The sequence below is a fragment of the Bradyrhizobium sp. CB82 genome (assembly GCF_029714405.1).
In the GTDB taxonomy this organism is placed as follows: domain Bacteria; phylum Pseudomonadota; class Alphaproteobacteria; order Rhizobiales; family Xanthobacteraceae; genus Bradyrhizobium.
Genome location: NZ_CP121650.1, coordinates 4,955,313 through 5,177,359, shown reverse-complemented (window position 1 = coordinate 5,177,359; position 222,047 = coordinate 4,955,313). Strand labels below are relative to the sequence as shown.

At 62.9% G+C, this 222,047-nt stretch carries 225 protein-coding genes and 8 pseudogenes (2 of these 233 cut by a window edge); 141 read left to right on the top strand and 92 right to left on the bottom strand.

The window, feature by feature from the left end; all coding sequences use genetic code 11:
• Positions 1-835, bottom strand: partial view of a citrate synthase gene (gene gltA / locus QA640_RS25250; protein WP_283035643.1) — the 5' portion only. Its footprint begins 467 nt before the window's first position; the window shows 835 of its 1,302 coding nt (coding positions 1-835); it begins with the start codon at positions 833-835; the stop codon falls past the left edge of the window.
• 142 nt (positions 836-977) lie between these two features.
• Positions 978-2,402: a glutamate--tRNA ligase gene (gene gltX, locus QA640_RS25245; RefSeq protein ID WP_283035642.1), complete on the bottom strand. Its 1,425-nt coding sequence runs from the start codon at positions 2,400-2,402 to the stop codon at positions 978-980.
• A 155-nt stretch (positions 2,403-2,557) separates the two neighbouring features.
• Between gltX and QA640_RS25240 the strand changes: the two genes are divergently transcribed.
• Together QA640_RS25240 and QA640_RS25235 are read left to right on the top strand one after the other, a co-directional pair.
• Positions 2,558-4,237: a glutamine--tRNA ligase/YqeY domain fusion protein gene (locus tag QA640_RS25240; protein ID WP_283035641.1), complete on the top strand. Its 1,680-nt coding sequence runs from the start codon at positions 2,558-2,560 to the stop codon at positions 4,235-4,237.
• Between the two features lie 23 nt (positions 4,238-4,260).
• Positions 4,261-4,647, top strand: a complete 387-nt coding sequence (locus QA640_RS25235; protein ID WP_283035640.1) for a nuclear transport factor 2 family protein — start codon at positions 4,261-4,263, stop codon at positions 4,645-4,647.
• Here the strand turns inward: QA640_RS25235 and QA640_RS25230 are convergent.
• From QA640_RS25230 to QA640_RS25220, 3 genes are all read right to left on the bottom strand, one after another.
• The gene (locus QA640_RS25230) at positions 4,644-6,095 is read right to left on the bottom strand and encodes a hypothetical protein (protein ID WP_283035639.1); all 1,452 of its coding nucleotides are present in this window, start codon (positions 6,093-6,095) and stop codon (positions 4,644-4,646) included. The two genes, QA640_RS25235 and QA640_RS25230, sit on opposite strands and share 4 nt — an antisense overlap.
• A gap of 96 nt (positions 6,096-6,191) precedes the next feature.
• A complete protein-coding gene (glnA, locus tag QA640_RS25225; protein ID WP_283035638.1) occupies positions 6,192-7,622 on the bottom strand; it encodes a type I glutamate--ammonia ligase in 1,431 nt (476 codons plus the stop codon).
• A gap of 169 nt (positions 7,623-7,791) precedes the next feature.
• The gene (locus QA640_RS25220) at positions 7,792-7,974 is read right to left on the bottom strand and encodes a hypothetical protein (RefSeq protein WP_028156018.1); all 183 of its coding nucleotides are present in this window, start codon (positions 7,972-7,974) and stop codon (positions 7,792-7,794) included.
• Between the two features lie 247 nt (positions 7,975-8,221).
• On the opposite strand from QA640_RS25220, the gene QA640_RS25215 reads away from it, so the two are divergent.
• The gene (locus QA640_RS25215; protein WP_283035637.1) at positions 8,222-8,584 is read left to right on the top strand and encodes an SPW repeat protein; all 363 of its coding nucleotides are present in this window, start codon (positions 8,222-8,224) and stop codon (positions 8,582-8,584) included.
• A 129-nt stretch (positions 8,585-8,713) separates the two neighbouring features.
• Here QA640_RS25215 and QA640_RS25210 read toward each other — a convergent pair whose 3' ends face one another.
• The gene (locus QA640_RS25210; RefSeq protein ID WP_283035636.1) at positions 8,714-10,042 is read right to left on the bottom strand and encodes an MFS transporter; all 1,329 of its coding nucleotides are present in this window, start codon (positions 10,040-10,042) and stop codon (positions 8,714-8,716) included.
• Positions 10,043-10,418: 376 nt separating this feature from the next.
• On the opposite strand from QA640_RS25210, the gene QA640_RS25205 reads away from it, so the two are divergent.
• The 16 genes and pseudogenes from QA640_RS25205 (at position 10,419) to QA640_RS25130 (ending at position 19,625) form a co-directional block, all read left to right on the top strand.
• Positions 10,419-10,652: a DUF2171 domain-containing protein gene (locus tag QA640_RS25205; protein ID WP_283035635.1), complete on the top strand. Its 234-nt coding sequence runs from the start codon at positions 10,419-10,421 to the stop codon at positions 10,650-10,652.
• A 93-nt stretch (positions 10,653-10,745) separates the two neighbouring features.
• A pseudogene (locus QA640_RS25200) lies at positions 10,746-11,657 on the top strand (ComEC/Rec2 family competence protein); the annotation flags it as partial.
• 206 nt (positions 11,658-11,863) lie between these two features.
• Positions 11,864-13,024 (top strand): integrase arm-type DNA-binding domain-containing protein, encoded by a 1,161-nt coding sequence (locus tag QA640_RS25195; RefSeq protein WP_283035634.1) that lies wholly within the window; start codon positions 11,864-11,866, stop codon positions 13,022-13,024.
• Between the two features lie 26 nt (positions 13,025-13,050).
• A complete protein-coding gene (locus tag QA640_RS25190) occupies positions 13,051-13,350 on the top strand; it encodes a hypothetical protein (protein WP_283035633.1) in 300 nt (99 codons plus the stop codon).
• Positions 13,351-13,420: 70 nt separating this feature from the next.
• The gene (locus QA640_RS25185; RefSeq protein ID WP_279664225.1) at positions 13,421-13,612 is read left to right on the top strand and encodes a transcriptional regulator; all 192 of its coding nucleotides are present in this window, start codon (positions 13,421-13,423) and stop codon (positions 13,610-13,612) included.
• Positions 13,613-13,681: 69 nt separating this feature from the next.
• Positions 13,682-14,011: a hypothetical protein gene (locus tag QA640_RS25180; RefSeq protein ID WP_283035632.1), complete on the top strand. Its 330-nt coding sequence runs from the start codon at positions 13,682-13,684 to the stop codon at positions 14,009-14,011.
• Positions 14,008-14,283, top strand: a complete 276-nt coding sequence (locus QA640_RS25175; protein ID WP_283035631.1) for a hypothetical protein — start codon at positions 14,008-14,010, stop codon at positions 14,281-14,283. Before QA640_RS25180 ends, QA640_RS25175 begins: the two co-directional genes overlap by 4 nt.
• Positions 14,280-15,791 carry an AAA family ATPase gene (locus QA640_RS25170; RefSeq protein ID WP_283035630.1) on the top strand — a complete coding sequence of 504 codons (1,512 nt, stop codon included), beginning with the start codon at positions 14,280-14,282 and terminating at the stop codon, positions 15,789-15,791. Before QA640_RS25175 ends, QA640_RS25170 begins: the two co-directional genes overlap by 4 nt.
• A 994-nt stretch (positions 15,792-16,785) precedes the next feature.
• On the top strand, positions 16,786-16,956 hold the full coding sequence (locus QA640_RS25165) for a hypothetical protein (protein ID WP_283035629.1): 171 nt from the start codon (positions 16,786-16,788) through the stop codon (positions 16,954-16,956).
• Positions 16,953-17,492 (top strand): hypothetical protein, encoded by a 540-nt coding sequence (locus tag QA640_RS25160; protein WP_283035628.1) that lies wholly within the window; start codon positions 16,953-16,955, stop codon positions 17,490-17,492. Before QA640_RS25165 ends, QA640_RS25160 begins: the two co-directional genes overlap by 4 nt.
• The gene (locus tag QA640_RS25155) at positions 17,485-17,946 is read left to right on the top strand and encodes a hypothetical protein (RefSeq protein WP_283035627.1); all 462 of its coding nucleotides are present in this window, start codon (positions 17,485-17,487) and stop codon (positions 17,944-17,946) included. The genes QA640_RS25160 and QA640_RS25155 overlap by 8 nt, the downstream gene beginning before the upstream one ends.
• A complete protein-coding gene (locus tag QA640_RS25150; protein WP_283035626.1) occupies positions 17,943-18,131 on the top strand; it encodes a hypothetical protein in 189 nt (62 codons plus the stop codon). The genes QA640_RS25155 and QA640_RS25150 overlap by 4 nt, the downstream gene beginning before the upstream one ends.
• A complete protein-coding gene (locus QA640_RS25145) occupies positions 18,128-18,397 on the top strand; it encodes a hypothetical protein (RefSeq protein WP_283035625.1) in 270 nt (89 codons plus the stop codon). The genes QA640_RS25150 and QA640_RS25145 overlap by 4 nt, the downstream gene beginning before the upstream one ends.
• Positions 18,398-18,415: 18 nt before the next feature.
• Positions 18,416-18,646, top strand: a complete 231-nt coding sequence (locus QA640_RS25140) for a hypothetical protein (RefSeq protein ID WP_283035624.1) — start codon at positions 18,416-18,418, stop codon at positions 18,644-18,646.
• The gene (locus QA640_RS25135; RefSeq protein ID WP_283035623.1) at positions 18,646-19,206 is read left to right on the top strand and encodes a hypothetical protein; all 561 of its coding nucleotides are present in this window, start codon (positions 18,646-18,648) and stop codon (positions 19,204-19,206) included. Before QA640_RS25140 ends, QA640_RS25135 begins: the two co-directional genes overlap by 1 nt.
• Positions 19,207-19,235: 29 nt before the next feature.
• A complete protein-coding gene (locus QA640_RS25130; RefSeq protein WP_283035622.1) occupies positions 19,236-19,625 on the top strand; it encodes a hypothetical protein in 390 nt (129 codons plus the stop codon).
• 17 nt (positions 19,626-19,642) lie between these two features.
• Here the strand turns inward: QA640_RS25130 and QA640_RS25125 are convergent, their stop codons facing one another.
• From QA640_RS25125 to QA640_RS25115, 3 genes are all read right to left on the bottom strand, one after another.
• Positions 19,643-19,906 carry a hypothetical protein gene (locus tag QA640_RS25125; protein ID WP_283035621.1) on the bottom strand — a complete coding sequence of 88 codons (264 nt, stop codon included), beginning with the start codon at positions 19,904-19,906 and terminating at the stop codon, positions 19,643-19,645.
• Positions 19,903-20,154: a hypothetical protein gene (locus tag QA640_RS25120; RefSeq protein ID WP_283035620.1), complete on the bottom strand. Its 252-nt coding sequence runs from the start codon at positions 20,152-20,154 to the stop codon at positions 19,903-19,905. The genes QA640_RS25125 and QA640_RS25120 overlap by 4 nt, the downstream gene beginning before the upstream one ends.
• 209 nt (positions 20,155-20,363) lie before the next feature.
• Complete coding sequence (locus QA640_RS25115) at positions 20,364-20,609, bottom strand: hypothetical protein (RefSeq protein ID WP_283035619.1); 246 nt, start codon at positions 20,607-20,609, stop codon at positions 20,364-20,366.
• Between the two features lie 191 nt (positions 20,610-20,800).
• On the opposite strand from QA640_RS25115, the gene QA640_RS25110 reads away from it, so the two are divergent.
• Complete coding sequence (locus tag QA640_RS25110; RefSeq protein ID WP_283035618.1) at positions 20,801-21,646, top strand: TIGR04255 family protein; 846 nt, start codon at positions 20,801-20,803, stop codon at positions 21,644-21,646.
• A gap of 343 nt (positions 21,647-21,989) precedes the next feature.
• Positions 21,990-22,475: a hypothetical protein gene (locus QA640_RS25105; protein ID WP_283035617.1), complete on the top strand. Its 486-nt coding sequence runs from the start codon at positions 21,990-21,992 to the stop codon at positions 22,473-22,475.
• Positions 22,476-23,036: 561 nt separating this feature from the next.
• Here the strand turns inward: QA640_RS25105 and QA640_RS25100 are convergent.
• Together QA640_RS25100 and QA640_RS25095 are read right to left on the bottom strand one after the other, a co-directional pair.
• Entirely contained in the window at positions 23,037-23,552 is a 516-nt protein-coding gene (locus QA640_RS25100; RefSeq protein ID WP_283035616.1) for a hypothetical protein, read from the bottom strand.
• 641 nt (positions 23,553-24,193) lie between these two features.
• Positions 24,194-24,784 carry an RNA ligase family protein gene (locus tag QA640_RS25095; protein ID WP_283035615.1) on the bottom strand — a complete coding sequence of 197 codons (591 nt, stop codon included), beginning with the start codon at positions 24,782-24,784 and terminating at the stop codon, positions 24,194-24,196.
• 657 nt (positions 24,785-25,441) lie between these two features.
• On the opposite strand from QA640_RS25095, the gene QA640_RS25090 reads away from it, so the two are divergent.
• The 4 genes and pseudogenes from QA640_RS25090 to QA640_RS25075 all read left to right on the top strand — a co-directional run.
• Entirely contained in the window at positions 25,442-25,651 is a 210-nt protein-coding gene (locus QA640_RS25090) for a hypothetical protein (RefSeq protein ID WP_283035614.1), read from the top strand.
• 1,539 nt (positions 25,652-27,190) lie between these two features.
• A complete protein-coding gene (locus QA640_RS25085) occupies positions 27,191-27,430 on the top strand; it encodes a hypothetical protein (RefSeq protein WP_283035613.1) in 240 nt (79 codons plus the stop codon).
• Positions 27,431-27,623: 193 nt separating this feature from the next.
• Complete coding sequence (locus tag QA640_RS25080; protein ID WP_283035612.1) at positions 27,624-27,776, top strand: hypothetical protein; 153 nt, start codon at positions 27,624-27,626, stop codon at positions 27,774-27,776.
• Positions 27,777-27,796: 20 nt separating this feature from the next.
• Positions 27,797-29,173, top strand: a pseudogene (locus tag QA640_RS25075) (ComEC/Rec2 family competence protein); the annotation flags it as partial.
• A gap of 8 nt (positions 29,174-29,181) precedes the next feature.
• Here the strand turns inward: QA640_RS25075 and QA640_RS25070 are convergent.
• From QA640_RS25070 to QA640_RS25045, 6 genes are all read right to left on the bottom strand, one after another.
• On the bottom strand, positions 29,182-29,619 hold the full coding sequence (locus tag QA640_RS25070) for a hypothetical protein (protein ID WP_283035611.1): 438 nt from the start codon (positions 29,617-29,619) through the stop codon (positions 29,182-29,184).
• A 602-nt stretch (positions 29,620-30,221) separates the two neighbouring features.
• Positions 30,222-30,920 (bottom strand): transcriptional repressor LexA, encoded by a 699-nt coding sequence (gene lexA, locus QA640_RS25065; RefSeq protein ID WP_283035610.1) that lies wholly within the window; start codon positions 30,918-30,920, stop codon positions 30,222-30,224.
• Between the two features lie 175 nt (positions 30,921-31,095).
• A complete protein-coding gene (gene glp, locus QA640_RS25060) occupies positions 31,096-32,307 on the bottom strand; it encodes a gephyrin-like molybdotransferase Glp (RefSeq protein WP_283035609.1) in 1,212 nt (403 codons plus the stop codon).
• A 344-nt stretch (positions 32,308-32,651) separates the two neighbouring features.
• Positions 32,652-32,858, bottom strand: coding sequence for a hypothetical protein (locus QA640_RS25055; protein ID WP_349253639.1), 207 nt, complete (start codon positions 32,856-32,858; stop codon positions 32,652-32,654).
• A gap of 161 nt (positions 32,859-33,019) precedes the next feature.
• Positions 33,020-33,646: an HAD-IA family hydrolase gene (locus tag QA640_RS25050; RefSeq protein WP_283035608.1), complete on the bottom strand. Its 627-nt coding sequence runs from the start codon at positions 33,644-33,646 to the stop codon at positions 33,020-33,022.
• Between the two features lie 9 nt (positions 33,647-33,655).
• Positions 33,656-34,789: an alpha-hydroxy acid oxidase gene (locus tag QA640_RS25045; RefSeq protein WP_283035607.1), complete on the bottom strand. Its 1,134-nt coding sequence runs from the start codon at positions 34,787-34,789 to the stop codon at positions 33,656-33,658.
• A 293-nt stretch (positions 34,790-35,082) separates the two neighbouring features.
• On the opposite strand from QA640_RS25045, the gene QA640_RS25040 reads away from it, so the two are divergent.
• Complete coding sequence (locus tag QA640_RS25040; RefSeq protein ID WP_283035606.1) at positions 35,083-36,420, top strand: S41 family peptidase; 1,338 nt, start codon at positions 35,083-35,085, stop codon at positions 36,418-36,420.
• Positions 36,421-36,553: 133 nt separating this feature from the next.
• Here QA640_RS25040 and QA640_RS25035 read toward each other — a convergent pair whose 3' ends face one another.
• Positions 36,554-39,274 carry an EAL domain-containing protein gene (locus QA640_RS25035; protein WP_283035605.1) on the bottom strand — a complete coding sequence of 907 codons (2,721 nt, stop codon included), beginning with the start codon at positions 39,272-39,274 and terminating at the stop codon, positions 36,554-36,556.
• A 317-nt stretch (positions 39,275-39,591) separates the two neighbouring features.
• Here QA640_RS25035 and QA640_RS25030 point away from each other — a divergent pair, with 317 nt between their 5' ends.
• Positions 39,592-39,756: a Flp family type IVb pilin gene (locus tag QA640_RS25030; RefSeq protein ID WP_283035604.1), complete on the top strand. Its 165-nt coding sequence runs from the start codon at positions 39,592-39,594 to the stop codon at positions 39,754-39,756.
• Here the strand turns inward: QA640_RS25030 and QA640_RS25025 are convergent.
• Entirely contained in the window at positions 39,737-40,993 is a 1,257-nt protein-coding gene (locus QA640_RS25025; RefSeq protein ID WP_283035603.1) for an MFS transporter, read from the bottom strand. The genes QA640_RS25030 and QA640_RS25025 overlap by 20 nt on opposite strands.
• 242 nt (positions 40,994-41,235) lie before the next feature.
• Here QA640_RS25025 and QA640_RS25020 point away from each other — a divergent pair, with 242 nt between their 5' ends.
• Positions 41,236-41,679: a CGNR zinc finger domain-containing protein gene (locus QA640_RS25020; protein WP_283035602.1), complete on the top strand. Its 444-nt coding sequence runs from the start codon at positions 41,236-41,238 to the stop codon at positions 41,677-41,679.
• Between the two features lie 81 nt (positions 41,680-41,760).
• Here the strand turns inward: QA640_RS25020 and moaC are convergent, their stop codons facing one another.
• The 4 genes from moaC to QA640_RS25000 are packed head-to-tail and all read right to left on the bottom strand — an operon-like array spanning position 41,761 to position 46,028.
• A complete protein-coding gene (gene moaC, locus QA640_RS25015) occupies positions 41,761-42,270 on the bottom strand; it encodes a cyclic pyranopterin monophosphate synthase MoaC (RefSeq protein WP_283035601.1) in 510 nt (169 codons plus the stop codon).
• 1 nt (position 42,271) lies between these two features.
• A complete protein-coding gene (trpC, locus tag QA640_RS25010; protein ID WP_283035600.1) occupies positions 42,272-43,090 on the bottom strand; it encodes an indole-3-glycerol phosphate synthase TrpC in 819 nt (272 codons plus the stop codon).
• An 8-nt stretch (positions 43,091-43,098) separates the two neighbouring features.
• Positions 43,099-44,112 carry an anthranilate phosphoribosyltransferase gene (trpD, locus tag QA640_RS25005; protein WP_283035599.1) on the bottom strand — a complete coding sequence of 338 codons (1,014 nt, stop codon included), beginning with the start codon at positions 44,110-44,112 and terminating at the stop codon, positions 43,099-43,101.
• A 17-nt stretch (positions 44,113-44,129) separates the two neighbouring features.
• The gene (locus QA640_RS25000) at positions 44,130-46,028 is read right to left on the bottom strand and encodes a peptidylprolyl isomerase (RefSeq protein WP_283035598.1); all 1,899 of its coding nucleotides are present in this window, start codon (positions 46,026-46,028) and stop codon (positions 44,130-44,132) included.
• Between the two features lie 211 nt (positions 46,029-46,239).
• On the opposite strand from QA640_RS25000, the gene tpiA reads away from it, so the two are divergent.
• The 3 genes from tpiA to QA640_RS24985 all read left to right on the top strand — a co-directional run bounded on the left by tpiA (position 46,240) and on the right by QA640_RS24985 (position 49,357).
• Positions 46,240-46,995, top strand: a complete 756-nt coding sequence (tpiA, locus tag QA640_RS24995) for a triose-phosphate isomerase (protein WP_283035597.1) — start codon at positions 46,240-46,242, stop codon at positions 46,993-46,995.
• Positions 46,996-47,169: 174 nt separating this feature from the next.
• A complete protein-coding gene (gene secG, locus QA640_RS24990) occupies positions 47,170-47,559 on the top strand; it encodes a preprotein translocase subunit SecG (protein ID WP_283035596.1) in 390 nt (129 codons plus the stop codon).
• 166 nt (positions 47,560-47,725) lie between these two features.
• Positions 47,726-49,357 (top strand): CTP synthase, encoded by a 1,632-nt coding sequence (locus QA640_RS24985; protein WP_283035595.1) that lies wholly within the window; start codon positions 47,726-47,728, stop codon positions 49,355-49,357.
• Between the two features lie 164 nt (positions 49,358-49,521).
• Here the strand turns inward: QA640_RS24985 and QA640_RS24980 are convergent, their stop codons facing one another.
• From QA640_RS24980 to QA640_RS24970, 3 genes are all read right to left on the bottom strand, one after another.
• Positions 49,522-50,184 (bottom strand): rRNA adenine N-6-methyltransferase family protein, encoded by a 663-nt coding sequence (locus QA640_RS24980; RefSeq protein WP_283035594.1) that lies wholly within the window; start codon positions 50,182-50,184, stop codon positions 49,522-49,524.
• Positions 50,185-50,295: 111 nt separating this feature from the next.
• Positions 50,296-51,672 carry a HAMP domain-containing sensor histidine kinase gene (locus QA640_RS24975; RefSeq protein WP_283035593.1) on the bottom strand — a complete coding sequence of 459 codons (1,377 nt, stop codon included), beginning with the start codon at positions 51,670-51,672 and terminating at the stop codon, positions 50,296-50,298.
• Positions 51,669-52,343 carry a response regulator transcription factor gene (locus QA640_RS24970; protein ID WP_283042879.1) on the bottom strand — a complete coding sequence of 225 codons (675 nt, stop codon included), beginning with the start codon at positions 52,341-52,343 and terminating at the stop codon, positions 51,669-51,671. The genes QA640_RS24975 and QA640_RS24970 overlap by 4 nt, the downstream gene beginning before the upstream one ends.
• A gap of 197 nt (positions 52,344-52,540) precedes the next feature.
• Here QA640_RS24970 and QA640_RS24965 point away from each other — a divergent pair.
• The 3 genes and pseudogenes from QA640_RS24965 to QA640_RS24955 form a co-directional block, all read left to right on the top strand.
• Positions 52,541-52,857 (top strand): annotated as a pseudogene (locus tag QA640_RS24965) (NIPSNAP family protein); the annotation flags it as partial.
• 118 nt (positions 52,858-52,975) lie between these two features.
• Positions 52,976-53,824 carry a 3-deoxy-8-phosphooctulonate synthase gene (gene kdsA / locus QA640_RS24960; RefSeq protein WP_283035592.1) on the top strand — a complete coding sequence of 283 codons (849 nt, stop codon included), beginning with the start codon at positions 52,976-52,978 and terminating at the stop codon, positions 53,822-53,824.
• A complete protein-coding gene (locus tag QA640_RS24955; protein ID WP_283035591.1) occupies positions 53,824-55,032 on the top strand; it encodes an MFS transporter in 1,209 nt (402 codons plus the stop codon). The genes kdsA and QA640_RS24955 overlap by 1 nt, the downstream gene beginning before the upstream one ends.
• Positions 55,033-55,320: 288 nt before the next feature.
• Here QA640_RS24955 and QA640_RS24950 read toward each other — a convergent pair whose 3' ends face one another.
• The 3 genes from QA640_RS24950 to QA640_RS24940 form a co-directional block, all read right to left on the bottom strand.
• Entirely contained in the window at positions 55,321-55,653 is a 333-nt protein-coding gene (locus QA640_RS24950; protein WP_283035590.1) for a hypothetical protein, read from the bottom strand.
• Between the two features lie 123 nt (positions 55,654-55,776).
• A complete protein-coding gene (gene queF / locus QA640_RS24945) occupies positions 55,777-56,238 on the bottom strand; it encodes a preQ(1) synthase (protein WP_283035589.1) in 462 nt (153 codons plus the stop codon).
• Positions 56,239-56,277: 39 nt separating this feature from the next.
• Positions 56,278-57,255 carry a lyase gene (locus QA640_RS24940; RefSeq protein WP_283035588.1) on the bottom strand — a complete coding sequence of 326 codons (978 nt, stop codon included), beginning with the start codon at positions 57,253-57,255 and terminating at the stop codon, positions 56,278-56,280.
• Positions 57,256-57,430: 175 nt separating this feature from the next.
• Between QA640_RS24940 and eno the strand changes: the two genes are divergently transcribed.
• The 4 genes from eno to QA640_RS24920 all read left to right on the top strand — a co-directional run bounded on the left by eno (position 57,431) and on the right by QA640_RS24920 (position 61,725).
• On the top strand, positions 57,431-58,714 hold the full coding sequence (gene eno / locus QA640_RS24935; RefSeq protein ID WP_283035587.1) for a phosphopyruvate hydratase: 1,284 nt from the start codon (positions 57,431-57,433) through the stop codon (positions 58,712-58,714).
• A 28-nt stretch (positions 58,715-58,742) separates the two neighbouring features.
• Complete coding sequence (locus tag QA640_RS24930) at positions 58,743-59,882, top strand: zinc-binding dehydrogenase (protein ID WP_283035586.1); 1,140 nt, start codon at positions 58,743-58,745, stop codon at positions 59,880-59,882.
• 111 nt (positions 59,883-59,993) lie between these two features.
• Entirely contained in the window at positions 59,994-60,992 is a 999-nt protein-coding gene (locus QA640_RS24925) for an MBL fold metallo-hydrolase (RefSeq protein ID WP_283035585.1), read from the top strand.
• A gap of 187 nt (positions 60,993-61,179) precedes the next feature.
• Positions 61,180-61,725, top strand: coding sequence for an NADPH-dependent FMN reductase (locus tag QA640_RS24920; protein ID WP_283035584.1), 546 nt, complete (start codon positions 61,180-61,182; stop codon positions 61,723-61,725).
• Between the two features lie 157 nt (positions 61,726-61,882).
• On the opposite strand, the gene QA640_RS24915 is transcribed toward QA640_RS24920, so the two are convergent.
• Positions 61,883-63,214, bottom strand: coding sequence for an IS1182 family transposase (locus QA640_RS24915; protein ID WP_283035583.1), 1,332 nt, complete (start codon positions 63,212-63,214; stop codon positions 61,883-61,885).
• Positions 63,215-63,474: 260 nt separating this feature from the next.
• Between QA640_RS24915 and QA640_RS24910 the strand changes: the two genes are divergently transcribed.
• From QA640_RS24910 to QA640_RS24855, 12 genes are all read left to right on the top strand, one after another.
• Positions 63,475-63,792 (top strand): septum formation initiator family protein, encoded by a 318-nt coding sequence (locus QA640_RS24910; RefSeq protein WP_283042878.1) that lies wholly within the window; start codon positions 63,475-63,477, stop codon positions 63,790-63,792.
• 209 nt (positions 63,793-64,001) lie between these two features.
• A complete protein-coding gene (locus tag QA640_RS24905; protein WP_283035582.1) occupies positions 64,002-64,967 on the top strand; it encodes a GAF domain-containing protein in 966 nt (321 codons plus the stop codon).
• Positions 64,968-65,309: 342 nt separating this feature from the next.
• On the top strand, positions 65,310-66,827 hold the full coding sequence (adh, locus tag QA640_RS24900) for an aldehyde dehydrogenase (protein ID WP_283035581.1): 1,518 nt from the start codon (positions 65,310-65,312) through the stop codon (positions 66,825-66,827).
• A 231-nt stretch (positions 66,828-67,058) separates the two neighbouring features.
• Positions 67,059-68,447 carry a glycerophosphodiester phosphodiesterase family protein gene (locus QA640_RS24895; RefSeq protein WP_283035580.1) on the top strand — a complete coding sequence of 463 codons (1,389 nt, stop codon included), beginning with the start codon at positions 67,059-67,061 and terminating at the stop codon, positions 68,445-68,447.
• A gap of 166 nt (positions 68,448-68,613) precedes the next feature.
• Entirely contained in the window at positions 68,614-69,636 is a 1,023-nt protein-coding gene (gene pdhA / locus QA640_RS24890; protein WP_283035579.1) for a pyruvate dehydrogenase (acetyl-transferring) E1 component subunit alpha, read from the top strand.
• A 29-nt stretch (positions 69,637-69,665) separates the two neighbouring features.
• Positions 69,666-71,048 carry a pyruvate dehydrogenase complex E1 component subunit beta gene (locus QA640_RS24885; RefSeq protein WP_283035578.1) on the top strand — a complete coding sequence of 461 codons (1,383 nt, stop codon included), beginning with the start codon at positions 69,666-69,668 and terminating at the stop codon, positions 71,046-71,048.
• Positions 71,049-71,051: 3 nt separating this feature from the next.
• The gene (locus QA640_RS24880) at positions 71,052-71,357 is read left to right on the top strand and encodes a DUF5076 domain-containing protein (protein WP_283035577.1); all 306 of its coding nucleotides are present in this window, start codon (positions 71,052-71,054) and stop codon (positions 71,355-71,357) included.
• Between the two features lie 2 nt (positions 71,358-71,359).
• Positions 71,360-71,812 carry a nucleoside deaminase gene (locus tag QA640_RS24875; protein ID WP_283035576.1) on the top strand — a complete coding sequence of 151 codons (453 nt, stop codon included), beginning with the start codon at positions 71,360-71,362 and terminating at the stop codon, positions 71,810-71,812.
• A gap of 66 nt (positions 71,813-71,878) precedes the next feature.
• A complete protein-coding gene (locus QA640_RS24870; protein ID WP_283035575.1) occupies positions 71,879-73,240 on the top strand; it encodes a pyruvate dehydrogenase complex dihydrolipoamide acetyltransferase in 1,362 nt (453 codons plus the stop codon).
• 143 nt (positions 73,241-73,383) lie between these two features.
• A complete protein-coding gene (gene lpdA / locus QA640_RS24865; RefSeq protein WP_283035574.1) occupies positions 73,384-74,805 on the top strand; it encodes a dihydrolipoyl dehydrogenase in 1,422 nt (473 codons plus the stop codon).
• Positions 74,806-74,933: 128 nt separating this feature from the next.
• Positions 74,934-76,175 (top strand): threonine synthase, encoded by a 1,242-nt coding sequence (locus QA640_RS24860; RefSeq protein ID WP_283035573.1) that lies wholly within the window; start codon positions 74,934-74,936, stop codon positions 76,173-76,175.
• A gap of 336 nt (positions 76,176-76,511) precedes the next feature.
• Positions 76,512-77,480 (top strand): tripartite tricarboxylate transporter substrate binding protein BugD, encoded by a 969-nt coding sequence (locus tag QA640_RS24855; protein ID WP_283035572.1) that lies wholly within the window; start codon positions 76,512-76,514, stop codon positions 77,478-77,480.
• A gap of 22 nt (positions 77,481-77,502) precedes the next feature.
• On the opposite strand, the gene QA640_RS24850 is transcribed toward QA640_RS24855, so the two are convergent.
• The 4 genes from QA640_RS24850 to QA640_RS24835 all read right to left on the bottom strand — a co-directional run bounded on the left by QA640_RS24850 (position 77,503) and on the right by QA640_RS24835 (position 82,048).
• Positions 77,503-77,889 (bottom strand): response regulator, encoded by a 387-nt coding sequence (locus tag QA640_RS24850; protein WP_283035571.1) that lies wholly within the window; start codon positions 77,887-77,889, stop codon positions 77,503-77,505.
• A gap of 82 nt (positions 77,890-77,971) precedes the next feature.
• The gene (locus QA640_RS24845) at positions 77,972-78,592 is read right to left on the bottom strand and encodes a response regulator transcription factor (RefSeq protein WP_283035570.1); all 621 of its coding nucleotides are present in this window, start codon (positions 78,590-78,592) and stop codon (positions 77,972-77,974) included.
• Between the two features lie 47 nt (positions 78,593-78,639).
• Entirely contained in the window at positions 78,640-80,904 is a 2,265-nt protein-coding gene (locus QA640_RS24840) for a PAS domain S-box protein (RefSeq protein WP_283035569.1), read from the bottom strand.
• An 844-nt stretch (positions 80,905-81,748) separates the two neighbouring features.
• On the bottom strand, positions 81,749-82,048 hold the full coding sequence (locus QA640_RS24835) for a hypothetical protein (protein WP_283035568.1): 300 nt from the start codon (positions 82,046-82,048) through the stop codon (positions 81,749-81,751).
• Between the two features lie 68 nt (positions 82,049-82,116).
• Between QA640_RS24835 and QA640_RS24830 the strand changes: the two genes are divergently transcribed.
• Positions 82,117-82,311, top strand: coding sequence for a hypothetical protein (locus tag QA640_RS24830; RefSeq protein WP_283035567.1), 195 nt, complete (start codon positions 82,117-82,119; stop codon positions 82,309-82,311).
• Positions 82,308-82,685, top strand: a complete 378-nt coding sequence (locus QA640_RS24825) for a hypothetical protein (RefSeq protein WP_283035566.1) — start codon at positions 82,308-82,310, stop codon at positions 82,683-82,685. Before QA640_RS24830 ends, QA640_RS24825 begins: the two co-directional genes overlap by 4 nt.
• A 202-nt stretch (positions 82,686-82,887) precedes the next feature.
• Here QA640_RS24825 and QA640_RS24820 read toward each other — a convergent pair whose 3' ends face one another.
• Positions 82,888-85,089 (bottom strand): lytic transglycosylase domain-containing protein, encoded by a 2,202-nt coding sequence (locus tag QA640_RS24820; protein ID WP_283035565.1) that lies wholly within the window; start codon positions 85,087-85,089, stop codon positions 82,888-82,890.
• Between the two features lie 353 nt (positions 85,090-85,442).
• On the opposite strand from QA640_RS24820, the gene QA640_RS24815 reads away from it, so the two are divergent.
• From QA640_RS24815 to QA640_RS24790, 6 genes are all read left to right on the top strand, one after another.
• The gene (locus QA640_RS24815; protein WP_283035564.1) at positions 85,443-87,179 is read left to right on the top strand and encodes an adenylate/guanylate cyclase domain-containing protein; all 1,737 of its coding nucleotides are present in this window, start codon (positions 85,443-85,445) and stop codon (positions 87,177-87,179) included.
• Positions 87,180-87,269: 90 nt separating this feature from the next.
• Positions 87,270-87,461, top strand: a complete 192-nt coding sequence (locus QA640_RS24810) for a hypothetical protein (RefSeq protein ID WP_283035563.1) — start codon at positions 87,270-87,272, stop codon at positions 87,459-87,461.
• 191 nt (positions 87,462-87,652) lie between these two features.
• Positions 87,653-87,829, top strand: coding sequence for a hypothetical protein (locus QA640_RS24805; protein ID WP_283035562.1), 177 nt, complete (start codon positions 87,653-87,655; stop codon positions 87,827-87,829).
• A gap of 147 nt (positions 87,830-87,976) precedes the next feature.
• Complete coding sequence (locus QA640_RS24800) at positions 87,977-88,189, top strand: hypothetical protein (RefSeq protein ID WP_283035561.1); 213 nt, start codon at positions 87,977-87,979, stop codon at positions 88,187-88,189.
• A gap of 497 nt (positions 88,190-88,686) precedes the next feature.
• Positions 88,687-90,411 carry a dihydroxy-acid dehydratase gene (ilvD, locus tag QA640_RS24795; RefSeq protein WP_283035560.1) on the top strand — a complete coding sequence of 575 codons (1,725 nt, stop codon included), beginning with the start codon at positions 88,687-88,689 and terminating at the stop codon, positions 90,409-90,411.
• Positions 90,398-91,225, top strand: coding sequence for a tetratricopeptide repeat protein (locus QA640_RS24790; RefSeq protein WP_283035559.1), 828 nt, complete (start codon positions 90,398-90,400; stop codon positions 91,223-91,225). Before ilvD ends, QA640_RS24790 begins: the two co-directional genes overlap by 14 nt.
• Positions 91,226-91,287: 62 nt before the next feature.
• Here QA640_RS24790 and xth read toward each other — a convergent pair whose 3' ends face one another.
• A complete protein-coding gene (gene xth / locus QA640_RS24785) occupies positions 91,288-92,085 on the bottom strand; it encodes an exodeoxyribonuclease III (protein ID WP_283035558.1) in 798 nt (265 codons plus the stop codon).
• 210 nt (positions 92,086-92,295) lie between these two features.
• Here xth and QA640_RS24780 point away from each other — a divergent pair, with 210 nt between their 5' ends.
• A complete protein-coding gene (locus QA640_RS24780) occupies positions 92,296-94,608 on the top strand; it encodes an ATP-binding protein (RefSeq protein ID WP_283035557.1) in 2,313 nt (770 codons plus the stop codon).
• Between the two features lie 37 nt (positions 94,609-94,645).
• Positions 94,646-94,984 (top strand): hypothetical protein, encoded by a 339-nt coding sequence (locus QA640_RS24775; protein ID WP_283035556.1) that lies wholly within the window; start codon positions 94,646-94,648, stop codon positions 94,982-94,984.
• Positions 94,985-95,037: 53 nt separating this feature from the next.
• On the opposite strand, the gene QA640_RS24770 is transcribed toward QA640_RS24775, so the two are convergent.
• Positions 95,038-95,412, bottom strand: coding sequence for a hypothetical protein (locus tag QA640_RS24770; RefSeq protein WP_283035555.1), 375 nt, complete (start codon positions 95,410-95,412; stop codon positions 95,038-95,040).
• A 352-nt stretch (positions 95,413-95,764) separates the two neighbouring features.
• Positions 95,765-96,094: an iron-sulfur cluster insertion protein ErpA gene (erpA, locus tag QA640_RS24765; RefSeq protein ID WP_283035554.1), complete on the bottom strand. Its 330-nt coding sequence runs from the start codon at positions 96,092-96,094 to the stop codon at positions 95,765-95,767.
• Between the two features lie 109 nt (positions 96,095-96,203).
• Between erpA and QA640_RS24760 the strand changes: the two genes are divergently transcribed.
• The 12 genes from QA640_RS24760 (at position 96,204) to surE (ending at position 108,327) form a co-directional block, all read left to right on the top strand.
• The gene (locus QA640_RS24760; protein WP_283035553.1) at positions 96,204-97,412 is read left to right on the top strand and encodes a deoxyguanosinetriphosphate triphosphohydrolase; all 1,209 of its coding nucleotides are present in this window, start codon (positions 96,204-96,206) and stop codon (positions 97,410-97,412) included.
• Between the two features lie 9 nt (positions 97,413-97,421).
• Positions 97,422-99,212 carry an arginine--tRNA ligase gene (argS, locus tag QA640_RS24755; protein WP_283035552.1) on the top strand — a complete coding sequence of 597 codons (1,791 nt, stop codon included), beginning with the start codon at positions 97,422-97,424 and terminating at the stop codon, positions 99,210-99,212.
• A 150-nt stretch (positions 99,213-99,362) separates the two neighbouring features.
• Positions 99,363-100,862 carry an SPOR domain-containing protein gene (locus tag QA640_RS24750; RefSeq protein ID WP_283042877.1) on the top strand — a complete coding sequence of 500 codons (1,500 nt, stop codon included), beginning with the start codon at positions 99,363-99,365 and terminating at the stop codon, positions 100,860-100,862.
• 46 nt (positions 100,863-100,908) lie between these two features.
• Complete coding sequence (gene nagZ, locus QA640_RS24745; RefSeq protein ID WP_283035551.1) at positions 100,909-101,937, top strand: beta-N-acetylhexosaminidase; 1,029 nt, start codon at positions 100,909-100,911, stop codon at positions 101,935-101,937.
• The gene (locus QA640_RS24740; RefSeq protein ID WP_283035550.1) at positions 101,934-102,770 is read left to right on the top strand and encodes a ScpA family protein; all 837 of its coding nucleotides are present in this window, start codon (positions 101,934-101,936) and stop codon (positions 102,768-102,770) included. Before nagZ ends, QA640_RS24740 begins: the two co-directional genes overlap by 4 nt.
• Before the next feature lie 21 nt (positions 102,771-102,791).
• Positions 102,792-103,535, top strand: coding sequence for an SMC-Scp complex subunit ScpB (gene scpB / locus QA640_RS24735; protein ID WP_283035549.1), 744 nt, complete (start codon positions 102,792-102,794; stop codon positions 103,533-103,535).
• Between the two features lie 167 nt (positions 103,536-103,702).
• Positions 103,703-103,936: a twin-arginine translocase TatA/TatE family subunit gene (locus QA640_RS24730; protein WP_027527371.1), complete on the top strand. Its 234-nt coding sequence runs from the start codon at positions 103,703-103,705 to the stop codon at positions 103,934-103,936.
• 83 nt (positions 103,937-104,019) lie between these two features.
• Positions 104,020-104,607, top strand: coding sequence for a Sec-independent protein translocase protein TatB (tatB, locus tag QA640_RS24725; RefSeq protein ID WP_283035548.1), 588 nt, complete (start codon positions 104,020-104,022; stop codon positions 104,605-104,607).
• The gene (tatC, locus tag QA640_RS24720) at positions 104,604-105,410 is read left to right on the top strand and encodes a twin-arginine translocase subunit TatC (RefSeq protein ID WP_283035547.1); all 807 of its coding nucleotides are present in this window, start codon (positions 104,604-104,606) and stop codon (positions 105,408-105,410) included. The genes tatB and tatC overlap by 4 nt, the downstream gene beginning before the upstream one ends.
• A 197-nt stretch (positions 105,411-105,607) precedes the next feature.
• Positions 105,608-106,939 carry a serine--tRNA ligase gene (gene serS, locus QA640_RS24715; protein WP_283035546.1) on the top strand — a complete coding sequence of 444 codons (1,332 nt, stop codon included), beginning with the start codon at positions 105,608-105,610 and terminating at the stop codon, positions 106,937-106,939.
• A 117-nt stretch (positions 106,940-107,056) separates the two neighbouring features.
• Entirely contained in the window at positions 107,057-107,431 is a 375-nt protein-coding gene (locus tag QA640_RS24710; protein ID WP_283035545.1) for a hypothetical protein, read from the top strand.
• A 128-nt stretch (positions 107,432-107,559) separates the two neighbouring features.
• Positions 107,560-108,327, top strand: coding sequence for a 5'/3'-nucleotidase SurE (gene surE, locus QA640_RS24705; RefSeq protein ID WP_283035544.1), 768 nt, complete (start codon positions 107,560-107,562; stop codon positions 108,325-108,327).
• A 188-nt stretch (positions 108,328-108,515) separates the two neighbouring features.
• Here the strand turns inward: surE and QA640_RS24700 are convergent, their stop codons facing one another.
• On the bottom strand, positions 108,516-108,887 hold the full coding sequence (locus QA640_RS24700; protein ID WP_283035543.1) for a response regulator: 372 nt from the start codon (positions 108,885-108,887) through the stop codon (positions 108,516-108,518).
• 250 nt (positions 108,888-109,137) lie between these two features.
• On the opposite strand from QA640_RS24700, the gene QA640_RS24695 reads away from it, so the two are divergent.
• Together QA640_RS24695 and QA640_RS24690 are read left to right on the top strand one after the other, a co-directional pair.
• Complete coding sequence (locus QA640_RS24695) at positions 109,138-109,788, top strand: protein-L-isoaspartate(D-aspartate) O-methyltransferase (protein WP_283035542.1); 651 nt, start codon at positions 109,138-109,140, stop codon at positions 109,786-109,788.
• Between the two features lie 108 nt (positions 109,789-109,896).
• Positions 109,897-111,300, top strand: a complete 1,404-nt coding sequence (locus tag QA640_RS24690) for a LysM peptidoglycan-binding domain-containing M23 family metallopeptidase (protein ID WP_283035541.1) — start codon at positions 109,897-109,899, stop codon at positions 111,298-111,300.
• Between the two features lie 211 nt (positions 111,301-111,511).
• Here QA640_RS24690 and QA640_RS24685 read toward each other — a convergent pair whose 3' ends face one another.
• Complete coding sequence (locus tag QA640_RS24685) at positions 111,512-112,483, bottom strand: ATP-binding protein (RefSeq protein WP_283035540.1); 972 nt, start codon at positions 112,481-112,483, stop codon at positions 111,512-111,514.
• Between the two features lie 181 nt (positions 112,484-112,664).
• Between QA640_RS24685 and yajC the strand changes: the two genes are divergently transcribed.
• The 6 genes from yajC (at position 112,665) to QA640_RS24655 (ending at position 118,450) form a co-directional block, all read left to right on the top strand.
• On the top strand, positions 112,665-113,018 hold the full coding sequence (yajC, locus tag QA640_RS24680) for a preprotein translocase subunit YajC (protein WP_283035539.1): 354 nt from the start codon (positions 112,665-112,667) through the stop codon (positions 113,016-113,018).
• A 46-nt stretch (positions 113,019-113,064) separates the two neighbouring features.
• A complete protein-coding gene (gene secD, locus QA640_RS24675) occupies positions 113,065-114,663 on the top strand; it encodes a protein translocase subunit SecD (protein WP_283035538.1) in 1,599 nt (532 codons plus the stop codon).
• A gap of 10 nt (positions 114,664-114,673) precedes the next feature.
• Positions 114,674-115,693 (top strand): protein translocase subunit SecF, encoded by a 1,020-nt coding sequence (gene secF, locus QA640_RS24670; RefSeq protein ID WP_283035537.1) that lies wholly within the window; start codon positions 114,674-114,676, stop codon positions 115,691-115,693.
• A gap of 202 nt (positions 115,694-115,895) precedes the next feature.
• Positions 115,896-116,279 carry an MTH938/NDUFAF3 family protein gene (locus QA640_RS24665; protein WP_283035536.1) on the top strand — a complete coding sequence of 128 codons (384 nt, stop codon included), beginning with the start codon at positions 115,896-115,898 and terminating at the stop codon, positions 116,277-116,279.
• Entirely contained in the window at positions 116,276-117,139 is an 864-nt protein-coding gene (locus QA640_RS24660; RefSeq protein WP_283035535.1) for a phytoene/squalene synthase family protein, read from the top strand. Before QA640_RS24665 ends, QA640_RS24660 begins: the two co-directional genes overlap by 4 nt.
• 45 nt (positions 117,140-117,184) lie before the next feature.
• A complete protein-coding gene (locus tag QA640_RS24655; RefSeq protein WP_283035534.1) occupies positions 117,185-118,450 on the top strand; it encodes a threonine ammonia-lyase in 1,266 nt (421 codons plus the stop codon).
• Between the two features lie 7 nt (positions 118,451-118,457).
• Here QA640_RS24655 and QA640_RS24650 read toward each other — a convergent pair whose 3' ends face one another.
• The 3 genes from QA640_RS24650 to QA640_RS24640 form a co-directional block, all read right to left on the bottom strand.
• Entirely contained in the window at positions 118,458-119,552 is a 1,095-nt protein-coding gene (locus QA640_RS24650) for a serine/threonine protein kinase (protein ID WP_283035533.1), read from the bottom strand.
• Positions 119,553-119,559: 7 nt separating this feature from the next.
• Entirely contained in the window at positions 119,560-121,002 is a 1,443-nt protein-coding gene (gene trmFO / locus QA640_RS24645; protein ID WP_283035532.1) for a methylenetetrahydrofolate--tRNA-(uracil(54)-C(5))-methyltransferase (FADH(2)-oxidizing) TrmFO, read from the bottom strand.
• 122 nt (positions 121,003-121,124) lie between these two features.
• Positions 121,125-121,277 carry a DUF1127 domain-containing protein gene (locus QA640_RS24640; protein WP_283035531.1) on the bottom strand — a complete coding sequence of 51 codons (153 nt, stop codon included), beginning with the start codon at positions 121,275-121,277 and terminating at the stop codon, positions 121,125-121,127.
• A 732-nt stretch (positions 121,278-122,009) separates the two neighbouring features.
• On the opposite strand from QA640_RS24640, the gene QA640_RS24635 reads away from it, so the two are divergent.
• Positions 122,010-122,270, top strand: a complete 261-nt coding sequence (locus tag QA640_RS24635) for a hypothetical protein (RefSeq protein ID WP_283035530.1) — start codon at positions 122,010-122,012, stop codon at positions 122,268-122,270.
• A gap of 60 nt (positions 122,271-122,330) precedes the next feature.
• Here the strand turns inward: QA640_RS24635 and QA640_RS24630 are convergent, their stop codons facing one another.
• Together QA640_RS24630 and QA640_RS24625 are read right to left on the bottom strand one after the other, a co-directional pair.
• Positions 122,331-123,155 carry a lytic murein transglycosylase gene (locus tag QA640_RS24630; RefSeq protein WP_283035529.1) on the bottom strand — a complete coding sequence of 275 codons (825 nt, stop codon included), beginning with the start codon at positions 123,153-123,155 and terminating at the stop codon, positions 122,331-122,333.
• Positions 123,156-123,336: 181 nt separating this feature from the next.
• Positions 123,337-124,239, bottom strand: coding sequence for a DUF2189 domain-containing protein (locus QA640_RS24625; RefSeq protein WP_283035528.1), 903 nt, complete (start codon positions 124,237-124,239; stop codon positions 123,337-123,339).
• A gap of 322 nt (positions 124,240-124,561) precedes the next feature.
• On the opposite strand from QA640_RS24625, the gene QA640_RS24620 reads away from it, so the two are divergent.
• Positions 124,562-124,987 carry a DUF3597 domain-containing protein gene (locus QA640_RS24620; RefSeq protein WP_283035527.1) on the top strand — a complete coding sequence of 142 codons (426 nt, stop codon included), beginning with the start codon at positions 124,562-124,564 and terminating at the stop codon, positions 124,985-124,987.
• A gap of 73 nt (positions 124,988-125,060) precedes the next feature.
• Here QA640_RS24620 and QA640_RS24615 read toward each other — a convergent pair whose 3' ends face one another.
• A complete protein-coding gene (locus QA640_RS24615; protein ID WP_283035526.1) occupies positions 125,061-125,336 on the bottom strand; it encodes a GNAT family N-acetyltransferase in 276 nt (91 codons plus the stop codon).
• A 104-nt stretch (positions 125,337-125,440) separates the two neighbouring features.
• On the opposite strand from QA640_RS24615, the gene QA640_RS24610 reads away from it, so the two are divergent.
• Together QA640_RS24610 and QA640_RS24605 are read left to right on the top strand one after the other, a co-directional pair.
• Complete coding sequence (locus QA640_RS24610) at positions 125,441-126,388, top strand: tetratricopeptide repeat protein (protein WP_283035525.1); 948 nt, start codon at positions 125,441-125,443, stop codon at positions 126,386-126,388.
• A gap of 183 nt (positions 126,389-126,571) precedes the next feature.
• A complete protein-coding gene (locus QA640_RS24605; protein WP_283035524.1) occupies positions 126,572-126,970 on the top strand; it encodes an SPW repeat protein in 399 nt (132 codons plus the stop codon).
• Between the two features lie 48 nt (positions 126,971-127,018).
• Here QA640_RS24605 and QA640_RS24600 read toward each other — a convergent pair whose 3' ends face one another.
• The 3 genes from QA640_RS24600 to QA640_RS24590 form a co-directional block, all read right to left on the bottom strand.
• Complete coding sequence (locus QA640_RS24600) at positions 127,019-127,294, bottom strand: GNAT family N-acetyltransferase (RefSeq protein WP_283035523.1); 276 nt, start codon at positions 127,292-127,294, stop codon at positions 127,019-127,021.
• 11 nt (positions 127,295-127,305) lie between these two features.
• Positions 127,306-127,821, bottom strand: a complete 516-nt coding sequence (locus QA640_RS24595; RefSeq protein WP_283035522.1) for a DUF3828 domain-containing protein — start codon at positions 127,819-127,821, stop codon at positions 127,306-127,308.
• Positions 127,822-127,921: 100 nt separating this feature from the next.
• Entirely contained in the window at positions 127,922-128,275 is a 354-nt protein-coding gene (locus tag QA640_RS24590; protein WP_283035521.1) for a hypothetical protein, read from the bottom strand.
• A 93-nt stretch (positions 128,276-128,368) separates the two neighbouring features.
• On the opposite strand from QA640_RS24590, the gene QA640_RS24585 reads away from it, so the two are divergent.
• The 4 genes from QA640_RS24585 to QA640_RS24570 all read left to right on the top strand — a co-directional run bounded on the left by QA640_RS24585 (position 128,369) and on the right by QA640_RS24570 (position 132,295).
• The gene (locus QA640_RS24585; RefSeq protein WP_283035520.1) at positions 128,369-128,746 is read left to right on the top strand and encodes a hypothetical protein; all 378 of its coding nucleotides are present in this window, start codon (positions 128,369-128,371) and stop codon (positions 128,744-128,746) included.
• Positions 128,747-128,969: 223 nt separating this feature from the next.
• Positions 128,970-130,574: an acyl-CoA synthetase gene (locus QA640_RS24580; RefSeq protein WP_283035519.1), complete on the top strand. Its 1,605-nt coding sequence runs from the start codon at positions 128,970-128,972 to the stop codon at positions 130,572-130,574.
• Positions 130,575-130,583: 9 nt separating this feature from the next.
• Positions 130,584-131,444: a DUF296 domain-containing protein gene (locus tag QA640_RS24575; RefSeq protein WP_283035518.1), complete on the top strand. Its 861-nt coding sequence runs from the start codon at positions 130,584-130,586 to the stop codon at positions 131,442-131,444.
• A gap of 95 nt (positions 131,445-131,539) precedes the next feature.
• On the top strand, positions 131,540-132,295 hold the full coding sequence (locus QA640_RS24570; RefSeq protein WP_283035517.1) for an AAA family ATPase: 756 nt from the start codon (positions 131,540-131,542) through the stop codon (positions 132,293-132,295).
• Positions 132,296-132,323: 28 nt separating this feature from the next.
• Here the strand turns inward: QA640_RS24570 and QA640_RS24565 are convergent, their stop codons facing one another.
• Positions 132,324-133,247, bottom strand: a complete 924-nt coding sequence (locus QA640_RS24565) for a nucleoside hydrolase (protein ID WP_283035516.1) — start codon at positions 133,245-133,247, stop codon at positions 132,324-132,326.
• Between the two features lie 35 nt (positions 133,248-133,282).
• A complete protein-coding gene (locus QA640_RS24560; RefSeq protein ID WP_283035515.1) occupies positions 133,283-133,924 on the bottom strand; it encodes an HAD family hydrolase in 642 nt (213 codons plus the stop codon).
• A 37-nt stretch (positions 133,925-133,961) separates the two neighbouring features.
• Between QA640_RS24560 and QA640_RS24555 the strand changes: the two genes are divergently transcribed.
• Complete coding sequence (locus tag QA640_RS24555) at positions 133,962-134,495, top strand: RNA 2'-phosphotransferase (protein ID WP_283035514.1); 534 nt, start codon at positions 133,962-133,964, stop codon at positions 134,493-134,495.
• A gap of 7 nt (positions 134,496-134,502) precedes the next feature.
• Here QA640_RS24555 and uvrA read toward each other — a convergent pair whose 3' ends face one another.
• The 3 genes from uvrA to QA640_RS24540 form a co-directional block, all read right to left on the bottom strand.
• Positions 134,503-137,478, bottom strand: coding sequence for an excinuclease ABC subunit UvrA (uvrA, locus tag QA640_RS24550; protein WP_283035513.1), 2,976 nt, complete (start codon positions 137,476-137,478; stop codon positions 134,503-134,505).
• A gap of 280 nt (positions 137,479-137,758) precedes the next feature.
• Positions 137,759-138,517 (bottom strand): outer membrane beta-barrel protein, encoded by a 759-nt coding sequence (locus QA640_RS24545; RefSeq protein ID WP_283035512.1) that lies wholly within the window; start codon positions 138,515-138,517, stop codon positions 137,759-137,761.
• A gap of 236 nt (positions 138,518-138,753) precedes the next feature.
• A complete protein-coding gene (locus QA640_RS24540; RefSeq protein ID WP_283035511.1) occupies positions 138,754-139,515 on the bottom strand; it encodes an outer membrane beta-barrel protein in 762 nt (253 codons plus the stop codon).
• Positions 139,516-139,956: 441 nt separating this feature from the next.
• Between QA640_RS24540 and QA640_RS24535 the strand changes: the two genes are divergently transcribed.
• From QA640_RS24535 to gyrA, 3 genes are all read left to right on the top strand, one after another.
• Positions 139,957-140,448, top strand: coding sequence for a single-stranded DNA-binding protein (locus QA640_RS24535; RefSeq protein ID WP_283035510.1), 492 nt, complete (start codon positions 139,957-139,959; stop codon positions 140,446-140,448).
• A 191-nt stretch (positions 140,449-140,639) separates the two neighbouring features.
• Positions 140,640-141,038 (top strand): DUF2306 domain-containing protein, encoded by a 399-nt coding sequence (locus QA640_RS24530; protein ID WP_283035509.1) that lies wholly within the window; start codon positions 140,640-140,642, stop codon positions 141,036-141,038.
• 168 nt (positions 141,039-141,206) lie between these two features.
• On the top strand, positions 141,207-143,948 hold the full coding sequence (gene gyrA / locus QA640_RS24525; protein ID WP_283035508.1) for a DNA gyrase subunit A: 2,742 nt from the start codon (positions 141,207-141,209) through the stop codon (positions 143,946-143,948).
• Between the two features lie 125 nt (positions 143,949-144,073).
• Here gyrA and QA640_RS24520 read toward each other — a convergent pair whose 3' ends face one another.
• Positions 144,074-145,927, bottom strand: a complete 1,854-nt coding sequence (locus QA640_RS24520) for a KUP/HAK/KT family potassium transporter (protein WP_283042876.1) — start codon at positions 145,925-145,927, stop codon at positions 144,074-144,076.
• A gap of 200 nt (positions 145,928-146,127) precedes the next feature.
• Positions 146,128-146,385 (bottom strand): hypothetical protein, encoded by a 258-nt coding sequence (locus tag QA640_RS24515; RefSeq protein WP_283035507.1) that lies wholly within the window; start codon positions 146,383-146,385, stop codon positions 146,128-146,130.
• Positions 146,386-146,638: 253 nt separating this feature from the next.
• Here QA640_RS24515 and coaD point away from each other — a divergent pair, with 253 nt between their 5' ends.
• The 5 genes from coaD to queA all read left to right on the top strand — a co-directional run bounded on the left by coaD (position 146,639) and on the right by queA (position 149,844).
• Positions 146,639-147,136 carry a pantetheine-phosphate adenylyltransferase gene (gene coaD, locus QA640_RS24510; RefSeq protein ID WP_283035506.1) on the top strand — a complete coding sequence of 166 codons (498 nt, stop codon included), beginning with the start codon at positions 146,639-146,641 and terminating at the stop codon, positions 147,134-147,136.
• Positions 147,137-147,172: 36 nt separating this feature from the next.
• The gene (locus QA640_RS24505) at positions 147,173-147,748 is read left to right on the top strand and encodes a peptidylprolyl isomerase (protein ID WP_283035505.1); all 576 of its coding nucleotides are present in this window, start codon (positions 147,173-147,175) and stop codon (positions 147,746-147,748) included.
• Between the two features lie 8 nt (positions 147,749-147,756).
• Positions 147,757-148,167 carry a hypothetical protein gene (locus QA640_RS24500; protein ID WP_283035504.1) on the top strand — a complete coding sequence of 137 codons (411 nt, stop codon included), beginning with the start codon at positions 147,757-147,759 and terminating at the stop codon, positions 148,165-148,167.
• The gene (locus tag QA640_RS24495; protein WP_283035503.1) at positions 148,164-148,628 is read left to right on the top strand and encodes a peptidylprolyl isomerase; all 465 of its coding nucleotides are present in this window, start codon (positions 148,164-148,166) and stop codon (positions 148,626-148,628) included. The genes QA640_RS24500 and QA640_RS24495 overlap by 4 nt, the downstream gene beginning before the upstream one ends.
• Before the next feature lie 142 nt (positions 148,629-148,770).
• Positions 148,771-149,844 carry a tRNA preQ1(34) S-adenosylmethionine ribosyltransferase-isomerase QueA gene (queA, locus tag QA640_RS24490; protein WP_283035502.1) on the top strand — a complete coding sequence of 358 codons (1,074 nt, stop codon included), beginning with the start codon at positions 148,771-148,773 and terminating at the stop codon, positions 149,842-149,844.
• Between the two features lie 113 nt (positions 149,845-149,957).
• Here the strand turns inward: queA and QA640_RS24485 are convergent, their stop codons facing one another.
• The 4 genes and pseudogenes from QA640_RS24485 to QA640_RS24470 all read right to left on the bottom strand — a co-directional run.
• Entirely contained in the window at positions 149,958-150,995 is a 1,038-nt protein-coding gene (locus tag QA640_RS24485) for an aspartate-semialdehyde dehydrogenase (protein ID WP_283035501.1), read from the bottom strand.
• A 230-nt stretch (positions 150,996-151,225) separates the two neighbouring features.
• On the bottom strand, positions 151,226-151,831 hold the full coding sequence (locus QA640_RS24480; protein ID WP_283042875.1) for a PepSY domain-containing protein: 606 nt from the start codon (positions 151,829-151,831) through the stop codon (positions 151,226-151,228).
• 272 nt (positions 151,832-152,103) lie between these two features.
• Positions 152,104-152,844, bottom strand: a complete 741-nt coding sequence (locus tag QA640_RS24475) for a TetR/AcrR family transcriptional regulator (RefSeq protein ID WP_283042874.1) — start codon at positions 152,842-152,844, stop codon at positions 152,104-152,106.
• A 141-nt stretch (positions 152,845-152,985) separates the two neighbouring features.
• Positions 152,986-153,225, bottom strand: a pseudogene (locus QA640_RS24470) (alpha/beta hydrolase); the annotation flags it as partial.
• A 287-nt stretch (positions 153,226-153,512) separates the two neighbouring features.
• On the opposite strand from QA640_RS24470, the gene tgt reads away from it, so the two are divergent.
• Positions 153,513-154,664 carry a tRNA guanosine(34) transglycosylase Tgt gene (gene tgt / locus QA640_RS24465; RefSeq protein ID WP_283035500.1) on the top strand — a complete coding sequence of 384 codons (1,152 nt, stop codon included), beginning with the start codon at positions 153,513-153,515 and terminating at the stop codon, positions 154,662-154,664.
• A gap of 3 nt (positions 154,665-154,667) precedes the next feature.
• Here the strand turns inward: tgt and QA640_RS24460 are convergent, their stop codons facing one another.
• Positions 154,668-154,883 (bottom strand): hypothetical protein, encoded by a 216-nt coding sequence (locus QA640_RS24460; protein ID WP_283035499.1) that lies wholly within the window; start codon positions 154,881-154,883, stop codon positions 154,668-154,670.
• Between the two features lie 221 nt (positions 154,884-155,104).
• Between QA640_RS24460 and cysK the strand changes: the two genes are divergently transcribed.
• Together cysK and QA640_RS24450 are read left to right on the top strand one after the other, a co-directional pair.
• On the top strand, positions 155,105-156,082 hold the full coding sequence (gene cysK, locus QA640_RS24455) for a cysteine synthase A (protein ID WP_283035498.1): 978 nt from the start codon (positions 155,105-155,107) through the stop codon (positions 156,080-156,082).
• 3 nt (positions 156,083-156,085) lie between these two features.
• Positions 156,086-156,325: a BrnA antitoxin family protein gene (locus tag QA640_RS24450; RefSeq protein ID WP_283035497.1), complete on the top strand. Its 240-nt coding sequence runs from the start codon at positions 156,086-156,088 to the stop codon at positions 156,323-156,325.
• A 103-nt stretch (positions 156,326-156,428) separates the two neighbouring features.
• Here the strand turns inward: QA640_RS24450 and QA640_RS24445 are convergent, their stop codons facing one another.
• The 5 genes from QA640_RS24445 to QA640_RS24425 all read right to left on the bottom strand — a co-directional run bounded on the left by QA640_RS24445 (position 156,429) and on the right by QA640_RS24425 (position 160,868).
• Positions 156,429-157,877: a caspase family protein gene (locus QA640_RS24445; RefSeq protein ID WP_283035496.1), complete on the bottom strand. Its 1,449-nt coding sequence runs from the start codon at positions 157,875-157,877 to the stop codon at positions 156,429-156,431.
• A 191-nt stretch (positions 157,878-158,068) separates the two neighbouring features.
• Positions 158,069-158,941 (bottom strand): DMT family transporter, encoded by an 873-nt coding sequence (locus QA640_RS24440; RefSeq protein WP_283035495.1) that lies wholly within the window; start codon positions 158,939-158,941, stop codon positions 158,069-158,071.
• A gap of 315 nt (positions 158,942-159,256) precedes the next feature.
• On the bottom strand, positions 159,257-159,802 hold the full coding sequence (locus QA640_RS24435; RefSeq protein ID WP_283035494.1) for a hypothetical protein: 546 nt from the start codon (positions 159,800-159,802) through the stop codon (positions 159,257-159,259).
• On the bottom strand, positions 159,747-160,097 hold the full coding sequence (locus tag QA640_RS24430; protein WP_283035493.1) for a hypothetical protein: 351 nt from the start codon (positions 160,095-160,097) through the stop codon (positions 159,747-159,749). Before QA640_RS24430 ends, QA640_RS24435 begins: the two co-directional genes overlap by 56 nt.
• A 183-nt stretch (positions 160,098-160,280) precedes the next feature.
• Positions 160,281-160,868 (bottom strand): formyltransferase family protein, encoded by a 588-nt coding sequence (locus tag QA640_RS24425; protein ID WP_283035492.1) that lies wholly within the window; start codon positions 160,866-160,868, stop codon positions 160,281-160,283.
• A 709-nt stretch (positions 160,869-161,577) separates the two neighbouring features.
• Between QA640_RS24425 and QA640_RS24420 the strand changes: the two genes are divergently transcribed.
• Positions 161,578-161,796, top strand: a complete 219-nt coding sequence (locus QA640_RS24420) for a hypothetical protein (protein WP_283035491.1) — start codon at positions 161,578-161,580, stop codon at positions 161,794-161,796.
• Between the two features lie 13 nt (positions 161,797-161,809).
• On the opposite strand, the gene QA640_RS24415 is transcribed toward QA640_RS24420, so the two are convergent.
• From QA640_RS24415 to QA640_RS24400, 4 genes are all read right to left on the bottom strand, one after another.
• A complete protein-coding gene (locus QA640_RS24415; protein WP_283035490.1) occupies positions 161,810-162,112 on the bottom strand; it encodes a hypothetical protein in 303 nt (100 codons plus the stop codon).
• A 92-nt stretch (positions 162,113-162,204) separates the two neighbouring features.
• A complete protein-coding gene (locus QA640_RS24410) occupies positions 162,205-162,342 on the bottom strand; it encodes a hypothetical protein (RefSeq protein ID WP_283035489.1) in 138 nt (45 codons plus the stop codon).
• A gap of 97 nt (positions 162,343-162,439) precedes the next feature.
• Complete coding sequence (locus QA640_RS24405) at positions 162,440-162,607, bottom strand: hypothetical protein (RefSeq protein WP_283035488.1); 168 nt, start codon at positions 162,605-162,607, stop codon at positions 162,440-162,442.
• A 148-nt stretch (positions 162,608-162,755) separates the two neighbouring features.
• Positions 162,756-162,980, bottom strand: coding sequence for a hypothetical protein (locus QA640_RS24400; RefSeq protein ID WP_283035487.1), 225 nt, complete (start codon positions 162,978-162,980; stop codon positions 162,756-162,758).
• A 369-nt stretch (positions 162,981-163,349) separates the two neighbouring features.
• Between QA640_RS24400 and QA640_RS24395 the strand changes: the two genes are divergently transcribed.
• Positions 163,350-164,429, top strand: coding sequence for an AI-2E family transporter (locus QA640_RS24395; protein ID WP_283035486.1), 1,080 nt, complete (start codon positions 163,350-163,352; stop codon positions 164,427-164,429).
• An 81-nt stretch (positions 164,430-164,510) separates the two neighbouring features.
• Here QA640_RS24395 and QA640_RS24390 read toward each other — a convergent pair whose 3' ends face one another.
• The 4 genes from QA640_RS24390 to QA640_RS24375 all read right to left on the bottom strand — a co-directional run bounded on the left by QA640_RS24390 (position 164,511) and on the right by QA640_RS24375 (position 167,414).
• Positions 164,511-164,939 (bottom strand): GFA family protein, encoded by a 429-nt coding sequence (locus QA640_RS24390; RefSeq protein ID WP_283035485.1) that lies wholly within the window; start codon positions 164,937-164,939, stop codon positions 164,511-164,513.
• Positions 164,940-165,196: 257 nt separating this feature from the next.
• On the bottom strand, positions 165,197-165,406 hold the full coding sequence (locus QA640_RS24385) for a DUF3551 domain-containing protein (protein WP_283042873.1): 210 nt from the start codon (positions 165,404-165,406) through the stop codon (positions 165,197-165,199).
• A 548-nt stretch (positions 165,407-165,954) separates the two neighbouring features.
• On the bottom strand, positions 165,955-166,191 hold the full coding sequence (locus QA640_RS24380) for a hypothetical protein (RefSeq protein ID WP_283035484.1): 237 nt from the start codon (positions 166,189-166,191) through the stop codon (positions 165,955-165,957).
• A 932-nt stretch (positions 166,192-167,123) separates the two neighbouring features.
• The gene (locus QA640_RS24375; protein WP_283035483.1) at positions 167,124-167,414 is read right to left on the bottom strand and encodes a hypothetical protein; all 291 of its coding nucleotides are present in this window, start codon (positions 167,412-167,414) and stop codon (positions 167,124-167,126) included.
• A gap of 1,795 nt (positions 167,415-169,209) precedes the next feature.
• On the opposite strand from QA640_RS24375, the gene QA640_RS24370 reads away from it, so the two are divergent.
• Positions 169,210-170,250: an IS110 family transposase gene (locus tag QA640_RS24370; protein ID WP_283035482.1), complete on the top strand. Its 1,041-nt coding sequence runs from the start codon at positions 169,210-169,212 to the stop codon at positions 170,248-170,250.
• Positions 170,251-170,731: 481 nt separating this feature from the next.
• Here the strand turns inward: QA640_RS24370 and QA640_RS24365 are convergent, their stop codons facing one another.
• On the bottom strand, positions 170,732-171,055 hold the full coding sequence (locus QA640_RS24365; RefSeq protein ID WP_283035481.1) for a hypothetical protein: 324 nt from the start codon (positions 171,053-171,055) through the stop codon (positions 170,732-170,734).
• Positions 171,056-171,281: 226 nt separating this feature from the next.
• Here QA640_RS24365 and QA640_RS24360 point away from each other — a divergent pair, with 226 nt between their 5' ends.
• Both QA640_RS24360 and QA640_RS24355 read left to right on the top strand, forming a co-directional pair.
• On the top strand, positions 171,282-171,737 hold the full coding sequence (locus tag QA640_RS24360; protein WP_283035480.1) for a cupin domain-containing protein: 456 nt from the start codon (positions 171,282-171,284) through the stop codon (positions 171,735-171,737).
• 654 nt (positions 171,738-172,391) lie between these two features.
• On the top strand, positions 172,392-172,745 hold the full coding sequence (locus tag QA640_RS24355) for a hypothetical protein (protein WP_283035479.1): 354 nt from the start codon (positions 172,392-172,394) through the stop codon (positions 172,743-172,745).
• On the opposite strand, the gene QA640_RS24350 is transcribed toward QA640_RS24355, so the two are convergent.
• On the bottom strand, positions 172,733-172,963 hold the full coding sequence (locus QA640_RS24350; RefSeq protein ID WP_283035478.1) for a hypothetical protein: 231 nt from the start codon (positions 172,961-172,963) through the stop codon (positions 172,733-172,735). The genes QA640_RS24355 and QA640_RS24350 overlap by 13 nt on opposite strands.
• A 981-nt stretch (positions 172,964-173,944) precedes the next feature.
• Here QA640_RS24350 and QA640_RS24345 point away from each other — a divergent pair.
• From QA640_RS24345 to QA640_RS24280, 14 genes and pseudogenes are all read left to right on the top strand, one after another.
• The gene (locus tag QA640_RS24345) at positions 173,945-175,222 is read left to right on the top strand and encodes a site-specific integrase (RefSeq protein ID WP_283035477.1); all 1,278 of its coding nucleotides are present in this window, start codon (positions 173,945-173,947) and stop codon (positions 175,220-175,222) included.
• Positions 175,194-175,628: a hypothetical protein gene (locus tag QA640_RS24340; RefSeq protein WP_283035476.1), complete on the top strand. Its 435-nt coding sequence runs from the start codon at positions 175,194-175,196 to the stop codon at positions 175,626-175,628. The genes QA640_RS24345 and QA640_RS24340 overlap by 29 nt, the downstream gene beginning before the upstream one ends.
• Positions 175,629-175,967: 339 nt before the next feature.
• A complete protein-coding gene (locus QA640_RS24335) occupies positions 175,968-177,653 on the top strand; it encodes a DUF3631 domain-containing protein (protein WP_283035475.1) in 1,686 nt (561 codons plus the stop codon).
• Between the two features lie 16 nt (positions 177,654-177,669).
• A complete protein-coding gene (locus QA640_RS24330) occupies positions 177,670-177,885 on the top strand; it encodes a hypothetical protein (RefSeq protein WP_283035474.1) in 216 nt (71 codons plus the stop codon).
• Between the two features lie 73 nt (positions 177,886-177,958).
• The gene (locus QA640_RS24325; protein ID WP_283035473.1) at positions 177,959-178,678 is read left to right on the top strand and encodes a hypothetical protein; all 720 of its coding nucleotides are present in this window, start codon (positions 177,959-177,961) and stop codon (positions 178,676-178,678) included.
• Positions 178,679-178,767: 89 nt separating this feature from the next.
• Positions 178,768-178,965: a helix-turn-helix domain-containing protein gene (locus tag QA640_RS24320; protein ID WP_283035472.1), complete on the top strand. Its 198-nt coding sequence runs from the start codon at positions 178,768-178,770 to the stop codon at positions 178,963-178,965.
• Between the two features lie 230 nt (positions 178,966-179,195).
• Entirely contained in the window at positions 179,196-179,966 is a 771-nt protein-coding gene (locus QA640_RS24315; protein WP_283035471.1) for a hypothetical protein, read from the top strand.
• An 18-nt stretch (positions 179,967-179,984) separates the two neighbouring features.
• Positions 179,985-181,940: an AAA family ATPase gene (locus tag QA640_RS24310; protein WP_283035470.1), complete on the top strand. Its 1,956-nt coding sequence runs from the start codon at positions 179,985-179,987 to the stop codon at positions 181,938-181,940.
• Positions 181,941-182,236: 296 nt separating this feature from the next.
• Positions 182,237-182,629: a DUF5681 domain-containing protein gene (locus QA640_RS24305; protein WP_283035469.1), complete on the top strand. Its 393-nt coding sequence runs from the start codon at positions 182,237-182,239 to the stop codon at positions 182,627-182,629.
• The gene (locus QA640_RS24300; RefSeq protein ID WP_283035468.1) at positions 182,613-183,005 is read left to right on the top strand and encodes a hypothetical protein; all 393 of its coding nucleotides are present in this window, start codon (positions 182,613-182,615) and stop codon (positions 183,003-183,005) included. The genes QA640_RS24305 and QA640_RS24300 overlap by 17 nt, the downstream gene beginning before the upstream one ends.
• 401 nt (positions 183,006-183,406) lie before the next feature.
• On the top strand, positions 183,407-183,955 hold the full coding sequence (locus QA640_RS24295) for a recombinase family protein (RefSeq protein ID WP_283035467.1): 549 nt from the start codon (positions 183,407-183,409) through the stop codon (positions 183,953-183,955).
• 315 nt (positions 183,956-184,270) lie between these two features.
• Positions 184,271-184,474: a hypothetical protein gene (locus tag QA640_RS24290; RefSeq protein WP_283035466.1), complete on the top strand. Its 204-nt coding sequence runs from the start codon at positions 184,271-184,273 to the stop codon at positions 184,472-184,474.
• A 608-nt stretch (positions 184,475-185,082) separates the two neighbouring features.
• Positions 185,083-185,313, top strand: a pseudogene (locus tag QA640_RS24285) (recombinase family protein); the annotation flags it as partial.
• A 59-nt stretch (positions 185,314-185,372) separates the two neighbouring features.
• Positions 185,373-185,627: pseudogene (locus QA640_RS24280) on the top strand (hypothetical protein); the annotation flags it as partial.
• A gap of 253 nt (positions 185,628-185,880) precedes the next feature.
• Here the strand turns inward: QA640_RS24280 and QA640_RS24275 are convergent.
• Complete coding sequence (locus QA640_RS24275) at positions 185,881-186,390, bottom strand: hypothetical protein (RefSeq protein ID WP_283035465.1); 510 nt, start codon at positions 186,388-186,390, stop codon at positions 185,881-185,883.
• 20 nt (positions 186,391-186,410) lie between these two features.
• Between QA640_RS24275 and QA640_RS24270 the strand changes: the two are divergent.
• The 4 genes and pseudogenes from QA640_RS24270 to QA640_RS24255 all read left to right on the top strand — a co-directional run.
• A pseudogene (locus QA640_RS24270) lies at positions 186,411-186,716 on the top strand (hypothetical protein); the annotation flags it as partial.
• Entirely contained in the window at positions 186,602-186,913 is a 312-nt protein-coding gene (locus QA640_RS24265) for a hypothetical protein (protein ID WP_283043129.1), read from the top strand. The pseudogene QA640_RS24270 and the gene QA640_RS24265, both read left to right, overlap by 115 nt.
• 73 nt (positions 186,914-186,986) lie before the next feature.
• A pseudogene (locus QA640_RS24260) lies at positions 186,987-187,310 on the top strand (hypothetical protein); the annotation flags it as partial.
• 183 nt (positions 187,311-187,493) lie between these two features.
• Positions 187,494-187,799, top strand: coding sequence for a hypothetical protein (locus QA640_RS24255; RefSeq protein ID WP_283042872.1), 306 nt, complete (start codon positions 187,494-187,496; stop codon positions 187,797-187,799).
• A gap of 397 nt (positions 187,800-188,196) precedes the next feature.
• On the opposite strand, the gene QA640_RS24250 is transcribed toward QA640_RS24255, so the two are convergent.
• Together QA640_RS24250 and QA640_RS24245 are read right to left on the bottom strand one after the other, a co-directional pair.
• A complete protein-coding gene (locus tag QA640_RS24250; RefSeq protein ID WP_283035464.1) occupies positions 188,197-189,231 on the bottom strand; it encodes an IS110 family transposase in 1,035 nt (344 codons plus the stop codon).
• Between the two features lie 59 nt (positions 189,232-189,290).
• On the bottom strand, positions 189,291-189,959 hold the full coding sequence (locus QA640_RS24245; protein WP_283035463.1) for a ParB/Srx family N-terminal domain-containing protein: 669 nt from the start codon (positions 189,957-189,959) through the stop codon (positions 189,291-189,293).
• Positions 189,960-190,393: 434 nt separating this feature from the next.
• Between QA640_RS24245 and QA640_RS24240 the strand changes: the two genes are divergently transcribed.
• From QA640_RS24240 to QA640_RS24225, 4 genes are all read left to right on the top strand, one after another.
• Positions 190,394-190,642, top strand: a complete 249-nt coding sequence (locus QA640_RS24240; protein ID WP_283035462.1) for a hypothetical protein — start codon at positions 190,394-190,396, stop codon at positions 190,640-190,642.
• Between the two features lie 38 nt (positions 190,643-190,680).
• Entirely contained in the window at positions 190,681-190,905 is a 225-nt protein-coding gene (locus tag QA640_RS24235; RefSeq protein WP_283035461.1) for a hypothetical protein, read from the top strand.
• A gap of 218 nt (positions 190,906-191,123) precedes the next feature.
• On the top strand, positions 191,124-191,954 hold the full coding sequence (locus tag QA640_RS24230; RefSeq protein WP_283035460.1) for a hypothetical protein: 831 nt from the start codon (positions 191,124-191,126) through the stop codon (positions 191,952-191,954).
• 140 nt (positions 191,955-192,094) lie between these two features.
• Positions 192,095-192,568: a hypothetical protein gene (locus QA640_RS24225; protein ID WP_283035459.1), complete on the top strand. Its 474-nt coding sequence runs from the start codon at positions 192,095-192,097 to the stop codon at positions 192,566-192,568.
• A 321-nt stretch (positions 192,569-192,889) separates the two neighbouring features.
• Here QA640_RS24225 and aspT (QA640_RS24220) read toward each other — a convergent pair whose 3' ends face one another.
• Both aspT (QA640_RS24220) and aspT (QA640_RS24215) read right to left on the bottom strand, forming a co-directional pair.
• Positions 192,890-194,584, bottom strand: coding sequence for an aspartate-alanine antiporter (gene aspT / locus QA640_RS24220; RefSeq protein WP_283035458.1), 1,695 nt, complete (start codon positions 194,582-194,584; stop codon positions 192,890-192,892).
• A 16-nt stretch (positions 194,585-194,600) separates the two neighbouring features.
• Entirely contained in the window at positions 194,601-196,292 is a 1,692-nt protein-coding gene (gene aspT / locus QA640_RS24215; protein ID WP_283035457.1) for an aspartate-alanine antiporter, read from the bottom strand.
• A 268-nt stretch (positions 196,293-196,560) separates the two neighbouring features.
• On the opposite strand from aspT (QA640_RS24215), the gene aspD reads away from it, so the two are divergent.
• From aspD to QA640_RS24200, 3 genes are all read left to right on the top strand, one after another.
• On the top strand, positions 196,561-198,195 hold the full coding sequence (gene aspD, locus QA640_RS24210) for an aspartate 4-decarboxylase (RefSeq protein ID WP_283035456.1): 1,635 nt from the start codon (positions 196,561-196,563) through the stop codon (positions 198,193-198,195).
• 137 nt (positions 198,196-198,332) lie between these two features.
• The gene (locus QA640_RS24205) at positions 198,333-198,554 is read left to right on the top strand and encodes a hypothetical protein (RefSeq protein WP_283035455.1); all 222 of its coding nucleotides are present in this window, start codon (positions 198,333-198,335) and stop codon (positions 198,552-198,554) included.
• A 55-nt stretch (positions 198,555-198,609) separates the two neighbouring features.
• The gene (locus QA640_RS24200; protein WP_283035454.1) at positions 198,610-198,990 is read left to right on the top strand and encodes a hypothetical protein; all 381 of its coding nucleotides are present in this window, start codon (positions 198,610-198,612) and stop codon (positions 198,988-198,990) included.
• Between the two features lie 75 nt (positions 198,991-199,065).
• Here QA640_RS24200 and QA640_RS24195 read toward each other — a convergent pair whose 3' ends face one another.
• Complete coding sequence (locus tag QA640_RS24195; protein ID WP_283035453.1) at positions 199,066-201,819, bottom strand: decarboxylase; 2,754 nt, start codon at positions 201,817-201,819, stop codon at positions 199,066-199,068.
• 244 nt (positions 201,820-202,063) lie between these two features.
• Between QA640_RS24195 and QA640_RS24190 the strand changes: the two genes are divergently transcribed.
• From QA640_RS24190 to QA640_RS24170, 5 genes are all read left to right on the top strand, one after another.
• A complete protein-coding gene (locus QA640_RS24190; RefSeq protein WP_349253638.1) occupies positions 202,064-202,591 on the top strand; it encodes an autoinducer binding domain-containing protein in 528 nt (175 codons plus the stop codon).
• A gap of 1,126 nt (positions 202,592-203,717) precedes the next feature.
• Complete coding sequence (locus QA640_RS24185) at positions 203,718-204,074, top strand: hypothetical protein (protein ID WP_283035452.1); 357 nt, start codon at positions 203,718-203,720, stop codon at positions 204,072-204,074.
• An 813-nt stretch (positions 204,075-204,887) separates the two neighbouring features.
• Positions 204,888-205,109: a hypothetical protein gene (locus QA640_RS24180; protein WP_283035451.1), complete on the top strand. Its 222-nt coding sequence runs from the start codon at positions 204,888-204,890 to the stop codon at positions 205,107-205,109.
• Positions 205,110-205,386: 277 nt separating this feature from the next.
• Positions 205,387-205,629, top strand: a complete 243-nt coding sequence (locus QA640_RS24175) for a hypothetical protein (RefSeq protein WP_283035450.1) — start codon at positions 205,387-205,389, stop codon at positions 205,627-205,629.
• A gap of 448 nt (positions 205,630-206,077) precedes the next feature.
• On the top strand, positions 206,078-206,245 hold the full coding sequence (locus tag QA640_RS24170; RefSeq protein WP_283035449.1) for a hypothetical protein: 168 nt from the start codon (positions 206,078-206,080) through the stop codon (positions 206,243-206,245).
• A gap of 402 nt (positions 206,246-206,647) precedes the next feature.
• Here the strand turns inward: QA640_RS24170 and QA640_RS24165 are convergent, their stop codons facing one another.
• Positions 206,648-206,857: a hypothetical protein gene (locus tag QA640_RS24165; RefSeq protein ID WP_063707793.1), complete on the bottom strand. Its 210-nt coding sequence runs from the start codon at positions 206,855-206,857 to the stop codon at positions 206,648-206,650.
• A gap of 184 nt (positions 206,858-207,041) precedes the next feature.
• On the opposite strand from QA640_RS24165, the gene QA640_RS24160 reads away from it, so the two are divergent.
• Positions 207,042-207,464, top strand: a complete 423-nt coding sequence (locus QA640_RS24160) for a hypothetical protein (RefSeq protein ID WP_283035448.1) — start codon at positions 207,042-207,044, stop codon at positions 207,462-207,464.
• Between the two features lie 253 nt (positions 207,465-207,717).
• Complete coding sequence (locus tag QA640_RS24155; RefSeq protein ID WP_283035447.1) at positions 207,718-211,062, top strand: adenylate/guanylate cyclase domain-containing protein; 3,345 nt, start codon at positions 207,718-207,720, stop codon at positions 211,060-211,062.
• A 319-nt stretch (positions 211,063-211,381) separates the two neighbouring features.
• Here the strand turns inward: QA640_RS24155 and QA640_RS24150 are convergent, their stop codons facing one another.
• The 5 genes from QA640_RS24150 to QA640_RS24130 all read right to left on the bottom strand — a co-directional run bounded on the left by QA640_RS24150 (position 211,382) and on the right by QA640_RS24130 (position 215,308).
• Positions 211,382-212,971: an IS66 family transposase gene (locus QA640_RS24150; protein WP_283035446.1), complete on the bottom strand. Its 1,590-nt coding sequence runs from the start codon at positions 212,969-212,971 to the stop codon at positions 211,382-211,384.
• A gap of 69 nt (positions 212,972-213,040) precedes the next feature.
• Positions 213,041-213,394 (bottom strand): IS66 family insertion sequence element accessory protein TnpB, encoded by a 354-nt coding sequence (gene tnpB, locus QA640_RS24145; RefSeq protein ID WP_080134255.1) that lies wholly within the window; start codon positions 213,392-213,394, stop codon positions 213,041-213,043.
• The gene (locus QA640_RS24140) at positions 213,391-213,807 is read right to left on the bottom strand and encodes a transposase (RefSeq protein WP_283035445.1); all 417 of its coding nucleotides are present in this window, start codon (positions 213,805-213,807) and stop codon (positions 213,391-213,393) included. The genes tnpB and QA640_RS24140 overlap by 4 nt, the downstream gene beginning before the upstream one ends.
• A gap of 195 nt (positions 213,808-214,002) precedes the next feature.
• The gene (locus QA640_RS24135; RefSeq protein WP_283035444.1) at positions 214,003-214,308 is read right to left on the bottom strand and encodes a DUF1488 family protein; all 306 of its coding nucleotides are present in this window, start codon (positions 214,306-214,308) and stop codon (positions 214,003-214,005) included.
• A gap of 682 nt (positions 214,309-214,990) precedes the next feature.
• Positions 214,991-215,308 (bottom strand): hypothetical protein, encoded by a 318-nt coding sequence (locus QA640_RS24130; protein ID WP_283035443.1) that lies wholly within the window; start codon positions 215,306-215,308, stop codon positions 214,991-214,993.
• 230 nt (positions 215,309-215,538) lie between these two features.
• Here QA640_RS24130 and QA640_RS24125 point away from each other — a divergent pair, with 230 nt between their 5' ends.
• Complete coding sequence (locus QA640_RS24125) at positions 215,539-215,997, top strand: cupin domain-containing protein (RefSeq protein ID WP_283035442.1); 459 nt, start codon at positions 215,539-215,541, stop codon at positions 215,995-215,997.
• Positions 215,998-217,126: 1,129 nt separating this feature from the next.
• Here QA640_RS24125 and QA640_RS24120 read toward each other — a convergent pair.
• The 4 genes from QA640_RS24120 to QA640_RS24100 form a co-directional block, all read right to left on the bottom strand.
• Positions 217,127-217,411, bottom strand: a complete 285-nt coding sequence (locus QA640_RS24120; protein WP_283035441.1) for a hypothetical protein — start codon at positions 217,409-217,411, stop codon at positions 217,127-217,129.
• A 91-nt stretch (positions 217,412-217,502) separates the two neighbouring features.
• Positions 217,503-218,069, bottom strand: coding sequence for an RNA ligase family protein (locus QA640_RS24115; protein ID WP_283035440.1), 567 nt, complete (start codon positions 218,067-218,069; stop codon positions 217,503-217,505).
• A gap of 509 nt (positions 218,070-218,578) precedes the next feature.
• On the bottom strand, positions 218,579-218,797 hold the full coding sequence (locus QA640_RS24105; RefSeq protein WP_283035439.1) for a PRC-barrel domain containing protein: 219 nt from the start codon (positions 218,795-218,797) through the stop codon (positions 218,579-218,581).
• A gap of 34 nt (positions 218,798-218,831) precedes the next feature.
• Positions 218,832-219,068: a hypothetical protein gene (locus QA640_RS24100; RefSeq protein ID WP_283035438.1), complete on the bottom strand. Its 237-nt coding sequence runs from the start codon at positions 219,066-219,068 to the stop codon at positions 218,832-218,834.
• A gap of 604 nt (positions 219,069-219,672) precedes the next feature.
• On the opposite strand from QA640_RS24100, the gene QA640_RS24095 reads away from it, so the two are divergent.
• From QA640_RS24095 to QA640_RS24085, 3 genes are all read left to right on the top strand, one after another.
• Positions 219,673-219,999 carry a hypothetical protein gene (locus QA640_RS24095; protein WP_283035437.1) on the top strand — a complete coding sequence of 109 codons (327 nt, stop codon included), beginning with the start codon at positions 219,673-219,675 and terminating at the stop codon, positions 219,997-219,999.
• Between the two features lie 931 nt (positions 220,000-220,930).
• Positions 220,931-221,725: a HipA family kinase gene (locus QA640_RS24090; RefSeq protein ID WP_283035436.1), complete on the top strand. Its 795-nt coding sequence runs from the start codon at positions 220,931-220,933 to the stop codon at positions 221,723-221,725.
• A protein-coding gene (locus QA640_RS24085) for a DUF3037 domain-containing protein (RefSeq protein WP_283035435.1) crosses the window boundary here: on the top strand, positions 221,722-222,047 show its start. The gene runs 571 nt beyond the window's last position; only the first 326 of its 897 coding nucleotides appear in the window; it begins with the start codon at positions 221,722-221,724; its stop codon lies beyond the right edge, outside the window. Before QA640_RS24090 ends, QA640_RS24085 begins: the two co-directional genes overlap by 4 nt.

The following is a 222,047-nucleotide window of genomic DNA, read 5'->3' as shown; positions in this document are numbered from 1 at the left end:
GCATGTTCAGCGCCGCTTCGTTGGCACCGCCATGCGCCGGGCCCCACAGGCAGGCGATGCCGGCCGCGATGCAGGCGAACGGATTGGCGCCGGAGGAGCCGGCGATGCGCACCGTCGAGGTCGAGGCGTTCTGCTCGTGGTCGGCGTGCAGGATGAAGATCTTCTCCAGCGCGTCAGCGAGCACCGGGCTGACCTTGTAGTCCTCGCAAGGTACCGCGAAGCACATGTTGAGGAAGTTCGCGGCGAAGCCGAGCGAGTTCTTCGGATACACGAAGGGCTGGCCGACGGTGTACTTGTAGGCCATCGCCGCCAGCGTCGGGATCTTGGCGATCATGCGCATGGAGGCGATCATGCGCTGCTTGGGATCGTTGATGTCGGTGGAGTCGTGATAGAAGGCGGCAAGCGCGCCGACGGCCGCCACCATGATCGCCATCGGATGGGCGTCGCGGCGGAAGCCCTGGAAAAAGCGGGCCATCTGCTCGTGCACCATCGTGTGGTGCGTAACGCGGTAGTCGAAATCCTTCTTCTGGGCCGGCGTCGGCAGATCCCCGTAGAGCAGCAGGTAGCAGGTCTCCAGGAAGTCGCCGTGCTCGGCGAGCTGCTCGATCGGATAACCGCGGTATTCAAGCACGCCGGCGTCGCCGTCGATATAGGTGATCTTGGACTGGCAGCTCGCGGTCGAGGTAAAGCCCGGATCGTACGTGAAGAGACCGGATTGGCCGTACAGCTTGCCGATGTCGACGACGTCAGGCCCAACGCTGCCGCTCAGGATCGGGAGATCGTAATTCTTGTTTCCGACCGTCAGCGTTGCGGTTTTTGTGGATTTTGCGTCCATCGTAAGTCCCCGATGAATTGTGAAACGGGCCGGACCTGCTCGTCCCCCATCAGATGGCGGGGCAAGCCGGATATTCCAGAAGGTACGGGTGAGATGGGTATATTATTGCTGTGTGCGCTGCAAGGTGGGCACCGCACAGGATTTATGTCGTAGACTGATCCTTGAGGCGGCCGAGGCTTTCCTGGCGTCCCAGGACGTCCAAAACCTCGAAAATGCCGGGCGAAGTGCTGCGCCCCGTCAGGGCGGCCCGCAGCGGCTGGGCGACCGCGCCGAGCTTGAGATTATTTTCCTCGGCGTAGGCGCGCAACGCGGCCTCCGCGGTGGCCGCACTCCAGCTCTCGACATTCTCCAGCGCGGAATGGAGCCGGCCGATCAGCGCGCGGTTCTCCGACGTCAGCAGGGCCGCCGCCTTGGGATCGAGCTCCAGCGGGCGGTCGGCGAAGATGAAATAGGCGCCGTCGATCAGCTCGATCAGCGTCTTGGCGCGCTCCTTCAGGCTCGGCATAGCCTTCAGAAGCTGCGCACGCGTGGCGTCATTCAGTTTGGCCTTGAGCCCGGCACGTCCCGGAACGTGGTCAAGCACGTCCTCGAACATCTTCACGAGCGACTGATCGTCCGCGTTACGGATGTAGTGGCCGTTGAGGTTCTCGAGCTTGGCAAAATCGAAGCGCGCAGCGGCTCGGCCGACGCTGGCGAGGTCGAACGCCGCGATCATCTCGGCGGTTGAAAAGATCTCCTGGTCGCCGTGGCTCCAGCCAAGCCGGACGAGGTAATTGCGTAGCGCGGCTGGCAGATAGCCCATGGCGCGGTAGGCATCGACGCCGAGCGCGCCGTGCCGCTTGGAGAGCTTTGAGCCGTCCGGGCCGTGGATCAGCGGAATGTGCGACATGCTCGGCAGCGCCCAGCCCATCGCATCGTAGATCTGCTTCTGGCGCGCGGCGTTGATGAGATGATCGTCGCCGCGGATCACATGGGTGACGCGCATGTCGTGGTCGTCGACCACCACCGCGAGCATGTAGGTCGGCGTTCCATCGCCGCGGAGCAGGACGAGATCGTCGAGGTTCTCGTTCTGCCAGACCACGCGGCCCTGCACCTGGTCTTCGATCACGGTCTCGCCGGTCTGTGGCGCGCGCAGCCGGATCGTCGGCTTGACGTTCGCGGGCGCGGTTGCCGGATCGCGGTCGCGCCACATGCCGTCATAGAGGCGGGTGCGCCCCTCGGCGCGCGCCTTCTCGCGCATCGCGGCGAGCTCCTCGGCGGTGGCGTAGCAGTGATAGGCCTTGCCGTCGGCGAGCAGCTGCTCGGCCACCTCGCGGTGGCGGGCGGCGCGGCTGAACTGGTAGATCACCTCGCCGTCCCAGTTGAGCTCCAGCCATTTCAACCCGTCCAGGATGGCGCCGATCGCCGCCTCGGTGGAGCGCTCGCGGTCGGTATCCTCGATCCGGAGCAGCATCTTGCCGCCGTGCTTCTTCGCGTAGAGCCAGTTGAACAGCGCCGTGCGGGCACCCCCGATATGGAGGAAGCCGGTCGGCGAGGGGGCGAAGCGGGTGACGACGGAATCGGTCATGAGTGGAACGGCCTATGCATTGGAGGCGGTGGTGTATAGCAGGAACGGTGCATAACTAAAGCCTGCCGGCGGACCGCTTTGGACGGGGTTGAGGACTTGGCTCAGCCTCCCGAAACTGGCAGAAGGACCGCTGATTTCCCTACAGGATTTTCGGAATGACGACAGAACCGGTGGCGACTGAGGTTGGGCGCGATTTCATTCGTGACATCGTCCAGGCCGATCTCGATGCGGGCAAATACAAGGAGATCGTGACGCGGTTCCCGCCTGAGCCGAACGGCTACCTGCATATCGGCCATGCCAAGTCGATCGCGCTCAATTTCGGCATCGCCGAGGAATTTCGCGGCCGCTGCCATCTGCGTTTCGACGACACCAATCCGGTCAAGGAGGAGCAGGAGTATATCGACTCCATCCAGGCCGACGTGCGTTGGCTCGGCTTCGACTGGGGCGACAACCTGTTTTTCGCCTCGGACTATTTCGACCGCCTCTACGAATGGGCGGAAAAGCTGATCCGCGACGGGCTTGCCTATGTCGACGACCAGACGCAGGAGGAGATCCGTAACTCCCGCGGCAGCCTGACTGAGCCCGGCAAGAATTCGCCGTTCCGCGACCGCTCGGTGGAGGAGAACCTCGATCTGTTCCGCCGCATGAGGGCCGGCGAATTCCAGAACGGCGCGCGTGTGCTGCGCGCCAGGATCGATATGGCTTCGCCCAACATCAACCTGCGCGACCCCGTGATGTACCGCATCCTGCATGCGCATCACCCGCGCACCGGCGACAAATGGTGCATTTATCCGAGCTATGACTATGCACACGGCCAGTCGGACGCGATCGAGAGCATCACCCATTCGATCTGCACGCTGGAGTTCGAGGACCACCGGCCGCTCTACGACTGGTTCATCGAGAAGTTGCCGGTGCCGTCGGAGCCGCATCAGTATGAATTCGCGCGGCTGAACCTGACCTACACGGTCCTGTCGAAGCGCGTGCTGACCCAGCTTGTGCGCGACGGCCATGTCGCGGGCTGGGACGACCCGCGCATGCCGACCATGGCGGGCCTGCGCCGCCGCGGCGTGCCGCCGGCCGCGCTTCGCGAGTTCGTCAAGCGCATCGGTGTCGCGAAAGCCAACAGCGTGGTCGATGTCGGCATGCTCGAATTCTGCATTCGCGAGGAATTGAACCGCACCTCGCAGCGCCGCATGGCGGTGCTGCGACCGCTGAAGGTCGTGATCGAGAATTATCCGGAAGGGCAGGTCGAGGAGCTAGAGGCGATCAACCATCCGGACGATGCGTCCGCCGGCACGCGCAAGATCGCATTCTCTCGCGAGATCTATATCGAGCGTAACGACTTCATGGAGAACCCGCCGAAAAAGTTCTTCCGCCTGTCGCCAGGCAGCGAGGTGCGGCTGCGGTACGCCTATTTCGTCAAGTGTACCGGCGTGATCAAGAACGACGCCGGCGAAGTGATCGAGCTCCGCTGCACCTATGATCCCCTGACCAAGGGCGGCAACGCGCCCGACGGCCGCAAGGTCAAGGCGACGATGCACTGGCTGCCGGCGGCGCAGTCGGTGCGTGCGGAAATCCGCGTCTACAACCAGCTGTTCTCGAACCCGAGCCCGAACGCCGCGAATTTTGCCGCCGACCTCAACCCGCAGTCGCTGGAGATCCTTCCCGACGCGCGGATCGAGAAGTCGGTTGCCGAGAGCAATACGACCGAGCCGATGCAGTTCGAGCGGCAGGGCTATTTCGTGCGCGACAAGGACTCGACGCCGGGCAGGCCGGTGTTTTCGCGGACGATCGGATTGCGCGACACATTTGCCAAGGAAGTCGCCAAGGGGTGACAAGGGCTGACAAGGGCCGCCGCATGCAAGAAGAAGCCGACGTCATCGTTTCGGCCATCATCGCGAAATGGTCCGCCGGCTTCGCAAGGTTAGATGCGGCGGCGCTGTCGTCGCTGTATTCGAGGAACGCGTTCTTCTTTGGCTCCAATCCGAAGCTCTATCGGGGCAGGGACGGTGTCGCCGATTATTTCGACGGCTTGCCGCGCTGGCGTTCGCCAAGTGTTTCGTTCTCGGACGTCGCCTGCGCGCACGTCACGCCTGAGGCGGTCAACATGGCCGCCATCGCCTCGTTCGACCTCGGCGAGGAAGCCCCGCCGCTCTCGGTCAAGATCACCTGGATCATCGTCCGCGAGGACGGCGACTGGAAGATTGCGAGCCATCACGTCTCGTCGCGGGTGCCTTTGATCTAGCAGGGCGCGCGGTCGGCCGGCAGGCCCCTCTGCAGGCCTGCGATCGCCTCAGTCAGTTCGACGGCGAAAAGCGACAGCATGAGGCCCACCATTGGCACTGCCGGAATCAGATATCGCCAGATGTCGAGGGTATGGGCGCCTGCGGCGGTCGCGATCGAAGCCGCCCACATCACGATCACGATGCCCGCGCGCGTCGAAATCGGGGAGCGCCGACGCCGCACAGCGGTCACAGGCCAGAGTATGACGGCGATAACGAAGGCGGCAGACAATGCGCTGAACAGATAGGTGGAGATATCCGGGAGATCGGACAATAGACCGATCTGAACCGGTCCCTCCCGCAGGTCGATCGACTGAGCCGTCCGGTCGTGCCGCGTCATGATGGCGGATACGCGTGGCACGTCGTCGGTTGATACCGGCACGGCTGGGTCAAGTCCGTAGGGCGGCCATGCGACCGAGGCCCCATAGGCCATCTGACGGGCAATCTTGCCCGCGTAGACCAGCGGCCGGTCGCGCACGGCGGCCAGGAAGATGCGCCGGTACGCTCTCGCCGCGCTGACGGCATTTCCGGTCTCGCCGGCGACGTCTCGATCCAGGGTGGAGTCGAAGAGGCACGCGTCGCCAAAGAACCCGAGGACGGGCCAGCGACCCGGCTCCGCAGCGAAGTCGGCGGCAAGCCGCGCCATCGTGGCGTCGGCGCGGGCGCCGGCGGCTGAGGCGATCTCGCCTCGCGCCGCATCGCTTGAAAGCACGATGTTGAGGTGATTGCAGAACAGTGTCTTTGGGACGAACACGACGGAGGCTTCGTCGGAGTTGGAAGCCCCGAACCGCGAACCGGCGGCCAGCAGCGACAGGGCTGCCGCGACGGACACGGCCATCACGGTGAGGCGCGCGGGCGTATCCTGTCGGGTGAGGCTGGTGCCCACCAGAACGGCGACGATTGGAACCAGGGCTCCCTGCGATCTAAAGCACGCCGCGAGCGCAGCGCAGAGGATGGAGACAATGATCGCGCAGCACCGCGCCGTTTTGCCGACGCAGGTGGCAACGAGCAATCCGGCCATTGCGAGATTGAGCAAGACCGCAAAGAGAAGCTCTGCGGTGATGACGTTCCTGAATAGCAGAAGGCCCGGATATGTCGCTACGAGAATGATCGGAACGACCCCGACGGCGCTGCGCGTCGCGACTTGCGCGGTTGCTGCAAGCGCCAGTACCAGAACGGCCCACGCCGCCTGCTGCAGCCGAACCACCGTCCCGAGGCCGCCTCCGAACGCGAATGTCGCGGCCAGGAACGCCGGGTAGCCCGGATCGCGCCCACCTGCCACAGTCGGTTTTCCGGCCTCGAGTGTCCGAAATGCAGATTCCACGAAGGAGGGCGTGTCGCCCCAGATGACCGGGATCGCCGGCCTGACCGACACGACAAGCACCACCAGCAGGGCGGCCCACGCCAGCACTGCCCCCGGGGACGCGGCACCTCCCAGGCAGGCGGCTCCGCCCGTTGTACGCGCTTCATCAATCAGGCTCGGATTGCCGGTCAATGAGCCCTGGCCTTAGATGTCGTAATAGAGATGAAACTCGTAAGGATGCGGTCGCAGCCGGATGGCATCGACCTCCTTCTTTCGCTTGTAGTCGAGCCAGGTCTCGATCACGTCGGCGGTGAAGACGTCGCCGCGCAGCAGGAACGCGTGATCGCGCTCGAGCGCGTCCAGCGCCTGGTCCAGCGATCCCGGCGTCGACCTTACCTCCTTCGCTTCCGCGGGCGGGAGGTCGTAGAGGTTCTTGTCGATTGGACTGCCGGGATCGATCCGCCTGTCGATACCGTCGAGGCCGGCCATCAGCATTGCCGCGAAGGCCAGATAGGGATTGCAGGAGGGATCAGGCGAACGAAACTCGACGCGCTTTGCCCGCGGGTTCGGGGAATACATCGGAATCCGGCAGCAGGCCGAGCGATTACGCTGGGAGTAGACCAGGTTGATTGGCGCCTCATAGCCCGGCACCAGGCGCCGATAGGAGTTCGTTGTCGGGGCGCAAAGCCCGCATAACGCCCAGGCGTGGGTCAACAGCCCGCCGATGTAGTGGCGGCCGAGCTCGCTCAGCTCGGCGTAATCACCCTTGTCGTAGAACAGATTGGTCTCGCCCTTCCACAGGCTCTGATGAACGTGCATGCCCGAGGCGTTGTCCTCGAACAACGGTTTCGGCATGAAGGTCGCGGTTTTGCCATGCTGGTGCGCGGTGTTCTTCACCACATATTTGTAGATCATCAGATTGTCGGCCATGCGGGTGAGGCTTGTGAAGCGCATGTCGATTTCGTTCTGGCCGCCGGTTGCGACCTCATGGTGGTGGGCTTCGATCTGTATCCCCAGGGATTCCATGGTCAGCACCATTTCGGTGCGTAGCGCCTGCATGCTGTCGGTCGGCGGAACGGGAAAGTATCCCTCCTTCGGGCGCGGCTTGTGGCCGAGATTCGGTCCTTCCTCAGAACCGGTGTTCCAGCTGCCTTCGCTGGAGTCGATTGCGTGCATGGCGTAGTTGATGCCTTGGCTGTAGCGTACATCGTCGAAGACGAAGAACTCCGCCTCCGGGCCGAAGTAGCTCGTATCGGCGCGCCCGGTGCCCCCAAGATAGGTTTCAGCCTTCTGGGCGATGTAGCGGGCATCGCGGCTGTAGGATTGGCCGGTCACGGGATCGCGGATGTTGCAGATGAGGACCAGTGTCTTTGCCGGACTGTAGGGATCGACGAACGCCGTCGTCGGGTCGGCGACGACCAGCATGTCGCTCTCCTGGATTTCCTGGAAGCCGCGGATCGACGAGCCGTCGAATCCAATACCCTCCTCGAGAGCATCGACATTCACCGCACCCGGCGGGACGGAAAAATGTTGCCACACGCCCGGCAAGTCAGTGAACCGTAGATCGATCATCTGGATCTTCTCGTCCGTGATCGCCTTCACGAGATCTTCGGCTGTCGCGCAATTCCGGACCATGGCTTCGCTCCTCTGAATGGAGATCAGCAATCTTGCAGATCGCATGGCCGCCCGACCGCAGCAGAGCCGCTTGCGACGGAAATAGCCGACGTTTCTGCGTTGCCACTACCGGCCTTCGGCACCGCGGCATGCGCAGTCGGGCAAGTCTCGTTCACGGCGCGACGCAGCTTCAGCTCTGGTGTGGCCCGCGCATCAGCTTCATGGCGTCTTCGATATGGCGCCAGGTTCTGGCCAACTCGAGTTCGCCCTTCGACTCGAGGTCGATGGCGTTCTGGGCGGCTTCCGCAATGGCCTTGGGGCCATGTGCCTCCAAGAGCTGCCGCGCGTAGTCGTGGATTTCGATTTCTCGCATGGCGCCACCCTTCTCCTCTGCTGGGCGCCACCGTGAAACGGTTGGGGCCGAGGACTGCAGGCGTTGACACCGTCAAGCACAGACAGTCTGCATCCTTACGCCACACATTTGCAAGAGCCCTTCAGGGGGCGGCGGCCGGGATTGGTCGCAGAGGGTTGACCGCCGGCAGCGGCAACACAACGCAGGTCGGACAGATGCAGTCTCTTCGCCGCGCTCCCATCTAACCGGAAGAGGGGAGGTGAGCATCATGCGCATCCAACATTGGCAGGACGTTGCCAGCCTGTTGGTAGGCGTGTGGCTGGTCCTGTCGTCCTTCGTCTTGGACTTGTCCGGGGCGGCTGTCTGGATAACCATCGCGCTCGGGCTCGGCGCCATGCTGTTTGCCATCGAAGCATTTTTCATCCCGTCCTATCTGGAAGAATGGGGAGAAATGCTGCTGGGTCTGGCTCTGGTGCTGGCGCCTTGGACCGTTGGCTATGAGTCGACATCAGCCACGGTGAGCAGCGCGTTGTCCGGCCTATTGGTGATCCTGTTCGGCGGCTGGGAGCTGATGACCGATCGTGACTTCGCCACCTGGTGGCACGATCGCTGGCATCATCCAGCCGCCTGACGAGGGCTGCTGGCCGAACTCTTCGCCGGCCGCCGTCCGCTGGCGGTCAGAGCGGCGAGAATTGGCTCGATCAAGCCTGGCCATGGACCCCGGTGCAGGGCCGCGCGGTCCTCCACCGGGATCAATGCACTACAACGCGGCTCTCGGCTCGATCGGTTGCCAGATGCTGATCTTGCGCGTCTCAGGCATCAGGAAGACCGCGAGCACGAAGCATACCGCTGGCACCACAATCGGGTAGATCAAAGCGTAGCCGATGCTGCCGGTCGCGGCGAATGCCGCCGACGTGATGAACGGCACCAATCCGCCACCCCAGCCGTTGCCGATATGGTACGGCACCGAGACCGACGTGTACCTGATCCTGGCGGGGAAGAATTCCGCCAGGAACGCGCCGACCGGCCCGTAGACCATCCCGACGTAGCAAACGAGGATGAAGATGATGAAGGTCGCGGTCACATAGTTGATGTTTCCGGGCTGCGTGACCGATCCCAGCCACAGATACAGTGGATAGTAGGTGATGGCGGCGAGCAGCATGCCGCCGAGAATGACCGGCTTGCGGCCGATCTGATCCGACAGCCAGCCGAAGAAGATCAGGCTCGGCGTCGCAATGAGCAGCGCGGCTCCCACGATGTAGGCGGAGGTCAGCGCGTCCACCTTGGAAACCTGCTGCAGAAAGTACAGCGCCCAGAACTGACCGCTGTACCAGACCACGCCCTGTCCAATCAGGACCACAATGGCGATCCCGATGTACTTGATGTTCGAGCTGAGGAAGGCCTCCTTCCATGGGTTCCTCGTCATCTGGCCGCGGGCCCTGATCTCCTGGAAGATCGGCGTCTCCTGGAGCTGGAGACGGATGTAGATCGCAATCGCCACCAGCAGGAATGACACCAGGAACGGAACACGCCACGCCCATGCGTCGAAGGCTTCATTGCCAGCATAGGTCCGTGTGAGGATGATCACGGCCAGCGACACCACGATGCCGAGCGTTGGAGAGGTCTGCAGCCATCCGGTGTAGTAGCCGCGCCGATCGTCCGGCACATGCTCGGCGACGTAGGTAATGGCGCCGCCATATTCGCCGCCCAGGCATAGGCCCTGGATCATGCGCAGGCCGAACAGAGCGAACGCGGCCGTCAGGCCGATCGACTGATAGGTCGGGATCAATCCGATCGCGCCCGTGCCCAATCCCATTCCGCTGAGCGTGATGAGAAAGGTGTATTTGCGGCCGACCCGGTCACCCATCCATCCGAACAGGAAGGCCCCCAGCGGACGGATCAGAAATCCTGCGGTGAACAGCGCGATGGTGCTGAGCAGGGCTGCAACCGGGTGGGATTGCTCGAAGAACTTGACCGATAGAACTGCGGCCAGGCTGCCAAAGATATAGAAGTCATACCATTCGATGACGTTTCCCACCGATGCAGCGATGATCACGCGGCGAAAATCGCTCGGTACCTGCATGTGCAACTCCTATGGTTTCAAAACGTGTCCTCGCTTGTTTCAGCGGTCATCTTCTCGCGGGAAGAGCGTGATGCGCGGCGTCGCAGGCGCCAGTTGAGTTGCGTCGGCAACGTCTGATCTCAGGCGCGTTTTCCGTTACCTGAGATGAGCTCCGGCGGCCTGAGAACCGCGAGCCACCACCGCCTTGCCCGTCTGTCGGGGAGGCGGGGAACCGTAGTGTAGTCCCACCAGGGGCTGGCAACTTATGAGACTTTCGGCGCAATCGACCCGACACGGTGCGTTTGCGAAGGAGGTCGCAGGGCTAATTCTTCGCGACTTCTGGTGAGCGGCGAACGGAAAGTGTCTCTCGGGCGTTGTGAGGGGTCCAGAGAAGGATTCCGCCATGCAAAGCATCGCAGAGCATATGGAAGTGATCGGCGCTGACGGCGTCCACATCGGCACCGTCGACCGCGTCGAGGGCAATCGCATCAAGCTGACCAGGAAGGACAGCGGCGAGGGCAGCCATAAGGGCCACCATCACTTCATCGACAAGGGCCTCGTCGCCGACGTCGAGGGCAACAAGGTCCGGCTTTCCGCCAAGGCGGCGGTGGCCGTGACGATGGAGGAGGAAAAGTAGCGGAGTTTCGGCCGGTTCCTCTTCCGTTCCGCTATTCGCGTCCCTGCACCTTCCGGTAGCCTCCACAGCTGTCGCATATCGTAAGGTGCAGGAATGGCGGAGCCTTCCCGGCCACACCGCTCGCAAGGGATCGCCGGGACATGGCCCACGGGCCGTGCTGCCTCGGCCGGCGGCCTTGCGCCGGCCGGCTTCGGCACCTGGTCATCGCTGGCCGAAACATTGCGCGCATGGGCGACGGCAGAAGCCGGTGCGGGGCGGCTGCTGCCGTGGGTGCCGGTGGCCTTCGGTAGCGGGATTGCTCTCTATTTCGCTGCCGACCGCGAACCCTTGCTCTCGGTCGCCGCGATCACGGCGCTGGTGCTGATGGCAGGTAGCCTGTTGTTGCGGCGGAGCAGGTTGTTCGCACCCGCCATCATGATCGCCGCGATCGCCGCAGGCTTTGCCACCGCGACCTGGAGGACCGCGCGCATCGCGCACACCGTTCTGGCAAAGCCGCTGTATTCGGTGGCGCTGTCCGGCTTCGTCGAGACGCGCGATATCCGTGAGCGCACCGACCGCTTCGTGCTGCGCGTGACTGCAATGGAGACGCCGCGCGGCGACATCCAGCTCGAGCGCGTGCGGCTGTCGGTGCGCAAGGGCACAGCGCCCGAGGTCGGCAGCTTCGTGCAACTCAAGGCGCGACTGATGCCGCCGCTCGCGCCGCTGCGGCCCGGCAGCTACGACTTCTCCCGCGACATGTTTTTTCAGGGCATCGGCGCCTCCGGCTTTGCGATGGGGGCGATCACGGTCGCCGCAGCACCGGAGGCGGGAGGCTTGCTGCTGCGCTATGCCGCGATCATGCAGGGCCTGCGCGATGCGATCGACGCGCGCATCCGCGCCACGCTCGAGGGCGACGATCGTGCGATTGCTACCGCGCTTCTCACCGGGCGGCGCGATGCAATCACCGAGCCCGTCAACGACGCCATGTTCATCTCAGGCCTCGGGCACGTGCTGTCGATCTCCGGCTAACAGATAGCCTCAGCAGTCAGAAGCATTCACTACGCTTCAAAATCCACAGTTTTCAACGGCTTACGGCCAGAAGCACGTGGCGGTTTTGTTCGCCAATGGTCAAGATCGGTCATTGGTTCGCGTCCCCCGTGCTTCCCAAAAAGGATGGACTGCTTCCCATGCTCAAGATTTCCGACGATCGCATCCGATTCACCGACGCCTTCGTGCGCAAGCTGACGCTGCCGGCCGGCAAGTCAGATCACATCCAGTGGGATCCGGACCTGCCGGGCTTTGGCGTGCGCTTGCGGCCCGGCAAGGCCTCCTACGTGGTCCAATACCGGGTTGGCGTGGAACAGCGCCGCAAGAGCCTGGGGGACGTCCGGAAGGTCACCGTAGAGGACGCCCGGGGCATTGCCCGGAAGCGGTTCGCGCAAGTCGAGCTAGGCATCGATCCCGACGCCGAGGAAGAGAAACGGCGGACCGAACAGACGGCCGACGCCCGGACGTTCGAAAAGGTCGTGGAAATGTACCTGGAGGCGCAGAAGCCGCGGGTGAGGCCGAACACCTACATTGCCGAGGAGAGGTATCTTCAGCGGCACTGCCAGCCCCTCCAGAGGAAGCCGGTCAGCAAAGTCAGCTTCGAGGATCTCGCAAGTCTGCTTCGCGACCTTGTTCGGGACCATGGGCCCACATCGGCCGCCCGGGCCCGGGGCGCGCTGCTGGCGTTCTTCTCATGGTGCATGCGACAAGGCCTGGCGAAGGCCAACCCGGTGATCGGGACGGAGAACCCGATCCGCGGCAAGGAGCCTCGAGACCGGGTTTTGGATGACAACGAGCTTCGCCTCATTTGGCGGAACTGCCTCGAGGATGATTTCGGGAAAATCGTTCGGCTCTTGCTGCTCACGGCATGTCGACGAGACGAAATCGGTGGTCTGCGCTGGCCGGAGATAGCCGAGAGCAAGCTGCTGCTGCCGAAAGAACGGACCAAGAGCAAGCGAGCGCTCGAACTCACGCTGCCTGCGACAGCCGTTGCGATCATTGGATCGGTGCCGAGGCGCAATAGCCGCGAGACGCTGTTCGGCGGCGGCACCAACGGCTTCAACGCGTGGTCGTACAACAGCCTCGCCCTTAACGCGCGCATTACCGCGGCCGAGGGGAAGGCCCTGGCGCCCTGGCGACTTCATGACTTACGCCGAACGGTTCGCACGCGCCTCGGAAAGCTAGGGGTGCTGCCGCACATTGCGGAGCTCGTTTTGAACCACGCCGGCCACAAGTCCGGAATCGGTGGTGTCTACGACCATCACGACTATGGCCCGGATATCGCCGACGCACTCCGGAAGTGGGAGGCGCACCTGCTTGCGATCGTTGGGCCAGCGACAACGTGATCTCGCTGCGTGGCGCCGAGGGTTGAATGGGCAGGCCCCCTTCAAGGTTTGTGACAAATCCGCGCGACGCGCTCGATAAGAAGCGCCGGCGCGAGGACTTTTTCACGCGCGCCGAACTTGTCGCGCTCGAGCAGTCTTGGCTCCTTGGCAATCCCGATGCTGGAAAGGAGGCTTTCTATCGCTGGTATGCCGAGACCTACTTCGGTCTTTCGCCTGACAAGATCGGCCGGGACGAAATGGAGCGAGTCCGGCAGCTGTTCCGCGACGCTAAGGTGCGCGCCCGGAAGGCGGGATGGCTGGATGATCAGGATAAGCAAAAAGGGTGAGTTATTTTACGGTGAAAGTTGAACTGCCATCGAACACTCATAGTGCATCAAGAGCTCTGAGGAGTGTTCGATGGAAGACGACCGGGTTATGTCATTCGACGACTGGTGCAAGCTCAACGGCTTTTCCCGTAGCACCGGCCAGCGCATCATCGCCGCTGGAAATGGGCCGAAGTTCATCAAGCTGTCCGAGCGCCGGAAAGGCGTGACCGTTGCGGAGAACCGCCGGTGGCAGCAAGCGCGCATGATTGAAACTGCCGCCTAAACGAGAAACGCCGCCCCTGGCCGGGCGGCGCTCGTGTTTTCAGATCAGCACAATTCAGGATCAGCGACGATGGACATAGAGCAAGCCAAGACGGCTGACAAGGGCGATCGCCGACAGCTTCCGAACAGGCGCGCAGCCGAGACCGTGACGTTTGAGCGCGACAATCTGCATTATTGCATGACGGTCGGTTCGTTTCCTGACGGCAGTCCCGGCGAAATCTTTCTCAATGCCAGCCTATCAAATTCTCTTCTGGACGTGCTCGCGAGTGACGCGGCGATCTTTGCATCGATTGCGCTTCAGTTTGGCGCACCGCTCGACGTGCTGCGGCATGCGGTGAAGCGGGACGCGCGCGGAATTGCGGCCTCGCCGATCGGCGCCGCATTGGATCTTATCCGATGAGCCGCCGCCCCACGCTCGACGAGCCGGTCGTCATCTCCAAGTTCTGGAAGAACCGCCGGCATGATGCGGTGATTGTTTCGCTCTCGACATACGAGGGGCACAACCTTTGCGACCTCCGCACACACGCCATGAAGGAAGGACGCCTGGTGCCGACGCCGAAGGGCCTGGCGGTGGTGGTGCGGCGGTTGCCAGAGCTCGTTGACGCCCTCACGAAGGCGTTGGCGAAGGCGCGCGAGCTTGGCTTGATCGATGACGAGAAGGCCGACGAATGAGCATCGCCATTGACGAGAGCCAGATCGAGGTAGAGCGCTCACCGATTCCATGGGAGGCATCGCAAGCGCTCCAGAGCTGGGACCGCACGCTTGCTAACGTCGAGCGGCCACTCCGGGCGATGCAGTTCACCCGGGCAGCAACCGAAGTCCTGCGGCTCGCCTCTGCCGAGGCAACGCCGCAGCAATGGCAGCAGCTTGTCGATGACCTCTATGCGATGGGAGAGCGACATGGCCTTCCGGCAGATGTGGTGCAAGGCCTGATGTCCGCAGCAACGCAGGCCCCGCCCGATAGGCGGTCAGGCGACTCCGCACGACCGCTGTTCGCGTCGGTGACCACACAGGATGAGCGCCCAGAACCACCGTTTGAGGAAAATCCCGAGTACGGCTATGGCGACGGCCAACCTGGGGACAGTCTTCTCGAGCCCAACTTGGGCGGCGAGGGCACCGCGCCCGTCACGCTGATCACGCCAGCGGACTGGCCGGATGAGGCGCCGCCGCCGGTGAGTTGGCTTGCAGACGGCAGGATCCCTCGCGGTGACGTCACGACGCTACACGGCGACGGCGGCGCTGGTAAGACCGACATTGCGATGCAGCTTGCGGAGGGCTGCGCGCGCGGCGCCGGCTACTGGCTTGGCCACGAGCTCCAGGCAGGCCCGGTAGTGATCCTCAGCGCGGAGGAGCCCGAGCGCGAGTTGCGCCGGCGCATTTGGCTACATGGTCGACGCGACAGCTTCAACCCCGCCGACCTGGTCGACCTGCATCTGTGGTTTCCCGACGATGTTGCCGGCGCCGTCTTCGCCGTTCCGACGCGCAGCGGCATCATGCAGCCCACCCCGCTGTTTCGATCGATCGAGGCCTCCATCGCGGCAATCGAGCCGGTCCTGGTGATTGTGGACAACGTCGCGGCCACCTTCACCGGCAACCAGAACGACCGCGTGATGGTGCGCAGCTACGTCAACCTCTGGCGGACGATCGCGCGCCAGGACAGCCACCCGGCGGTGCTGCTGCTCGACCATCCCAGCTTGTCCGGCCTGACCAACGGCAGCGGCCGCGGCGGCAACATGGACTGGCGCAACTCCGTCCGGTCAGCGCTCTATCTGCGCGTCCCGGAGGACAAGGGCGAGGCCGAGGGAGGCGTGCGCATCCTGGAGACCCAGAAATCGAACTACGGCCCCACAGGGCAGCCGGTGCGCCTGCAATGGGGTGACGGCGGGCTGGCCCTGGAGCACGCGCCCAGCTCGCTTGTCCGCCTCGCAGAGGACGCCAAGGTCGACGACCTGTTCCTGCGGCTGCTCGACAAGCGCAACGCCCAGGCGCGCCCCGTGAGGCCCGGCACTGGCAGGGACTATGCACCCGCCGAATTCGAAGGCGACGCCGACGCGGGCGGCATCAGATCGAAGGCGTTCAAGGCGAGCATGGAACGTCTGCTCAACGCTGGAACGATTGTTGTTGTCACCAAGGGTCCGCCGTCCAAGGCGACCAAGCACATCGAAAGGGCCCGTACATGACCCCTTCGATCGCCCCTGCGATCGCCCTTCACACCCTTCGATCGCCCCTGCGATCGGGTATGCAATCGCCCCTGCTACCACATGCAATCGCCCCTGCGATCGGGGTGTGCTCGATCCCCCCATACCCCCCTGTGCGATCGAAGCCCTCGCGCGCGGCTCCGGGCACCGCTCGTGCCGCTCGCATTCGGACACGGCTGCGCTGTCGCTCCGCTCGCGTCCAAACGCTCAGACCATGCCCACATCACAGCAGCAGGACGACAATCGACCAGCACGACCAGCAGGTGAGGGGATTGCAGAAGGGCGGAATTGACCTCATCGCACGGTCATGCGCGTTGATATTCAACGCCAGCACTCGGACCACTCGCGCCCAACCGTTGCCCAGACTCGCAGCCAGCCCCGCCCATGCGTTCGTTGCGATCGGCACACGCCAGGCAGCGGGCAGCCGGCGCGCTGTCCAGCGGACTTGCTACGCGTTCGTGCTCGCAATCCATCCCAGGCGCTTCCCAACAGGTTGACCATCCAACGGCTGGCGCTTGATCACCGTGCTTTCGCAAGGGCTTGGTCGAGCGGCGAGGGCAATCGCCCGATGTTGCGCTCACATCGGAAGGGTTTTCACCCGCGCTCTCTCATGAACCTCACAACTCTTGGAAGCAGACGCGCGCGAGGCAAGCGCTGGCGAAACGGCTGAATGTGCCGAAATGCTCGTACTTCCCCACAAAAAGACCCGACACCCCATGCCGGGGGGCAAAATCACAGCGCCGGTGGATATCTCGACCTCGTCCGCCAACATACCGCCGGCCTTCCGAAAATTGGCGGCTTCTCTCCTGAAAAAGTTGAGCATCGCGCCAATGCTCAGTGATGCTTCCATCAAATCTGTGGATGGTGACACTTCCTGATTATTCGTGACGCAGCGCCGTTCTTTGGTCCTGCACAGGAGGCGTTGCTGTGAGAGCGATCTCGGCAGATGCTCCCAACATCTAAGGGAGACATCTACATGTCGAGCGAACTGAAACAGGTGAGTGTGCGGTTTGAGCCGGAGCTTCACCAGCGATTGCAGGAAGAGGCGGACCGCGACCGGCGGCCGCTTGCCAGCCTGATCCGGAAGATCTGCGCGGAGGCGGCTGTCAAGCCGAAGCCCGAACCTCAGAACGGAGTTGCCGCATGATCGCAATGGCGCCTGCCGTGGATGAGATCGACGATGACGACGATTTCGTCGAGCTGCCGAAACTTGATCTCCTTGCACCCGCGGCGCTGGCCCAGAAGGATGCGGCGGCTGCCAAGCTGGCAGAGCTTGAGGCGGCAACCGGCCGAATGACCCTGGACCGCAACAACGGCAAGGCCGGTGCCGCTGCCGCGCTGCGCGATCATCTCGCCGCGATCGAGGCCGCCAGAACCGAGTTTCAGCTCGCGGAAGCCGCCTATGGCGAGGCGCTCGAGCAGGATGGCGCCGCGCGTCAGCGCTTGATCGACGCAATCCGCAGCCTCGATCCGGACTCGGCAGTCGAAGGCATTACGGCGACGAAGTGCTGTGACGACTGCGGCGGCGACAACGGCTGCATGATCCTCGGAGGGATCGGCCGCTGCGCCCACCCGGGGAAGGGCGGCGTTCCGCCAGCATACTCGCAGGATCCGGTGATCCGATCGTTTCGAACCGCCGCCGTGAAAGCAATTCGTGCTCAAGAGGAATCTGCAAATGACTGAACAGCCGCAACCGTCTCCGGCCGAAGCCTCCGCCCAGCTCGGTCAGCTCCGGGCCGATAAGGATTGGTCCGCGGCTTTTCTGGCGGGTAGCGGTCCGCAGGTTGCCGAATTTCATCGCCTGTCCGAGATCGCCGCGAAATCCGATGATGTCGACCAGGCGATCGCCGGCATCGAAAAGTTCAACGGTGTTTTCCGCGATACCAATCATCAGATCATGATCGAGGTCGCAGGCGGTCTGCGCGACATCGGGCTTCCGCACGAAGTCATCCGTCAAGCTCTCGCAGGGCAGCCAGTGTCGCGCGAAGAGAGGACGGCGGCCGAGCAGACCAAGATCAAGCTGATGGGTGATCCTGCCTGGGTGAAGGAATATCTCGCGGGCAGCGTTCCGCACCGCCAACAAATGACGATGGTGAACATCGTTGTAAACAGCCCCGTCAAGGACGCGACGACATGACCCCGCTGGATTTTTCGCCGGCTGGCGCGGCGCTGGCAAACTACGGCGGTGCGGCGCTCGCGCAACAGCGCGAGCAGGAGACGGAAGAAGTTCGCAAGCGGCGCATGGCGCAAGCACAGCAACGTGGTCTCAGTCCAGCGGGAACCGCGCTTTCGGGCATGGGCCTATTGGACGTTCAGATATGAAGCCGATCGACCACATCAAGAAATTCGTCGCGGATCTCCGAGCCGATCCGGAGCTTGCGGCACTCGCCGATGACGTGGAGCGCGCATTGCACGCGACGGACTTGGAAGCGGACTACAACGATCACGCCGCGGCATTCTTCGCTGGCGTGGAGTGGCTCGTCACGCAACCGCGCTCTCTGGACGAAAAAATCGAAGCGATCGCGAAGCTCGCGAACCAAAAGGGCTTCGTTCACATTCCCAACCTTCGCGAATTCGCGGGTTGGTAACAAAGGAGCAAAACTGAAATGGCTGATTGGGATCGTACTGGAACAGGAAATGCCTCGCACAACGCCACGCAATACGCGGCAGAACTTACGCGGCAAATCGCAATCAAGAATGCCGCTGGTTCGCAGTCAGCGGTGAAGGCCGCGGATGTCGCCTTTGCCCGCAGCATGCTCCAGAGCTGCCGGCAAAATAATATTCAGCCCGGCGTCTACGTTCAGATGCTTGTCGAGTTGGGCTTTGGCGGTGCTTGATGGCGAATCTGCCGAAGAAAAGCAGGACGCGAGCGCAGCGGCGAGAACTGGCGCCGCTCGAGGCGGTCGATGCGCAGGACGGTCCCGCCATGAAGGCGCTGCCGTCCGATCGGCATCGCGCGTTCGTGCGCGCTCTTTATCAGGTGAAGCCGGGACACGGAGCCAACGTCAAGGCGGCCAAGCTTGCGGGCTTTGGCACCCCGGAATCGACGCCGCAATCAATGGCGACGATCGCGAGCCGGCTCGCCCATGACGAGCGTGTTCTGGCTGCGATCTATGAGGAAGATCAGAAACACATTCGCGCCAGCGCGCCGCGAGCGATCCGCGCACTGTCAAGCCTGATCGAAAACCCCAACTCACGGGACCACGCGCGAGGAATTGCGATGGTGCTGGATCGCGTGCACCCTTCGGAGACAGTTCACAACGTCAAGGTTGAGCATGAGGCTTCGGCCTCGATGCGCGTAACGGCCGAGGTAATTGAAAAAATCATGGCGCTCGCAGCGCGCGCGAACGTTGCGGCAATGATCGACGTCACGCCGCAGAAGGATGCGCAGTCATGATCCGGCCAAAACCTGAGCAGTTCGACGAGATGACCGACACCGCAGCATGGCAGATGACATGGACCGACGACGAGGCGGTGCTTGCTCACACCCCGCCGGGCTATTGGTACGACCTGGTCAATATCAGCATGGTCAAGCGTTTGCTTCAGGCGGAGGAGATGTCTGCGGACCTGCGCCTGCGCTTTCTCGAATGGTTGAATGGATCGGTGCGGGGATTGATCTCGCTCGACGCAATGCAGACGGTCGCGCCTGCATGCGACACGGCGATGGAAATGATCAAGGAAATGCATCCCCTCAGCCTCGACGACAAATGCAGGCTCATGCGCAAATGGGACATCATGGCCGGCTTCTGCAATTTGAATCCGTCCTTGATCGCGGCGATGAGACTGTTTCGGCATCCATGCGGAATTGCGGCATGATGTGCGTAGGAGGAATTTCAATTGCGAACTGCCAACTGCGCTGACCAACGGTCTTGTGGCGGTTCACAACGCCACCGGAAAAACAGCTCCTGTACGAATCTCGTGACGCTGTCGTCGACGAACAAGCCCGGCAACACGGTGATCGGCATGGCGACTCCGAACAGCTCGACCAGAACCGTGTTCGATGGGCAGTCTGGTGGCACCAGCAACACGGGCACCATCGTCGCCGATACGACGTCCAACCCGTAGCAATCGGGCGGTGACTTCACGAAAACGGTCATTGGTCTCCCTTCAGCTTGCGCCAGCCCCAATGCGGTTCCTTTCCCTTGGGGTTGAACTCGGGGACGTGATGCCGGTTCAAGGCCCGCATGATGCCGATGCGGGCAAACATCGTCGGCCCGCCGCGCTCGACGACCAGCATCAGCGCCTCCATGGCGGCTTGCCATTCCGGCGCGTCGTGCACTTTCTTCGGAAGCGCGGCGATGTACTCGCCGGCATCGCGCAACGTGACCAGTTCGCGACCGTTCACCTCTATTGGATCCTCGAAAGGCCGCCCCGAGCCTCCTCTGCCATTTTCGCGCGTAATCCTAGCGGTGCGTTTTGTTGTCCACAGTGTCAATCGCGCTACATGGAATTGGCGGGAATTGCCGTAGGCTTCAGATGCGCCTTCATGGCGTTACTCTCCTCCCTAGTCCTTGAGCCCGCCGCGAATGGCGGGCTTCCTTCGATAGGCCATGCCTATCGATAACCCATCGCCCGAACAGGCGCTTTATTCCAGTTGAAGTCTGGCCGCACGTCGCCACCGCGCCTGCCACAGGCGGTGCAGACAAAACGCGGCTCGATGTCGGACAATCGCAGATCGTCGGGCCAGCGGTCAGCGCCGAGCGCCACGGAATGACTGCAACGGTAGTCCTGGCAGTAGACCAGGACACTGCGCACGCCCATTTTGCGCATTTCGCCGAAGGTAATTTTTTGAGGCCGCATGTCGACATGAAAGCGTCGCCGGCGGCGACTGGCAAATTGTCGATTCCTAGGAGTTCGGAACGGCGGCGAGCTACTGCGGGTCGTGGGTGCGGAATAGCTACGGCGTTTGGTGGTGCGCCTCGGGGCCACGGACGGGAAATCGAGCCTTTCCGATCGTTTAGGACCGGACCGGGCCTATTTACCGGTTCTCAATGCGATTCTCGTACTTGCAACGGAGTTGTCGGTCTGGGAATCATGTAGTTAGAGCAGAATTCAGGCTGTTAGACCCCGTGCCACACCCATCCTTCCCCAATCCTACGATTCAGGAAGCTCTGTGCGAGTTTCATTTTCAAGGAAAGCCGGGGTCGATGTGGACTCCGGCCAAGCCTGGCGCACTGGCAAACCTGTTGCGGAATAGTTACCCGGAGTTTGAGACGGTCACGGAACAGGGGTTCCAGATTGCCATTGGGTCAGATGGCATGGTCGCTCCCGCACCGATGGTCCCGCAATTTCGGCTTCGTTTCTCCAATCCCGAAAGTGTGTTTTTGCTGCAGATCGCGCAGAGCACGTTTTCGGTTCACACGGTGGGTCGATACCCGGGATGGCCTGCTTTCAAAGCGGAGCTCCTGAGGGCATGGGAGGCGGCGACGGAGGTTCTTGCACCGAATTTGATCACGCGAATTGGTCTACGGTACATCAATCGCGTTCCGCGCCTGTCGCAGGGCGAGCCCCCGCGCGCATGGTTGAAGTCTAGCAGAAACATTCCGGAGGCGTTGCTCGACTCGCTACCAGGATACGTCTTCAGGATGGAAGTTGCGACCGCAGAGGCGGAGCGCTCTGTGACAACCGTTACCACCGATCAGAGACCGTCAGAGAAGTTCGGCGCTCTCATGCTAGATATTGATCGCGTTTCGCAGCGTCTGATTCAGGCTGGTGACGCGCAACTGCCTGACATTCTAGAACGTCTCCATGAAGATGTTTGGCAGGTGTTTGACCAAGCCAAAAATGAAAATCTAGAAGCTTATTTGAAGGGCGAAAATCGTGACACAGCAGCTTAGGACTATCTCGCCAAGCACGTCTGTTACGTTGAACCAAGGCGTGCTCGGTGTTGATCATAAGAGCGTAGCGGTGTTCGAGCCGATCGCAGTTCCCGAAAGGGCCATTACTAGGATCCTATCAGATATCACCTTAGCCCAACAGGCTGGGGCGGTTGTGATTGTGTCGCACATAGTCGGGATCAGCGATGAATTTGCGCACAATGCTGTGGCGCCGAAGGGCAGAGCAAGGTTGAAGGTCGTGGCTCGCCCTGCCAAACCGGGCAGAATCAACGGTTCGGATTAAGCCTCAAGGTCGCGCTCTCTCATGCCAACTCCGTGGTATGAAATCGTGCAGGGAGACACGTTGGAAACGGGCGACATCATTCTTGGTTGCACCGTTTATTCACCGATATTTCCCGCTGAACCCGATGAGCCGGTCTCCGAAGTAGAAAGCTTCACTTTCGATCTCATTGTAATGTCGCAAACCTGCGACTTGGTGATCGGCCGCGAGAAGCTGGAGAACGTGGTGCTATGCCCAATCGCTCAGAAATCGGAGATTGAGCGAGATGCAAGCCATGCGCTTCGGCAGCGTGGCGCGCTCGTGCAGGCGGCAAAAAATAAAGAGCCGGCGTTCTTCATTTTGCAAGCGTCCGATCATCCAGAATGCTTGCGGGAGGTATCGGCCGTGCATTTTCGCGAGGTGCACACTTTGCCAGTTTCGTTCCTGCGGCGGGTTGCCGCGATGAAAGGCCCGCGATTGCGATTGTGTTCGCCTTACAAGGAAGCACTGGCAACACGCTTCGCAGCATTCTTTGGAAGAGTAGGGCTTCCTGAAGACATTCAGATCTGATGACAATCCCGTCAACGGACCCGTCGTTCTCCGATTCAACCAGCCAATACGTCAGCCATTGCGGCGAAACAGGCTGCGGCGGCTTCCTTGATGATTATTATCGGCATAGCCACAGCGGCCGGCGGATGCGCCGAAGCGCCCCCAGAAGGGCGGGCACCTAGCCTCCTCCCACCCGTCCGCTAGTCGCAGGGCCAAACCTTGTGCAGCGCGATCATCGCCAAGGCCCTGAATGGCTGGTGTAGGTCCTGGGGATGAGACTGCATATAGCTCACGACTATTCGGCCGGCCTGTACGGTAGTAGAGCTCTTTGGGCGGCATACCTTGAACCCATCCGGAAGAGCTTCTCCTAGAAACAGCAATGTATCGATGGTCCCTCCGCAATCGCCATCCCACACATCGAGTCGATAATTGTCTGTGATAAAGTGCTGGCAGTGAGGAAGCATAAAGTTTCCGCTGCCGTAATCTTGATCTGCCTTTGCGATGGACGTGAGGGTGAAAAACACAAACAGAGCCCCGGCGAATGCCCTCATAGATCCTACACCATTCGCCATTAGTTCTTCCCTACTGTTTAGCCGGTTCTTCGGGCCCCTGCGGCGTCGGAGTTGGAGCCGCGGCGGCCTGCGCTGGCGCTCGAGGCTTTGACTTCGCGCGGGGCTTGGATTGTGCGACCTGCGGTGGCGGCTCGGGTTCGGCCGTGGCCGCGGTCGCGCCATCAGGCTTGCCCTGGAATTGGATGCTGCACTTCTTGGCAATCGAGGCCTGCTCGATCGCGACCAATTGCCCTTTCATCTGCCCAAGCTCTGCCGCGGTCTGCTTGTCGCCACCCACAAGGAAAGCTGCAGGCCAGAAGATCACGACGGCGGCGGTCGTAGCGACCACATCCTTTGTGCGCTGGCTATCTTGCGCGCCCGACAAGGCTGCCGCTCTAGCTGAGACGGCCTGAGCTTCCATGCCAAGCTGTTGGCAAGTATAGCTCTGGTACATGACAGGGGAGACGTATGTGGCGCTGACGTCGGATGAGCTTGACGCACAGCCAGCCAATGCAGCGCCTAGCGCCGCGACACCCAGAATTCGCATTTTGTATTTCCCCCAGCCTTTCCCTAGGGAGCATCCCGCGACCGCAGCGGGCGAGCAAGCGCTATTTCGCCTTTGTCCTCAGGCCAAGCTCGGCCAGCCGCCGGATGGCTTCGGCCCGGGAAGGCTCGTCGTCCTGCTTGGCTCGCCATTCGTCGATAGCTTTGAGGAATTCTTCCGTTATGGGTTAGAGCAGTCTCAGAAAGATACGCCGCCGGGCTCGAAATACATTGTCCCGGCGGCGCCCTGTATCAAACTGGGCCCTGCAATCCCCAGCCATCCAGTCATTGCAACGCCTATGCCACAGGGATGTGACGGCAGCCGGTTTCTGTTGATCCAGGGTGGTCATTGCATCATTTGTCTCGAGTGTTGCCGGGGAGTTCTTTCGTCGTTTCCGACTTTGGGCTAAGCCCCTGCCATTATGTCCCGAACAAGCCGCGATTTGCCAAATCTACCGAACCTGTCGGTCGTCAAGCATGAACTGAGCAAGGGGCGTCGGATTGTCATTGCCGATGATGCCGGCCCCAAGCTTGGAGGAAAGCGCGGCATCGTCCTGGCGTCTGGATCGACGAGAAGTCAGGTTAGGGTACTCCTCGATGGATCGAGGACTTACATCACTCTGCATGTGCGCTTTGTGAACTTACTCACAGCTCGCGCTCCATTGCCGGATGGCTACGGTTCTTCACCTTGACCCAGAACTTTTGCCTGCCGCCGCGGTACGGCCGATCGCGGTGCTTAGAGACTAAGCCCTCAAGGCCCATGCGACACGCCGCGCGGAAAAGGTCGGGTCCGATCTCGCCGCGCTCGAAAGGTGCCACGGTGATGCCGTCCGGCCGGCGCGCGAGCAACTGCTCGAGGTTGGCTTTGCGCATGTGCAATGGCAGGGCTCGCAGATCGTCGCCGCCCATCGCGAGAATGTCGAAAGCGTAGAGCTGCACTTCGTGGTCGTGCTTGCGCGAGTGCAGAGCGTTGAAATCGGAGATGCCATCGACGCCGAGGATCACGGCTTCGCCGTCAACGACGAAATGCTTCTGGCGGTTCTTCAGTGCGGCTTCGACAATCCATGGATAGCGCTGCGTCCAGTCGCTGCCGTTGCGCGAGAGCAGGCGCACGCGCTCGTTCTCCCGGATGACCAACATCCGGTAGCCGTCGTGTTTCACCTCGTGGATCCAGTCTGGTCCTGATGGGACCTGCTTGCCGGCGGTCGCCAAGCAGAGCTCGTACGCAACACGCATGCGCTGAAGATAGGCAATTCGGCTGCATTTTACGAATCAGGAACAAGTAGCAAGGGAGCGCGTTTCAAAACTGCTCCGATGACTCCCCCCTGGTCGGAGCGACATTCGGAAATGCAAACGGCCCCAGCCACCTAAGACTGAGGCCGTTTTAATGATGGGAGCGGAACGATTCTCAACCTCGCGAGTCGAATCCAAGCTCCCGACCAAATTCCCAAAGAATGCCCCCCAAGTCGGGAGCAAACCTTCCCCAAGGTTGGCGGCCTCTGCGTCCCCCCGCGGAGGTCGCTTGCGCAACGGCGTATACGAACGGAAAAAGGCCGGGCGAAGGCGACTGCTATCCAACTGTGAGGAACGCCCAGAACGGCGGTTCCAATGTTCGAAAGGGCACTGATCCCGTTGCTGAGTTTTCCTAGGGTCGGGATGCTTGGCGAATCCCAAATACCGCCAAGGACCTCCAACGGCCCCGGTCCCCACTCCCCAGAAACTCCACGGCCGGGGCCGCCTTTGCGCCGGCTATCGATAGCCCATCGCGGCTATCGGCGCCCCGTTCGCCCGGACGTCCGCCTCGCGGCGCCCGCAGGCAGTGCAGGTAAAGCGTGGCTCGACTTGTCGCCTTGGGGTTTGTTTTGGTAGGTTCCTCCCGGGCTGGGAGGGAAAATGTTTCAAATTGTCCGTAATGCCGTCATGGTGGTCGTCATGCTGACCGGAGCCGCCATCAACATTTACTTTGACTTGCTAGACCCATACGTCGCCTGCGGATCGGCGCTCGTGGCGGCCTATGTTTCAGGCATGGTTGTCGAACGCCTGTTCATCCGCCGGGCCTACGGCAAGATGACGCGTCTCTACGGGGACGATTGGGCCAAATGACAGGATGTCGCTGCTCTTGCGCGCCGCCTTTTTGATCGCTCATCCATTGGGCGTTGCGGGCAGGATGATGTTGACCGATCCGCTCGCTCGATCGGATAGCCTCATCTCATCCGGCCAGCGGTCGGCGCTGAGGGCAACCAAGTGGCTGCAATGGTAGTCGGCCCAATAGACCAGGACGCCGCGCACGCCCCATATCGCGCATGCCGCCGAAGGTGATCTTGATCGGGCGGTGACCGGCCGGTGTCCTGTTCTCGCGGTTAGGCTTGCGCATGCCACCATCAAAACAGTCGCCGCGACACCTCGCAAATTTTCGATTCGTCGTGGTGGCCCGAGCCGGCGCCGATCGCATACCCGCAACCGGCAGCGGCTTGCGGCTCACGCCCGCCGGCTGAGGCGGTAAAGCCCTCCCAAAAAGATACGCCGCCGGGCTCGAAATACATTGTCCCGGCGGCGCCCTGTCTCAAACTGGGGCTCTACAATCCCAGTCATTCGAATAAGAGCAATGCCTGTGCCACGAGCTTCCGCGTGACTAGGGGGTCTGGCGGCACGTCGTTAAAACAAACGCTGTCGTGCTGCAGTGCCACCCGCTACCAAGGGCACCACTTGAGACGGGCTGCGGAGCTGCCATCGCTAACAGAAGAGCCGCGCCGGCCAACGAATTTACGATCACCAGCGTGCGCGCATTACGAGACAAGGCATTGATGAAAGCTGACATAACCGAATCCCCTTTGGTCCAATGAGGGGAGGCTAGGCCGGGTTTGTTTCCGGATGGCTTCGCGGCGCCGGGAAAATGGTTTCTTCCGCCCCTACGGTGCCGAAGCCTCGCGGTTATACCGCCGAGCGACTTGTTACTGCCCACGACTTCAGCGCGTGTCGCCCGCCCGTGCGGTGGCGCCGATCGGTCCGCACTCCGGAGCCTATAAAACGAGGACTCACCACGGGCCTTCCTAAGGGCTTGGCGGGCTATTCCCGGTTTTGCTCACAGGGCAGGGGAAACCAATCGACCAGGCATAAGGCCTCCTCAGTCGAGCGCTAGGGCAACGGTGGGTTTCGCAGTGACCATTCAAAATACGTAGGCGTGTGCAGGCGAGCGTCAAGGATCTCCGGGATAGTACGGGTAATGGTATCAGAAAAACAAAATCCACGGCGCAAAGGTCTCACGGGTGGTGGTCAGATCGGCGCCGTGTCCGGGTGGTCACACGGGCGGTGATCGGCGGGCGCCGGTTCACGCTGGCGGGCCTTCCACTAAGGCGGCCTTACTGGCGTCTCGGCCCTATAAGAGATTGGCTGATTGCTCGTTCGGCGGCGCTAACAGCTTCCGCGCGACTAAAGGCAACTCCAGTTTTGGGCGTTCGTCCCTCTCGCTCAAACGACCATTTCCAGCCGAATGGATTGATGGTCTGGACTACTGTGTACTCAACACCCTGATGTTCCATGAGTCAAAATAGCACACCCTGGGACTGGGTAGTTAGCCGACTTAGGAACGAAATTTGTTCGCCGGTGGTTGGCTCGGATTGCCGTCTGACAAGGAGGTCCGGCATGACAACCCGATATTTCTTCGACATCCGGAACAGCGGCAATCTCTACCCTGACGAAGAAGGCCTGGAGTTGCCCAACCAGAAGGCGGCTGAGATAGAAGCGGCGGAGACACTGATCGGCTTGGCGCGGGACTCGATATTAGGGAATGAGCAGCCAGGCATAGCGGTTGAAGTTCGCTCGCCCACCGAGCCGCTGTTTTGCGCTGCCCTGATTTATCAGATGAACGGGACAAGACACTAACACTGAGCCGCTTGAACGAAACGGCCGCGGCACGGGGGACTTGGAGGCCGGGGGGTCCTGCGCGTCTTGGATCTGGAATGCCGTCTTGACGAGTGACTCTCCGCCGGAGTCTGATCGGCGGCATGCGGCGGGATCAGCACATCATCGGCGAGCTCAGGCGGTTCGAACGGCTCTGCTGGCGGACGAGAGCGCCATGCCTGAGGAGAAGGCGGGGCTACGGTCGCTCGCGGTCAACTACCGCGACGCAGCGCAAGCGATCGAGCGGGAACGGCTGTTCCGCGTCCCAGATGCTTCCCAGCGAGATTTCTTGGGAAGCAAGAGTGCATTAAAGCGCTGTATTTCCTAACTAAAATCTCTGCTTGACCGATCTCCGGCTATCACATGGCGGTCGTCGCCGGCGTCGTGTTCTTTGCGGTGCGCGCGCTGCTGGCGCTGATCCCGGGGTTCGCGGTCGGCTATCCGATCAAGAAATGGTCGGCTGCGGCTGCGCTGATGGCTGCCGCGTTTTACCTGCTGCTGTCCGGCGGCGAGGTCGCAACCCAGCGCTCGTTCTTCATGACGGCGGTGGTGCTGATCGCGGTGATGGTCGATCGGCGTGCCATCACCTTCCGCACGCTGGCGGTCGCTGCACTGATCGTGCTCGCGCTCGCCCCGGAAGCCCTCGTGCATCCGAGCTTTCAGATGTCATTCGCGGCAACGCTTGGTCTCGTCGCGCTGGTGCAGATCGGCATGCCGAACCTGTTCGCGTCGCCCGACCACTCCGCCACCGCCCGCATCGCGCTGTGGGGCGGCCGCGAGCTCGTCATGCTGCTGATGGCCTCGCTGATCGCGGGACTTGCGACCACGCCCTACGCCGCCTTCCATTTCCATCGCATCACGCCGTTCGGCGTGCTCGCCAATCTCGCGGCGATGCCGGTGGTCTCTGCGCTGGTGATGCCCGCCGGCCTGTTGGGCTTGATCGCGGCGCCGTTCGGACTCGACGGCGTGTTCTGGTGGTTGATGGGGATCGGCATCGACTGGATGATCGCAGTCGCGCGTTGGGTGGCGGCCTTGCCGGGCGCAGTCGGCCGCGTCGCGGCATTCGGTACCGGACCGTTGATTGCCGCCAGCATCGGCCTCATCGTGATGGGCCTGTTGCGGACGCCGCTGCGCTGGACCGGCGTCATCGTGCTGGCGCTCGCGCTTGGCTGGGCGCTGCATATGCGCCAGCCCGACATCCTGATCGCAGGCGATGGCCACAGCGTCGCGGTGCGCGGCAAGGACGGCCGGCTGCACCTGATCCGGACCGGCAAGGACAATTTCCTCCTCAAGGAGTGGCTTGCCGCCGATGCCGATCCGCGCAGCGCGACCGATACCTCGCTCGCCCACGGCGTCTCATGCGACGAGGCCGGCTGCGTAACGCCGCTCGCCGATGGTCGCCTGGTCGCGCTCTCGCTGCGCGTCGATGCGCTAGCGGATGATTGCGGCCGGGCAGCGCTGGTGGTGACGGTGAAACCGTCCGCGCCAGATTGCGCGGCGATGGTCGTGGATCGCGAGCGTCTGAAGACGCAGGGCGCCCTCGCGCTGTCGCGGAGCGGCGACGGGTTCACGCTGCAAACGGCAAAAGCAAGGGGCGCAAACCGCCCCTGGTCGCCGGCCGGGGCCGGCGATAGCGATTTCGAGCTCAGCCTCGCACCGCGGCCGGCCACGTTACACAGCAAGGACGCTACGCCGTCGGAGGCCGACCTGCAGGCCGAGGATTAAAAGACGCGTCAGCCGATCGGCAGACGTGTCGGGGTCGTCGTGGTCGTGTGCTGCTCGACGGCCGGCTGCTCTGTCTTCTCGCCGAGCGGCTGCGTCACCGGCAATTGCAGAACGGTGGCACGCTGGCCTTCGACGAGTTGCGTCACCAGCACGTAGTTGCCGTCGGGGAATTCGATCGCATCATGATGACGATCAGGAATGTGCGGATCGACCTTGCCGAACTTGCCGACGCGGGAGTTGACGGTGCGCGTCCAGATCCAGCGATTGTCGTAGCGGACGTTGTCGGCGAAGGCGAGCTCGGTGCCGGGCAGGAGGCAGACGGCAACCGAGAGATCACGCTCCGACGCAAATCCACGCGTCGAGGTGCCGCGGAAAGTTGTCGTGACGATCGTCTCGCCGACTTGAGCGGGGCGGGTCGCAACGGCATGTAGGCTGTAGTCACACATCGGAGTGCTCCTCATGCGAGATAGCAGGTCCGCGCCCCCCGGAGGCGCAGGCCTCTATCAGAGTGGAAGCCTTCGAGTGTATCGCGTTTGTGGGCAAATCTGCGGCCCGTCTGCGCGCCGCCCGATCACATTATCTTTCCTGATCTTTCCCGGCGAACGAGGAACAAAGCCTCTCGCTGCGACTCTATCTTGGTTTACACCATTCACACATCCGAGCTTTTATCACTGGCCGGCAGGAGCCGAGTACCCCGTAGGGGGCCACCTCGCCGGCGCGGCAGGTGCGATCGCATTGCTGCAATTGCGGAATGGCGCGCTTGCCGCGTGCTCCGTCTTGCGGACGGCATGGTGGTGCTGCGCTGCGTCGCTCGCGGAAGCCGATCCCGCGATCAAGGCGCTGCCGAGATCACGCTGAAAATCATCTGTCGCATGGCTTTGTCCTCTGCATTGTGCAAAGCGCTTTCGCGCCTGCAGCGCTCGAGGATGTGGCTCTGCGCAGGGTGTGGGGATAATCGGAGGAAGCGAAAATGCTATCCACCCGGAGCGGACAATCCGTCCGCCCCGCGGCGCCGCGCGATGACCGGCAATCTGCCGGACGAGGGCAATCAATACTTCCGGTACAGCCCGATCAGTTTGCCCTGAATCTTCACCCGGTTCGGCGGCAGGATGCGCACCTCATAGGCGGTGTTGGCGGGCTCCAGCGCGATCGACGCACCGCGGCGGCGAAAGCGCTTGAGCGTTGCCTCCTCGTCGTCGATCAGCGCCACCACGATGTCGCCGGTATCGGCGGTCTCGTTGCGCTGGATCAGCGCCATGTCGCCATCCAGGATGCCAGCATCGACCATCGAATCGCCGCGCACTTCGAGCGCGTAGTGCTCGCCCGAGCCGAGCATGTCCGGAGGGACGCTGATGGTGTGGCTACGGGTTTGCAATGCCTCGATCGGCGTACCGGCCGCGATCCGTCCCATCACGGGCACGGCGACCGGACGCTCGCCCTCGTCGGCGGGAGCGCTTGGGCCCCGCACCTTGCCGAGATTGCCCTCGATGACGCTCGGCGTGAAGCCGCGGCGGCCGGCGCCTGCCGCCTGAAGCTCGGGCAGCTTGATGACCTCGATGGCGCGCGCGCGATTGGGCAGACGACGGATGAAGCCGCGCTCTTCGAGCGCGGTGATCAGGCGGTGGATGCCCGACTTCGAGCGCAGATCCAGCGCGTCCTTCATTTCGTCGAAGGAGGGCGGCACGCCGCTTTCCTTGAGGCGCTCACTGATGAACCGCAGAAGCTCGTATTGTTTGCGCGTTAACATCTCGACCAAGTCCCCCGGTTGACGTCGTTCGATTCCGAGACGTCGGATTCAGCAGAAGCCGCTAGATGCTCGAAACAAATCATGAACGGACACTATATGTTCGATATGTGTTCCGCAACCACTTAATTTTGGGTGAACGCAGCGAAGTTCGCGTCATGCGCGAATCAGATCGCCCTTACAAGGGCAGCCGCAACACCTCGCAAGGTGTGCCTGCCTCGGCCTTCGGCGCGAACGGTGCGCGCACGAGAAGTGCTTGTGCGGCAGCAAGATTCGCAAGCAGCGAGGAGTCCTGGTGGTTGACGGGAAGGGCCACCAGCGTGCCGTCCTCGCGCTCCTCGAGCCGGGCGCGCAGATAGTCCTCGCGGACGTCGTTAGGCCCGACGTCGCACCCAAGCACGGCGCGCTCGCGGCGGTGATGGACGCCAGAGCGGCCTGCAAGCGCGCGAATCAATGGCACCATGAACAGGAAGCCGCAGACATAAGACGAGACCGGATTGCCGGGCAGGCCGATCACCCGCATCGCGCCGAGGTGGCCGTGCATCATCGGCTTGCCCGGCCGCATCGCAATCTTCCAGAACGCCATCTCGAAGCCTTCGGCCTGAAGCGCCGGCCTGACCAGATCGTGGTCGCCGACCGAAGCCCCGCCGGTCGTGATCAGGATGTCGGCGCCGCTCTCGCGGCCCCGGCGGATGCCGGCCGTGGTCGCCGCAACGGTATCGGCGGCAATGCCGAGATCGATCGTTTCGGCACCCTCGGCCCGCGCCAGTGCATGCAGGGCGTAGCCGTTGGAAAAGACGATCTGGCCCGCGCCGGGCGTCGAACCCGGCATCACCAGCTCGTCGCCGGTCGCGAGGATCGCGACCTTGGGCCGGCGGCGGACGGCAAGCGCCGGGTGGTTCATGCCGGCCGCCAGCGACAGGTCTCGTTCGGTGAGCCGGGCTCCTGTCCTCAGAAGCACCTCGCCCTCGTGGAAATCGACGCCGGCCGGACGGATGTGCCGACCAACGATCGCGGCCTCCTTGATCGTGACGCGCCTGTCGTCGGCGACCGTGTCTTCCTGGATCACCACCGCATCGGCGCCATCGGGGACCACGCCGCCGGTGAAGATCCGCACTGCTTCACCCGCGCCCACCACGCCGGTGAACGGTCGACCGGCCGCGACCTCGCCGATCACGGTGAGCTCTGCGTCCACCGTCGCCGCATCGGCCGCGCGCACCGCATAGCCGTCCATTGCCGACATCGCCTGCGGCGGCTGCGTGCGCCGCGCCGCCACATCGCGCGCCAGCACGCGATGGTAGGCGGCTTCCAGTGCGACCATCTCCTCCGCCACGGGCTCGACGCCCGCCAGCACTGCCGCGAGCGCATCAGACACCGGCATCAGGGCCACGGACAAAACTCCTGCATGGAAAATCAACATCCCGGTCGGGCTCAGCGTTCTAGCCGAGTGCAGGCGTCGAAGCAAAAGACAGGCAGACGGGGCGGAAGTGATGGGCTTGTCGTTTCGACGGTGTAGCGCGGGGAGGGAGAGCGAGGCACCGCGACGGGGGATGCCGGGATCGATGGCGCGCGGCCGGGGGGAAGTCGAGACCATACGGGCGCAAGGTGGCGACTGGACCAACTCGTGGGTCGAAAGTGCTTACCGGGGTCGCCGCGTGATCGTTTCGATGACGAGAAAGACGGGAATGACGGTGGCCAGACATGCCACGGCGACGACCAGGCTCACGGCTAACATCAGGAGGCTCCCGTTTCGTTGTCCGGATCGACGTCGGGCGCCCTCAGTCCGACATCCTTCTCCGGCAGCGGATCAGCCTGCGCTTTCAGATCGGCCGCCTTGCTCACCAGCTTGGCGGAGAGCTGCGAATTCGACGTTGACTTGGCGAATTTGAGAAGGATCGAGGCTTGCTTGTTGAAGTAGGTCTTGCCCAACACGTTACGCATCCGTCGTAGAGAAACCCAACGGGCATATGACTCCGGAGTGGCAGATCCGTTCCGGGAACTCTGTGCAAAAATACACAGAGTGACTTGGTTCCACATCTTGCTGAAAAAGTTCCTGGATCCGGCGGGAACGAGACTGCGAGCGACCGCAGCAATGCGGCCGCCTAGAAGCCCAGCGCCTTCAGCGCCTCACCGACGTCGTGAGGCGATGTCACGTGAACCGCGGTCAGCCCTCGTGCCCGCGCGCCTTCGATATTTTCAGCGAGATCGTCGAAGAACACGATTCGCTCGGCGGGTACTCCGATCGCGGCGACGACATGGTCGAAGGCCTCCGCATCGGGTTTGCGCAGGCCGATGCTCGAGGACAGATACAGCTCGCGGAAATGGCCGAGCACGTCGGCATATTCCCTCGAGAAATATTCCACATGCGGCCGGTTGGTGTTGGAAAAGGCGTAGAGCGGCACGTGCTTCGCAGCGCGCGGCAACAGGCTTGCGATGTCGGGCATCTCGCCCGCGAAGATCGCATTCCACCCCTCCAGGAACTGCGCGTCGGAAATTTCGATCCCCAGCGAGCGCCGCAGCGAGTCGAAATAGGCCTCGTCGGTGATCTTGCCCATCTCATGCAGCCGATAGGCCTCGTCGCGGACATAGCGCGCCACGATCGATTGCGGTTCGCAGCCGGCGTGTCCCGCCCAGCAGGTGATCGCCTTGGAGAAATCGATGTCGAGAACCACGCGACCGATATCGAACAGAAGCGCATCCGCGCTGCCGGGAGAGAGGAGGGAGGTCATTGCGTCCTTTCAGTAACGATAGGGCTCGATATCGAGCAACGGGAACGCGCTGAACACGCTCGGCGCGTTGGTGGCAGTCGCCGGATGCAGGCTGGATGCGTTCACTTCGGCAAACGAGGTGGCGCCGAGCAGCCCGAGACAGCGCAGCACTTCGTCTTCCAGCAGCTCGAGCATCCGCGTGATGCCGGCTTGGCCGGCCGCAGCCAGCGCCCAGCACTGCAGGCGTCCGATGCCGACGAGGTCCGCGCCCATGGCGATCGCCTTGACGATATCGGTGCCGCGGCAGAAGCCGCCGTCGACCATGATCTGCGCGCGTCCCTTCACGGCATCGACGATCTCCGGCAGCACATGCATGGCGCCGCGGCCGTGATCGAGCTGGCGGCCCCCATGGTTGGAGACATAGATCCACTCGACGCCGTGATCGAGCGCGATCAGCGCGTCCTCGGCCGTCGCGATGCCCTTGATGACGAGCGGAACATCGAACTTGTCCTTGATCAGCTTCACCGTCCGCCACTCCAGGCCCTTCTGGTAGTCGCCGCCGGTGGCGCGCAGCCGGCTCTCGCGAACATAGCGCTTGGCGATGTCGCGTTCACGACGGCTGTAATGGGCGGTGTCGACGGTCAGGCAGAACGCGGCATAGGTATTTTTCACCGCGCGGGCGACGACATCCTCGACGAAGGCGTCATCGCCGCGGACGTAGAGCTGGTAGAAGCGCAGTGCATCGGGAGCCGCTTCCGCGGTCTTCTCGAGGCCCGGGTCGGACACAGAGCTCAGCATATGCGCCGCGCCGAAGGCGCCGGCGCCGCGCGCGACGGAAGCCGCGCCATGCGGATCGAAGATCTCGAGGGCGCCGACCGGCGCCAGCACGACCGGCAGACGCATCTTGCGGCCGAACTGCTCGACGGAACCATCGACGTTGCGCATGTCGCGCAGCACGCGGGGGCGGAAGGCGATCTCGTCCAGCGCCATGCGGTTGCGGCGCATCGTGGTCTCGGTCTCGGCGGCGCCGACGATATAGTCCCAGGCATTCTGGTTGAGGTTGGAGCGCGCCTTGCGAATGAATTCGTGCAGGTTCTGGAACGGCTCGTCGCTGGCGCCGAGTTCGACGTTTCGTTGAGGCCGGATGCGGGGCGCTTCGTTCATTGTTATCCTCCCGAGAATTTGAAGCCCTATTCCATCGCCTAACCGTTTCGGCCCGCCAAAACCATCCCAAAATCGCATAGCTTAAGCGCATGAGCGGCCGGGCGTTTCCCGCCTCGCGCAGACCGGCCGGCGACGTTGCCAAAAGTTTAGGCCAAGAGCGTAGGGATTTTTGCCGGATACTGGTCGACGTGGCGGACCGGCCTTGAAGAAACCAGAATGGTATTGTGAGAAACGGGCTGGATCGCCATTTTGCATGGCGCCTCCCAACCGCCAGCGAAAAGGCCAATCAATCCATGCGGAAAACCCTGCTGTTCCCCCTCGGCGCGCTGACCGGCGCGTGTTTGACCCTGCTGGCAACCTCTCCGCAAGACGGGCAATGGGTGGCAAAAGCGGCGGCGGGCGCGGACGATGCCTATTCGCAACTGAACCTGTTCGGTGAGGTCTTCGAGCGGGTCAAGGGGAGCTACGTCGAAAAGCCCGACAATGCCAAGCTGATCGAGGGCGCCATCAACGGCATGGTGACCTCGCTCGATCCGCATTCGCGCTACATGAACGACAAGGCCTGGACCGAGATGCAGGAGACCACCTCCGGCGAGTTCGGCGGGCTTGGCATCGAGGTCACGATGGAGGAGGGCCTCGTCAAGGTCGTGGCGCCCATCGACGACACGCCGGCCTCAAAGGCCGGTCTGCTGTCCGGCGACCTCATCAGCAAGATCGACGGCGAGGCGGTGTTGGGCATGACGCTCGAGCAGGCCGTCAACAAGATGAAGGGCCCGGTCGACACCAAGACCAAGCTCACCATCGTGCGCAAGGGCGCCGACGCGCCGCTCGACGTCGCGATCACGCGCGAGATCATCCATGTGCGCCCGGTCCGGTTCCACACCGAGAACGGCGATATCGGCTACATCCGCGTCACCTCGTTCAACGAGCAGACCACCGACGGCCTGCGCAAGGCGATTGCGTCGATCTCCAAGGACATCCCGCAGGAGAAGCTTGCAGGCTACGTCGTCGATCTCCGCAACAATCCGGGCGGCCTGCTCGACCAGGCGGTCTCGGTGTCGAGCGCCTTCCTCGCCCGCGGCGAGGTGGTGTCGACCCGCGGCCGGAACCCGGAAGAGACCCAGCGCTTCACCGCGCATGGCGGCGACCTCACCAAGGGCAAGCCGCTGGTGGTGCTGATCAACGGCGGCTCGGCTTCGGCGTCCGAGATCGTGGCCGGCGCGCTGCATGACCACAAGCGCGCCACGCTGATCGGCACGCGCTCGTTCGGCAAGGGCTCGGTGCAGACGATCATCCCGCTAGGCACCGGCAGCGGCGCGTTGGCGCTGACCACGGCGCGCTACTACACGCCGTCGGGCCGCTCGATCCAGGCGCAGGGCATCGCGCCCGACATCGAGATCCTCCAGGACATCCCGCCGGAGCTGAAGGGCCGTATGGACACGATGGCCGAAGCCCAGATGCGCGGCCATCTCTCGGCCGCCGACGGCAGCGAACAGACTGGATCGCAATCCTACGTGCCGCCGGAGGAGAAGGACGACAAGGCGCTGCACGCCGCCTACGACTTCCTGCACGGCGTGACCGTGAATGCGGCGGCCGCGAAGACCGCTCCGAAGACGGCGGTGCCGAACTAGCTGATTGAGTGTCGAGATGGTGGGCAAAGGCGCGAAGCGCCGTGCCCACCGCTTCCGCATCCGAGGCGAGACGACAGGCGGGCACGCTTCGCTTTGCCTCGCTGCAAGCTAAAATGCGATGGCTGGAGGGCCGCTAACTCGCCTCGCGGCGGCGGCTCTCATGGCCGCTCCGCCGGGCAAGCCGGCTGCGGTGTAGCGCGAACAGCTCCTGCACCTTGTCGGCGGGCTTTGCCGCGCTGAACAGATAGCCCTGCATCTCGCTACAACCGAGCGCGCGCAGCAGGCGCTGCTGCTCTTCGGTCTCGACGCCCTCCGCTGTCGTGGCCATGCGCCGCGCGGCGGCGAGGTTGACCACCGCCTGCACGATGCTGGAGGAGCCATCGGGCCGCGCAATGTCTTCGACGAAGCAGCGGTCGATCTTGATCTTGTCGAACGGGAAGCGGTGCAGGTAGCTCAGTGATGAGTAGCCGGTGCCGAAATCATCGAGTGCGATGCGTAGGCCGATGGCGCGGAGCTGATGCAGAATGGCGAGCGCGCTGTCGTCGTCGCGGATCAGCACGGCCTCGGTGATCTCGAGCTCGAGCCGGCTTGCCGGCAGATTGGACGCGGCCAGGGCCGCCATGATCTTCAGCACCAGCGTGCCGCTCTTGAACTGCACCGGCGAGACGTTGACCGCAAGGCGGATGTCATCCGGCCAGGTCGCCGCATCCCGGCAGGCCGTCGCGAGCACCCACTCGCCGATCTCGTTGATGAGGCCCGTGTCCTCCGCGATCGGGATGAATTCGGCGGGCGAGACCATGCCGCGCTCCGGATGGCGCCAGCGCACCAGGGCCTCACAGCCCGTGATGCGATCGTCTTTCAGGCTGAGGCAGGGCTGATAGAACACCTCGAGCCCGCCATGGGCGATGGCATGCCTGAGATCGGTCTCGATCTGCCGCCGCTCGCGCACTCTTGCATCCATCTCCGGCTCGAAGAAGCGGTAGGTATGGCGCCCCGCGGCCTTGGCGGCATACATTGCCAAATCCGCATTCTTCAGGATCTGGTCGAGTTCGGCGCCATGGTCCGGCGCCAGTGCAATGCCGATCGAGGCGTCGGTGGTGAGATGGTGGCCCATGCAGTCGAACGGCTCGCGGATGGCGGTGAAGACCCGCGCCACGAGATCGGTGACGTGGTCGGGCGAGGTCACGGCGCTCTGCACGATCGCGAATTCGTCGCCGCCGAGGCGGGCGACGAATTCGGTCTCGCCGACGCAGCGGCTCAGATGCGCGGCGATCGATTTCAGCAGCTCATCGCCGACGAGATGGCCGAGCGCGTCGTTGACGCCCTTGAATTCGTCGATGTCGATGTAGTGCACCGCGATCTGCTCGCCGCCGGCTATCGCAGCCAATGCGTCCCGCAGATGCTCGTGGAACATGGCGCGGTTGGGCAGGTCGGTCAACGCATCGTAAAGCGCAAGATGCGTAATGCGCTCCTCGGTGCGCCGGCGCTCGGTAATGTCCTCATGGGTCGCGACCCACCCGCCGTCGGCGAGCGGCTCGTTGACGATCTGTATCGAGCGGCCGTCGGAGGTGTCGACGACCATTGAGTTGCGCAGGTGGATGTCGCGCAGCACGCGCGCGGTATAGCGGTCGACATCGCCGGTGAACGAGCCGGTCGCCTTGCGGTGCGCGATGATGTCGTGGAAGCTGCAACCGGGCTGCACGACGTCGCCCGACAGTCCGTACATTTCCAGATAGCGCTGGTTGCAGACCACCAGCCGTCGCGACGAGTCGAACAGCAGAAGCCCGTGCGTCATGTTGTTGACGGCGCGGTCGAGCCGCTGCTTCTCCAGCGTGAGCCGCTCCCGCGACAGGCGATGCTGCTCGGACAGTTTGCGCACCACCGCGATCAGGAGCGCCGCAATGGCGAGCGCCGAGGCAAGCGCCACCGAGACCAGCATGCCGATCTGCTCCCGCCAATTGGCGAGCGCGGCAGCACGTGTCGTGGTCGCGACCATCACGATCGGAAAGTGGGGCAGGGCATGGGACGAGATCAGGCGGGCATCGCCATCGCTCGGGCTCGTGAAGCGACCGGCAAAATGGTCGACGTCGAACATCCTCTGCTGGCCCTCGGAGCCGTTCTTGAAGTTGCGCCCTATCATGTCGTCGATGTGGGGATAGCGGGCGAGCAGCGTGCCGTCGCGGTGAAGCATCGAGATCGTCCCGTCGTCGCCGAGCGCGACGGAAGCGAAGAATCTTTCGAAACTGGCGGGCTCGATACCGCGCCCGACCACGCCGAGGAATTCGCCGGTTGGGCTCGTGACCTTGCGGAGGATGAGGATCGTCCACATGCCGGAGACGCGGCTGTGCACGGCTTGGACCAGCTGGTCCGGCGAGTGCGGATCGAACTTGAAGGTCTGAAAGTAGGCGCGATCGGCGACATTGACCTTCGGAACGGGCCAGGCAAGCGACGAATTGATGAGTTCGCCGTCGGCGTCGAAGATGTTGACGCCGCCAACATAGGACAGTGCCTCCATCTTGGAACGAAGCAGAAGGTGGACATCCTGCGTCGCCAGGCGCTTGCGGTAGTCTTCGACACTCCCGATGGCGCTTGCGCGCACATTCGCGATCAGGTCCTTCTGGATGACCTCGAAGTCCTGGAGCTGCTGGTCGAAATGGTGGGCCAGCAGCAGCGCCGTGTTGTCGAGCTCGCGCGCGCTGTTGCGCAAAGCGCGGTCGCGGAAATTCAGCGCCATCAGCGTCGCGCCGATAGCAATCGCCGCAATCAGCAACATGCCGCCCACCACCAGCCAGCGGATCGGTCCGCTGCGGATCAGTGCCGTTTGATCGAGGAGGCGACTGCCGAATCCCGTCATAGTCCGATTAGCTTCCGCGCACACGCCAGGATCAATTCTTGAGCCCGGAAACATCCGTCGGTTTACGGGAACGATGTGGAGGCGGCGTTAGCAAGTGCGGTTAACGGAAGGTAAATCGACATGGAATCGTGACGCGCGTGCGATGAGCGGGCCAGCACTTATTGCCGGTCCAGTGCATATGGCCGGTTCCTGCCGGTCGCGCTCGCCGCCAACGAAGGCTTAACCGTCTAACGTGCTGGCGACGCTCACGCACGCTCTGGCACGCGGTTTGCGAGTTGTCCCGTCATCCCACGGGAGAGGACAGGATAAGTAGGATCATGAAGACGACGTTGCAGAAGTTCATGGCCGACGAGACCGGCGCCGCCGCGTTCGAATACGGCCTGATCGCCGCTGGCATCGCACTTGCCATCATCACCGTCATCAACGGGCTCGGCAGCAAGCTCAACAGCAAGTTCGGATCTATCAGCGCCTCGCTGCGCTGATCGTCCGTGTTCCGCTCCGCAACAAGGGCGCTGCCACGATCAGTGCGGCGACGACGTTCGCAACGGCGCCGATCAGGATCGGCAGCGTGTAGCTGTGCGTGGCGTCGTAGGCGAAGCCTGCGGCGCTCGGCCCGATCAGCGTGCCGAATGCGACGCTGGTGTAGAGAATGCCGATGATGCCGCTGACGTTGCGCCCGCCGAAATGGTCCATCACCACGGCGGGGAGCACCGCGACCCAGCCGCCGTAGAACACACCATAGACGAATGCGAAGCCGGCAAGCGCGAAGGCGCTCGCCGATATCGCCCAGATCACCATGGCGAGCGCCATGCCGAGCAGGACCATGATCAGCGAGCGGTCGCGGCCGATCCGGTCGGCAAGCCCGCCGAGCAGAAAGCGCCCGGCCGTGCTGCCGGCGCCGATCATGCCAAGCAGCAGCACTGCGGACGAGGTCGCGACGCCGTGATCGCGTGCGTAGGGCACGAGATGCACGAAGGGAACGAAAGCGCCGAACGAGCAGACCAGGCACGACAGATAGTGGCCGACGAAGCGCGCCGAGCCTACGGCCTCCAGCAGCGGGGTGCCTGCGCTTTTTACCGCGCGAGCCGCCTCAGGCGGGTCGCCGTCCGGGCCGAGGCCGCGGTCGCGCGGATCGTTCTCGAGCAGCAATGAAACCCCGCCGCCGAGCACGACGGCGATCGCGGCGAGCACCAGATAGGACCCACGCCAGCCAAATGTCGCGATCAGCAGCGAAGCGATCGGCGGCATCGCCAGCGTGCCGAGCCCGATGCCGCTGACGGCGAGCCCGGAGGCGAAGCCGCGGCGTTTGACGAACCAGCGCTGCACCGCACCGATTGCGGGCACGTAGGCGCAGCCGACGCCGAGGCCTATTCCGAGTCCGTAGGCGAGATAAACCTCGACGAGGGAGCGTGCCGCGCTCGCGGCCGCAAGTCCCGCGGCGACCAAGATCATGCCCGTCACGGCGAGCGCGCGCGCGCCAAAGCGGTCGGCGAGCGGGCCGCTCACGATCCCGAGCGCGAAATACAGGAAGCCTGCGATCGAGAACACCAGTGAAACCGAGCCGCGCGAGGCGCCGAAGTCGTGTTGGAGTGGTTCCAGAAACGCGCTGAATGTGTAGGCGGAACCGAAGCCGACGAACGTCACCGCGAAAGCCGCGGCGACGACGAGCCAGCCGTAGAAAATGCGGGGGCGGGTGAGCGTCGTTGTGCGCGTCATCATCTCAGCCTCCATGGTCTGACGCTATTGACACCATTAAACGATTTATACAGGTGTCAGTTGCCGTCAACCAGTAAAAGTGATTTACTGGTGTCTATGGCGAAACAATCCCGCAAATTCAAGGTTCCCGACGAATTGGCGAAACTCTACGATTTCGCCAATTCGCTCGATGTTCGTCACTTCACGCATTTCGGGGTGCAGCATCCGCAGAGCGATGCGCTCTCCGGCCCGAAGGAGCTTGGGGCGTGGTTGGCCGAGCACGGCATGGGCGAGGGCGGCGAGAAGATCACGCCTGCGATGTTCCAGACCGCTTTGCGGCTGCGGGGGCGCTTCGCGCCTATTTGCAATGCGAGCCCGCCGAGCGGCGCAGGAACAGGGATGTCCTTGGCGCGCTCGATGGCGCGCTCGAACCGTTTCCGTTGCGAGTGGAGGCGCGCGCGGGGCGCGGCGCAACGCTGTCTGCGATGCGCCGGGACGGCCTTGCGGGGCTGTCGGCCATCGCCATCGAACTTCACGACGGTACGCTTGCGGGCACGCTGGACCGGCTGAAGATGTGCGCATCGGAGGAATGCCGCCGGGTGTTCTACGACCGATCCAAACCGTCAACGCGGCGCTGGTGCATGTCGACGCTGTGCGGCAACCGGATGAAGACGCGCGCGTATCGCGAGCGACTGCGCGAGACGAAATAGGCGACGGCGCGCTTTACAGATTGAGCATGAAAACCGCTGCCCACTTTGCGCTAACGCGGCCCTCCGGGTCCGCATCATGCTTTAGGCGCGGTAATGGCCGGACTTGCCGCCCATCTTCTCGACGAGATGGATGCCCTCGATGCGCACGCCGCGCTCCACCGCCTTGATCATGTCGTAGATCGTGAGGCAGGCGACCGAGACGGCGGTCAGCGCCTCCATCTCGACGCCGGTCGGACCGGTGACCTTCACGGCGGCGCGCACGAGGCAACCCGGCAGCTTGTCGTCGAGCTCGATGTCGATGGTGACCTTCGACAGCGCGAGGGGATGGCAGAGCGGGATCAGCTCCGAGGTGCGCTTGGCCGCCATGATGCCGGCGATGCGGGCGGTCCCGAGCACATCGCCCTTCTTGGCGTTGCCGGAGCGGATCAGATCTAGCGTCCCCCTGGTCATGACGACGCGCCCCTCCGCGACGGCAAGCCGCTCGGTCGCGGGCTTCTCCGACACGTCGACCATCCGGGCCTCGCCGGAGGCACCGATATGGGTGAGGACGGGTTTTGCCTTTGCTTCGGTCTTGGACGGTAAACGCGCCATCTCAGCGCGTGCCCGTGGCGCGCGGGGCCTCGCGCGACAGCAGCGCGCGGGTGGCAGCCGTCACATCGGCCTGCCGCATCAGGCTTTCGCCGACGAGGAAGGTCGACATGCCCACGTGCTCGAGGCGGGCGAGGTCCGCCGGCGTGAAGATGCCGCTTTCGCCGACCATCAGCCGCCCCTCAGGGATCAGCGGCGCCAATGCCTCGCTGGTCGCAAGCGTGGTCTCGAAGGTGCGCAAGTTGCGATTGTTGACCCCGATCATCGGCGAGCGCAGTTTTAGCGCGCGGTCGAGCTCGCTCGCGTCATGGATCTCGATCAGGACGTCCATTCCGTAGGCGAGGGCGGCGTCTTCGAGATCCGTGGCGGTGGCATCGTCGAGCGCCGCCATGATGATCAGGATGCAATCGGCGCCATGGGCGCGCGCTTCCACCACCTGGTAGGTGTCGAACAGAAAATCCTTGCGCAGCACCGGCAGCGACGTCGCCGCGCGTGCCGCGACCATGAAGTCGAGATGCCCCTGGAAGGAGGGCGTATCCGTCAGCACTGACAGGCAAGCCGCGCCGCCGGCCTCGTAGGCCTTGGCGAGCAGCGGCGGGTCGAAATCCGCACGGATCAGGCCCTTGGAGGGCGACGCCTTCTTGACCTCGGCAATCAACGCATAGTCGCCATTGGCGAGCTTGCTGCGGATCGCGCGCAGAAAGCCGCGCGGCGCAGGTGCGGCTTTGGCCTCGGCTTCCACGGTGGCAAGCGGCTGCGCGCGCTTGGCCGCCGCGATCTCCTCGCGCTTATATGCCTCGATCTTGGTCAGGATGTCCGACATGCAAAGGCTCAGCTATTGGAGACCGCGATCAGATGCTTCAGCCGCGCCGTCGCGGCGCCGCTGTCGATCGACTTGGCGCCGAGCGCAACGCCTTCCTTGATGTCCTTGGCGCGGCCCGCCACCACCAGCGCGGCGGCCGCGTTGATCAGCGCGACGTCGCGATAGGCGCTCGGCTTGCCGTCGAGCACGCTTTGCAGGGCGATCGCGTTGGCGTCGGCGTCGCCGCCCTTCAAGCCGACGGCGTCGCAGCGCGGAAGGCCTGCGTCCTCCGGGGTGATCTCGAAGGACTTGATCTCGCCATTGTGCAGCGAAGAGACGAAGGTCGGGCCGGTGAGGGTGATCTCGTCGAGCCCGTCGGAGCCGTGCACCACCCAGACCGAGTCGGAGCCGAGATTCTTCAGCACCTGCGCCAGTGGCTGCACCCATTGCCTGGAGAATACACCGACCATCTGCCGCTTCACGCCAGCCGGATTGGACAGCGGTCCGAGCAGGTTGAAGATGGTGCGGGTGGCGAGCTCGACGCGGGTCGGGCCGACGTTCTTCATTGCGGGATGGTGCGCGGGCGCGAACATGAAGCCGATGCCGCATTCGCGCACGCAGCGGCCGACGTCCTCGGGCTTGAGATCGATCTTCACGCCGAGCGAGGCCAGCACGTCGGCTGCGCCCGAGCGCGACGACAGCGCGCGGTTGCCGTGCTTGGCGACCGGCACGCCGGCGCCGGCGACGATGAACGACGCGCAGGTCGAGACGTTGACCGAGCCCGAGCCGTCGCCGCCGGTGCCAACGATGTCGACGGCATCTGCCGGCGCGCTGACGCGCAGCATCTTGGAGCGCATCGCCGAGACCGCGCCTGTGATCTCGTCCACGGTCTCGCCGCGTACGCGCAGCGCCATCAAAAGCCCGCCCATCTGCGAGGGCGTAGCCTCGCCGGACATCATGGCATCGAAGGCTGAGGCGGCTTCGTCACGCGACAGGCTGGCGCCGGTCGCCACTTTTCCAATGATCGATTTCAGGTCGTCCATCGCGTGCTTTCGACTGATTACTGGTTCGCGCCCGTCACCTGCGCGAAGGCGGCCTGATTAATGGTGGTTCCGATGTCGTTTTCAAGCTTGTTGACATAGGACGCGACCTGCTCGTCGGTGAGCGAACGGTCGAGGCTCTCCCTCAGCTTGGCGATCGTGTCGGAAGCGAGATCGACCGGCGGATCGACGATGTCGGTCACGCGGAAGATGATGACCTCGCCGCCCGCACCCGGAGTCTGGCCGACGCCGTCCTTGGCGGCGCGGAATGCGGCTGCGACCAGGCTCGACGGCACGCCGGCGGGCGTGTCCTCGCGCTTGAAGCCCGCGGCGCTCTCGACCTTGGCGTTGATCGCGGCGGCTTCGTCCGCGAGCTTGGCGCCCTGTTCGAGCTTCTGCACGATCTCGGTGGCCTTGGCGCGCAACTTGGTCGTGATCTGGTCCTGACGCCAGCGCGCCTCGACCTGGTCGCGGACCTCGTCGAGGCTGCGCTCGCGCGACGGCGTGATGCCGAGCACGTCGTACCAGACATAGCCGCCGCGGAAGGAAATCGGATCATTGTCGACGCCGACGTCGCTGTTGAAGGCCTGCGACACCACGTCGAGCCCTTGCGGGATGCCCGCGACCGGCTGGCCGCTGGGCGCGCGGCCGGAGCGGTCGACGGCCTCGATGGTCACGGCGGCAAGTCCGAGCTTCTGCGCCGCCTCGATGACGCTAGAGCCGCCGCCGCGCTCGTCTTCCATCTTGTCGCGCAATTCGGCGACCTTGGCGCGGGCGCGCTCGGCCGCGATCTCCCGTTTGATGTCGCCGGCGAGATTGGCGTAGTTAGCCTCTGCGCCCGGCTCGATCTTGTCGACCTTGACGAGCGCCACGCCAAAGCGGCCCTGCACCGGCTGGCTGATCTCGCCTGCGGGCAGCGCGAAGGCGGCGTCCGCCACGGCCGGATCGAGGATCGCGGATTTCGTCACGAGGCCGAGATCGGCGTCCGCCGCGTTGAGCCCGCGCTCCTTGGCGAGGTCCTCGAACGACGTTCCGCCCGCGAGCCGCGTGCGCGCAGCTTGCGCTTCCTCGACCGTCGGAAACACGAGTTGGTGCACCTGGCGCTTCTCCGGCGCGCCGAGCCGGTCCTTGCGCTGCTCGAACACCTTCTTGGCGTCGTCGTCGGAGACGTCGGTCCACTTGCCGATCTCCTCCGGAGAGATCACGACGAAGGCGATCTTGCGGTATTCGGGCGCGCGGAACTGAACCTTGTGGTCCTCGAAATAGGCGGCGAGCGCCTCGGGCGAGGGCGGATCGATCGTGCCGGCCTGCGCCGCGTCAAGCTTGACGAACTCGATGGAGCGCTGCTCGTTCTGGTAGCGGCTCAGCGCGTCAATCATGGTCTTGGACGGCTCGAGGCCCGCGCCGATCGTACCGGTGATCTGCCGGCGCACCGACACCTTGCGTTGCTCGGCGGTGTAGCGCTGCTCAGTGTAGCCGAAATTGCGGATCATGGCCTGAAAGCGCTGCGCATCGAAATTGCCGGCGGCGCCCTTGAAGTTCGGGTCGTTCATGATCATGCGGCGGATTTCGTCGTCCGACACGCCGAGCCCGAGCCGGCGGGCCTCTTCATCGAGGGTGGCTTCCGCGATCGTCTGCTGCAGGACCTGCCGATCGAGGCCGAAGGCGCGCGCCTGTTCAGACGTCAGCGGGCGGCCGAACTGGCGGCCGATCTGCTGCATGCGGTCGGTGTAGATCTGACGGAATTCGTTCAGCGAAATCTCGGTGTGGCCGACCTTGGCCAAAGTCGACTGCCCAAAGCCACGGAAGATGTCGGCGATGCCCCAAATGCCGAAACTGATGATCAATACGCCCATCACCACGGCCATAATCGTCTTGCCGAGCCAGTTTGATGAGGCCTTGCGCATTCCTCGAAGCATTGCGTCCAACTTGTTTGGCAGGAGGGAACCGGGCGCGTCTTAAAGCGGATTCCGCAAAAGCGCATCACCGAATTGATATGGCATCATAAAGTGGCGGCTTTCCCCCCGCAACCTGCCGCTCCCTTAAGCTGTGTTAACAGGGGCGGGTCTCTGGAACTGCGGCGCCCGGTCTGCTAGCGCATGCCAGACCTCATTTCGATGGAATTTGGATATGACAGACGCCATCCGACCGCTGATCGCCGGAAACTGGAAGATGAACGGCCTGAAGGCCTCCGCTGCCGAATTCGACGCCATGCTCACGGGCGGCGCAGAGGTCGCCGCCAAGGCCGATCTTCTGGTGTGTCCGCCGGCGACCCTGATCGCGGCCTTTGCCGCCAAGGCGGCCGGCAAGAAGGTTGCCGTCGGTGCCCAGGATTGCCACCCCAAGGCCTCAGGCGCCCATACCGGGGATATCGCGGCGGAAATGCTGGTGGATGCGGGCGCTTCGGCCATCATCGTGGGCCATTCCGAGCGCCGTGCCGACCATGGCGAGAGTGACGACCTGGTGCGGCAGAAGGCCGAGGCCGCCTGGCGGGCAGGGGTGATCGCGGTTGTCTGCGTCGGCGAGACGCAAGGTCAGCGTGATGCCGGCCAGACCCTGGATATCCTGCGCGGCCAGCTCGACCTGTCGCTGCCGGACGGCTCAAAGGCCGGCAATCTGGTCGTGGCCTATGAGCCGGTCTGGGCGATCGGCACGGGCCTGACCCCCACGGCCAAGGATGTCGAGCAGATTCATGGGTTTATCCGGGAACTGTTGATCTCCCGCTTCAGGGACGAAGGGGCGAAGATGCGCATCCTCTATGGCGGCTCGGTCAAGCCGTCGAACGCGGCCGAACTGATGGCGGTCAAGAATGTCAATGGTGCGCTGGTCGGCGGCGCCAGCCTCAAGGCGGCCGATTTCCTTGCGATTGCCAAGGGCTGCCCTTAGTTAACAAGGGCTGCCCTTAGCTAACCGGCAAAGCGCAGGCGGCTCAAAGCGGGTCCGGACCGATCGGGGGGTGGCAATGCCAGTCCTGATCGTGTAACACCGCGCAACTTCAAGAAAACCCGCAAAGCGCGATGGGCCGGCACCGGCGCTGTCGGCTTGTGACGGAAGGGTACCATGCAGACCGTTGTGATCGTTATCCATCTCATGATCGTCGCCGTGATGATCGGCGCCGTGCTGCTGCAGAAGTCGGAAGGCGGCGGCCTCGGCATGGGTGGAGGCGCAGGCTTCATGTCGAGCCGCGGCACCGCGAATCTGCTGACGCGGACCACCGCCGTGCTCGCGGTCGGCTTCTTCGTCACCAGCCTGTTCCTGTCCTGGTATGCTGGCTACGACCGCAAGCCCTCGTCAATCATCGGGCAGCCTGCGTCGCAGACCCAGCCGGCCGGTGGCGCGGCTCCGGTGGCGCCGCCGACCTCGGGCGGTGTCCTGGATACGCTGAAGAAGGCGGACGAGCAGCAGCAGAACCAGGCGCCGAGCGGTCCGCAGGCGCCGCGTTCGCAATAAAGCAGAGGGGCCATGCAGGACGGTGCCTGGCGTCCTGCATCAAAAATCCCCATCAAGGCTCTGGCAACACACTCAGTTTTGGCTCACCCACAGGCCCGCAAATTGTTTGGGGCGGGACACGAATCGCTTTGGCGAATCGAGTTCGGGGGATTAAAGGTTAAGTCCCATGGCGCGGTACATATTCATCACCGGCGGCGTGGTTTCTTCGCTCGGCAAGGGTCTGGCTTCAGCGGCACTGGGTGCTCTGTTGCAAGCCCGGGGCTACAAGGTCCGCCTCCGCAAGCTCGACCCATATCTCAATCTCGATCCCGGAACGATGTCGCCGTATCAGCACGGCGAAGTGTTCGTGACCGATGACGGCGCCGAGACCGATCTCGATCTCGGTCACTATGAACGCTTCACCGGCCGGCCGGCGACCAAGGCCGACAACATCACCACGGGCCGCATCTATCAGGACATCATCTCCAAGGAGCGCCGCGGCGACTATCTCGGCGCGACGATTCAGGTCGTGCCGCACGTCACGAACGCCATCAAGGAGTTCGTGCTCGACGGGAACGATGAGTACGACTTCGTGCTGGTCGAGATCGGCGGCACAGTCGGCGACATCGAGGGCCTGCCGTTCTTCGAGGCGATCCGCCAGCTCAAGAACGAGCTGCCGCGCGATCACGCGGTCTACATCCATCTCACGCTGCTGCCGTACATCCCGAGCGCGGGCGAGCTGAAGACCAAGCCGACGCAGCATTCGGTGAAGGAGCTGCGCTCGATCGGCATCCAGCCCGACATCCTGCTGTGCCGCACCGATCGCGAGATTCCGAAGGAAGAGCGCCGCAAGCTCGGGCTGTTCTGCAACGTGCGCGAAAGCGCCGTGATCGAGGCGCGCGACGTCGACAACATCTACGCCGTGCCCGAGGCCTATCACGCCGCGGGCCTCGACGACGAGGTGCTCGCCGCCTTCGGCATCGGCTCGCGGATTCCACCGGAGCTGCGGAGCTGGCAGCAGATCAACGAGCGCGTCCGCAATCCGGAGGGCAACGTCACCATCGCCATCGTCGGCAAGTACACCGGCATGAAGGATGCGTATAAGTCGCTGATCGAAGCGCTCTCGCACGGCGGCATCGCCAACAAGGTGAAGGTCAATCTCGACTGGATCGAGAGCGAGATCTTCGAGAAGGAAGATCCCGCGCCGTTCCTCGAGCACGTCAACGGCATCCTGGTGCCCGGCGGCTTCGGCCAGCGCGGCGCCGAGGGCAAGATCAAGGCGGCGCAGTTCGCGCGCGAGCGCGACGTGCCGTATTTCGGCATCTGCTTCGGCATGCAGATGGCGGTGATCGAGGCGGCGCGAAACCTCGTCGGCATCGAGGATGCCAACTCCACCGAGTTTGGCCCGACCACGGAGCCGCTCGTCGGTCTGATGACCGAATGGCTGCGCGGCAATGAGCTCGAGAAGCGCTCGCAGGCCGGCGACCTCGGCGGCACGATGCGGTTAGGGGCGTACCCCGCGGCGCTCAAGCGCGGCAGCCGCGTCTCGCAAGTGTACGGCGGCGCGACCGAGATTTCCGAGCGCCATCGCCACCGCTACGAGGTCAACACCGCCTACAAGGATCGTCTCGAGCAGCACGGCCTGAAGTTTTCAGGCCTGTCGCCCGACGGCGTGCTGCCGGAGATCGTCGAATACGAAGATCACCCCTGGTTCATCGGCGTGCAGTTCCACCCCGAGCTGAAGTCGCGGCCCTTCGAGCCGCACCCGCTGTTTGCCTCGTTCATTCAGGCGGCAATGGTGCAGAGCCGTCTGGTGTAGGCGGCGTAAAGCACGATCCGGAAAAGTGCGAAGCGGTTTTCCCTCGCGACAAACGCGGAACGCGTTTGCGCGGAGATCATGCGCAAACAACAACCTAAAGCGCGATGACGATTCACCCTAATCTCATCGCGCTTTAGCGCAGCGCCGATCGCCTCGCTTCGCTCTCAAGGCACGGCACTGCAGTCGCGCTCCAGCTGCTCCGGTCGTGGCGCGACCGGCATTGAAGCATCGGGCGCAAGCGAGCACGTGATCAGCTTCATCTGCGGCCGTCGGGTCAGCTTGTAGACGGCGGCGGGCGGTACGTTCAGCAAGGCGCGATCCACCAGAGTGGCGCGCAGACCCAGCCGATCGAGAATCGGCCGCCGCACCGGGCAGCTCATGCCGTAGGTGAACTGGTAGAAGGCGCCGCCGGGGCGGACATAACTGAACGCGCCATTGACGATGGACATCACCTTGCGCGTCGACATGTTGAGCAGCGGCAGGCCGCTCACGACCGCGCCGACCGGTGCGCCATCATAAAGGCGCTCCGTCGTCAACCGCCCCGCATCCATCCACAAGACGCGCGCGCCGGGAAAGCGCAATTGCAAGAGCTTCATGAAGTCGGAGCCGTATTCGATGAGCGTCAGGTCCTGCTGCCGCACGCCGCGTTTGAGCAGCTTGTAGGTGAACGCACCGGTGCCGGGGCCGAGCTCGAGAATCGGGCCGGTCGATTCGGTGATCTCTCGGGTGATGAGATCGGCGAGCGCGGGTCCCGACGGCGCGACCGCACCGACGCGACGCGGGGCCGACATCCAGGACAGGAAGAAGGAGAGGAAATCGTTGGGCATGCGCACTCCGGCATTTTGGTTGCGCCTCGCGGATCAGAGGTGAGGCGGTCGAAGTGTCGCCGGAACGCATTGCAGCAGCATTGCGCTTTGAGGTAGCGCATGTGAGATGAATCAACTTTCGCGAACCGCGGGCAGTGTCATCCTGAAGCAGGCGCCGCCATCCGGTCCATCGGCGACCGAGACGTGGCCGCCGTGCAGCAGCACGATCTCGCGCACCATGTTGAGGCCGAGGCCAGCACCGCGGTCATGCGGCGTCAGCCGATAGAACGGCTCGAAGATCTGGTCGCGTTGATCGGGCGGGATACCCGCGCCCTCGTCGATCACTTCGATGCATGCGGGCCGGCTGACGCGAATGCCAATCGTGCCGCGGCGTGGGCCGTGCTGGATCGCATTCTGCACCAGATTGGTGAGTGCGCGCTCCAGCGCGGCTGCGTCGCCGAGCGTCTCGATGGGCGTTTCAGGGGCGTCGAGCGCGAGCTCGTAGCCGGCGGCAATCGCGAGCGGTGCGAGGTCGGCGGCCACGCCTTGCGCGACCCGGACGAGGTCGACGCCTGTGAACGGATGGCTGCAGCGATCGAGCCGCTGAATGTCGAGCAATTGCTCGGCGAGCGTTGCCAGCCGTGCCGCATCCTCGATCAGGCGGATCTTCTCCGGTCCCGGGGCAAGCGACTCCAGCCGCGTGTTCAGGATCGCGATCGGCGTCCGCAGTTCGTGCGCGGCGTCCGCGACGAAGCGCTTGTGACGGGCATAGCCCTGGTCGAGCCGCGCCAGCGCTTCATTTACCGCGGTCACGAGCGGCACGACCTCCAGCGGGATTCGCTCCACCGACAATCGCGCACCGCGCTGATGGATGTCGATGCGACGGGCCTGGTCCGCGGTCGTATCGAGCCCCTTGAACGCGCGCCGCACGATCATCGGGGTCGCTATGAAGGTGGCGGTTCCCATCAGAAGCAGGCCGGGCAGGGCGATGCCCAGAAACGCGAGCGAGGTCATGAGCAACGCTTTGGCGCCGGTCAGCCGTCCCTGCGTCGCGGTGATGACCTGCACGTTGCCGGCATCGGTGTCTATGCGCTTCAGCCGCGCTGCCGGCTTGCGCGGATCGTCTTCGAAAAGCTGCCAGCCGAGCCGCGCCTGGCTGATCTGGTCGAGGCCGCTGCCGATCGCCGCGAATTCTGCCGGCACGGCGCCTTCGGAGAGCGAATATCCCTGCCGGTCGCGGACCAGAAACCAGAGATCGGGTGTCTCGCTGCGCAGCTGTTTCAGCTCGGTCGTCGGCCGCAGGGTGAGGCCGCCTTGTGTGTCGCGCGCGAGTGCGCGCTGCACGACGTCGATCACGCGATCCTCGTCGCGCTCGGCGAGCACGAAGCCCGACGCGCACAGTGCGCCCACGACGACGGCAACCAGCGCAACCAACAATGCGGCCTGGAGCGAAAGCAGGCGCCAGCTCAGCCGCGAGCGCAGGCAATAAGGATCATCGTGCCTGCTCATGGCAGCTTCTTCAGGAGATAGCCGACGCCGCGGATGCCATGGATCTCCACACCGGCATCGGCCTCGGCGAGCTTGCGCCGCAGCCGCGAGATATGGGTATCCAGCGCGTTCGACTGGATCTCGTCGTCGAAATTGTAGACGGCCTCTTCGAGCGCCGAGCGCAGCACGGTGCGGCCGATGCGGCGGATCAGCGCTTCGAGCACGAGCAGCTCGCGGCGCGGCAGCTCGAACGGCTGGCCGTCGATGCTGGCCTCGCGGTGGCCCACATCGAAGGCGAGACGGCCCGCGCGGATGACGTCCGGCGTGAGGCCGGCGGGCCGCCGCAACACGGCGCGCAGGCGTGCCAGCAATTCTTCGACCGCAAACGGCTTCGCCAGGTAGTCGTCCGCGCCGCTGTCGAGCCCGGCGACGCGGTCGGCGAGCTCGCCGCGTGCCGTCAACACGATGATGGGTACGCCGTCGGCGCGCGCGCGAAGCTTTGGGATCAGGGCGAGGCCGTCGCCGTCGGGAAGCTGGCGATCGAGCAGGACGGCGGCATGGACGTCGGAAGAGATCGCCTCTTCCGCCTCGGCCAGGGTGGGCACGTGGTCCACCACCATGTCGTAGCGCTTCAGCGCCGACGCCAATGCGCCGGCCATCTCCGCCTCATCCTCGACAAGCAAAATCCGCATGATCTCCGGCACTCCGGCCTCAACGAGGCATTTTACCGGCCGTAAAATTGCGGCAGCATTGCGGGAGGTGGCTGCGGCCGAGCGGCCGGGGCCATCCCTATTGCCTGAGGGGGCCGTTGCCGTCTTGCACCGCAAAGCTCAGCGGCAGCTCGGCGCGCAGGCCGATCTCCCACATCTGCAAATAGGCGCGAAACCTCGTGGGCATCGAGGACGCCAACTCCACCGCGTTCGGCCCGACCAGGGAGCCGCTCGAGCGCTTTGACGCGATCACGCCGAAGCTCTGGGAGAAGCACGGCATCGAGCAGGCCGGGTTCTTCACCACGCTGATCGGCGGATCCAACCACGAGCCGACCTATTCCTGGCCTGGCAATCGCTTGCCGAGCGCGCGACGAAATGGACTGTCTTCATGACCGATCCGGAGTGGATCGAGGCACGCGCCAAGTCGGAAGCGGATGGCCAGATCGTCGCCAACATCGTCAGCCAGATCCTGGCGCCGACCGCTTTCTCCGCGGTGACGTGCGGCGGGCCACGCCGGGCCGCCGCTGCAACCCTGATATTCGAGGAGGCGGACCGAATAGGGTTGATCCGTCCCTCATCGCCGCTATGGTCGCGCCGAAACAGGGGATATCGATTTGAGCGCAGACCATTCAGCAGCACCGGTCGTCGGCGTCGGCACGGTCAGGTTCGGCAATGATCTGCCGATCGCGATCATTGCCGGCCCGTGCCAGCTCGAAAGTCGCCAGCATGCGCTGGAGGTTGCGTCCGCGCTCAAGGAGATCGCTGCGCGCCTCAAGATCGGGCTTGTCTACAAGACCTCCTTCGACAAGGCCAACCGCACCAGTGCGTCGGCGGCACGCGGGCTTGGGCTGGCGCAGTCGTTGCCGATCTTCGCGGAGATCCGGTCGTCGATCGGCTTGCCTGTACTCACTGACGTGCATGAGGCGGCACAATGTGCCGAGGTCGCACAGGCGGTCGACGTCCTTCAAATCCCGGCCTTCCTGTGCCGGCAGACGGATCTGCTGCTGGCGGCGGCCGCAACCGGCAAGATCGTCAACGTCAAGAAGGGACAGTTCCTGGCGCCGTGGGACATGGCGAATGTCGTGACCAAGATCACCAGCGCCAACAATCCCAACGTGCTCGTCACCGAACGTGGCGCGTCCTTCGGCTACAACACGCTCGTCTCGGACATGCGCGCGCTGCCGATCCTGGCGCGCACCACCGGCGCGCCGGTGATCTTCGATGCCACTCATTCGGTGCAGCAGCCGGGCGGGAAGGGGGCATCGTCGGGTGGCGAGCGCGAATTCGTGCCAGTGCTGGCGCGGGCGGCCGTTGCGGTCGGCGTCGCCGGCCTGTTCATCGAAACCCATCCCGATCCCGACCATGCGCCGTCTGACGGCCCCAACATGGTGCCTTTGCGCGAGTTCGAAGGTCTCCTCAGCAGGCTGATGGCGTTCGACGCGGTCGCAAAGAATCCGCGCTGATGTCGCACGGGCAGGCGCGGCCGCACGAACAGGGCTTGCCGCCGGCACTCTACGTCATCTCAGGGGCAAGCTTTGCCGCCGCCCTCTCGGCGCGGGCGCTCGATCCAGTGCTGCCGCACATCGCCGAGGACTTTCAAGTCAGCATCGCGACCGCCGCGGGCTTCGCCGCCGTCTTCGCCTTCACCTTCGCGATCATCCAGCCGCTGATCGGCGCCGCCGCCGATCTCTTCGGCAAGACACGATTGATGATCGGCTGCTTTGCGGTGCTCGGCCTTGCCAGCATCCTTGGCGCGCTCTCGACTTCGTTCTCGCTGCTGTTTGCCACCCGCATCCTGGCCGGCATCGGCTCCGGCGGCGTGTTTCCGATAGCCCTGAGCCTGACCAGCGATCTCGTCGGATCCGAGAAGCGACAGATCGCGATCAGCCGCACGCTCGCGGGCGCCATGACCGGCAACCTCCTCGGCGCATCCGCGTCAGGCCTGATCGGAGACTTCCTCGGCTGGCGCGGCGTGCTGGCCGTGCTCGGCGTGCTGGTCATCGTGTCTTCGATTGCAGTCGCAGCCGGTTTCCGCGGCGCCAGGATCAAGCATCCGCCGAAGACGAGCCTTTCGGCGCTGAAGACCGGCTATCGCACCATCTTCACCAATCCGAACGCGCGGGTGTGCTACTCGGCCGTGTTCATCGAAGGCTGCTGCGTGCTCGGCCTGTTTCCTTACATCGCCTCGTTCCTGTTCGACCTCGGTGAGACCTCGCTCTCCGTTGCCGGCGTCGTCATCGCGGGCTTTGCGGTCGGCGGGCTCTTCTACACCATGACGGTGTCGCGCCTTCTGCCGCGGCTTGGCGTCAAGGGCATGATGATCGCGGGCACCGTGCTGGTGGCCTCGCAGCTCGTCGCGGTCGCCTTCGGTCCGCGCTGGGAAATCCAGACGCTCAATCTCGTGGTGATGGGCTGGGGTTTCTACATGGCCCATGGCTGCCTCCAGGTCTTTGCCAGCGAGCTGTCGGTCGAAGCGCGCGCCACCGCGTTGTCGCTGCACTCATTCTTTTTCTTCATGGGCCAGACCGTCGGACCGCTCGCCTATGGATTTGGGCTAGCGCATGCGGGCAAAGGGGCGACGCTGCTTGCGAGCGCTGCGATCATGGTGATGCTCGGGCTGGTCTGCGCCCGCCTGCTCAAGCCGCGTGCGCCGGCGGATGCGCGGGCATGACGAATTGGCAATTCATTACCGCAGCGTCCCATTTCCCGCGATGCGGTCGGTCAGACCATTCTGTTGCAATTCAGCTCGATCATGGCCGGCGGTGGCGTGAAAGCCGTACGCGGAAGCACTGCAAATTCGACTGCCGTCGCAGCTAAGGCCGCGGTGGCCCTTGTTCTTGGGCTTCTCTCTGAGGGAGGGAACTGGAACGCCTGTTGATCGCCGCCTCGATTACGCAGAAGATCGAAGCGGGCTGGACGCGAGGCGCCGAAGGGACGGCTGATGCCAGGAACTATCCGGCTATTTGACCGTCACATCCACGACGATGAGTGACGTTCCGTGCTGGCGCTTATTCTCGCCTTCGACCGCGATCTTGAATCTCTCGTTCGTAGGAGAGCCGGCTGCCTGATACCGAAAGGACGGACCCGAGATGACCACTTGGCCGGATCGCGGCGGCTCGACTACATTGATCCGCTCCAAAAGCTGCGTTTTGCCCCGCAAACCCTGCAGACACTCCGCTCCGATCGGCAGCGAGAAATTCCAATGAACCGTGTCCGAGATGAGCTCGAATCTCTCCGGTTTGGACAGACATTCACCCGCTGCGGCAGCCCGCGCCAATAAGAGCAGCCCCAAGCCCACACATATCCTATGGCTCATGAGAGGCTGCCTCACCGATCTCGATATCCTGACCCTTGATCGTAGACGGGCCGATCAACCGCGCCAATGGACTTGTCCGTCGCAGGGCGGGAAAGTGGGTCAGCCCCGCCCGCGATACGGTGCGACGCCTTGCTCCGGCACCCACAATCCCTTTGGCACCCTGCCAGTCTGCCAGAACACGTCGATCGGGATGCCGCCGCGGGGATACCAGTAGCCGCCGATCCGGATCCATTTCGGCTTGGTCTCGGATGCGATGCGCTTGCCGATCATCACGGTGCAGTCCTCGTGGAAGGCGCCGTGATTGCGGAAGCTCGCGACGTAAAGTTTGAGAGATTTGGACTCGAGCAGCCAGGCGTCCGGTGCGTAGTCGATCACGAGATGCGCGAAATCCGGCTGGCCCGTGACCGGGCAGATCGAGGTGAATTCCGGCACGGTGAAGCGCACCAGATAGTCCGTGCCCTTTTGCGGATTGGGCACGCGGTCGAGCTGGGCTTCCTCCGGTGTGTGCGGCCATTCGACCGCACGGCCGAGCTGGAGAGGTTTCTTCGCCATCTTCGTCATCCTTTGCGGATGCCGGGATGGACGTAATCTTGGCTGCCGTCAACCGGTCGCGATGGTCTGGATCATGACGATCCGGTCGTTTCCGGACTCGCAGCCCCAAAGCTCGCCCGGCCGACCATCGAGCTGGCGGACGTTGGCGTTCGGCTTGTCGCTGGTGAAGACGGTGAACTTCTCGGTCACGGGATCGAAGCGGACGATGGCGTTGGCGGCAAAATCGGTCAGCCAGACCTTGTCCTTGTCGTCGACGAAAACCGCATAGGCGCGGGGATGCTCGCCCGGCAGCTTCCAGGTCTTCCACGAACCGTCGGCGGGATCGTGCACCGACACGTGCCCGCTGTTCCACTCGCTCACCCAGATCCGGCTCTTCGAATCTGACCAGACGCGCCGCGAACCGGCATTCGGTGTCGGCGGCTGCACGACGCTGGCGTTGCCGGTCGCAAGATCGATCTTGGCGATGTAGCTGCCGGCGAGCGAGGCGTACCAGACGTCGCCCTTGGGCGTCACGGTGATGCCATAGGGCCCGATGCCCTTTGGCGCCTTGAACACCGTCATCTCGCCGGACGTTGGCACGAGCCGGCCGTAGTAACCGGACTGTCCGGTGAACCAATAGGTGCCGGCCTTGTCGAACACACCGGTGTTGAGATTGGCTTGGGCGAATTTTTCGGGCAAGCGGAACAGCGTGACCTCGAGGTCGCCGGGATCGACCCGCGCGATCGCGTTCTGGCCGCCCTCTGTGATCCAGGGCGCGCCATCGGGGCCGATCGTCACGCCGTGGGGGGCCGCGCCCTGGCCGAGGTTGACGGTCTTGAACGAGCCGTCCTTCGGATCGAGCTTGCCCAGCATGCCCTTACCCTGCGCGGTGAACCAGATCGTGCCGTCAGGGGCGGGCGTGAGGTCGTGCAGGCCGATACCGGGACTGATCGGGAAATATTTCGTCCGGAACGGGCCTTCCTGCGCAAAACTTGGGCGGGTCGCGAGGAGTGCGGCGCTGGAGGCGAGAAACTGGCGGCGATTCATGGCGTTACCCCGACTGTTTCAGATGGAGGTTGGACGCGCAGACCAGGTGGCCTCCAGCTTAGTCTGAGGCTCCCCAGGCGTCAGTCGAAGGCGGCCGCCCAAGCGTTCACATTTGCTTGCGCTCCGTGTAAGACGCCCCCGCAACGACCCAGCTCTAACGAACGGAAGCGCAATCATGACCGCTATTGTCGACATCATCGGCCGCGAAATTCTCGATAGCCGCGGCAATCCCACCGTCGAGGTTGACGTCGTGCTGGAAGACGGCTCGCTCGGCCGCGCCGCGGTGCCCTCGGGCGCTTCCACCGGCGCCCATGAGGCGGTGGAACTACGCGACGGTGACAAGGGCCGCTATCTCGGCAAGGGCGTGTCGAAGGCCGTCGGTGCCGTCAACGGCGAGATCTTTGAGGCGCTCAGCGGCATGGACGTCGAGCACCAGGTCCAGATCGACCAGGTCATGATCGATCTCGACGGTACGCCGAACAAGAGCCGTCTCGGCGCCAACGCCATCCTCGGCGTTTCGCTCGCCTGCGCCAAGGCGGCCGCGCAATCGCTCGACATGCCGCTCTATCGTTACGTCGGCGGCACTTCGGCGCGGGTCCTGCCGGTGCCGATGATGAACATCATCAATGGCGGCGTGCATGCCGACAACCCGATCGACTTCCAGGAGTTCATGATCCTGCCGGTGGGGGCTTCGAGCTTCGCCGAAGGCCTCCGCTATGGCGCCGAGGTCTTCCACACGCTGAAGTCCGAATTGAAGAAGGCCGGTCACAACACCAATGTCGGCGACGAAGGCGGCTTTGCGCCGAACCTGCCGTCGGCGGACGCCGCGCTCGAATTCGTCATGAACGCGATCGGCAAGGCCGGCTTCAAGGCAGGCTCTGACGTCGTACTCGGGCTCGACTGCGCCTCGACAGAGTTCTTCAAGGGCGGCAAATACGTCTATGAAGGCGAGGGCAAGACCCGCTCGATCTCCGAGCAGGCCAAATATCTCGCCGATCTCGTGTCGCGCTATCCGATCGTGACCATCGAGGACGGCATGTCGGAGGACGACATGGACGGCTGGAAGGAGCTGACCGATCTGATCGGCAAGAAGTGCCAGCTCGTCGGTGACGATCTCTTCGTCACCAATGTCAAGCGGCTGTCCGAGGGCATCAAGGCGGGCCGCGCCAACTCGATCCTGATCAAGGTCAACCAGATCGGTACGCTGACCGAGACGCTCGCCGCCGTCGAGATGGCGCACAAGGCGGGCTACACCTCCGTCATGTCGCACCGCTCCGGCGAGACCGAGGACTCCACCATCGCCGATCTCGCGGTCGCCACCAATTGCGGCCAGATCAAAACCGGTTCGCTCGCGCGTTCCGATCGCACCGCCAAATACAACCAGCTCCTGCGCATCGAGCAGCAACTCGGCAAGCAGGCCGTCTATCCCGGCAAGGCGGCGCTGAAGGCGCTGGCCTGAGCGACGAACAGAAAAAGCGGAGGTCGACATGAGCGACGGCAGAAACGGACTTCAGTTGCGTTCGCTGATCAAGAAGAGCGGCGAGCTCGAGATCTCGCTGGTCGACGTGCCGACCCCGGAGCCCGCCGCGGACGAGGTCGTCGTCCGCGTCGAGGCGACGCCGATCAATCCGTCCGACCTCGGGCTTCTCGTCGGCGCCGCCGACATGAGCACGGCGAAGGCGTCGGGCACCAAGGATGCGCCGGTCATCACCGCCAAGGTGCCTGACGCCGCGATGCAGGCGATGGGCGCCCGGCTCGACCAGTCCCTGCCGGTCGGCAACGAAGGCGCCGGCGTCGTCATCAGGACCGGCTCGTCGGACGCCGCGAAGGCGTTGATGGGCAAGACCGTCTCGATGATCGGCGGCGCGATGTACGCGCAGTACCGGACCTTGAAGGCGAGGGACTGCCAGCCGCTGCCCGACGGCACGACTGCGGCGGAGGGCGCGTCCTGGTTCGTCAATCCGCTCACGGCGCTCGGCATGACCGAGACCATGCGGCGCGAGGGCCACAAGGCGCTGGTGCACACCGCGGCCGCCTCCAATCTCGGTCAGATGCTGAACAAGATCTGCATCAAGGACGGCATCCCGCTCGTCAACATCGTGCGCAGCAAGGAGCAGGTCGACATCCTGCACAAGATCGGCGCCAAGTACGTCGTCGATTCCACCGCGCCCAGCTTCCTCGACGATCTCACCAACGCGCTGGTCGAGACCGGCGCCACCATCGCCTTCGATGCCATCAGCGGCGGCAGGCTTGCCGGCAACATCCTGAAGTGCATGGAAGTCGCGATCAACAAGACCGCCAAGGAGTACAGCCGCTACGGCTCCAGCGTACACAAGCAGGTCTATGTCTACGGCATGCTCGACACGCGGCCGATCGAGCTGCCGCCCGGCTTCGGCATGGCCTGGGGCGTCGGCGGCTGGCTCTTGACCCCATTCCTCCAGAAGATCGGGCCGGCCGAGATCGGACGGCTGCGCCAGCGTGTCGCTAGCGAATTGAAGACGACCTTCGCCAGCCACTACACCAAGGTCGTGTCGCTTCAGGAGGCGCTCGATCCGGTCAATATCGCGATGTACGCCAAGCGCGCGACCGGCGAAAAATTCCTCATCAACCCAAATAAATTTGCGTGACGCAAGGGGCGGGCGTGACCAAAGAAGGTCTTGCCTTCTGAGCCGCGCGGGAGAACATTCGCGCCGCAATTGAAAGCGGAAAAAACCGCAACCTCAGACGGGGACGATCCCATGACCGAACTCAACCGCCGTGACGTGCTTGCCGGCGCCGCCGCACTCGGTGCGGCCGGCTTCTCGCGCCTGGGCAGGACGGCTGCCAATGCCGCAGTGCCGCAAAGCGGCACGCAGGTGCCGGGCTTCTACCGCTACAAGGTCGGCTCCTTCGAATGTACCTCGATCAATGACGGGGCGCGCACCTTCCCGATGCCCGACAAGTTCGTCACCAACGTGCCGAAGGACGAGGCGCTGGCCGCCGGCGATGCGGCCTATATGCCCAAGGGCATGGTGACGGTGCCCTACAACCCGCAGCTGATCAACACCGGCTCCAAGCTCGTGCTGATCGACACCGGCAACGGCGTTGCCAATCTCGAGCCGAGCAAGGGCGCGGTGGGGCGGACCCTGCAAAACCTCGCGGCCGCCGGCGTCGATCCGAAGAGCATCGACATCGTGCTGCTCTCGCACATGCATGGCGATCACATCAATGGCGTCCGCGCCGCCGACGGCTCGATCGCATTCCCGAATGCTGAGATCATGGTGCCGACGAAGGAGTGGGAGTTCTGGACCAGCGAGGAGAACGCGGCCAAGGCGCAGTCCAGCGAGATGATGAAGAACAACTTTGCGAACGTGAAGAAGGTTTTTGCGGGCATCGGGTCCAAGGTGACGAAGTACGAGTGGGGCAAGGAGGTCGCGCCCGGTATCACCTCGATCGCAACGCCTGGTCATACCCCCGGCCATACCTCGTTCGCGGTTGCATCGGGAAATTCCAAGGTGTTGATCCAATCCGACGTCACCAACATTCCGGAATTGTTCCTGCGCAATCCGGACTGGCACGTCATGTTCGACGTCGATCCAGCGACGGCGCAGGAGACGCGCCACAAGTTCTACGACATGGTGGCGGCCGAGAAGGCCACCGTGGTCGGCTTCCACTTCACCTTCCCGTCGATTGGCCATGTCGAGAAGGACGGCGCCAATTATCGTCTGATCCCGTCGGCCTGGAATCCGACGATCTGAGCGGTTTCGGTTGCTTCGCGTCCAGTTGATCGGGCCGCCGTTTGGCGGCCCGATTGTTCTGGCAACCAGGTCGCTTTCGCGAAACGCTGCGTTTCCAAATCGAAATGGTTCATGCACTTGCATCCTCTCGCGGAGGTGGATTAAGTGCGCGAGCCCGTTTCCCGCTTAAAGGTTTCAAGGACAACCCATGGCCTATCACATCGTCACGCTCGTCGGCAGCCTGCGCAAGGAAGGCTTTTCCATCAGGATCGCCAACGCGCTCGCCAAGCTGGCGCCAAGCTCGCTTTCGCTCGAGGTCGTCACACCCGCCGGCATCTCGTTCTTCAACCAGGATCTGGAAGCGGCTCCCCCGGCCGACTGGCTGGCCTTCCGCGAAAAGCTCCAGAAGTCGAACGGCGTGCTGTTCATCACACCGGAATACAATCGCTCGATCCCGGGTGTCCTCAAGAACGCCATCGACGTCGCCTCGCGCCCCTATGGCAAGAGCTCGTTCAGCGGCAAGCCGGTCGGCATCATCGCCAACTCGCCTGGCCCGCTGGGGGGCGTCAGCGCCGCAAAGCACCTTCAGAACATCCTGCCCGGCATCGCCGGTCCGATCCTCCAGCAGCCGGAAATCTACCTCAACGGCGTCGGCGACGCCTTTGACGCCGCGGGCAACCTGACCAAGGACTCGCTGAAGACCGTCCTGCAGCAGTACCTCGACGCCTTCGCCGCGCACGTCGCGAAGGGGTGATGCAAACAACCGGCGGCCACGCCGTCAGTCCTCATCCTGAGAGCTTGCCAATCTTTCTCGTTTTGCGTGGTCATCGAAGGATGTGGCAGTTCCTCGTCGTGGCAACGCGTGGGCTGGGCGGCTGTGGCGAGGTTGGGGGATGTCGATGAACGCTCCTCTATGCGCTAGCGAGGCGGTTGCCTTGCAGGATGTTGTTGGCGAGGGCGTACCAGAGCACGACGGCGCGGACCTTTTCGAAGCCGCGCACGGTCAATTGGCGCAGGTCCCAGTTGCGCCAGCGGGCATGTATGCACTCGCAAATCGACCGGGGCTTGTATCGGGCCTTGCCCTCTTCGCTCGCCATGCGCGCACGCCAGGCCAACACCCCCGGGCCGTCGCCGCGTCGCGGTAGATGGGGATCGGTGCCGTGCTTGGATTGAGTGGGCGGGCAAAAGATATCGATGCCCTCGGCGTGCGCCCACTCGATGTCCTCGGCACTGCCAAAGCCGCCATCGACGAGATGGTCCTTGGGCAACCCGCCAGGACGCGCGCGCTGCCGCTCCAGCATGGGCCGCATCAGGCCGCGGTCGGACCCGGTGTTGCAGACCTTGATGTCAACGACGATCGGCTGGCCGGCGGCACTCATCACCTGCACGTTGTAGGCGGGGCGGAAGCCGCCGTCGGCCATCTTCATGACCCGTGCGTCGGCGTCCGTCGTGGAGGCCCGCGGCTCTTTCGGCTTCTTGCCGTTGCCGCGCTTTTCTTCGCGCTCCTTGCGCTGCTGCTTGATTTCGGCGAGCGCCGTCTGCGCCGCTTTGACGCGCGCTCTGCGCTCACGCGCGGCGCGCTCCTTGGCGGCCTTCATGCGCTGATTGCTAGCATCCGAACGAGCGTCAACCTCGCGTTTGAGGTCTTCCACCACCGCCTCAGCCAAGGCCAGGTGCCGATCGAGCGTCGCCTCCCGCCGGAACGAAGCGGCCCCGGCGCTGGCCCGGACCCGAACACCGTCCTGCGCCAGCGTTTCCAGATTGACGAGGCCGACCTTCGCCAGCACCGCCAAATGCTCGCAAAGCAGCCGGTCGAGCAGGTCGGCGCAACCGACCCGGAAGTCCGCCAGCGTGTGATGGTTCACCGACACCCCGCCACACAGCCAACGATAGGCGTCATGGCTCTCGCAAAGCCGCTCCAACGCGCGCGCGCTGCCGACGCCCTCGCTGGTGGCATAGAGCCACAGCGCCAGCAAAAGCCGCGGCGATGTCGCGGGGTGACCAGGCCGATCGCCCCGCGCTTTGATCCGGTTCTCCAGCTCACTCAGGTCGAGTTCCTCGACATAGGACCAGATCAGGCGCACCGGATGGTCTTCCCCGATCAGGCTCTCGATATCCACTGCTCGCAACTCGATTTGATCGCGTTGGGGCTCACGAAGTCGCGGCGCTGCGAGCGGCGCCGCACCGGCTTGCGGCTTTGCCTGCTCCGGCAGATCCCCAAACAATTCATCAGCGGCCATCATCCCTCCTGCGAATCCATCACCGCAAGAGAATCACACAGCACCAGCTTTCGGCTATACCGCTTGCGAGCAGTCAAAAAGATTCACAGCCTCTGAGGAGCTTGCGAAGCAAGCGTCTCGAAGGATGGCCGCGTAAAGAATAGCATGGCCTTCATGGTTCGAGACGGCGCTTCGCGCCTCCTCACCATGAGGGTCTGGCTTGTTACGTTGGTCGGGAAGGTGAATTAGCACTCCCTTAACCAACCTGTCCCATCTTGCCCGACATGGTCACCCGTGCGCGCCTGAAATCGATTCTGACCGGCCTTGCCCTCTACGCCATGGCGGCCGCGATCGTCGGCTATTTCGGCATCAACGCCTATACCGGCAAATACGGTCTCAACGCCCGCCAGGAGCTCGACCAGGAGATCGTCGCGCTGACGAGCGAGCTTGCCCGGTTGAAGCGCGAGCGCGCCGAGGGTGAGCAGCGGGTGTCGCTGCTGCGCTCGGAAAAGATCGACCCCGACATGCTGGACGAGCGCGCCCGCTTCCAGCTCCAGTTCGTCAACCCGCACGACCTCGTGCGGATGAACAATTCGAACTAGGGCGCCTGCACATTCTCAAATCGAAGCTTCGGCTGATCATGGGCGGAGCCAGTGCCGCCTATGTCGAAGGTCGCAATCGCGGAGCAAACTCGCGACTTGACGGAAACGGCGCTGCGGGGGCATGCCTAATCCAGGCTGCACGCCAGGACTGACGCAGATCAATCGGGCAGCGCCGGCAGGATCTAGACTGCCACCTGGAGGAAACAGTGATGAATGGACAAGCGCAAGCGCTTGGGCATCACGCGGCCCGCGTCGAGGCCGCCATCGCGTCAGGCCAGGCGGCTCGCTCCGCGCTCGTGGCTTCATGGCGCCGCTCCTCCCGATTGCACCATCTCGATCCCGCAGGCCATCGGCCGCCGACCCGCCTCACCGAGGCTGAGCTGTACCACGTGCGCGAGCGGATCGCGCCACTGCTCAGCGCTGCCCAAGGCGCGATGGACCGGCTCTATCAGGCGGTCGGCGCTGCCGGCTGCTGTGTGCTGCTCGCCGATCGCGATGGCATTCCGGTCGATCGTCGCGGCACGCCAGCTGACGATCCCACGTTTCAATCCTGGGGCCTGTGGACCGGCGCGCTGTGGGGCGAGGAGCATGAGGGCACCAACGGCATCGGCACGTGCCTGGTTGAGCAGCGGCCGCTGACCATCGACCGCGATCAGCATTTCTTCACCCGCAACACGCTTCTGAGCTGCACCGCTGTCCCGATCTACGATCATGACGGGATGCTGGCCGGAGTGCTCGACGTCTCCTCCTGCCGCGCCGACCGCACGGACGCCTTCGCCAATCTGATCGCGCTCGCCGCGGGCGAAGCCGCAAAACGCATCGAGGCCGATCTGTTCCGCAACGCCTTTGCCCATGCCCGCATCATGCTGACCCCGTCAGCCGACGGTCATTGCGGCGGCCTCGTCGCGGTCGATGGCGACGATCTCGTGATAGGCGCGACAAGGTCCGCCCGGGTCGGACTTGGGATCGCGCCCGGCCGCCCGTTGCAGCCGGTGCCCGCAGCCGATCTTCTCGGTGGCGATACGGCACGCGACCACCTCGCCGGTGGCCAGCGCGCGGTCTTGCAGCGGGCGCTGTTGCGCGCGGGCGGCAATGTTTCCGCCGCCGCCAAGGCTCTCGGCGTCAGCCGCGCCACGCTGCACCGAAAACTCAAGCGCTTCGAGCTGAAGCACTGAGCGCTGCTGTTTCCTCAGTCGTCATTTCGAGCGCAGCGAAGCAATCCAGAATCTTTCCGCGGAGGGACTCTGGATTGCTTCGCTGCGCTCGCAATGACGATGTGGAAGCCGCGAATGACCTATCTTGCCCCTTGCTTTGAGGAGCCGGGCGGGTCGCACTCCTCGGGACGAGGTCGGCATGTGTGGCCGCATCATGAGCGGCTGCTTCACCTGTCGCAGAACTGCGACAGGTCGGCGCGACCATCGTTTGCGCATGGGCTGACAGAAAACGCCTCCCGCTTCATCGTCTGCGCAAGTCGTGAACACACGACGATCGCGCAAACAGCAACATCGGGAGTGAACATGAATAAGGTCGAATTCCTCAGCGTCACACAAGTTCCCTTCGCCGCCCGCTACGACAATCTCATCGGCGGCAAATTCGTCGCGCCGATCTCCGGCAAGTATTTTGACAACGCCTCGCCCGTGAACGGTCAGGTCGTCTGCAAGATCGCGCGCTCCGATCACCAGGACGTCGAAGCCGCGCTCGACGCAGCGCACGCCGCCAAGGCCGCCTGGGGACGCACCAGCGTCGCCGAGCGCGCCGCGATCCTGAACAAGATAGCCGACCGCATGGAAGAGAATCTCGAGCGGCTCGCGATCGCCGAGACCTGGGACAACGGCAAGCCGATCCGCGAGACCCGTGCCGCCGACCTGCCACTGGCGATCGATCACTTCCGCTACTTCGCCGGCGTCGTGCGCGCCCAGGAAGGCTCGATCGGCGAGATCGATCACGACACGATCGCCTATCATTTCCACGAGCCGCTCGGCGTCGTGGGCCAGATCATCCCTTGGAACTTCCCGCTGCTGATGGCCTGCTGGAAGCTCGCGCCTGCGCTCGCCGCCGGCAATTGCGTGGTGCTCAAGCCCGCCGAGCAGACGCCGGCCTCGATCATGGTCTGGGCCGAGATCATCGCCGATCTGTTGCCGCCCGGCGTCCTCAACATCGTCAACGGCTTTGGCCTTGAAGCCGGCAAGCCGCTCGCGTCCAGCCCGCGCATCGCCAAGATCGCCTTCACGGGCGAAACCACGACGGGCCGGCTGATCATGCAATATGCCAGCCAGAACCTCATTCCCGTCACGCTCGAACTCGGCGGCAAGTCGCCGAACATTTTCTTCAAGGATGTCACCGCCGAAGACGACGATTTCTTCGACAAGGCGATCGAGGGCTTCGTCATGTTCGCTCTGAACCAGGGCGAGGTCTGTACCTGTCCGAGCCGCGCGCTGGTCCATGAGGACATCTACGACCGCTTCATGGAACGGGCGCTCAAGCGCGTCGCCGCGATCAAGCAGGGCGATCCGCGCGATGCCGACACCATGATCGGCGCCCAGGCCTCCGGCGAGCAGTTGGAGAAAATTCTTTCCTATATCGACATCGGCAAGAAGGAAGGGGCGAAGGTCCTGGCCGGCGGTGGCCGCGCCAGCCTCGGCGGCGATCTTGCGGGCGGCTACTACGTCCAGCCGACCGTGTTCCAGGGCCACAACAAGATGCGGATCTTCCAGGAGGAGATCTTCGGCCCCGTCGTCTCGGTCACGACCTTCAAGACCGACGACGAGGCGCTCGCGATCGCCAACGACACACTCTATGGCCTCGGTGCCGGTGTCTGGAGCCGCGACGCCAATCGCTGCTATCGCTTCGGCCGCGCTATCCAGGCAGGCCGGGTCTGGACCAACTGCTACCACGCCTATCCCGCGCATGCGGCGTTCGGCGGCTACAAGCAGTCGGGCGTCGGCCGCGAGACGCACAAGATGATGCTCGACCACTATCAGCAGACCAAGAACCTCCTGGTCAGCTACAGCCCGAAGAAGCTTGGCTTCTTCTGATCGTCGGCGAGGGCGGCGCAACCTTGCGCCGCCCTTTTTCGAACTATGCGAGATAGCGCTGGATGCGTCGCCAACGCGCGCATGTCCCCGTGCATTCAGGAGCTTTTGTCGACCCAGCCCACCGTCATCCGTCTGTCAGAAATTTGCGACAAGAAGACGAGGCGCCGACTTTATTCAGCTCGGTCCTTGTGGCATTCGAAGCGATGCTGCGCAAAAGATGGAGGCACGGCCATGAAGCACAGTCGTTCACAACTGAATTCTCGTGTTGGAGCGGTGCTGCTCGGTGCCGCGGCTTTGGCGTTCCTCTCACCGTCGATGGCTTTTGCACAGACCGGCTCGGCGCCAGCCGGCGCCAAGAACCTCCTGACCCTTGACGGAAAGCCGCCATTGATCCTCGGGCATCGCGGCCTGCCGGGGCTGGTGCCCGAAGAGACCGAGGCATCGTATGACCTTGCCGCGGCCCTCGGAACCGACGCGCTCGAAGAAGACCTGCACCTCACCAAGGATTGTGTATTGGTCGCGCGTCACAACCCTTGGCTGGGCGACAATACCAACATTGCCGAAGTGGCGAAGACCAATCCGGCGGTTGCGGCCCGCAAGCGCACGGTGCCCGGTGTGCGCGTCAAGGCCCCATCTTCCGCCAGCACGCCTGCTGACTACCTCACGGATCTCACCGATCCGGCCGACCCCAAATCGGTGCTGAAATCGCTGATCGTGGACGGCGAGGACCATACCAATGATTGGTCGATCACCGACTTCACCATGGCCGAGCTGAAGGAGTGGGTCGCCGGCACCACCTATGATGCGGCCAACGAAAGGCCGAAGGTCTTCAACGGCAAGTTCCCGATCGTCAGTTTCCAGGACATTATCGACATCGCCAAGGCCAAGAGCAAGGAGACGGGGCGTCCCATCGCCGTCTATCCGGAAACCAAGAATCCCACCTGGAACAATGCTCAGGCGATCGCCAATGGCTGCGGCGGGCCCGGCAGCCACCCGCTCGAGGATGCCCTGATCAAGATCATCAAGGACAACGGCCTCAACGCGAAGGAAGCTCCCATCCTTGTTCAGAGCTTCGAGCCCGGCAGCCTGAAATATATGCGCAGCCGTGGCCTGGAGACGCGGCAGGTCCAGCTCATCGATGGCAACGGTGTCGACTTCAGGAACGGGAAGGTCCTTAACGACAACATCACCAATTCGCGTCCATTCGACTGGACGGTTGCAGGTGACGCGCGCTTGTACGATGCGATGCTAACCTCTGAAGGTCTTGCGGAGATCAAGACCTACGCCGATGGCATCGGTCCGTGGAAGCCTTATATCGTTCCGCTCAGGATTTCTCCGTGGAAGGACAGCAATGCCGACGGCACTCCCTACAAGGGATCGACGCCGGAGGCTTCGACCCAGGAAGCAACCAGCCTCGTTGCCGACGCGCACAAGCTCGGCCTGTTCGTGCACGTTTTCACTTTCCGAAACGAGAAGAAGTATCTGGCTGGCGACTATCACGGCAATCCAAGCCTTGAATATCTAAAATTCTTTCGTCTCGGCGTGGATGGGGTCTTTACCGACTTCACGCATACCGGAGTTGATGCCCGGGCAGCCTACTTGCGAGAGCTGGGCTGGTGAGGCCGGCCCGGGGAGCAATTGTTGCCCGATCGGCGCCAAAGATTTTGCAATATTTCGGTCAGGTTGCAGTGCGGCATAATGAATGTCGCGCGATGTCGCAGCGGTGCTTTCGCACGCGATTGAGTTAGGTTAGAGAGGGCTTAGTTTTCTCTGACCCGGAATTCCAATGGCCGCACCCAAGAAAGCCGCCGCAAGCGCTCCACAGGACAAAACCAACGGCGGTTCGCCCCCGGAATTCACCAGAGAGCAGGAGCTCAAGGCGCTCCGCGACATGCTCCTGATCCGGCGGTTCGAGGAGAAAGCCGGCCAGCTCTACGGCATGGGCGCGATTGGCGGCTTCTGCCACCTCTATATCGGCCAGGAGGCCGTGGTGGTCGGCATGCAGATGGCGCTGAAGGACGGCGACCAGGTCATCACCGGCTATCGCGACCACGGCCATATGCTGGCCACCGGCATGGAGGCCAACGGCGTCATGGCCGAGCTCACCGGACGCCGCGGCGGCTATTCCAAGGGCAAGGGCGGCTCCATGCACATGTTCAGTGTGGAGAAGAAGTTTTACGGCGGCCACGGAATCGTTGGCGCCCAGGTCTCGCTCGGCGCGGGCCTCGCTTTCGCCAACCACTATCGCGGCAACGACAACGTCGCAGTCACCTATTTCGGCGATGGCGCGGCGAACCAGGGCCAGGTCTATGAGAGCTTCAACATGGCGGAGCTCTGGAAGCTTCCGGTGATCTTCGTCATCGAGAACAACCGCTACGCCATGGGCACGGCGGTGTCGCGCGCCTCGGCGCAGCAGGATTTCTCCAAGCGCGGCCTGTCGTTCAACATCCCCGGTCATCAGGTCGACGGCATGGATGTCCGCGCCGTGAAGGCCGCGGCCGATGAAGCGGTTGCCTGGTGCCGCGCTGGCAAGGGCCCGGTGATCCTGGAGATGCAGACCTACCGCTACCGCGGCCACTCGATGTCGGACCCTGCAAAATACCGCACGCGCGAGGAGGTCGAGAAGATCCGCCACGACCAGGATCCGATCGAGCAGGTGCGCAACCGCCTCCTGGCCGCCAAGGTAAGCGAGCAGGATCTGAAGGCGATCGACGCCGAGGTCCGCGACATCGTCAACGCTTCCGCCGATTTTGCCCAGCATGATCCCGAGCCAGATGCTGCCGAGCTCTGGACCGACGTTTACCGCTAAAAGCGCGCAAGCTTTCTTTTGGAGTCGATATGCCAATTCAAGTGCTGATGCCCGCGCTGTCGCCCACGATGGAAAAGGGCAACCTCGCCAAATGGCTGAAAAAAGAGGGCGAGACGATCAAGTCGGGCGACGTGATCGCCGAGATCGAGACCGACAAGGCGACCATGGAGGTCGAGGCGACCGATGAAGGCACGCTCGGCAAGATCCTGATCCCCGAAGGCACCGCCGACGTAGCCGTGAACACGCCGATCGCGACGATTCTCGCCGACGGCGAGAGCGCCGCTGATCTTGCGAAAGCGCCGGCCCCGGCGAAGCCGGCTGCAGAAGCCGCGCCCGTCGCCAAGGCCGAGGCGCCTGCGCCGAAGCCCGCGGCGCCGTCCGCGCCGCAGGCTGTTGCCGAGCCGGATCCGGAAGTGCCCGCCGGCACCGAGATGGTGACGCAGACGATCCGCGAGGCGCTGCGCGATGCCATGGCCGAAGAGATGCGGCGCGACGCCGATGTCTTCGTGATGGGCGAGGAGGTCGCCGAATATCAGGGCGCCTACAAGGTCACGCAGGGCCTGCTCCAGGAATTCGGCGCCAGGCGCGTCATCGACACGCCGATCACCGAGCATGGCTTTGCCGGCATCGGCATCGGCGCGGCGATGGCCGGCCTGAAGCCGATCGTCGAGTTCATGACCTTCAACTTCGCCATGCAGGCGATGGACCAGATCATCAACTCCGCCGCGAAAACGCTCTATATGTCCGGCGGCCAGATGGGCTGCTCGATTGTGTTCCGCGGCCCCAACGGCGCCGCTGCGCGCGTTGCCGCCCAGCATAGCCAGGATTACTCGGCCTGGTACTCGCATATTCCGGGCCTCAAGGTGATCGCGCCGTATTCGGCCGCGGATGCCAAGGGCCTGCTCAAGGCCGCGATCCGCGATCCCAATCCGGTGATCTTCCTCGAGAACGAAGTTCTCTATGGCCACACCGGCGAGGTGCCGAAGCTCGCCGATTATGTGATCCCGATCGGCAAGGCGCGTATCGTGCGCTCGGGCAGCCACGTCAGCATCATCTCCTGGTCGAACGGCATGACCTACGCACTGAAGGCCGCTGACGAACTCGCCAAGGACGGCATCGAGGCCGAGGTGATCGACCTGCGCACGCTGCGTCCGATGGACACCGAGACCATCATCAACTCCGTGAAGAAGACCGGCCGTGCCGTCACGGTGGAGGAGGGCTGGGCCCAGAGCGGCGTCGGCGCCGAGATCGCCGCGCGCATCATGGAGCATGCCTTCGACTACCTGGACGCGCCGGTGACGCGCGTGTCCGGCAAGGACGTCCCGATGCCCTATGCCGCGAACCTGGAGAAGCTCGCGCTGCCCTCGGCAGCCGAAGTGGTCGAGGCCGCCAAAGCCGTCTGCTACAGGTAGACCATGGCAGGGCCCAAGGAACAGCCGCTTCCGCCTGACGTGATTGGACGCGAGGACGCGATCGAGATTCTGCGCGTGTTCGTGCTCGATGGCGGGCTGTCGATGGCGTTCCAGCGTGCCTTTGAGGAGCCCGACATGTGGGGCCTCCTGCTCGTCGATCTCGCCCGCCACGCCGCGCGCGCCTATGCGCGCGAGAGCGAGATGAGCGAGGAGGAGGCGCTGGGCCGAATCCTCGATATGTTCGAGGCCGAGATCGAGCGTCCGACCGACCTCGGCACCACGACGCCGCGCGGGCAGAAGGGGCACTGAGCGTGGCGATCGAATCCTATCACTACGATCTCATGCTGGAGGCGATCAAAGAGGCCGAGGCCTCCATCGCGCAAGGCGGCCTACCGATCGGCGCCGTGCTGACGCGCGACAAGAACATCATCGCCCGCGGCCACAACAACCGCGTGCAGGAGAAGAACGTCATCCTGCACGGCGAGATGAGCTGCCTGCGCGATGCCGGAGTGATCTCGTTCCACGACACCGTCATGTACACCACGCTGTCGCCATGTTCGATGTGTGCGGGCGCGCTCGGACTGTTCAAGGTCTCGCTGGTGGTGATCGGCGAGTCCGTCACCTTCCCGGGCTCCAAGGACATTCTCGACAAGTTCGGTATCCCCTGGATCGATCTTGCCGACGACCGCTCCATCGCCATGATGAAGACGTGGCGTTCCAATCCCGCCAATGAGCGCCTGTGGCAGGGCGACATCGGCAACTAATCCTGGTCTGTTCGCCTTCCGGTGGGTCGGAAGACGACGTTTTGAGAAGTTCTTCGTGAGGTCAGCATGCCCATCAACATCCTGATGCCAGCTCTCTCGCCAACGATGGAGAAGGGCAACCTCGCCAAGTGGCTGAAGAAGGAGGGCGACAAGGTCAAATCCGGCGACGTCATCGCCGAGATCGAGACCGACAAGGCCACCATGGAGGTCGAGGCGATCGACGAAGGCACGATCGCAAAGATTCTGGTGCCCGAGGGCACCCAGGACGTGCCGGTGAACGACGTCATCGCCGTGCTTGCCGGCGAGGGCGAGGACGTGAAGGCCGCGGGTGCTGTCAAGCCCGCCGCGTCGGCTGCGCCACCCAAGGCGCCTGAAAAGGCCGCGGAAGCACCGGCCGCTGCTCCAGCGCCCGCACCGGCTGCGCCGAAAGCGGCACCGGCTCCCGCTGCTGGTCCTGCGCCCCAGGCTGCAGCACCGGCCGCGCAAGCCAACGGCCATGGCGGCCGCGTGTTCTCCTCGCCGCTCGCGCGGCGTCTGGCGAAGGACGCCGGCATCGAGATTTCGATGGTGACGGGCACCGGCCCGCACGGTCGCGTCGTTGCGCGCGACGTCGAGCAGGCCAAGTCCGGCAAGGGCCTCAAGGCGCCGGCGGCCGGCCCGTCAGCCGCGCCCTCGATCGCGCCGACCATGTCGGACAAGCAGATTCTGGCGCTGTTCGAGCCGGGCTCCTACGACATCGTCCCGCATGACGGCATGCGCCGCACGATTGCCCAGCGTTTGACCGCGTCGATCCAGAACGTTCCGCATTTCTACCTCACCATCGACTGCGACATCGGCAAGTTGCTTGCGGCGCGCGAGGAGATCAATGCGGCAGCTCCGAAGGACAAGGAGAAGAAGCCGCTCTACAAGATCTCGGTCAACGACTTCGTCATCAAGGCGATGGCGGTCGCGCTCCAGAAGATCCCGAACTGCAATGTGAGCTGGACCGAGTCCGGCATGGTCAAGCACCACCATTCCGATGTCGGCGTTGCGGTGGCGATGCCCGGCGGCCTGATCACGCCGATCATCCGCAAGGCGGAGACCAAGACGCTGTCCACCATCTCCAACGAGATGAAGGATTTTGCAACGCGTGCGCGTTCGCGCAAGCTGAAGCCTGAGGAATACCAGGGCGGCACCACGGCCGTCTCCAACCTCGGCATGTTCGGCATCAAGGACTTCACGGCTGTGATCAACCCGCCGCACGCAACGATCTTGGCGGTCGGCACCAGCGAGGAGCGGCCCGTAGTGCGGAACGGCAAGATCGAGATCGCGCAGATGATGAGCGTGACCCTGTCCTGCGATCACCGTGCCATCGACGGCGCGCTCGGCGCCGAGCTGATCGGCGCATTCAAGCAGCTCATCGAAAATCCCGTCATGATGATGGTGTGACGAACCGTATTTGCGGCGTCATTGCGAGCGAAGCGAAGCAATCCAGGACGTGACCGGCAGACTGGACTGCTTCGTCGCAAGAGTCCTCGCAATGACGAGCCAGAACAATCAAGCCGGTTGAACGATTGGAACGAGCGTACAGCATGGCCGACACGTCCTTCGACATCATCATCATCGGCTCCGGTCCCGGCGGCTACGTCACCGCGATCCGCGCGGCGCAGCTCGGCTTCAAGACCGCGATCGTCGAAAAATCCTATCTCGGCGGCATCTGCCTGAACTGGGGCTGCATCCCGACCAAGGCGCTGCTGCGCTCGGCCGAGATCTACCATTACATGCAGCACGCCAAGGACTACGGCCTGTCGGCGGAAAAAGTCTCGTTCGATCCGAAGGCGGTGGTGCAGCGCTCGCGCGGGGTCTCGAAGCGGCTGAACGACGGCGTCGGCTTCCTGATGAAGAAGAACAAGGTCAGCGTGATCTGGGGTGCGGCCTCGATCGACGCGCCTGGCAAGATCACGGTGAAGAAGTCCGACGTCGAAGGGCCGAAGGGCTCGCTCGGCGAGGGGACCTATCAGGCCAAACACATCATCGTCGCGACCGGCGCGCGGCCGCGCGTGCTGCCGGGGCTCGAGCCCGACAAGAAGCTGGTCTGGACCTATTTCGAGGCCATGATCCCGGAGCGGCTTCCGAAATCGCTGCTGGTGGTCGGTTCGGGCGCCATTGGCATCGAGTTCGCCTCCTTCTTCCATACCATGGGATCCGACGTCACCGTTGTCGAGGTGCTGCCGCAGATCCTGCCTGTCGAGGATGCCGAGATCGCAGGGCTCGCGCGCAAGCGCTTTGAGAAGATGGGCATCAAGATCATGTCCTCGACCAAGGTGACGAAGCTGGAGAAGAAGGCCGACAGCGTGGTGGCCACCATCGATGACGGCAAGGGCAAGCCTGCGACGATCGAATTCGAGCGGGTGATCTCGGCGGTCGGCGTCGTCGGCAACATCGAGAATCTCGGCCTGGAAAAGCTCGGCGTCAAAACCGATCGCGGCTGCATCGTGATTGACGGCTATGGCAAGACCAACGTCCCCGGCATCTATGCCATCGGCGACGTCGCCGGTCCGCCTATGTTGGCTCATAAGGCCGAGCACGAGGGCGTTATTTGCGTCGAGGCGATCAAGGGCCTGCATCCGCATCCGATGGACAAGGATATGATCCCGGGTTGCACCTACTGCCATCCGCAGGTCGCGTCCGTCGGCCTGACCGAAGCGACGGCGAAAGAGAACGGCCGTGAAATCCGCGTCGGCCGCTTCCCCTTCGTCGGCAACGGCAAGGCGATCGCGCTCGGCGAGGACCAGGGCCTCGTCAAGGTCATCTTCGACAAGAAGACCGGGCAACTGCTCGGCGCGCACATGATTGGCGCGGAGGTCACCGAGCTGATCCAGGGTTACGTCGTCGCGATGAACCTCGAGACGACCGAAGAAGAGTTGATGCACACGATCTTCCCGCATCCGACCCTGTCGGAGATGATGAAGGAATCCGTACTTGATGCCTACGGACGGGTGCTGAATATCTGACCGCCGCCGTCGTTGCGAGCGCAGCGAAGCAATCCAGACTGCCTCCGCGGAAAGATTCTGGATTGCTTCGCTGCGCTCGCAATGACGAGCAGAGAGAGCTGTTTGCAGAATAAGAAGGAAACCACCCCGTGCAAGACAACGACAACCTCACCATCGAGCGCCCAACCTTCGTCACCCATCTCGAATGCGCGATGGAGGGCGATCACTATCCGGCCGACCAGGTGCACAACCTCTCCAAGGCCGGCAAACCGCTTCTCGTGCGCTACGACCTCACCGGGGTGAAGAAGGCGCTGACCAAGGATGCACTGAGCCAGCGCCCCGCCGACATGTGGCGCTACCGCGAGCTTCTGCCGGTGCGCAAGTGCAAGGACATCGTTTCTCTCGGCGAGGTCACGACGCCGCTGATCCGGCTGCCAAAGCTGTCGCGCAAGCTCGGCGGCGGCGAGATCATCGTCAAGGATGAAGGCCGGCTGCCGACCGGCTCGTTCAAGGCGCGCGGCCTCGTCATGGCGGTGTCGATGGGCAAGGCGCTCGGCATCAAGCACATGGCGATGCCGACCAACGGCAACGCGGGCGCGGCGCTGGCCGCTTATGCGACCTCGTGCGGCATCAAGACCACCATCTTCTGCCCTGCCGACACGCCCGAGGTGAACGTCAGCGAGATCGAACTCCAGGGCGCGACCGTCTACCGCGTCAACGGCTATATCGACGATTGCGGCAAGATCGTCGGCGAGGGCAAGGCAAAGGTCGGCTGGTTCGACACCTCGACGCTGAAGGAGCCGTACCGGATCGAAGGCAAGAAAACGATGGGGCTCGAACTCGCCGAGCAGCTCGGCTGGGACGTGCCCGATGTGATCTTCTATCCGACCGGCGGCGGCACCGGCCTGATCGGCATGTGGAAGGCGTTTGATGAGCTGGAGAAGATCGGCTTCATCGGGTCGAAGCGCCCGCGTATGGTCGCTGTGCAGGCGTCGGGCTGCGCGCCGATGGTGCGCGCCTATGAGGAGGGCACCGAGCATGCGGCGCGCTGGGAGGATGCACACACCATCGCCTCGGGCATCCGCGTGCCGCAGGCAATCGGCGATTTCCTGATCCTGCGCGCCGTGCGCGAGAGCAGCGGCTTTGCCATCGCGGTCGATGACGACAAGATTTCGTCCGCGCTGAGCGAGGTCGCGCGCGAGGAGGGGTTGCTCTTGTGTCCCGAGGGTGCCGCGACCTACGCCGCCTACAAGCAGAGCCTTGCTGACGGCCGCGTCACCAAGAACGATCGCGTGATGCTGTTCAATTGCGCGACCGGTCTGAAATATCCGCTGCCGCCGGTCAACCGCGCGCTCGACCGCCACAAGCCGATCGACTTCTCGCAGTTCTAGCGCGATGAGATCGGGATGTATCGTCATCGCGATTTAGGTTGTTGTTTGAGCGTGATCTCCGCGCAAACGCTCCGCGTTCGTCGCGAGGGAGAACCGTTTCACACGTTTCCCGATCATGCTCTAGCCTTACTGCGTCATCTCTAACTCCTCATCCTGAGGAGCTTGCGAAGCAAGCGTCTCGAAGGATGTGGGCCACGGGCGGGGCCTCATGGTTCGAGACGCGCTTCGCGCTCCTCACCATGAGGGTTGGTGACACAGTAAGGCTAGCACGGGCTCGTAGTTGTCCCTCGCGCCGCTTGCGGGGTAGGTGAAAAGAGACGCTGTAGGGAGACGCAGATGCGAAAGATGATCTGGGCCGCTCTGATCGCAATCCTTGCGACCGCCGCCGCGCGCGCCGACACCTACCCCTCGCGTCCCATCACAATCATCGTGCCATTCGCGGCCGGCGGGCCGTCGGATGCGATGGCGCGTGTGCTCGCCGAGCGCATGCGGGCGACGCTGGGTCAGGCCGTGGTGGTCGAGAACGTTACCGGCGCGGGCGGCTCGATCGGGGTGGGTCGCGCCGTGCATTCGGCTCCTGACGGCTACACCATCTCCTTTGGCCATCTTGGCACGCACGTCGCCAACGGCGCGGTCTACAAGCTCCCTTACGATCTCGTCGCCGATCTCGAGCCGGTGGTGCTGCTGCCGAGCAACCCGATGATCGTCGTCAGCAAGAACGCCGTGCCGGCGACGTCGCTGCAAGAGCTGCTCGCCTGGCTGAGGTCGCGCCCCGCGCCCGCGACCGCGGGCACGGCCGGTGCGGGCTCCGGCAGCCACATCGCCGGCGTCTATTTCGAAAGCGTCTCCGGCATCAGGCTGCAATATGTACCCTATCGCGGCACGGGGCCGGCGCTGAACGACCTGATCGCCGGCCAGATCGACATCATCGTCGACCAAACCTCCAACTCCATCAACCAGGTCCGCGCCGGCACCGTCCGCGCCTACGCGATCAGCGACGACAAACGCCTGGCGTCCGCGCCCGAAATCCCGACCGCCGACGAGGCCGGACTGAAGGGCTTTCAGATGACGCTGTGGTCGGGCCTATGGGTACCCAAGGGCACGCCGCAGGAGATCGTGAAGAAGCTCAACGTTGCGGTGGTGGAAGCGCTTGGCGATGCCGCCGTGAAGAAGCAGATGGAAAACCTCGGCCTCGAAATGCCGCCGCAGGGCCAGCTCACCCCCGAAGCGCTCGGCGCGCGGCAGAAGGCCGAGATCGCCAAGTGGTGGCCGATCATCAAGGCGGCCGACATCAAGGTGGAGTGAGGCGGAGCTCATCCGTAGGGCATCACGCCGTGGCTTCCCGCCGTCCTCCCAGCGCCGTCTCCAGGCATTGGATCAGCTCCGAGGTGGCGAACGGCTTGCCAAGAAAGCAGAGAGCACCGGCCCTCAGCGCACGTGCGCGCACGCTCTCATCCGGAAAGGCCGTAATGAATATGAACGGCGTGGCCGAGCCCTGGGTACGCATCTGCGTCAACAGGTCGATCCCGCTCATGACCGGCATCTGCACGTCCGCAATGACGCAACTGGCGCCGTTCAGATCGGTCGAGCCCAGGAACTCTTCCGCCGAGGCGAATGTGTGGACGACGTATCCGCGCGACGCCAGCAGATTGTCGATCGCGGCCCTCACATAGGGATCATCGTCGAGCACCGAAATCACTGAAGGCGCTGACAAGACGTCCGCTCCCGATCTGCTTGCCGTCGCACGGCGGCCGGGAGCCAAGGTGAGCCCATCGAGCGAGATTTGGAACTCATACTTAGGTTTGTTCGTCCCTCTTGGTGTGCTGAATTCCGAGCGCCTCGTTCATTCTCACCAGCTCGGCCAGCGACTTGGCACCCATCTTCCGCATGATCTGGCCGCGATAGATCTTGACGGTGATTTCGGCCAATCCCAGCTCGGCGGCCACGTGCTTGTTCATCATGCCGGATGCGACCAGGGACAGCACGTCCCGTTCCCGCGGGGTGAGGGACTCGAAGCGGGACTTGACATTCGACACCGTTTTCTCGATCTCGCGGCGCTTGCGATCGCGCTCGATCGCGGCCTGGACCGCGTCCAGCATGTCCTGGTCGCGCACCGGCTTGGTCAGGAAGTCGACCGCGCCACTCTTCATGGCCCGGACGGTCATGGGAATGTCGCCATGGCCCGTGATGAAGATGATGGGCGTGTGGATGTTTGCCTTGGCGAGATCGGCCTGCAGGTCGAGGCCGCTCAGTCCCGGCAGGCGGATGTCGAGCACCAGACAGCTGGGGACCTCCGGCGGCTTGCTTTGCAGGATCTCCGCCGCCGAGCCGAATGCCACGACCCTGAGGCCGACCGATTCAAAGAGATTGGTGAGCGCCCGGCGTACCGACGCGTCATCGTCGACGACCAGGACCATCGGCTCATTGTTACCCGCCTGCGGCAAGGAGGGAGCGGGACGCTCGGTCAAGACGCTTCCTCCCGATGCAAGGGCAGGGTGATCTGAAACGTCGCGCCGAGCCCCTCGTTGGGCGAGGCCGAAAGTCGTCCGCCATGGGCCTCGACGATGGAACGGCAGATCGAGAGTCCCATGCCCAGGCCGCTGGGTTTGGTGGTGAAGAACGGTGTGAACATGCGATCAATTGCATCGGCAGAAATGCCGATCCCACGGTCCGTCACGCTCACCAGCACTGATCCGTTTTCATCCGGACCGGAGCGGATCACCAGCTCGCGCGGGCGGTCCATGACGCATTCCATCGCTTCGATCCCATTCATGATCAGATTGATCAGCACCTGCTGTAACTGGATTCGGTCGCCGAGAGTATTGGGTAGCACTGATCTCAACTCCATTCGTACCGATACGGCGTGGGTCGACATCTCGCGCTGAACGAGCGCGACCGCCTCGCGAATGACCTGGTTCACGTCGAGCGGAACCATCTCGATGTCGCTTCGCTTGGCGAGTGCCCGGACATGACGGATCACCCCGTTGGCACGGTTGCAGTCCTCGATGATCCACTCCACTGAGCGGCGTGCCCCTTTCAGATCGGGGGGACTGCGCTGCAGCCATCCGATGCATGCATCGGCATTGGCCATCACGGCGGCGAGGGGCTGATTCAGTTCGTGAGCAATCGAGGCGGTCAGCTCGCCGAGCGTCGTGACGCGGGTCACATGGGCGAGCTCGCTCTGTGCCTTGCGCAGCGCCTCTTCGGCATGGTCGGCCCGGATGGCCGCGGTCACATCGCTGCAGACGCCACGATAGCCGAGGAAATTGCCGTTGGCGTCGAAGAATGGTTTGCCGCTGGTGCGCACGTAGGTCGGCTGTCCGTTCCGGTCCTTGCTGCGGTACACCAGGTCGCGAAACGGAACGTGGGCGTCAAGTGCCGCCCGATGCTGTTGCCACTTCTCCGGTTGGAGCGCGGCATCGGGCGCAATATCCCAGCGTGTGAGCCCGACCGCCCAGGAAGGGGCCATGCCGGCCGTTTCAGGGTGTTCGGAGACGCGGGTGACGCGATGGTCCGGCCCGGTCTCCCAGAACCAGTCGGACGCAGTTTCGGCATAGTCGCGGAAGCGCTGCTCGCTTTCGCGGAGTCGTCGCTCCGCCTCCTTGGCCGCCGTGATATCACTGACCGAGCCAACGAATTCGAGGCTACCGCCGGCGTCTCGCGTGGCGCGGGCCACCGCGCGAACATATTTCACGGCGCCGTCGGGCATCACGAGCCGGTATTCGTGATCGTAATCGCGCCCCTCGCGCATCGCGTGCCCCGTGGTTCGCCGCACCGCGAGCCTGTCGTCCGGATGGATACGCTGGAGCATGAACGGGATCGTGGGCGTCTCAGCCTCATCGCATTGGAAGATGCGATACGTCTCCTTCGACCACGTGATCTCGCCGGTCGCAGCCTTCCAGCCGAAGCTGCCGGTGTGGCTCAATTCCTGCGCCTGGGCGAGGTAAGCCTCGCTCTGTCGGAGCGCATTCTCCGTTTCCTTGCGCTCGGTGATGTTCTCGCAGGCGACCAGCACGGTCGGCTTGCCATCGGCTCTCAGCATGGCCTTGGCGTTCTCGCGCACCCACAGGACCGAGCCGTCCTTGCGCACCTTCCGGATTTCCCAGGTGTGCGACTGGCCGACGGTCCCAAGGCACAGCGCAACGCACCGGCGGACGAAGTCGCGGTCTTCCTCGAAGAACACACACATCACCGATTGGCCGATCAGCTCCTCTGCCGCATAGCCCAGTTGCGCGGCACCGAACGTGTTCACGTTCACCACGGTTCCGGAAGGATCGACCATGAAATACATGACCGGGTTGTGCTCGAAGACCTGCTGCCATTGCTTCACGGCCTCTCGCAAATCGGCATCGCTGGATTTAAGGCTCGGCTTGACGGGGCCAGCTCGCCGTTCGCTGCGGGCCTGCTGGATCAACCCCGATCCGATCAGGCATGCGAGAAGGAAGGGAGCGATCACCAGGCGATCCTGCGGATCGGAGATGTGGAAATCAAAAAAAGGTGGTGCCGAGAAATCGGCGAGCGCAGCAACGGCGAGGAGAGTGAGGAGACCGGAGGCCAGGAAGCTGTCCGTGAGTGCGAACAACAGGATCACCACGAGATAGCAGAACGCGGTCGCGGCGAGCCCGACCTGGAGGAAGAAACAGGCCGCGGTCACCAGCGCCAGCACAACGCAACCGAACACGAATTGCGCGGCTGATATCCAGATTTTTGCCATCTGGCCAGGCTTCATCGCAGACAGTCCCGGCTCGTCTCTGCGGTGAATGCAAGTAGACCACGTTGCAACAACGTCGGCAATTCCCCCCGCCAAAGTCGGGTCGATGAGGAGGCACGACGTACCACCTCCGAACTTGCGGATTGCCATGCTGCTCCTCTCCGCAAACCAAGCGCGGGCTATGCTGGCCAGGAGTTCGCGGACACCGTGCAACAGGCGCAGCCTGCGCCGTCTCGTTGCGAAAGTGCCCGTCCAAGGTCCCGGGCAACTACGGGACAAACCTAGGTATAGCTCGCCCATCCCTAGTCATGTCGGTCATTTACTTCCGTACAATTGAGCGCGTCGTTGCTGACGGACTAGCCTTATGACCGATCGGGAAAGGTCGATTGTGCTGCCGGTGGCGGCGATTGCGAAAGAACCGGGTCCCAAGCGTACTACGTTCCGCAGCACGTTCCGCAGGATATGGCCGACCATTACGACGCCAGCGCCGCAATTCATCTGTGGGCGTGCCGCGACGGCGAAACGGCGATTTCCACGATCCGGCATGCACGTGAATTCGAACGAAGAGAACGGACAACGGAACGAGGGAGAGAACGATGTGCGATAAGTCCGAACAGTCTGAGCGCCGTCCTTCAGACCAGAGCTGTGCCGTTTGTAACAGGCAGTTTGGCCTGATCCGATACTATTCGTGGCGGACCGCGCTCTGTTCCAAGAAGTGCCTCGATCGTTTCCGTGCGCGCAGCGAACGCGACCGCCGTTGGCTGTTTCGGGCTCAGGTGGCGTGAGGATCAGCCGGAGAGGTCCGACCGTTCAGCAATTCTGATCCAGGAGGCTGCGTTTGAACCCATCGTGCAAGCTCCTCTTATCGGGCGTTCTCCTCCTTGGCCTCACTGCGGCGGTCCGGGCACAGGAGGTTGGGCAAGGTGCTGCCCATCGCCAGCATCCTCCTCAGGATCAGGCTCTGCACGAAAAGTTCTATTCGACCTGGCACATGCCGGATAACCCGGCGCTCAGCTGCTGCAACAGCGCGGACTGCTACCCGACCGAGATCAGGTACGAAGACGGCAAGCTTTATGCGCGGCGCAGGGAAGACGGCAAATACATCCTCGTCCCAGCCCAGAAGGTAGAGCGCAACAGGGACAACCCCGATGGCCGCAATCATCTTTGCGCCCCGCCTCCCGCGCTTTCTCCGTTGGATACCGTCTACTGCTTCGCATTGGGAGGTGCCACATGAGCTTCGCCTTCGTTTTGGTGAACGACAGGACTCCGTTCCGGCAAACCTGGTGCTTGCAGTGCTGCGAGCGCATCGGCGGCAGCTATCTGCGCGAGATCGGGACGAATCTGCCCTATTGCGACTATGAATGCTATGCGCTGTTTCGGGAGACCGTGACGGAGCGGCAGGAGCCCGCGAGGGCGGCGTCATGAAGTTCGTGGTGGTCAATCACGAGCCGCCGTCGCGCGAGGCCGCGTGTAGCACCTGCTCGCAGCCGCTCCAGTCCGGCTATATCCGGCATGCGCGGACGCAGCGCCGGTACTGTAACCATGATTGCTACCACCGAAACGAGCTCGCGATACTGATGTTGGATTGGTCGATGCCCGGCCTCACCGGGACGCGGGCCACCGAGAACATCGCGACCATCGCCAGCCGCGCCATCGAAGTCCTCGCAGTCTTGGGTGCGGTGTCGTGCTGGAGCTCTACGATACAGATGTGGACCTTCTCGCGAGCATTGACCGACGCATGTTTGGGCGCTCACGACCTGATGGCGATGGAAGGAGGTGATAGCGAGCCACGCAATTGAGCCCGCGTGGGGCCGCAGTCACCAGACCTGAGAGACGCCTCGTCCAGCCCCGGAGGCGTCGACCAGCGAGGGTGGGTTAGCAGATGGCGTAACCAACCACGCCCCCTCCACATCGTGGTGAGTTACGCTTCGCTAATCCACCCACGGCCCCAAGAATCAATCAGCTGGTCAATCAGCTGATCAATCAGCGAATCAATACGGATCAGTCCGCGCCCGTGAAGCTCGCAGGCGTCGCCGCTGCGGGCTTTGCGCGGACCTCCTGCGTCACGATGCGCTGGTCGGATTTTGCCGCGACCGCGCCGGACTCCTCGAACCGCGCGCGGTAGACCAGCACGTTCTCCATCACCCGCTGGACGTAGTTGCGCGTCTCCGACAGCGGAATGCGCTCGACCCAGTCGACCGGATCGATCTTGGGGTCGCGCGGATCGCCGTGCGCCTGCACCCAGTCCCTGACCCGGCCACGACCGGCGTTGTAGCCGGCGAAGGTCATGATCTGGTTGCCGCGATATTCCGACAGCAGCGCACTGAGTTCGGCCGCGCCCATCTGGGTGTTGTAGACGGGATCGGACACCATGCGGTCCCAGTCGTAGGTGACGCCGAACCGCTTTGCGGTGTCGCGCCCGGCCTCCGGCGTGACCTGCATCAGCCCGACCGCATTGGCCGGCGACTTGTCGCGCTGGTCGAACGCGCTTTCGGTCCGCGCCACCGAATAGATCACGCTCGTCTCGATCTCGGGCGCGACCTGCTTGAGCGGGGGAATGCCGATGATCGGGAAGGCGTAGTGGTCGAGCGCGAGTCCGCGGGCGAGCGCCAGCTTGCCGATCTCCAGCATTGCGTGCGCGTCGTTGCGCCGGCCCGTGAGCTCACCGAGCGCCTCGAGCGCGGCAACGTCGGTGCTCTCTCCGGCGAAATCGGCGACGAAGGAGAACGCGACGTCGCGCTCGCCGACCTCGTAGAGCATGTCGGCCGCGCGCACACGCTCGTCCGAAGGCCGGGCCGCATCGGAGGCGAGCACGGATGAGGGCGCGCGCAGATCGATGTGCTCGAGGCCGAGCCTCGCGCGTGCGAGCTGGCCGTAATAGGCGGTCGAATAGCGGGCGGCGGCCTGGTAGCTTCGAAGCGCGTCGGCGGTCGCTCCCAGCACTTCCGCCGTACGGCCGCGCCAGTAGTGCCCCCGCGACAGCGCGATGGGATTGGCGGAGCCTTCGTCGATCGCGGCAAAATGCATCAGCGCCGTCTTGGGATCGTCGAGATAGCGCAGCGCAATCCAGCCGCACATGAAGTGGTAGTCGACGCGGTAGACCTCCATTGCCGGCACGGCCGCTGTCCGCACCACGTCGTAAGCCGTCCTGAACTTGCCCTGGTCGAGCAGCTTGCGCGCCAGCAGCCGGCGCTCGCGCCACCAGGCATCGGTGTCCTGGAGCGCCATGGTGTCGGGAGAGGCCGCGAGGACGACCTGCGCCGCATCGTCGATGCGGTCTTTCAGGAGGTGCCATTGCACGCGACACAGCGTGTAGCCGAGATCGTGACGCGCATCCGCCGGCACGTCCTCCAGATAATCCTTGGCCTTGTTCTCCTTACCGCTAACCGCGGCGCAGGCCTTCACGATCGCAAGCTCGTCGCTGCCAAGACGCTTTGCGGCGCGGCGCGCCGCGCCGTAGTCCTTGGCGCCGAGCCGCTTGTCCATGCGGGCGCGATGATCATCCGCGGTCAAAAGATCGCGGAACGTCTCGTAAGCGTCGCTCTCGGTGCGCTCGGACAATTCCTCCGCGCGCCAGGCATCACGCACGAGCCTTGCGGCCCCTTCGCGATTGCCCTCGGCCAGCAGTACGCGCGCGAGCGCGAACTTACCCTTGGCGCTTTGCGGCCGGTCGGCGGTGAACTTGTGCACGGTGGCCGCATCGCTCTTCTCCTGCCAGAGCCGCGCCTCGGCGCGGCGGCGGAACTGCGCGATGCTCGGCCAGTCCGGATTGGCGGCAATGAACGCCGCGTAATGGTTGAAGTCGGCGGTCGTCTCGGCATGCCGCAGAATGAACCATTCGGCGAGCTTTTGCCCGGCGGGATCGGCGATCCGGTTCCTGGCCGCGGTGGCGTCATCAGTCTTGGCCTTGCGCGCCAGATCGATCGCGTCCTTCAGCGCGGCGAGGTCGCCGGTCAGCGGCGGCCTCGAGGGCTTCTCCGACGGCTCCTCGTCCTGGGCCTTCGATTTCCGGTTCGCTTCGGCATGCTTGCTGTGGCGGTGCTTGCCGGCGGCCGCAGCGCTGCGCTGCTTGCCGGCCTTCGCTTCATGCGTCTTTTTCGGACCGGATTGCTTGTGATGGCCTTTCGCCGCCGCCTCCGTCGTGACGAGCGCGAGTACAGCCATAGTGAGGAAACACGCAAGCGAGCGTAGGCACTGGTTCATTCCATGGTCCCCCTGCGAAACCATCAGCACAAACCAAGATCCGCGACGTGATGCGGGCTTGAGCGACTCAAACGATAACATGGCCCCGTTTGATCGATGTCACGCTCCGGCAACATTGCGGCAAAAATGCCGCCGAAATCGAACCAGAAGGCTTTTGCAACTCACGCTCCGTATGACGGCGGACGCTCCGTAAAATCGTAAATGCGCGTTAACCTTCGTCGGTAGCGCCGGGCGACTGCCGCGAAAAACCCCCTGCGAAGCAGCCTTTCAGGCCAGATTGCGCGTGTTTCAGGTAACGGTTCCAGTGTATTGAGGTCAAAAGAGTTCCTCAGTCCAAATTGCGCAAGCTCGCCATGCCTGTTTTCAACCAATCGATCAGGCGCAAGATCGTCGGCATCGCCCTGGGCCTGATCGTGCTGATGGTGATCACCTCGATCCTGTCGATGGTGATGTCGAGCCGGGTCGGCAATCTCCTCGATGAGCTGACCAACCGGTATATCCCTGCCTATGGCAGTCTGGCGCGCGCCAATGTCCACTCGCTGGAGCGGGCGCTCGCGCTGCGGCGCATGGTGATCGCCAAGATGCAGACGCCGCCGGACGAGGAGGGCTATGCAGCCCGCCTGCGAGACTACAGGGACACCGACCCGCTGATCGTGCGGGAAGCCGGAGCCGCGCGACAATTGATCAATGCGATCATCGCGGACGAGAGCACGCCGTCCGACAACGCGGCGCTAGGCCGGATCGACGCCAGGATCGACAGCGCGGTCACGGAACTGCGTCGGGAGCTCTCGGAGGCGGACGCAAGGCTGCTCAAGCAGCTTGATGCCAAGGATTTCGTCGCGGCGCGCGACACGCTGACCCAGGTCGATGCGCTGCGCGACGTCTTCAACCAGCGGATTGACACGATCCGCGCCGACATGCTGGCGCAGGTGTTCGCGAGCACGGCGCAGGTGATTCGTCACCAGCGGCAGGCGATCGTGATCTCGGGCGTCGTGACTGCGCTGGCGGCGGTCGTCGGGCTTGCCTTTGCGCTCCTGGTCTCGAGCGGCATAACGCGCCCGGTGCGGCTGTTGCTCGCAGGCACGCGCGAGGTCGAGGCGGGCCGCTTCGATCATACGATCAGCGTCTCGACGCAGGACGAGATCGGCGAGCTTGCCGCCGCCTTCAACCGCATGATCGAGCAGCTGCGCCGCAACGAGCGCATCCGCGAGACCTTTGGCCGTTACATCGATCCGAAGGTGGTGCAGGGTCTGATCGACCGGCCGGAGGTCGCCGTCGACGGCCAGCGGCGCGTGATGACCATCATGTTCTGCGACATGAGCGGCTTCACCTCGATGAGCGAGGGCATGACCCCGCGCGGTCTCGTCAAGGTCATGAACCACTATTTCACGGTCATGTCGGAGCCCATTCGGGCCAACCGCGGCGTCATCGACAAATATATCGGCGACGCCATCATGTCCTATTGGGGGCCGCCTTTCATCGAGGAGGCCGAGCAGGCGCAGCTCGCCTGCCATGCCGCGCTGGACATGGTCGAACAGGTGCCGGCGCTCCAGAGCCAGCTCCCCGATCTCCTCGGCATCCGCGCCATGCCCGCTCCTTGCGACCTGCGGATCGGGATCGCCACCGGTGAGGTTCTGACCGGCAGCATCGGCTCGGAACTCATGATGAGCTTCACCGTGATGGGTGATGCGGTGAACCTCGCCTCGCGGCTGGAGGCAGCGAACAAATTCTACGGCACCCGCATCCTGATCTCGGAGGCGACTGCGGCTGCGCTCGGCGCGAGCCTCGAACTGCGCGAGATTGACCGCCTTGCGGTCGCCGGCCAGAGCCTGCCGCAGCCCGTGTACGAGGTGATGGGCAAGGCCGGCGTACTCCCACAGGAGCAGATCAGCCTGCGGGCGCACTATGCCGAAGGGCTTGCGGCGTATCGCGCTGGCCGCTGGAACGAGGCGCGGAACGCCTTCAACGCGGCGCTGGAGAGCGCTCCCGGCGATGGTCCGTCCCGCACACTGCTCACCCGCGTTGACCGGCTCCAGGCCGATCCGCCTGCCGCGGATTGGGATGGCGCCTGGCGGATGGAGCATAAATGATCCAGACGCGCTGCTCCGAGCGAGTTGAGCCGGTCCAAGTTCCGCCTCAAGCTGCGCTTTGAATAGACCCGTGATTTTGCGGGGTGATCCATGAAGAAGGGCGATGTGACCTGTCCGCATTGCAAGGCGGGCTTTCGGCGGATTGAGCTGGCGACGGAGCCGCCCACGACCGGGGAGTACCGCTGTCCGGCCTGTGACGAGCTCGTGGAGAAGTTCAATGGTCTCGCCTTCGTCGCCTACCGTTTGACGATCCAGCCCTCGACGAAGGGGATCCGCGCGTAAGGCCGCGTCCTTCGGTCGCCAACCCTGTCGTGCCGTGCGGTGCATCAGGATTCCCGGGATGCCGAAAACCCGTCGTTGGCGGCGCCGCCATCGGGCAAAAAATTGATTCAGTCAGATAACGATGTTGGCCGTGACCTATTTCGCGGGCATACGCTCGCGGCGCTTCGAAGGCGTTTTATGGGGACACGCCGATGACGGAACTTCAGGACAGGCTGGAACGGTTTGAGACGCTCACCGCCGAGTGCGAGCTGATCGCCAAGCTCGCGACCGACAGTGCAAAGCGGGAGTTCTACCTCAAGCTCGCGGAGCATTATTACGAGCTTGCGGCCGACGCGCGGCGGGCGATTTCGCCCAAAGCCGCGGCGTGACGCCGGACGAAAGCCGTTCTTAACACTTGGCGCGCATCCTCTTGGGATGTGAGGGCGGATCGTGTGCCGCGATTTCCTCACAGGTGGGAATGCTGGAGACTGTTGCCATGCAACGGCTCCAGGAACTGTCGCTTTGCAGGTCATCCCATGCGGGCTCTTGTGGTCATCTTGCTTTCACTCATGACGGCGGCTTGCGAGCCGGAGCAGGACGTCACCGGTTCGACTGCCGTTTGCCCGCTGCGCAACTACAGCTCTTACAATGCCAGGGACATGAATCAGTGCGTCGCCGCCTGCAAGTCCTGCGATCGCGGCACGACGGTGACATGCACCACCTCCTGCACGCTGAAGGGAGCCCGGTGAGGCGCGCTGCTCGCGCCTGATCCGGCGAGACCTCTTCTTCATCGGAGCGGGGGCCAAGAGCTGCAGATTCCACGGCGGCATTCAGCAAGCGCGTCGCGAGAACGAGAAGGCTCATCCTGTTCTGATCATCCGATCAGGAGGTTGCGACTCGCCCAGAGGTATATGCGCGGTGGTGGCGCGCACCTGGATGCGCGCAGTTCATCGTATTGCCTGAGGTTGTGAGTGTACGTCCTGCGGCGGTATCAAGGTAGCCCAAGCCGTGACCCGCGAGACACGATTGTGTTGTCTGCGCAACACTCATCTCGGATTAAGCCGTCATCGCAGCTCGTTCCCATCCGCGCCGCTTTTTGGCCACACCCCTCCACGAATAAAATCTCCATAAATATTTTCAGGGCTGCGGCGCTCGCACCAGCGAAGGAAAAAATCCCAGGGTTCGTTCAAATCTTGGGTGTCGTTTTCCGGGTCTGACAAGGGTTGACTGAGGAAACTGGTTCGCGATGGACGCCAAGACGAACATCAAGCAGAGGCTGCCGAGCCGTCACGTGACGGAAGGCCCCGCGCGCGCGCCCCATCGCTCGTACTTCTACGCCATGGGTCTGACCACCGAACAGATCCACCAGCCCTTCGTCGGCGTCGCCTCCTGCTGGAACGAAGCCGCTCCCTGCAACATCGCCCTGATGCGTCAGGCGCAGGCGGTGAAGAAGGGCGTGGCGTCGGCCGGCGGAACGCCGCGCGAGTTCTGCACCATCACCGTGACCGACGGCATTGCGATGGGCCATGACGGGATGCGCTCCTCGCTGCCGTCGCGCGAATGCATCGCCGACTCCGTCGAACTGACCGTGCGCGGCCACGCCTACGACGCCCTCGTCGGCCTTGCCGGCTGCGACAAGTCGCTGCCGGGCATGATGATGGCGATGGTCCGCCTCAACGTGCCTTCGATCTTCATCTATGGCGGTTCGATCCTCCCGGGCAATTTCCGCGGGCAGCAGGTCACCGTGCAGGACATGTTCGAAGCCGTCGGCAAGCATTCGGTCGGCGCCATGTCGGACGAGGATCTCGACGAGATCGAGCGCGTGGCGTGCCCCTCGGCGGGCGCCTGCGGCGCGCAGTTCACCGCCAACACCATGGCGACCGTCTCGGAAGCCATTGGGCTCGCGCTGCCGTACTCGGCCGGTGCGCCGGCACCGTACGAAATCCGCGACGCCTTCTGCACGACGGCGGGCGAAAAGGTTATGGACCTGATCGCCGAGAATATCCGGCCGCGCGACATCGTCACCCGCAAATCCCTGGAAAATGCAGCGGCCGTTGTCGCGGCCTCCGGCGGCTCGACCAATGCTGCGCTGCACCTGCCGGCGATCGCTCACGAAGCCGGCATTAAGTTTGACTTATTCGACGTCGCCGAAATCTTCAAAAAGACACCATATGTCGCGGATTTGAAGCCCGGCGGCCGTTATGTCGCCAAAGACATGTTTGAAGTTGGCGGCATCCCGCTTCTGATGAAGACGCTGCTCGACAACGGCTTCCTGCACGGTGACTGCCTCACCGTCACGGGCCGCACGATCGCCGAAAATCTCAAGAGCGTGAAATGGAATCCGCACCAGGATGTGGTGCACCCGGCGGACAAGCCAATCACCGTCACCGGCGGTGTGGTGGGTCTGAAGGGGAATTTGGCGCCAGAAGGTGCGATCGTGAAAGTCGCGGGAATGTCCAGCCTCAGGTTTACCGGTCCGGCGCGATGCTTCGACCGTGAGGAGGACGCTTTCGAGGCGGTCCAGAAGCGCACTTACCGCGAAGGCGAAGTCATCGTGATCCGCTACGAGGGGCCGAAGGGTGGCCCCGGCATGCGGGAAATGCTCCAGACCACAGCGGCGCTGACCGGGCAGGGCATGGGCGGCAAGATTGCGCTCATCACCGACGGCCGGTTCTCCGGCGCCACCCGCGGCTTCTGCATCGGCCATGTCGGCCCCGAGGCGGCCGTCGGCGGCCCGATCGGGCTGCTCGAGGACGGCGATATCATCGAGATCGACGCGGTGGCCGGCACTCTTGACGTAAAGTTGAGTGACCAGGAGCTGGCTCAACGCAAGACCAAATGGCGTTCCCGCGCGACTAACCATACATCGGGTGCGCTCTGGAAATACGCTCAGCAGGTAGGACCAGCGATCGGTGGGGCAGTGACCCATCCGGGCGGCGCGCACGAGAAACAGTGCTATGCGGACATCTAGGCGTACCATAGTTGCGTTTGTGTTGGGGGCCTCCGCGCTGGCCGCGCCGGCGCTCGCCTTCGACGGCGCGCCGGTCAATCCGCAGGATGCGACCATCCCGGTGGTCTCGCCAGCGCCTGGTGCGGCCGGAACGCTGCGCAAGGCCGTGCCGCCGGCTGCGACCAATCCAGACGCTTCCTTCACCGCCCTGCAATACGCCGCCGAGGGCGGTCACCCCATCGCGCAGTGGAAGCTCGGGCGGATGTACGCCAATGGCGACGGCGTCGCCCAGGACGATCTGCGCGCCTTCGACTATTTCAGCCGGCTCGTGAACGCGCATGCGACCGACAGCCCATCGCTGCCGCAGGCGCCGATGGTGGCGAACGCCTTCGTTGCGCTCGGCCGCTATTATCTCAACGGCATCCCGAACTCGAAGGTGAAGCCGGATCCGGAGCGGGCGCGCGAGCTGTTCTCCTACGCGGCGGCCTATTTCGGCAACGCCGATGCGCAGTACGATCTCGCCCGGCTCTATCTGAAGTCGCCCGACGCCTCGCGCGATACCTTCACGCAAGGCGCGCGCTGGCTGGGCCTCGCCGCACAGAAAGGCCAGCACGAGGCACAGGCGCTGCTCGGGCAGATGCTGTTCAACGGCGATCGCCTGCCGCGGCAGGCCGCGCGCGGCCTGATGTGGCTGACGCTGGCCCGCGACAGCGCCGGTACCGACGAGACCTGGATCAAGGAAAGCTACAACCGCGCCTTTGCCAAGGCCTCCGACGACGACCGGGCGATGTGCCTGCAAATGCTCGAGCAGTGGGTCCAGGGCCGCCGCGATTGATCGCTGCGCAGGGCGGGAAAAGGCGCGCTTGCGCCGTGGCCAACATCTCACCGGGACTTAGACTAGGCTGCCTCCAGATCCAGATCCGCCCACACCGGCACGTGGTCCGACGGCTTCTCCCAGCCGCGCACATAGCTGTCGATGCCGACATTGGCGAGCTTGTCGCTCGCCTGCGGCGACATCAGGAGATGGTCGATCCGCAAGCCCTGGTTCTTCTGCCAGGCGCCCGCCTGGTAGTCCCAGAAGGTGTAGAGCCCGGACTCGTCGCTCACCGCCCGGAGCGCATCGGTGAGTCCCAGGCCGAGCAAGGATTGAAAACTCTCGCGCGTCTCGACCTTGAACAGGGCATCTTCGGTCCAGGCCGCGGGATTGTGGACGTCGCGGGCGGCGGGGATGACGTTGAAATCGCCGGCGAGGATCAACGGCTCCTCGGCCTTGAGACGCTCCTTCGAATACTCAAGAAGCCGCGACATCCACTTGAGTTTATAGGGATATTTCTCAGTCCCGACAGGATTGCCATTGGGCAGATAGAGGCAGGCGATCCGCAAGACGCCCTGCTTCAGCGTGACCACGCCTTCGAGAAAGCGGGCGTGCGCGTCCTCGTCATCGCCGGCAAGCCCCGACTTGGTCTCGTCGAACTTGAGTTTGGACAGCAGCGCCACGCCGTTGAACGTCTTCTGCCCATGGGTGACGACGTTGTAGCCGAGCGCCTCGATCTCCAGCCGCGGGAATGCCTCGTCGACGCATTTGATCTCCTGGAGGCAGACGATGTCGGGCGAGCACTCCTTCAGCCAGGTCATGAGATGCTCGATCCGCTGCCGGACCGAATTCACGTTCCAGGTGGCGATGCGGATCGTCATGCGGGGTACTCCAGGCTGCGGCACCGTTAGAACAAACTGCAAACGCAGCCGTCAAGGACGACCGGCCGGGAAGCGCAAAATCTCCCAAGAGAATTTCCCAAGAAAATCTTCCAAGAAAATCTTCCAAGGAAATCTCCAAGGAAACCTCCCGAGAAATTAACCCGGCTTAAGCGGGAGCTCTGCCATTCATGCCGAAAAAGGTTCTGACGGATGGGATGGCACGGCAATTCCCCAGATACCAATGAGGCGCGCAATGGCCTGATCGGCGCGTTCCTCTATTGGCTCGGCGGCTTCGAGATCGAGGACGGCCTGACGGCCGATCTCAGCGAGCGCGAGATGCGCCGCATCCGGGCCAAGCAAGTCGACGCGGTCACCCAACTGATCCCGGTGACCATGGCCGTGAACATGCTCACGGTCGCCATCGTGCTGATCCTGTTCTGGGGCAGGGGCTGGAACGGCTTCCTCGTCGTCTGGGGCCTGACGCTCGCGGCCGTTGCCGAAGTGGCGTTGCGCGCGTGGCGGCGCTCCCACGTCAATCCGCCCCAGGAGGCCTCACCGCGTGCCACGCGGCAGATGATGCGGCAGGCGTTTTTCCTCGCGGCGGTCTGGGGCACGCTGCCGCTTGCGCTGTTCAGCAAGGTCGGGCCGACCAGCCAGCTGATCCTGGCCTGCTTGATGGTCGGGACGATCGCGGGCGGCGCCTTCACGCTCTCGACCTTCCCGCGCGCGGGCCTCGTCTATCTCGCCACCATCACGCTCGCCTGCGCCGGTGCGCTGTTGTTGTGCGGCAGCGGGCCATATCTTGTGACCGCGGTATTCCTGCTGCTGTTCGCGTTCTTCATGGCGCGCAACATTGTCTCGCAAGGCAATCTGTTCCTCGGCAATCTCAAGGCGCAGGGCGCGCTCGAGCGGCAGACCGAGATTATCTCGCTTTTGCTGAAGGAGTTTCAGGAGAACGCCAGCGACTGGCTATGGCAGACCGATGCCGAGGGCCACCTCGTGCACGTGCCCGAGCGCTTCGCGGCGGTTGCCCAGATGCCGCTACCACTGCTGCAAGGCGCGCATTTCGCCGACGTGCTCGACATGCTCTGTCCCGAGGACATGAGCACCGCCTACAACATCATCGGACTGATGGAGCAGAGCGAGCCGATGCACGAGATGAGCATCAAGGTCGTCGCTGGCGGCGAGGCGCGGCTGTGGTCGCTGACGGCAAAGCCGTCATACGATCGCGACGGCCAGTTCCTCGGCTATCGCGGCTTTGGCCGCGACGTTACCGAGCGCTGGCGCGCGGAAAAGGCCGAGGCCGAAAGCAGGGCGAAATCGAATTTCCTCGCCGTGATGAGCCACGAGATCCGCACGCCCATGAACGGTGTGCTCGGGCTTGCGAGCATGCTGCTCGAGACCTCGCTCGATCCGGAGCAGCGCGAGGCCGTGACCACGATCCGCGAGTCCGGCGACAATCTCCAGCGCATCCTCAACGACATCCTCGATCTTTCCAAGCTGGAAGCCGGCCGTTTCGAGTTCGAGGCGATCGATTTCTCGCCGCAGGCGCTGGTCGAGGCGGTTGCCAGCGTCGTGCGCGCCAGTGCCAAGGCCAAGGGCCTCACGGTGAAGGTCGCGCTCGATCAGAACGTGCCGCCGGCGCTGCGCGGCGACGTCGCACGGATCAGGCAGGTGCTGCTCAATCTCGCCTCAAACGCCGTGAAGTTCACCGATGCGGGCGATGTGACGATATCAGCCACCTGCCAGGCGCGCCGCGACCTGCTCGCGACCGTCGAGTGGACCGTGACCGACAGCGGCATCGGCATTGCGTCCGAGAAGGTCGGTCAGCTCTTCGCCGATTTCGCTCAGGCCGATGCTTCGATCAGCCGACGCTTCGGCGGCACGGGGCTGGGCCTGGCGATCTCCCGGCGCATCATCGAGCAAATGGGCGGCACGATCGGCGTCAGTTCTGCGCCGGGCGAGGGCTCGACCTTCCGCTTCGCTCTGGTGCTGCCGTGGAGCCATGCGCTGGTGTCCGACCGAGAGGCTGATCGCAACGAAGCCGATGATCTCAAGTCCCGCATCGTAGCGCTCGATCGGCCGCTGAAGGTGCTGGTGGCGGAGGATGACGCCGTCAACCGCATGGTCGTGAGCAAGATGCTCGGCGAATTCGACGTCGACCTGCGCGTCGCGGCCGACGGCGTCGAAGCGGTCGAGGCTGCCGCGGACGGCGACTATGACGTGGTGCTGATGGACGTGCGCATGCTGGAGATGGACGGCCTTGCCGCGACGAGGGCGATCCGCGCACCAGGCGGTCGCTTCGCCGCCCTGCCGATCATCGCGCTGACCGCCAATGCTTTTCCGGAGGACGTCAAGATCTGCCGTGAGGCCGGGATGTCGGACTTTTTGGCGAAACCCTTGCGCAAGCCGGCGCTGGTCACGGCATTGCTGCGTGCGCTGGATCACATGGCTGGAAGCGATGCACCACTACAACCGGAGCAGGAACCGCCAGCAGTGGGGATGCTGCATTCTGGCATTTGAGCATCTGTCCCCGGCTGTCCGATGGGTAGGGAACAAGATGGGCAAGAAAGTTCGGTTCGTGATTGCTATTGCGGCCATGCTGACGCTGTCGGCTTGCGGGCAGGCGGTGCCGAACGACAAGGCCGCCTATGTCGGTGAGTGGAAAGCGCAGACGATGAGCCTGCTGCTCACGCAGGACGGATCCATCCGCTACAAGCGCGTCAGGGGCAACACGACGACTTCGATCAACGCCCCACTGCGGAGGTTCGAGGGCGACAATTTTGTCGTCGGCATTCCCTTCATCTCGTCGACATTCGAGGTGTCGAAACCACCCTACCAGGAGGCGGGGACGTGGAAGATGGTGGTCGATGGCGTGGAGCTTACCCGGCTTCCGTAGCCGTCATTTTGCAGTGACAGCCAATTTTCCAGCCCTCGATAGCACTTGCGCAACTAATTTTTGGCGTTCCGAATCTTGCTTGCTCCCCTGAGTGGGGGCGCCGGTGGGGGAGTCGGATTCGCCCAGCCTGCCATCTGCAGACAAGTGAGCAGATCGACATAGCTTTCTATTCCTCCTGCCGCAGCCTCGCCTTCGCAGCTTTCGCGCGCGGGACCCGGAACAGTCAGCCAAACGGAACTGAGCTGTTGCTGCGCAAGTGTCTCGTCACGCAGGCATTCGCCGGCGTCCTGCGCTAGGGCAAGCCCTGACGCTTTGTCATCAGCGGAAACGTCCCTGCAAAGGCCTTCGACGTTGAAGACGGGCACACGGTCTGAAATTGGCATCGCGTGCTGGCCAAGGAGCGAGAATATCAAAAGGGCTGCTTTCATGAGATCCTCTCCCTCAAGTCGGGTTGGACGGGGCAGCTCGGAGGAGATTAGGCCTCGTTTGTTTCCGGTTGGCTTCGCCGGGCCGGCAAAGGGTTTCGTCCTCGCCCGGCAGGACATGGCGATCACAGCCTGGCTGCTACAGCGCAAACATGGGTGAACACTGTATCGGGACCCGCCCTATCGGAGCCGCCGGGCGCGTGTCCGACCGAGCCCCCGCCCTTGGGGACCTCGCGACAATCGACTTTTACCCCTGATTTGCCCGACGCGTCAAATGTTTTCGCAAAACCAGAAATGCATCGTGCCGGCTCACCGGCTCCTTTGCATGGGGTTGTTTTTCGAATTTTGAGTTGGACTAGATCGAGAAGCTCGTGCCGCAGCCGCAGGACGCGGTGGCGTTGGGATTGTTGACGCGGAAGGACGCGCCGATCAGGTCATCGACGAAGTCGACCTCGGAGCCCGCCAGGAACGGCTGCGACGCCGAGTCCACCAGCACGATCGCATTGTCGCGCTCGATGACGAGATCGTCGTCGGTGCGGTCACGCTCGATGTCGAACTTGTACTGGAAGCCGGAGCAGCCGCCGCCCTCGACCGAGATCCGCAGCATTGCGCCAGTGCCTTCACCCTTGAGGATCTCCCCGATCCGGCGCGCGGCCCGGTCGCTGATGGTCACGGCAGTCGTCATCGTTCCACTCCGATAGTCCCGCGTCATATCCAATTCATTTGGTATCCCGCGTCCGTCATAGTTAAGTGCAAGGGTCCGCAGAATCAAATGGATAGGGACTAAATTCGCCGTGTCCGTCGGAATGGCTGCCCCCCGCGCGCCCTATGCCTGCGATCCCGATCGCAGCCGCGGCCGGCTGGTCACGGAGCCGCCGAGCCGCACCCGCAGCCCGTTCCGGCGCGATTGCGACCGGGTGATCCATTCCACCGCCTTCCGTCGCCTCAAGTACAAGACCCAGGTGTTCGTGTTCCATGAAGGCGACCACTACCGTACCCGCCTGACCCATTCGCTGGAAGTCGCGCAGATCGCCCGCGCGCTGGCCCGGCAGCTCGGGCTGGACGAGGACCTCACCGAGACGCTGGCGCTCGCGCATGATCTCGGCCATCCGCCCTTTGGCCACGCCGGCGAGCGGGCGCTCGATGCCTGCCTGAAGAACCATGGCGGCTTCGACCACAATGCCCAGACCTTGCGCGTCGTCACGGCGGTCGAGCACCGCTATCCCGAATTCGACGGCCTCAACCTGACCTGGGAGTCGCTCGAGGGCATCGTCAAGCACAACGGCCCGCTGACCGATCGCGGCGGCGCGCCGGTCGGACGCTATCGCGAGCACGGTATTCCGGTCGGCATCGCCGATTACGTCAAGACATACGACCTGGAGCTCTGGAGCTTTGCCTCGCTGGAGGCGCAGGTCGCGGCGATCGCCGACGACATCGCCTACGATGCCCACGACATCGACGACGGCCTGCGTGCAGGACTGTTTGCGGTCGATGATCTCAACGCGATCCCACTGATGGCCGAGATCATCGCCGAGATCGGTGCGCACTACCCGAACCTCGATCAAGACCGGCGCGGAGCCGAGCTGGTCCGCGAGCTGATCTCGCATCTGATCGGCGCGGTCTTCGCCGAGGCGAGGGCGAACCTTGCGGCGATCGAGCCGCAATCGGCCCAGGACGTGCGCCAGCAAAGCCGGGCGATGATCGCCTTCCCGCCGGCGATGGCGGGGGAGGAGGCCGCCATCAAGACCTTCCTCTATCAGCACATGTACCGCCACAAGCGGGTGATGCGGGTGATGGGGGAGGCGGAACAGATCCTGTTCGACCTGTTCGCGAAGTACCAGGCCTCGCCCGGCGAGCTGCCGCCGGAATGGCTGGCGGGGGCGGAGGCTGACGACGAGGCCGCCAGGGCCCGCCGGATCGGCAATTTCATTGCCGGAATGACCGACCGTTTCGCCCTCACCGAGCACCAGCGGCTCTTTGACTCGACCCCGGATTTGCGTTAGGCGGCGGCCATGCCCGACACATCCCCATCGCTGCATCTTTTCGCCGACGTGCTCGCGCGCGTGCACTCCGCCTGCCGCGCGCTCGCGGCGGAAGCCAACTGGCCGGAAGGCATCGATTTCTCGCGCGTGGTGGTCGAGCCGCCGCGCGATGCCTCCCATGGCGACATGGCGACCAACGCCGCGATGGTGCTGGCGAAAGAGGCCAAGTCGAAGCCGCGCGATCTCGCCGAGCAGATCGCCGAGCGGCTGCGCGCCGACGCGCTAATCGCCAAGGTCGATGTGGCCGGACCCGGATTCATCAACCTGGCGCTCAAGCCGTCTGCCTGGGCGGAAGCGCTGCGCACCTTGCTGCGCGAGGGGGCCAGCTATGGCCGCCTGAGCGGGCGCGGGAAGGTCAATGTCGAATACGTCTCGGCGAACCCGACCGGGCCGATGCATGTCGGCCATTGCCGCGGCGCCGTGTTTGGCGATGCGCTGGCGAGCCTGCTCGACTTCGCCGGCCACGACGTCACGCGCGAGTACTATATCAACGACGCTGGCGCGCAGGTCGACGTGCTCGCCCGTTCCGCGTTCCTCAGGTATCGCGAGGCGCTCGGCGAGGACATCGGTCCGATCCCTGACGGCCTCTATCCCGGCGACTATCTCAAGCCGGTCGGCGAGGCGCTGGCGAAGGAGCACGGCGACAAGCTGCGCACGATGAGTGAAGCCGAATGGCTTCCGACCGTCCGGGCAAAATCGATTGCGATGATGATGGACGAGATCAAGGACGATCTCGCCGCCCTCAACATTCGCCACGACGTGTTCTTCTCCGAACGCTCGCTGATCGAGAGCGGCAACAACAAGGTCGCCGAGACCATCGATTTCCTGCGGGCCAAGGGCGATATTTACGAGGGCCGCCTCCCGCCGCCGAAGGGCGCGCCGGTCGAGGACTGGGAAGACCGCGAGCAACTCCTATTCCGCGCCACCGCCTATGGCGATGACGTCGATCGTCCGCTGATCAAGTCGGACAATTCCTATACCTATTTCGCGTCCGACATCGCCTATCACAAGAACAAGTTCGACCGCGGCTTCGCCGACATGATCGACGTGTGGGGCGCCGACCATGGCGGCTACATCAAGCGCATGCAGGCGGCGGTGAAGGCGGTCACCGCCACCAAGGCTGCGCTCGACGTCAAGATCGTCCAGCTCGTGAAGCTCCTGCGTAACGGCGAGCCGGTCAAAATGTCCAAGCGCGCCGGTGACTTCGTCACCTTGCGTGAGGTGGTGGATGAAGTTGGCCGCGACGCCGTCCGCTTCATGATGCTCTACCGCAAGAACGACGCGGTGCTCGATTTCGACCTCGGCAAGGTCATCGAGCAGTCGCGCGACAACCCGGTATTTTACGTCCAGTACGGCCACGCCCGCGGCCACTCGATCTTCCGCAACGCAAGGGCGGAGGTATTTCCAGAACTGCCCGAGAGGGCCGACGCGCGAATCGCGTGGCTGCTCGACTCGGCGCTTGAACGGCTGTCCGACCCGGTGGAACTCGATTTATTACGGCGTCTCGCAATTTATCCGCGGACCGTCGAAGCGGCCGCCAGCGCCCACGAGCCGCACCGGATTGCCTTTTATCTCTATGATTTAGCCAGCGAATTTCATGCACTTTGGACGAAGGGGCGCGATCTGCCCTATTTACGCTTCATTATCAATAATGATGCACAGCTTACAAAGGCGCGATTGGCAATGGTCCAGGGCGTCGTCTCGGTCCTGGCATCGGGCCTCGCCATTCTCGGCGTCCATGCCCCGGACGAGATGCGGTAGTTTGGGGCGAACTACTTCAGGGAATGAGTGGGGGCTAACCGGCAGAAGCCGGCTCGCTTACGTAATGCGACTTGGTTGAATGCCTTGTGGGTGAAGGCCGCGGTTCGGGTCGAGGACTGGCGGCTTTCCCGAAGGGGACGCATCATCACGATGGCCGATCGATATCAGAACAGACCGTATCCTTCCGATGACTATGATCGCGGTGACGATCAGAATGGCAGGGCGGAAAGCGATCCCTTGGCCGAACTTGCGCGCCTGATCGGGCAGACCGATCCGTTCGGCGCGCAACAAGGCCGGCCCGCCGCGAGGCCGCCAGCTCCGCCGGCGCCCGAGCCGTACCGTCCGCCTGCGCAAAGCTACGCGCCGCACAGCTACGAAGATCACTACGAGGAGCCGCCACCGCCGCCCGGACCACCGTCCTGGATGCGGCGTGCCAACGTTCAGCCGCAGCCGGCTGTGCCCGAGCGGCCGAGCTACGCGCCTGCGGTGAACCCGATGCATCCTTTGCAGCGTACCGCGGCACAACAGCCAGCGCCCGAACCGGACTATCAGGGGCCGCAGGCCTATCCCGAGCACGACGATCCGATCGATCCGTCGCGCTATGACGACGCGCTTTACGGCCAGCTCGAAGCGGGTCAGCAGGATTTCCAGCGCGATCCGTCCTATCCCGACGATCCTTACGCCTATCAAAGCGACTATCCCGAGGATGAACTCGAGGACGAGACTCCGCGGAAGAAACGCGGCGGGTTCATTACCGTAGCCGCCATCCTGGCGCTGGCCGTGGTCGGAACCGGCGGCGCCTTCGCGTACAAGACCTACCTGGGATCACCCCGCAGCGGCGAACCGCCGATCATCAAGGCGGACAACACGCCGACCAAGGTCGTGCCGGCGCCTGCCGATGGCACCGCCAAGGTACCGGATCGCATGGCCGCAGGTGACGGCGGCGAAAAGATCGTGCCGCGCGAGGAAGCGCCGATCGACGTCAACGCCAAGTCCGGTGGCCCGCGCGTCGTCTTCCCGCCGCTCAATCCGAACGCCAATCCGCCGTCGGTTGCGAGCGTCTCACCGTCGGCCGTGCCGCCACCAGCCGCCGCTCCCGCGCCCAATAACGGTACGATGCCCAACAGCGAGCCGCGCCGGATCAAGACGCTTGCGGTGAAGGGCGATCAGACCGATAGCACGCCCGCGCCAGCTGCGGCCGCAGCCAAGTCGGCCGGGGCTCCGAAAGCGGCCGCGGCGCCGGCTGCGCCACGCAATCCGCCGACCTCAGCCAACGCCAGCGCCAGCCAGCCGATGTCGCTGGCGCCGCAGGAAGCGCCTGCACCCGTCGCAGGACAAAAGATGGCTGCGACCACGCCGACGCAATTTGCGCCCGCAAGCAGCGGTGCGGGAGGTGGTTACGTTGTGCAGGTCTCTTCGCAACAGAGCGAGGAAAGCGCCCACGCGTCCTACCGGGTACTTCAGAGCAAGTATGGTAGCGTGCTGGGGTCCCGTTCGCCCGTGGTCAAGCGGGTCGATCTCACCGAAAAGGGCAAGGGAATCGTTTATCGCGCCTACGCCGGGCCGTTCGGCTCGCAGGACGAGGCGACGCAGGTTTGCAACAACTTGAAGTCCGCTGGCCTCCCGCAGTGCTTCGTCCAGAGGAATTAGCGTCCGTTTCCTTGACCCCCTAGCGGGGTACGGTTAATCGGCGACTATGAGCACGCGGGCCTTCATTACCGGTGTATCCGGAACGGAATTGACCGCCGCCGAGCGGGATTTTATCCGTGCCGAACGTCCGTGGGGTTTCATCCTCTTCAAGAGGAATATCCAGACACCAGCTCAAGTTGCTTCGCTTGTTCAGGAATTGCGCGGCGTCGCTGGCGCCGCGGAGGCTCCCGTCCTGATCGACCAGGAGGGTGGACGGGTGCAGCGGCTCGGGCCGCCGCATTGGCCGGTCTATCCATCCGGCGCGCTGTTCGGAAAGCTTTACGACATTGATTCGGCGCTCGGACTCAGGGCCGGGCGCCTCAGCGCGCGGTTGATCGCGGCTGATCTGGCCGATCTCGGCATCACCGTGGACTGCCTGCCGCTCGCGGACGTGCCGGTCGCGGGGGCCGACGCCGTGATCGGCAACCGTGCCTATGGAACCGAGCCGGCCAAGGTTGCGGCGATCGCCCGCGCCGTCACGGACGGGCTTGAGCAGGGCGGCGTGCTGCCGGTCCTCAAGCACATCCCCGGCCATGGACGGGCGACGGCAGACACGCATTTTCGGTTGCCGACCGTGGACACGCCAAAGGACGAGCTGGAGCGCACCGATTTTGCCGCGTTCAAGCCATTGGCGGACCTACCGATGGCGATGACTGCACATGTTGTGTTTAGCGCGTTCGACCCCACCCATCCGGCGACGACATCTGCGACAATGGTTCAGCAGGTGATTCGTGGCGTGATCGGGTTCCATGGTTTGTTAATGAGTGATGACGTGTCGATGAACGCATTGGCGGGCACCATTACCGAGCGCACGCGTTCGATTTTTGCAGCCGGCTGCGACATAGTCCTGCATTGCAACGGGAATATCGAGGAGATGCACGAGGTTGCCGGGCAGACGCCCGAATTGTCGGGCAAGGCGCTGGAACGCGCAAACGAGGCGCTGGCCACGCGCAAGGCGCCGCAGCCGTTCGACCGGACGGCGGCGCGCGCTGAACTCGACGCATTGATCGCACAGGCGAACACGGCATCCGCATGACCGCAGAAATCCTATCGTTTGAAACCGGGCGGCCCGCCGAGCTCGCCGAGGGCGAACCGGCGCTGGTCGTCGATGTCGAGGGCTATGAGGGGCCGCTCGATCTGCTGCTCGCACTGGCGCGGCAGCAGAAGGTCGATCTCGCAAAAATCTCGATCCTGGCGCTCGCTGATCAATATCTCCACTTCATCGAAGCCGCGCGGAAAATCCGGCTCGAGCTTGCGGCCGACTATCTCGTGATGGCGGCCTGGCTCGCCTTCCTGAAATCACGCCTCCTGCTGCCGGAACCCCCGACGGCGGAAGGTCCAAGCGCGGAGGAGATGGCGACCGCGCTCGCCAATCGCCTGCGCCGGCTCGAGGCCATCCGCGAAGCGGCGAACCGGCTGATGAATAGGCAGCAATTGCTGCGCGACATCTTCCCGCGCGGCGAGCCCGAGCAGATCGCCGAGGTCAAGCATCCGAAATACACCGCAACCCTCTACGACCTGCTCACGGCCTACGCCTCGCAGCGGCAGTCGCGCGTGCTGGCGAGCGTGCATCTCGCCAAGCGCACAGTGTGGTCGCTCGCGGAGGCGCGCGCCTCGCTGGAGCGGCTGGTCGGGAGCCTTACCGAATCGGACGATTGGGGTCGTCTCGACGACTTCCTGATCCGTTACGTCGCCGATCCGTCGCAGCGTGCGACGGTGTTCGCCTCGAGCTTTGCCGCCGCACTCGAACTGGTGCGGGAAGGCCAGCTGGAACTGAACCAGAAAGAGGCGTTCGCGCCGCTCTATTTCCGAAAGGGGCGGCATCAACCGGTACCTGCAGGTCCCGCGCCTGAAACGCCGGTCGGTTAAGTGCAAGAAGGAGAAGCTGCCATGGCCTTGGCGGAAGTTCGGGTAGAAGAGGTCGAGCCGATGGACAACGAATCCCAGGCACGTCCCGAAGAATTGCGGCTTCTCGAAGCGCTGCTGTTTGCTTCCAGCGAGCCGCTGGACACCGCGACCCTTGCCAAGCGCATGCCTGATGGCGTCGACGTGAAGGCTGCGCTCGCGCAATTGCAGGCCGAATATGCAACGCGCGGCGTGAACCTCGTGCGCGTTGCCAACAAATGGACCTTCCGCACCGCCGGCGATCTTGCCTGGCTGATGACGCGCGAGAGCACCGAGACCCGTCGCCTGTCGCGTGCGGCGATCGAGGTGCTGGCGATTATCGCCTACCACCAGCCGGTGACCCGCGCCGAGATCGAGGAGATCCGCGGCGTCGTGACCTCAAAGGGCACGCTCGACGTGTTGCTCGAGACCGGCTGGATCAAGCCGCGCGGGCGGCGCAAGACGCCGGGCCGTCCGCTGACTTTCGGAACCACCGAGGATTTCCTGTCGCAGTTCACCCTGGAACATCTCAGCGACTTGCCGGGCCTGGAGGAACTGAAGGGCACGGGTCTTCTGGACTCGCGTCTGCCGACCGGTTTCAGCGTGCCGACGCCGTCGGACGACCCGGCGCTACGTGAGGACGAGGATCCGCTCGAGCCCGGCGAGGATCTGGACCTTGCGCTGGCCCCGGCGCCAGAGCCGGAACCGGAGACGCCGGAACGCGGCGGTGAGAGTAGCGACGAGGGCTGACGGCCCGTCATTCCACGGACTGCCTGCGACCAGTTAACACTAGCAAGATTACGTAGTGCCAACAGCGAATTGGCGCTGCCTAGGTCCTTGTTTTTGACACCTGCGAAGCCTAGGTTTCGGTGAAGATCGGCCGGGTCCCCGGCCACGCGCGTTTGGAGGGTTGCAGGATGGGTTCGCTTAGCATTTGGCACTGGATCTTGGTGATCGCAGTGGTCCTGCTGCTGTTCGGTCGCGGCAAGATTTCGGATTTGATGGGCGACGTGGCGCAGGGCATCAAGGCCTTCAAGAAGGGCATGCAGGACGACGACAAGGTCGCCGACAAGCCCGACCCCGCCAAGTCCATCGAGCACAATGCCGCGCCGACTGCGGCACGCTCCGACGTCGGCAGCAAGGCCGTCTGAGCCAAAGATCGGCAAACGTGGGCGGTCCCGATCCCGTGCATCGAGGATTGGGCCAATCGTGGCTTGCCTGAACGGAAGACTTCATGTTCGACATCGGGTGGAGTGAACTGGTCCTCATCGCGGTCGTTGCGCTGGTTGCCATCGGCCCGAAGGAACTCCCCGGTGTGCTGCGCATGGTCGGCCAATGGATGGGCAAGGCCCGCAAGATGGCCGCCGAATTCCAGGGCCAGTTTCAGGAAGCCATGCGCGAGGCCGAGATGGCCGACCTCAAGAAAAGCTTCGACGAGGTCAAGGAAGCCGCCTCCGGCTTGTCCCGCAACAATCTGATGACTTCGCTCACGAAGGACGTCAACGAGGCGCTGCGCATCGAGGACATCGACAAGCCGGCGGAGACCGCGGCCACACCTGCGATTGAGCCGCCGGCGACTTCAAGCGAAGCGCTGGCGACTTCAAGCGAAGCGCCGGGGACTTCAAGTGAAGTGCCGGGGACTTCAAGTGATGCACCTGTGACGCCGACGACACCGGAAGCCCCGACGCCCGCGACCTTCGTGGAAGCGGAGATCCATGCGGCGGCAAATGAACCGCTCGCGATCACCCGCGAGGTTGAGGCGGCTCCCGTGACTCAGGACACCGCGTTACCCGAAGCGATCAAGGACGCCAAAGCGTCATGACCGACGCCGATATCGAGGCCAGCAAGGCCCCGTTGATGGACCATTTGATCGAGCTGCGCTCGCGGCTGATCAAGGCGCTGCTCGGCTTTGGCATCGCGTTCATCTTCTGCTTCTTCTTCGCCAAGCAGATCTACAACGTGCTGGTCTGGCCGTTCGTGTGGGTCGCGGGGCCCGAGAACTCGAAATTCATCTACACGGCGCTGCTGGAATATTTCATCACCCAGCTCAAGCTGGCGCTGTTCGGTGCGGGCTTCATCTCGTTCCCGATCGTCGCCACGCAGATCTACAAATTCGTGGCGCCCGGCCTCTACAAGCACGAGAAGCAGGCTTTCCTGCCGTATCTGGTCGCGACCCCGATCTTCTTCGTGCTGGGCGCGATGCTGGTCTATTTCGTCGTACTGCCGATGCTGATCCGCTTCTCGCTCGGCATGCAGCAGGCCGGCGGCGCGGAAACCGCGCAGATCGCGCTGTTGCCGAAGGTCGGCGAATATCTGTCGCTGATGATGTCGTTGATCTTCGCCTTCGGCATTGCCTTCCAGCTCCCGGTGATCCTGACGCTCTTGGGCCGGATCGGCATCATCACGTCAAGAATGTTGCGCGAGAAGCGCCGATATTTCATCGTCATCGCCTTCATCATCGCGGCTGTCCTGACCCCGCCCGACGTGCTGAGCCAGTGCTCGCTCGCGATCCCCTTGCTGGCGCTCTATGAGGGCTCGATCATCGCGGTATCGATGGTGGAGAAGAAGGCCGCGGCCTCGCAATCCCAAAGCGGTACGTCGTCCAGCGCCAATCCGGCGGAATAGGGCCAAATCATCCGGTGTCATTTCCTGCGAAAGCGGGGAATCCAGTACGCCGCGGCCCTTCGATGAGTCTCTGACGTCCTTGGAATACTGGATCACCCGCTTTCGCGGGTGACGACAGCCGTGCTAGGGAGACGCGCCGATGGAAACTTTCAACATACTGCGTTGACTGTTTGCACGCTGTCCCAGGACCCACCGCCATGCACGACATCAAGACGATCCGCGACAATCCGCAAGCTTTCGACGCCGGCCTCGCCCGACGCGGTTTGAAGCCGATGTCGGCGTCGCTGCTGGCGATCGACGAGAAGCGGCGGGCGGCGATCCTGGCTTCAGAGCAGGCCCAGGCGCGGCGCAACGCGGCCTCCAAGGAGATCGGCGAGGCGAAGAAGGCGAAGGACGAGGCGCGCGCAGCCAAGCTGATGGCCGAGGTGGCTGAGCTCAAGACCACCATGCCGGAGCTCGAAGCGGCCGCGAAGGGCGCCGACGAGGAGCTGGCAAAAGAGCTGTCGGCGATCCCCAATCTGCCGCTCGCCGAAGTGCCCGACGGCGTCGACGAGCACGGCAACGTGCAGCACCACGTGTTCGGCAACAGGCGCAATTACAACTTCACGCCGAAGCTGCACGACGACCTCGGCAGCGCGCTCGGCTACATGGATTTCGAGGTCGCGGCAAAACTCTCCGGCGCGCGCTTCGTCGTGCTGAAGAAGGGGCTGGCACGGCTCGAGCGTGCGATTGGCCAGTTCATGCTCGACCTGCACACGAACGAGCATGGCTACACCGAGATCAACCCGCCGCTCCTGGTGCGCAACGAAGTCATGTTCGGCACCGGGCAATTGCCGAAATTCGAGGACGACCAGTTCTGGGCGATCAAGGGTGAATTGCTGGCCGCGCCCGACAATGAGCGGCTGCGGACCGAGCGCCTCGGGCTTATTCCGACCGCGGAAGTCTCGCTGACAAATCTCGCGCGCGAATCCATCCTCGACGAGAAGCAGCTGCCGATGCGGCTGACGGCGCTGACGCCGTGCTTCCGCGCCGAGGCAGGCGCGGCGGGGCGCGACACGCGCGGCATGATCCGCCAGCACCAGTTCACCAAGGTCGAGCTGGTCTCGATCACGACGCCCGAGACCAGCAAGGACGAGCTCGAGCGGATGCTCGCCTGCGCCGAGGAGGTGCTGCGGCGCCTCGGCCTGCATTACCGTGTGATGACGCTGTGTGCAGGAGACATGGGCTTTTCGTCGCAAAAGACCTACGACATCGAGGCCTGGATGCCCGGACAGGGCGAGGGCGGCATGTTCCGCGAGATCTCGAGCTGCTCGGTGTGCGGCGATTTTCAGGCGCGACGCATGGATGCGCGCTCGCGCGGGCCGGACGGCAAACCGCGCTTCGTCCATACGCTCAACGGCTCTGGCACCGCGGTGGGCCGCGCGCTGATCGCCGTGATGGAGACCTATCAGCAGGAAGACGGCTCGATCGCCGTGCCAGACGTGCTGCAACCCTATATGGGCGGGCTGAAGGTGGTCGCGCGCGAGTAGGGCGCCCAAAATCGGCTCAATCCCGGGGGCGCGCCGCTTTGGAGCGCGATCCCTCGGGGTTGCGGAGCTCGGACGGGCGGTTATCCTGGGATCGTCCGACTTCTCCAGCGACCGTTCATGGCCCTGCACCGCGACATCTTCTGGATCGGCAGACAGTGGGCCGTGACCGGCTTCGGCATCCAGGCGGTCGACCAACGGTTGCGCGGCGTGCTCGACATCGAGATCGCGCGGCTTTGGGACGACGACTTCGTGCAAAGCAGGCGCGCCAAGCCCGGGCTCAATCTCGAGGATTTTGACAAGGCACTGACGCTCGCGCGCACGCGCTATCCGCAGGCGCCACCGGCGCGAACGCCGGTCCAAGCGGCCATCGAGTTGCCTCCTGCGGCGGCACCCGTTGCGCCACCGCCGAAACCTGCCCCGCCGGTCGTGCTCGCTTTGCGAACTGAAGGCCGGTTGGCGCGCTTCCTGCCGCAGTGGCGCATCCGCCGCTAGGCGAAGGGCCTGCGGACCGCCGTTGGTAAGTTCCAAACAACCCGGAAACTCCCGCATTTCGCCGGTTTGCCTGATCGGTCATAGCCGGATAAGACCTCCTCACGGCACCTCAGGAATCGACCTGACGCATGCGAATTCTGTGCACCAATGACGACGGCATCCACGCGCCCGGCCTCAAAGTCGTGGAGGAGATCGCGCGCGCCCTGTCCGACGACGTCTGGGTGGTGGCGCCGGAGCTCGACCAGTCCGGCGTCTCGCATTCGCTGTCGCTGAACGATCCCTTGCGCCTGCGCGAGGTCGGCCCGCGGCACTTCGCGGTGAGGGGCACGCCGACCGACTGCGTCATCATGGGCGCGCGTCATATCCTCGGTGCGACACTGCCCGACGTCGTGCTGTCCGGCGTCAACAAGGGCCGCAACGTCGCCGAGGACGTCGTCTATTCCGGCACCATCGCAGGTGCGCTCGAAGGCACCATTCTCGGCCTGCCGTCGTTCGCGCTGTCGCAGGAGTTCAGCGTCGAGACGCGCGATCGCCCTCCGTGGGACACCGCGCGCAAATTCGGTTCCGACATCGTGCGCAAGGTGCTCGCGGCCGGCGTGCCCAGAAACACTGTGATCAACGTCAATTTTCCGTCCTGCGCGCCGGAAGAGGTTCTCGGCATCCGCGTGACACGGCAGGGCAAGCGCAATCTCGGCTTCCTCAGGATCGACGAGCGCCGGGACGGTCGCGGTAACCCCTATTTCTGGATCGGTTTCGAGCGCACCGCGATGATGGATCTGCCCGCCGAAGGCACCGACCTCGCCGCGCTGCGCGAGCGCTACATCTCGGTGACGCCGCTCAGGCTCGACCGCACGGACGAAGCGTTTTCGCAGGCGCTCGGCAAGACGCTGAAATAGGGCCGCGTTCGCCGTCGTGAGCGGCCTTCGGCCTGAAGGCTTGGCGACCGCCCAGCAAAAATATCGAAAACAACCCCATGCAAAGGAGCCCCGGGGCTGCAGGTCATGTGCTTCGTTTTTTACGAAATCACTTGACGCGTCGGGCAAATCACTGGCATAAAGCCATCACAGCGACACGCGGAATGGGCCTAGTCGCCGCGCAGCGCGGACTCGATGGTCTTGCCGAGCGCGTCGAGCTGAAACGGCTTTTGCAGCGCCGGCCGGTCGCGATATTGCTCGGGCAGGCCGGACGAGCCGTAGCCGGTGGCAAAGATGAAGGGCCGGCCCCTGGCCTTGATGACGTCGGCGACGGGCGAGATCACCTTGCCGTTGACGTTGACGTCGAGGATGGCGAAATCGAACTCGCTCGACTGGGCAAGCCGCATCGCTTCCGCAATGTCGCCGGCCTCGGCCGCGACCTTATAGCCAAGCTCTTCGAGCATGTCTGCGACCATCATCCTGATCATGACCTCGTCCTCGACGAGGAAAACAGAACCGCCCGAAGGCCGTGTCGCAGTCATCCGTGAGTCCTTGCCCTTCCCATCAAACGTTCGCAGATAAAACCATGCGACGCAACGAGCGTTTGGACAAACCCCGATCTGGAATGGCGGCATGGCCAATTCTGCGTAAAGCAGATTGTGTGGTCAGATGCCGTGGCAGAAGACTATCATGGGTTCCTGAGCCGGAACAAGAATCGTGCGGCTGCGGCGAAGGCCGTACCTGAGCCGCAGGTTCGACCCGGCCGAGATGAAAACGCGACGAAAATTGGCAATGACCACCAATCAGCATCCGCCGGAAAAAATGATGTTTCAGCTTACGCTGCGACGTCGCGGCATCAGCGACCAGGCGGTGCTGCGCACCATGGAGGAGGTGCCGCGCGATCTGTTCGTCGAGGCGGCTGATCGGGTGGACGCCTACCGCGACAGTGCGTTGCCGATCGCCTGCGGGCAGACCATCAGCCAGCCCTTCGTCGTCGCCTACATGACCGAACAACTTCAGTTGCAGAAGCAGCATCGCGTGCTGGAGATCGGCACGGGCTCCGGCTACCAGGCCGCGGTGCTGTCGCGGCTTGCCGGGCATGTCCTGACGGTCGAGCGCTATCGAAAACTCGCCGATACGGCGCGTGCCCGGCTAGAGAAGCTCGCCTGCCACAATGTGGAGGTGATGCTCGGCGACGGTCTCGATCTGCCCGCCAATATCGGTCCCTTCGACCGCATCATCGTCACCGCCGCGATGGAGGAGATCCCGGACAATCTGATTGCGCGGCTGGAGGTCGGGGGCGTCCTGATCGCGCCGGTCGGCCCCCATCATGGGGTGCAGACCCTGATCCGCCTGACCCGCACTGAGACGGGGATCGAGCGCAGGGAACTCGTCGATGTCCGCTTCGTCCCGGCACTGCCTGGCGTGGCCCGCGAGCTGTAGAATTCCGGATCGGCTGTGCTGCCAACACCTTATTGGGAGGTTAAGGCGTTATTTACTCGGCGCGTGTTTACTTAAAAAACCAGTTCAGTTGCGTACGAGTGAGTAACCATGTCCGCTCTTGCCGAGTTGCTTTACTCGCGCCGCGTGCCGCAGGTCGCGGTGCTGGCGCTGATCTCGTTCGGTTTCGCCGGATGCAGCGCCGATATGTCGTCGCGGCTTTCGCAATCCAACTTCTCCAACCCCTTCGCTTCCCAGGACTCCACCGGGTCGGTGCAGCAGGCGCCGCCGCAGCGCGAGCTGCCGCAATATGCGCGGCCTCAGACGCAGCCCAGCAATTATCAGTCCCAGCCATTGCCGCCTCCGGCGGTCACTGCGCCGCAATCCTATCCCGTCGCGGGAGGCGGGGGTGTGGCCGGAGGCGGGCGTGGCATGGGGTCCTATACGCCGCCGGCGCAGCCGCATCTTGAAGCCACCGGCACTGTGCCGCCGCGTTCGGTCGCCGCGGCCCGTCCCGCCGGCGGAACCACGATCATTGTCGGCACCAGCGACACGCTCGACGTGCTCGCCAAGCGCTATCGCGTCACTCCGCAGGCGATCCTCGCCGCCAACGGCTACAAGGGCCCGCGCACGCTCTCGCCCGGCCAGCAGCTCATCATACCGCATCCGGCAGCAACCGCCGCAGCGGCTGCGCCGGCAACGGCTCCGGTTGCCGCAGCGCCAGTCGCGGCGCCCGCAGCAAAGCCGATTGTGGCCGTCAGCGCGCCGCCCAGCACCCACTTCGTCAATCGTGGCGACACGCTCGCCAGCATCGCACGCAAGAATCACATTCCGGTGGCTGAGCTCGCGCGCGCCAACGGTCTCGATCCGTCCGCCAAGCTCAAGCTCGGCACCAAGCTGACCGTGCCGGCCGGCAAGGCCGCGGCAGTTGCCGCGACGCCAGCCGCCCCAGTGGCGGTGGCTGCCGCGCCCGTCGTCGCCGCCCAGCAACCCGCGGCGGTCGCAACCGTGCCCGCCACCAGGGTCGCGGCCGCTGCCGCACCAGTACAGAGTGCGCGTCTGGCGCAAGCCACCGCCAACGTCGAAGAGAAGTCCGCCGAGACGCCCGCCAAGGCGGCAGATGCCACCGGCGCGCTGCCGACCTTCCGCTGGCCTGTGCGCGGCAAGGTGATCACGAGCTATGGCGCCAAGACCAACGGCAAGAGCAATGACGGCATCAATCTTGCGGTGCCGGAAGGTACGCCGGTCAAGGCCGCGGAAGACGGCGTCGTCGCCTATTCCGGCAATGAGCTGAAAGGTTACGGCAATCTGGTCCTGGTTCGGCACTCCAACGGCTACGTCACCGCATATGCCCATGCGAGTGAGTTGTTGGTGAAGCGCGGCGATACCATCAAGCGCGGTCAGGTCATTGCCAAGTCGGGTCAATCCGGGGAGGTGGCGTCGCCGCAGCTCCACTTCGAGATCCGTAAGGGATCGAACCCGGTTGACCCGCTTCAATTCCTGAACGGGGCGTGAGGCTCACGCAGCCTCCGCACTATCGCTGTCGTCGCCCGGCTTGCCGTCTTCGCTTACGCTACGCCGGCCTAACACCGAAAGTCCGGCGAAGCCTTTGGCGGAGCCGGGACCGGGCGACCCAGTACGCCGCGGCGGTTGTGCTGAATCTCGATGTCTCTGGAATACTGGATCCCCCGGGGAATGACAGTTGTGCTTGGGGCGACAGGTAGCGCTAGTTCGCCGCCAGCTTGACGCCGAGCCGTCCCGCCAGCTCCTGCACGAACTGCCAGGCGACGCGGCCGGAGCGTGAGCCGCGCGTGGTCGACCATTCCAGGGCCTCGCGCTCCAGCGCCTCATCGTCGACCTTGATGCCGAAATGGCCGCAATAGCCGCGCACCATCGCCAGATATTCGTCCTGGCTGCAGCGGTGGAAGCCGAGCCACAGGCCGAAGCGGTCCGACAGCGAGACCTTCTCCTCGACCGCTTCGCCTGGATTGATCGCGGTGGAGCGCTCGTTCTCGATCATGTCGCGCGCCAGCAGGTGACGGCGGTTGGAGGTGGCGTAGAGGATGACGTTGTCTGGCCGGCCCTCGATGCCGCCTTCGAGCACGGCCTTGAGCGATTTATACGACGCATCATTGCCGTCGAAGGAGAGGTCGTCGCAGAACACGATGAAGCGATAGGACGAGCCACGCAATTGCTCCATCAGCGCAGGCAGCGTCTCGATATCCTCGCGGTGAATCTCGATCAGCTTCAAGCGGTCGGGAGCTTTGCGGTCCGCGTTGATGCCGGCATGCGCCGCCTTCACCAGCGACGACTTGCCCATGCCGCGCGCGCCCCAGAGCAGGGCGTTGTTGGCGGGCAGGGCATTGGCGAAGCGCTCGGTGTTCTCGATCAGGATGTCGCGCATCCGGTCGATCCCCTTGAGCAGGAAAAGCTCGACGCGGCTGACCCGCGGCACCGCCGAGAGGCGGCCGTCCGGATGCCAGACGAAGGCGTCGGCGCGCTCGAACGAGACGGGCGCGGCGGACGCCGGTGCCTGGGTCGAAAGGTGCGCGGCAATGGTCTCGAGCGCACGCACGATGCGCTCCTGCGCGAGATCGGGGGCGGCCGCCGTGGGGCGTTTTGCCGCGAGGTGGGTGGGCTTTCGGGGAGGGGTCTTGGCGGCCCTGGGCCGGGCGGTTTTGTTTGGTTTTTTGGGCATGTCCGAAGTTCCTGAGAATGCAGCCTTTATCGGGCCTGAGCGCCGCCCGCAAGGTTGCCAAATCGTCGGTCTGGCAGCGTTGCAATTGGGACCGCTGCCGCTATAGTCCGCGCGAAATTTGACCGATCCGGCTGGCCTGAGGGGGCCATGCCGGCTTCTCCCGTTCACGAGGATCGTCCGAATGTTCATTACCCCTGCGTATGCCCAGGCCGCGGGCGCCGGCGACACCAACAGCATGTTGATGTCGTTGCTGCCGTTCGCCCTGATCTTCGTGATCATGTACTTCCTGATTCTGCGGCCGCAGCAGAAGAAGGTGAAGGACCACGCCGACCTCGTGAAGAACATCCGCCGCGGCGACACGGTCGTGACCTCGGGCGGCCTCGTCGGCAAGGTCACCAAGGTCGTCGACGACGACCAGATCGAGTTCGAGATTTCCGACGGCGTGCGCGTGCGGCAGATGCGCCAGATGATCTCCGGCGTGCGCGCCAAGGGCGAGCCGGCCAAGGACAGCGCCAAGGAAGACTCGGCGAGCTGATCGCTCGCTCGAGCCTCGCATTCTCCTGATCTGACAGGTTCACTCGATGTTGTATTTCACGCGGTGGAGGGCGCTCGGGATTATCCTGCTAGCGCTGATCGTGTGCCTCTGCGCGGTCCCGAACTTCTTCCCCGAGGCGCAAGTCAAGACCTGGCCCGCCTGGGCGCAGCGCCGGCTCGTGCTCGGCCTCGACCTTCAGGGCGGCTCCTATCTGCTGCTCGAGGTGGACTCCAACTATGTCAAGAAGGAGAAGCTCGACCAGGTCCGCGACGACGCCCGCCGCGTGCTGCGTGAGGCCAAGATCGGCTATACCGGGCTGTCGTCGAAGGGCGATGCGGTCGAGGTCCGCGTCAAGGACACCGACCTTCAGAACGCGCTGTCGAAGCTGCGCGATCTCTCGCAGCCGCTCGGCGGGCTGCTCGGCTCCAACGGCCAGCGCAGCCTGGAGGTCAGTGATGCCGGCGGCGGGCTGATTCGCCTGACCGTGCCGCAGGCCGCCATCACCGAGCGCGTGCGCCAGACCATCGAGCAGTCGATCCAGATCGTCGAACGACGCGTCAACCAGCTCGGCACCGTCGAACCGGTGATCCAGCGGCAGGGCACCGACCGCATCCTGGTTCAGGTGCCGGGCCTCCAGGATCCGACCCGCCTGAAGGAGCTGCTCGGCAAAACTGCCAAGATGGAATTCCGGATGGTCGACACCTCGGTGCCGCCCGACCAGGCTCAGCGGGGCAGCCTGCCGCCCGAATCCGAGCTCCTGATGAGCGCGAGCTCGCCGAAGGTTCCCTATGTCGTGAAGAAGCAGGTGCTGGTCTCGGGCGGCGATCTGACCGATGCCCAGCCGGGCTTCGACCAGCGCACCGGCGAGCCCGTCGTCAATTTCAAGTTCAACACGTCGGGGGCGCGCAAGTTCGCGCAAGCCACGACCGAGAATGTCGGCCTGCCGTTCGCGATCGTGCTCGACAATGAGGTGATCTCGGCGCCCGTCATCCGCGAGCCGATCACTGGCGGGCAGGGCCAGATCTCCGGCAGCTTCACGGTGCAGTCGGCAAACGACCTCGCCATCCTGCTGCGCGCCGGCGCGCTGCCGGCACCACTGACCGTGATCGAGGAGCGCACCGTCGGTCCGGGACTTGGCCAGGACTCGATCGAGAAGGGCGAGCTGGCCGCTTACGTCGGCTCGATCATGGTCATCGTCTTCATGCTGTTGACCTACCGGCTGTTCGGCCTGTTCGCCAACATCGCGGTGACCATCAACGTCGCCATGATCTTCGGCCTGTTGTCGCTGCTCAATGCCACGCTGACGCTGCCCGGCATCGCCGGCATCGTGCTGACCGTCGGCATCGCGGTCGATTCCAACGTGCTGATCTACGAGCGCATCCGCGAGGAGCTGCGCGGTGGCCGCAACGCGATCTCGGCCATCGACGCCGGCTTCAAGCGCGCGCTGGCGACCATCCTCGATTCCAACATCACGACCTTCATTGCTGCTGCCGTGCTGTTCTATATCGGCACCGGTCCGGTGCGTGGCTTTGCCGTGACGCTCGGCATCGGCATCATCACCACGGTGTTCACCGCCTTCACGCTGACCCGGCTGATCGTGGCCGGGTGGGTGCGGTGGAAGCGGCCGCAGAGCGTGCCGATCTAGGAGCCTGATTGTGACTCACTACGTTCTCATCGGGCTTGGCGTCCTCATTGCCATCCTCACCGTGGTCGCGGCCCTTGGCCTGCTGCCGTCGCTGCGCATCGTCCCGGACAATACGCATTTCGACTTCACGCGCTTCCGCCGCATCAGCTTCCCGATCTCGGCGGCGCTGTCGATCGTGGCCATCACGCTGTTCTTCACCCACGGCCTGAATTTCGGCATCGATTTCCGCGGCGGCACGCTTCTGGAAGTGCAGGCCAAGTCCGGCACCGCCGACATCGCGGCGATGCGCACCGCGCTCGATGCCCTAGGTCTGGGCGAGGTCCAGTTGCAGCAGTTCGGCGGCCCCGAGAACGTCCTGATCCGCGTCGCGGAGCAGCCGGGCGGCGACGCCGCCCAGCAGGAAGCGGTGCAGAAGGTGCGCGGCGCGCTCGGTGATACCGTCGAGTACCGCCGCGTCGAAGTGGTCGGTCCGCGCGTCTCCGGCGAGCTTCTGGCCTACGGCATGCTCGGCCTGATGCTGGCGATCGTCGCGATCCTGATCTATCTCTGGTTCCGCTTCGAATGGCAGTTCGCGTTAGGCGCCATGATCGCCAACGTGCACGACATCGTGCTGACGATCGGTTTCATGTCGATCAGCCAGGTCGATTTCGACCTCACCAGCATCGCGGCGCTTTTGACGATTCTCGGCTACTCGCTCAACGATACGGTCGTCATCTACGACCGTATCCGCGAGATGCTGAGGCGCTACAAGAAGATGCCGATGCCGCAGCTCCTCAACGAGTCCATCAACTCGACGCTGTCGCGCTCGATCATCACCCACGTCACGGTGACGCTGGCCTTGCTCGCGCTGCTGCTGTTCGGCGGCCACGCCATCCACAGCTTCACCGCGGTAATGATGTTCGGCGTCGTGCTGGTCGGCACCTACACCTCGATCTTCATCGCAGCGCCGATCCTGATTTATCTGGGCGTCGGCACGCACCGCGAGGATGCGGCGGATACGGCGGCGCCGGCCAAGAAAAATCGGCCATGATCCGAACCGCGTGCCCTCACAAGCGTTTGCGAGGGTACTAAAGCGCGACGAGATTAGGATGAATCGTCATCGCGCTTTAGGTTGTTGTTTGAGCATGATCTCCGCGCAAACGCGTTCCGCCGCATGGGAAAACCGCTTCGCGCTTTGCGCTGACGCGACCCTTCGGGTCAGGATCATGCTTTAGCCAATTCGGACGAATCCCATGGCCGGCGATCCCAACGCTCCACATTTCCCGCGCTCGGCGCCGATCGACGCCTATGGCAAGGGCGGTTTCGCCTTTGCCGGCATGTCGCATCGCGGCTCGCTTCTGTGCCTGCCCGATGCGATCTGGGCCTGGGAGGTCACCGACCCCCGGCAGATCGATCGCTATTCGCTGGAGCGGGTCTTTGCCGCGGCCAACAGCATCGACACGCTCCTGGTCGGCACCGGAAGCGGGGTCTGGCTGCCGCCGCCGGAGCTGCGCCAGGCGCTGAAAGCGGTGAAGGTGGTGCTGGATACGATGCAGACGGGCCCTGCCGTGCGCACCTACAATATCATGATCGGGGAGCGGCGGCGGGTCGCGGCGGCCCTGATCGCGGTGCCATGAGCGGCGGCACGCCAGCGGCCGATGCTGCCGCCTTCTGCGCCGATCTCGTGCGCACCCACGATTTCGCGCGCTACGCCGCGAGCTTGTTCGTGCCCGCCAATGAGCGCCGCGCGCTGCTCGCACTCTATGCCTTCAATGCCGAGATCGTCCGCGTTCGCGATCAGGTGACCCAGCCGCTGCCGGGCGAAATCCGTCTGCAATGGTGGACCGACATGCTGGCCGGCCACGTCCATGGCAGCGCCGAGGGCAATCCGGTCGCCGCTGAGCTTCTGGTCGCGATCCGCGACTACGATCTTCCGGTCGAGCCGCTGTCGCGGCTCGTCGAGGAGCACCAGTTCGATCTCTACAACGATCCGATGCCGACCATGGCGGCGCTGGAGGGCTATCTGACCGAAACGTACTCGGCGCTGTTGTCGCTTGCCGCGCGGATCTGCGCACGGCCGTCGGAGGCCATCGATCATCTCGCTCGTCACGCCGGCCTCGCCCAGGGCCTGGTGCAGGTGATCGCCAGCCTGCCGCGAGATGCCGCGCATCGCCAGCTCTTCGTGCCGCAGCAAGTCCTGGAAGGCCATGGCAGCGCCATCGAGGAGATGTTCGCCGGCAAGGAGACGCCGGCGCTGCGCGCGGCGCTGGATGACCTCACGCGCGAGGCGCGCCAGCATATCGAGACGGCGACCTCGCTGCTGGCGGAGATCCCGCCGCAGGCAAGGCCGGCGTTCCTGCCGCTCGTAACGGCGCGCCGCGATCTGGCGCGCCTGTCACGCGCGGATCGCAATCCCTTCCTGCCGCAGCCGCCGTCGCGGCTAGGAACCCTGTGGGCGCTCTGGCGGGCGTCGCGGTCGCGGCAATTTACCAAATAGCGGCTCCCGTATCGCCGCAGCGGGCCAAATGACCTATATTGGCCTATGGCCGAAACACTCGACACCGCCTCGCACGACACGCCGGATCCAGTGGTCGATCTGAGCGGTCTTCCGGTCACGCTCGCCGACCTGCGCGCAGCTGCGGACGTCGTCCGTGGCGCCATCGTCGAGACGCCCTGCAACTACAGCCGGACGCTGAGCGCGATCTGCGGCTGCGATCTCTGGCTCAAGTTCGAAAATCTCCAGTTCACTTCCTCGTTCAAGGAGCGCGGCGCCCTCAACCGCCTGACCGCGCTCACAGTGGAGGAGCGGCAGCACGGCGTCATCGCGATGTCGGCCGGCAATCACGCGCAGGGCGTTGCCTATCACGCCAAGCGCCTCGGTATTCCCGCGACCATCGTGATGCCGATCGGCACGCCGATGGTGAAGATCGAGAACACCAGGCACCACGGCGCCGAGGTGATCGTCACCGGAGCGACCCTGGAGGAGGCCGCCGCTTTCGCGCGCGAACACGGCGAGGCGCGCGGCATGATCTTCGTGCATCCCTATGACGATCCGCTCGTCATCGCCGGGCAGGGCACGGTCGGGCTCGAGATGCTCAAGGCCGTGCCGGAGCTGGACACGCTGGTCGTCCCGATCGGCGGTGGCGGCTTGATCAGCGGCATCGCCATTGCGGCCAAAGCGCTCAAGCCGAGCCTGCGAATTCTCGGCGTCGAGGCCTGGCTTTATCCCTCGATGTACAACGCCATCCATGACGGCAACCTGCCCGCGCGCGGCGACACGTTGGCCGAAGGCATCGCTGTGAAGTCGCCGGGCAAGATCACGACCGAGATCGTCCGCCGCCTCGTCGACGACATTGCGCTCGTGAACGAGGCCGAGCTCGAACGCGCGGTGGCGGCCCTGATCTCGATCGAGAAGACCGTGGTGGAAGGCGCGGGCGCCGCGGGACTCGCGGCGATCATGAGCGATCCCTCGCGCTTTGCCGGCCAGAAGGTCGGCCTTGTGCTGAGCGGCGGCAATATCGACACGCGGCTGATCGCCTCGGTCCTGACCCGCGAGCTCGCGCGCGAGGGACGGCTGACGCAATTGTCGCTCGACATTCCCGACCGGCCGGGCCAGCTCGCCGCCGTGGCGGCGCTGCTGGCGGAGGCCGGCGCCAACATCATCGAGGTCTCGCACCAGCGGACATTCTCCGACCTGCCGGCCAAGGCGACACTGCTTCAGCTCGTCATCGAGACGCGCGATGCCGCGCATCTCGACGAGGTCATGGCGAAGCTCGGCGCATCCGGCCTGAGCGCGCGCTGCACGTGAGCCGCAGCTAGCTCGAGGGCAAATCCGCCTCGAAATTGAACCGGTCGCGCAAATTCTTGCGCTGCTCCAGAATGTCTTTCAGGAAGGCGCGGTCCTGATCGCTCGTCATCATCGGCTCGATCAGATCGAGCTGGTTCATCGCCACGAGCTGGAGGATCTCGCTGCGCGGCTTGCCGCTGGCATCGCGCGGCAGCGCATGCACGACCTGGATATGCTCGGGCGGCTTTGGTCCCTTCGCAGCCGAGAGCTCGTTGCGAAGCTGGCCTTCGAGCGCCGACTGATCCGCCTCGACGAAGGCGTAGAGCCCGACGCCGGAACGGCGGTCGGCGAAGGCGACGATGGCGGTGTCACGTACGGCCGGATTCTTGCGGATCAGGTCAATGAGCACGGGCGCGTCATTGACGAGCCTGCGGCCACCGCCCTCGCGGTCGGTGAAATTGAAGAGGCCTCGGGTGATCGCGCGATAGATCTTCTTGCCGGTGGCGAGCCAAAGGCTCGCGGCAAAGGATTTCTTCGCGAGGATCTTGCGCTCCCTGGGCGTCAGCGCCTCGGGGGCATAGGAGCGCTTGTGCTTCAACAAATGCCGCAGGTCCTCGTAGGCGAGAATGCGATACAGCCGGCCGCGACGCACAAAGCAGGCAGCGAGCTGGAAGTCGGTCACATAGGCGCGGCCGTCGCGGCCGACCAGCCAGTTCTGCTCCTTCGCAAGATCGTTGTGGCAGATGCCGGCGCGGCGCAGCCGGCGCAGCGCGTCCTTGGCGGAACGGAAATAGGCGACATTGCCATGCGGCTTGGCCAGATGCAGCGCGACGCCGTCAACGAAGCCGCGGACCAGCGCGCGGCGGCCGGCCCAGAGCAGCTCAGGACCGACGTTCAAGCCCTTTGCCAGCGCCAGCGCGTGCTTCTCGCGCGCGAAGAGATGGCGTGCCAGCACGAACGACCACCACGGCACCTCGTCGAGCCGGCGCAGTACCGCATCGACCTCTCCGTGCTCACTCTTGAAACGGCCGCGCTCGACAGTCGAGAACACGTCGCGCTTCAAGAGCACGCCGTCGGTCCAGCGCGCCGCGAGCACCGCGGCGTCTTCTTTGGGTAGACTCATGACAGGTTCACGCCGCTGCGGCGATGTTTTGGTTGTCGGCGATCCAGCGATCGAGATCGGCAAGCGCCCGCGCGCTCAGTGCCTGCTTCTTGGCGACCGTCTTCTCGTTGCCGCGCAGCCGCGTGCCATCAGGTTTTTTGGTCGGCAGTGCAGCGAGCGGCGGGAACAGACCGAAATTGATGTTCATCGGCTGGAACGAGCGCGTGCCCGGCTCGATGGTCTCGATATGACCACCGGTGATGTGTCCGAGCAGAGAGCCCAATGCGGTCGTCTCCGGCGGGCTCGTGAGCTGCTGGCCACGCGCGTCTGCTGCCGCATAGAGGCCTGCGATCAGGCCCACGCTGGCCGATTCCACATAGCCCTCACAGCCCGTCATCTGACCCGCAAAGCGCAGCCGCGGCTGCGCGCGCAGACGAAGCTGGCCGTCGAGCAGCTTTGGCGAGTTGAGGAAGGTGTTGCGGTGCAAGCCGCCGAGGCGGGCGAATTCGGCGTTCTGAAGGCCCGGAATGCTGCGGAAGATGCGCTGCTGCTCGCCGTACTTCAATTTCGTCTGGAAGCCGACGATGTTGTAGAGCGTGCCGAGCTTGTTGTCCTGGCGAAGCTGCACGATCGCGTACGGCTTGGTCGTCGGATCGTTCGGATTGGTCAGTCCGACCGGCTTCATCGGGCCATGACGCAACGTCTCGGGCCCGCGCTCGGCCATCACCTCGATCGGCAGGCAGCCGTCGAAATAGGGCGTGTCGGTCTCCCACTCCTTGAACTCGGTCTTCTCGCCCGCAATCAGCGCGGCGACGAAGCCGTCATACTGCTCCCTCGTCATCGGGCAGTTGATGTAGTCGGCGCCATTGCCGCCGGGGCCGACCTTGTCATAGCGCGACTGGAACCATGCAACCGACATGTCGATGGAGTCGCGGTGCACGATCGGCGCGATCGCATCGAAGAAGGCGAGCGCGCTCTCATCGGTCAGCTCGCGGATCGCATCCGCCAGGGCTGCGGAGGTGAGGGGGCCGGTCGCGACGATCACATTGTCCCAGTCGGCCGGCGGCAGGCCGGCGACCTCGCCGCGGGCGATCTCGATCAGCGGATGCTCATTCAGCGCCTTGGTCACGGCGGCCGAAAAGCCGTCGCGGTCGACGGCCAGTGCGCCGCCTGCGGGCACCTGGTTGGCATCCGCCGCGCGCATGATCAGCGAGCCGAGGCGACGCATTTCGGCGTGCAGGAGGCCGACGGCGTTGTTGGCGGCATCGTCGGAGCGGAACGAATTCGAGCAGACGAGCTCGGCGAGCCCGTCGGTGCGGTGAGCCTCGGTCATGCGGCTCGGCCGCATCTCGTGCAGCACCACGGCTACGCCTGATTTGGCGACCTGCCAGGCGGCTTCGGAGCCGGCGAGGCCCGCGCCGATGATGTGAACGGTCTTGGAGGTAAGTGTCTTGGAGTGCGATCCTGTCATGGGCGCGACAGGTAGCGCTTTTCAGTGCCCAGTGGAATCGCCGTGATGGCGTTTCTCACCCCAGAAACGACAACGCCCGCACGAGGCGGGCGCTATCGGTTGGTCCGGTCCGCGACGGGCAATCAGCCCTTGTAGGAGCCGGCGGCAACGCGCGGGATGTCCGAACGGTCGATACCGATGTCGGAAAGCTCGCGATCGCTGAGCTGCGAGAGTTCAGCGACATTGCGCTGATAGTCCCGGAACGCCTGGATCATACGGATGAACGAGAGCAGCATGGTAGTCTCCTGTAGTTCGATTCAGCCTTTGACCTCGGCCTCATCGTTGAAATGAATATAGATGGGACTATCGCACTGCGGAAGTTCCGATGTTGCGATGCAGCTAAGCGGATGACGCATAGCATAGGCAAGGGATGATTAACTGATTGGCTCTTATGCCCACGAGCCGCGCCGGCTGTTCATGGAATGCAACAAACTCCCGTGAAATCACGGATTTATAGGATTCGAGGCGAGTTCCCCTCATTGCGGAAATATGACGCATTTTGCCCTTCCGCAAGCCGCCAGGCGGAATTCGTCCCTCTTCCCCGTATGCGCGAGCTGCATGCTAGATTGTTCATAGAACTGAGCATTGGTTCACTATTTGCTGAAAGCGTGCGGGCCGAAGGCTGCATTTTTGGCCGCTTGGATGCTGGGACTGCCCAGTTCGATTCGACTCGGAGCGGACATCGGGGTTCCCGCCTGAGCTTGGTCACTGAATCATTCTCGGCTTGGACCCCCACCGTGTCTCCCTTCATGCTGCGCTGCGGCGCACGCACGCCCAGCGTGCAGGTTCAAAATTACAAAATCGTAATGAAAATCAGAAATTTCGCATGAGGCTCTGCACTCTGCGCAACATCACGCAATTCTCGCGGGGAATTCATCTCGAAAATTGCGCCAGCTGACGAACAATCTCATCCGCAGAGTCCGGCAATGAATGTCGGGCTGCATAACGATAAGAGAAGGAAGGTAACAATGAAGACGTTACTCGGGGTCATCGCAATCGCCGCAGTCGCTTTCGCGGTCGCTCCCGCGCAGGCCGCGAAGAAAATGGGCGGATGCAGCGCGACCAATCTCGAACAGACCGAGACCGCGATCGAGAACATGTCCGATGGTGACAGCAAGATCACCGCGCAGAAGGAGATCGCTGCGGCTCAGGACGCGCTGTTGAACGGCAAGATGGGTGTGTGCGGCGCGCACCTCAACAAGGCGATCCACGCCACCGCGGGCAAGTGAACGCCAGGGAACAAGGGGGGCCGGTCGCGACGCGATCGGCCCCAAATGTTTTGAAATCTCCTAGGGAGCGCGCGCGAGCTGGGTCGCGAAATAGGCGACCGTCTTGGCGTAGACCTCGCTCTTGTTCCATTGCTGGAGCACCGCAAAGTTGGGGCCGCCGGGCTCCCAGTCCTTGCCGCGCTGCCAGCCGTAGTTCGCAAGATAATTGGCGGTCGAGGCGAGCACGTCGGGCGCGCTGTGGAGCAGATCGCGCCGACCGTTGCCGTCGAAGTCGACGGCATATTTCATCCAGGACGACGGCATGAACTGGGTCTGGCCGAGCTCGCCCGCCCAGGCGCCGCGCATCTCGTTCGGCGCGAGATCGCCACGCTGGACGATGCGCAGCGCGTCCATCAGTTCGCCGCGAAACTGCTCGGCGCGCCGGCAGTCATAGGCAAGCGTCGCGAGCGAGCGCAGCGTCGGAAACTTGCCGATATTGACGCCGAAATCGGTCTCCAGCCCCCAGATCGCGACCAGCACCTCGCCGGGCACGCCATAGGTCTGCTCGATCCGCGACAGCACCGAGCCGTATTGCTTCATCATGTTGGAGCCGCGCTGCATGCGCGGCGGCACCATGCGGCCGGAGAATTCCTCAAAGCTCTGACTGAAGACCTTTTGCGAGCGGTCGCGCGACAGCACGCTCTGGTCAAGCGTGACGCCGGCAAGGCCGGCTGTGATCGCCTGCTGCGAGATTCCCTTGGCCGCGGCTTCGGTCTTGAAGTCGGCAATCCAGGCATCGAAGTTGCCCGAACCGCAGGCGACTGCGGCAAGCGCGGGCCCGGCTGAGGCAATCGAAGCGGTGAGGGCGAAGGCTGCGAGGGCGAGACGAGAGATCGTCGGGGTCATTCGAACAAATCGATTCCATGAAGTGGCATGACCGGCGGTGCGGAATGTCGGTTCCAACCGCGGCCAAAACATGGCCCATAGGCCGGTGGCATCTATTCAAGCACGAGCAGGGTTAAAGTAATGAAATTGGGCGAGTCCGCCTGCAAATCGGGCGGCGGACTCGCCCTAATCTGGTTCAGACTCACTCCGTCCGATTGCGCCACGGGAACAGGTTGGCGGGAAAATCAGCGGCCGACTTGCGCGGGCGCGGCGGAGGAGCGTCATGCCGTGCATTGGGATCGGACACGATCACCTTGCGATAGAGATGCCAGGTGGCGTGGCCGAGCAAGGGGATGACGACGGCGAGGCCGAGGAACGCAGGGACGGTTCCGAGCGCCAGCAGCGCTGCGACGATCGCGCCCCAGACCGCCATCGACACCGGGTTTTTCGCCACGGCGCGCAGCGAGGTCACCATGGCTTCGCCGGCGGTAGCGTGCCGGTCGAGCATCAATGGGAACGAGACGACGCTGATGCAGAGCGCGGCGAGCGCGAACAGGAAGCCGACGCCGCAGCCGACCACGATCAGCCACCAGCCTTGCGGCGTCGTCAGCACGTGCTTGATGAAGTCGGAAATGCCGGTGACGCCTTCATAGCCGAAAGCCGCCACATAGATTGCCTGCGCGGTCGCGACCCAGGTCACGAACAGCGCGAGCAGGAGCGTGCCGAGCCCGAGCATGGCGCCGAAGGAGGGCGAGCGCAGCACGTCCATGGCATCCCAGGCGCTGGCGTCCTCGCCGCGTTCGCGCCGGCTGCTGAGTTCATAGAGGCCGAGCGCCGCAAACGGGCCGATCAAGGCGAAGCCGGCCGCCAGTGGGAACAGCAGCGGGATCACCGAATAGCCCATCGCCACGCGCGCGAGCACGAGGCCGAGCACCGGATAGATGACGCAGAGGATGACGGCGTGGCTCGGTACCGCCTTGAAATCCTCCCAGCCGAGCTTGAGCGCGTCGTGCAGATCGGACAGTTGGATGGATCGGATGACTGGTCCAGCCGCATCAGCAGGCTGGGCCATACTGGGGACATTGCCCTGGTAGGGTGTGGCCATGGTCGCTTGCTCCCTTCGAGCGGCCGAATGCCGCGCCGGCAAACGGCGCACGCGGCCGCTATTTCTCGAACAATCGCGATTCCACACCAGACTCGGAAGGCCAGGGGGTCGCGAGCTGAAGTTGAAAGCGTACTCCCATTCGCCAGGGCTGTCCCTCACGCTTGGGTAAAATTCGATGTCGCAGTGCAACCGCGAATATGTCATTCGGTCGTCATTTCGCCGCAGATAAGCTGATGCTGTGACATGCTTCGTTCGAGCATGAGACGCGACACAGAAACTTGGTCTTCAGGCCCTTCCAACGGATCCTTTTCGGGGAGCAGACATGAGCATTTTCGGTAAAATCGTCAGCGCGATCTTCGGCAGCCATCCCGTCGCGGCGGCGCCGGCTGGCGGCGCGACCTCTGGCGGTGCGCCGGCAGGCTCCGCTCCTTCGGCTTCGGCGCCGTCGGCCGCACCTTCCGCTGCGCCATCCGCCGCTCCCGCGCAGACCGTGGACGTGGCTGCGATCGTCGACAAGGCGGCAGCTGCGCACAAGGGCGAGAAGCTGGAATGGCGCACCTCGATCGTCGACCTCATGAAGGCGCTCGACATCGATTCCAGCCTTGCTGCGCGTAAGGAGCTCGCCAAGGAGCTCGGCTACACCGGCGACACCAACGATTCCGCGACCATGAACGTCTGGCTGCACAAGCAGGTGATGTCCAAGCTCGCTGCGAGTGGCGGCAAGCTGCCGCCAGAGATCAAGCACTGACTGACATCACCACTGACATCACCGTCACTGCCGAAAAGGCCCGCGATCTCGTGGGCCTTTTCGCTGTTCGCCCTTACGCGACGAGATCCGCAAACTCCGGATGCTTGTCGAGATAGTCGACGACGAAGCCGCAGCCGGCGACCACCTTCCTGCCATCGCGCCGGATCAATTCCAGCGCACCCCTGACCAGCTCGGATGCGATGCCGCGGCCGCGCAGCGCACGCGGCGTCTCGGTGTGGGTGATGATCACCGCCGACGGCGCCAGCCGGTAATTGGCGAAGGCGACCTCGCGGCCGACATCAAGCTCGAAGCGGCTTTTGTCCTTGTTGTCGCGTACCGATGCCGACATGCCGATCCTTGCCACTCGTCGTTGCAAGCCTTGATCTAGGCGCGTGAACCCACCTCTGCCAAGGCGCGACCAAGGGACATCGTTGCAGGGGAGATATCCGTCACATGCGTGTCTCGATCGGTCTTGTGGCTTCGCTGGCTGCGCTGGCGCTTGCCTGGACGGGGCTGGCACCGGCCGCTGACGGCGAGGCGGGGGCGCAGGCCTGGGACGCCTGCATCAGCACCGCGGGCGCGCCCGACGACCGCGTCAAGGCGTGCTCGGCGGTGATCGACGCCAGGAGCGAAACCGGCCGCAAGCTTGGCGCCGCCTATTGCAACCGCGGCCACGGCCTGACCGAGAAGCGCGAGCTCGATGCCGCGCTCGGCGATCTCGACGAAGCCGTGAAGCTCGATCCGACCTACTCCTGCGCCTTCAACAATCGCGGCCGCGTCTTTGCCTTCAGGCACGATTTCGACCGCGCCATTGCCGACTATGACCGGGCGATCAAGCTCGAGCCGTCGTTGGCGATTGCCTACAACAACCGCGGCGAGTCCCGCTACAACAAGGGCGACCTCGACAGCGCGATCGGTGACTATGGCATCGCGATCAAGCTCAATCCCAACTATGCCGTGGCCTACGGCAACCGGGGCCTCGCCTATTATCGCAAGCGCGACATGGCGCATGCGCTCGCCGACTACACCACGCGCATCAAGCTTGCGCCCGATCTGCTCGCCTATATCGACCGCGGCAACGTCTATCGCGACAGCGAGCAGCTCGATCGCGCCGCCGCCGATTATGGCGAGGCGATCCGGGTGGCGCCGACCGATGCGCGCGGCTGGCGCAATCGCGGCCTGATCCGCCTATTTCAGGGCGACAACGGAGGCGGCGTTGCCGATTACGACAAGGCGCTGCAATACGATCCCTCCGACGTCTTCTCTTGGAATAATCGCGGTCAGGCCAGGATGCGACTCGGCGACAAGCAGGGCGCGATTGCCGATTTCCGCAAGGCGCTGGAATTGCGACCAGGTCTGCCGACGGCACGCGAGGCGCTGCAGAAGCTGGGCGCGCTGTAGCGCCGAAAAGGTTAACGTCGCGCAGGGACTGAAAAAATTCCTCAGCATGGCTCTTGCAGGTTCCACTGCGATTCCCACGTGTTTCACAGGACATACGCCCGGATGCGGCCGGCAGGGTCGCCAGACATTCGGAATGTCGTGATCGCCAGCCGCCGACGTATGCCTCTTGTGTAGGAGGTTACGATGTCGGACTTTGGTTTTCTGAATACTCATCGAACATGGGAAGACTGGTGCGGGATGCTGCTCGGCGCGCTGATCGTTGCGTCGCCGTGGTTTCCCGTCCAGGATCAAGCGGTGACCGTTGGACACCAGGCAGTGATCCTGAACACGGTCGCAGCGGGCCTGGTCGTGTTTGGTCTCAGCCAGCTCGAATATGTCGCGTTGCAGCGCTGGCAGGAGGTGGCGACGATCCTGGTCGGGTTCTGGTTGATCGTCTCGCCCTATATCCTCGGCTATTCCGGCGAGGGTTTTCTGCGCGTCTACCATACCAGCCTCGGCGCGGTGGTGGTGCTGCTCGGCATTCTCCAGCTCTGGCAGGATTGGGAGTTGAGCGACCAGGACATGCTCAAGCACGGGCAATAGGCATGAGTGTCCGCAAGGCCTGTCGGCGAGCGGCGGCCCTGCGCTCGCTTATCTCTTCACGAGATCCGCGTAGTCTGGATGCTTCTCAATCCAAGCCTTCACGAACGGACATTGCGGGATCAGCCTCAATCCCGCAGCGCGGATCTGGTCGAGCGCACCTTGGACCAGCGTTGAGCCGACGCCCTTGCCGCCGAGTTCTTTCGGCACCTCGGTATGCTCGAAGGTGATGACGTTGCCGTCGAGCCTGTAATGCTCGGTAGCGAGATGGCCCTCAACTTCGAGCTCGAAGCGGTGATGGGCCTTGTTGTTGATGACATCGCTCATGTCGTCTCCCGTCAGCTCTTCAGCGAGTCCGTCAGCATCTTGCGGATCGACCAGGCCTCTCCGTCGGAGGCGCCCTTGATGTCATCGATCTTCCAGCTATTGGCTTCGCGCACGAGCTCATAACGCACGACCTGGTCCGCGGGTTTGCGGTCGTTGCGGTGACCGGTGATGGTCACCGCGATCGTGGCCTTGTCCCCCTCGAGCTTTTCCGTGTCGATCTTGAAGGATTTGATGTCGGGTTCCTGCGAATTGGTGACGGGATCGAAATCGACCGGCCCGACGTCGCCCTTCGGCGTGTGCGCGTCGGCCTTGGCCCAGAGCAAGACCAGCGATTTCGAGAGATATTTTGCCTTGGCCGCCTTGCCCTCGATGATGAAGGCGCCGCCGCCATCGCCCTTGCCCTTGGCGGCGCGGCTATAGATCGCGGTCAGGATCGCGGCGGGATCGTTGGCTGAGGGGGCTTGCGCTGCGGCCGGATTGACGGTGGCGAGAAGCAAGGCTGCGACGAACGTCCGGCGGGTGAGCATGGGATTGTCCTGAGATCGGTTGCACCGCACTTATAGACCGGTCTGTCGGGCGGCGTGTCTCAGTAGAGTTTGGTAGCGGCGAGTTCAATCGGCGGCCTTTTCAATCGGCGGCCTTGGCGAGACGCGAATCCTCGTCTGGTTGCGGCCGCAGGCAGCCCTTGCAGATGACGAGCGATCGCTTGACCTGTGACTCCTGATCGGCCTCGATTCCATCCTGGGCCCGCCACCCCTTCTTCGAGTAAGGCTGGAGCGCCGCGACCGACTTGTCCTGGCCGGCCCGGGCGGCAGTCCGTGACGTGTGCGCTGGCTTGGGCTGATTGGGATCCTCACCTGCACCGTCCCAGGCATAGCGCGCCGGGGCGGAAACGGGATCGGGAGCAAGCCGCGCTTGCGGGGCCGCGGCACATCCGGCGAGCGCCAGTGACAACAGGAGGAAAGCGGGCGCTTTGGACATGCTGCGGAACTCATACGCGGGGACAGATCAAGATTGCGCCGATCATGTTTAAGATTCCCTGAACGGTCGAAGCCGCAGCGGCGATCAAGGCGAATGAGACTGTTGATCCTGACATGCGTTCTCTTCGCCGGCGATCTCGCCTCCGCCGAGGATGCAAAACCGTTCAATCCGGACGATTATCCCGCCGAGGTGCAGAAGGCGCTGCGCTACGCTCAACGGGAATGCGCAAGCCAGGGTGGCGGCGCGGTGAGCTTTGCGCCCGATACGGTGCGCAAAGTCGATCTCACCGGTGATGGCCGCGACGATTACATCGTCGATTTCCGCGACACCAAATGCGATGTCAGCGAGGTCGCCTATTGCGGCAGCGGCGGCTGCGTCATGAACGTTCTGGTGACGCTGCCGAACGGCGATGTGCGCCGCGTGTGTTCGACGGCTATGTCCGGAACTACGAGATCAAGTCGATGCCAATGAAGCGGGGCGTTGCGCGCACCATCCGTTTCGAGTTGCATGGTGCGGCGGGCACGGCTCACCATCCTGCTTCAAGGAGAAAGCGATCTCCAAGACGCACTTCGCGTTCAAGATGCCGTAATGGGGCTCTGCGGCGGGCGGCCTTGCGGCCCCGCTGATGATGGCGATAAATGGGCTACGAAGAGCGGCCCGCCTGCGCGCCGTCCGCCAGTGAAGAGGAAGCCCAATGCAGCCATTGCGGATGTCGCGCCGCGTCATGAACCTGGCTTACATGCTGACGCAGAATGCGCGGCGGCACGGGTCGCGGCCTGGTTTCGTGTGGGGCGAGAGATCCTGGACCTGGCGCGAGATCGATGCGCAGGTGTCCGCGCTCGCCGCTGCGCTCGCCACGCGCGGCATCAACAAAGGCGACCGCATCCTCGTCCATTCCAAGAATGGCGACGAGATGTTCTTTTCAATGTTCGCCGCGTTCCGGCTCGGCGCGATCTGGGTGCCCACGAACTTCCGCCTGATGCCGGACGAGGTCGCCTATCTCGCGCAGGCCTCGGGCGCAAAGGGATTCCTGTGCCACGGCGATTTTCCGGAGCATGCTGCGGCCGTGACCGGCAGCGCGCTGGAGTTCACCTGGCGCATTGGTGATGGCGCGTTCGGTGAGACGATGGTTGCGGAGGCGATCAACAAGCATGCCGGCGCTGATGTCGAGAACGTCGCCGTCGAGCATGACGATCCCTGCTGGTTCTTCTTCACCTCCGGCACCACCGGCCGTTCCAAGGCGGCCGTGCTCACGCATGGCCAGATGGGTTTTGTGGTCACCAATCACCTTGCCGATCTGACCCCCGGCACCACCGAAGCGGACGCATCGCTCGTGGTGGCGCCGCTGTCGCATGGCGCGGGCGTGCATCAGCTGATGCAGACGGCGCGCGGCGCGCGCACCGTGCTGCTGCCGACGGAGAAATTCGATATCGGCGAGGCGTTCCGCCTGATCGAGACGCATCGCGTCAGCAATCTCTTCACCGTGCCGACGATCCTCAAGATGATGGTCGAGCATCCCGCGGTCGACAAATTCGACCATTCCTCGCTGCGCCACGTGATCTACGCCGGCGCGCCGATGTATCGCGAGGATCAGAAGACCGCGCTGAACAAGCTCGGCAAGGTCATCGTGCAGTACTTTGGTCTCGGCGAGGTCACCGGCAACATCACGGTGTTGCCGGCGGCGCTGCACGATATCGAGGACGGTTCGCATGCCAAGATCGGCACCTGCGGCTTCGAGCGCACGGGCATGCAGGTTTCGATCCAGGACGACGAGGGCCGCGAACTCGGGGCCAATCAGAGCGGCGAGATCTGCGTGATCGGTCCTGCGGTGTTCGCCGGCTATTACGACAACCCCGAGGCCAACGCGAAGGCGTTTCGCAACGGCTGGTTCCGCACCGGCGATCTCGGCCACATGGACGAGGAGGGGTTCGTCTACATCACGGGACGTGCCTCCGACATGTACATCTCCGGCGGCTCCAACATCTATCCGCGCGAGATCGAGGAGAAGATCTTGACGCATCCCGCAGTCGGCGAGGTGGCCGTCCTCGGCGTGCCCGATCCGACCTGGGGCGAAGTCGGCGTTGCCGTCTGCGTCGCGCGCGAAGGTGCCAAGCCCGTGAGCGAGGCGGAGATGGCCGCGTTCCTCGGTCCAAAGATGCCGCGCTACAAGATGCCGAAACGCTTCTTCTTCTGGGAGGCGCTGCCGAAGTCGGGCTATGGCAAGATCCCCAAGCGGATGGTGCGCGACGAGCTCGAGGCGCGCGGCTTGCTCGATCTCGACAACAAGCAGGCGGGCTGAGCGCTGATCATGCGGAGCATCAAGCAGCCGGGCGAACCGGTCGCGGAGCGTATCCAGTGGGTGGAGGCGAGGGGGCGGGCCTTCGCGTTCAGGCTCGAGGCCGGCATGCCGTTGCTTGAAGCCGCGCGCCGCGGCTTTGCGGCGGAGGGCTTTTCCGGCGGCGTGCTCAATTTCGGGCACGGCGCGCTCGGCCCGTTCGCTTACGTGATGCCGGCGCTGTCGAAGACCGGCGAAAACGCCGCGTTCTACAGCGAGACCTTTCGTCCCCAGGATGTGACGCGCTTGCGGCTCGGCAGCCTGACGCTGGGCAGGCGCGACGGCGCGTCGTATTTTCACTGCCATGGGCTCTGGACCGAGGCGGACGGTCGCGCCAACGGCGGCCACATGCTGCCGGAGGAGACTGTCGTCGCCGAATCGTTCGAGGTCGCAGCGTTCGGCATCGACGGCGCGATGTTCACGGCGGAGCCTGACCCTGAGACCAACTTCAAGCTGTTCGGACCGCTGAACTCGCGCGCGACCGGCGCACGCACGACTGCCCGCGCCTTCGCATTGCGGCTGCGGCCAAACCAGGACTTCGCAGGGGCGCTCGAAGGCTTCTGCCGTGGGCACGGGATCAGGCATGCGAAGATCCATGGCGGCGTCGGCTCGACCATCGGCGCGCGCTTCACCCATGGCGGCGTGACCGAGCCCTTTGCGACCGAGCTGGCTGTGACGACCGGTACAATCGCGTCGGGACGCTCCGGTGCGCTGGAGGCGGAGCTCGATGTTGCCCTGGTCGACTACACCGGCGGCCTCGCCGAGGGCCGCCTGGTCCGCGGCGACAATCCCGTGCTGATGACCATGGAACTGGTGCTGGAAGTGCTGGACTAGGCGCGACCTGGGCTTGCGGCGGTCGGTTGATACTACTTCCCCAGCGCAATTGTTCCTGTTATGTTCCGTGGAGGTGTCAACGGGGAGGAGTGGAGATGCGTGGACGGAATCGCGATATAAGGCTGCCCGCGCCCTACCTCAGGCGCGTCTGGCTGGACCGCTCGCTGGTGCCGGATTGGGAAGCCTATCCTTACTGCTTGCCGATTTTCAACGAAGAGTTCGATCTCAGCTTCGACACCGCGATCACCATCATCGTCGGCGAGAACGGCACCGGCAAGTCGACGATCTTGGAGGGCATTGCGGCGGTTGCCGGCTATGACGATGCGGGCGGAGGCAAGGGCTATCGCGCTGTCGATCATTCCAACGCGATGGAAATCATGGGCGGCGAATTGTCGGTCGCGCTTCGCGCCGGCTGGTTGCCGAAGATCACCAACGGCTGGTTCTTTCGCGCAGAGACGTTCTTTTCCGTTGCACGATATCTCGACGAGGTCTCGACCGAGCCTCCCGATTTTCTGTCCTATTCCCACGGTGAAGGCTTTCTGCGCTTCTTCGAAGAGCGCTGCCAGCGCCAGGGCATCTTCATTTTCGACGAGCCGGAGTCGGCACTCTCGCCGGCACGGCAGATCGAATTCCTGAAGCTGCTGCGGCGCATGGAGGACTCCCGCATCTGCCAGGTCATCATGGCTACGCACGCGCCGATGCTGATGGCCTATCCCAATGCGACCCTGTTGCGACTGACCAAAGCCGGACTGGCGCCGGCAACGTTGCGGGAGACGGACCATTTCAAGGTGATGCGCGAGTTCTGCGACGATCCGGCCGGATTCATCGACGCAGCGCTCCAGGACGAGTAGGGCGACACGACGCACTGGGCATCACGAACTACGCGTTTTGCGCGGCAAACGCCTTCAGTTTCAGAAAAAAGTCCCTCAGAATCGGATTCCGATCCACGTACGTCACATACCTGATCGCATGTCGCCTGCGATCGGTGCTCCACGTCATCTGCTCGGTCACAATAGGCGCCGGGATGATCACGCTCGGTGCCCACACGGGGTTCAGGAGCCAGCCGACCGGCACCATGTCCCAGATTTCCTTCGACCAGCCGAGGTGATCGGACGCGTGGTCCTTGAAGCGCATCGCCAGGAACGCGCCGATGCTGCCGTGCGGTTCGACGTAACGCTCGATCTCCGGCACGGTCGAGTGAAGATGTGAGGTGACGCCTTTGCACGGCACGAGCACCAGCGGAACGCCGCTGTCGAACAGCACCTGGGCGCCGCCGACATCCTGCTTGAGATTGAACTCGATCGTGTGCGGCCATTCCAGCGCATGGCCGCCAAGCCACACGACCACGACACGATCCATGATATCGGGCGCTTTGAGGAGCGCCGACGCAACGTTGCTGACGGCACCGATGGCAACGACGTAGAGCGGCTTGTCGGGCGATCCGGCCCGCGCTCGCGCGATCATGTCATCGACCGCCGGCGCCTCGCGGGCTTCCTTTCGGGGGCCGACATAGTCGGTGACGCCGCGATGAACCAGGCCGTCAGGCGAAACGTTCAGACGCTCCAGCAGGCGCAGGATTTCCTGATAGCTCAGCTCCATGCCATGGCCCGGGCTGTCCGAGCGCTCGTTGAAGAACGGGGCGGCGTAGATCGCCTCGACGTCGAAGCGCTCCTTCGAGAGCAGCATCTGGACGAGCGCGAACTGATCGTCGATTTCGTTGTAGGTATCGGTGTCGAGCACGACGCGCAGTTTGCCGACAGGCGGCTCCAGCAGCCTCAAACGGGCGGTTTCCGTGATTGCCATCACCGTCTCCCCGGTTCGCTCTCAGGTTCTCGAAATCAGGCCTTTGGCGGAGACCGACATAGCACATCCGCAATCTCGTCCATCCGCTCGAACGTGTGGTCAGGCCCGTGCGCCCTGAGCGCCGCCGGCGCCGCATACCCCCAGCACACCGCGCCGCTCGCAGTCCCCACCGCGCGCGCCGCTTCGATATCGCGGACCTCGTCGCCGATCGCGATCACCTCTGCCGGCCGCACGCCGGAGCGGCGGATGACCCGGCGGAATTTGGCGGGCTTGCCGAACAGCGAAGCGGCGCAGTCGAAATGCGCGAACAGGTTAGCTGCCGCGCCCAACTTCTCGCGCGCATTGGCTTCGCTGTCCGAGGTCACCAGTGCGAGCTGCACGCCGCTTGCCGAAAGCGTCTGCAGCATGGCCTCGACGCCGGCGAACAGGGAAATCTCCGCCGTTGCCTCCGCCTTCAGCCGCCGCGCATGCCGCGCGATCGCCGGCAGCTTCCACAAGGGCACCTCGAGGTGGTTGAGGATCTCGCGGGTCGAAGCATGCCGCAACCCCTCGATCTCCTCATCCGTCACACGGCGAAAGCCGAAGCGGTCGGCGACGTCGTTGATGGTGCGCAGAAACCAGGGGAAGCTGTCGGCGAGCGTGCCGTCGAGATCGAAGATTGCGAGGGAGTAGGGCATCTCTCAGGAAAGAAGTCTCGTCGCGGGTCAATCTGAGATGTACAAGAAGGTGGCAAGGATGAATAGATTGCCAATGGATCAGGTCCAACTCTGCAAATTCTTGAGCTTCGTGCTGCGGCACCAGCCGGATCAGATAGGGCTCACGCTTGATGCCGAGGGGTGGGCCGACATCGATGTGCTGATCGAAAAGGCTAATGTGGCCGGCACGACGTTCGGCCGAGATGACCTGCTGCATGTCGTGGCAACCAGCGACAAGAAGCGATTTTCCGTGTCACCCGACGGGCTCCGCGTTCGTGCCGCCCCGCCGCCGGTGCTGTTTCACGGCACGGCAACGCGGTTTGTGGAAGCGATCCTGGCAGAGGGCCTGAAGCCGCAAGCGCGCCAACAGGTACATCTATCCAGTGACGAGGAGACCGCGCGACGCGTCGGTCAGCGCCACGGAAAGCCATACATCTTCAAGGTCGATGCCACCGCAATGCATGCGCAAGGCTTCAAGTTTTATCGTGCAGATAACGGCGTGTGGCTGACAGACCTCGTGTCGCCGGAGTTTTTGGCCCCCGTCGCTGTATGAAGCAGGCTCACTCCGCCGCCTCGCTCGTGCTCCGTCGCTTCTGCTTCCCCGCCTTCTTCAGCACCGGCTCCAGAAACTTGCCGGTGTAGCTCCGCGGTGCCTTGACGATGTCTTCCGGCGGGCCCCAGGCGACGATTTCGCCGCCGCCGTCGCCGCCTTCGGGGCCGAGGTCGATGACCCAGTCTGCGGTCTTGATGACCTCGAGATTGTGCTCGATGACGACGACAGTGTTGCCCTGCGCGACCAGCTCGTGCAGCACCTCCAGGAGCTTCTTCACGTCGTGGAAGTGCAGGCCGGTGGTCGGCTCGTCCAGGATGTAGAGCGTGCGGCCGGTGGCGCGCTTGGAGAGCTCCTTGGCGAGCTTGACGCGCTGGGCTTCACCACCGGAGAGTGTGGTGGCCTGCTGGCCGACATGGATGTAGTCGAGGCCGACGCGGTGCAGCGTGTTGAAGGTTTCGCGGACGCGCGGGACCGCCTTGAAGAACTCGGCGGCTTCCTCGACGGTCATGTCGAGCACGTCGGCGATGCTCTTGCCCTTGAACAGAACCTCCAGCGTCTCGCGGTTGTAGCGCTTGCCCTTGCAGACGTCGCAGGTGACGTAGACGTCGGGCAGGAAGTGCATCTCGATCTTGATGACGCCGTCGCCCTGGCAAGCCTCGCAGCGGCCGCCCTTGACGTTGAAGGAGAAGCGGCCGGGCTCGTAGCCGCGTGCCTTCGCTTCGGGCAGGCCTGCGAACCATTCGCGGATCGGCGTGAAGGCGCCGGTGTAGGTCGCAGGGTTCGAGCGTGGGGTGCGTCCGATCGGCGACTGGTCGATGTCGATGATCTTGTCGATGTGCTCGAGGCCCTCGATGCGGTCGTGCGGGGCGGCGCCTTCGCTGGCGCCGTTCAGCTTGCGGGCGATGGCGCGGTAGAGCGTGTCGATCAGCAGCGTCGACTTTCCGCCGCCGGAGACGCCGGTGACGCAGGTGAACAAGCCGAGCGGAATCTCCGCCGTGACGTTCTTGAGGTTATTGCCACGCGCATTGACCACCTTGATGGTGCGGCGATGGTTCGGCGGACGCCGCTCCGGCACCTCGACCTCGAGCTCACCGGTCAGGTACTTGCCGGTGAGCGATTTCGGGTTGCGCATGATCTCGGCGGGCGTGCCTTCGGCGACGATGTGGCCGCCATGCATGCCGGCGCCGGGGCCGATGTCGAGGACGTAGTCGGCAAGGCGAATGGCGTCCTCGTCGTGCTCGACCACGACCACGGTGTTGCCGAGGTCGCGCAGGCGCTTCAGCGTGTCGAGCAGGCGGGCATTGTCGCGCTGGTGCAGGCCGATCGACGGCTCGTCCAGCACGTAGAGCACGCCTGTCAGCCCCGATCCGATCTGCGAAGCGAGGCGGATACGCTGGCTTTCGCCGCCGGACAGCGTGCCGGACGAGCGGGAAAGTGTGAGATAGTTGAGCCCGACGTCGAGCAGGAAGGTGAGGCGCTCGCGGATCTCCTTGAGGATGCGACCCGCGATCTCGTTCTGCTGCTTGTTCAGCGCTTCGGGTACGGTCTCGAACCATTCGCCGGCGCGCTTCACCGACAGCTCCGAGATCTCGCCGATATGTTTGCCGCCGACTTTGACGCAGAGCGCCTCGGGCTTCAGCCGAAAACCCTTGCAGGCCTCGCAGGGGACGTCGTGAAAGTACTTCGCGAGCTCCTCGCGCGCCCATTCGCTCTCGGTCTCGCGGTAACGGCGGTTGATGTTGGTAATGACGCCCTCGAACGGCTTCTTGGTGTCGTAGGAGCGAACGCCGTCCTGGTAGGAGAACTTGATCTCGTCCTCGCCGGACCCGTAGAGGATCGCGTCTTTCGTCTTCTTGGCGAGGTCCTTCCACTTGGTGTCGAGCGTGAACTTGTAGTGCTTGCCGAGCGCCGTCAGCGTCTGCTCGTAATAGGGCGATGACGACTTGGCCCAGGGCGCGATCGCGCCCTTGCGCAGGGAGAGCTCCTTGTCGGGGATGACGAGGTCCTCGTCGACATGCTGCTCGACGCCGAGACCGCCGCAGGCGGGGCAGGCGCCGTAGGGATTGTTGAAGGAGAACAGCCGCGGCTCGATCTCGGGGATGGTGAAGCCGGAGACCGGGCAGGCGAACTTTTCCGAGAACAGGATGCGCTCGGGGCCGCTCCTGTCGTGGATCTTTGCGGTCTTCTTTTTCTCTTCCGCAGGTGCTGCGGCCGGCGCGTCGGCGAACTCGACGACGGCAAGGCCCTCGGCGAGCTTCAGCGCGGTCTCAAAGCTCTCAGCAAGGCGCTGACCGATATCGGCGCGCACCACGATGCGATCGACGACGACGTCGATGTCGTGCGGGAATTTCTTGTCGAGCGTCGGCGCCTCGGCAAGCTCATAGAAGGTGCCGTCGATCTTGACGCGCTGAAAGCCCTTCTTGAGCCATTCGGCGAGCTCCTTCTTGTACTCGCCCTTGCGGCCGCGCACGACCGGCGCGAGCAGATAGAGGCGGGTGCCCTCGGGCAGCGCCAGCACGCGGTCGACCATCTGCGAGACGGTCTGGCTCTCGATTGGCAGGCCGGTCGCGGGCGAATAGGGCACGCCGACGCGCGCCCACAACAGGCGCATGTAGTCGTAGATCTCGGTGACGGTGCCGACGGTGGAGCGCGGGTTCTTCGAGGTCGTCTTCTGCTCGATCGAGATCGCCGGCGACAGGCCGTCGATCTGGTCGACGTCCGGCTTCTGCATCATCTCCAGGAATTGGCGCGCGTAGGCCGACAGCGACTCGACGTAGCGGCGCTGGCCTTCGGCATAGATGGTGTCGAAGGCGAGGGAGGATTTTCCGGAGCCGGAGAGGCCGGTGAAGACCACGAGCTTGTCGCGGGGAATCTCGACGTCGATGTTCTTGAGGTTGTGCTCTCGCGCGCCACGAATCGTAATTGCGCGCAGGTGTGATCCCGCGTTCTGTTGTTGGCGCTTCGCCTTGATCACTTCATCCATCCTGGTGGTCCCCAAGGAAAATTCCCAAAGGAAATACCCACGGGCGCTGCGCGCGCCGGCGTTCAGGCGCGCCTTCGCCCGGAACCGGGGATGGACGCCAATGGGTGCTGCGAACGTAGGAAGAACGAGGGCGGATTTCCAGTGCGAGTTGCGAATCGTCAACGGATTGTTGGCGCGCTGGCAGGACGTGGCAGGAGTCGGCGCGGCGTGCGCGTCCGGAACAAACAAAAAGGCCGGCGCGAGGCCGGCCTTCCCGTCGAGAATCGATCGTCTGCGAAGCTCAGTACTTCGCGATCACCGGGCCGCCGAAGCGGTAGTTCACGCGTACCGTGGCCATGTCGACGTCCTGCTTGATGGTGTCGATGCGGGAGGCTGTAAATGCGGTCGCAGGGAAGGTGACGTCCCGCTTGTCCATGAACAGGTGGTCGTACTCGACCGCCACCGACCAGTTCGGCGCAAAGCCGAACTCAACTCCGGTGCCGACCGCCGCACCCCAGCGCGTTTCGCTAGCGCTGTCGAACTCGGTGCCGGTTCCGACGAAGGTGCCGCGGTACTTGTTGTGCGTGACGGCAGCGCCGCCCTTCACGTACCAGAGCACGCTGCTCCAGGCGTAGCCGACCTGACCGGTGAACAGGCCGATCGCGTCGATCTTGGTGTTGTTCGCACCGATGCCACCCAACGCCAAGCTCGTGTTCGACCCCTTGAGATCGGCCCAGTCGCCCTGGGCTTCGAGGCCGAACACCCAGTTCGTGGCGTGCCAGCGATAGCCGACCTGGCCACCGACCATGCCGCCGGTAGCGTCGTGGCAGCCTTCAGCCACCGGACCGCCGGCGACACCGCCGACATTGATCAGATCCCAGCAATTGTGGCTCGAGCCACCGCCCGCGTTGAGGCCGATATAGAATCCAGTCCAGTCATAGACGGCAACCGGAGCGATGGGTGCCTTGGTGTACGGGCGGGCCGCCAGATCGGCAGCCATGGCCGGCGCGAACGTGCTGAGTGCGAACAAACTGGCCGAAGCCAACAAAACCTTCTTCATTTTCTGAATTATCCCAGTCCCAGTTTCTGTTTTTGCCTTCCCTCGGGAAGGGCATCGGACGCTATGATCCAATTGATGGCGTGCTTACACCAGCGAAGCTCCTAGTTGTGTACCCGAGATGCAACACCATGCGGAAAATGTGTGAGGATGACTGACCTATTCATGTTGGCCGCACCCGCGCAGCAAAAAGGCCGGCGCGAGGCCGGCCTTTTCAACAGAGGAGCTTTTGGCGAAGATCAGTACTTCGCGACCAATGGGCCGCCCCAGCGGTAGTTCAGGCGGACGAGGCCCATATCGACGTCCTGGCCGATCCGGTCGCTTCCGGCCGACACGCCGCCGGGCGTCGTGAAGCCGATCGTGCGATGGCCGAGGAAGATGTGGTCGTACTCGACGCCCACGGACCAGTTCGGTGTAAAGCCGAATTCGAGGCCGGCGCCAACCGTGCCGCCCCAACGGGTTTCGCGAGCCGACGCCACCAAGGTGCCGGCACCGACGAAGCCCGGCGCGGTAAAGACGTCGTACTTGTCGCCGACCACCGCACCGCCGCCCTTCACGTAGAACAGCACGTTGTTCCAGGCATAGCCGATCTGGCCGGTGATCAGGCCGAAGGCGTCGATTTGCGAGCGGTTGCGGTCCGCCGGGAAGGCGAGGCTGATGTTGTCGCCCCGGAAGTCGGCCCAGTTGCCTTGGCCCTCGAAACCAAACACCCACTGGCCGGTCTGCCAGCGATAGCCGATCTGGCCACCGACCGTGCCGCCGGTCGCATTGTGGCAACCCTCGCCCACGAGAGCGCCTGTCACCGTGACGAAGTCCCAGCACTTGTGGGCCGAGCCGCCGCCGCCGTTGATGCCGATGTAGAAGCCGCTCCAGTCGTAGACCGCGGCGATCGCTGGGGGCGGAGCCTTTACGTACGGACGTGCAGCGAGATCCGCCGCGCTCGCCGGAGCCGACAGGCTCAGCGCAACTGCACCAATGGCCCCCACCAAAATCTTCTTCATTTCAATCCCTCCGGCTACGCCGCTTCTCTGGTCCCCGAAGCGGTCAATCAGGCGCGACGCCCAATGAATTAATCTCGCGCCGAGCCTAGTCTGATTTGGCAGCGGAGTCCGTCTCCCAAAAGCAACAGTCGCGCGCGAACTGCGCGGTTCCTAAGTTAATGACCGTTAAGTGGTATTTTCGTTTGCCGGGAACTCGGAAAAGTTCCATGCGGTTCCGATGATTTCCTGGGGCATGCAACCTCATGTTGCGGGCGTATCCGCCATCCCGGAACAAATCTGGAACATTGCTGGGCCAGGTGCTATATATGGGGATAACCTGCGGGACCGCGGGCTCGGTGACACCTGCGAGCGTATAGGGTCCCTCAGCAGGCGGCAGCGAGCGGTTTTGGCACGGCTCCGGCTTTTTTCGAACAATTTCGCAGTTTGGAGTGGAGAGCGGCGATGGCGGGAAGCATCAACAAGGTCATTTTGGTCGGAAATCTGGGCAAGGATCCGGAAATCCGCCGCACCCAGGACGGGCGGCCGATCGCCAATCTGAGCGTCGCAACATCGGAGACCTGGCGGGACAAGGCGACCGGTGAGCGCAAGGAAAAGACCGAGTGGCACCGCGTGGTGATCTTCAACGAGGGCCTCGCGAAGGTTGCCGAACAGTATCTGAAGAAGGGCGCGAAAGTTTACGTCGAAGGCGCGCTCCAGACCCGCAAATGGACCGACCAGAGCGGCGTCGAGAAATACTCGACCGAGGTGGTGCTGCAGGGCTTCAACTCCAACCTCACGATGCTCGACGGCCGTGGCGGCGGCGGAGGTGGCAGCTTCGGCGAGGAGCCGGGCGGCGATTTCGGCTCCAGCAGCCCGGTCGGCAGTGCGCCGCGCCGCGCGGTTGCCGCGGGCGGGGGCCGCAACAGCGATATGGATGACGACATCCCGTTCTGAGGACGTCGCGAGCCTTCGTGCAGAAGGACAGGATTTCCGATCAACCGGCTGGTGGAGCGTGTCTCTTGCGGGCTCGGCTAATGTCGTGTCTCAAGGGATTGGACGTTGGGCGATGTGAATGGTATTAACTTCATGTTAATGCGATTTACATCGCCTGCGCCAACTGCGGGCGCAACTGGGACGCTGCAGCCATGACCCTCGCGCCACTGCTTGACGCAGCTCCCGCCGTCCCGCTCCATGCCTTTGCGGCGATGGCCGCCTTCGTGCTCGGCGTCGTCCAGTTTGCCGCCCCCAAAGGCACCCTGCCGCACCGGACCGTCGGCTGGATCTGGGTGGTGCTGATGGCCATCGTGGCCTCGTCGTCGTTCTGGATCCACCAGATCCGGCTGGTCGGGCCGTTCAGCCCGATCCATCTTTTGTCGATCTTCACGCTCGCGATGCTGCCGCTCGCGGTGTGGCGGGCCCGCACCCACCGCGTCGCCGATCATCGGCGCATCATGATCTTCACATTCGCCGGCGCGCTGGTGATCGCGGGGTTGTTCACGCTGCTGCCGGGACGCATCATGCATCACGTGATTTTCGGCTCGTGAGAGAGGGTTTCAACGGGCCCGTTCCGGCCTCCCCAAACGAGGCTTCGCGGGAGCCGTAAGTCGTTGGAAAAATAAGCGGAAAAAGCGCCTCCCGGGAGCGCGCGAGGGTGGTTATCAGACCCTCGATGCGCTATATGATTCCCGGACAGAAATTCACCGGATCCCCCCTTGGCTGACGACGATAACGACAAGCCCGGCGACAAGCCGGAGCATCCTTCGGACATTCGCCCGATCTCGATCCTCGACGAGATGAAGAAGTCCTACCTCGATTACGCCATGAGCGTGATCGTGGCGCGCGCGCTGCCCGATGCGCGCGACGGCTTGAAGCCGGTGCACCGCCGCATCCTGTTCTCGATGAACGAGGAAGGCTATACGCCCGACAAGAAGCACAAGAAGTCGGCCGGTATCGTCGGCGACGTCATGGGTCAATACCATCCGCACGGCGACCAGGCGATCTATGACGCGCTGGTGCGCATGGCGCAGCCCTTCTCGATGCGCGAGCTGCTGGTGGACGGGCAGGGCAATTTCGGCTCGGTCGACGGCGATCCGCCGGCGGCGATGCGCTACACCGAGTCGCGCCTGACCAAAATCGCGCTCAAGCTGCTCGACGATATCGACAACGAGACGGTCGACTTCCAGGACAATTACGACGGCTCGACCAAGGAGCCGGTGGTTCTGCCGGCGCGGTTCCCCAATCTGCTGGTCAACGGCGCCGGCGGCATCGCCGTCGGCATGGCCACCAACATCCCGCCGCACAATCTCGGCGAGGTGATCGACGCCTGCCTGGCGTTGATCGACAATCCGTCGCTGACCATCGACGATCTCATCAATATCATCCCGGGCCCGGATTTCCCGACCGGCGGTATCATTCTCGGTCGCCAGGGCATCCGCAACGCCTACCATCTCGGTCGCGGCTCCATCGTGATGCGCGGCAAGGTCGCGTTTGAGACGATCCGAAAAGAGCGCGAAGCGATCGTCATCACCGAGATCCCGTATCAGGTGAACAAGGCGACGATGGTCGAGCGCATCGCCGAGCTCTACAAGGACAAGAAGATCGAGGGCATAGCCGACCTGCGTGACGAATCCGACCGCGAGGGCTACCGCGTCGTCGTCGAGCTCAAGCGCGACGCCATGCCCGACGTGGTGCTGAACCAGCTCTACAAGTTCACGCCTTTGCAGACGAGCTTCGGTGTCAACAGCGTGGCGCTGGACTCCGGCCGTCCGCAGACGATGAATCTGAAGGACCTGCTGACGATCTTCGTCGGCTTCCGTGAGCAGGTCGTCACCCGCCGCACCAAGTACAAGCTGCGCAAGGCGCGCGAACGTGCGCATGAGCAGGTCGGTCTCGCCATCGCGGTCGCCAATATCGACGAGATCATTCGCGTGATCCGGACCTCGCCGACGCCTGCGGCTGCCCGCGACACCCTGATGACGCGCGACTGGCCGGCGCGCGACGTCGAGGACATCATCACGCTGATCGACGATCCCCGTCACCGGATCAATGCTGACGGTACCATCCGCCTGTCGCTGGATCAGGCGAAGGCCATTCTGGAGCTGCGCCTGGCGCGTCTTACCGCGCTCGGCCGCGACGAGATCGGCGACGAGCTCTCAAAACTCGCCGGCGAGATCAGTGACTATCTCGACATCCTGCGCTCGCGCGCCCGCATCCTCGACATCATCAAGGCCGAGCTCGCCGAGGTGAAGGCGGAGTTCGCCACGCCGCGCCGGACCGTGATCATGGAGCAGGAGGGCGAGGTCGAGGATGAGGACCTGATCCAGCGCGAGGACATGGTCGTCACCGTTTCCCACGCCGGCTACGCCAAGCGCGTGCCGCTGTCGGCCTATCGGGCCCAGCGCCGCGGCGGCAAGGGCCGCGCCGGCATGCAGACCCGCGAGGAGGATTTCGTCAGCCGGCTGTTCGTGGCCTCCACGCACACGCCGGTCCTGTTCTTCTCCTCGCGCGGCCAGGTCTATAAGGAGAAGGTCTGGCGACTGCCGATAGCCGCGCCGAACGCGCGCGGCAAGGCGCTGATCAACATCCTGCCGCTGGAGCAGGGTGAGCGCATCACCACCATCATGCCACTGCCCGAGGACGAGTCCACCTGGGGCGAGCTCGACGTGATGTTCGCCACAACCGGAGGCAATGTCCGGCGCAACAAGCTGTCCGACTTCGTCGACGTCCGCCGCTCCGGCATCATCGCGATGAAGCTCGATGACAATGAATCGATCGTCGACGTGCAGATCTGCACCGAGCGCGACGACGTGCTGCTGACCGCCGCCGGCGGCCAGTGCATCCGCTTCCCTGTCACCGACGTGCGCGTGTTCACGGGGCGCACCTCGATGGGCGTGCGCGGCATCGCGCTTGCAGGGGCCGACAAGGTGATCTCGCTGGCGATCCTGCGCCATGTCGAGACGACCTCGGACGAACGCTCGGCTTACCTGAAGATGCGCCGCGCCGTCGCCGGCGAAGGTGCGGCGGAGGAGGCCGGGGCAGACGCCGAGGCCGAAGAGACCTCGGGCAGCTTCCAGCTCCCGCAGGAGCGCTATGTCGAGATGTCGGCGGCCGAGCAGGTGGTGCTCACGGTGTCCGTCAACGGCTATGGCAAGCGGACCTCGTCCTACGAGTACCGCACCACGGGCCGCGGCGGCAAAGGCATCGTTGCGATGAGCGTCAACAACCGCAACGGCAATCTGGTGGCGTCCTTCCCTGTGGAGGAGGCCGACCAGATCATGCTGGTCACCGACAAAGGCCAGCTGATCCGCTGCCCGGTCGAAGGCATCCGCATCGCCGGCCGTTCGACGCAGGGCGTGATCGTGTTCGACACCGCCGAGGACGAGCACGTCGTCTCGGTCGAGCACATCACGGAAGAGGCCGACAACGGCAACGGCGAGAACGGCAACGGCGGCTAGGTCGGGCGCGTAGCCCGGGTCGAGCGCAAGCGAAACCCGGGACATCGTCTGCCATCACGAAGGACCCGGATTGCGCGGAGCCTGTCATCGGGCGGCCGGCCCGTTACCCCATCTACGAGATCTCCCTAGATCTCCAGCTCCGTGCCGAACTCGATGACCTGTCCGGTCGGGACGCCGAAGAACGCGGCCGAGCGCTCCGCATTGCGTTGCAGGAACGCGAACAGCGACTCTCGCCAGACCCACATGCCCGGAACGTCTTCGCGCGGGATGATCGTCTCGCGGCCAACGTAATAGGTGATGTCGGAGAGGTCGATGCCCGGCAGCTTACCCTGCCGGCAGGCGAGCTTCAGCCCCTCATAGATGGTCGGGTTCTGCATGAAGCCGTAGTGCAGGATCACGCGCGTGATCGCCGGTATGATCTCGATCACCTCGGCGCGTTCCTCGTCGGGGACGTGCGGCACTTCCTCGATCAGCACGGTGACGAGCAGCAGGCGCTCATGCAGGACGCGGTTGTGCTTGACGAATTGCGTCAGCGCCAGCGGCACGCCATTGGGCGCCGAGGCCAGATAGACGGCGGTGCCGGGAAGCCTGGCGCGACACTTGTTGACGGCGGTCTCGATCAGATCTTCCTCCGGCTGGCGCAGCCGAGCGCGGGCGCGCTCGACGAGCTTGACGCCGCTGCGCCAGGTCAGCATCAGGAACGCGACGAAGCCGGCGAGCAGCAGCGGAAACCAGCCGCCCTCGAACAACTTGATCGAATTGGCCGCAAAGAAGATCGTATCGATCGCGAAAAAGAAGCCGTTGACCGCGACCACGAGCCAGGGCGAATAGCCCCACTGGATCGCGACCAGCGCCGCGAGCAGCGTCGTGATCGCCATCAAGAGCGACACCGCGATGCCGTAGGCGCCGGCGAGCGCGTCCGAGGTGCCGAAGGCGAGCACCGCGCCGAGCGTTGCGGCGGCAAGCAGCCAGTTCACCAGCGGCACATAGATCTGTCCGATCGCTTCGCTCTGAGTGTGGCGGATCTGCATGCGCGGCAGGAAGCCGAGCTGGATCGATTGCTGGGTCAGCGAGAACACGCCGGAGATGATCGCCTGCGAGGCGATCACGGTCGCAACCGCGGAGAAGGCGACCATCGGATAGTGCAGCCAGTCCGGGCAGAGCTGGAAGAAGGGATTGTCGATCTGGCTGGGATCGCTGATCAGCAGCGCGGCCTGACCGAAATAATTGAGCACCAAGGCCGGCAGGCAGATTGCGAACCAGGCCAGCCGGATCGGCAAGCGCCCGAAATGCCCCATGTCGGCGTACATCGCCTCACCGCCGGTCACCGCCAGGAAGGCCGCGCCGAGGATCGCGAAGGAGACGTGGAAATCCTGGTGGATCAGGAATTCGAAGGCATAGAGCGGGCTCAGCGCGGCAAGCACCGCAGGCGCCTTGACGATGCCGTGGATGCCGAGCGCTGCGAGCACACCGAACCAGGCCAGCATGACCGGACCGAAGATCCGGCCGATGAAGCCGGTGCCCTGCTTCTGCATCATGAAGAGACCGATCAGGATGGCGATCGTGATGGGCACCACCACCGGTGCGAGCGATGGCGCATCCACTTTCAGGCCTTCGATGGCGCTCAGGACCGAGATCGCAGGCGTGATCGCGCCGTCGCCATAGAGCAGGGCGGCGCCGACCAGGCCGACCACCAGGAGGTGCGCGCGCCAGGTGCCTGGCTGGGCTTGACGAGCATGCAGCAGTGCCAGCAGCGCCACGATGCCGCCTTCGCCGCGGTTATCGGCGCGCAGAATCAGCAGCGCATATTTCAGCGAGATGATCAGCAGCAGCGCCCAAAGGATGAGGGACGCAACGCCGAGCACGGCGTCTGGGGTCACCGTCTGACCATGGGCGGCCGCCTTGGCGGCTTCCTTCAGGGCATAAAGAGGGCTGGTTCCGATATCGCCATAGACGACCCCAAGGGCGCCCATGGTCATGGCAAGCGGCAATGGATTGGGATGGTGGCCGGTAGCGACAGCAGGCGTACTTGACAATGGAAACCCCCTCATGGCGACGCGCCCGCCGGCTTATCCGGGGGCGCGGTCGTCAACTCAGTCTGCGACGAGACGTCGCAAATTTCCATGGGGTTTGATGGGGTTTGTCTGACGCCTGATGACGTCGGATTAGGCAGCCTGGTCTACGGCGTCCGGTCGGCGGTCACCAGGCGTGCCTCACGGACGTTCGCCTTGGTGCCGGCGCGGCGCAGACACGAGGCTTCGAAGTTCGGCCACGCCTGCTGCGAGCAATCCTTACCGATGACGCGGATATCCAGCCGGTCACCCTTGGCAAGGGGTTGCGGCACGCTGGCTTCGACAGTCGGCGCAAAGCCGGGCAGGATGGTGAGGGCTGCCGCAACACACGCAGCCACAGTGATCGCTGAAAGAGCCTTGATCATAGACGGTCCCCTGTGATGCGGCCGCTGCGCCCATTTCGCTGCGGCCCGTCATTTCGTTGGGCGGAGTAGTAACCATGGCCAGTTTCCGGACGTCTTCGCGGATGCGGAAAATGGTTTCGTTCGCCATCCGTTTTGTTTCGTCGCTATCCCAAGGACGAAACAGTTCAGGGAATTCCGACAGGTTTAAGTAGCAAAAACGGGCAGGGAACCGGGCTGGCTTGCCGGGCAGGGCATAGCGCGGTAGGAGGAGGCCATGCCGCGTATCGCCTTTTATCCGGGTTCCTTCGATCCCATCACCAACGGCCATCTGGACGTGATCCGGCATGCCGTTCCCCTGTGCGACCGGCTGGTCGTCGCGATTGGCGTGCACCCCGGCAAGAAGCCGCTGTTCTCGGCGGAGGAGCGGCTGAAGATGCTCCACGACATCTGCGGGCCGATCGCCGCCCAGGCCGGCTGCGCCTTTGAAGCCACGACCTTCGACGACCTGACCGTCAGCGCGGCGCGCAAGCATGGCGCGGCCATCATGATCAGGGGTCTTCGAGACAGCACCGACCTCGACTACGAGATGCAGCTCGCTGGCATGAATGAGGCCATGGCGCCGGAGGTGCACACCGTCTTCCTGCCGGCCTCGCCCATGGTCCGCCCGATCACCGCCACACTGGTACGTCAGATCGCCAGCATGGGTGGGGATGTCTCGGCGTTCGTGCCGCCGCTCGTCGCAAGCCTGCTCAAGGCAAAATTCGCCGGCTAACGGCGCGCATTTCATCTCATCTGATCCGGAGTTTTCATGATCCGTCGTCTCGCAATCCTTGCCACGATTTTTGCCGCGCTGATCGGCATGGCCCCTGCGGTCGCTCAGACCCTACCGGCGGGCCTCGACAAGGCCAACGCGCTCGTCATCGACACCACCAAGGGCCGCATCGTCATCAAGCTGCGCACCGATCTGGCGCCCCAGCATGCCGAGCGGCTGAAGCAGCTTGCGCGCGAGGGCTTCTACAACAACGTGCCGTTTCACCGCGTGATGGACGGCTTCATGGCGCAGACCGGCGACGGCCAGAACGGCAACGGCACTGGCGGCTCGAAATATCCGAACCTGAAGCAGGAATTCTCGAAGGTGCATTTCGCGCGTGGCATCGTCGGCATGGCCCGCCGCGGCGACAGCGTCGACAGCGCCAATTCGCAATTCTTCATCATGTTCACGGACGCGCCGAGCCTCGATGGCCAGTACACCGTGATCGGCGAGGTCGTGCAGGGCATGGACGTCGTCGACAAGCTGAAGAAGGCTTCACCCGGATCCGCGAGCGGCACCGTCACCGATCCCGACAAGATGGTGAAGGTGCAGGTCGCCTCCGACATCAAATAGGAGAGGCGATGAGGCGCCGCGGCGAAAAGCTCCTCGTAGCTGCTGCGGTGCTCCTGCTCGGCCTGAGCGCCGCATCGGCGCAAGGAGAGCAGGTCAACACCCTCCACGACCTCTTCGTGCGACTGCACAGTTGCTGGAAGCCGCCGCCACCCGCCAACGCTCGCCCCATCGACATCACTGTCGTCGTGAGCTTTAACCGCGCCGGAGAGATTCTGGGCCATCCGAGGATTACCTACGAGTCCAAGGATGCCACCGACAATGACCGGCTGCAGTACCGGATCGCGGTGATGGAGGCATTGCAACGCTGCTCGCCGATGCCATTTACCGAAGCGATGGCCGGCGCCGCTGCGGGGCGACCAGTCGCGGTCCAGTTCCACGGCCGGAAGACTTCACCCCCAACCCAAGAGAGAAAAGCATGAGCGTCACCGAAAATACCCTGATCCTCGAGACCACACAGGGCCCCGTCACGATCGAGATGCGGCCCGACCTCGCGCCTGGCCATGTTGCGCGCATCAAGGAACTGGTGCGCGAGGGCTTCTACGACGGTATCGTGTTCCATCGCGTGATCGACGGCTTCATGGCGCAGACCGGCTGCCCGCACGGCACCGGCACCGGCGGCTCAGGCAAGAAACTGAAGGCCGAGTTCAACAAGGAGCCGCACGTGCGCGGCACCGCCTCAATGGCCCGCGCCGCCAGCCCCGATTCCGGCGACAGCCAGTTCTTCATCTGCTTCGACGACGCCCGCTTCCTCGACAACCAGTACACCGTGTGGGGCAAGGTCACCGCGGGCATGGAGAACGTCGACAAGATCAAGCGCGGCGAGCCGGTGCAAAACCCGGACAAGATCGTCAAGGCGCGGATGGCGGCGGACAAGGAGTAGACGTTGACCCTCATGGTGAGGAGCCTGCGTAGCAGGACGTCTCGAACCATGAAGGCCGATATGCTTGAGAAGGGCCTTCATCCTTCGAGACGCGCGTTCCGCGCTCCTCAGGATGAGGGGCTGGCGTACGTCGCTGAGCTGTATGCGCACCGATCTCTTCGATTTTGACCTGCCCGCCGAGCGCATTGCGCTGCGCCCGGCGCATCCGCGCGACTCCGCGAAGATGCTGGTCGTGGAGGGCGGCGCGCTGCGCGATCAAATCGTCTCGGACCTGCCGCAATGGCTGCGGCCCGGCGACCAACTCGTCGTCAACGACACCAAGGTGATCGCGGCGCAGCTCAAGGGCCGCCGCATCGGCCGCGAGACCGAGCCGAAGATCGAGGCGACGCTGATCAAGCGGCTCGACGCCTCGCGTTGGCAGGCGCTGGTGAAGCCCGCGAAAAAGCTCATGGCCGGTGACCACATCCGCTTCGGCAACGAGGGCAAGGTCTGCCTGCTCGGCCATCTCGATGCCGAGGTCGAAGCCAAGGGCGCTGAAGGCGAGGTGACGCTGTCGTTCTCCTTTCACGGGCCTACACTGGACCAGGCGATCGCTGATCTCGGCAGCCCGCCCCTGCCGCCCTACATCGCCTCGAAGCGCATGCCGGACGAGCAGGATCTGGCCGACTACCAAACGATGTTCGCGGCGAATGAAGGCGCGGTCGCGGCGCCCACCGCCGGCCTGCATTTCACGCCGGCGCTGGAGCAGGCGTTGCGCGCGCGCGGCGTCGGCATCAATCGTGTGACGTTGCATGTCGGTGCGGGAACGTTTCTGCCGGTGAAGGTGGACGACACCGAAGGTCACAAGATGCACGCCGAATGGGGGACAATCTCGGCCGAAACGGCGGATGTGCTGAATACGGCGCGCCGCAATGGCGGCCGCATCATCGCTGTTGGTACCACCTCGCTGCGGCTCCTGGAAAGCGCGGCTGACGAGGACGGTATGATCCAGCCGTTCGCCGCCGACACCGCGATCTTCATCACGCCTGGCTATCGCTTCCGCGCGGTCGATGTCTTGCTGACCAATTTCCACCTGCCGCGCTCGACCCTGTTCATGCTGGTGTCGGCTTTTTCAGGGTTTGAGACGATGAAGGCAGCCTACGCACATGCGATTGCGGAACGCTATCGGTTCTATTCGTATGGCGATGCGTGCCTGCTGTTTCGGGCGCGGGAGTAGCCGCACGTTGGCGGGTGGGCAAAGCGAAGCGTGCCCACCATCTTGCATCAAAGATGGGAAAGAAGTGGTGGGCACGGCGCTTGCGCGCCTTTGCCCACTCTACAACTTCCTCGCTACGCCATTACGCGCTGCGGCAACAGCTCCGCGATCTGCACGGCGTTGAGCGCCGCGCCCTTGAGGAGCTGATCCGCCGCCACGAACATCGAGATCGAATGCCCCGAAGGATCGCTGAGATCCTTGCGGATGCGGCCGACGAGGACGTCGTCCTGGCCCGAGGCGTCGATCGGCATCGGGAAGTAGTTCTTGGCGCGGTCGTCGACGACCTTCACGCCGGGCGCCTGGGCCATGATCGCGCGGACCTGGTCCTCGGTGATCGGCTTCTCGCATTCGAAGGTGATGGCCTCGCAATGGGCGCGCAGCACCGGCACGCGCACGCAGGTAACGCCGACGGCGATCTTCTCGTCTTCGAAGATCTTGCGGGTCTCCTTGATGACCTTGGTCTCTTCGTCGTTGTAGCCGGTTTCGGGATCGACAGCGGTGTTATGGTTGAACAGATTGAAGGCGTAGGGGTGAGGCATCACCTTGGGCGTATAGATCTGCCCGTTGAGATTGGCGCGGGTGGATTCGACGAGTTCCTCCATCGCGGCGGCGCCGGCGCCGCTGGCGGCCTGGTAGGTCGAAATGATCACGCGCTTGATGCGGTTCTTCTGGTGGATCGGCCAGAGCGGCACCAGCGCGGTGATCGCCGCGCAGTTCGGGTTGGCGATGATGCCCTTGTGATCCCTGATGCGGTTTGCGTTGATCTCGGGGATCACCAGCGGAACGTTCGGATCCATGCGGAAGGCGGAGGAGTTGTCGACGACGACGGCGCCGGCCTTCACCGCGATCGGCGCGTACTTCTTCGAGATGCTGCCGCCGGCGGAGAACAGCGCGATGTTGACGCCGTCGAAGGAGTGCTCATTGAGCTCCTCGATCACGACCGGCTGGCCGCGGAACGATACCGTCTTGCCGGCGGAGCGGGCGCTGGCCAGCGCCTTCAGCTTGCCGACGCGGAAACCACGCTTGTCCATGGTGGCGATGAATTCGGCGCCCACCGCACCGGTGACGCCGACAATCGCGACGACGGGATCGTTACTCACATTCTCCTCCATTGAGCTATAGACAACAAAAAAGCCCCGGACCATCGAGGGCGGGGCTTCGGTAGAGCTGATGCGTAAAGTCGACGACTACGCGCGCACGCCTCCCCGGGCCCCGAAGGCCGTGGTGGTTTTCGTCGTGCGTTTCGTCGCGGTCATCATGGCGGCGACTTATGCGGGAGAGTTTTGCCGTCGTCAACGGCTTTTCGCCCCCGTCCGGGCTGTCACGGAGCGGGCGCCTCGTATTACCGCCGGCTCGCGGCGCCGGGCGGCTCGAGGATGACCTCCTTGAGGTCGTTGCCGCTCATGACGACGATTGCGAAATTGAGCCGGCCGCGTTCGCGGACCAGCCCGCCGCTGATCGCCTTGCCCGACGCCGCGTGCTCGGCCACACGCACGGCATCGGCCAGACGGTGCTGGATGGTCTTGAGGGTGGCGAGGTTGCTGCGCTCATCGCCATCGAACTCGTCGAGCGGTGAGGCGGCGGCGCCGCCGACGATCTTGCCGGTTGTGGCGTCGATCGCGTGTTGCCAGACGCGGTCATTGTGCAGGGTCTTCACCCGGTAGACCGGCGAGACGGCGGCGCCGTCGAAACTGACGTCGGCGGTCGTCGAGCCCGGATGCTGTGCCTCGGCGATCGCCATCGCCTGCCTCAGCGAGATCGCAGAGCCGCGGAACAGCGCGAGCTCGCGTTCGACCGCCCGCTGGTCCAGGGCGGCGCTGTCGTCGGCCTCGCTCCGGAGCGAGACCGGCGCGTCGGTCGACGCCGCGATCGCATAGACCGGAGCGGGGAGCAGGACCGCCAACAGGGCGAGCATGAGCAGTGGTTTCCAGCGTTTCGAAGTGCGCATCGGTGCCGTCATCGTCTTCACCCGTGCGGAGGTGCAGGAAAGAGGTGCGAGAAAGGGCGCGGCCGGCCGGGGCAACTGGCCGGCCGCGGAGCGTTGCAACAGCATAGGGTTGTTGCAGCGATCAAAGTCTTAAGAACGGTGCGGGCCTGCCAGGGGCTAGGAAGGCATCGGCCAGTACCTTGCTTATAAACTAAACCATACCGTATCGTTTTGTTCTGGGCAAGGCGCAATTCGTCGCGCGGCGGGGCTAACGTGTCGATGTCACGAACTTGTCAGCGCGGCGGGCGCCGCCGAATCGCGCCCTTGGGCGTGGTCTGGACCCGGTCTGGTGGTCCGAGCGCGCCGGCCAAAAACAGCCGGATCGCCGAGCGCATGCGCTTTTCGGCCGATTTCATCTCCAGCGGTGCGCCGAACGTCGCCATCCGGTGGGTATGGCCGACGACGACGTCGAGAAAAACCTCGGCCGCGATACCGGTATCCTCGAGGTCCATCGCGCCCTGCGCGACCAGATGATCGAAGAATCGCGCCGTCGTGGAGACGGCCTTCATCCAGCCTTCCTCCTTGCCGAGCTTGGCGATGTCGGGGAAGTTGATGGCCTGTGACGTCATCATGCGGCTGAAGGCGACGGCGTCGGGACCGCAGGTGAACATCAGCATCTCGCGCCCGACCTCGACCAGGCGCTGCTCGACCGAAATGTCCGAGGGACGCGTGAGCTGCACCTCGGCGGCTTCGGCAAGTGGCGCCAGCCAGCGCGCGATCTCTCGCCTCAGGACCTCGGCAAACAATCCCCGCTTGTCGCCGTAGCGCGCATAGACGGTGGGCTTGCTGACCCGGGCCGCTTCGGCCACGGCATCGAGCGAGGTCGCATCATAGCCGCGATCGAGGAACAGGCGCGTGGCGACCTCGATCAGCCGCTGGTCGCGCTCGATGGCGGCGCTCTTGGTCGGCCGGCCGCCGCGCGATTTCGGGAACTCCCGTTTCGCCGCTCTCGGCTTGATCGCAGTCAATCCCATGCCCCATGATTCCTGCGCGGTCGCGATGGTCGTCATCGCTCTATAACGCGCAGGAAGGGGGACGTCATTGCGAATCTGCCCGAATCGGCCGCATCATCAACGCTCTCGGCAAGGCGCCGCTCCGCGGAGGCTCCTGCGATCTTAGGGAAGCGTCGAGCTCCAGGCACGGCCGGCAGCCGCCTTCTCGTACCCGTACCGATAGAGCGCGCACATATAGGCGGTGTCGAACCCTTGCGAGGGCGGCGACGGATAATCGCGCTCGATATAGGACAGGTGGAAGCCGAGGTGATTGCGGCGCGCGAAATCGTAGGTCGAGAAGATCATCGAACGCGTCTGCGACTGGGTGATGGAGGATAGACTGCGCGAGGCGACCTCGATCGTGCCGTGCTCTGCCGATCCCGCCGTCGAACAGGATCGATCCGGTCAAGAATGAAGGGAAGGCATTCGCCGTCAGTCACTACATACGCACGCGCCGCCGGCGTCGTCGCCCGCGGCATTCCCACCTGCCCCCAGTACTAAAACTATACGGTATCGTTTTATTTAACAAGTGGGACGCTGGGGTTGCGTGGGTGGCTCAATGATGGTCGGGGCAAAGGCATCGGCCGGGTGCAAGTCCAGGCCCACACGAACGGTTGATCCGCACCCGCGGGCACGCAATAAGCAGCGCCATGAATCTTCCTGGTCGTACGGCTCTTCCCAATCATTTCGAACTGCTCGCAACCGATGGCAATGCGCGCACCGGCCGCCTGACCACGCCGCACGGCGTGGTGCGCACGCCCGCCTTCATGCCGGTCGGCACCGCCGGCGCCATGAAGGGCATGCATTGGCGCGAGGTGCGTGAGGCCGGCGCCGACATCGTGCTTGGCAACACCTACCACCTGATGCTGCGGCCCGGCGCGGAACGCATCGCGGCGCTCGGCGGCTTGCAGAAGTTCACCGGCTGGAACGGCCCGATGCTGACGGATTCCGGCGGCTTCCAGGTGATGTCACTATCGGACCTGCGCAAGGTGAGCGAGAAGGCCGTCACCTTCCGCTCGCATATCGACGGCACCAAGGTTGAATTGTCGCCCGAGCGTTCGATCGAGGTGCAGCGCTATCTCGGCTCCGACATCGCCATGCAGATGGACGAATGCGTGCGGTTGCCGGCCGAGCGCGACGACATCGAGCGCGCGATGTGGTTGTCCCTGCGCTGGGCGGAGCGGAGCAAGCGCGCCTTCGAGAGCGCGCCCGAGGGCTACATGCTGTTCGGCATCGTGCAGGGCGGCGACGTTCCGTCGCTGCGACACGCGAGCGCGGAAGGTTTGGTTGAGATCGGCTTTCACGGTTACGCGATCGGCGGGCTCGCGGTTGGTGAGCCACAGGATGTGATGCTGGCGATGATCGACGAGACGGAACCTCGGCTGCCAGCCGATCGGCCACGCTATTTGATGGGCGTCGGCACGCCCGATGATCTTCTCGAAGCCGTGAAGCGCGGCATCGACATGTTCGATTGCGTGATGCCGACACGCAATGGCCGCCACGGCGTCGCCTTCACGCGTTTCGGCCAGGTAAACCTGCGCAATGCGCGCCATGCCGACGATCCGCGGCCGCTCGACGAGGAGAGCGGATGGGCGTCGTCGCGCAACTACGCGCGCGCCTATCTTCACCATCTCGTCAAGTCGGGCGAGACGCTCGGCGCCATGCTGCTGTCAGATATCAATATCGCCTACTACCAGTCCCTGATGCAGGGCATCAGGGACGCGATCGCCCACGGCAAGTTCGAAGAATTCTATCAGCGTACGCGCGAGGACTGGGCGAAGGGCGACATCGCCCCACGCTAGGCGTCAATTGCAAGTGAACCGTTTGACCGAATGCCTGGTCACGAAGCCGTAGCCACAGGTGTCACAGGTCCAGAGATAGCTGATCATGTGATCGGAGACATAGGCGGAGGCTTCGGCGGCGACCATGGAGTCGGCGCAGACCGGACAGGTGGGCAACTCGCTGCAACGTGGATCGCGGTTACGAGCGACGGTCGACAGGGCTTCAGCAACTGCTGACATCGTGGGACCTCCCTGCTGTTGGACGTAAGTCTAACATAAGCAGAGTTCGTTGACGAGATCGCAACACAAATGCGTTGGCTTTCCGATATTTAACATTTGAGATATTTTGCGACGCAGCGGATTTGGCGTGGGTCGCATTGTTGCTAGAGTGTCGTCACACGCTGTCACCAACCGAACAAGACCGCAATTCACGCGCATATTGTCGCCACAGGGAGTTGATCATGGACGCATCGTCCACCACGAGTGCAGTGCACTCTGCCGGCCGCGGCCGGGTTTATGACTCGATCGTCGATGCTTTCGGCGACACGCCGACCGTGCGGCTGCGCAGGTTGCCGGGCCTGCAAGGGGTGAACGCGACCATCCTCGCCAAGCTCGAATATTTCAATCCGGCCGCCAGCGTGAAGGACCGCATCGGTGCGGCGATGATCATCGCCATGGAGAAAGCGGGCCATATCAAGTCGGACACAGTGCTGATCGAGCCAACCTCGGGCAATACCGGGATCGCGCTCGCCTTCGTCGCCGCCTCGCGTGGCTACCGGCTGAAGCTCGTGATGCCGGAATCGATGTCGATCGAGCGGCGCAAGATGCTGGCCTTTCTCGGCGCCGAGCTGGTGCTGACGCCGGCAGCCCAGGGTATGAAGGGCGCGATCGCGGCCGCAGAAGAGCTGTTGAAGACGACGCCGAACTCGGTGATGCCGCAGCAATTCAAGAACCTCGCCAATCCCGAGGTGCACCGCCGCACGACCGCTGAGGAGATCTGGAACGACACCGGCGGCAACATCGATTTCTTCGTCGCCGGTGTCGGCACCGGCGGCACCATCACGGGTGTCGGCCAGGTGCTCAAGCCCCGCCAGCCGTCCTTGCGGGTCGTGGCGGTCGAGCCGGAGGAGAGCCCGGTGCTGTCAGGTGGTCAGCACACCCCACACAAGATCCAGGGCATCGGCGCGGGCTTCATTCCCGACATTCTCGATCGCTCGGTGATCGACGAGATCGTGAAGGTCAACTCGACGACCGCGATCGAAACCTCGCGTGCGCTGGCGCGGCATGAGGGCATCCCGGGCGGCATCTCCGCAGGCGCAGCGATTGCAGCCGCGCTCCAGATCGGCAAGCGGCCGGAAGCTGCAGGAAAAACCATCCTGGCGGTGGTGCCGTCGTTCTCCGAGCGCTATCTTTCGACCGCTCTGTTTGAGGGAATTTAGCACATGGCGGATCAACCGAGGCGCCCGCGGACCCTGGGCGATGCCAGGACGGAGGCCGAAGCCGCGTTCAAGAAGGTGACCACCAAGGTCGCCGAGGCCCCGCCGAAGAAGAACGTGGCGCCAGGCATCAAGGAGCAGGTCACGCTGCGCATCGATCAGGACGTGCTGGAATTCTTCCAGCAAGGCGGTCCCGGCTGGCAAGACCGCATCAACGAGGCGCTGCGTAAGGCGGCGGGGAAGTAGTTGTCGCTCCTCATGGTGAGGGCAATCAGAAAAAAGCCCGGCGGGAGCCGGGCTTTTTGTTGTCGCTGCTCTGGAACTGCGGCTTGAGCTGCGGCTTGGCGCCTTACCGCCGCAACATGCCGCCCACCACGCCGCCCATGACACCGCCGATGAAGGCAGCGCCGGCGGCGTCGCCCCCGCCGCTGCGCTGGGCCGGCGCCGGAGCAGGCGCGCTGGCAGTGTTGCTGGGGGTGCGACGCGGAGGCTGTTGGCCGGAGCTGCCGCTACTGGCGGTCGGGACGGTCGTCGCGATGATCTCGGAGAGCAGGGCCTTGTGCTGGAGCTTGTTGAGGTAGCCGGAGACCGGATAGCCGCGCGCCGCCTGCCAGCGCTTGATCACGCTACGGGTCCCGTCATCGAACATCCCGGTCACTTTGGTGTCGAAACCAAGCCCGGTCAGCCGGCGTTGAACGTCGCGACGCATACCCTTGTCGAGCCCGATCTGGTCCTCGGTGAGCTGGCTTGCCTCATCCGTGAAGGTCGCGGGATCGACGCCGCCATTGAGATTGCGGGTTGTCGTCGACGGTCCGCTCTTGATGGCCGCCAGCCGCGCCAGCGCCAGGGCCTTGAACTGGCCGTTCGGGTAGGCCGAGAGATAGGCGTTGAGCTCTTCCGGCTTGTTGGATTCCTTCACCGAGCGCCAGTACTCGACCTCGACGTTGGCTGCGTCCGAATTGCCGCTTGCAGCGGTGGGAGCTGTACCCGTCGCGGTCGGCGCCGCGTTGGCCACCTGCTGGCCCTGCTGCGCTGGATTGAGATAGACGGCGCCGATCAGGTTGGTGTGGCCCCAGGGAAGCTGACCCTTGTGGGTCTCCTCGTTGACCTGGGCGCGCACAGACGTCATCGCCTGCTGGATCTCGACGCCGGGCTTGGTGATGTTGTCGATCAGCGCGCGGGTGAACGGGCTGTTGTTGCCCTCTTGGCCGTCGAGCGCGGTCTGGCCGGGACCGGTGGCGAACGCGATCAGCGTGCCTTCACCGGACTTCATCTCGGCAAGGCCGCTTTGCACGTTGACGCTGCGGGTGGCGGAGTTCGACTTGATCTTGGCGGCAAAGGGATTGTCGCGACAGGCGTCGAGGAACACCAGCTTGACCTTGGCATCGCCCATGGTCTGGTCGAGTGTCAGATCGATGTTGATGGCGGCGCCGAGCTTGACGTCCATCTCCGACTTGATGTCGGCATCGACCGGCAGGAGGTAGTTGGTGCCGCCAACGGCAATGCCGTGACCGGCGTAATAGAATACAGCGATGTCGGAGCCCTGCGCCTTGCGCCCGAAGTCCAGCAGCTTTTCGGTCATCTGGTCGCGGCTGAGGTTGGACCCCTCGATTACCTCGAAGCCGACGTTGCGCAGCGTCGCCGCCATCGCCCTGGCGTCAATCGGCGGATTCGGCAATTGCGCGACGTTCTTGTAGGCGCCGTTGCCGACCACGAAGGCGACTCGACGGTCGGCCTTCGCGGCGCTGACCGACAACGCCATGCAGATCAGGGAAAGGAGGATGGTGAGGTAGCGCATCTGAAATCCCCAACAGTATCGAATTCGAAGCAGCAACGAGGTGGGCCGAACTTACACGAAAACGCCGTGCGTCAGCACCCACAGCGCCCAACCCTTGCTGATAGCCGAGTATGCCCCGAAAGGCCGCCCCTTCAGCGTGATCCAGGTCACGCTTTGCTACTCGCATTGGTCGCGAGCCCCATCGAATTGGTTCACTGCGCGCGGACGGGAGCCTGCGCCGGCTTCAAATTCAGAAGGTTGCCCAGCAGGATCAGCACGGCGCCGAACACCGTCCATGCGTCGAGCTGCTCTGAATACAGCAACCAGCCGGCAGTCGCGGTCAGGGGAACCCGCAGGAAATCCATCGGCACGACGATGGTGGCGTCGGCGTAGCGCATCGCGCTGGCGAGGCAGTAATGCGCGAAGGTGCCGCAGATGGCGACCACCATCACCCAGCCCCAGAGATGCGTTGGCGGCCAGGCCCAGACATAGAGCGCCGGAAAGAAGCCCGCGACCGCCTGCACGACGATCATCCAGAACAGGATCGATAGCGCGCTCTCAGTGCGCGCCAGCGACTTCACCAGCACCATCGACACGCCAAAACCCATGGCTGCGCCGAGCGCGATCAACTGGCCGGGATTGATCTCGCCCGCGGCCGGCCGGACGATGATGATCACGCCGACGAGGCCAAGCACGACGGCGGCAATCTTCCACGTCGTCATGCGCTCGGACAGGAAGCTTGCAGCCAGCATCGCGGTCCAGATCGGCATGGTGAACTCGATCGCTACCACCTGGCCGATCGGGATCAGCGTCAGCGCGAAGAACCAGCCGAGCTGCGAGACGTAGTGGATCAGGTTGCGCACGATGTGCTGGGGCAGGCGAACGGTCTTGAGCGTCGCAAAGCCGCCGGCGCGATAGATGATCGGATAGAGCAAGACGAAACCGATCAGCGAGCGCACTTCCATGAGTTGGAAGACGTTCATCTGCCGCGCCGCCTCGCGTCCGGCGACCGCCATGACCAGCGTCAGTGACAGCCAGCCGGCCATCCACAGCGCGGCCATCGGTTTGGACGGGGTGTTGCTCATCGGCGCGGAAGCAGGAGAGGGAAGGAGAGAGGGCAGGCCGGTATCGGCGACCAGGCGCAAGTTTGCAACGGCCAAATCTGTCGATGCAGCGTTGCACGTCTGCGCGGGATAGGCTGCCGTGCCCCGATGCCATTCCGGCGCGATGCGGGGCGAAGGTCGCGCGCCGAAGGCATAAAAAGCGATCCGGCGGGGTCGCCGGATCACGTGTCGAAACGAGATCGAAGCTAAAGCATGATCCAGAAGAGTGGGACGCGGTTTTCCCTCGCGACAAACGCGGAACGCGCTTGCGCGGAGATCATGCGCAAACAACAATCTTTAGCGCGCCAGCGAGATGTTGGCGCCGCGGAATTGGCTGTCGGCCCGCAGCGTGACCGTCTGCCTGTTGCCGCTGGTGCGCAGCACGATGTTGGCGTTGAAGCCTGCGGTCATGGCAACCACCTCGAAGGTTCCGCCGCCGCCGCGGCCCTGAAGCGCGCCGCTGATGTTGCGGCTGGCTTCGCTCCAACTGCCGGTGATGGCACTGCCTTCCGCACGGACACTTGCGGAGAGGTTGAACTTGTAGGCGTCGCTGGCGCAGGTCAGCACCATCTCCATGATGGGACCAGCGGGCGCATATTTGGCGCGGCAACGGATGCGTTCGGTCGAACCGTCGTCGAGGATGACGGTGCCGCCGCCACTCCAGCTGCCGGCGAGGGCCGCGAACGGACCGGACTGCGCCTTGCTTTCCGAATTTGCGACTGAGGCCACAAACAAAACGGCGGCCGCAACGAGCAGCCGCCGGTTCATGTGCCGAGCCTCGGTCGGTTTATTGGCGCGATGCTTCCCACCGCCCGCTGCACGGTATGCCTGCTGATGCTCCATTCCACTTTCCCGATCCGGCGTTGCCGCTGAGTTGACCGTTGGCATATGCACCATTGATCGAAACTTTCACAAGGCCTTCCCGGCCGATGGTGCCGGAAACGTTAGCGCCGGGCGCCGTGATTCGGCCGTCGGAAACCGTCAGCATGGAGCTTGCGGTCGGCTCGCAGGAGCCGCTCTTGGTCACGATGGTGACCTGCCAGTTGCCGTCATAGGGGTTTTGGGCGAACGCGGGCGCAGCGAGCGAACCGGCGGCAATCGCGGCGGTAAAAATCAACGCAATGCGATCAAAACGCATGAATTTCTGTCCCTGCCTATGTCTGAGATGCTGACGCTTATTCGGGGGAAATGTGACAGAAATTTGCTGCAACGCCAAAGTGAAAATTGTTCCTGTGGAAACAATGGTTTATTTGTCTGTTCTCGCCCGTTTTGGCGTGGAATCGGCTGGATTCGCGACGTTAAGAATGAATCTGCCGCGGGCTTACGACAGGCTCGGCGCGGCGGTCGCGAACTGCTCGTCCTGCGGCTTTGCCGGCAGCGCCTTGTGGACCTTGATGTAGTCGATGATTTCCGCAAGCAGCTTCAGGCCGAGCGGGGCCAGCGCCCGCTCCCAAAGATCGCGCGCCGTCTCGCCCTTCTTGACGAAGCACCAGTCCTGGGCGGCGATCGCGCCGGCGTCCATGCGGTCGGCGAGGTGGTAGATCGTGCCGCCGGCGATCGGGTCGCCCTCCTTGATGGTCCACTCCACGGCGGCCTTGCCGCGGTGACGCGGCAACAGCGATGGGTGGTAGCCGATGCCGCCGAGCCTCGAGACGGCGAGCGCCTCCCTGGAGACGCGGGCGTGGCTGTGCGCCGTGATGATCAGGTCGGTCTTCGGCGCGATCTCGAAGGCGGCCACCAGCTTTGGGTTGGCCTGGACCACCACCTCGATGCCGGCCGAGCGGGCGGTCGTGGCGAGGCGGTCCGCGCCATCGGCGACCACGACCCGCGCGATGTCCACGCTGTGCTCCCGGAGCATGTTCAGGGTGATCACGCCGAAATGACGGGAGCCGATCAAGGTGATGCGCATGGAAGTCTCGGTTCCGTGTCGAGAGCTGGCTGGGTTATCTCCGGATAACACGCCATAAGGCTCTGTCACCCCCCGCGAGCCCTTTGCGCCGGTTATCAACAATGCGCAGGATGCACGCCTGTCGAACCGGCGTCCGTTCGTCGCGTCAACGACCCGGGCAACGCAAACGGGGGGATCGCCGTGTCGAAATGGCCGAGATTGATGCTGATAAGCGGAATTGCGTCGGTCGTGCTCATCTATGAAATCACCAGGCGACCGAAGCGCCGAGCCAAGCGCTGGCCGTGCTGCAATATGGGCTGCTGGCCTGCGGCCTGATCGGCCTGGTCGGTTCGTTCCTGATGCACGCTCAGGAAAAGTGACAGCCGGCGCGAGGAGTGACCCGGGGATTCGACCCTGCAGTGTTCCGTTGTGGACAGAACGAGGCGCCAGCCTGCTTCTAGGATCGCCTTGCCGGGGCTGGCAGACGTTTCATCCCGCATCCGTTTTCGAACCCGGCCGGCCGCTGGTGATATTTGCCAGCGGCCTTTTCATGTCCGCATCATCGCGATGTCGTGCAAAAAGAGCGCCGGACGAGCAGGGCAGTAACGGGTTCTCAACGGGCCTAGCGTATCGACGAATCTGTCGCGGATTTGTATTGCGTACCGCGACACTAGAGTTGGCCCGCCGGTGTGCAAACCCGGCGCGGCCTGTCCTTTCCTGGAATCACTGGATGCCTAGTGCGATTGAGCAGATCGTCGATGCCTATGTCAGGCTGAAGAACCGCCGTGGCCTCGACGCACTGATGATGCACCGACAGCGATTGGCGATCGATCTGAAGAGCCGCTCCGGCTACGATTTCAGCCTGCCTATCAATCAGGTCGACGAGGAGATCGCGATCATCGAGGCCGGTCTGAGCCGGCTGAAATCGCCCAATCCGCCTGCGGCCTGAGCGCCCGCCAAGCTTAGTCGGCCTTGCCGCCGTCGATGACCGTGAACAGCGGCCGCGCCTTGGTCGGCTCGACCAGGAGCTCATCGACCATCGCACTCGCAGCCTCGACGTATTTCCTGGTCGGCTTGTCGAGGGGCCGCAGCGCCTCGTCGTCGAGCGCGACCTTCGCCGCTTCAACCAGCTTGCGCATGCGCGCCGCGTGATCGTCGCCGGCCGTGAGCGTCGCCCGCGCCAGCGAGCGCAGCACGAACAGCTCGCCCTCGAGCCTGAGTAGACGGTCGTTGAGTTTGGCGAGGACGGCGTTGAGATCCGGCATGGCGGCCTAAGGCGGAGTGGGCGAACGGCACCCGATCTAACCGCTTAGGGGTGAATGGACTGCAAACGGCGCCGCGCGAATTGGCGCAACCATCACAAACCGGTCGGCATCCGGATCAGCAGGGTGACTGCTACAACCAGCAGGCAGAAGCTGCTCGACAGGACGAACAGGAAGAAATCGTCCGCTGAAAATTCGCTGTCGCGTCTGCGCCGGTCGGGATCAATCGACATCCAGTTGGCCCTGCAAAGCTTCTGAGATCGGCCCGCCGTCTCAACGGGCCGCGTGGGGATTTCGTTCCGCGGGAACCCGCAACGCGTGAGAGGACCTTCAGGGTCCCTCGTTGTGGTCCCGGCCGCTGTCCTCGAGCAGATTGAGCGCGGTGTCGACCTGCTCGATGAGGCGTTCGATCTGATCGCGCTCATGCGGGCCCGGTTCGCCCTTGAGCCGCTCCAGCAGCTCCTGCTTGCGTGCGAGTAGGTTTGCCATGGTGCTCATTGCAACCTGACAAGCCGCTCGACCGCGCAAGGTTCCCCAACCTCCGGTGCATGGACGTCCGAGGATATGCCGCCCCGAAGCTGCCGAGCTCGGCGCGTCGCGTTGTCAACGCCAGCGCCGCCGGGCGGGATCATTGCCGTCGTGTCTACTAGCGCACGCCGGCCCAGCGCCGGCCGAACACCGGCGGTTTCGCCTTGATGGCCTCCCAGCGGAAGAAATGATGATTGCCGGACCAGGTATGGACCACCGCGTTGCAGACGCTGCAGTTGAAACTGCCGGCGTGCCTCGACTCGTGCTCTTCCCTGGTCGCGGTGTAGTTCATGCTGCAGCTCGGGCAGGAGAATTCTTCGATCGTCCAGACGGTATTGGCCATGGCAAAGCAACGTGTTTGATGTGACCGATCCAGTGTAGGTTTCGAGCGCTTGCGCTCGCGTAAACCGATTGGCGCAAATCCGGTTAACGGCGGTTAGGCAAATCCGCCTTGCCGACCTGCGGTCCGGCGCTTGAACCACTCGGCCCCGAGCCCGGAAAGGCCGTGCTGCCCTGGCTCAACAGAGGTCACGGCCAGCCGCAGTGATCGGGGAACGTACCCCAACCGAGCTCTCCGACGTCACGCCGCACAGCTAGGTCGTCTTGACGCCCGATCCGCGGCTGGCAATAAGGCGAGGGCCTGCCCCCGCACGCCAATCGCGGCGGTCGATGGCGCCGGAAGTCGCGTTATGTCGCAAGGAAAGCTGCGCCCGTGAAAACCCTCCGCCAGTTCCTGACGGGAGAGGATATCGTCCAGCTTCTGATCCGGCTCGGCCTGCTCGCGCTCCTGATCATCTGGACGTTCGTCATCATCCGGCCCTTCGTGCCGATCCTGACCTGGAGCGCCGTGCTGGCGGTCGCGTTCTATCCGGCCTTCAGCTGGCTCGCCAAGCTGCTTGGCGGCCGTCCCAGAACGGCCGCGGCCATCCTCACCTTGATGACGCTCGGCATCGTCATCGGGCCCGCGACCTGGTTGGGGCTGAGTGCGGTCGAGGGGGCGAGGGAGCTCGCGCGCCAGCTCGGCACCGGCGACCTCGCACTTCAGTCGGCGCCGGAGCAGATCAAGTCCTGGCCGGTCATCGGCCCCCAGCTCTACGAGCTCTGGGAGCAGGCCTACAACAACATCCGAGCCGTGCTGCGCGAGGCGGCGCCGTATCTTCAGCCGCTGGCGGGACCGCTGCTGTCACTCGCCGGCGATGCCAGTGTCGGGACGCTGCAGTTTCTGGTCTCGGTCTTCGTCGCCGGCTTCCTGTTTCCTCACGGGCCTCGGCTGGTCGCCGCCGGCCGTGGCTTTTTGTTTCGCATCGTGCCCGAGCAAAGCGAGCATTTCCTGGAGCTCGCGGGTGCGACCATCCGAGCCGTGTCGCAAGGGGTGATCGGCGTCGCGATCGTTCAGGCGTTGCTCGCCGGTGTCGGCTTCAAGCTCGCGAGCGTGCCGAGCGCCGGCCTGCTCGCGTTCATCGTGCTGCTGCTGTCGATCGTGCAGATCGGCGCCTTCCTCGTCCTCCTGCCCGTGATCATCTGGATCTGGACCGCAAAGGACGTCACCACGGCGCTGCTGCTGACCGTGTTCCTCGTCGTCGTCGGCTTCATCGACACTATGTTGAAGCCGCTGGTGATGGGTCGCGGGCTCAACACACCGACCATCGTGATTTTCGTCGGCGTGATCGGTGGCACGCTTGCGCACGGTATCGTCGGCCTCTTCATCGGGCCGATCGTGCTGTCGGTAGCGTGGGAATTGGCGATGGCGTGGATCAGCACGGACCGGGCGGATGCTCCAAGCGGAGGATGATCAGCGTTTCGGTCTGGCCGCGGCGCGCCGGTGACGGCGCCAAAAAAGAAACGCATCCTCGTCGAGGGATTGCGGCCTGTATCAGTCGGACACGCCTGGGTTCTTGTGTGCGCTGCTTTGCTGGAAATGTTCCACGCCACTAACGCCGATTTCAACCCAGGCATGTTTCGACTGTTCGAACACCGATCTGACCGGAGCCGGATAATTTGCGTCCGCGATCGCGCCGACGGCAACGCCGATGAACGCAGGAAGATTGCCGGACTTCCAGTAAACCGTTGAGCCGCAGTCCGTACAGAAATAGCTCTGGACCTTCCCGCCGCTTGCGGCGGCGCGCGTGAACTCCTTCGGCGTACCCGACACGATGACGGCATCGGCGGAATAGAACGCACCGACACCGAACGGCGCACCGGTTCGCCGCTGGCAATCGATGCAGTGGCAGGCGACGATGAGCGGGGATGGTCCGGGAAGCGACAGCGTCACGGCACCGCAACTGCATCGGGCAGTGGTCATCGGGATCTCCTGTCCTCTTACTTTCTTGAGCTCCGAGGCTGAGCGTTAAGACTTCCGCACGAGAATGCCGGGATGATTTGAAGCAGGGGCTGGCACGCGAGACGACAGAGCCCGAGGTAGATCGTTACGGCGCCAGGGCCATTGCCGGCGCAACGCAAACGGAAAGAACAGGGGCCGTACAAGGGTCGGAGGCCAGTTTTTCAATGCCAGCGGTGCGCCCGAGGTTGTTGCACACGCTCCTGCGGCACGTCCTGCTGCTAGAATAGCAGGCGCCGGTTTACTTTACATATCACGTTCGACCGGCCGGACGCGGACGCCAGGCATTGCTCTCTCGTCTCGTAAGAGCAGTCGCCGGAATAGCCGAGCTCCCCACCATAGACGCACCAGGGGTAATCATACGAAACGGGAGTAGCGGACCCTGCGAGAGCGGCCGTCCCGGCTGCCAGCAAGGCGAATATGATGAGCATCGTGCGCATGATCATATTTCCTGTCGCGATACTAAAGGTTAGAACGGCTAACGCGGTGTTCTAGGGGACGCGTCGGTAAGTCCGGTGGTGAGCAGGATTGTCTGAGCGACCGGGGCGAATTGCGCTTTTCTGCAACCCGCCCGCCGAGCCAACTCCGGCCCTGGGTGGTCCGCCGGCTCCGGCTCCCGGATCGATGCTATCAGAGCCTCCCCCCATTCCGCCGGCTTGAGCATATGCGAAGTCCATCGGTGCGCCCGCCAACAAGGTGACCGCCAGAAGTGAGAACATCACCCTCCGCATTTCAGTCTCCTCGTTTTGTAAGGGCGGTGCGCCCAAAAGCGCTCAAGACCTGGCTACCGCTTTTTCGCGTGATCTTGTGCTAGCCTGATGTGATCGGGTGACGGGCTTACGGACTGTCATCCGGTATTTCTGAAATGGAAATACTTGAGCCATAGTGCCCCGCCTTCGGACGACATCTCAAAGTACGTTGGGCATGGCTACTTTCACCCACCGTTCTTCCCATTGACTCGGAGGCGGGTCTTTTTCCTTCATCGGTAACGCATCGCGCCTGCAGCGGCAGGCCGCGCGGATCGTCGCCATCCCATGGCGAGGATGTCGAACGCACAGAACTGTACCTCTTGATCGTGCTTGCGGCCGTGCAGGGCGTTGAAGACGGGAACGCCGTCGACGCCGAGGATCACGGCCTCGCCATCGTGGATCCAGTCCGGCCGCGATGGGACCTGCTTGCCGGCGGTCACCAGGCAGAGCCCGTACGCAATACGCATTCGGCAAAAGTTGGTATGCCCCGCGCGGAATGCGAACTCTAAGGAGGTACCTCTTGCTCGCCAAAGCGACCAGGAATAAGCGGCAAAGGGCTGTGTTCGTTCTGATGCTTCGGTCCTGCCTGACACCATGACCGAAGGCGGGTGTGAACTCCTACGGCCCCAGCTTCTCCGAGGCTGGGGTCGCTTTGCTTCCGGGTCTAAGTCCCTGCGGCGTGTCCCCTTCAAAAATCGGCCTCAACTCAAGGCTGGTAGAGCTGAGGCCAAGTTGCTGGCTGACGAGGCTAATCACCAGTCCAGGCACGTTAACATGCACTGGAGGCGGCCCTGGACGCCATGGGACAACTGATCTACCTCGGATTTTCCGCAGTGTTCTGATTGGTCTCAGCGAATAACCGAGCTCGCTCCATCGCAGCCGAGCGCGCGAATAACTGGGTATATTGCCACCTGTTCCCCGGGAACTGTTCGGAAGCGAACATTCGACGCTTCCGCGCCCGGTTAGGGGTAGATTTGCCGAAGCGCGGAGTCTTCCACGTTTAGCCCAAAGGACCGCTGGGAATATCGGGGTGCGACGCCTGATGCCAGCGGCTCCTAGGGTTCGGCGCCTCCGAGCAGCCGTACAATCCGCCAAGTGAGACGGCCTTTAGTGCATGAAATAGACGCTCGTAATCGCAATCGTGGCGAGCACCGAGCCACCGCCGACGGCGAGACAGATCCGAGCCGGGATTGAATAGGGATCTTCGCTCACGATGCGCGCCCTCCCTTGTGTAGGCGGGAGCGCAATCGGTCTCTCAGCCACCGACGCAATCGGTCTCTCAGCCACCGACGCCTACGGGCTGGGCCTCGGCCGGTGATCAGGCGCAACCGAGCAATGTTGGATTGGTTCCATTTGCTAACATCGTGCGTAAGGGCGGCGACTCTGCGAGATCGAAACGTCACAGCAGGCTCGGCAACAACAAGATTATCAAGAGCGCCAACGCAAAATCCAGCGCGACCGCGAAGCTCACGCCGTCCGCGACGGTCGATAGTGCTCGCATCATGACCGACGTCTTTGGCTGGTTTTCCGATGGCCGACCAGTTTGTGGGGCACTCGGTCCCGGCAGCGGAAGATACGGCGCATATGCCAAAATCTCGGCGCGTCGTCTGCGGGAGATCACGCCTCGGGTCCCATAGCCTACGGCAAACCCCAATCCGATGGCCGCGAACAGAATGGCCAAGCCGAGCATGTCATTAGCCTGTGTTAGCGCGGCCCCGCCTCCCGGTGGCTTTAGGGCAGTGCAGAGAAGGCGGGACCGGGCCTTGGGCCATGACGTTGCCCGCACGACAAGTCGAGCGGGGATCAGTCGTTCCAACAGGGCCAGCCGGGCGTCGCAGACAGTGAACCTGTCGCGCGCGGGTTGCCGAGGGGATTTCTCCCAACGCGATAGGAATTTGCCGGGTACTTTGCGAATCCGATTTACCTATGCAGGTGCTGGGGCCATCGGTAAGGCGCACTATCAAGGTCCGCCCCGCCTCGACACCGGCGCGGACAGCGGCCAGCTGGATCATTTCCTTCTCGCGTTCGGTGCGCAGCCGTGCCAGCGCGATACTGGCTTAGGAAGATGCTCAAGGAACGGTCTGGGCTGTCGCGAGTTGAATGATCGTCCAACGCGCGCACAAGGGAGTGCGTGTCATGCACCTTCAGACATTCAGGGACGACCGCCGCTCCAGACACTTCGACTTGATCGGTGGAAAAGGACACCCCTGGTCAATTGACCTAGTCACGGTAACGGCTGCGGGCATCCTAGCAGTAGGCTTCGCGTGCGCGCTCGTGGCCCTATGGGTCCGCTAGCGCCAAGAAACACAAAATCCACCGCGCGACAGTGTCACGGGTGGCGGGCAGGTTATCGTCGTGTCCGGGTGGTCACCGGGGGCGTTGCCGTGTCCCTTGCAAGCCTCGCATTCCAAGCCAAGATGAATAAGCGCGTTCCAAGCCAAGATGAATAAGCGCGAGCCGCTGCAGTCACCGGTGCTTACCTCGGCGACGACCGGGCGGCCGACGGTTCGTTGATGACAAGATGCGACGCCCGGTCGCTAGCAGCCTCTACGGATGGGCCGCGTCTAGCTGCTTCCGCATGCGGTCCCGGTGCGCCAGGTGCCAGACTTGTAGCTCGCAATAGTTATCGAGCAAAGCGAATGCGAGGCTTGTGTTGTGACCGGCACACGCTAGCTCATCGATGATTTGGACCTGCCGGGCAATATGCCGCTCACCGAGCGCAACGTGCTGCTCGGCTTCCGCCAAGTGTTGGCGCACCATGGGAAGGTCCATTGTGAGAGGCCGAGGCGGGGACCCAATCACATTTTCGCCCAGGCCGCCGGTTCAATGCGGCGGGTCCTTCCTTCGGCTTTGGCTGTCGGCGAGTGACTGAGGTGGTTTTCAGGTTGAGGCTTTTCCGGCGTCACCGGTCGAACTGGCCGCGCAAATCTGGCAGCCCATCGCTTTTCGGCTTTCCTTTCAAGGTCCCGAGGAGCGGTGCACATGACCCGTACACTCTTGGGTTCACGATCCTGCCCTTGCTACTGCCGACTTAACGCGCCGCTGGTCCGAAGGTTCTTGCAGCACGAGCCCGAAGCCGTTGACCTCCGGCCGGTTCCGGAGTCTGATCCGCGGCCATGGGGCGGGATCAGCAGATGATCGATGAGCTCAAGAGCTTCGGCCCAGATGCGTCGCTCAATGTGCTCACTCCTAATCGCCGGGTGACAGCGCGGCCCTGCCTCCGTCAAACGGCCGCAGGCGCCGCATTGAAGCGGTGCCTGCGGCCTACGCTGCTACCGTTCCGCACGATGAGTGCAGCGATCTTCCGTTCCTCATTTCTTCGCCTTCAAGGGGCTCGCCGGTTCACGCTGGCTGCAATTTCCTCAGGGAGTCGCTAGAGAACATGGGGTAATTCCGGGCCGGAGCCATACTGAAGCTCTGAGAATCAGCTCTCCAAGAATCGATGAGGCTCACCTCTTGGGCCTTGCAATGATAGGAGAGCTGCAATGGAGCGCTATGTCGGACTTGACGTTTCTTTGAAGCTAACAGCGATCTGCATCGTTGATCGGACGGGAAAGATTGAGCACGAAGGCGTTGTTCGTTCCGACCCCGAAGCGATCGCAGCATTCATCAAGTCAAACGCGCCGCATGTCGCGCGGATTGGACTCGAAACAGGGGCAACGTCGACATGGCTGTGGACCGAGTTGAATAAGCTGGGGCTGCCCGTCATCTGCATCGACGCCAGGCACGCCAAGGCGGTGTTGAAAATGCAGATCAACAAGAGTGACCGCAACGATGCCGTAGGCATCGCCCGCATCATGCAATGTGGATGGTATAAGGAGGTGTGCGTCAAAGGCCTCGACAGTCATGCGGTAAAGGCTCTCCTCGTCAGCCGGGCTCTGCTCGTCAAGATCAAGCGGGATCTCGAGAACCAAATCCGCGGGCTCTTAAAGAACCTCGGGCTGGTTATTGGTCCGGCAAAGATGAACGTATTCGCATTGCGTGCTGCGGAGCTCACCAAAGAGCGGCCGGAACTCGCCCTTGCGGTAACGCCGCTACTCAGCGCCCGAGCAGCCATCGAGCAGCAGATTGCTGATCTCGACCGTAAGGTCATGAAGCTCGCACGCAGCAATGCCCAAGTGCGACAGTTCATGACGACACCTGGCATCGGCCCTGTTACGGCTCTTTGCTTTCTTGCAACGATCGACGACCCTACGCGCTTCAAAAGGTCAAGAAGCGTCGGAGCCTATGTCGGACTAACGACCCGACGCTACGCATCCGGCGAGATCGACTGGACGGGTCGAATCTCGAAGTGCGGCGACAAAATGTTGCGCGGCTATCTCTATGAGGCAGCCAATGTGCTGCTCACACGCGTAGCAAAATGGTCAGCGCTCAAAGCCTGGGGCATTCGGCTTGCAAAGCGAACTGGGCTACGCAAGGCCAAAGTTGCGGTCGCGCGAAAGCTCGCGGTCATTCTGCATCGGATGTGGATCGATGGTACCGAATTTAGATGGTCGTCAAAGGAGACCGCCGTGCAAACAGCATAGCAGATAGCGAATTCCCGCCGAGCACCGGCGGGATCCAAGGTCCCTGCCGGGACGTTGGCGTTGGTGCGATCGCCCCAGGCTTTGCGATGCTCAAAAGGCAAGCGCGCTTCACACATTGATCCGCCAGCGTCATCCTACGCCATCATGCGGAGGGCATGCCCCTACCGCGGAGAGAACCATGAACCCGGCAAGGATGTGTTTGGAGAGTCTTGACCGCAGGCCCGGAATTAGAGAACGTGGCGCACTAGGTCCCAAACTATTTGAACGTAGGAAAAGAAATACTGGTCAACAAAACGCGCAAATGGCCGTGAGGCGATGATGGCGGCGCCGAACAAGATTATGCCAGCCAAGCCGATGAGCATCTCTTTGACGTCGCGGTGCATGGGGCAGTGTAAATGATGCAGCAGGCTGCGAGCTACTTTGTGTCGTGTTTGGAAACGGGGCTCGCCGGTTCACGCTGGCGGGCCTCGTCAAAGCGGATTCAAGAAAAGTGGCCCTTCTGTGCGGGGATGGCCATTTCTAACAATTGTTGCAATGAGGCTGGCATAGCTTCCCCTTCGGCCCAGCGCCGCCGCAGCTCACCGGCGATGTCAGTCGTTACAACGCGTGACCATCCCTCGGTGGTGTTGAAACAGACGATGCGCACGGGGTCGCCATGCTGGCCGTCCACGAGGTCGCGGATCAGCGTTTCGTAATCATCCTCGTTGTCACACCAGGCACGCCCTACCCAAATGCCGGAGGCGTCCAGCACGATGTAGGTGTCATGGTCTGCATCTTCCGGCACAATGGATGGCGAGCGAGGCATACTGAAAACTCCCGCCGCGGAAATCGAAAGCTAGGATGGTTACACTGCTTCAGCCGGCTTATGCAGAGGGGCTGTTTTGGACATTTGGGGTACACCAATCGGATATGCGGCAAAGTGGCATCTTCACACTTGCTCGCGACGTCTGATGATGCGAACAATCTTCAGTTTTGCCTCACCGGGATGCATTTAAAGCGTGCAACCTTATTCGATCCTTTAGAGGTGACCGATGCCGCTTGCGCTTATTGAAACCGGCCATTGCAACGTGGATCTCAAGCCGTCGCCGATCAAGCCATCCTGGATCATTGAAGGCAATCCGGAAACCCGCGCGCACCTGCTGTCTACCAGTGCGTGCGGCACTGCCTCGACCGTCATCTGGTCCTGCACCGAGGGCAAGTTCAACTGGTACTACGATGTCGACGAGACCATCATGATCCTCGAAGGATCGATCGTGCTCGAGAGCGAGGGCATACCCCCGAAGCGCTACGGCGTCGGCGACGTGATCTTTTTCCACAACGGTGCGCACGCCAAATGGCATGTCGAGGGCTATGTGAAGAAGGTCGCCTTTTTGCGCCATGCCACTCCGATCGGATTCGGTTTCGCAATCCGCGCCGTCAACAAGCTTAGGCGAATGTCCTACGTGTTCGGCGGGCGTCGCTCCGGGCGTCTCGTAGGCGCCGGCTAGCGCCTTCATAACCGCCCTTGGTGATCAGCCGGACGCGGCCACCATCGCGCTCAAGACGAAGGCGATATCCATCATACTTTACTTCATGAAACCGTCGGCACCGGCTGGAACGGCCTTGCCGAGCGTCGGTAGGCAAAACTCAAAACGCATGGGCCGAAGATAGGCATTCGCTGGTAATTTTACGAATCAAGGAACGCGACCAACCTCGAGCGGTTTTGAATCCGCTCCGATAGGCATCCCCAGTCCGGTCGGAGCGCATTTGGCAGAGCAGCATCGCGGCCTCAGCTACGTACCGGCTGGGGTCGCTTCATGCTTCAAGCGATTTGAGCCCCGAAGGGCCGCTAGGAACGCCCTGTCCCTGCGGATGTTTCGTTCGTGATCCGCGTTCGCGTATCTCGTTCGGAGCTAAGGTAGTGAACTTCACCCGGCTTCAGGCTCCCCTGAAGTCGGGTCTTTTTTTTGGGAACAGGCTGCAATGTAATGCCGAGCGGTTTCCCGTCAGTCTGACGGAAGACCTCAGGGGCCCTCCTCAAGATGGCCGTCCTATAGAAGATTAACTCGAATTGCGACCATCAAGGTTAACTCGGGATCCAGCTTCGGTCACGTCCAGATCAATAATAGGCTGAGACTCCCTATCAGGGTGGTGCTTACACCATGGACACGATCGAGCTGATTGGGGTCATAGCCATCTCTTTCGCCCCATTTCTGGTCTCGGTCGGAGCGGTGCTCTCGGCTGGAGGGCCCCGCAAATGGCCATTCCTCTCGTACGCGTTTTCGTTTTTGGCCGCCCTACTGGCCGGAAAGGGTTTCGGCTTTCTGCTGTGGTCCATTTGCTGGAGTTTCGCGTGGGTATTTGCCGGGATTGCCCTGAAGGCGCGCGGGGACCGTTCGATCCGAACCTCTTCATCTGCAAATGCTCAGGCCCGCGATGATGAAGTCGCTTTTGACCCACCTGATGATGAAGCTTCGCCGCGGGGAGGCGCCTCTGGCGGAGGTCAAGCAGCGTGAATGGCGCTGGGTGACGGGCTATTTGAGATTGGCTGGATCGGTGTGAACACGGCAAGCGTTGCGCGAGGAGGGCGCAGCTTGATGTTGTGGCTGCACTTGTAGTCCTGACAAAACACCAGGAGATCGCGGACGCCCGTCGCGCGCATCTCGCCTAAGGTGATCTTCACGGGGCGGCCATCGGGAAGCGTGTTGTTCTGGCGGCGGGAAGGTCTGCGCATGCCGCGATCAGTGGGTGGTGAGGCAGGCGGTCCCTGCGCGATCAGTTCGCGTAAGTAAGTCCCCTTCGATCGGTTTCGGCTCCTGTTACAACTCTTGTGACGTTGCCCCGGGCCGATTTCGGTTATTTAGTGATGCTTGCGTAGCGGTCATCCGGTTGCTCGTACTTGCCAAGCAGAACGGTCCCCAGTTCAGCCCCGGGGGACCGTTTTCATTTTGCCGGGTTGCGAAGCGAGCAAAAGGAGGAGTGCCCGATAGGCTTGGTAACGGGCCTCGGGGCGCGTTCTATTTCGTCCCCTCATAAGCAACGTTTCGTCGGAGTGGATCACGCGCCATTCCCAGCCCTTGCGGCCGCGCTGGGCAATTCTCACGTCGAGCATGAACAGCGCCTTCAGGCAGCCAAACGACGCTTGCCGATTGCGTTCAGGCTGGTCAGGCATGACCGGCGGTAGATCAGGTTGATGAGATATTCGAACATGTGATGACGCCCCCGATTTGACGGGGTATGACGCTAGGGACGGATTGTTTCAGGATCTTTTCATGGGGCCGGTAAAATGGCTTCGTCCCGACCGCAACCGAATCCGTTCGTGGGGCAGGGCGCTCTGAGAGCAAATTCGCTTAGCGAATGTTCTCTCCCGAAACGTTAGCCCTTCGGCTTCGGCCGCCGGGCCAATGGCGCAACCAAGCGCGATCTCAATTTCACGTTACCCGCGGCCTATTTTATCTTGGTCGTGATTGTTCAAATGAAACTGTAAGTGCTTGATTTTGTTGGTGAGCGCGCTGGGGCTCGAACCCAGGACCCCGTGATTAAAAGTCAAATTAATTCCCGTTCCGTGGGACGACATCTTCGGACATCATCCGACAAAATCCCTTTGGAACAGGGGGATTGTACCGCAGTACCTTGTGACCTACATGACAGGATCGGACATCGCTAGACACCTGGCTCCGTCCCATAGGCGTCCCGCGGCAACAATGGACACTCCATGAAGTTCACGGAAACCAACGTCAAGAAGATCAAGCCACCCGCCGCCAAGGCGGACCATTGGGAGCCGGACGATAAGACGCCGGGGTTTGGCATCCGCTTTCGCAACGGCGGCGCTGGTATCTACGGCATCCGGTACGGCATTGGCGGGCGCGACCGGCGGCTGGCATTTCAGCCGGTATCAAAGGTTAAGCTGGCGGATGCGCGCGCATGGGCTAGGCGACAATTTGTTGAGATCGGGGAGGGGGTTGATCCTGCCGTCGAACGCGCCAAGGCAGCGGTGCAAAATGGCGTCCATATCCCCGATTTGGTCGATGCCTTTGTTGAGGAAATGAGCCGCAATGGGCGTTCGCAGGACTATATTGAGCGTACCAAGCAGTACCTCAACGGCACCGAGCGTAGCCCCTACTTCCGCCCCCTCCACAAGATCCCGCTGGCACAGATCGACCGCGCCACAGTCGGTGAGCACATCGAATGTATTGTCAAAGAGAATGGCAAGATTGCCGCGAGTCGGGGGCGAGCTGCGCTCTCGGTCTTTTTTGGTTGGGCAATCGCGGAAGCCAAATACGGCGTGGAATACAATCCGGTCGAGAACACCAAAAAATATCAGAGCAGGAAGCGCGATCACTTCCTTGAACCGGAGGAGATCGTTGCGGTTTGGAACGCCTGTGGCGATGATGATTACGGCGACATCGTCCGCCTGCTGATCCTGACCGCCGCGAGGCGTGATCAGATTGGCCAGCTCGACCGCAAAACGGAATTGAAACTCGATCAGAGCGACGTGCCAGTGCTGGACCGGCTGATCAGCCTTCCGGCGCGGGTGGGCCGATCCAAAAACAAAGAACGGTTTCTGATCCCGCTCTCGAAACAGGCAATCGCTATTTTGCAGAAGCGTAAGGCGCGAGAAGGAAGTGATTTTGTATTTGGTGAAGGCGCGGGGGGGTTTAGCGGATGGTCGAAATGCAAGACCGCACTGGACGAGCGGCTTGGCGACAAAGTCCGGCCATGGGTTCTGCATGATCTTCGACGCACGTTTGATCGACTCGGCCAGGACGTTTGTAAAATCCCGCCCCATATCGCGGACGCGCTTCTCAACCATGTCGGCGTCGCAAGGAGCGGCGTGCGTGGGCATTATAATTTTGCAGAATATTTGGATGACAAAAGGGAAGCGATGCAGAAATGGGGCGATTACGTCGTCAGCCTCATCAGAGACAAGGGCGCTGGCTCGGTCCCGAATACGAGGCCGACTCATGACCAAAGACCAGGAACGGATCATTGAATTGATCTGCGGTCGCGCGGCGCAGGATAGGCACGGCTTGCCGACCCGGATCTATTTGAAGGAAGGATCGCCGGAATACCTGGAGGCCCGGCGGGCTCTTGCGCGCATGCTGCGCTCCTCCACGCCGCTCGACCTCGGCTTACGCTGCATCCTGGCGGACTTGATCGATCCTGATCGCGATGAGGTCGAGCGCACGATCGGCTTCAAAAATCGCCGCGAAGGCAAGCGGTCCAATGCAGAGGCTGAAAAAATGGTTGCCGAATTCATCGCGGCAAGATTGCAAAAGGGTGATCAGGTGAAGCGCGCGATGTCGATGGCGGGAGAAAGGTTTGGCATCAAGCGAAGCCGCCTGCATGAGATCTGGCACGAATGGAGTCCAATCCTCGAACGGCTCAAGCATCGCTGAGAGTCCAGCATACTGCCCAGTATAGCGGACTACCTTTTGCTCGCCTGCAAAGCCGACGCGGCGTACATCGTGACAGCATCGACGGAGACATGATGCACGATGTCGAGACATAAGCAGAGCACAGCCCCATCCCAAAACATGGTCAGAAAGCTGCCAACGCGCGCCTTGTGTGAGCGCTACGGCGTGACCTCGCGAACTATTGACCGATGGCTTGAGGCCGGGATTTTACCGCAGCCCATGCGGATCAACAAAGTGCGCTACTGGGATGCCGGGGATCTCGAAACGTTCGACCGCGCCCGTATGGCCCCGCAAAAGGCGGACTGAAAGATGGAGAACGACATGGCCGAGCACGGCATCATCGAATTTCCGAGCCCTCGGCCCTTCGACGAGGAAAAGCTGCGCCGCATCCAGGTCGAGGCCGAGCGTCTCGCCAGTCTCTCCGAGCTGGACCGCGCTTTTCAACTGTCACAGCCGCTGCGGGCCGAGGCGCTGGGCACCACCTCTGCAATCCTGAAGACTGCAGTCAAGGCGATCATCGACGAGCGGGCCAAGCGCGAGGCAGCGGAAGAACGGAAGAAGAAACAACTCGCAAAAGAGAAGGCACAGGCTGCGAAGGAAGCCGAGCGCGTCAAGCGGCAGGCCGAGAAGCAGGCGGAGCAGGAAAAGCGCCGCGCGGAGAAAGAAAGCGCCCATAAGAGCAAAGAGAAGATCATGGGCTTCGCGACCCTCGCCCGGCTGCCTGTTGCCCGACAAGCGAAGGAGCTGGGACGGCTCGCGGAACGGCTCGGCGAAGATGTCGCAGTTTTGCGCAAAGAGTGTGAGGATTTCCTTGGCATCGAAGGCGGTGAAGAAGCGCCGAGTGAGACCGAGCCGTGGCCGGAGCCCGTCGACGTTGCGGTGCTGCTCTCAGAGTTTTGCGATAAGATTTCCCGCTATGTTGCACTTCAACCGCACCAATTGACGGCAGCCGTGCTCTGGACGGCGCATTGCTGGTGTTACGATCACGGCGTGCCGATCCATTCGCCGCTTCTGGCGGCGACCAGCGCCGAGCCTGACAGTGGTAAGAGCACGCTGATCGCTGTTATTGGCCGCGCGGTGCCGCGTTTCTCACTTAACGTTGAAATCACTGGGCCGTCCCTCTATCGGCATGTCGATCGGGTCAAGCCAACAATTATGATCGACGAAGCTGATGACCTGTTCGTTCGTCGCAGCGACCTGAAGCACATCATCAACGCAGGCTGGACACGAGGCGCCAAGATTCCTCGCCAGGTGTGCATCAATGGTGTGTGGGAGACGGTGTATTTTGACCCCTACACGCCGAAGGGCATCGCTTTACTCGGGCGCAATCTGCCACAGGCAACGCGCACCCGCTGTATCGAGCTGCGGATGCGGCCCAAGCGGGCCGACGAAAAGAAGGAAAGATTTCATCAAGTCGATGATGTTGAGTTCGCCATGTCGAGGCGGAAGTTTGCCCGCTGGGCTGCTGACGACGCGGCGGCGTTGAAGGATGCGAAGCCCTCCATGCTGCCCGGTCTTAATAATCGTGCTGCAATGAACTGGCATCTACTGCTGGCGATTGCGGAACTGGCCGGCGGACCATGGCCCGAGCGGGCACGCGAGGCGGCGGAACGGCTTACCCATACTGGGCGTCGTCCATCAGACAACGTACAGCTGTTGTCAGCTTTCAGGGAAATCTTCGCTGATGGTCGCAAGACGTTTGTGACCTCCGAGGAGATTGTGGCCTATCTGCGCTGCGACCCAACCAGCATTTGGGCCGAATATAACCATGGCGGCAAAATTACGCAGCGGCAGGTCGCGTTTTTGCTCGATGCCTTCGATATTCACCCCAAGCCACTGCACCCCACAGGACGCAAGGATTTTGGGCGTATGGGCTACGAAGCCACGCAATTCGTGGATGCGTTTGCGAGATACCTGCCTGACGATCCAATCATTCAATCACCCGATAAGAAACCGGGCAAGAAGCGAAACAACAGCAAGTCGCTGAAGCGTCCGAAGCGACGATGATTAGATGATTGGATCAATGGCGATAAAGACGCACGAGTTTCTCAAGCGCGACAGTGCCAAGGACACTGCCGCGACCCTGATCGGTAACGGAAGCGGGAGACGCCGGGGGCGCGACTGGCCGCAGGTCAAGACACTTGCCGTCATCGAGCAGGCAAACGCGATGCTCGAATCCGTCACGAGTAGTTCACTGCCTTGGTCCGGCTGTGCGCTAAATTGCCTGTGCGGCGGCTAGGCTGACGAGCCGAACGCGCGTATTCCGTGAACGCGCTGCCGCCGCGCCTCTCTCTGCGCCACGGAGGCGCGCGATGGTAAGTCCCACAACACCCAACACCGTGCCCAAGCTTCTCGACCAGGCGCGCAAGCTTGTCGACGATGCCGTCGCCTCGAACGTCGAGCTGTGGGCGAAAAAGATCGGCTTGACACGCAAAGACGCGCGGTTCAAACAATTCCGCGATGACGTGACCGAGGCGCTACACGCGTGCATGCGTGCGCAGATTGCGACTCCATATCGTCGGCGCGGTAGCGACTTGCGCGAGGCGCTGAAGCGGGTCGCTCGCGAGGCTCAGGCCACAGCAAAACGCCTATGCAGCTTGCAAGCCGCCCTCGATGATCTGCCGGCAGCGGCCTTCTATCGCGACCCTGCATTCAGATTTCCGTCACTCAAAGCGATTGAGGTGAACCTAGCAGGAAGTCCTCCTGATATTGAAGGCCTTGCTGCAGCGGCTCGCCGCCATGCCGACGCACTTAAGCAAGACGAGAAAGGCGATAAGGGTGGCCCGACCAAGATGGTAGCCTTCGAGGCGCTGGCTGAAGGTCTGATCCTTGCCTACCGCCACGCGACCGGGCGGACCGGCAAAGGCGACGCTGCGCGGGAAGGTTCATTGCTCAGTCTAGTCGAGGCGGTTCTGTCAACCGCGCGCGATGTCGCTCAGGGCGCGACGAGCGATCCCCTGCAAACACCAGAAGGAGAGGCAGCTCTAGGCGAGTACTTGCATAGGACCGCACGGCGGCTCGGAGGGGCATAACCCTGTAAGAACTCTTTTGGGGTTATGGCCCTAACACTAAATCGCATTGCTGCGATGATGGCCGCATCTAACAACAACAGGACGCGGCTATGTCGATTCTCGCCCATTATCTCACCGAGCCAGAGCTCGCGGCTCAGCTGAAGAAGAGCAGACGCGCACTGCAGGTTTGGCGGCACCAGCATAAAGGGCCGCCATGGACGCAAGTTGGCAGCACGGTCTTTTACGCTGAAGACAGCGTGCGCGCTTGGCTGAAAGCACTGGAGCAGCAGCCCTCGGATGCTGCCTAAAACAAACGCCGCCCCCCTTAGGGCGGCGTTTGGTTTGTCCACGGGGGAAGGAAAAGGTCCACCGGTCTTTAGTCGGGTTTGGAGCCGCCGACTGGAGTGGGTTCGATCCCCACGCCCCCCGCCATGTTAAGCCGGGTGCACGGCACAGGTGCACGATACGCTAGGGCTGGCCCTGAAAGCCACGAGATAACGTACCGCGCGCCGTCCCGAAACGCAAGAGGACGACGTCTATGCGCAACATCACGCCATCCGACCATCCGACTGAGCAGCAACGTCGGCAAAGTGCGGACGCGCAATCGTCCCTGCCGCTGATCGCGCTTGTAATAAAGCTCGACAGATTGATCGATCGCGAGCGTCCCTGCTGCGACAACGTCGCCGTCATTGGCAGCGATGCAAAGCACAATGCAAGCCTAGTCTGCGCGGCTTGCGGTAGTCATCGCGGCTGGCTTTCAACACCTGCAATCACCTTCATCTTAGAAACTCTGCAGCGCTTTGGCCGCCCGACTGAGCCCATCGTGCTGCGCTCGTCTTTCGCACCGGAACCCACCAACACGGGAGGTCAAGCATTGCAGCCGTGGCATGGCACACAAACGAAAGATCAATACGAAGCGAAAGGAAACAGAATGGACATGAAGAAATACGCAGGCGGCCAATTCATCAAGGTCGACGACGTGCGCGATGGGCCGCTGCAGATGCAGATCGCGCAAATCCGCGACGGCAAGTTCGACAAGCCGGAAGCTGTATTCGCAACCGGCGAAGTCCTCGGCCTAAACACGACCAACTGCCGAGCCCTCGTGCGGGCCTATGGCAGGAATTCCGATGAGTGGGTCGGCAAGGTGATCGAACTCTCGCTCGGAGCGGTGGACTTTCAAGGGAAACCGACCGATAGCGTGATCGTAAAGCCCATCTCGCCGCCGATCTCACCGGCAGAGAAAGTAGCGGCGGCGAAGGCGATGAAAGCCAGTGACCGCAACGACATGGACGACGAGATTCCATACTAGCCTGTCGTTGGGGCGATCATGACCACTCCCGAGCGCATCGATCTTCTGGAAGCCGGTTTTGATATCACGCCGGTCGAAGGTAAACGCGCGGTGCTCGGTGCGTGGTCAGATCGTCCCTACGCTTCGCGCGGGGATATCGACATCTGGCAGCAGCTATATCCGGCGGCAAGCAATACCGGAATCCTGACCAAGTACACACCGACCTTCGATATCGACATCAAGAATCCTGAAGGCGTCGATGCCGTCGAGGCGCTCACGCGCGAGCGATTTGAGGAACGCGGTTATATCTTGTGCCGCTTCGGCGCTACCCCCAAGCGCGCGATCCCATTCCGCACCGGTGCGCCTTTCAAGAAGATTGCCATCACGCTAATCGCGCCAGATGGCAACGAGCAAAAACTCGAATTTTTGGCCGATGGTCAGCAGTTTGTCGCTTTCGGCATCCATCCGGACACCCACAAGCCGTACTCCTGGTTCGGCGGCGAGCCGGGAAGGCCCATAAAACACGATGACCTGCCCTACATCAATCAAGAGGAAGCGCAAACACTCGTTGACCAAGCGGCGGACTTGCTCTGCCGCGACCATGGCTTCACGCGCAAGCGGCGACAACAGCAGAGCGGTGGCAACGGCTTTGACCACGACCACAATGATGGCCCTGCCAATTGGAGCTACTACCTTGGCAACCTGATCGATCATGACGCGCTGACCGCTTTCGCAATGTCACTCCTGCGGGCCAAGATGATGGACGGCGCGGTCGTCAATTTCCTGCACCAGGCGGTTGGGGACCTGCAAGATGTCGATCCGGACCGCAAGTGGCGTCGGCTCGACGAGATCCAGACAATGGTGTCGAGTGCTAGAGCCAAAATTGACGCAGAGGAAAGAACAAGTTCCGACCCGACGCCACCCCTCCCGTTGCCATGGCTCGATATGTCAACCTGGGATCATCAACCCGTCCCCGAACGCAAATGGGCAATCCGGGACCGTGTGCCGCTCAAGCAGGCCGGCTTGTTCTCGGGCGAAGGCGGCACCGGCAAAAGCATCATCGAGTTAATGAAAGACGTTGCCCATGTTGCCGGCAAGGACTGGTTGGGGTCTCTGCCTGAGTCCGGACCCGCCTTCTATCTCGGCGCCGAGGATGATGTCGACGAAATCCATATCCGGCTCGCGGCCATCGCCGGGCATTACGGTCTGACGTTCAGCGAGCTGATCGAGGGCGGACTCCACATTCTGCCCTTGCTCGGTAAGGATGCGACGCTCTGCGCACTCACCAGAGGCGGCAAAGTGGAAGTGACCGGCCTTTATCGCCAGGTTTATGAAGCCGCAGGCGACATCAAGCCCAAGAACATTTCGATCGATACGCTCTCACGCGCCTTTGCCGGTAGTGAGATCGACCGCGTCCAAGTGTACGCCTTCGCGATGCATATGCAGGCACTGGCCATGGTCTCGGACGGATCGGTCACCGTGCTGAGCCACCCCAGCTTGCAGGGCATCGCTTCGGGCTCGGGTATCTCCGGTTCGACCGCCTGGCACGGTGCCTTCCGCTTCCGGCAATACCTCAAGGGCGTCAAAGCCGACGATGGCGAGCAACGCGATGATAATGATCTGCGCGAATTCGAGTTTAAGAAAAATCAATATGGCCCCTGCAGCGAGAGCATCGTGCTGCGCTATCAGCGCGGCTTGTTCCTGCCCGAAGGTGGGATCTCTAACCTCGACAAGCTGGCGCGGGAGGCCAAGGCGCAAGTGGTGTTCCTTGACTTGCTACGGCGATTCCTCGTAGAGGGGCGAAACGTCTGCGATAAGAAAAATGCCAACAACTACGCGCCCACGGCCTTCGCCCGTGAAGATGAAGCAAAAAAGCACAGGCTCAAAAAGGAAGAGCTTGAGGAGGCCATGCGGCAGCTCTTCAAGGCCGAAAAGCTTCGCGTTGAGACCTACGGCAGGCCATCGGATCCGCGTTCCAGACTAATAATAGTGTAAAAGCGTCGCGCTCCCGTCGAGCATACGTCGCGCTCCGTCGCGCATCCAGCGTCGTGGTGCTCCCCCCTATATACATAGGAAGCGCGACGACGCCGTCGCGCTCCTATGTGTTTCACATATAGGGGTCCGTGCGCGACACCGGCCCCGGGTACTCTGCCCCACACTTTGTACGCGTTGTGAGCCCACCCACCTTGCCAGTGTGCCTGCACCATATTAGCCATCATGCCTGACGCTCAACTTCGGCAAATCATGGTAGGATTGAGACTCTGTTCAGTCCTCCTTGACGGTGAATCGGGATGGCCGATTTCGTGGGTGACCGCAAAAAGAAGTTCATGGAGCGTCGGGCGCCGCCGTGGCAGCCCGGGCAGTCCGGTAATCCCAAGGGTCGGGCGCTAGGTTCGCGCAACAGGATGTCAGAATCCTTCCTCGAAGACCTGCGCGCGACGTGGCAAAAGCACGGTGCTCGTGCCCTAGAGACCTGCGCCGTGGAGGACCCAACAGGCTTCGTGAAAATAGTTGCGTCGCTTCTACCAAAACATGTTGATTTGAGCGTCGGCGTTGACGCGGTCCAGTTCGTGACGACCTTCCGGCAGGCGCTTGACCTTTTAGGCAACGAGCCGCCATCGTCGCGCCGCCGCATCGCCAAGGTGATCGAGGCTGAGGAGATCGATGATGCCGATCCTGACTGATGAGCAGATTGCCGAAATCCGCCGCCGGGTTGCCGAAGGCGGTACGCCGCCGCGTGAGTGCCGCTATGATCTCTCGCCGCTGCGAACACAGGCTGAAGTTTTCGGCTACTGCATCGAAGTTGCGCGCCGTGAGGGGTGGAATGAGGTCGAGGTAATCGACGCGCTGCTCAGGGTCGCTGCGCCTTATCGTGAGGACGTCCGTGATGCTGAGCATGTGCTGCGGTCGCTAGGTTATACAGCCGTGTCCGATCATCTAAAAAACATTAGCCGGCGTTTGTCGCTGCGCCCACCCAAGCAATGGCTATTCCTGCCGCCACAGCAGGCTGATGTAGCGGATCAGTCTTGGCTGCGGCGTCCCGCTCCCGCGCGGCACTGATATCAATATGCCGCGCAGGCTCTCAGAGCGAGTTGAGCGGCTACTTCGTAAGCGCGCGCAGGCTCGCCGATATTCGCGTCGTTATCGCAGACGTCAACGAGCAGGCACTAAGCTGCTCAGCATTGAGATTGCCCATGCCGAGCGGACAATCGCCGCGTGGGTGGCGCTCGGGCTACTCACGGAAGACCAACGCAACGACGACGCGGCTATCGAGGCGGCCCTGGCGCAGTTGTGCAGAATCGGGTTTCGAGCCCTTGAAGCGCGGCAGAAGGCGTCTGCCTGACGACAGGCGGGATTGATATCATCAATTGCGCAAATTGAAATTTGTGCAACAGACCCGTGACGTAATCATTTCAACAACTTAGATATTGCGTATCTTATTTGCACAATAGAGCGCGATCATGGGTACGCTGATTGGATATGCCCGAGTCTCGACGCAGGGTCAGGACTTGAGCGACCAGTTGGACAAACTGGCGGGCGCTGGGTGCAAGACCGTCTACCAAGAGAAGATTTCCGGCGTGCGGGCGGACCGGCCGCAACTGGCGAAACTGATGGTCAAGCTGCGGCCGGGCGACGTTGTGATCGTGACGAAGCTGGACCGGCTCGGCCGTTCCACCCGCGAGCTACTCGATCTGATCGACCGCATCGGCAAGGCTGGGGCGGCGTTCAAATCGTTGGGCGACCCGCTCTGGGACACCGGCACTCCGCAAGGACGGCTGCTCTCCACGTTGCTGGCTGCGATTGCTGAGTTCGAGCGCGAACTGATCCGCGAGCGAACTGGGGCGGGCCGCGAACGTGCCAAGCGCGATGGTGTGAAGTTCGGACCGAAGTTCAAACTCTCGGCTTATCAGCGCGCCGAGGCATTGCGTCGGCGATCGGCAGGTGAATCGATGACCGACATTGCGCGCAGTTATGGTGTCGATAAATCGATGATTTCGCGGATGAGATGATTGAACACCCGGCAAGACCATCCGAATAAATACCCCATACCTCCCGAGGAACCATAACGATCGTCAATAAGGTGACGTACACCCCCTGTGTGTAGCGGTATAAAACGGGACTGCCCTCCGATGATCCGGCGCGCCTCCTCTGAGCATGAGGGCTTGGGCGTAGGGTTCGCGGAGAACCAAAGGGGCCATTGAGATAGATCAAAGGACGTACGCGCGAGCGCGCCGCGCCTGTGGGTTGGCGGCGGGCTTCAAGTTACGCGTTCCGGCCGGTGAGGAACGCGTCGGCAACGAGCGCGTTGCCGAACTGTTGACACCATGACCACCGTCAAGATCCTCCACCTCAACGACGGCACCTATGCCGTCACCGTCAACGGCGAGGTCGTCTTCGCCGGACTTCTGACCAGCGCCGCCGCATGGGAAGAGGCCGAGCAGCTGGTGGAGTCTGACACCGCCGAGGCCAGTGATAAGTTTGGTGATAGGTTTGGCGGCGCCAACGGTGACAGAGCGCGCCACCACTAGCCGGCCCGGCCCGTAGGCCCGTACACACCTACGCCCCGAAATTTTTTCCTAGCGGACCAGCACAGCGATCGCAGCCATAAAACCGAGCACGAGAACGGTGCCGGCTGCGAGGGCGACAAGGTCGATCGCAGGGTTATGGATGTGAAGGCGCATCGTCGCCTCCTCGTTACCCGGCCCCGCCGCCATCGGGGCAATGAGGGGAAGCGGCGACGGGACCACACGCGGCTCCAACAGCCGCGCATATAGGAACCGTCGACTCGGCCGATCCGTTCCGGGCTGTGCAGTAGGCCGGTTCAATTTGGTATGCTTTGAGACACCCACGCAACCGCGCCCCTCAGATTTTTTTCGGAGGAAGCCTCCGTTTCTGCGCTACCTGCGTCCGGCCGGTGCCTTAGACCCCGCCGGAGGACGGCTTTTCGAAGGGTAGTTATATCCGGCGGGGCCGCGCGGCCCGCGGAGATACCGCGCCCAGAACAACGGTGCTGCCGGTGGTATCGTTCCAGGTCGGCAACTTTGTACTGATCGCACCGAGATCCTGCGCGCTTTTGCTTGCTTTTGCCTGTGGCATTGCCCATGTGGCATTGCTACGCAACGCCACAGAGGCGACCATGAAAGTCTTCGGATATTCCAGAGTTTCAACGGCAGAGCGGGCAAAAGGCGGCCTTTCGCTCGACCAGCAGCGCCAGCAGATCGCCGGCTACGCGATGATGAAGGGCTGGCAGATTGCCGAGTTCTTCATTGAGGAAGGTGTCTCCGGTTCGGTACCGCTCGCGGAACGGAAGGAAGGGCAACGTCTCCTGGCCGCGCTGCAGCCGGGCGACGTCATCATCACCGCGAAGCTCGATCGCGCTTTCCGATCGGCGGCCGATGCGCTCGGCACGCTGGAGCAGCTGAAGGAATGTCCGAAATCGCCACGGCGGTCGCCGCTGCGGTGGAGCAGCAGGGCGCGGCGACGCACGAGATCGCTCGCAACATCCAGCGGGCGGCCCAGGGCACCGGCGAGGTCAGTGCCGGCGTCGCCGATGTGCAGCGTGGCGCAGCCGAAACGGGCAGCGCATCGGCCCAGCTCCTGTCATCCGCCGGGCTGTTGTCGCGCGATTCGGCTCGACTCAAGGACGAGGTCGCGAATTTCCTGCGCACTGTTCGGGCGTGACGCGCTCCTGAGAGTGGGTGGCTAGTTGCTGGGCGCGCGGCTTGCGCAGCTAGTGCAAGGTTGTCCACACCGACCTGCAGCGAGGAGGATTGCGAGGAGTCTCTTCATCTCGGCTGCGCACGAAGCAAGCCAACGCCGTGATCGAGCCGATCCATCCCAAGGCGATGCCGGTGATCCTGACGACCGACGAGGAGCGCGACGTATAGATGCGCACACCTTGCAGACGCGTCAGGCCGCCGTGCGAAATGATCCGTCACTTGACCTTCTGTGCGTCCGAGCTATTGGCTGGTGCAGCGTCGAGTGCCTGGCCTTTGCGATAGGCGGTCTTGTGGTATTGATTGCCTTGCTTTGCGATCTTTGTTGTCCAACCCGTGTTCCAGGTAATCACCGCGGCGTCACCCTCTTCCTTCCATGTCCCGGTCATGCCCTCGCCTCGGGTTGCTTTCGCCGCGCCACCGCTGGACAGCGTAATCTCGAAGGGCTGCCCAGCCGTGTCCTTGACCTGCCACACACCTTCGAAAGCGCTTGCCGCCAGGGCCGAAAGGCTCGTCATGCCAATCAGGCAACCGGCCGCTACCGTGGTTATCAATTCTCTCCTCATTGTGGCTTCCTCCTGAATGTGAGTGCGCAATGCGAGCCAGAACTCGGCGTTCTGCGCGCCCACCGTCGAATTGTGGATTTCCGCAGCACCGGTTGATGACTCGGTAAGCTGACGGCAGGACGCCTGCACAACCCAAGGGTTCCCGCGCGGCGGCTGCGACATAATGACCTGACTGCCTGATGGTCGTCGCGCCGATCCACCCGAAGGCGATGCCGGTGATCCTGACGACCGACGAGGAGCGCGACGTCTGGATGCGTGCGCGTGCGCCATGGGATGAGGCGATGGCGCTGCAACGGCCGTTGCCGGATGACGTGCTTAAGATCGTGATGCGCGGTGCCGACAAGGAAGATAGGATGGCGGCGTGGAGGTTCCGATGTCCAGCATTCAGACGTTCGTCGTGGGGCTCGACACGCCGGAGTTGGCCATCTGCGCGCGGTGGCGCGCCAATGCGTTTTCGGTGCTCCGTGCGTCCTTCGAAGAAGAATTGAGATCGTTGGAGTTATTTGCTTCCGATCAGAGCCACGGTGTGGCGCTGGTCGCGAAGGCTGATGGTAAGCCTATCGGCACGTGCCTTCTCGTCGGCCGGTGCGGCCGAGCAGGACTGCGAGTAAGCGCGGGGGACAAGGGGGAGCATATCGAGGGCTGGCCAAACGCCGGAGATAAAGAGGTCGTCTGCACCAGTTGACTGGGCCGGTGCCGATTGCTTCCGCTTCTGGGGCCCGGAGGTGAAGTCGCTCGGCGCACGTTGGCGGCAACTCATGACGGCCATATGCAGTCACCGAGCGGATGAAGGCCGAGGTGACTGGCAACCTTCTGAGGAGGTCGCGATGAGGATTGAGAGCATCACATTTGGCGCGATTACGATTAATGGAAAGACTTATGAGCACGACGTCGTCATTCGCCTTTCCGGCAAGGTTGTGAAGCGGAAGAAGAAGTTATCAAAGAAGTTCTATGGTACCTCGCTCGTACTTTCAAAAGTCGAGGCGAAATTTCTCTTTGAGAAAGGGTGCGATCAGGTCGTCATTGGCTCGGGTCAGATGGGCAACCTCCACCTATCACGGGAAGCCGAAGCCTATTTCGAACGGAAGGGCTGCGAGGTCCTGTTGAAGCCAACACCCGAGGCGATTCGGATGTTCAACCAGTCGCACGCAACGAAGATTGGGCTGTTTCACGTGACCTCCCCGCCAGTCGAGGCTTGCCCGCGCATCAAGGCTCTGCGCAAGCTGTACTGGAAAAATACGAGCGAAGCGCGCGGCTTGCGGCTCATGCGGGACTGGCTATCGCCAGACCAACGAGAGCAATTCGATGGCTCAGGCTGTTTCGAAGTCGTCGGTTGTGACAGCGGAAAAAGATACCGCATCTATTATGGGATAGTTCCGCCGAACGTTTATGAGATCGATGATGCGGGCCGTCCCAGGGTGGGTTTGTGTTTCATGCCTCTTGGCCGCCTGGTGGCCGGGGACGTCATTCTTGCCCAAAAGATTGCCTTGGAGTCGGACGAGCACAGCGCGTTAAAGGTAGCTAACAGAATTTGGCCAAGCCGAGAATTGCTCCGCAGCCGATCTCTCTGAACCCGGTCCTTGGTGACCGCGGGAATCTTCTGCTCTTGAAACTTCGCGGCTTCGGCCGGATTATCGGACCCGGGTCCTTGAGTATCGGCAATCCGAGGAGGATTACCATGGCAATCCAGATCGTGATGGACCGTACCGGCGACAGCCGGCACCGTTTCGACCCGAACGACGCAGAGGAGCTGGCGACGGCGGATCAGCGCTTCTGTCCGTGGTCAACGCTTGGCCGCCACATCATGCTGTCAGAGGGAGCGGTGAGCCTATCTAGATACGCGTGGGTTCGTCGGGCGACGGCCACTGGGCGTGTAACGGCTTCACCGCATCCACCGTCCCGGCGACGGGACTTCGGGCACTGGGCTTCTGTTCAGCCCGATTGCATTCCAGCTCTTCTCCTCGTGCTCTATGCTGCGATCGGGCCCGCGTCAGCCCAGCGGTAAGTTGTGCCGTCGACCCAGATCCGATGCAGGATCACTGCGAGCTTACGTGCCAAGGCGACTTTGGCGCGCTTCGAGCCTCGCCGCTTGGCGACGTCCATCCCCCAGCGCTTAAGTTTTGAGAACCGGGTGATGCGCGACAGCAGAACGTTGGCGGCCTCATACAACACCGTACGCACTATCTCGTCGCCGGCCAGCGTGATCCCGCCCGTGACGTCCTTTTCGCCCGATTGGTACTTCTTTGGCGTGAGCCCGAACAGCGCGCCTGCCGATTTTGACTTCGTGATGCGATTGGGGTCGTCAATCGCCGATTTGTAGGTAATAGCCACCAGAGGACCAACGCCTGGCACTGTCATTAGCCGGCGACAGACCGCATCGTCACGCACCGTTGCCAGCACAGCCTTGTGTAGCCTTCCGTACTCAGCCTTCAAGGCCGATCGCGCCGAAAGCATCGCTGCGGCAATGCGCTCCAATGTCGCCTGACCCGCAACCAACTCACGGATCCGCGCTTCGAAATTCTTCCGCGTCACCGGGCCAACCTTCAGCCCAAAGCCGCGCAAAATCCCGCGGATGCTCAATTCCACGTCAATCAGCCGCCCGAGAAGCTGTTTGCGTGCGATCAGAAGGGCCCGGATCTCTTGCGCATCGACCGACTTTGCGTGTACCGGCCGGAACCATCCCATCCGGATCAACTGGGCAATCCCGCGCGCATCCTTGCGATCCGTCTTGACCGTCATCGCAGATAATGCGGCCTTTACATGTCGCGTTTCCAGCAGAACCGTTTCGAAGCCTGCTCTTTTCAGCGCCGCATGCAGCCATTGCGACAGTGGCCCAGCCTCCAGCCCGATCCGCTTCACTGCAAAGCCAAGCGTCTCAAAAAATTCAACCAAGGCGTCGGGTTCGCTCGCGACCTTCGCCTCCTTCAGGATCTTACCCTGGGCATCCACAACGCACACGCTCGACAGTTCCAATGATACGTCGATTCCGGCATAGTTCTCCACGGCTGTCCTCCGTCTCCAGATGCTTGGGGCCGACTCAGGTCGTGACCCCGTTTCATCATCTATCGGGGGACAGCCACCATCATGACCCCTTGCTCGGAGCAGGGCCCATTACGGCATCTAGATAGTCGGCGCAGATCGCCGCCAGCGCGTTGCCCTGTGGCGATCGGTTCGGGCTGGTCGGATCGCGTGGTCGCCCGCCGGATCGCTTGGTCGACGGTCTCCCACTGGTCGCCGTACAGAATAAACGTCATGTCGCGATAAGGCGAGCGGTCGCCAATGGGCAGTTCTGGCATCTGCTCCAATTCGGCGACGCCCACCGAGAGTTTCGATAACTCGTCCTCGCTGATGCCGGTAAGCCCGATCTCGAAACCGCCTTCCAGCAAGTCGCTCAATTCGAGCCGCAGCATCTCGTCATCCCAATCGGACGCATCGGTGAGCCGATTGTCCGCGATGACATAGGCGCGCTTCTGAGTTTCGCTCCACCCGCGCGCCACGATGACCGGGACCTCGGCGATCCCGATCAATTTTCCCGCCGCTAGCCGCCCGTGACCGGCCAGAACCATCCCGTCATCGGCGGCGAGGATCGGCATCGTCCAGCCCCACTGGCGGATCGATGCCGCGATCTGCTCGATTTGCTCGGGCGAGTGGCGCCGCGAATTCCGCTCATAGGGCCGCAGCCGCCCGATCGGCCAAACCTCAACGACGGCTTTATCGATCAAAGCGTCCATTTTGAGAGCCGATTATTCCTGGTTTAATGGCCGTTTTCCGCGCTTCCGGGGCTCAATCAAAGCCGAAAACGGAAAGGGCCTGATATGCGCAAGGTTCGCGGTCCCGCGATCCCGCGCCGGATTGCCGGATCGGTAGGACCCGGTGAAAGCTCAGAGCAGCGACGTCCGGGCGACCGACCCGGTAGGATATTGCTCAAAAAGGCGGTGAGTGGTCTAACGGGGCATGCCGTCCGACCGCCACGCCATATACCGCCCGAGCAACTTGGCTTCCGAACTAGCGGAAGCGAAGCGGCAGGCGCTCGAAGCGGCACAGTCGCTAGATATGCTCAGGAATACTCCGCCACCCGACACATTCTTGGGCCGCCAGCATCACGAGATCATCCCGCTCGCAGACGATTAGAGCGCCTTGGCTGCGGCCAGTCCGAAGTCGCTTGGTGGATGTACGAATTAACTGGGATCGGTTCCCATATCGTGCGAAGATGGAACCATGGACCTTTCTGGTGCGCCAGCACTTAGCGGAAGCCGAGCAGCACGTAGCACTCGGTAAGCGCCACATTGCCCGGCAGGTCGAGATCATTGACGAACTAGCGCGGGCCGGTCACGACACGGGCTTGGCGTTGGATGTGCTGGATAGCTATCGCCAACTACAGGTCAGCCACTTAGCGCATCGGGACCACACCTGAAAGAATTGGAGGCAGTTGGGCGTGCCCCCGGTTGAGAGATGGGTATTATTCACCGACTAATTCAAGACGCCGCGCTTGAGCCGGAAATGGTCAGCCGTATCACGGCAGCTTATGAGCAAGCGCTCCATACTCTTTGCGTCAATGATCGTGACGACCCTCTTACGGAAATGGTCGCTAAGAAGATCATCAAGGTTGCACAATCTGACGTCCGTGGCCCGGCGGAAATTGCGGCTCTTGCGATGAAAGAATTCCAAATGCGGTAAGGCTTTGGGGCCACGCAAGCGGGCCCAATCAGCGGTGCCCGGGGCCTTGCCGAGCGCGCGCCTTGTCCAGTTCGAGGAGTTCCCGCATTGCTAGGACACTTCGAGGGAAACCGGAAAACGTTCTAGAGCAGCAACATGGGAAGTCCGCCCCAGTACTTGCACGATTGACGGCCACACTTAGCGTCGTAAGGCGGATCGTCCTGTAATGGAGATCGGCAATGATCTTCATGTTGTTTGCCGTAGCCATCGCCGCCCTGTTTTTTGTCGGCTCACTCATCTTGCTACGTTTGGGTCAGCACCTCGGCCTGCGGTATCGCAAGCGGAGCGGCACCGAGGGCACCGGAGGGTTGGCGACCGTCGAGGGTGCGATATTCGGCTTGATGGGCCTGCTGCTGGCTTTCACCATCTCGGGTGCGCTTCAACGGTTCGACGACCGCCGACAACTGGTTATTCAGGAAGCGACAGCAGCCACCACGGCGTATGACCGTCTCACTCTGTTCGGCGGAGACGACGCACGGAAGCTGCAAAGCAGCCTCAAAGAGTACGTTCGGGCTCGCGTCGATCTATATCGGATGCCGCATGATTTCCTGTTGCTCCAGCGAGCCGAGGATTTTTCGGACCCGCAGGAGGGCAAATTACATCAACTCAAGAATGAGCTATGGGAAGCGGCGGTGGCGGCTTGCCCGCAACCAAACTACCGTCCCGCATGCGCTCTGTCGCTCCCAGCGCTGAACAGCCTCTTTGAGGTCGCTCGCCTGCGTGCAGGTGCCTCTGAAAAGCACCCGCCACAGATCATTTACCTTATGCTGTTTGGCCTTGGTCTAGGTTGTTCACTGCTTGCCGGGTTCGGCATGGCCGCGAGCGCAGGGCACAGCTGGATACACATGGTGCTCTTTGCCGGAACTCTGACCGTCGCACTCTACATCGTCACCGATATGGAATATCCGCGCCTCGGCCTCATCCGGATCGAGAGTTTCGATCATTTCCTCCTCGACGCCTACGAGCAAATGCAAAGCGCGGTTCCCGTCGGGAACATGCGCGATCAATGATCGGGCGAGCCAACGACTTTGATCCAGGTCAAAACTGATTTCGACGTGAAGCGAAGGCTCTTTTCGGGTGCCGACCTGTAAGCGCTTGGCATCGCTGCGAGGCTGCACGGCACGGCACCCCCAGCAACGGGAGGAACGTCATGCTTCGATATGTTATCGCTGCTCTTGCAGCGCTCGTTCTTGTAGCCGTCAGTCTCGTCCCCGATGATGCATATGCCCGCCGTGGCGGCGGTGGTGGCTTCCGTGGTGGCGGAGGCTTCCATGGAGGTGGTATGCGCGCCGGCGGCTTCCACGGCGGTGGCGCCCGCGTCGCCCATGTGCGGGGTGGAGGATACCGGGTTGCGGCAGGCCGCTACGGCGTCGCTGGCCGCGGCTATGGCTATCGGCCGATACCGGGCCGCCCAGTGGCGCGCGCAGCAGTTGCCCGAGGCGTCTATCGCAATGCAGCCTATCGGGGTGCCTACCGCGGCGCGGCCTATGGAGTAGGTGCGGCAGCGATAGGAGCCGCCGCAGCCGGGGCCTATGGCTACTACGGCGGTTATAACAATTGCACTTACGACACTTACGGAAATTGGATCTGCCCGGGCCAATATCCCTACGGCTACCGTTACTGATCTATGCCCAATCACACTCTGGCGGCAGTGGCGAAGGACTCTGCCGCCTTGGTCGCCCACGGCACATGCGTCTGGTTGAATTTCGCCTCGCCATAATTGCAATTCTGCCGTTCGGCCATAGTCCCACGCGCTAACTGGCTCTCAGCTTGGATGGAAGTACAACAGGAAGATCACCGCGACCGCGACAATAAAATTCCAGGCGAGCCACCCCAATAGATATAGGTTGCTTCGATTATTCATGGTGCATTCTCCGGCACGTTCAGCAGATTGGGTCGCTAGACATCGCGAACGTATAGATTGTGTAGATTGTGCTGTGCCGGTTCAGGCCGCAAACACAAGCACCATGACCGAGCCCCAGGTTGTGAGCAGGATGTTCGCGATGGGATAGGCCGGCGTATAGCCGAGCACGGGCACCGGGCTTCCCGAGCGCTCCTGGAGCGCGGCCATTGCCGCGGTTACGGTTTGCGCCCCGGTCAAACCGCCAAGCAGAAGGACTGGGTTCATGTGCAAAACGAAGCGACCGAAGCAGAATCCGACGATTTGCGGCAGCAGGGTCACTACCATGCCGCCGAGCAGCAGGCCGATGCCTGATTCCCGCAAGGCGGAGAGGAAGATCGGCCCGGCGTGGATCCCAGTGAGCCCGACAAACGCGGCCAGTCCGAGTGACGTCATCAGGCTGATGGCGCCGTCCGGAATCCGGCCGAAGCGCGGATTGAGGGTGCGGAGGTAGCCCACCAGAAGCCCGGCAAGCAGCGTGCCGACGCTCGTGCTCAGCGCGATCTTGATGCTGCCGACAGGAAAATTCACGAGAACGCCAACGATGCCGCCCAAGAAGATGGCGAGCCCCAGCACCACGAAATCGATGCTGGTGCTGGGGGCGACGATGACACCGATAGTTCTCGCCGCGTTCTCCACGACCGGTTCGGGGCCGACGATGCGCAGCAGGTCGCCACGCTGCAGGACCACGCCGGGAGCAATCGGAAGCTCTTGGCCGCCCCGGCTCAACGAGCGCAAATAGAGGCCGCGTGTCCAGTCCTGCTGCGAGGCCTCCTGCAGGTTCATGCCCGCGAGCTTGGTGTTGATCAGGAACACGTCAGCGGAGATCAAGGGAATGTCGAGCAGCTCCCTGTCCTCGACCTCCTCGGCGCGGGAGCCGATCAGTTCTACGATGATCTGGCGCGGAGCCGATATGGTGATGACGTCACCTGGCGCGAGGATGGTGCCGGGCTCCGCCTGGAAGATGCGTTCTCCTTGGCGGATCCGATGAATGAACAGGCGGTACTCGGGCAGGCGGGCTTCGGCGGCCGCGGCTGTCGATCCGACGAGGGGAGAGTGCTCGTCCAGCCTATAGGCACGCAGCTCGAATTTTCGCCACGCGGACGCCAGACCCGGCTTGGTGCGGGTCATCCCCAGCGACTGCTCGAGCTTGAGCGCCTCTTGCGGCAGGTCGATCTTCAGGAGTGCCGGCGCGACCACCGTGCAGAACGTGATCACGCCCGCATAGCCGAAGATGTAGCAGACCGCATCGGCAACTGCGATGTGCGAGACATACAGGGCACGCTGCGCTTCGGGCGCCGAGAGGCCGTTGACCGCGTCGGTCGCCGTTCCCATCGCCGCGCTTTGACTGAGCGCCCCCGACATCAGCCCCGCTGCAAAGCCGGGATCGAGCCCGAGTATCCTCCCCACGACAATTGCGGCCGCGAGGCCGGTGAGGCACACGACGACGGCGAGAAGCATCGGCTTCACCCCGTCGCGCTTCATCGCCTGCGCGAATTGCGGACCGACGGAATAGCCGACTCCGAACAGAAACAGCAGAAACAGGAAGGATTTGGTCATGCTGGAAACGGGTACATGCGCGAAGTCGCCGACCGCCAGACCGGCAAACAACGCGCCCGTGACCGGGCCGAGACTGAAGGCACCGATCTTGAAACTTCCGATCCAATAGCCCGCGGCGATCACCAAGAATAGCGCGAGCTCCGGATAACGAACGAGAAACTGCTCCAGCCAGCTCAGCATCTCGGGCCGCCGATTTCTACGTCATCAGCATGACGAGCACCATGCCCCAGATCGTCAGCAGGGTGTTTCCAACCGCGTAGGTGACGGTATAGCCAAGCCCCGGAATCTGGCTCCTGGCGCGATCGTTGATCATACCGAGCGAGGCAGTGGTGGTCCGTGCGCCGGAACAGCATCCGAGCACGATGGCGTCATGGAAACGGAACAGATATTTGCCGACATACATTGCGAGGATCAGCGGCACGGTCGTCACCACGACGCCCCACAGGAACAGGCCGATGCCAAGCGCCTTCAGGCCGGCAACGAATCCGGGTCCCGACGAGATACCGACTACGGCAATGAAAACGTTCAGGCCGACCGAGTTCATGAACCAGACAGTAGGTGAGGGAATCCGGCCAAAGGTCGGCCGCACGGAACGCAGCCAGCCGAAGAAAAGGCCGGAGATCAGCGCTCCGCCCGAGGTGGACAGCGTGAGCGGCACACTGCCAATCTTGTAAACGATCGCGCCGACCAGCGCGCCGATGGCAATGGCGGCACCGATAAAGGCAACGTCGGCAATATCGGTTGCCCGATCCGGCCGGCCAAGCATCTTTGTTGCGGCTGCGACATCGGGCGTGCGTCCGACGATGGTGGCGATGTCGCCCCGGTTCAGCTTGGTGTTGGGAAGAATGGGAATCTCGACCGCGATCGCACCCCTCGTGATCTTGCGCAGGAATACGCCGCGCGATGCCGGGCTCTTCGCCAGCTCCTCCAGGGTCTTGCCGTCGACGTCCTTGCTGGTCACGTAGACATCGACACCTTCGATCGGCATGGCGAGCAGCTCGCGATCGTCGACTTCCTCCGCTTGTTCGCCGATCAGCTGGACGAGCACGTCGCGCCGACCCGCCACGGCCACGACATCACCCGCGTGAATCACGGCATCGGCGATGGCATCGACGATCTGCCCGTCCTGTCGCAGCCGGAGAATGAACACCCGCTGATCGGGAACCAGCGCCTCGGCCTCCTGCACCGTCCTCCCGACCGCCGGGCCGCGCTCGCGAACGCGGAATGCACGGACCTCGAACTGGTGCCAAGCGGTGCCGGGACCGCCCAACTGCTTCTTACCGCCGTGCTCCTCCTCATATTTCTTGCACGCCGCTTCCAGATCGATGCCGAGCAGGGCCGGGCCAAGCAGAGCAAGGACGATCGCGGATCCGACCGTGCCGAAGATGTAGGTGACCGCATAGGCGACGGGCATGCCGTCGAGGATCTTCTTGGTTTCTTCCGGCGAGAGCCCGAGCCGGTTGATGGCATCGGTCGCCAGACCCATTGACGCCGAAATCGTCTGCGAACCGGCATAAAGTCCGGCGGCCGAACCAACATCGTACCCGGCAATCTTCGCCCCGACATATGGGGCAAGAAGGCAGAACACGCACACGACGGCAGCGAAGATCGCTTGGGGAATACCGTCCTGCGCGATGCCGCGCACGAATTGCGGCCCGACGCCGTAGCCGATGGCGAACAGGAACATCAGGAAGAAGAACGGCTTGAGCGGGCCTGTAATCGTGATCCCGATCTGGCCGATAATAACAGCGGCAATCAGCGTCGCGGTGACAGCCCCCAGTCCCAGGCCCTTGTAGGTGAAGGAGCCAAAATAGTAGCCCAACGCCAAGGATAGGAAGATCGCGATTTCCGGATAGGTCTTGAGCGTCTGAAAGAACCAGTCGATCATGATGTCACCTGTCCATGTCGTCCGAAAGCATCGGCACACGCACGCGGCGCGACGTCGCGGATCGAAGAACCGGCGACGACAGCTGAAGCCGTATCGATCAACATGAGGCGACGGTTCGAATGGGCGTATCTTGATCTATGTCAAGCGCAACTGCGTGAGCCTCGCGTCATCTGCGACCCTGCCGACGAAATCGTCTCGCTGCATTGCAGCGTAGCGGTGAGAGCTTGATCCACCTCATTCCAAAGGTTGCATAGCTCGGGAGTGTCATATGGCCGATATCTTGACCCTGAAGAAATTCGAGGCGCTGAGCCCGTTCGAGATCAAGGACGAGCTGATCAATCTCGCCAAGGCGACGTCGAAACGGACGCAATCCGCGTTCCTGAACGCCGGCCGCGGCAATCCGAACTGGGTGGCCACCACGCCGCGCGAAGGTTTCTTCCTGTTGGGACAGTTCGCGATCACCGAAAGCAAGCGGGTTATGGAGCACCCGGCAGGGATCGGCGGCATGCCCCAAGCGAAGGGCATTGCCGCACGGTTTGACGCTTGGCTCGCCAAGCATTCCGACATGCCGGGCGCAACCTTCCTTTCGGAGATGCTGCCCTTTGCGATCAAGAAATTCGGCTTCGACCCGGATGCCTTCGTCCACGAGCTTGTCGATTCCATCATCGGCGACAATTATCCGGTGCCGGACCGCATGCTGGTGCACAACGAAAAGATCGTGCACGAATATCTGATGTGGGCCGTTTGCGGTGAGCCGCGGCCGGCCGGCAAGTTCGACATCTATGCGGTCGAGGGCGGCACGGCGGCGATGTGCTACCTCTTCAAGTCGCTGAAGGCCAACCGCCTGTTGCTTCCTGGCGACACCATCGCGCTGGGAACGCCGATCTTCACGCCCTACATCGAGATGACACATCTCGAGGATTACGACCTTAAGGTCGTCCAGATCAGGGCGCCGCAGGAAAACAAATTCCAGTTCACCGACGAGGAAATCAAAAAGCTGGAGGATCCGAAGATCAAAGCCTTCTTCATCGTCAATCCGGCCAATCCCTCCGGGATGGGGGTGAGCCCAGAGACGATCGGCAAGCTGGGCACCCTGGTCAAGACCAAGCGCCCCGACCTCATGCTGCTCACCGACGACGTCTACGGTACCTTCGTCCACGGTTTCCGCTCGCTGCTGGGCGAACTCCCGCACAACACCATTGGCGTCTATTCCTATTCGAAATACTTCGGCTGCACGGGATGGCGGCTCGGCGCCATCGCCATTCATGAAGACAACATCTTCGACAAGATGATCGCGAAGCTTCCCGACGCCGCTGTGAAGGCGCTCGACAAGCGTTACGGGCCGCTGACGCTGGAGCCGCGCAAGCTCAAACTCATCGATCGCATCGTTGCCGACAGTCGCGACGTCGCGCTCAACCACACTGCGGGCCTGTCGCTTCCACAGCAGGTGATGATGAGCCTTTTTTCGCTCGCGGAGATGATGGACGCGAAGAAGGCCTATCAGACCGCCTGCATGGAAATCGTCAACAAGCGCCTGTGGTTGCTGCTTGATGGCCTGGGACTTGCCGACAAGCTGTCGCCCAATCCAAATTACGACGCCTATTACGGCCTAATCGATTTCGAGTTCTGGGCGCGGAAGAACATCGGAGACGAAGCCGTTGACCACCTCAAGAAGCACGTCCATCCGCTCGATCTCGCATTCCGTTTGGCGGAAGCCCACGGGATCGTACTGCTGAACGGTGGCGGCTTCGATGCCCCCGAGTGGTCGCTCCGTGTCTCCCTGGCAAACCTGCCAGACGACGTTTACGACGATATTGGACGGGGCGTTCGAACGATTGCTAGAGGATACCGTGATGCATTCGAAGCGGCTAAAGGTAACGCGGCTACGGCGACGCCCCGATAGAGCGTTGCCAGCGCGCTTCTTTTGGATCAAGAGGCAACGAGGAGCCTGAAATCTGATTCAGATCGCATGGACCACGAGGTCGGCTCCCGTCCACTGGATCGAGGTCCTCGACCAACAGCAATCATAGGAGGGCGATCATGCCAATCCAGCTCGTGATGGACCGCAACGGCGATAGCCGCTATTCCTTCAACTCTGACGACGCAGCGGAACTGGCCCAGGCTGAACGGCGGTTTTACGAACTGACCAGGATTGGCTTCACCGCGGCGGTCCGGACTAGTCCAGATCAGGTATCCAAAGTCCGATCGTTCGACCCCACGGCGGAAGAAACACTATTCTTTCCCAGACTGATCGGCGGGTAGTCGCCCTCCTGTCATGTTTCGATTTCGATCATTACCGTTGGGTAGCCGCTCCCGCATGAGAGCGACGAGAGCCCTTTTCATAAGGCACGGCGTGGAGGCCACGCCCGAGGGCCGGTCGCTACGGATGCTGCGAGATTGGCTGTCGAAGGCGCAGCGAGAGCAGTTCGCAAGTAAGGGCTACTTCGATGTGGTCGGAGGCAACACCGGAAATCAGTATAGGATCTATACTGGCACATCGGTCAATGTTTGCGAGATCGACGAAAGAGGTCGCCTCCGCGAGGGGCTCTGTTTCACGACGATTAGTGATCTCCCAATCGGCGACGTGATGCTTGCCCAGAAGATCGCACTGGAAATATGCGAAGACGAGGTGCGCGCCCTGGCCAGGTGGTTCACTCCCAAAAGTCAGCATTTTCGGGAAACTCAACTTCGCGGCTGATGACGCGGATCGGCCTTAGTCTACGGCCGGTGTTGCGCCCATTGATGCCTGAAATCAGTCCCTACGCTGTCTATCTTAAGAGGCGGCCTTCAGCTTCGGCTGAGCGCCGGGCTTGAGCCGGCCGATCTTCGCCAAGGCTTCCGTGCGCACGAGCTTCAGCCCTTCCTTGGCGTCGTAGCCGTGGATTTCCTTCACATCGAGCTTGCGCATGAAGTCGATGGTCTCCTGAGTGATCACCTGTCCCGGCACCATGATCGGGAAGCCCGGCGGATACGGGATCACGAAGTTCGCCGAGACGAGCTCGGGCCCGGCCTTCAGCCGCCGGTCGATCTCGGGATCGTTGAGACGGATGTGCTCGCAACCCGCCGCGTCGTAAGCGGCATAGAAGCCGCTGCGGATATCGCCTTCGTTGGTTTTGGCGCCGGCATCGCCGCGGAAGCTCGGGTGGAAATGCGAGAAGTTCGGCAGGTCGGGCACATCCTTCATCAGGCTGGTGACCCGCGCCTCGAATGTCTTCTTCGCGTTGGCACCGCCCTGCGCCAGGCCGCGATCGACCTCGCCCGCGATCTCGGCCAAGACCCGGACGAGGTGCGCGACGTCGCTGCGCGTGTTGTTGATGTTGGACTGGAGCAGGACGGAGTTCCGGGAGGTCTTGTTGACCTGGATGTTGTACTCGTTCGCCAAAATGCCCTTGAACTGCGTTCCGTCGTAACCCGCGGTGCCGCAGACCAGCGTCATGCGGGTCGGATCGAGGCAGAACTCGTCGTCGTCCAGGCTCTTCAGGGTGTTCACCCAGTTCACGCCGGCTGCGAGATAATCGGTGAAGCCGCTCTGGCGATATTGCGCGGGCACCATGACGTCCGCGCCGAGGATCCGGAAATATTTCGAGATCAGCGGATTATTGTTGACTGCCTGACGGATCGCGAGCGCGATTTCCATGGCGTTGGCGACGAGGCCATAGCCCTCGAGCTCCATCTGCCGCCGCGAGACGTCGAGGCTCGCGATGAGCTGCTGGTTCGGACTGGTCGAGGCATGGGTAAACACGGCCTCCTTGAACTGCTGCTCGACTGTGTGGAATTCGACGTCCTTGACCGAGAGCATCGAGCCCTGCCGGATCGCCGACATCGACTTGTGGGTCGAGTTGGTCTGGTAGACGCGCAGGCGGATCTGGCGCGGATCGGGAATGAGCCTGGTCTTGAGCAGCACCTCGTCCGTCGGATTCTTGCCGAGCTCGGCCTGCTGCTTCTCATAGGCCGCGACCGACTTCGGATCGCGCATCCAGGCCTCGATCTCGTTGGCGGCGCCCATCGCGGTACGGCGACGCAGGAACGGCGAGAAGCGCGCAAAACCGAACCAGGCCTCGTCCCACAGGAAGATCAGGTCTGGCTTGATGGCGAGGCATTCCTCCATCACCCGGCGGGTGTTGTAGATGTGGCCGTCGAAGGTGCAGTTGGTGAGGTCGAGCAGCTTGACCCGGTCGAGCCGGCCGTCGGCCTTTGCACCCAGCAGCGCCTGCTTGATCGTCTTCAGCGGCACCGCGCCATACATCGAGTATTCGGTCATCGGGAAGGCTTCGACATAGAGCGGCTGGGCACCCGCCAGCACCATTCCGTAGTGATGGGACTTGTGACAGTTGCGATCGACGATCGCGATGTCGCCGGGCGCCAGCAGCGCCTGCACCGCCATCTTGTTCGAGGTCGAGGTGCCGTTGGTCACGAAGAACACGCGATCGGCGCCGAGAGCGCGCGCCGCCTTGTCCTGCGCCTTCTTGATGTTGCCGGTCGGCTCCAGGAGGCTGTCGAGGCCGCCGGTGGTCGCGCTGCTCTCGGCCAGGAACAGGTTCGGGCCGTAGAACTCGCCCATGTCACGGATCCAGTCCGACTTGAAGACGGATTTGCCGCGGGCGATCGGCAGCGCGTGGAAAGTGCCGATCGGACGCTGCGCGTATTTCTTGAGATTGTCGAAGAACGGGGTGTCGTATCGATCCTGGATGCCCTCGAGGATCGACAGATGCAGCTCCAGGAGTTCCTCGATCGAGTAGAAGATACGACGCGCGACATTGGCTTCGGGGTTGCCGGCCATCTCCTCGACATCACGGTTGGACATCAGATAGATGTCGAGCTCAGGCCGCACCCGCTTGATGATATGGGCGAGCCGAAGCGCAGATGCGTCGGATTCATCGTTGAGGCCAGCCGCGGCCGTGATGGAGCGGAGGATAGGCGCGCTGTGGCGTGAGCGCAGGCCAAAGCCCTCGTTGATGACGACGGCCGCGATGTCGGGATTGAGCATGGTGGCGCAGAACGCGTCTTCGAGGCTGCCGACGATGACCGGCTCATAGACGAAGGAATCGACCGGACGGCGCAACTTGCGCCATTCGGCCGCGAGCGCCGGCCACTGGCTGGACGAAAGGCCCGTGACGATCAAAGTCTCGAAATAGGGACGGCGCGCCGCATGCGAACCGAACGTCGGCGGCAGCAGGTCGGGCGCTTCGCCATTGCCTTCGTCCTTGAGATTCCAATCGCCGGCGTGTTGGCGGAACGATCGTGTGGTCAGCGCCTGCGTGATCCGCGTCGCAAGGGCCAGTGATGTTGCCGCATCGCCGGTTGAAGCGGCCTCTCGTAATGCTGCCATCAATTGAAGCCCGGGATAGCCGTGAAATTCCTCAGTCACCGACAGATCGGCCAGCGCTGCATCATATTTTTCGCGGTCTCCGCCGCGGGCCCATGCCTTCGCAGCCTCCACCAGATCACGCCAGTCGTCCGCCCGCCCTCCGGGCCCGGAAAAGAACTGATCGATGCGCTTCTGCGCGGGCTTCGTGTCCTTGGACATGCGTCTCTCCCGATCCTAGGGCGAACGTATTTGGCGGATCGTGAGCACGGCATCCGGATGCTCCATTGATCCAAGTCAACGGTCGCGTGGTCTGAATGCCGGATGCGGCGCACTGCACCGAGACGTGCCGTCAAAACGGAGGACCCGCATTCGGTGGGTCGTTGCTCGGAAGAGATCTTCATGCGCGTCCCCCATTACGCGGGACTTCGCACCGCAACAGCACAATCAGGAGCGTGCTCATGGAATGCTGAGCGCTAGCTTCGGCATTTGCGTGGTTCCAAACGCAACAACGGCCGTCCCGACGAAGAAAGCGACGCACACTGAAGCAAAGATGCTGGAGCGCCGGAGCGTTCCCGGCCGCTTGCAGAAACCGCCGAGAATGCACCTTCGCTCGCCTGGCGCAGATTGCGCCTATAGCTCGGTGATGATCACCGGCAGGCGGCCATTATCAAGACTTCCCGTTGACGCGGCGCTGGTGCAGCGTGCGAGGGACTTTGGCATCTTGGATGGCTTCCTGATCCCGGTCGCTTCAACTGCGGGAAGGACGGGACAAATATGGTTCGGAGGTCGGACGCTCGATCGGCCGGAGCAACAATTGCCAGCCCTGCACCTCATGGCGATCTATGCGTTTGATCGAACCCTCAAACTTCATGGCTCGCCCGTGCGGCACCAAGCAAACCTGACGCTCCGGAAGGGGCGCGACCACGCCTGGACAAGCGGTCGCGGTTCCTGTGTTCGCAACCGAACATTCAGGCGTGCAAAGGTCCGCTAACATCCACGCCGAGCATGTAGCGCCCGCGGATCGCGGAAGCGGCATTTTTGCAAGACGGACAAATCAATAAAAAATTGCGCATACGCCAGCGCATCACCAGACCGCCCAACACCTTCGAACGCCCCTTTGTGAATCAGGTATCTCGCTTGACGTGCGAGCGCTGCGGAGCGACTGACTCTGTGACTTTCTGGCGTTTCGAAGGGATAGCTCACCGCGCGTGCGCGGTGAGTAGTCGGAAGCACCCTTGCCTTCAAGGCTAGTTAAAGCAGCGCAATTTTGGATTAGAGAATGACAAATTATGTCATCGTTCGGGCCTATGGAAGGCAATTGGATCAGTTGCGTGGAGAGGCATCCCGCATCTCACGGGCAAACAAGATCGACTGGTGGATTGAGCGCGACGTCCAAGGGACACGATTCTGCTTTGACGACGCTGAGGCGAAGAGGGCGTTCGTCTCAATATGCGAAAACGTCGGTGTTTCGCATGTAGACAGCTTCCCGCCAGCGTGAACAGGAGGGATCGCTCGGCGCCTACTGTTTTGGCGCTTCGGGAGCTGTTGCTGGCGCTGTGGGCTCGGCGGCGGGTGTGCTGCCCCTGAGCTCTGACGGGGCTGCACAATCGCCGGCCCAAAGCTTGGTCCCTTTGACTGTTCCTACGAGCTTACAGCACTTTGGGGGCGGCGGCTGCTTGCGCGGCTTGTTGGCAGAATCGGGGTCCTCGTCGCGATCGCTGTGATGGAGTCGCCCTAATGAGCACTGAGCTCGACGAGTTGTCATACTGTCAACAGGCGAATGCCAATCTGTCTCAGCGGAATGAGGAGCTTGAGCAAAAAATCAGGGATCATCGCTCTTTCTGGATCATGGCCGCCACGATCGTTCCGTCTTGTGATTTTGCTCTTGGTTTCCAGCGTTCCGAAAAGAGACGTTTTCGACGGAGCAAATCGTTGCCAAACCCTACGGTGGATGGCTCGTGCAGCCCGCTCGAAATCTCAGCGATGAAACGGACGAAAAGACGATTGCTGCGATGTCGTCACTGGACGCCGCTCTTGCAGAGTGCAGCCCGTAGGATTTCGGCGACGATCCTCCTCAAGAAGAGTGAGTGTCAGTCTTTCCAAGGTCAGAAAAGCATATGAGATTCAGGCCCGAACAGCATTTCAGAATGGCAGACCGGTTGAGTGCCCAGGCGCTGGATCAGGCGGATCTGAAGAAAAGGGACAGGATAGAGGCGACGGCGCGGGTCTTCCGCAGACTCGCCGTGAGAGCTTATCTTGCGATAGATGCTAGTATGAAGCGGCGGGATTGGAGCCGGTTCAAGGACGACGCTACGTTCGCGGGCTTGATCGATACGCCGTCACCCTGGAGCTCCTTGGCAGAGTGGGAATGCCATTTGGAGGATCTTGAGAAGCTGCCTCCTTCAAAGCAGTTGAGGCTCCTCATCGAGCAAGCTGAAGAGGCCATCGTGCGGAGGAAGCTGGGACTGCTTTGATATTCGACTTAGATTGATCACCTGCGAGTGGTCCCGGCTTCAGGCTGGGCACCGATTACCCGAGAGGCGCTTGGCACCTGGCGGCTTGAGGCGTTGGAAACCGCTTCGCGCCGAGCGGAATCCTTGAGTGGGCGCCTTTCTACTTTGAATGTCACCTCGTGTGCCCATCAGCGAAGGGACGACTTCCCTCATTGAGGTCGGCTTAGTGGGCGGAGCGGAATTGCTCACCCTGAGTTCTTCGCTTTTTGACCCTTTGCTGACTTCCCAAAAACCAGAATACAATGGTTCATGACAAGGCTCGCAGCTCTGCTCAAGATCGCAAACAATACCAGCGGGTTTATTGGACGCAAACTGTGCGCCCCGTCTGCGGCAAGCCGATCAAGGTTGCGCCTCGGCGGAGCCGGGTAAGTATCGCTGCTCCATTTGCGACGACAGCGTTCCGGCGAAATCGCCGACGATTCGCCGGCCGGAGCCGCGCTGAAGCCGCCGAACAAATAAGATGTAAGTCATCATCGGCGCGGTAACGAAGCTGTTCCGATGATCAGCATGGCTTTCGGTCTGCCAACACCGCACGAGCGGAACCAAACTGAACCTCAATGACTTAGGTGGGTCGGAAGGCGCGCAAGGAGCGGGCCGTGGTCGCCGATTTTCCTACCCGGAAGTCAATCCAGCGCACGGTCGGCGATGTCCACATTGCGACGGTCCGCTGCGGCTCCTCCAGACTCTCTTTCATTCCGTATCCGGCAGAAGTGTCCGCATCTTGGAGTGCACGGATTGCACCAAGCTGATCTGGTTAGCGCAAGGAGTAACGCCATGAGTACGGCTATTCGCAAGGCAAGTGCCGGTCCCGCCATCATTACCGTAGGCGAGCTCATCGATGAACTCTGCCGATTGCCGGACACAGCTTTCGTTACCTTCCACTGCCCAATGCTCGAACATGAGCTTGCATTTTACCACCTTCGAAAGCGATCGAAGGACATCGTCGAGATCGAAGTGAAAGCCTATCCGCAAAGCCGCCCGGCCCACGCCGCCTGAGCAGTGCCATCGGCTGTTTGTGTCCGGCCTCACCGGGAACGATCACCCCCATTGCGGCATTAACATATGAGACCGTCGCCCGCTGTTCCAACAAACAGCGCACGCTGCGGGATAGCCAAAGGTCGTTGACGCAAGGACCCGCTGTTTAACAAGCGCCCGCGCAGATAGCCAAAGGCAACGGTCTCCGCCTCTCCGTCGAAAAGACGGAATGCTAGTTCGTGGGCAGGGCTCGGAATCCAGCAATGTTCGTTTTGGCCAAGCCTCACCGGATGGGCCCATGCGCAACCGCATTGACATTGATCACGCTCATAGTCGTGCAATCGCCCAAGAGATCGGCGAGCGCCTGCGAGGATTGCTGAAAGAGGAAACCGAGTTACCGACCAGCATCAGAAGGCGGATGGCACAGCTTCGCGCGTTGGAAGGCGATTCGCCCTCGATTATTCCAACCTTTGAAGAGAATTTCGAAAAGGATGCTGATCGCAAAGATCAGCGCTCTGCATGGTGGTGGCGGAATGGCTGACTCAGATCACCCCGCATGCAATGAAAATCCCGATCAATCAGGAGAGTGACGCCCGTGATCGTGGAGGCAAGAAACACATCACTCAAGGTCATGGTTCGGCTCACCAGGTTGCGAGCTCCGTCGATTCAAATACAGTTGCACTGAGAAAGTTTCGGGTTCTTTGCAGGCGGGCGCCTGCTCAAGCCTTGTGCATGTTAAGCCAAAATCCGTTTCCGTGGTTGTCCGGAATAGACTCGTTCGACGAGGACGATCAATGCAATCTCGTTGTCGACAAATCGTACGTGCTTTCGCCCGACGGATGATTGCGCCGTCGGTTTTTGCATGTGCGAAACGACTTGTTACAAGATTAATACTTCGTTCCGTACAAATACGATCATCCATCGCCACGGCAGGGCGGACGGGGAAAATTGAGCATAGCCTTCAGTTGCTTCGAGGATGGAGGCTGGCAATGAGCGACTTCAACGAACGCACCCAAGCAAATCTGAAGACGGTACTGGAAGAAACCTGCCGTGAGTTGCCGACCGGCGGTGATCACGAAACCCGCAAATACATCGCCGAGCACTTGATCGAAGCAGCGCGATCCGGCAAGACGACTCTGGGAGAGCTTCGCCGGTAGCGCATCACGCCTTGCTGACCTTAACGGGGCGGAAGTCGGCCTAGTCCAGCGTATAGAGGGACCCCAAGGCCGGCGCGCTTAGTCGCCAGGGCCGCATTGAAGCTTGCTTTCAATGAAGTAGCGTGACGACTTCTGGTCTGGCCCTGACGCGAAGTACGGCTTGGCTCTGAAATGGTCAGCTTGTTGGTCGAGACTGGAAGCAAATCCGGCGGCTTCCAAACCGGCGCTCCTGACCCTAAACGGAAATCGGGCGTCGCCTGATCGGATTCACAAAATCCCGCTCAATGTGGTTTGCGACAAGGTGCGTGGTTTGCTCCCTAAATCGCGCGGGCCGTTCGCCACATGGGGTCAAACTGAAGAACCCGGTGTCGCCTTCGAAGGATGTGCAGAGGACTCAGTCGTTCAGAGATGAGCACGCGGCAATAGCCATCCCATGATCTTCTGATACGGATCGCGACGACTGCGGACGAATGCGTTCTCGTTCTGCTGAGCGGCGGTCCTGGCGAATTCAGAAATCCCCTCCATAGACTGCCGTTTATCCTTCGGAAGCTTCGCCCATTGGCGAATGATCTTCCGGCGGGCTTCGCGTTGCTTTTCCCTTACGTCAGGCATCGGGACGCTCCTTGAAGAGGATTTATTCCGGTCGCCCTAGTATTGTTTGGGCTCACTAGAACTTCAACGTCCAATCAAGAACTCTTAGCCCCTCTGATCGTGCAGCGCTATACACGGGAGCGAGTCTCATATTGGCTTTGCAGGCCCGCCGCCCTAGAATTGCGGCGATCGCAGGACGGGCGAAATGCAGTATGTTTGCGACGCGCCGAAGGGCAAGACCTGGTTCCGTATCGAGACGGAAGGTGAAGCGATGCATGAGTCGCGCCTGATGGGCCACACAGTTGAGAAATATTTCCGCCGCGAGCGGGAGAAGGCAGTCCAGTCCTGGCGTCCCGAGCGGCCCAACGCGATCGAGCGCGACATCGGCCTCGAGGCCCATGTACAGCGAGAGATGCCGCTTTTCCTCACGCTGCGCGACAAGGAGGGCAATGCACTGACTACAGCGATGCTACCACCCGGTGGCAAGGATCGCGGCGGGTTCCGGATCATCATCGTTGCCGCATCCAATGCCGATCCTTATCCTCAACAGGACGCGGCCATCGCTGCACTGGGAGCGCATTTCGGTCTCACACTCGATCGCAACCGCTGCTTCCCCTACGGCCGCTAAGGAGCCTGACAAGTATCGCCGCTTGATTGGAGCGATGTCGGCTCATGTGCCCATCGCCTCACTTGGTGCGATGCAGTGGTGCGTCCGGAGTTAGGGGTAGACCGAAGTGACCGGCAGTGGGTCAAACCGACGCGATTGAGACCCTGACCGGACATGCAACCCGCCGTGCGGGCGTGCAATAAATTGGCTCGCGTGGTAGACTTTCTGTCCTCTCGGTCCGGACTGGATAGCGTGAAATCCCTAGGGGGCCGCGATGCAGCAGGTTGCCGACTGGCTCGAAAAGCTCGGCATGTCCGAGTACGCCCAGCGTTTTGCTGAGAATCGCATTGATTTCTCGGTCCTTCGTGAGCTGACCGATCAGGACCTGAAAGATCTCGGGGTCGTCATCGGTGATCGCCGAAAAATGTTGCGCGCGATCGCCGACATCGACGGTATCGAGAAGAACGCACCAGCCGCGCCCGCCGGGGCACCTGCAGCGCAGCGTCGTACACCCATCGCCTCAGAGCCAATCCCGACCGCGACGCCACCGCCGATCTCCGCCGAGGCCAGCGGCGAGCGCCGCTATGTCACTGTGATGTTCTGTGATCTCGTCGGCTCGACCAGCATTTCCGCGCAGCTCGACGCTGAGGAGTGGCGCGATCTCGTCGGAGGTTATCTCGATGCCGCGTGCGCTGCGGTGACCGAGATGGGCGGCCATGTCAGCAAGAAATTGGGCGACGGGGTCATGGTGCTGTTCGGCTATCCGGTGGCGCAAGAGAATGACGCCGAACGCGCGGCGCGGGCGGCGCTCTTGGTCCAACGCGCACTCGCCGAGGTGAACCGCAAGAATACTGAGGCTGGCAAGCCAGCGCTCAACGCGCGCATCGGCATTGAAACCGGAGCGGTCGTGATCGACGCGGCGGGCGAGATTTACGGTGACGCGCCGAACGTTGCAGCGCGGGTGCAGGCGCTGGCGGAGCCGGGTACGATCGTGGTGACGGCGCGGGTGCAGCACCAGGTCGCGGGGTTGTTCGTCGTTGAGGGCCGCGGCAGCCATGAACTTAAGGGCGTGCCGGAGGCGGTGACATTGTACCGACTGGTGCGGGCAAGCGGCGGCGGGCGCCGCGCCGGGCAGCGCCATCTCGCGCCGCTGGTGGGGCGCGAAGAAGAGATCGCGATGTTGATGCGGCGCTGGGAGCGGGCGCGGCGGGGCGACGGTCAGTTGGTGATGATCGTGGGCGAGCCAGGATTGGGAAAATCCCGCCTGATCGAGGAATTCCATCCGCGGCTGCGCGAGGTGCCACACACTTGGGTCGAATGGAGTTGCTCGCAGCTTCTGCAGAACACGCCGCTGCATCCGATCGCCGATTGGGGCCGGCAGCGCTTTGGCGGCGCCGACATACCCGCCGAGCGGCGTCTCGCGGACCTGGAGAATACGTTGGCGCTGGTCAAACTCGACCCGGCGGAGAATGTCAGGTTGCTCGCGCCATTATTGGACATCCCCTTGCCGCAGGACCGTGCGCCGACTTTAGAGCCGGAAGAATTGCGGCGCCGACAGCTGACAGCGCTCACGAATTGGGTCATGGCCGGCGCGCGAACTCAGCCGGTGGTGCTGGCACTTGAAGATGTGCACTGGGCTGATCCGACCACGCTCGAGCTATTGCGCGGCATCGCCGAACGCGGTGCGCTGGCGCCCTTGTTCGTTCTTATCACCGCCCGGCCGGAGTTCCGTCCGCCATGGGGCATGCGCTCGCATCACAGCACAATCTCACTGGCTCCGCTCGATCGCTTGCAGGTGCGCCAGATGGTCGGCGAGCTTGCCTCTCGCTGTGCGCTGTCAAGGGAAGTGGTTGACGGCGTGACCGAGCGCACCGGCGGCGTGCCGCTGTTTGTCGAGGAGATGACACGGCTCTTGCTGGAGAGCGGCGGGCGGGGCATCCAGGCGATTCCGCCCACCCTGCAGCAATCGTTGACGGCGCGGCTCGACCGGCTTGGCCCGGCGCGCGAGGTGGCCCAGATCGGCGCCGTTATCGGGCGGGACTTTTCCTACACACTCCTTCGCGCCGTAACCGCTATGGAGGACAGGCCGCTACAGATTGCGCTGGAACGGCTGGCCGAGGCGGACATTCTGCTGGTGCAGGGCCTGCCGCCCGATGCCGATTATCGCTTCAAGCACGTGCTGATCCAGGATGCAGCTTATGAGAATTTGCTTAAGAGCCGACGCCAGGTTTTGCACCGCCGCGTCGGCGAAGTGTTACGCGATGATTTTGCCGCCACCGCCGCGGTCGAGCCGGAAGTATTGGCGCATCACTTCACAGAGGCCGGGCGCAGTGATGCCGCGGTCGAGTATTGGCAACGAGCGGGGGATTTGGCGATGGTACGCTCGGGCCACGCCGAGGCCATTCATCACTTTTCCGTTGCGCTGGACATCTTGCGCAAGCTTGGTGAAAAACCCGATCGTGTAGCGAAAGAGCTGGAGTTGTGCGTCAAGCTCGGGCCGGCCCTTATGATGATGAAGGGCCCAGGGTCACCGGACGTCGAAGCGATCTATAGCCGCGCCGTGGCTCTCGAGGCGGGTGAAGAAAACTCAGCGCGGTTCAAGGCACTGTGGGGCCTCTACTATCATTCGATGAGCTCCGGACGCTTGCGTGCGGCGACCGCTCATGCCGACGAGCTTCTCGGGCTCGCGCAGCGCTTGGGCGCTGATGATCTCGTCCTAGAGGGCCATCACGCGAAGTGGGCGACGTCGCTTTGGTGCGGCAACTTGGCCGCTGCAGGCGATCACTCTCAAAAAGGCATTTCACAATACGACTGCACCCGGCATCATGCTCTCGCGTTCGCGTTCAGTGGTCATGATCCTGGCGTGTGCGCTCACGCGGCCGGCGCGATCAACCTGGCTCTTTTAGGCTTCCCTCAAAAGGCAATGAAACTCGGTGGAGAGGCCGTCACGTTGGCTCGGAGCTTGTCCCATCCGTACAGCCTCGCCCTGGCAATGTGGTTCTGTGCGATCGTCCTTCAGGTCGGCCGCCAGAGACAATCCTGCCGCGATCTTGCATCTGAGCTGATCGAACTGTCGCAAGAGCACGACTTTCCCATGATGCGCGGCGCTGGGACTTTCTTCTTGGGGTGGGCGACGGCGGATAGCGCCGAACTCGAGCACGGAATCGCTTCGATGGAACAGGGGCTCGCGCTCTTTTCGGCTGTCCGCCAAGTCACCAGACCCTACATGTTGGCCGTTTTGGCAAGCGCTAAAGCAGATCTCGGCAGGCCGGACGAAGGGCTCGAATTGTTGAAGGATGCGCTCGCCCTGACAGCGGTGAGCGGTGAAGTTTGGTGGCAGGCCGAAATGCACAGCCTTAGGGGTCGGCTGCTTGCGGCGCGCGGGCAACACGACGAGAGCGAAGCGTGTTTTCGATGCGCAATCGAAGTCAGCCGCGGACAGAGTGCAAAGACGCTGGAGCTGCGTGCTGCCACAAGCCTCGCGCGGCTCTGGAGCGACCGAGGCAGGAACGCAGAAGCCCGCGATCTCCTCGCCCCGATATACGGCTGGTTCACCGAGGGTTTCGGCACGCCCGACTTGAAGGAGGCAAAAATCTTACTCGACGCGCTGTCGCGATGATGGGCTCATGTCACGAAGTTTGTAAGAAACGTCCGCAGTTGTGCCTTCTGCGACTTCGAGCGATGTCCGCTCATCCGCTGCTGTTGAGGGTTGAGCGGACATCAGTCACAGCCAGGCGCGTAATGACACGCCCTAGCCAGAAACGATAGAAGCAATCGACGATGCTGAAAATCTCACTCCGCGTTCGTTGGAAAGCCCAGTTTTGCGAGCTCGTCGGCGACCTCACGTAATGAGCGCCGGTGCCCCTTTGGTGATCGCCGGCGTAGACGCTTTGCTGTGGCAACCAGCTCCGGATTGAGGTAAGCGCTTAGCCATGACCCTATTGAAGCTGGCTTGACGTTTTGCGGAATCGCCACGGCATGAGGTCATCGATCCTGCTGTGGGGATTGCCGTCGATGATCGCCTCGAGTGTTTCAGCGATGTAGGCAACCGGGTTGACGCTGTTGAGCTTGCAGGTGGCGACGATCGACGCCAGCATGGCCCAGTTTTCGGCCCCGATTTCATGGCCCGCGAAGAGCGCATTTTTTCTGGTTAGGCAGACCGGCCGGATGGCGTTCTCGACCGGGTTGGTGTCGAGTTCGAGACGCCCGTCTTCGAGGAAGCGGGTCAGCCCCTGCCAGTGATTGAGCGCATAGCGGATGTCCTCGGCGAGCGTTGAGCCGCTGGAGATCATAGAAAGCTGCTTCTCAAACCACGGTTTTAAAGCCGCGATGAGGGGCAGCGAGTGCTCCTTGCGCGTGGCCAACCGGACGTCCGGCGACGAGCCGCGCACCATGGCTTCGATGGCGTAAAGCTGCGCGATGTGTCGAACGGCGGCCTCGGCGATCGGAGACTTGCTGTTGCGCACCAATTTGACGAAGCGCCGGCGCAAATGGCTCCAGCAATGCACGAGCGTCCACGGCCCTTGCGGTCGAACGACCTCGGTCAGCCGGTCATAACCGTCATAGGCATCGCATTGCAGGTAGCGTCCGCCAAAACCGTCGAGGAACTGCTCAGCAAAGGCACCGCTGCGACCAGGGGCATATCGGAACAGCACGATCGGCGGACTTGGCCCGCTGTGGCCGCGGTCGTCTGAGGCGATCGCCCAGAAGTAGCCTTTCTTCGTTTGGCCGCGCCCCGGATCGAGTACCGGCGCCCTGGTCTCATCCATGAACAGCCGATCCGCCATAGCCAGGTGGTGGCGCATGTGGTCCGCGATGGGCTGAAGATGGAAGCAGGCGCGGCCAGACCAGTTGCCCAGTGTCGCCCGATCAAGCCGGATCCCCTGGCGCGCATAGATCTCGGCCTGACGGTAAAATGGCGTGTGGTCGCCAAATTTGGAGACGATCACGTGCGCGATGGCCGCTTCGGTCGGCAGCCCGCCGGGCACGACGTGCTCCGGTGCGTGCGCCTGCACGACGGGGCCCGAGCAGCGGCGACAGATATATTTCGGGCGGCGCGTGACCAACACCCTCCATTGCGCCGGTATCACGTCCAGGCGTTTGCTGACGTCCTCGCCGATCTTCGCCATGGCGCCGCAACCGCACGGACAGAGCGTGCTTGCAGGCTCGATGATCCGTTCCACCCGCGGCAAATGGGCAGGCAAGCAGCCGCGATTGCGATGAGGACCTTGATCCGGCACGTTCCGCGATCGGCCGTTGATCACAGCCTCGGCTCTCTCCTGCGCCGCGTCCAGGATGCCTTGCGCGATCTCCACGTCTTCCAGCGGTAAGTGATACTGATCTGGCCGCAGCTTCTCGGACTTCGAGCCGAACTTCTCGCGGCGCAATTCGCCGAGAATGATCTCTAGCCGACGCCGCGCTTCCTCCGACGCCGCCAGCGCCCCCTGATGCTCGCTCAAGGCCGCCTGCGTTTGCGCCAAAAGCGCCTTGAGGCGTTCGTTTTCGTCGCGCAGCGCCGCGATGCTCATGTGCTATTTCGAGCACATCGGCGCCACACGTGCCACGCTCAAAATAGCTGCCGAGTCATTCTGCCGCAGTTATCCAGCGACCTGCGGCCGCCGCGCTTCTTCCGGGCGGACCAACCTCCAATCCAGCCCCTCGAACAAGGCCGCGAACATCGCCGGCGACATCCGCATCACGCCGTCCGCGATCGTTGGCCAAACGAACTTGCAACCTTCGAGGCGCTTGTGAACCAACACCAGGCCCGTTCGGTCCCACACCAAAATCTTGATTCGGTCCGCTCGTTTCGATCGGAACACGAAGGCTGCGCCGCTGAACGGGTCAAGACGAAGCATCTCCTGCACCTTCGCCGCAAGCCCATCGTGGCCACAGCGGAAGTCGATCGGCCGCGTTGCAACGTAAATCTTCAGATCAGCACCGGCCGCAATCATCGTGATGCTCGCAGCACGCGGATCACCCGGGACAGCTGCTCGGCATCAATGGCCGTATCCGTCCGCAGCACGATATCACCAATCGCGATCTCAAGCTTGATGGCCGGAGCCTGACGCTCTTCCAACGCACCTCCCACCACCAGCGGCGCGAATGTCGGCTGGGACGCTTCGCACGCCGGCAGCAGGCCTCGCTGTCGAAAGCGCCGTCGCCAATCGTAGATCTGCCAGCGCGTCGCTCCGTGCTTGCGCGCCACCTCGGCCACCTGGGCACCGGGCAACAGACTCTCCGCGACGATCCGAGCTCTCTCAGCTTCCGAGCGCACGCGCCGCCCCGACGGTCCTTCCAGAACTTCCAACCGGCTCACCGACCCTGGGCCGTCTAAATGGACGTCCTTTTTGCTGTCCAATCCCATCTCAAACCTCCGTCCAACCCGGAGGCTTCTTCGCACAGCTATTCCGATCCCGAAGCAAGGGTTCCGGCTAAGCGCTTACGGATTGAGCTCCGCCCAGCTCTTCCGACCCTCGACCTTTCCGACCGCCTCACGCTTGCGCTGACGCGCGGCGCGCAGCTTCGCCACCGTGGTCGCCTTCAGCCAGATCTCGAGGCGCTAGATCGGATCATTAGTGGTCAACCGGATCGTAGGTATATCCTCGTACTTCTCTCCATCAGGACCGCTGCGATCAAATTTCTCGCTGGCAGCAGCTTCGATGCGGGCTCGAAACCTGTCGAAATGCTCGAAGGCAGCAGCGAGGTCTCGAATGTCGAACGGATCAAGTTGTGCGAGAGCCTCATAACTGACGAAGACGCGGATGGGTATAACAGGGGTGGCTCCCTCGACCGTCATCCAAAACCCGATTGCCCGCAGCTCGCTGTGAGCTACAGCCTTGCCTTTCCCGTCGGCAGCCAGCGGCATGGGCATTTCTCCCGCACCAATTCAACCGCAACGAGCGAACGGGCGCAACAATCCCTCGGGGGATTGATTTTTAGCGCGGATCCCGATGGGCCGCCCGACGGCAATCAAGCTTTCTTGGGCCGATCGACGCGCAGAAATTCGGAAGGCTCCTTGATCAGCCGGTCCCGGCGGCGCCCTGTCTCAAACTGGGCCTTGCAATCCCAGTCGATGCCAGATCTGCAATGCCCATGCCACAGGGGGGATGACGGCCCTCCGGTTTCGGGTCGATCCAGGGGAGCATTGCATCATTTGCCGCGAGTGTTGCCGGGCAGCTCTATCGTCATTTCCGGCTTTGCCGTAAGCCCTTGCCATCATGACCCGGACAAGCCGCGATTTGCCAAACCTGCCAGACCTGTTTGTCGTCAAGCATGAACTGGCGGGGGGACATCGGATTGTCATTGCCGACGCTGCCGGCCCCAAGCTTCGAGGAAAGCGCGGCATCGTCCTGGGGCCTGGATCGACGAGAAGTCAGGTCAGGGTACTCCTCGACGGATCGAGGACTTACATCACGCTACATGTGCGCTTTGTGAACTTACTCACAGCTCCCGTTCCATCACCGGGCGCCTCCGTACCTTTAGCGTGATCGAGGCCCACCGGTTCACGCTTGCGGGCATCGTCGAAGCGGATTCAAAAATTTGCCAGATTAGCGGCGCTTCTGTGCGGGGATGGCCATTTCTAACAAATGTTGCAAAGAGGCTGGCATAGTTTCCCCTTCGGCCCAGCGCCGCCGCAGCTCACCAGCGATGTCTGTTGTTACAACGCGCGACCATCCCTCGGTGGTGTTGAAACAGACGATGCGCACGGGGTAGCTATACTGGCCGTCCAAGAGGTCGCGGATCAGCGTTTCGTGGTCATCCTCATCGTCGCACCAGGCGCGCCCTACCCAAATGCCGGAGGTGTCCAGCACGATGTAGGTGTCCTGGTCTGCATCTTGCGGCACGATGGATGGCTGGCGAGGCATACCAAAAAACTCCCGCCGCGGAAATCGAAGGCTAGGACGGTTACACTGCTTCAGCCCGCTTGTGCAGAGGGGGCTGGCTTGGAAATTGGGGGTACACCAGTCGGATATGCGGCAAAGTGGCATCTTCATACTTGCTCGCGGAACGTACGATGATGCGAACAATCTTCAGTTTTGCCTCACCGGGATGCATTTAAAGCGTGCAACCTTATTCAATCCTTTAGAGGTGACCGATGCCGCTTGCGCCTATTGAAACCGGCCATTGCAACGTGGATCTCAAGCCATCGCCGATCGAGCCGTCCTGGATTATCGAAGGTAATCCGGAAGCCCGCTCGTACCTGCTGTCCACCAGTGCGTGCGGCACTGCCTCGACCTTCATCTGGTCCTGCACCGAGGGCAAGTTCAACTGGTACTATGATTTGGATGAGACCATCATGATCCTTGAAGGATCGATCGTGCTCGAGAGCGAGGGCATGCCCCCGAAACGCTACGGCGTCGGCGACGTGATCTTGTTCCGCAACGGTGCGCACGCCAAATGGCATGTAGAGCGCTATGTGAAGAAGATCGCCTTCTTGCGCCATACCACTCCGATCGGGCTCGGTTTCGCAATCCGCGCCGTCAACAAGTTCAAACGCAGGTCTTTTGCTCCGGGCGAGCGTGGCTTTGCGGGCCTTGTCGAAGCAGCGGGCTAACGACTTTCATTGGGCGCTAAGGCGGATTAGCTACATGTCCGCGGAAAATCTGCGGATCGGTTGACAAGTCGCGTCAGTTGCTGGCCTGAGGCGATATGATCTTAAGCACTCACGCAGTTGTCGGAGGCGCCGTCGCTAGTCTGTTCCCGTCGCACCCAGTCCTCGTTGCGGTTGCGGCCTTCGCAAGCCACTTTGCGATCGATGCGATCCCGCATTGGGATTATCCACTTCGAGCGATCAGGTTAAAGCCCGGCGCCAACAATTCCCCGCTGCGAGTGGATCCGAGGTTTTTTCTCGATTTGGCCCTTATCGGCTTCGATGCTTGCGCGGGTCTGTTGATAGCAATTTGGCTTTTCGCGACACCCGCAACGATTGGAGTGATTGTGCTCGGCGCCCTTGCAGGGATGACGCCCGACCCCTTACGGGTCGTGCACAGGGTGCTTCCGAAGCAGCCCCTGACGACCTTACAACGCTTTCATAGATGGGCCCACACGAAGCGGAGGCTTAGTTGGCCGCTCGGCATCAGCTCGCAAGCACTCTTTGCCGCATCCGTATCCTGGATAGTCTTGATCATCGGCTGAGGAAGCTAACGTGGTAGCGATGAGGGCTACGCCGACACTTGTTCCAGGAGCCTCACGTCAAACGGCCGCAGGCACCACGTTGAAGCGGTGTCCTTCGGCCTGCGCTGCTACCGTTCCGCACGATCGGTGCAGCGATCTCCGTTCCTCATCGCCTTCGGCACGATCGACGAGGCGACTGATGTTTCCAGCAACAGGAGGGCGGGCGCAACTGAAAGCCACTATTGTTTAGCAGGCTCTTCGGCAGGTGCCGCTGGCGCTGCGGGTTCGGCGGCGGGTGTGCTGCCCCTGAGCTCTGACGATGCCGCACAATCGCCGGCCCAAAGCTTGGTCTCCTTGACTGTACCTACGAGGTCACACACCCGGTTGGGGCGGCCGGCTGTTTGTGCGGCTTGCCTATAGCCTTGGGTACTGCGTTCGCCTTGGGGGCTGCCGTTTGCGCGAAGGCAGACGCCGAAAAGCCAAACATAGCGGCGGCGAGAATCAGCGGCGTCCTCATCAACATCCTCCTTTTGTCTCCAGTCCGTTCTCTTAGGCCGGCTTCGGCGCGGTCACCGGGTGGTCACCACGGGCGGTGATCGGGCGAACAATCGATCTGCGTGTTTGACATTTAGAGCGGCCGCTTGCTTCAGCGCTGCGTCGATGGCCTTGAACTTTCTCCTGCGCGAAGGTTTCGCCCGCGTCTTGTTGGGCATCTTCAATCTGGTAACGAGCAACAAAATGCTGCTGCAGCCGGCGCACTCATAAATTTTCAGACTGTAGCCCCTAGCCACGGGAATGAGCTTTTTGAGCACCCGAGCTCGACAGCAAAGCGTGCATCCGGCTTCGCCGTTCATGATAAAAATTCCTTGAAAAAAGCAGTCTGACGGCAATGGATACGATGAAAACTGAGTCTGCGCCGGAAGGCAATGGCCTAGGGGGCCAGCTCTAGAGCTCCCGCTCCATCGCTGGATGGCTTCGGTTCTTCACCTTGATCCAGAACTTTTGCCTGCCGCCGCGGTACGGCCGATCGCGTTGCTTTGACACCAGGCCGCCCTCGAGCCCCATGCGGCAGGCGGCCCGAAACAAGTCTGGCCCGATCTCGCCGCGCTCGAAAGGCGCCACGGTGATGCCGTCCGGCCGACGCGCGAGCAACTGCTCGAGGTCTGCTTTGCGCATGTGCAATGGCAGGGCTCGCAGATCGTCGCCGCCCATCGCGAGAATGTCGAAGGCGTAGAGCTGCACCGCGTTGAAATCGGAGATGCCGTCGACGCCGAGGATCACGGCCTCGCCATCAATGACGAAATGCTTCTGCCGGTTCTTCAGCGCGGCCTCGGCAATCCAGGGATAGCGCTGGGTCCAGTCGCTGCCGTTGCGGGATAGGAGGCGCACGCGCTTGTCTTCCCGGATGACCAGCATCTGGTAGCCGTCGTGCTTCACCTCATGGATCCAGTCCGGTCCGGCGGGGACCTGCTTGCCGGCGGTCGCCAGGCAAAGCTCGTACGCCATACGCATGCGCCGAAGATAAGAATTTCGCGGGCGGGGTCGAATCGCTAAAGTTCAATGAACGTTCACCGGGCGTTCATGAACCTTTATCAGCTGCGGCGAGTTCTTATCGATGAGTCAGGTTCACGGATGGGGATCGATCAATGAAGCGCCTCCGATTCAAACCAAAGTCCTCGCTGAAGGTACGGCTTGCTATAGAAGCCCGGCAGTTGAGCGACGAAGCCGAGACCTTCCCACCCGGGCACAAACGAGACAGTCTGCTTAGGAAGTCCCGACAGACCAAGGTTGCGTCCGACATAGTCGAGTGGCTCATATCACCGGGTAGGTGATCCTGCCGCTCGCCGCGGTGACCGCAAAGACTGGACGACAGAGGATGATCTCCGGATCAGGCCAGGCGAGCGTGTCGGCGGCCTTCCGGTGGGCCGATTAAATCGATAACACGGCCCACTCGGCAACCGCGTCTAATTCGGCCCGACGACCCTCCCGTCATCGATTGAGGCTGCAAGGCCGTGGGCGATTCAGCTCTCGATTTGCTTCACCGTCGAGATCGGCCATCGACCCTCATGCCCCGCGATCGAGATGCGGAGCCCATGCTCATCATCGAGGAAGACGCCATCGATTGTGCCAGCCTTGCCGTCAGTCAAGACGACGGCCTTGCCGACTAACTCTTTCTCGGCCTCTTGCAATTCGCGCAAGATGGTCATGGCTCGTTTGTCGCCTGTGCTCGCGACGCTCATGGTGCCAACTCCAAACGGGCCGCCGATCGGCGCGTCAAGCGAGGGCGATCTCAACAACCTCGCTGAGCTTGTTTTCGGCGTCGTAGATCTTGACCCGAGGGAATCGGTTCTTCAGCTGTGTGCCAGCTTCCAGGGCGCTCGCTTTCGCCGCAAAGGTCGCCTTGACATGACCGTCGACGATTAATGCATAACCGGTCCGCAGGGGTTCAATCGATGCCTTGGTGGTGCGGGCGGACGCCGCTGGCGCTACCAGCCTGCGCTTCTCGCGCATGGGAAAAACTCCGCTTGTCGGGGACTGCTGATCAACTGTCTGCGGTCCCCAAGGTTCCTGTCACTAGAAGCGCGCCAACGCACAGACGGCGCGCGCCAGCGGTCCTGGAATGCAAACGGTCCGCCCGAAGGCTGCCGGCAAGGCGAAGCGCCGCCCAGTGTCGCAAAGCGAACCGAGCGGAAATCGAGACTCGATTAGGCTACCGGCGCTTGGCCATACATAGGAACGGCTATTGCCATATGAGACCTACGCACTCGTAGTTGACGCCATGGGGATCGTCGTCCTCGCGGTGTTGATCGTCGGCCAGCGATGACGTTGGCGCCCGAGGCTGATGGCCATCCGGATAAACGCAAAAAGGGCCGCTACGGGGCGGCCCGTCGATTGATGTTGTAAGGTCCGTGTCAGTGCCCCTATGCAAGCTAACCGTGGCCGGCGAGTCCCCTCCCAGGGGGATGGACAGCTCACGGAGCTCGTCGGGCCATCGCAGTTAACCGCGCCCGCTGTGCTCGTAACAATACGGTCTTGTTTGAGCACCCGGAGTGCGCTTTAAGCAGGTTGCATTTTGTGATTGCTCTAACCTTGGATTGCCATAGAAGGGCTAAATGTGGCGCTTATCCTGAGCCTCTTGGTGCTGAGCGCAGGAATGGGAGCGGCGACCGCTTCTCTGAGGTTCCGCGCGCAGGCGCTGGTTCCGGTGTCACTGGCAATCGCGTTGGCTGCCGCGCTCGTTCTTCATTCCGACGGATTTGGCTTTCTTGCGGGGACGTCCCTGATTGTCGCCTGCCTTGTTGTCGCGCAGCTTGCGTATGTTCTTTCGATCTTCGTCGTCTACCGAGGGGAAGAGGAAATCGACGATGCAGCTCCAAAAAATCCGCAACAAGAACGAGTAGCGCCAACGGAGCCCAGGAGATGGCACCGCGCGATACAATGAGCCACGGCAGCCCTCCGTAAGGACTATCGGGGCTTCACGCCGAGCGCGAGGCCCTGTGCGTCGTGGGTGTGGAAAAGCGCTGATTAGAGAAACACAAAATCCACCGCGCAAAGGTCTCACGGGTGGTGGTCAGATCGGCGCCCTGTCCGGCCGGTGACCACCCGGTGACCGGCCGGCCGCCGGTTCACGCTGGCGGGCCATCATCCATCAATCCGACAAGAGCAACCGCTGGCGCGCCGGGCGCGTGACTGAAAACTGAACGACGAGGAAAGTCTGCCCGAGGATCCCGGGGCCGTCACTAACCTCGACGCGCCATTTGTTGTCCGCCACAACGGACCGTTTGGTTCATCGTTGAGAATTTGGCCGCTCAATTCGATCGCCGCCGCTTCCGCAGCTTCGATATCCGGAAGCTCCAGCCCGACGTCAAGCTCTTATGCGAACGAGTGCACTAGGTGCTCGTCTGCCATCGCGTGCCGCGTGAGGATCGGCCAAAACGGGACGCAGTTCTCGTCGTAGCTCATCACCGTGTGCGGATTGATGCCGATGGCGACGCCGGACAGAAACCGGATCGCGTCGTATTGCTGGTCAGCGGGGAAGGCTTGGCTGTTCGAGCTAACCGTTGGCCCAAAGCTACGGCTGCAAGGTCGTCCGGCTCGCCGTAGCTCCGACCGTAGATTGCCTGCAGCAGATGCTAGAAAAGCTTTGGAATATCAAGGCGGTTGACGGGACACCCCTTCCGCCAAATTACCATAAAAATCAAGTATTTAGCTCGAATATGGGCATTCAGCGCACAAATAAACGTACAAAGCCTAGCGGCTTCCCGTTCGGATACTGATCGGTGTAGGCGCGACCAGCATCCGGCAAGCCAGGGTTGCGAGAGCGTGGACTTCCTCAAGCGGCATAGTCCAAGATGCTTTGTTGAGGGGGGCATATGCTTGAGAGGGTAACGGCAGTCGAATACGTACGTCCGATGAGCTCGGGCCGCACTGCGCCTCTTCTGCTCGCTTGCGAAAGAGGGAATGGCAGCACGATCTACGTTGTCGCGAAGTTTTCCGCCTCGTGCGACGAAAAAGAGGTCAGTTTGGCGCGAGAAGTGATCGCCGCGTGTCTCGCGGCGGATCTCCGCCTCCCAGTACCAGAGCCGGTTCTAATCGAAATTCCGTCCTCGTGGTCGGACGTGATTTCAGATGGAGCTCATCGGGCCCGCGTGAGGAATAGCAATCAAATTGCATTTGGATCAGTCCTCGTGACCGGTGGCTTCGCGGCTTGGACACCGGACACCCATGTGCAAGAGGCTAGTGTCGATACGGCCCTCGGTATCTTCGCCTTCGATGCGATTATCCAGAACGTTGATAGGCGTTCCGAAAATCCTAACTGCCTCGTTCGCGGCGAGCACATCAGGATCATCGATCACGAGTTGGCTTTTGCGGCTCGTCTGATATTAGGATGGAACCCACCCTGGCGGGTCGGTGGCCTATCGTGGCTAGAACAGGCTGGAAAGCATATATTTCGAAAAGATCTGAGACGTCGAGGGGTGGATCTTCGACCCGTCGGTCTGGTCTGGAGTGCAATCTCAGATCTTCGTCTTGCCGATTACAGAGATGCGATTCCAGCGGAGTGGAGACCAATGGTTGATGCTGACGTAGATACGGCGTTAACGCTTATTCGCGATGCTCGAGACAATATCGCCGGCTGCTTGGATGAAATTAAACGGGTGCTCTCATGAAGGACAAGCAACGATACAGCTTTGTCATCCTTCGCTACGTGCACGATGTGCTCACCGAAGAATTTATTAACGTCGGCGTCGTCTTGTACGTGCCCGAAGAAGGGCGCGTGTTGGCGCGAACGAGAAGCACGATGGGGCGACTCCGCGGCGTCTTTCCAGACCTGGACCGGGAGGCCTTCGTCGCGACGATGGCTAACGTGCGGTACGGCTTTAGAAGAATTGCAAGGCGCAAAAAAACTTCGGAGCTTTTCCGTCAAGAATCCATAGAGTCCGTTGCCAGAGAAGCTGTTCCTCATGACGACAGCTCTCTCCAGTGGTCGTC

Excerpts from the sequence above, each read along its gene's own strand:
- gltX (WP_283035642.1), bottom strand. The coding sequence starts at position 2,402 with ATGACCGATTCCGTCGTCACCCGCTTCGCCCCCTCGCCGACCGGCTTC.
- QA640_RS25240 (WP_283035641.1), top strand. The coding sequence starts at position 2,558 with ATGACGACAGAACCGGTGGCGACTGAGGTTGGGCGCGATTTCATTCGT.
- QA640_RS25235 (WP_283035640.1), top strand. The coding sequence starts at position 4,261 with ATGCAAGAAGAAGCCGACGTCATCGTTTCGGCCATCATCGCGAAATGG.
- glnA (WP_283035638.1), bottom strand. The coding sequence starts at position 7,622 with ATGGTCCGGAATTGCGCGACAGCCGAAGATCTCGTGAAGGCGATCACG.
- QA640_RS25220 (WP_028156018.1), bottom strand. The coding sequence starts at position 7,974 with ATGCGAGAAATCGAAATCCACGACTACGCGCGGCAGCTCTTGGAGGCA.
- QA640_RS25215 (WP_283035637.1), top strand. The coding sequence starts at position 8,222 with ATGCGCATCCAACATTGGCAGGACGTTGCCAGCCTGTTGGTAGGCGTG.
- QA640_RS25205 (WP_283035635.1), top strand. The coding sequence starts at position 10,419 with ATGCAAAGCATCGCAGAGCATATGGAAGTGATCGGCGCTGACGGCGTC.
- QA640_RS25190 (WP_283035633.1), top strand. The coding sequence starts at position 13,051 with ATGGGCAGGCCCCCTTCAAGGTTTGTGACAAATCCGCGCGACGCGCTC.
- QA640_RS25185 (WP_279664225.1), top strand. The coding sequence starts at position 13,421 with ATGGAAGACGACCGGGTTATGTCATTCGACGACTGGTGCAAGCTCAAC.
- QA640_RS25180 (WP_283035632.1), top strand. The coding sequence starts at position 13,682 with ATGGACATAGAGCAAGCCAAGACGGCTGACAAGGGCGATCGCCGACAG.
- QA640_RS25175 (WP_283035631.1), top strand. The coding sequence starts at position 14,008 with ATGAGCCGCCGCCCCACGCTCGACGAGCCGGTCGTCATCTCCAAGTTC.
- QA640_RS25170 (WP_283035630.1), top strand. The coding sequence starts at position 14,280 with ATGAGCATCGCCATTGACGAGAGCCAGATCGAGGTAGAGCGCTCACCG.
- QA640_RS25165 (WP_283035629.1), top strand. The coding sequence starts at position 16,786 with ATGTCGAGCGAACTGAAACAGGTGAGTGTGCGGTTTGAGCCGGAGCTT.
- QA640_RS25160 (WP_283035628.1), top strand. The coding sequence starts at position 16,953 with ATGATCGCAATGGCGCCTGCCGTGGATGAGATCGACGATGACGACGAT.
- QA640_RS25155 (WP_283035627.1), top strand. The coding sequence starts at position 17,485 with ATGACTGAACAGCCGCAACCGTCTCCGGCCGAAGCCTCCGCCCAGCTC.
- QA640_RS25150 (WP_283035626.1), top strand. The coding sequence starts at position 17,943 with ATGACCCCGCTGGATTTTTCGCCGGCTGGCGCGGCGCTGGCAAACTAC.
- QA640_RS25145 (WP_283035625.1), top strand. The coding sequence starts at position 18,128 with ATGAAGCCGATCGACCACATCAAGAAATTCGTCGCGGATCTCCGAGCC.
- QA640_RS25140 (WP_283035624.1), top strand. The coding sequence starts at position 18,416 with ATGGCTGATTGGGATCGTACTGGAACAGGAAATGCCTCGCACAACGCC.
- QA640_RS25135 (WP_283035623.1), top strand. The coding sequence starts at position 18,646 with ATGGCGAATCTGCCGAAGAAAAGCAGGACGCGAGCGCAGCGGCGAGAA.
- QA640_RS25130 (WP_283035622.1), top strand. The coding sequence starts at position 19,236 with ATGACCGACACCGCAGCATGGCAGATGACATGGACCGACGACGAGGCG.
- QA640_RS25125 (WP_283035621.1), bottom strand. The coding sequence starts at position 19,906 with ATGACCGTTTTCGTGAAGTCACCGCCCGATTGCTACGGGTTGGACGTC.
- QA640_RS25115 (WP_283035619.1), bottom strand. The coding sequence starts at position 20,609 with ATGCGGCCTCAAAAAATTACCTTCGGCGAAATGCGCAAAATGGGCGTG.
- QA640_RS25110 (WP_283035618.1), top strand. The coding sequence starts at position 20,801 with ATGCGATTCTCGTACTTGCAACGGAGTTGTCGGTCTGGGAATCATGTA.
- QA640_RS25100 (WP_283035616.1), bottom strand. The coding sequence starts at position 23,552 with ATGCGAATTCTGGGTGTCGCGGCGCTAGGCGCTGCATTGGCTGGCTGT.
- QA640_RS25095 (WP_283035615.1), bottom strand. The coding sequence starts at position 24,784 with ATGCGTGTTGCGTACGAGCTCTGCTTGGCGACCGCCGGCAAGCAGGTC.
- QA640_RS25090 (WP_283035614.1), top strand. The coding sequence starts at position 25,442 with ATGTTTCAAATTGTCCGTAATGCCGTCATGGTGGTCGTCATGCTGACC.
- QA640_RS25085 (WP_283035613.1), top strand. The coding sequence starts at position 27,191 with ATGACAACCCGATATTTCTTCGACATCCGGAACAGCGGCAATCTCTAC.
- QA640_RS25080 (WP_283035612.1), top strand. The coding sequence starts at position 27,624 with ATGCCTGAGGAGAAGGCGGGGCTACGGTCGCTCGCGGTCAACTACCGC.
- QA640_RS25070 (WP_283035611.1), bottom strand. The coding sequence starts at position 29,619 with ATGTGTGACTACAGCCTACATGCCGTTGCGACCCGCCCCGCTCAAGTC.
- lexA (WP_283035610.1), bottom strand. The coding sequence starts at position 30,920 with ATGTTAACGCGCAAACAATACGAGCTTCTGCGGTTCATCAGTGAGCGC.
- QA640_RS25055 (WP_349253639.1), bottom strand. The coding sequence starts at position 32,858 with ATGCGTAACGTGTTGGGCAAGACCTACTTCAACAAGCAAGCCTCGATC.
- QA640_RS25050 (WP_283035608.1), bottom strand. The coding sequence starts at position 33,646 with ATGACCTCCCTCCTCTCTCCCGGCAGCGCGGATGCGCTTCTGTTCGAT.
- QA640_RS25045 (WP_283035607.1), bottom strand. The coding sequence starts at position 34,789 with ATGAACGAAGCGCCCCGCATCCGGCCTCAACGAAACGTCGAACTCGGC.
- QA640_RS25040 (WP_283035606.1), top strand. The coding sequence starts at position 35,083 with ATGCGGAAAACCCTGCTGTTCCCCCTCGGCGCGCTGACCGGCGCGTGT.
- QA640_RS25035 (WP_283035605.1), bottom strand. The coding sequence starts at position 39,274 with ATGACGGGATTCGGCAGTCGCCTCCTCGATCAAACGGCACTGATCCGC.
- QA640_RS25030 (WP_283035604.1), top strand. The coding sequence starts at position 39,592 with ATGAAGACGACGTTGCAGAAGTTCATGGCCGACGAGACCGGCGCCGCC.
- QA640_RS25025 (WP_283035603.1), bottom strand. The coding sequence starts at position 40,993 with ATGATGACGCGCACAACGACGCTCACCCGCCCCCGCATTTTCTACGGC.
- moaC (WP_283035601.1), bottom strand. The coding sequence starts at position 42,270 with ATGGCGCGTTTACCGTCCAAGACCGAAGCAAAGGCAAAACCCGTCCTC.
- trpC (WP_283035600.1), bottom strand. The coding sequence starts at position 43,090 with ATGTCGGACATCCTGACCAAGATCGAGGCATATAAGCGCGAGGAGATC.
- trpD (WP_283035599.1), bottom strand. The coding sequence starts at position 44,112 with ATGGACGACCTGAAATCGATCATTGGAAAAGTGGCGACCGGCGCCAGC.
- QA640_RS25000 (WP_283035598.1), bottom strand. The coding sequence starts at position 46,028 with ATGCTTCGAGGAATGCGCAAGGCCTCATCAAACTGGCTCGGCAAGACG.
- tpiA (WP_283035597.1), top strand. The coding sequence starts at position 46,240 with ATGACAGACGCCATCCGACCGCTGATCGCCGGAAACTGGAAGATGAAC.
- secG (WP_283035596.1), top strand. The coding sequence starts at position 47,170 with ATGCAGACCGTTGTGATCGTTATCCATCTCATGATCGTCGCCGTGATG.
- QA640_RS24985 (WP_283035595.1), top strand. The coding sequence starts at position 47,726 with ATGGCGCGGTACATATTCATCACCGGCGGCGTGGTTTCTTCGCTCGGC.
- QA640_RS24980 (WP_283035594.1), bottom strand. The coding sequence starts at position 50,184 with ATGCCCAACGATTTCCTCTCCTTCTTCCTGTCCTGGATGTCGGCCCCG.
- QA640_RS24975 (WP_283035593.1), bottom strand. The coding sequence starts at position 51,672 with ATGAGCAGGCACGATGATCCTTATTGCCTGCGCTCGCGGCTGAGCTGG.
- QA640_RS24970 (WP_283042879.1), bottom strand. The coding sequence starts at position 52,343 with ATGCGGATTTTGCTTGTCGAGGATGAGGCGGAGATGGCCGGCGCATTG.
- QA640_RS24955 (WP_283035591.1), top strand. The coding sequence starts at position 53,824 with ATGTCGCACGGGCAGGCGCGGCCGCACGAACAGGGCTTGCCGCCGGCA.
- queF (WP_283035589.1), bottom strand. The coding sequence starts at position 56,238 with ATGACGAAGATGGCGAAGAAACCTCTCCAGCTCGGCCGTGCGGTCGAA.
- QA640_RS24940 (WP_283035588.1), bottom strand. The coding sequence starts at position 57,255 with ATGAATCGCCGCCAGTTTCTCGCCTCCAGCGCCGCACTCCTCGCGACC.
- eno (WP_283035587.1), top strand. The coding sequence starts at position 57,431 with ATGACCGCTATTGTCGACATCATCGGCCGCGAAATTCTCGATAGCCGC.
- QA640_RS24930 (WP_283035586.1), top strand. The coding sequence starts at position 58,743 with ATGAGCGACGGCAGAAACGGACTTCAGTTGCGTTCGCTGATCAAGAAG.
- QA640_RS24925 (WP_283035585.1), top strand. The coding sequence starts at position 59,994 with ATGACCGAACTCAACCGCCGTGACGTGCTTGCCGGCGCCGCCGCACTC.
- QA640_RS24920 (WP_283035584.1), top strand. The coding sequence starts at position 61,180 with ATGGCCTATCACATCGTCACGCTCGTCGGCAGCCTGCGCAAGGAAGGC.
- QA640_RS24915 (WP_283035583.1), bottom strand. The coding sequence starts at position 63,214 with ATGATGGCCGCTGATGAATTGTTTGGGGATCTGCCGGAGCAGGCAAAG.
- QA640_RS24910 (WP_283042878.1), top strand. The coding sequence starts at position 63,475 with ATGGTCACCCGTGCGCGCCTGAAATCGATTCTGACCGGCCTTGCCCTC.
- QA640_RS24905 (WP_283035582.1), top strand. The coding sequence starts at position 64,002 with ATGAATGGACAAGCGCAAGCGCTTGGGCATCACGCGGCCCGCGTCGAG.
- adh (WP_283035581.1), top strand. The coding sequence starts at position 65,310 with ATGAATAAGGTCGAATTCCTCAGCGTCACACAAGTTCCCTTCGCCGCC.
- QA640_RS24895 (WP_283035580.1), top strand. The coding sequence starts at position 67,059 with ATGAAGCACAGTCGTTCACAACTGAATTCTCGTGTTGGAGCGGTGCTG.
- pdhA (WP_283035579.1), top strand. The coding sequence starts at position 68,614 with ATGGCCGCACCCAAGAAAGCCGCCGCAAGCGCTCCACAGGACAAAACC.
- QA640_RS24885 (WP_283035578.1), top strand. The coding sequence starts at position 69,666 with ATGCCAATTCAAGTGCTGATGCCCGCGCTGTCGCCCACGATGGAAAAG.
- QA640_RS24880 (WP_283035577.1), top strand. The coding sequence starts at position 71,052 with ATGGCAGGGCCCAAGGAACAGCCGCTTCCGCCTGACGTGATTGGACGC.
- QA640_RS24870 (WP_283035575.1), top strand. The coding sequence starts at position 71,879 with ATGCCCATCAACATCCTGATGCCAGCTCTCTCGCCAACGATGGAGAAG.
- lpdA (WP_283035574.1), top strand. The coding sequence starts at position 73,384 with ATGGCCGACACGTCCTTCGACATCATCATCATCGGCTCCGGTCCCGGC.
- QA640_RS24855 (WP_283035572.1), top strand. The coding sequence starts at position 76,512 with ATGCGAAAGATGATCTGGGCCGCTCTGATCGCAATCCTTGCGACCGCC.
- QA640_RS24845 (WP_283035570.1), bottom strand. The coding sequence starts at position 78,592 with ATGGTCCTGGTCGTCGACGATGACGCGTCGGTACGCCGGGCGCTCACC.
- QA640_RS24840 (WP_283035569.1), bottom strand. The coding sequence starts at position 80,904 with ATGAAGCCTGGCCAGATGGCAAAAATCTGGATATCAGCCGCGCAATTC.
- QA640_RS24835 (WP_283035568.1), bottom strand. The coding sequence starts at position 82,048 with ATGATTGCGGCCATCGGGGTTGTCCCTGTTGCGCTCTACCTTCTGGGC.
- QA640_RS24830 (WP_283035567.1), top strand. The coding sequence starts at position 82,117 with ATGAGCTTCGCCTTCGTTTTGGTGAACGACAGGACTCCGTTCCGGCAA.
- QA640_RS24825 (WP_283035566.1), top strand. The coding sequence starts at position 82,308 with ATGAAGTTCGTGGTGGTCAATCACGAGCCGCCGTCGCGCGAGGCCGCG.
- QA640_RS24820 (WP_283035565.1), bottom strand. The coding sequence starts at position 85,089 with ATGAACCAGTGCCTACGCTCGCTTGCGTGTTTCCTCACTATGGCTGTA.
- QA640_RS24815 (WP_283035564.1), top strand. The coding sequence starts at position 85,443 with ATGCCTGTTTTCAACCAATCGATCAGGCGCAAGATCGTCGGCATCGCC.
- QA640_RS24810 (WP_283035563.1), top strand. The coding sequence starts at position 87,270 with ATGAAGAAGGGCGATGTGACCTGTCCGCATTGCAAGGCGGGCTTTCGG.
- QA640_RS24805 (WP_283035562.1), top strand. The coding sequence starts at position 87,653 with ATGACGGAACTTCAGGACAGGCTGGAACGGTTTGAGACGCTCACCGCC.
- QA640_RS24800 (WP_283035561.1), top strand. The coding sequence starts at position 87,977 with ATGCGGGCTCTTGTGGTCATCTTGCTTTCACTCATGACGGCGGCTTGC.
- ilvD (WP_283035560.1), top strand. The coding sequence starts at position 88,687 with ATGGACGCCAAGACGAACATCAAGCAGAGGCTGCCGAGCCGTCACGTG.
- QA640_RS24790 (WP_283035559.1), top strand. The coding sequence starts at position 90,398 with ATGCGGACATCTAGGCGTACCATAGTTGCGTTTGTGTTGGGGGCCTCC.
- xth (WP_283035558.1), bottom strand. The coding sequence starts at position 92,085 with ATGACGATCCGCATCGCCACCTGGAACGTGAATTCGGTCCGGCAGCGG.
- QA640_RS24780 (WP_283035557.1), top strand. The coding sequence starts at position 92,296 with ATGGGATGGCACGGCAATTCCCCAGATACCAATGAGGCGCGCAATGGC.
- QA640_RS24775 (WP_283035556.1), top strand. The coding sequence starts at position 94,646 with ATGGGCAAGAAAGTTCGGTTCGTGATTGCTATTGCGGCCATGCTGACG.
- QA640_RS24770 (WP_283035555.1), bottom strand. The coding sequence starts at position 95,412 with ATGAAAGCAGCCCTTTTGATATTCTCGCTCCTTGGCCAGCACGCGATG.
- erpA (WP_283035554.1), bottom strand. The coding sequence starts at position 96,094 with ATGACGACTGCCGTGACCATCAGCGACCGGGCCGCGCGCCGGATCGGG.
- argS (WP_283035552.1), top strand. The coding sequence starts at position 97,422 with ATGCCCGACACATCCCCATCGCTGCATCTTTTCGCCGACGTGCTCGCG.
- QA640_RS24750 (WP_283042877.1), top strand. The coding sequence starts at position 99,363 with ATGGCCGATCGATATCAGAACAGACCGTATCCTTCCGATGACTATGAT.
- nagZ (WP_283035551.1), top strand. The coding sequence starts at position 100,909 with ATGAGCACGCGGGCCTTCATTACCGGTGTATCCGGAACGGAATTGACC.
- QA640_RS24740 (WP_283035550.1), top strand. The coding sequence starts at position 101,934 with ATGACCGCAGAAATCCTATCGTTTGAAACCGGGCGGCCCGCCGAGCTC.
- scpB (WP_283035549.1), top strand. The coding sequence starts at position 102,792 with ATGGCCTTGGCGGAAGTTCGGGTAGAAGAGGTCGAGCCGATGGACAAC.
- QA640_RS24730 (WP_027527371.1), top strand. The coding sequence starts at position 103,703 with ATGGGTTCGCTTAGCATTTGGCACTGGATCTTGGTGATCGCAGTGGTC.
- tatB (WP_283035548.1), top strand. The coding sequence starts at position 104,020 with ATGTTCGACATCGGGTGGAGTGAACTGGTCCTCATCGCGGTCGTTGCG.
- tatC (WP_283035547.1), top strand. The coding sequence starts at position 104,604 with ATGACCGACGCCGATATCGAGGCCAGCAAGGCCCCGTTGATGGACCAT.
- serS (WP_283035546.1), top strand. The coding sequence starts at position 105,608 with ATGCACGACATCAAGACGATCCGCGACAATCCGCAAGCTTTCGACGCC.
- QA640_RS24710 (WP_283035545.1), top strand. The coding sequence starts at position 107,057 with ATGGCCCTGCACCGCGACATCTTCTGGATCGGCAGACAGTGGGCCGTG.
- surE (WP_283035544.1), top strand. The coding sequence starts at position 107,560 with ATGCGAATTCTGTGCACCAATGACGACGGCATCCACGCGCCCGGCCTC.
- QA640_RS24700 (WP_283035543.1), bottom strand. The coding sequence starts at position 108,887 with ATGACTGCGACACGGCCTTCGGGCGGTTCTGTTTTCCTCGTCGAGGAC.
- QA640_RS24695 (WP_283035542.1), top strand. The coding sequence starts at position 109,138 with ATGACCACCAATCAGCATCCGCCGGAAAAAATGATGTTTCAGCTTACG.
- QA640_RS24690 (WP_283035541.1), top strand. The coding sequence starts at position 109,897 with ATGTCCGCTCTTGCCGAGTTGCTTTACTCGCGCCGCGTGCCGCAGGTC.
- QA640_RS24685 (WP_283035540.1), bottom strand. The coding sequence starts at position 112,483 with ATGCCCAAAAAACCAAACAAAACCGCCCGGCCCAGGGCCGCCAAGACC.
- yajC (WP_283035539.1), top strand. The coding sequence starts at position 112,665 with ATGTTCATTACCCCTGCGTATGCCCAGGCCGCGGGCGCCGGCGACACC.
- secD (WP_283035538.1), top strand. The coding sequence starts at position 113,065 with ATGTTGTATTTCACGCGGTGGAGGGCGCTCGGGATTATCCTGCTAGCG.
- QA640_RS24665 (WP_283035536.1), top strand. The coding sequence starts at position 115,896 with ATGGCCGGCGATCCCAACGCTCCACATTTCCCGCGCTCGGCGCCGATC.
- QA640_RS24660 (WP_283035535.1), top strand. The coding sequence starts at position 116,276 with ATGAGCGGCGGCACGCCAGCGGCCGATGCTGCCGCCTTCTGCGCCGAT.
- QA640_RS24655 (WP_283035534.1), top strand. The coding sequence starts at position 117,185 with ATGGCCGAAACACTCGACACCGCCTCGCACGACACGCCGGATCCAGTG.
- QA640_RS24650 (WP_283035533.1), bottom strand. The coding sequence starts at position 119,552 with ATGAGTCTACCCAAAGAAGACGCCGCGGTGCTCGCGGCGCGCTGGACC.
- trmFO (WP_283035532.1), bottom strand. The coding sequence starts at position 121,002 with ATGACAGGATCGCACTCCAAGACACTTACCTCCAAGACCGTTCACATC.
- QA640_RS24640 (WP_283035531.1), bottom strand. The coding sequence starts at position 121,277 with ATGCTGCTCTCGTTCATCCGTATGATCCAGGCGTTCCGGGACTATCAG.
- QA640_RS24635 (WP_283035530.1), top strand. The coding sequence starts at position 122,010 with ATGAAGACGTTACTCGGGGTCATCGCAATCGCCGCAGTCGCTTTCGCG.
- QA640_RS24630 (WP_283035529.1), bottom strand. The coding sequence starts at position 123,155 with ATGACCCCGACGATCTCTCGTCTCGCCCTCGCAGCCTTCGCCCTCACC.
- QA640_RS24625 (WP_283035528.1), bottom strand. The coding sequence starts at position 124,239 with ATGGCCACACCCTACCAGGGCAATGTCCCCAGTATGGCCCAGCCTGCT.
- QA640_RS24620 (WP_283035527.1), top strand. The coding sequence starts at position 124,562 with ATGAGCATTTTCGGTAAAATCGTCAGCGCGATCTTCGGCAGCCATCCC.
- QA640_RS24615 (WP_283035526.1), bottom strand. The coding sequence starts at position 125,336 with ATGTCGGCATCGGTACGCGACAACAAGGACAAAAGCCGCTTCGAGCTT.
- QA640_RS24610 (WP_283035525.1), top strand. The coding sequence starts at position 125,441 with ATGCGTGTCTCGATCGGTCTTGTGGCTTCGCTGGCTGCGCTGGCGCTT.
- QA640_RS24605 (WP_283035524.1), top strand. The coding sequence starts at position 126,572 with ATGTCGGACTTTGGTTTTCTGAATACTCATCGAACATGGGAAGACTGG.
- QA640_RS24600 (WP_283035523.1), bottom strand. The coding sequence starts at position 127,294 with ATGAGCGATGTCATCAACAACAAGGCCCATCACCGCTTCGAGCTCGAA.
- QA640_RS24595 (WP_283035522.1), bottom strand. The coding sequence starts at position 127,821 with ATGCTCACCCGCCGGACGTTCGTCGCAGCCTTGCTTCTCGCCACCGTC.
- QA640_RS24590 (WP_283035521.1), bottom strand. The coding sequence starts at position 128,275 with ATGTCCAAAGCGCCCGCTTTCCTCCTGTTGTCACTGGCGCTCGCCGGA.
- QA640_RS24585 (WP_283035520.1), top strand. The coding sequence starts at position 128,369 with ATGAGACTGTTGATCCTGACATGCGTTCTCTTCGCCGGCGATCTCGCC.
- QA640_RS24580 (WP_283035519.1), top strand. The coding sequence starts at position 128,970 with ATGCAGCCATTGCGGATGTCGCGCCGCGTCATGAACCTGGCTTACATG.
- QA640_RS24575 (WP_283035518.1), top strand. The coding sequence starts at position 130,584 with ATGCGGAGCATCAAGCAGCCGGGCGAACCGGTCGCGGAGCGTATCCAG.
- QA640_RS24570 (WP_283035517.1), top strand. The coding sequence starts at position 131,540 with ATGCGTGGACGGAATCGCGATATAAGGCTGCCCGCGCCCTACCTCAGG.
- QA640_RS24565 (WP_283035516.1), bottom strand. The coding sequence starts at position 133,247 with ATGGCAATCACGGAAACCGCCCGTTTGAGGCTGCTGGAGCCGCCTGTC.
- QA640_RS24560 (WP_283035515.1), bottom strand. The coding sequence starts at position 133,924 with ATGCCCTACTCCCTCGCAATCTTCGATCTCGACGGCACGCTCGCCGAC.
- QA640_RS24555 (WP_283035514.1), top strand. The coding sequence starts at position 133,962 with ATGTACAAGAAGGTGGCAAGGATGAATAGATTGCCAATGGATCAGGTC.
- uvrA (WP_283035513.1), bottom strand. The coding sequence starts at position 137,478 with ATGGATGAAGTGATCAAGGCGAAGCGCCAACAACAGAACGCGGGATCA.
- QA640_RS24545 (WP_283035512.1), bottom strand. The coding sequence starts at position 138,517 with ATGAAGAAGGTTTTGTTGGCTTCGGCCAGTTTGTTCGCACTCAGCACG.
- QA640_RS24540 (WP_283035511.1), bottom strand. The coding sequence starts at position 139,515 with ATGAAGAAGATTTTGGTGGGGGCCATTGGTGCAGTTGCGCTGAGCCTG.
- QA640_RS24535 (WP_283035510.1), top strand. The coding sequence starts at position 139,957 with ATGGCGGGAAGCATCAACAAGGTCATTTTGGTCGGAAATCTGGGCAAG.
- QA640_RS24530 (WP_283035509.1), top strand. The coding sequence starts at position 140,640 with ATGACCCTCGCGCCACTGCTTGACGCAGCTCCCGCCGTCCCGCTCCAT.
- QA640_RS24520 (WP_283042876.1), bottom strand. The coding sequence starts at position 145,927 with ATGACCATGGGCGCCCTTGGGGTCGTCTATGGCGATATCGGAACCAGC.
- QA640_RS24515 (WP_283035507.1), bottom strand. The coding sequence starts at position 146,385 with ATGATCAAGGCTCTTTCAGCGATCACTGTGGCTGCGTGTGTTGCGGCA.
- coaD (WP_283035506.1), top strand. The coding sequence starts at position 146,639 with ATGCCGCGTATCGCCTTTTATCCGGGTTCCTTCGATCCCATCACCAAC.
- QA640_RS24505 (WP_283035505.1), top strand. The coding sequence starts at position 147,173 with ATGATCCGTCGTCTCGCAATCCTTGCCACGATTTTTGCCGCGCTGATC.
- QA640_RS24500 (WP_283035504.1), top strand. The coding sequence starts at position 147,757 with ATGAGGCGCCGCGGCGAAAAGCTCCTCGTAGCTGCTGCGGTGCTCCTG.
- QA640_RS24495 (WP_283035503.1), top strand. The coding sequence starts at position 148,164 with ATGAGCGTCACCGAAAATACCCTGATCCTCGAGACCACACAGGGCCCC.
- queA (WP_283035502.1), top strand. The coding sequence starts at position 148,771 with ATGCGCACCGATCTCTTCGATTTTGACCTGCCCGCCGAGCGCATTGCG.
- QA640_RS24485 (WP_283035501.1), bottom strand. The coding sequence starts at position 150,995 with ATGGAGGAGAATGTGAGTAACGATCCCGTCGTCGCGATTGTCGGCGTC.
- QA640_RS24480 (WP_283042875.1), bottom strand. The coding sequence starts at position 151,831 with ATGCGCACTTCGAAACGCTGGAAACCACTGCTCATGCTCGCCCTGTTG.
- QA640_RS24475 (WP_283042874.1), bottom strand. The coding sequence starts at position 152,844 with ATGGGATTGACTGCGATCAAGCCGAGAGCGGCGAAACGGGAGTTCCCG.
- tgt (WP_283035500.1), top strand. The coding sequence starts at position 153,513 with ATGAATCTTCCTGGTCGTACGGCTCTTCCCAATCATTTCGAACTGCTC.
- QA640_RS24460 (WP_283035499.1), bottom strand. The coding sequence starts at position 154,883 with ATGTCAGCAGTTGCTGAAGCCCTGTCGACCGTCGCTCGTAACCGCGAT.
- cysK (WP_283035498.1), top strand. The coding sequence starts at position 155,105 with ATGGACGCATCGTCCACCACGAGTGCAGTGCACTCTGCCGGCCGCGGC.
- QA640_RS24450 (WP_283035497.1), top strand. The coding sequence starts at position 156,086 with ATGGCGGATCAACCGAGGCGCCCGCGGACCCTGGGCGATGCCAGGACG.
- QA640_RS24445 (WP_283035496.1), bottom strand. The coding sequence starts at position 157,877 with ATGCGCTACCTCACCATCCTCCTTTCCCTGATCTGCATGGCGTTGTCG.
- QA640_RS24440 (WP_283035495.1), bottom strand. The coding sequence starts at position 158,941 with ATGAGCAACACCCCGTCCAAACCGATGGCCGCGCTGTGGATGGCCGGC.
- QA640_RS24435 (WP_283035494.1), bottom strand. The coding sequence starts at position 159,802 with ATGGAGCATCAGCAGGCATACCGTGCAGCGGGCGGTGGGAAGCATCGC.
- QA640_RS24430 (WP_283035493.1), bottom strand. The coding sequence starts at position 160,097 with ATGCGTTTTGATCGCATTGCGTTGATTTTTACCGCCGCGATTGCCGCC.
- QA640_RS24425 (WP_283035492.1), bottom strand. The coding sequence starts at position 160,868 with ATGCGCATCACCTTGATCGGCTCCCGTCATTTCGGCGTGATCACCCTG.
- QA640_RS24420 (WP_283035491.1), top strand. The coding sequence starts at position 161,578 with ATGCCTAGTGCGATTGAGCAGATCGTCGATGCCTATGTCAGGCTGAAG.
- QA640_RS24415 (WP_283035490.1), bottom strand. The coding sequence starts at position 162,112 with ATGCCGGATCTCAACGCCGTCCTCGCCAAACTCAACGACCGTCTACTC.
- QA640_RS24410 (WP_283035489.1), bottom strand. The coding sequence starts at position 162,342 with ATGTCGATTGATCCCGACCGGCGCAGACGCGACAGCGAATTTTCAGCG.
- QA640_RS24405 (WP_283035488.1), bottom strand. The coding sequence starts at position 162,607 with ATGAGCACCATGGCAAACCTACTCGCACGCAAGCAGGAGCTGCTGGAG.
- QA640_RS24400 (WP_283035487.1), bottom strand. The coding sequence starts at position 162,980 with ATGGCCAATACCGTCTGGACGATCGAAGAATTCTCCTGCCCGAGCTGC.
- QA640_RS24390 (WP_283035485.1), bottom strand. The coding sequence starts at position 164,939 with ATGACCACTGCCCGATGCAGTTGCGGTGCCGTGACGCTGTCGCTTCCC.
- QA640_RS24385 (WP_283042873.1), bottom strand. The coding sequence starts at position 165,406 with ATGCTCATCATATTCGCCTTGCTGGCAGCCGGGACGGCCGCTCTCGCA.
- QA640_RS24380 (WP_283035484.1), bottom strand. The coding sequence starts at position 166,191 with ATGCGTATTGCGTACGGGCTCTGCCTGGTGACCGCCGGCAAGCAGGTC.
- QA640_RS24375 (WP_283035483.1), bottom strand. The coding sequence starts at position 167,414 with ATGCTCGGCTTGGCCATTCTGTTCGCGGCCATCGGATTGGGGTTTGCC.
- QA640_RS24370 (WP_283035482.1), top strand. The coding sequence starts at position 169,210 with ATGGAGCGCTATGTCGGACTTGACGTTTCTTTGAAGCTAACAGCGATC.
- QA640_RS24365 (WP_283035481.1), bottom strand. The coding sequence starts at position 171,055 with ATGCCTCGCTCGCCATCCATTGTGCCGGAAGATGCAGACCATGACACC.
- QA640_RS24360 (WP_283035480.1), top strand. The coding sequence starts at position 171,282 with ATGCCGCTTGCGCTTATTGAAACCGGCCATTGCAACGTGGATCTCAAG.
- QA640_RS24355 (WP_283035479.1), top strand. The coding sequence starts at position 172,392 with ATGGACACGATCGAGCTGATTGGGGTCATAGCCATCTCTTTCGCCCCA.
- QA640_RS24350 (WP_283035478.1), bottom strand. The coding sequence starts at position 172,963 with ATGCGCAGACCTTCCCGCCGCCAGAACAACACGCTTCCCGATGGCCGC.
- QA640_RS24345 (WP_283035477.1), top strand. The coding sequence starts at position 173,945 with ATGAAGTTCACGGAAACCAACGTCAAGAAGATCAAGCCACCCGCCGCC.
- QA640_RS24340 (WP_283035476.1), top strand. The coding sequence starts at position 175,194 with ATGACCAAAGACCAGGAACGGATCATTGAATTGATCTGCGGTCGCGCG.
- QA640_RS24335 (WP_283035475.1), top strand. The coding sequence starts at position 175,968 with ATGGCCGAGCACGGCATCATCGAATTTCCGAGCCCTCGGCCCTTCGAC.
- QA640_RS24330 (WP_283035474.1), top strand. The coding sequence starts at position 177,670 with ATGGCGATAAAGACGCACGAGTTTCTCAAGCGCGACAGTGCCAAGGAC.
- QA640_RS24325 (WP_283035473.1), top strand. The coding sequence starts at position 177,959 with ATGGTAAGTCCCACAACACCCAACACCGTGCCCAAGCTTCTCGACCAG.
- QA640_RS24320 (WP_283035472.1), top strand. The coding sequence starts at position 178,768 with ATGTCGATTCTCGCCCATTATCTCACCGAGCCAGAGCTCGCGGCTCAG.
- QA640_RS24315 (WP_283035471.1), top strand. The coding sequence starts at position 179,196 with ATGCGCAACATCACGCCATCCGACCATCCGACTGAGCAGCAACGTCGG.
- QA640_RS24310 (WP_283035470.1), top strand. The coding sequence starts at position 179,985 with ATGACCACTCCCGAGCGCATCGATCTTCTGGAAGCCGGTTTTGATATC.
- QA640_RS24305 (WP_283035469.1), top strand. The coding sequence starts at position 182,237 with ATGGCCGATTTCGTGGGTGACCGCAAAAAGAAGTTCATGGAGCGTCGG.
- QA640_RS24300 (WP_283035468.1), top strand. The coding sequence starts at position 182,613 with ATGCCGATCCTGACTGATGAGCAGATTGCCGAAATCCGCCGCCGGGTT.
- QA640_RS24295 (WP_283035467.1), top strand. The coding sequence starts at position 183,407 with ATGGGTACGCTGATTGGATATGCCCGAGTCTCGACGCAGGGTCAGGAC.
- QA640_RS24290 (WP_283035466.1), top strand. The coding sequence starts at position 184,271 with ATGACCACCGTCAAGATCCTCCACCTCAACGACGGCACCTATGCCGTC.
- QA640_RS24275 (WP_283035465.1), bottom strand. The coding sequence starts at position 186,390 with ATGTCGCAGCCGCCGCGCGGGAACCCTTGGGTTGTGCAGGCGTCCTGC.
- QA640_RS24265 (WP_283043129.1), top strand. The coding sequence starts at position 186,602 with ATGTCCAGCATTCAGACGTTCGTCGTGGGGCTCGACACGCCGGAGTTG.
- QA640_RS24255 (WP_283042872.1), top strand. The coding sequence starts at position 187,494 with ATGCGGGACTGGCTATCGCCAGACCAACGAGAGCAATTCGATGGCTCA.
- QA640_RS24245 (WP_283035463.1), bottom strand. The coding sequence starts at position 189,959 with ATGGACGCTTTGATCGATAAAGCCGTCGTTGAGGTTTGGCCGATCGGG.
- QA640_RS24235 (WP_283035461.1), top strand. The coding sequence starts at position 190,681 with ATGGGTATTATTCACCGACTAATTCAAGACGCCGCGCTTGAGCCGGAA.
- QA640_RS24230 (WP_283035460.1), top strand. The coding sequence starts at position 191,124 with ATGATCTTCATGTTGTTTGCCGTAGCCATCGCCGCCCTGTTTTTTGTC.
- QA640_RS24225 (WP_283035459.1), top strand. The coding sequence starts at position 192,095 with ATGCTTCGATATGTTATCGCTGCTCTTGCAGCGCTCGTTCTTGTAGCC.
- aspT (WP_283035458.1), bottom strand. The coding sequence starts at position 194,584 with ATGCTGAGCTGGCTGGAGCAGTTTCTCGTTCGTTATCCGGAGCTCGCG.
- aspT (WP_283035457.1), bottom strand. The coding sequence starts at position 196,292 with ATGATCGACTGGTTCTTTCAGACGCTCAAGACCTATCCGGAAATCGCG.
- aspD (WP_283035456.1), top strand. The coding sequence starts at position 196,561 with ATGGCCGATATCTTGACCCTGAAGAAATTCGAGGCGCTGAGCCCGTTC.
- QA640_RS24205 (WP_283035455.1), top strand. The coding sequence starts at position 198,333 with ATGCCAATCCAGCTCGTGATGGACCGCAACGGCGATAGCCGCTATTCC.
- QA640_RS24200 (WP_283035454.1), top strand. The coding sequence starts at position 198,610 with ATGAGAGCGACGAGAGCCCTTTTCATAAGGCACGGCGTGGAGGCCACG.
- QA640_RS24195 (WP_283035453.1), bottom strand. The coding sequence starts at position 201,819 with ATGTCCAAGGACACGAAGCCCGCGCAGAAGCGCATCGATCAGTTCTTT.
- QA640_RS24190 (WP_349253638.1), top strand. The coding sequence starts at position 202,064 with ATGCTGAGCGCTAGCTTCGGCATTTGCGTGGTTCCAAACGCAACAACG.
- QA640_RS24185 (WP_283035452.1), top strand. The coding sequence starts at position 203,718 with ATGAGATTCAGGCCCGAACAGCATTTCAGAATGGCAGACCGGTTGAGT.
- QA640_RS24180 (WP_283035451.1), top strand. The coding sequence starts at position 204,888 with ATGAGTACGGCTATTCGCAAGGCAAGTGCCGGTCCCGCCATCATTACC.
- QA640_RS24175 (WP_283035450.1), top strand. The coding sequence starts at position 205,387 with ATGCGCAACCGCATTGACATTGATCACGCTCATAGTCGTGCAATCGCC.
- QA640_RS24170 (WP_283035449.1), top strand. The coding sequence starts at position 206,078 with ATGAGCGACTTCAACGAACGCACCCAAGCAAATCTGAAGACGGTACTG.
- QA640_RS24165 (WP_063707793.1), bottom strand. The coding sequence starts at position 206,857 with ATGCCTGACGTAAGGGAAAAGCAACGCGAAGCCCGCCGGAAGATCATT.
- QA640_RS24160 (WP_283035448.1), top strand. The coding sequence starts at position 207,042 with ATGCAGTATGTTTGCGACGCGCCGAAGGGCAAGACCTGGTTCCGTATC.
- QA640_RS24155 (WP_283035447.1), top strand. The coding sequence starts at position 207,718 with ATGCAGCAGGTTGCCGACTGGCTCGAAAAGCTCGGCATGTCCGAGTAC.
- QA640_RS24150 (WP_283035446.1), bottom strand. The coding sequence starts at position 212,971 with ATGAGCATCGCGGCGCTGCGCGACGAAAACGAACGCCTCAAGGCGCTT.
- tnpB (WP_080134255.1), bottom strand. The coding sequence starts at position 213,394 with ATGATTGCGGCCGGTGCTGATCTGAAGATTTACGTTGCAACGCGGCCG.
- QA640_RS24140 (WP_283035445.1), bottom strand. The coding sequence starts at position 213,807 with ATGGGATTGGACAGCAAAAAGGACGTCCATTTAGACGGCCCAGGGTCG.
- QA640_RS24135 (WP_283035444.1), bottom strand. The coding sequence starts at position 214,308 with ATGCCGCTGGCTGCCGACGGGAAAGGCAAGGCTGTAGCTCACAGCGAG.
- QA640_RS24130 (WP_283035443.1), bottom strand. The coding sequence starts at position 215,308 with ATGCCTCGCCAGCCATCCATCGTGCCGCAAGATGCAGACCAGGACACC.
- QA640_RS24125 (WP_283035442.1), top strand. The coding sequence starts at position 215,539 with ATGCCGCTTGCGCCTATTGAAACCGGCCATTGCAACGTGGATCTCAAG.
- QA640_RS24120 (WP_283035441.1), bottom strand. The coding sequence starts at position 217,411 with ATGAACGGCGAAGCCGGATGCACGCTTTGCTGTCGAGCTCGGGTGCTC.
- QA640_RS24115 (WP_283035440.1), bottom strand. The coding sequence starts at position 218,069 with ATGCGTATGGCGTACGAGCTTTGCCTGGCGACCGCCGGCAAGCAGGTC.
- QA640_RS24105 (WP_283035439.1), bottom strand. The coding sequence starts at position 218,797 with ATGAGCGTCGCGAGCACAGGCGACAAACGAGCCATGACCATCTTGCGC.
- QA640_RS24100 (WP_283035438.1), bottom strand. The coding sequence starts at position 219,068 with ATGCGCGAGAAGCGCAGGCTGGTAGCGCCAGCGGCGTCCGCCCGCACC.
- QA640_RS24090 (WP_283035436.1), top strand. The coding sequence starts at position 220,931 with ATGCTTGAGAGGGTAACGGCAGTCGAATACGTACGTCCGATGAGCTCG.